Annotated in this window: 211 protein-coding genes, 2 tRNA genes and 1 pseudogene (1 of these 214 cut by a window edge); 87 read left to right on the forward strand and 127 right to left on the reverse strand. The window is 67.2% G+C overall.

Features of this window, described 5'->3' with window-relative positions; translation table 11 throughout:
• Positions 1-356: 356 nt before the first annotated feature.
• The 4 genes from ACZYZ3_RS03770 (at position 357) to ACZYZ3_RS03785 (ending at position 4,625) form a co-directional block, all read left to right on the forward strand.
• The gene (locus ACZYZ3_RS03770) at positions 357-2,714 is read left to right on the forward strand and encodes an HAD-IC family P-type ATPase (protein WP_463962508.1); all 2,358 of its coding nucleotides are present in this window, start codon (positions 357-359) and stop codon (positions 2,712-2,714) included.
• A gap of 265 nt (positions 2,715-2,979) precedes the next feature.
• Positions 2,980-3,468, forward strand: a complete 489-nt coding sequence (locus ACZYZ3_RS03775) for a helix-turn-helix domain-containing protein (RefSeq protein WP_463962509.1) — start codon at positions 2,980-2,982, stop codon at positions 3,466-3,468.
• A 14-nt stretch (positions 3,469-3,482) separates the two neighbouring features.
• Positions 3,483-4,319, forward strand: coding sequence for an IS3 family transposase (locus tag ACZYZ3_RS03780; protein ID WP_463962759.1), 837 nt, complete (start codon positions 3,483-3,485; stop codon positions 4,317-4,319).
• A 120-nt stretch (positions 4,320-4,439) separates the two neighbouring features.
• Complete coding sequence (locus ACZYZ3_RS03785) at positions 4,440-4,625, forward strand: hypothetical protein (protein ID WP_463962510.1); 186 nt, start codon at positions 4,440-4,442, stop codon at positions 4,623-4,625.
• A gap of 226 nt (positions 4,626-4,851) precedes the next feature.
• Here ACZYZ3_RS03785 and rpsN read toward each other — a convergent pair whose 3' ends face one another.
• The 6 genes from rpsN to ACZYZ3_RS03815 form a co-directional block, all read right to left on the reverse strand.
• On the reverse strand, positions 4,852-5,157 hold the full coding sequence (gene rpsN, locus ACZYZ3_RS03790; RefSeq protein ID WP_011693742.1) for a 30S ribosomal protein S14: 306 nt from the start codon (positions 5,155-5,157) through the stop codon (positions 4,852-4,854).
• A 4-nt stretch (positions 5,158-5,161) separates the two neighbouring features.
• Positions 5,162-5,329, reverse strand: a complete 168-nt coding sequence (rpmG, locus tag ACZYZ3_RS03795) for a 50S ribosomal protein L33 (RefSeq protein ID WP_011693743.1) — start codon at positions 5,327-5,329, stop codon at positions 5,162-5,164.
• Positions 5,329-5,565 (reverse strand): 50S ribosomal protein L28, encoded by a 237-nt coding sequence (gene rpmB / locus ACZYZ3_RS03800; RefSeq protein WP_056342125.1) that lies wholly within the window; start codon positions 5,563-5,565, stop codon positions 5,329-5,331. Before rpmB ends, rpmG begins: the two co-directional genes overlap by 1 nt.
• 593 nt (positions 5,566-6,158) lie before the next feature.
• Positions 6,159-6,920: an SGNH/GDSL hydrolase family protein gene (locus tag ACZYZ3_RS03805; protein ID WP_463962511.1), complete on the reverse strand. Its 762-nt coding sequence runs from the start codon at positions 6,918-6,920 to the stop codon at positions 6,159-6,161.
• A 70-nt stretch (positions 6,921-6,990) separates the two neighbouring features.
• Positions 6,991-8,808: a glutaminase A gene (glsA, locus tag ACZYZ3_RS03810; RefSeq protein ID WP_463962512.1), complete on the reverse strand. Its 1,818-nt coding sequence runs from the start codon at positions 8,806-8,808 to the stop codon at positions 6,991-6,993.
• Between the two features lie 49 nt (positions 8,809-8,857).
• Positions 8,858-9,346 carry a MarR family winged helix-turn-helix transcriptional regulator gene (locus tag ACZYZ3_RS03815; protein WP_463962513.1) on the reverse strand — a complete coding sequence of 163 codons (489 nt, stop codon included), beginning with the start codon at positions 9,344-9,346 and terminating at the stop codon, positions 8,858-8,860.
• A gap of 103 nt (positions 9,347-9,449) precedes the next feature.
• On the opposite strand from ACZYZ3_RS03815, the gene ACZYZ3_RS03820 reads away from it, so the two are divergent.
• The gene (locus ACZYZ3_RS03820; RefSeq protein WP_307456606.1) at positions 9,450-9,737 is read left to right on the forward strand and encodes a YciI family protein; all 288 of its coding nucleotides are present in this window, start codon (positions 9,450-9,452) and stop codon (positions 9,735-9,737) included.
• A gap of 45 nt (positions 9,738-9,782) precedes the next feature.
• On the opposite strand, the gene ACZYZ3_RS03825 is transcribed toward ACZYZ3_RS03820, so the two are convergent.
• The 9 genes from ACZYZ3_RS03825 to ACZYZ3_RS03865 form a co-directional block, all read right to left on the reverse strand.
• Complete coding sequence (locus ACZYZ3_RS03825; RefSeq protein ID WP_463962514.1) at positions 9,783-10,619, reverse strand: SGNH/GDSL hydrolase family protein; 837 nt, start codon at positions 10,617-10,619, stop codon at positions 9,783-9,785.
• A 338-nt stretch (positions 10,620-10,957) separates the two neighbouring features.
• Positions 10,958-12,037, reverse strand: a complete 1,080-nt coding sequence (locus ACZYZ3_RS03830; protein ID WP_463962515.1) for a siderophore-interacting protein — start codon at positions 12,035-12,037, stop codon at positions 10,958-10,960.
• Entirely contained in the window at positions 12,034-12,870 is an 837-nt protein-coding gene (locus ACZYZ3_RS03835) for an ABC transporter ATP-binding protein (protein ID WP_463962516.1), read from the reverse strand. Before ACZYZ3_RS03835 ends, ACZYZ3_RS03830 begins: the two co-directional genes overlap by 4 nt.
• A 1-nt stretch (position 12,871) precedes the next feature.
• Positions 12,872-14,020 (reverse strand): FecCD family ABC transporter permease, encoded by a 1,149-nt coding sequence (locus ACZYZ3_RS03840; RefSeq protein ID WP_463962517.1) that lies wholly within the window; start codon positions 14,018-14,020, stop codon positions 12,872-12,874.
• Entirely contained in the window at positions 14,017-15,090 is a 1,074-nt protein-coding gene (locus ACZYZ3_RS03845; RefSeq protein ID WP_463962518.1) for a FecCD family ABC transporter permease, read from the reverse strand. The genes ACZYZ3_RS03840 and ACZYZ3_RS03845 overlap by 4 nt, the downstream gene beginning before the upstream one ends.
• A 10-nt stretch (positions 15,091-15,100) precedes the next feature.
• Positions 15,101-16,201: an iron-siderophore ABC transporter substrate-binding protein gene (locus ACZYZ3_RS03850; protein ID WP_463962519.1), complete on the reverse strand. Its 1,101-nt coding sequence runs from the start codon at positions 16,199-16,201 to the stop codon at positions 15,101-15,103.
• A 195-nt stretch (positions 16,202-16,396) separates the two neighbouring features.
• Positions 16,397-19,873: an ATP-binding protein gene (locus ACZYZ3_RS03855; RefSeq protein WP_463962520.1), complete on the reverse strand. Its 3,477-nt coding sequence runs from the start codon at positions 19,871-19,873 to the stop codon at positions 16,397-16,399.
• Entirely contained in the window at positions 19,870-20,733 is an 864-nt protein-coding gene (locus ACZYZ3_RS03860) for a DUF4194 domain-containing protein (protein WP_463962521.1), read from the reverse strand. Before ACZYZ3_RS03860 ends, ACZYZ3_RS03855 begins: the two co-directional genes overlap by 4 nt.
• A 2-nt stretch (positions 20,734-20,735) precedes the next feature.
• A complete protein-coding gene (locus tag ACZYZ3_RS03865; protein WP_463962522.1) occupies positions 20,736-22,184 on the reverse strand; it encodes a DUF3375 family protein in 1,449 nt (482 codons plus the stop codon).
• Positions 22,185-22,336: 152 nt separating this feature from the next.
• Between ACZYZ3_RS03865 and ACZYZ3_RS03870 the strand changes: the two genes are divergently transcribed.
• From ACZYZ3_RS03870 to ACZYZ3_RS03885, 4 genes are all read left to right on the forward strand, one after another.
• The gene (locus ACZYZ3_RS03870) at positions 22,337-22,867 is read left to right on the forward strand and encodes a PepSY domain-containing protein (RefSeq protein WP_463962523.1); all 531 of its coding nucleotides are present in this window, start codon (positions 22,337-22,339) and stop codon (positions 22,865-22,867) included.
• 188 nt (positions 22,868-23,055) lie between these two features.
• Positions 23,056-23,394, forward strand: coding sequence for a hypothetical protein (locus tag ACZYZ3_RS03875; RefSeq protein ID WP_463962524.1), 339 nt, complete (start codon positions 23,056-23,058; stop codon positions 23,392-23,394).
• Positions 23,395-23,458: 64 nt separating this feature from the next.
• Positions 23,459-25,471: an acyl-CoA dehydrogenase family protein gene (locus ACZYZ3_RS03880; RefSeq protein ID WP_463962525.1), complete on the forward strand. Its 2,013-nt coding sequence runs from the start codon at positions 23,459-23,461 to the stop codon at positions 25,469-25,471.
• A gap of 163 nt (positions 25,472-25,634) precedes the next feature.
• Complete coding sequence (locus tag ACZYZ3_RS03885; protein ID WP_463962526.1) at positions 25,635-26,504, forward strand: TIGR04086 family membrane protein; 870 nt, start codon at positions 25,635-25,637, stop codon at positions 26,502-26,504.
• Positions 26,505-26,598: 94 nt separating this feature from the next.
• Here ACZYZ3_RS03885 and ACZYZ3_RS03890 read toward each other — a convergent pair whose 3' ends face one another.
• A complete protein-coding gene (locus ACZYZ3_RS03890) occupies positions 26,599-27,072 on the reverse strand; it encodes a YchJ family protein (protein ID WP_463962527.1) in 474 nt (157 codons plus the stop codon).
• Positions 27,073-27,270: 198 nt separating this feature from the next.
• Between ACZYZ3_RS03890 and ACZYZ3_RS03895 the strand changes: the two genes are divergently transcribed.
• The 4 genes from ACZYZ3_RS03895 (at position 27,271) to ACZYZ3_RS03910 (ending at position 31,148) form a co-directional block, all read left to right on the forward strand.
• Positions 27,271-27,993 carry a hypothetical protein gene (locus ACZYZ3_RS03895; RefSeq protein ID WP_463962528.1) on the forward strand — a complete coding sequence of 241 codons (723 nt, stop codon included), beginning with the start codon at positions 27,271-27,273 and terminating at the stop codon, positions 27,991-27,993.
• Positions 27,994-28,033: 40 nt separating this feature from the next.
• Positions 28,034-29,038, forward strand: a complete 1,005-nt coding sequence (locus ACZYZ3_RS03900) for an aldo/keto reductase family protein (protein ID WP_463962529.1) — start codon at positions 28,034-28,036, stop codon at positions 29,036-29,038.
• Between the two features lie 4 nt (positions 29,039-29,042).
• Positions 29,043-29,897: an SDR family oxidoreductase gene (locus tag ACZYZ3_RS03905; protein WP_463962530.1), complete on the forward strand. Its 855-nt coding sequence runs from the start codon at positions 29,043-29,045 to the stop codon at positions 29,895-29,897.
• A 132-nt stretch (positions 29,898-30,029) separates the two neighbouring features.
• Positions 30,030-31,148 carry a sulfite oxidase gene (locus tag ACZYZ3_RS03910; protein ID WP_463962760.1) on the forward strand — a complete coding sequence of 373 codons (1,119 nt, stop codon included), beginning with the start codon at positions 30,030-30,032 and terminating at the stop codon, positions 31,146-31,148.
• Between the two features lie 33 nt (positions 31,149-31,181).
• Here the strand turns inward: ACZYZ3_RS03910 and ACZYZ3_RS03915 are convergent, their stop codons facing one another.
• The 9 genes from ACZYZ3_RS03915 to ACZYZ3_RS03955 form a co-directional block, all read right to left on the reverse strand.
• Entirely contained in the window at positions 31,182-31,961 is a 780-nt protein-coding gene (locus tag ACZYZ3_RS03915) for an SDR family NAD(P)-dependent oxidoreductase (protein ID WP_463962531.1), read from the reverse strand.
• Positions 31,962-32,043: 82 nt separating this feature from the next.
• Positions 32,044-32,862, reverse strand: coding sequence for an anti-sigma factor domain-containing protein (locus ACZYZ3_RS03920; protein ID WP_463962532.1), 819 nt, complete (start codon positions 32,860-32,862; stop codon positions 32,044-32,046).
• Positions 32,849-33,478, reverse strand: coding sequence for an RNA polymerase sigma factor (locus ACZYZ3_RS03925; protein WP_463962533.1), 630 nt, complete (start codon positions 33,476-33,478; stop codon positions 32,849-32,851). Before ACZYZ3_RS03925 ends, ACZYZ3_RS03920 begins: the two co-directional genes overlap by 14 nt.
• Complete coding sequence (locus ACZYZ3_RS03930) at positions 33,475-34,248, reverse strand: class F sortase (protein ID WP_463962534.1); 774 nt, start codon at positions 34,246-34,248, stop codon at positions 33,475-33,477. The genes ACZYZ3_RS03925 and ACZYZ3_RS03930 overlap by 4 nt, the downstream gene beginning before the upstream one ends.
• A gap of 81 nt (positions 34,249-34,329) precedes the next feature.
• The gene (locus tag ACZYZ3_RS03935; RefSeq protein WP_463962535.1) at positions 34,330-35,166 is read right to left on the reverse strand and encodes a DUF4397 domain-containing protein; all 837 of its coding nucleotides are present in this window, start codon (positions 35,164-35,166) and stop codon (positions 34,330-34,332) included.
• A 235-nt stretch (positions 35,167-35,401) separates the two neighbouring features.
• Positions 35,402-37,063, reverse strand: coding sequence for a DUF4389 domain-containing protein (locus ACZYZ3_RS03940; RefSeq protein WP_463962536.1), 1,662 nt, complete (start codon positions 37,061-37,063; stop codon positions 35,402-35,404).
• 35 nt (positions 37,064-37,098) lie between these two features.
• Positions 37,099-37,545, reverse strand: coding sequence for a flavodoxin family protein (locus ACZYZ3_RS03945; protein WP_463962537.1), 447 nt, complete (start codon positions 37,543-37,545; stop codon positions 37,099-37,101).
• The gene (locus ACZYZ3_RS03950; RefSeq protein WP_463962538.1) at positions 37,542-38,597 is read right to left on the reverse strand and encodes a zinc-dependent alcohol dehydrogenase family protein; all 1,056 of its coding nucleotides are present in this window, start codon (positions 38,595-38,597) and stop codon (positions 37,542-37,544) included. Before ACZYZ3_RS03950 ends, ACZYZ3_RS03945 begins: the two co-directional genes overlap by 4 nt.
• Positions 38,594-38,965: a hypothetical protein gene (locus ACZYZ3_RS03955; RefSeq protein WP_463962539.1), complete on the reverse strand. Its 372-nt coding sequence runs from the start codon at positions 38,963-38,965 to the stop codon at positions 38,594-38,596. Before ACZYZ3_RS03955 ends, ACZYZ3_RS03950 begins: the two co-directional genes overlap by 4 nt.
• Before the next feature lie 334 nt (positions 38,966-39,299).
• Here ACZYZ3_RS03955 and ACZYZ3_RS03960 point away from each other — a divergent pair, with 334 nt between their 5' ends.
• Complete coding sequence (locus ACZYZ3_RS03960; RefSeq protein WP_463962540.1) at positions 39,300-40,805, forward strand: amidohydrolase; 1,506 nt, start codon at positions 39,300-39,302, stop codon at positions 40,803-40,805.
• Positions 40,806-40,814: 9 nt separating this feature from the next.
• Here ACZYZ3_RS03960 and ACZYZ3_RS03965 read toward each other — a convergent pair whose 3' ends face one another.
• Positions 40,815-41,324, reverse strand: a complete 510-nt coding sequence (locus tag ACZYZ3_RS03965; RefSeq protein ID WP_463962541.1) for a hypothetical protein — start codon at positions 41,322-41,324, stop codon at positions 40,815-40,817.
• Positions 41,325-41,733: 409 nt separating this feature from the next.
• Here ACZYZ3_RS03965 and ACZYZ3_RS03970 point away from each other — a divergent pair, with 409 nt between their 5' ends.
• On the forward strand, positions 41,734-42,354 hold the full coding sequence (locus ACZYZ3_RS03970) for a uracil-DNA glycosylase family protein (RefSeq protein ID WP_463962542.1): 621 nt from the start codon (positions 41,734-41,736) through the stop codon (positions 42,352-42,354).
• Between the two features lie 309 nt (positions 42,355-42,663).
• Positions 42,664-43,620 (forward strand): L-lactate dehydrogenase, encoded by a 957-nt coding sequence (locus tag ACZYZ3_RS03975; protein WP_463962543.1) that lies wholly within the window; start codon positions 42,664-42,666, stop codon positions 43,618-43,620.
• On the opposite strand, the gene ACZYZ3_RS03980 is transcribed toward ACZYZ3_RS03975, so the two are convergent.
• Both ACZYZ3_RS03980 and ACZYZ3_RS03985 read right to left on the reverse strand, forming a co-directional pair.
• Entirely contained in the window at positions 43,617-44,828 is a 1,212-nt protein-coding gene (locus ACZYZ3_RS03980) for a cation diffusion facilitator family transporter (protein WP_463962544.1), read from the reverse strand. The two genes, ACZYZ3_RS03975 and ACZYZ3_RS03980, sit on opposite strands and share 4 nt — an antisense overlap.
• The gene (locus tag ACZYZ3_RS03985) at positions 44,825-45,160 is read right to left on the reverse strand and encodes an ArsR/SmtB family transcription factor (RefSeq protein WP_463962545.1); all 336 of its coding nucleotides are present in this window, start codon (positions 45,158-45,160) and stop codon (positions 44,825-44,827) included. Before ACZYZ3_RS03985 ends, ACZYZ3_RS03980 begins: the two co-directional genes overlap by 4 nt.
• A gap of 143 nt (positions 45,161-45,303) precedes the next feature.
• On the opposite strand from ACZYZ3_RS03985, the gene ACZYZ3_RS03990 reads away from it, so the two are divergent.
• The 3 genes from ACZYZ3_RS03990 to ACZYZ3_RS04000 all read left to right on the forward strand — a co-directional run bounded on the left by ACZYZ3_RS03990 (position 45,304) and on the right by ACZYZ3_RS04000 (position 47,988).
• Entirely contained in the window at positions 45,304-45,735 is a 432-nt protein-coding gene (locus ACZYZ3_RS03990) for a hypothetical protein (RefSeq protein ID WP_463962546.1), read from the forward strand.
• Between the two features lie 131 nt (positions 45,736-45,866).
• A complete protein-coding gene (locus ACZYZ3_RS03995; RefSeq protein ID WP_463962547.1) occupies positions 45,867-46,469 on the forward strand; it encodes a DUF305 domain-containing protein in 603 nt (200 codons plus the stop codon).
• A gap of 202 nt (positions 46,470-46,671) precedes the next feature.
• Entirely contained in the window at positions 46,672-47,988 is a 1,317-nt protein-coding gene (locus ACZYZ3_RS04000; protein WP_463962548.1) for an ATP-binding protein, read from the forward strand.
• 169 nt (positions 47,989-48,157) lie between these two features.
• On the opposite strand, the gene ACZYZ3_RS04005 is transcribed toward ACZYZ3_RS04000, so the two are convergent.
• Both ACZYZ3_RS04005 and gluQRS read right to left on the reverse strand, forming a co-directional pair.
• Complete coding sequence (locus tag ACZYZ3_RS04005; protein ID WP_463962549.1) at positions 48,158-48,850, reverse strand: HD domain-containing protein; 693 nt, start codon at positions 48,848-48,850, stop codon at positions 48,158-48,160.
• A 9-nt stretch (positions 48,851-48,859) separates the two neighbouring features.
• Complete coding sequence (gene gluQRS, locus ACZYZ3_RS04010; protein WP_463962550.1) at positions 48,860-49,756, reverse strand: tRNA glutamyl-Q(34) synthetase GluQRS; 897 nt, start codon at positions 49,754-49,756, stop codon at positions 48,860-48,862.
• A gap of 474 nt (positions 49,757-50,230) precedes the next feature.
• Between gluQRS and ACZYZ3_RS04015 the strand changes: the two genes are divergently transcribed.
• The 3 genes from ACZYZ3_RS04015 (at position 50,231) to ACZYZ3_RS04025 (ending at position 52,917) form a co-directional block, all read left to right on the forward strand.
• Complete coding sequence (locus ACZYZ3_RS04015) at positions 50,231-50,689, forward strand: Lrp/AsnC family transcriptional regulator (protein ID WP_463962761.1); 459 nt, start codon at positions 50,231-50,233, stop codon at positions 50,687-50,689.
• Positions 50,690-50,806: 117 nt separating this feature from the next.
• Positions 50,807-52,267, forward strand: coding sequence for a WXG100 family type VII secretion target (locus ACZYZ3_RS04020; protein ID WP_463962551.1), 1,461 nt, complete (start codon positions 50,807-50,809; stop codon positions 52,265-52,267).
• A gap of 92 nt (positions 52,268-52,359) precedes the next feature.
• Positions 52,360-52,917, forward strand: a complete 558-nt coding sequence (locus ACZYZ3_RS04025) for a hypothetical protein (protein ID WP_463962552.1) — start codon at positions 52,360-52,362, stop codon at positions 52,915-52,917.
• Between the two features lie 724 nt (positions 52,918-53,641).
• On the opposite strand, the gene ACZYZ3_RS04030 is transcribed toward ACZYZ3_RS04025, so the two are convergent.
• Positions 53,642-54,097: an Lrp/AsnC family transcriptional regulator gene (locus tag ACZYZ3_RS04030; RefSeq protein WP_463962553.1), complete on the reverse strand. Its 456-nt coding sequence runs from the start codon at positions 54,095-54,097 to the stop codon at positions 53,642-53,644.
• A gap of 103 nt (positions 54,098-54,200) precedes the next feature.
• Here ACZYZ3_RS04030 and ACZYZ3_RS04035 point away from each other — a divergent pair, with 103 nt between their 5' ends.
• Positions 54,201-54,851, forward strand: a complete 651-nt coding sequence (locus ACZYZ3_RS04035; protein WP_463962554.1) for a LysE family translocator — start codon at positions 54,201-54,203, stop codon at positions 54,849-54,851.
• A 3-nt stretch (positions 54,852-54,854) separates the two neighbouring features.
• On the opposite strand, the gene ACZYZ3_RS04040 is transcribed toward ACZYZ3_RS04035, so the two are convergent.
• The 6 genes from ACZYZ3_RS04040 to ACZYZ3_RS04065 form a co-directional block, all read right to left on the reverse strand.
• Positions 54,855-55,220, reverse strand: a complete 366-nt coding sequence (locus tag ACZYZ3_RS04040) for a nuclear transport factor 2 family protein (RefSeq protein WP_463962555.1) — start codon at positions 55,218-55,220, stop codon at positions 54,855-54,857.
• Positions 55,221-55,292: 72 nt separating this feature from the next.
• Positions 55,293-56,282 carry a hypothetical protein gene (locus ACZYZ3_RS04045; RefSeq protein WP_463962556.1) on the reverse strand — a complete coding sequence of 330 codons (990 nt, stop codon included), beginning with the start codon at positions 56,280-56,282 and terminating at the stop codon, positions 55,293-55,295.
• A 38-nt stretch (positions 56,283-56,320) separates the two neighbouring features.
• Positions 56,321-56,821, reverse strand: a complete 501-nt coding sequence (locus ACZYZ3_RS04050; RefSeq protein ID WP_463962557.1) for a DUF456 domain-containing protein — start codon at positions 56,819-56,821, stop codon at positions 56,321-56,323.
• 129 nt (positions 56,822-56,950) lie between these two features.
• Positions 56,951-58,159, reverse strand: coding sequence for an NAD(P)-dependent malic enzyme (locus tag ACZYZ3_RS04055; protein ID WP_463962558.1), 1,209 nt, complete (start codon positions 58,157-58,159; stop codon positions 56,951-56,953).
• A 301-nt stretch (positions 58,160-58,460) separates the two neighbouring features.
• Positions 58,461-59,081 carry a TetR/AcrR family transcriptional regulator gene (locus ACZYZ3_RS04060; RefSeq protein ID WP_463962559.1) on the reverse strand — a complete coding sequence of 207 codons (621 nt, stop codon included), beginning with the start codon at positions 59,079-59,081 and terminating at the stop codon, positions 58,461-58,463.
• 183 nt (positions 59,082-59,264) lie between these two features.
• A complete protein-coding gene (locus ACZYZ3_RS04065) occupies positions 59,265-60,581 on the reverse strand; it encodes an MFS transporter (protein ID WP_463962560.1) in 1,317 nt (438 codons plus the stop codon).
• Between the two features lie 113 nt (positions 60,582-60,694).
• Between ACZYZ3_RS04065 and rraA the strand changes: the two genes are divergently transcribed.
• Positions 60,695-61,171, forward strand: a complete 477-nt coding sequence (gene rraA / locus ACZYZ3_RS04070) for a ribonuclease E activity regulator RraA (RefSeq protein ID WP_463962561.1) — start codon at positions 60,695-60,697, stop codon at positions 61,169-61,171.
• Between the two features lie 280 nt (positions 61,172-61,451).
• The gene (locus ACZYZ3_RS04075; protein WP_463962562.1) at positions 61,452-62,903 is read left to right on the forward strand and encodes a sugar porter family MFS transporter; all 1,452 of its coding nucleotides are present in this window, start codon (positions 61,452-61,454) and stop codon (positions 62,901-62,903) included.
• A 103-nt stretch (positions 62,904-63,006) separates the two neighbouring features.
• Here the strand turns inward: ACZYZ3_RS04075 and ACZYZ3_RS04080 are convergent, their stop codons facing one another.
• The 4 genes from ACZYZ3_RS04080 to ACZYZ3_RS04095 form a co-directional block, all read right to left on the reverse strand.
• Positions 63,007-63,531 (reverse strand): GNAT family N-acetyltransferase, encoded by a 525-nt coding sequence (locus tag ACZYZ3_RS04080; protein WP_463962762.1) that lies wholly within the window; start codon positions 63,529-63,531, stop codon positions 63,007-63,009.
• 174 nt (positions 63,532-63,705) lie between these two features.
• Positions 63,706-64,854 carry a mannitol-1-phosphate 5-dehydrogenase gene (locus tag ACZYZ3_RS04085; protein WP_463962563.1) on the reverse strand — a complete coding sequence of 383 codons (1,149 nt, stop codon included), beginning with the start codon at positions 64,852-64,854 and terminating at the stop codon, positions 63,706-63,708.
• Positions 64,854-66,854, reverse strand: coding sequence for a PTS mannitol transporter subunit IICBA (locus ACZYZ3_RS04090; RefSeq protein WP_463962564.1), 2,001 nt, complete (start codon positions 66,852-66,854; stop codon positions 64,854-64,856). The genes ACZYZ3_RS04085 and ACZYZ3_RS04090 overlap by 1 nt, the downstream gene beginning before the upstream one ends.
• 58 nt (positions 66,855-66,912) lie before the next feature.
• Positions 66,913-67,632, reverse strand: coding sequence for a TetR/AcrR family transcriptional regulator (locus ACZYZ3_RS04095; protein WP_463962565.1), 720 nt, complete (start codon positions 67,630-67,632; stop codon positions 66,913-66,915).
• 212 nt (positions 67,633-67,844) lie between these two features.
• Here ACZYZ3_RS04095 and ptsP point away from each other — a divergent pair, with 212 nt between their 5' ends.
• The 3 genes from ptsP (at position 67,845) to ACZYZ3_RS04110 (ending at position 70,392) form a co-directional block, all read left to right on the forward strand.
• Positions 67,845-69,530, forward strand: coding sequence for a phosphoenolpyruvate--protein phosphotransferase (gene ptsP, locus ACZYZ3_RS04100; protein ID WP_463962566.1), 1,686 nt, complete (start codon positions 67,845-67,847; stop codon positions 69,528-69,530).
• A gap of 56 nt (positions 69,531-69,586) precedes the next feature.
• A complete protein-coding gene (locus ACZYZ3_RS04105; RefSeq protein ID WP_463962567.1) occupies positions 69,587-70,009 on the forward strand; it encodes a helix-turn-helix domain-containing protein in 423 nt (140 codons plus the stop codon).
• A gap of 74 nt (positions 70,010-70,083) precedes the next feature.
• Positions 70,084-70,392, forward strand: coding sequence for a hypothetical protein (locus ACZYZ3_RS04110; protein WP_463962568.1), 309 nt, complete (start codon positions 70,084-70,086; stop codon positions 70,390-70,392).
• Between the two features lie 12 nt (positions 70,393-70,404).
• On the opposite strand, the gene ACZYZ3_RS04115 is transcribed toward ACZYZ3_RS04110, so the two are convergent.
• Positions 70,405-71,622 carry a PucR family transcriptional regulator gene (locus tag ACZYZ3_RS04115; RefSeq protein WP_463962569.1) on the reverse strand — a complete coding sequence of 406 codons (1,218 nt, stop codon included), beginning with the start codon at positions 71,620-71,622 and terminating at the stop codon, positions 70,405-70,407.
• A gap of 255 nt (positions 71,623-71,877) precedes the next feature.
• Here ACZYZ3_RS04115 and ald point away from each other — a divergent pair, with 255 nt between their 5' ends.
• Positions 71,878-72,996 carry an alanine dehydrogenase gene (gene ald, locus ACZYZ3_RS04120; protein ID WP_463962570.1) on the forward strand — a complete coding sequence of 373 codons (1,119 nt, stop codon included), beginning with the start codon at positions 71,878-71,880 and terminating at the stop codon, positions 72,994-72,996.
• Positions 72,997-73,091: 95 nt separating this feature from the next.
• Here ald and ACZYZ3_RS04125 read toward each other — a convergent pair whose 3' ends face one another.
• From ACZYZ3_RS04125 to ACZYZ3_RS04150, 6 genes are all read right to left on the reverse strand, one after another.
• A complete protein-coding gene (locus tag ACZYZ3_RS04125) occupies positions 73,092-74,156 on the reverse strand; it encodes a Gfo/Idh/MocA family protein (RefSeq protein WP_463962571.1) in 1,065 nt (354 codons plus the stop codon).
• A 112-nt stretch (positions 74,157-74,268) separates the two neighbouring features.
• The gene (locus ACZYZ3_RS04130; RefSeq protein WP_463962572.1) at positions 74,269-75,981 is read right to left on the reverse strand and encodes an ABC transporter family substrate-binding protein; all 1,713 of its coding nucleotides are present in this window, start codon (positions 75,979-75,981) and stop codon (positions 74,269-74,271) included.
• 52 nt (positions 75,982-76,033) lie between these two features.
• Positions 76,034-78,319, reverse strand: coding sequence for a dipeptide ABC transporter ATP-binding protein (locus ACZYZ3_RS04135; RefSeq protein ID WP_463962763.1), 2,286 nt, complete (start codon positions 78,317-78,319; stop codon positions 76,034-76,036).
• 8 nt (positions 78,320-78,327) lie between these two features.
• A complete protein-coding gene (locus ACZYZ3_RS04140; protein ID WP_463962573.1) occupies positions 78,328-79,338 on the reverse strand; it encodes an ABC transporter permease in 1,011 nt (336 codons plus the stop codon).
• Between the two features lie 2 nt (positions 79,339-79,340).
• On the reverse strand, positions 79,341-80,327 hold the full coding sequence (locus tag ACZYZ3_RS04145; RefSeq protein ID WP_463962574.1) for an ABC transporter permease: 987 nt from the start codon (positions 80,325-80,327) through the stop codon (positions 79,341-79,343).
• Positions 80,328-80,691: 364 nt separating this feature from the next.
• Positions 80,692-81,288: a TetR/AcrR family transcriptional regulator gene (locus ACZYZ3_RS04150; protein WP_463962575.1), complete on the reverse strand. Its 597-nt coding sequence runs from the start codon at positions 81,286-81,288 to the stop codon at positions 80,692-80,694.
• A gap of 124 nt (positions 81,289-81,412) precedes the next feature.
• On the opposite strand from ACZYZ3_RS04150, the gene ACZYZ3_RS04155 reads away from it, so the two are divergent.
• The 3 genes from ACZYZ3_RS04155 to ACZYZ3_RS04165 all read left to right on the forward strand — a co-directional run bounded on the left by ACZYZ3_RS04155 (position 81,413) and on the right by ACZYZ3_RS04165 (position 83,881).
• Positions 81,413-81,976 carry an NAD(P)H-dependent oxidoreductase gene (locus ACZYZ3_RS04155; protein WP_463962576.1) on the forward strand — a complete coding sequence of 188 codons (564 nt, stop codon included), beginning with the start codon at positions 81,413-81,415 and terminating at the stop codon, positions 81,974-81,976.
• Positions 81,977-82,105: 129 nt separating this feature from the next.
• Positions 82,106-83,398: an aminotransferase-like domain-containing protein gene (locus ACZYZ3_RS04160; RefSeq protein ID WP_463962577.1), complete on the forward strand. Its 1,293-nt coding sequence runs from the start codon at positions 82,106-82,108 to the stop codon at positions 83,396-83,398.
• A gap of 51 nt (positions 83,399-83,449) precedes the next feature.
• On the forward strand, positions 83,450-83,881 hold the full coding sequence (locus ACZYZ3_RS04165; protein ID WP_463962578.1) for a universal stress protein: 432 nt from the start codon (positions 83,450-83,452) through the stop codon (positions 83,879-83,881).
• Between the two features lie 110 nt (positions 83,882-83,991).
• Here the strand turns inward: ACZYZ3_RS04165 and ACZYZ3_RS04170 are convergent, their stop codons facing one another.
• Together ACZYZ3_RS04170 and ACZYZ3_RS04175 are read right to left on the reverse strand one after the other, a co-directional pair.
• Positions 83,992-84,339 (reverse strand): YegP family protein, encoded by a 348-nt coding sequence (locus tag ACZYZ3_RS04170; RefSeq protein WP_463962579.1) that lies wholly within the window; start codon positions 84,337-84,339, stop codon positions 83,992-83,994.
• Positions 84,340-84,505: 166 nt separating this feature from the next.
• On the reverse strand, positions 84,506-86,104 hold the full coding sequence (locus ACZYZ3_RS04175; RefSeq protein WP_463962580.1) for an AMP-binding protein: 1,599 nt from the start codon (positions 86,102-86,104) through the stop codon (positions 84,506-84,508).
• A 182-nt stretch (positions 86,105-86,286) separates the two neighbouring features.
• On the opposite strand from ACZYZ3_RS04175, the gene ACZYZ3_RS04180 reads away from it, so the two are divergent.
• Complete coding sequence (locus ACZYZ3_RS04180; RefSeq protein WP_463962581.1) at positions 86,287-86,514, forward strand: hypothetical protein; 228 nt, start codon at positions 86,287-86,289, stop codon at positions 86,512-86,514.
• Between the two features lie 285 nt (positions 86,515-86,799).
• Here ACZYZ3_RS04180 and ACZYZ3_RS04185 read toward each other — a convergent pair whose 3' ends face one another.
• The 4 genes from ACZYZ3_RS04185 to ACZYZ3_RS04200 all read right to left on the reverse strand — a co-directional run bounded on the left by ACZYZ3_RS04185 (position 86,800) and on the right by ACZYZ3_RS04200 (position 91,864).
• Complete coding sequence (locus ACZYZ3_RS04185; RefSeq protein WP_463962582.1) at positions 86,800-88,302, reverse strand: dihydrolipoamide acetyltransferase family protein; 1,503 nt, start codon at positions 88,300-88,302, stop codon at positions 86,800-86,802.
• Positions 88,303-88,361: 59 nt separating this feature from the next.
• Entirely contained in the window at positions 88,362-89,342 is a 981-nt protein-coding gene (locus ACZYZ3_RS04190) for an alpha-ketoacid dehydrogenase subunit beta (RefSeq protein ID WP_463962583.1), read from the reverse strand.
• The gene (gene pdhA / locus ACZYZ3_RS04195) at positions 89,342-90,598 is read right to left on the reverse strand and encodes a pyruvate dehydrogenase (acetyl-transferring) E1 component subunit alpha (RefSeq protein WP_463962584.1); all 1,257 of its coding nucleotides are present in this window, start codon (positions 90,596-90,598) and stop codon (positions 89,342-89,344) included. The genes ACZYZ3_RS04190 and pdhA overlap by 1 nt, the downstream gene beginning before the upstream one ends.
• A gap of 147 nt (positions 90,599-90,745) precedes the next feature.
• Positions 90,746-91,864 carry a histidinol-phosphate transaminase gene (locus ACZYZ3_RS04200; protein WP_463962585.1) on the reverse strand — a complete coding sequence of 373 codons (1,119 nt, stop codon included), beginning with the start codon at positions 91,862-91,864 and terminating at the stop codon, positions 90,746-90,748.
• Between the two features lie 101 nt (positions 91,865-91,965).
• Between ACZYZ3_RS04200 and ACZYZ3_RS04205 the strand changes: the two genes are divergently transcribed.
• Complete coding sequence (locus ACZYZ3_RS04205) at positions 91,966-92,352, forward strand: phage holin family protein (protein WP_463962586.1); 387 nt, start codon at positions 91,966-91,968, stop codon at positions 92,350-92,352.
• An 86-nt stretch (positions 92,353-92,438) separates the two neighbouring features.
• On the opposite strand, the gene ACZYZ3_RS04210 is transcribed toward ACZYZ3_RS04205, so the two are convergent.
• Entirely contained in the window at positions 92,439-93,869 is a 1,431-nt protein-coding gene (locus ACZYZ3_RS04210; RefSeq protein WP_463962587.1) for a hypothetical protein, read from the reverse strand.
• Positions 93,869-94,201 carry a hypothetical protein gene (locus ACZYZ3_RS04215; protein ID WP_463962588.1) on the reverse strand — a complete coding sequence of 111 codons (333 nt, stop codon included), beginning with the start codon at positions 94,199-94,201 and terminating at the stop codon, positions 93,869-93,871. The genes ACZYZ3_RS04210 and ACZYZ3_RS04215 overlap by 1 nt, the downstream gene beginning before the upstream one ends.
• Before the next feature lie 196 nt (positions 94,202-94,397).
• On the opposite strand from ACZYZ3_RS04215, the gene purB reads away from it, so the two are divergent.
• From purB to ACZYZ3_RS04230, 3 genes are all read left to right on the forward strand, one after another.
• Positions 94,398-95,840 (forward strand): adenylosuccinate lyase, encoded by a 1,443-nt coding sequence (gene purB, locus ACZYZ3_RS04220; RefSeq protein ID WP_463962589.1) that lies wholly within the window; start codon positions 94,398-94,400, stop codon positions 95,838-95,840.
• Positions 95,837-96,508, forward strand: a complete 672-nt coding sequence (locus tag ACZYZ3_RS04225; protein WP_463962590.1) for a histidine phosphatase family protein — start codon at positions 95,837-95,839, stop codon at positions 96,506-96,508. Before purB ends, ACZYZ3_RS04225 begins: the two co-directional genes overlap by 4 nt.
• A 94-nt stretch (positions 96,509-96,602) precedes the next feature.
• Complete coding sequence (locus tag ACZYZ3_RS04230; protein WP_463962591.1) at positions 96,603-97,106, forward strand: GNAT family N-acetyltransferase; 504 nt, start codon at positions 96,603-96,605, stop codon at positions 97,104-97,106.
• Positions 97,107-97,607: 501 nt separating this feature from the next.
• On the opposite strand, the gene ACZYZ3_RS04235 is transcribed toward ACZYZ3_RS04230, so the two are convergent.
• Positions 97,608-98,000 carry a nuclear transport factor 2 family protein gene (locus ACZYZ3_RS04235; RefSeq protein ID WP_463962592.1) on the reverse strand — a complete coding sequence of 131 codons (393 nt, stop codon included), beginning with the start codon at positions 97,998-98,000 and terminating at the stop codon, positions 97,608-97,610.
• Between the two features lie 328 nt (positions 98,001-98,328).
• On the opposite strand from ACZYZ3_RS04235, the gene ACZYZ3_RS04240 reads away from it, so the two are divergent.
• The 3 genes from ACZYZ3_RS04240 (at position 98,329) to ACZYZ3_RS04250 (ending at position 102,374) form a co-directional block, all read left to right on the forward strand.
• Complete coding sequence (locus ACZYZ3_RS04240; protein ID WP_463962764.1) at positions 98,329-99,411, forward strand: extracellular solute-binding protein; 1,083 nt, start codon at positions 98,329-98,331, stop codon at positions 99,409-99,411.
• An 87-nt stretch (positions 99,412-99,498) separates the two neighbouring features.
• Entirely contained in the window at positions 99,499-100,566 is a 1,068-nt protein-coding gene (locus ACZYZ3_RS04245) for an ABC transporter ATP-binding protein (protein WP_463962593.1), read from the forward strand.
• A 38-nt stretch (positions 100,567-100,604) separates the two neighbouring features.
• Positions 100,605-102,374 (forward strand): ABC transporter permease, encoded by a 1,770-nt coding sequence (locus ACZYZ3_RS04250; RefSeq protein ID WP_463962594.1) that lies wholly within the window; start codon positions 100,605-100,607, stop codon positions 102,372-102,374.
• A 41-nt stretch (positions 102,375-102,415) separates the two neighbouring features.
• Here the strand turns inward: ACZYZ3_RS04250 and ACZYZ3_RS04255 are convergent, their stop codons facing one another.
• Both ACZYZ3_RS04255 and ACZYZ3_RS04260 read right to left on the reverse strand, forming a co-directional pair.
• A complete protein-coding gene (locus ACZYZ3_RS04255; protein ID WP_463962595.1) occupies positions 102,416-103,606 on the reverse strand; it encodes a 4-hydroxybenzoate 3-monooxygenase in 1,191 nt (396 codons plus the stop codon).
• A 93-nt stretch (positions 103,607-103,699) separates the two neighbouring features.
• Positions 103,700-104,479, reverse strand: coding sequence for an IclR family transcriptional regulator (locus tag ACZYZ3_RS04260; protein WP_463962596.1), 780 nt, complete (start codon positions 104,477-104,479; stop codon positions 103,700-103,702).
• Positions 104,480-104,683: 204 nt separating this feature from the next.
• On the opposite strand from ACZYZ3_RS04260, the gene ACZYZ3_RS04265 reads away from it, so the two are divergent.
• Complete coding sequence (locus tag ACZYZ3_RS04265; RefSeq protein WP_463962597.1) at positions 104,684-105,964, forward strand: MFS transporter; 1,281 nt, start codon at positions 104,684-104,686, stop codon at positions 105,962-105,964.
• Positions 105,965-106,042: 78 nt separating this feature from the next.
• On the opposite strand, the gene ACZYZ3_RS04270 is transcribed toward ACZYZ3_RS04265, so the two are convergent.
• From ACZYZ3_RS04270 to ACZYZ3_RS04280, 3 genes are read right to left on the reverse strand one after another with little or no spacing between them, the layout of a single operon-like run.
• A complete protein-coding gene (locus tag ACZYZ3_RS04270) occupies positions 106,043-107,206 on the reverse strand; it encodes an ABC transporter permease (RefSeq protein ID WP_463962598.1) in 1,164 nt (387 codons plus the stop codon).
• The gene (locus ACZYZ3_RS04275) at positions 107,203-108,375 is read right to left on the reverse strand and encodes an ABC transporter permease (protein ID WP_463962599.1); all 1,173 of its coding nucleotides are present in this window, start codon (positions 108,373-108,375) and stop codon (positions 107,203-107,205) included. The genes ACZYZ3_RS04270 and ACZYZ3_RS04275 overlap by 4 nt, the downstream gene beginning before the upstream one ends.
• 1 nt (position 108,376) lies before the next feature.
• On the reverse strand, positions 108,377-109,336 hold the full coding sequence (locus tag ACZYZ3_RS04280) for an ABC transporter ATP-binding protein (RefSeq protein WP_463962600.1): 960 nt from the start codon (positions 109,334-109,336) through the stop codon (positions 108,377-108,379).
• A gap of 232 nt (positions 109,337-109,568) precedes the next feature.
• Here ACZYZ3_RS04280 and mscL point away from each other — a divergent pair, with 232 nt between their 5' ends.
• The gene (gene mscL / locus ACZYZ3_RS04285) at positions 109,569-110,102 is read left to right on the forward strand and encodes a large conductance mechanosensitive channel protein MscL (RefSeq protein WP_463962601.1); all 534 of its coding nucleotides are present in this window, start codon (positions 109,569-109,571) and stop codon (positions 110,100-110,102) included.
• A gap of 63 nt (positions 110,103-110,165) precedes the next feature.
• Positions 110,166-111,050, forward strand: coding sequence for an ACT domain-containing protein (locus ACZYZ3_RS04290; protein WP_463962602.1), 885 nt, complete (start codon positions 110,166-110,168; stop codon positions 111,048-111,050).
• Positions 111,051-111,077: 27 nt separating this feature from the next.
• On the opposite strand, the gene ACZYZ3_RS04295 is transcribed toward ACZYZ3_RS04290, so the two are convergent.
• Positions 111,078-112,025: a diacylglycerol/lipid kinase family protein gene (locus ACZYZ3_RS04295; protein WP_463962603.1), complete on the reverse strand. Its 948-nt coding sequence runs from the start codon at positions 112,023-112,025 to the stop codon at positions 111,078-111,080.
• A 228-nt stretch (positions 112,026-112,253) separates the two neighbouring features.
• Between ACZYZ3_RS04295 and ACZYZ3_RS04300 the strand changes: the two genes are divergently transcribed.
• A complete protein-coding gene (locus tag ACZYZ3_RS04300) occupies positions 112,254-112,493 on the forward strand; it encodes a hypothetical protein (protein WP_463962604.1) in 240 nt (79 codons plus the stop codon).
• Positions 112,494-112,499: 6 nt separating this feature from the next.
• On the opposite strand, the gene ACZYZ3_RS04305 is transcribed toward ACZYZ3_RS04300, so the two are convergent.
• The 12 genes from ACZYZ3_RS04305 to ACZYZ3_RS04360 form a co-directional block, all read right to left on the reverse strand.
• On the reverse strand, positions 112,500-113,315 hold the full coding sequence (locus tag ACZYZ3_RS04305) for an IclR family transcriptional regulator domain-containing protein (protein WP_463962605.1): 816 nt from the start codon (positions 113,313-113,315) through the stop codon (positions 112,500-112,502).
• Positions 113,316-113,363: 48 nt separating this feature from the next.
• A complete protein-coding gene (locus ACZYZ3_RS04310; RefSeq protein WP_463962606.1) occupies positions 113,364-114,056 on the reverse strand; it encodes a 3-oxoacid CoA-transferase subunit B in 693 nt (230 codons plus the stop codon).
• Position 114,057: 1 nt separating this feature from the next.
• Positions 114,058-114,717, reverse strand: a complete 660-nt coding sequence (locus ACZYZ3_RS04315) for a 3-oxoacid CoA-transferase subunit A (protein ID WP_463962607.1) — start codon at positions 114,715-114,717, stop codon at positions 114,058-114,060.
• Positions 114,718-114,721: 4 nt separating this feature from the next.
• Positions 114,722-115,933, reverse strand: coding sequence for a thiolase family protein (locus tag ACZYZ3_RS04320; protein ID WP_463962608.1), 1,212 nt, complete (start codon positions 115,931-115,933; stop codon positions 114,722-114,724).
• Positions 115,930-116,316 (reverse strand): 4-carboxymuconolactone decarboxylase, encoded by a 387-nt coding sequence (pcaC, locus tag ACZYZ3_RS04325; RefSeq protein WP_463962765.1) that lies wholly within the window; start codon positions 116,314-116,316, stop codon positions 115,930-115,932. The genes ACZYZ3_RS04320 and pcaC overlap by 4 nt, the downstream gene beginning before the upstream one ends.
• A 110-nt stretch (positions 116,317-116,426) precedes the next feature.
• Complete coding sequence (locus ACZYZ3_RS04330) at positions 116,427-117,245, reverse strand: alpha/beta fold hydrolase (protein WP_463962609.1); 819 nt, start codon at positions 117,243-117,245, stop codon at positions 116,427-116,429.
• Positions 117,238-118,761: a lyase family protein gene (locus tag ACZYZ3_RS04335; protein ID WP_463962610.1), complete on the reverse strand. Its 1,524-nt coding sequence runs from the start codon at positions 118,759-118,761 to the stop codon at positions 117,238-117,240. The genes ACZYZ3_RS04330 and ACZYZ3_RS04335 overlap by 8 nt, the downstream gene beginning before the upstream one ends.
• Complete coding sequence (gene pcaG, locus ACZYZ3_RS04340) at positions 118,758-119,324, reverse strand: protocatechuate 3,4-dioxygenase subunit alpha (RefSeq protein ID WP_463962611.1); 567 nt, start codon at positions 119,322-119,324, stop codon at positions 118,758-118,760. Before pcaG ends, ACZYZ3_RS04335 begins: the two co-directional genes overlap by 4 nt.
• 7 nt (positions 119,325-119,331) lie before the next feature.
• On the reverse strand, positions 119,332-120,228 hold the full coding sequence (pcaH, locus tag ACZYZ3_RS04345) for a protocatechuate 3,4-dioxygenase subunit beta (RefSeq protein WP_463962612.1): 897 nt from the start codon (positions 120,226-120,228) through the stop codon (positions 119,332-119,334).
• Between the two features lie 48 nt (positions 120,229-120,276).
• On the reverse strand, positions 120,277-122,226 hold the full coding sequence (locus ACZYZ3_RS04350; RefSeq protein WP_463962613.1) for a bifunctional sugar phosphate isomerase/epimerase/4-hydroxyphenylpyruvate dioxygenase family protein: 1,950 nt from the start codon (positions 122,224-122,226) through the stop codon (positions 120,277-120,279).
• Complete coding sequence (locus tag ACZYZ3_RS04355; protein ID WP_463962614.1) at positions 122,226-123,110, reverse strand: shikimate dehydrogenase; 885 nt, start codon at positions 123,108-123,110, stop codon at positions 122,226-122,228. Before ACZYZ3_RS04355 ends, ACZYZ3_RS04350 begins: the two co-directional genes overlap by 1 nt.
• A gap of 163 nt (positions 123,111-123,273) precedes the next feature.
• Positions 123,274-124,140, reverse strand: a complete 867-nt coding sequence (locus tag ACZYZ3_RS04360) for an IclR family transcriptional regulator (RefSeq protein WP_463962615.1) — start codon at positions 124,138-124,140, stop codon at positions 123,274-123,276.
• A gap of 225 nt (positions 124,141-124,365) precedes the next feature.
• Here ACZYZ3_RS04360 and ACZYZ3_RS04365 point away from each other — a divergent pair, with 225 nt between their 5' ends.
• The gene (locus ACZYZ3_RS04365) at positions 124,366-125,685 is read left to right on the forward strand and encodes an MFS transporter (protein ID WP_463962616.1); all 1,320 of its coding nucleotides are present in this window, start codon (positions 124,366-124,368) and stop codon (positions 125,683-125,685) included.
• Between the two features lie 162 nt (positions 125,686-125,847).
• Here the strand turns inward: ACZYZ3_RS04365 and ACZYZ3_RS04370 are convergent, their stop codons facing one another.
• Positions 125,848-126,924: an ATP-dependent DNA ligase gene (locus tag ACZYZ3_RS04370; RefSeq protein WP_463962617.1), complete on the reverse strand. Its 1,077-nt coding sequence runs from the start codon at positions 126,922-126,924 to the stop codon at positions 125,848-125,850.
• Positions 126,925-127,009: 85 nt separating this feature from the next.
• Here ACZYZ3_RS04370 and ACZYZ3_RS04375 point away from each other — a divergent pair, with 85 nt between their 5' ends.
• From ACZYZ3_RS04375 to ACZYZ3_RS04385, 3 genes are all read left to right on the forward strand, one after another.
• The gene (locus ACZYZ3_RS04375) at positions 127,010-128,005 is read left to right on the forward strand and encodes a TIGR03885 family FMN-dependent LLM class oxidoreductase (protein WP_463962618.1); all 996 of its coding nucleotides are present in this window, start codon (positions 127,010-127,012) and stop codon (positions 128,003-128,005) included.
• Complete coding sequence (locus ACZYZ3_RS04380; protein WP_463962619.1) at positions 128,002-129,696, forward strand: alpha-amylase family protein; 1,695 nt, start codon at positions 128,002-128,004, stop codon at positions 129,694-129,696. Before ACZYZ3_RS04375 ends, ACZYZ3_RS04380 begins: the two co-directional genes overlap by 4 nt.
• Positions 129,697-129,870: 174 nt before the next feature.
• Entirely contained in the window at positions 129,871-130,107 is a 237-nt protein-coding gene (locus tag ACZYZ3_RS04385; protein ID WP_463962620.1) for a hypothetical protein, read from the forward strand.
• 5 nt (positions 130,108-130,112) lie between these two features.
• Here ACZYZ3_RS04385 and ACZYZ3_RS04390 read toward each other — a convergent pair whose 3' ends face one another.
• The 4 genes from ACZYZ3_RS04390 to ACZYZ3_RS04405 form a co-directional block, all read right to left on the reverse strand.
• Entirely contained in the window at positions 130,113-130,400 is a 288-nt protein-coding gene (locus tag ACZYZ3_RS04390) for a MoaD/ThiS family protein (RefSeq protein WP_463962621.1), read from the reverse strand.
• A 5-nt stretch (positions 130,401-130,405) separates the two neighbouring features.
• Positions 130,406-131,545: a WD40/YVTN/BNR-like repeat-containing protein gene (locus ACZYZ3_RS04395; protein ID WP_463962622.1), complete on the reverse strand. Its 1,140-nt coding sequence runs from the start codon at positions 131,543-131,545 to the stop codon at positions 130,406-130,408.
• Positions 131,546-131,659: 114 nt separating this feature from the next.
• Entirely contained in the window at positions 131,660-131,860 is a 201-nt protein-coding gene (locus ACZYZ3_RS04400; RefSeq protein ID WP_463962766.1) for a hypothetical protein, read from the reverse strand.
• A 77-nt stretch (positions 131,861-131,937) separates the two neighbouring features.
• Entirely contained in the window at positions 131,938-132,288 is a 351-nt protein-coding gene (locus ACZYZ3_RS04405; RefSeq protein ID WP_463962623.1) for an ArsR/SmtB family transcription factor, read from the reverse strand.
• 91 nt (positions 132,289-132,379) lie between these two features.
• Here ACZYZ3_RS04405 and ACZYZ3_RS04410 point away from each other — a divergent pair, with 91 nt between their 5' ends.
• From ACZYZ3_RS04410 to ACZYZ3_RS04435, 6 genes are all read left to right on the forward strand, one after another.
• Positions 132,380-133,762 (forward strand): FAD-dependent oxidoreductase, encoded by a 1,383-nt coding sequence (locus ACZYZ3_RS04410; RefSeq protein ID WP_463962624.1) that lies wholly within the window; start codon positions 132,380-132,382, stop codon positions 133,760-133,762.
• Between the two features lie 25 nt (positions 133,763-133,787).
• Entirely contained in the window at positions 133,788-135,056 is a 1,269-nt protein-coding gene (locus tag ACZYZ3_RS04415) for an MFS transporter (RefSeq protein ID WP_463962625.1), read from the forward strand.
• 39 nt (positions 135,057-135,095) lie between these two features.
• Positions 135,096-135,608 carry a universal stress protein gene (locus ACZYZ3_RS04420; RefSeq protein WP_463962626.1) on the forward strand — a complete coding sequence of 171 codons (513 nt, stop codon included), beginning with the start codon at positions 135,096-135,098 and terminating at the stop codon, positions 135,606-135,608.
• 675 nt (positions 135,609-136,283) lie between these two features.
• Positions 136,284-136,631, forward strand: a complete 348-nt coding sequence (locus ACZYZ3_RS04425) for a metal-sensitive transcriptional regulator (RefSeq protein WP_463962627.1) — start codon at positions 136,284-136,286, stop codon at positions 136,629-136,631.
• Positions 136,632-136,697: 66 nt separating this feature from the next.
• Positions 136,698-136,928: a heavy-metal-associated domain-containing protein gene (locus tag ACZYZ3_RS04430; protein WP_463962628.1), complete on the forward strand. Its 231-nt coding sequence runs from the start codon at positions 136,698-136,700 to the stop codon at positions 136,926-136,928.
• A 56-nt stretch (positions 136,929-136,984) separates the two neighbouring features.
• Positions 136,985-139,468 carry a heavy metal translocating P-type ATPase gene (locus ACZYZ3_RS04435; protein WP_463962629.1) on the forward strand — a complete coding sequence of 828 codons (2,484 nt, stop codon included), beginning with the start codon at positions 136,985-136,987 and terminating at the stop codon, positions 139,466-139,468.
• 24 nt (positions 139,469-139,492) lie between these two features.
• On the opposite strand, the gene ACZYZ3_RS04440 is transcribed toward ACZYZ3_RS04435, so the two are convergent.
• Positions 139,493-139,765 (reverse strand): DUF2277 domain-containing protein, encoded by a 273-nt coding sequence (locus ACZYZ3_RS04440; protein WP_463962630.1) that lies wholly within the window; start codon positions 139,763-139,765, stop codon positions 139,493-139,495.
• Between the two features lie 176 nt (positions 139,766-139,941).
• Between ACZYZ3_RS04440 and ACZYZ3_RS04445 the strand changes: the two genes are divergently transcribed.
• Positions 139,942-140,205, forward strand: a complete 264-nt coding sequence (locus tag ACZYZ3_RS04445; protein ID WP_463962631.1) for a hypothetical protein — start codon at positions 139,942-139,944, stop codon at positions 140,203-140,205.
• A gap of 67 nt (positions 140,206-140,272) precedes the next feature.
• Here the strand turns inward: ACZYZ3_RS04445 and ACZYZ3_RS04450 are convergent, their stop codons facing one another.
• Positions 140,273-141,280 carry an EamA family transporter gene (locus ACZYZ3_RS04450; protein WP_463962767.1) on the reverse strand — a complete coding sequence of 336 codons (1,008 nt, stop codon included), beginning with the start codon at positions 141,278-141,280 and terminating at the stop codon, positions 140,273-140,275.
• A 123-nt stretch (positions 141,281-141,403) separates the two neighbouring features.
• Here ACZYZ3_RS04450 and ACZYZ3_RS04455 point away from each other — a divergent pair, with 123 nt between their 5' ends.
• Together ACZYZ3_RS04455 and ACZYZ3_RS04460 are read left to right on the forward strand one after the other, a co-directional pair.
• A complete protein-coding gene (locus ACZYZ3_RS04455; protein ID WP_463962632.1) occupies positions 141,404-141,946 on the forward strand; it encodes a CGNR zinc finger domain-containing protein in 543 nt (180 codons plus the stop codon).
• A 129-nt stretch (positions 141,947-142,075) separates the two neighbouring features.
• A complete protein-coding gene (locus ACZYZ3_RS04460) occupies positions 142,076-142,825 on the forward strand; it encodes a hypothetical protein (protein WP_463962633.1) in 750 nt (249 codons plus the stop codon).
• 57 nt (positions 142,826-142,882) lie between these two features.
• On the opposite strand, the gene ACZYZ3_RS04465 is transcribed toward ACZYZ3_RS04460, so the two are convergent.
• The 3 genes from ACZYZ3_RS04465 to ACZYZ3_RS04475 form a co-directional block, all read right to left on the reverse strand.
• Positions 142,883-143,188, reverse strand: a complete 306-nt coding sequence (locus tag ACZYZ3_RS04465; protein WP_463962768.1) for a hypothetical protein — start codon at positions 143,186-143,188, stop codon at positions 142,883-142,885.
• A gap of 141 nt (positions 143,189-143,329) precedes the next feature.
• On the reverse strand, positions 143,330-143,923 hold the full coding sequence (locus ACZYZ3_RS04470; RefSeq protein ID WP_463962634.1) for a hypothetical protein: 594 nt from the start codon (positions 143,921-143,923) through the stop codon (positions 143,330-143,332).
• An 87-nt stretch (positions 143,924-144,010) separates the two neighbouring features.
• Positions 144,011-145,366: an MATE family efflux transporter gene (locus ACZYZ3_RS04475; protein ID WP_463962635.1), complete on the reverse strand. Its 1,356-nt coding sequence runs from the start codon at positions 145,364-145,366 to the stop codon at positions 144,011-144,013.
• A gap of 146 nt (positions 145,367-145,512) precedes the next feature.
• Between ACZYZ3_RS04475 and ACZYZ3_RS04480 the strand changes: the two genes are divergently transcribed.
• Together ACZYZ3_RS04480 and ACZYZ3_RS04485 are read left to right on the forward strand one after the other, a co-directional pair.
• The gene (locus ACZYZ3_RS04480; RefSeq protein WP_463962636.1) at positions 145,513-145,947 is read left to right on the forward strand and encodes a DoxX family protein; all 435 of its coding nucleotides are present in this window, start codon (positions 145,513-145,515) and stop codon (positions 145,945-145,947) included.
• A gap of 172 nt (positions 145,948-146,119) precedes the next feature.
• Positions 146,120-147,094, forward strand: a complete 975-nt coding sequence (locus ACZYZ3_RS04485; protein ID WP_463962637.1) for an acyl-CoA thioesterase — start codon at positions 146,120-146,122, stop codon at positions 147,092-147,094.
• Between the two features lie 3 nt (positions 147,095-147,097).
• Here ACZYZ3_RS04485 and dnaB read toward each other — a convergent pair whose 3' ends face one another.
• Positions 147,098-148,480 carry a replicative DNA helicase gene (gene dnaB, locus ACZYZ3_RS04490; RefSeq protein WP_024367946.1) on the reverse strand — a complete coding sequence of 461 codons (1,383 nt, stop codon included), beginning with the start codon at positions 148,478-148,480 and terminating at the stop codon, positions 147,098-147,100.
• Positions 148,481-149,111: 631 nt separating this feature from the next.
• Here dnaB and ACZYZ3_RS04495 point away from each other — a divergent pair.
• Both ACZYZ3_RS04495 and ACZYZ3_RS04500 read left to right on the forward strand, forming a co-directional pair.
• Complete coding sequence (locus ACZYZ3_RS04495; protein WP_463962638.1) at positions 149,112-149,579, forward strand: hypothetical protein; 468 nt, start codon at positions 149,112-149,114, stop codon at positions 149,577-149,579.
• 4 nt (positions 149,580-149,583) lie between these two features.
• Positions 149,584-150,156 (forward strand): hypothetical protein, encoded by a 573-nt coding sequence (locus ACZYZ3_RS04500; RefSeq protein ID WP_463962639.1) that lies wholly within the window; start codon positions 149,584-149,586, stop codon positions 150,154-150,156.
• Between the two features lie 17 nt (positions 150,157-150,173).
• On the opposite strand, the gene ACZYZ3_RS04505 is transcribed toward ACZYZ3_RS04500, so the two are convergent.
• From ACZYZ3_RS04505 to ACZYZ3_RS04515, 3 genes are all read right to left on the reverse strand, one after another.
• Complete coding sequence (locus ACZYZ3_RS04505; protein WP_463962640.1) at positions 150,174-150,566, reverse strand: TFIIB-type zinc ribbon-containing protein; 393 nt, start codon at positions 150,564-150,566, stop codon at positions 150,174-150,176.
• A gap of 47 nt (positions 150,567-150,613) precedes the next feature.
• Positions 150,614-151,240: an FMN reductase gene (locus ACZYZ3_RS04510; protein WP_463962641.1), complete on the reverse strand. Its 627-nt coding sequence runs from the start codon at positions 151,238-151,240 to the stop codon at positions 150,614-150,616.
• 196 nt (positions 151,241-151,436) lie between these two features.
• Complete coding sequence (locus ACZYZ3_RS04515; RefSeq protein WP_463962769.1) at positions 151,437-152,288, reverse strand: PhzF family phenazine biosynthesis protein; 852 nt, start codon at positions 152,286-152,288, stop codon at positions 151,437-151,439.
• 74 nt (positions 152,289-152,362) lie between these two features.
• On the opposite strand from ACZYZ3_RS04515, the gene ACZYZ3_RS04520 reads away from it, so the two are divergent.
• A complete protein-coding gene (locus ACZYZ3_RS04520; protein ID WP_463962642.1) occupies positions 152,363-152,809 on the forward strand; it encodes a DUF1801 domain-containing protein in 447 nt (148 codons plus the stop codon).
• Between the two features lie 173 nt (positions 152,810-152,982).
• On the opposite strand, the gene rplI is transcribed toward ACZYZ3_RS04520, so the two are convergent.
• From rplI to rpsF, 4 genes are all read right to left on the reverse strand, one after another.
• Positions 152,983-153,435: a 50S ribosomal protein L9 gene (rplI, locus tag ACZYZ3_RS04525; protein ID WP_307457021.1), complete on the reverse strand. Its 453-nt coding sequence runs from the start codon at positions 153,433-153,435 to the stop codon at positions 152,983-152,985.
• A 17-nt stretch (positions 153,436-153,452) separates the two neighbouring features.
• Positions 153,453-153,692, reverse strand: a complete 240-nt coding sequence (gene rpsR, locus ACZYZ3_RS04530; RefSeq protein ID WP_003800144.1) for a 30S ribosomal protein S18 — start codon at positions 153,690-153,692, stop codon at positions 153,453-153,455.
• Between the two features lie 126 nt (positions 153,693-153,818).
• Positions 153,819-154,427, reverse strand: a complete 609-nt coding sequence (locus ACZYZ3_RS04535) for a single-stranded DNA-binding protein (protein WP_463962643.1) — start codon at positions 154,425-154,427, stop codon at positions 153,819-153,821.
• A gap of 55 nt (positions 154,428-154,482) precedes the next feature.
• Positions 154,483-154,788, reverse strand: a complete 306-nt coding sequence (gene rpsF / locus ACZYZ3_RS04540; RefSeq protein ID WP_069950073.1) for a 30S ribosomal protein S6 — start codon at positions 154,786-154,788, stop codon at positions 154,483-154,485.
• Positions 154,789-155,028: 240 nt separating this feature from the next.
• Here rpsF and ACZYZ3_RS04545 point away from each other — a divergent pair, with 240 nt between their 5' ends.
• Positions 155,029-155,712, forward strand: a complete 684-nt coding sequence (locus tag ACZYZ3_RS04545) for a DUF1345 domain-containing protein (RefSeq protein ID WP_463962644.1) — start codon at positions 155,029-155,031, stop codon at positions 155,710-155,712.
• A 4-nt stretch (positions 155,713-155,716) separates the two neighbouring features.
• On the opposite strand, the gene ACZYZ3_RS04550 is transcribed toward ACZYZ3_RS04545, so the two are convergent.
• From ACZYZ3_RS04550 to ACZYZ3_RS04580, 7 genes are all read right to left on the reverse strand, one after another.
• Positions 155,717-157,027 (reverse strand): M18 family aminopeptidase, encoded by a 1,311-nt coding sequence (locus tag ACZYZ3_RS04550; protein WP_463962645.1) that lies wholly within the window; start codon positions 157,025-157,027, stop codon positions 155,717-155,719.
• Positions 157,028-157,251: 224 nt separating this feature from the next.
• A complete protein-coding gene (locus ACZYZ3_RS04555; protein ID WP_463962646.1) occupies positions 157,252-158,697 on the reverse strand; it encodes an amino acid permease in 1,446 nt (481 codons plus the stop codon).
• Between the two features lie 257 nt (positions 158,698-158,954).
• Positions 158,955-159,695 carry a response regulator gene (locus tag ACZYZ3_RS04560; RefSeq protein ID WP_463962647.1) on the reverse strand — a complete coding sequence of 247 codons (741 nt, stop codon included), beginning with the start codon at positions 159,693-159,695 and terminating at the stop codon, positions 158,955-158,957.
• A 14-nt stretch (positions 159,696-159,709) separates the two neighbouring features.
• Entirely contained in the window at positions 159,710-161,041 is a 1,332-nt protein-coding gene (locus ACZYZ3_RS04565) for a sensor histidine kinase (RefSeq protein WP_463962648.1), read from the reverse strand.
• A gap of 30 nt (positions 161,042-161,071) precedes the next feature.
• On the reverse strand, positions 161,072-161,896 hold the full coding sequence (locus ACZYZ3_RS04570; protein ID WP_463962770.1) for an ABC transporter permease: 825 nt from the start codon (positions 161,894-161,896) through the stop codon (positions 161,072-161,074).
• Positions 161,897-161,971: 75 nt separating this feature from the next.
• Positions 161,972-162,916 (reverse strand): ABC transporter ATP-binding protein, encoded by a 945-nt coding sequence (locus ACZYZ3_RS04575; protein ID WP_463962649.1) that lies wholly within the window; start codon positions 162,914-162,916, stop codon positions 161,972-161,974.
• 131 nt (positions 162,917-163,047) lie between these two features.
• Complete coding sequence (locus tag ACZYZ3_RS04580; RefSeq protein ID WP_463962650.1) at positions 163,048-164,544, reverse strand: bifunctional phosphatase PAP2/diacylglycerol kinase family protein; 1,497 nt, start codon at positions 164,542-164,544, stop codon at positions 163,048-163,050.
• Positions 164,545-164,659: 115 nt separating this feature from the next.
• Between ACZYZ3_RS04580 and ACZYZ3_RS04585 the strand changes: the two genes are divergently transcribed.
• The gene (locus ACZYZ3_RS04585) at positions 164,660-165,373 is read left to right on the forward strand and encodes a phosphatase PAP2 family protein (RefSeq protein ID WP_463962651.1); all 714 of its coding nucleotides are present in this window, start codon (positions 164,660-164,662) and stop codon (positions 165,371-165,373) included.
• On the opposite strand, the gene ACZYZ3_RS04590 is transcribed toward ACZYZ3_RS04585, so the two are convergent.
• From ACZYZ3_RS04590 to ACZYZ3_RS04605, 4 genes are all read right to left on the reverse strand, one after another.
• On the reverse strand, positions 165,309-166,496 hold the full coding sequence (locus tag ACZYZ3_RS04590) for an MFS transporter (RefSeq protein WP_463962652.1): 1,188 nt from the start codon (positions 166,494-166,496) through the stop codon (positions 165,309-165,311). The genes ACZYZ3_RS04585 and ACZYZ3_RS04590 overlap by 65 nt on opposite strands.
• Positions 166,493-167,266, reverse strand: coding sequence for a DeoR/GlpR family DNA-binding transcription regulator (locus ACZYZ3_RS04595; RefSeq protein WP_463962653.1), 774 nt, complete (start codon positions 167,264-167,266; stop codon positions 166,493-166,495). Before ACZYZ3_RS04595 ends, ACZYZ3_RS04590 begins: the two co-directional genes overlap by 4 nt.
• A 122-nt stretch (positions 167,267-167,388) precedes the next feature.
• A complete protein-coding gene (locus tag ACZYZ3_RS04600; protein WP_463962654.1) occupies positions 167,389-170,214 on the reverse strand; it encodes an FAD-binding and (Fe-S)-binding domain-containing protein in 2,826 nt (941 codons plus the stop codon).
• A complete protein-coding gene (locus tag ACZYZ3_RS04605; protein ID WP_463962655.1) occupies positions 170,214-171,953 on the reverse strand; it encodes an L-lactate permease in 1,740 nt (579 codons plus the stop codon). Before ACZYZ3_RS04605 ends, ACZYZ3_RS04600 begins: the two co-directional genes overlap by 1 nt.
• 145 nt (positions 171,954-172,098) lie before the next feature.
• On the opposite strand from ACZYZ3_RS04605, the pseudogene ACZYZ3_RS04610 reads away from it, so the two are divergent.
• A pseudogene (locus ACZYZ3_RS04610) lies at positions 172,099-172,792 on the forward strand (GntR family transcriptional regulator).
• Between the two features lie 89 nt (positions 172,793-172,881).
• On the opposite strand, the gene ACZYZ3_RS04615 reads toward ACZYZ3_RS04610, so the two are convergent.
• From ACZYZ3_RS04615 to ACZYZ3_RS04630, 4 genes are all read right to left on the reverse strand, one after another.
• A complete protein-coding gene (locus ACZYZ3_RS04615; RefSeq protein WP_463962656.1) occupies positions 172,882-174,564 on the reverse strand; it encodes an ABC-F family ATP-binding cassette domain-containing protein in 1,683 nt (560 codons plus the stop codon).
• A 43-nt stretch (positions 174,565-174,607) separates the two neighbouring features.
• Complete coding sequence (locus ACZYZ3_RS04620) at positions 174,608-176,590, reverse strand: penicillin-binding transpeptidase domain-containing protein (RefSeq protein ID WP_463962657.1); 1,983 nt, start codon at positions 176,588-176,590, stop codon at positions 174,608-174,610.
• A 249-nt stretch (positions 176,591-176,839) separates the two neighbouring features.
• Positions 176,840-177,496: a response regulator transcription factor gene (locus ACZYZ3_RS04625; RefSeq protein ID WP_463962658.1), complete on the reverse strand. Its 657-nt coding sequence runs from the start codon at positions 177,494-177,496 to the stop codon at positions 176,840-176,842.
• A complete protein-coding gene (locus ACZYZ3_RS04630; RefSeq protein ID WP_463962659.1) occupies positions 177,493-178,863 on the reverse strand; it encodes a sensor histidine kinase in 1,371 nt (456 codons plus the stop codon). The genes ACZYZ3_RS04625 and ACZYZ3_RS04630 overlap by 4 nt, the downstream gene beginning before the upstream one ends.
• A 186-nt stretch (positions 178,864-179,049) precedes the next feature.
• Here ACZYZ3_RS04630 and ACZYZ3_RS04635 point away from each other — a divergent pair, with 186 nt between their 5' ends.
• Both ACZYZ3_RS04635 and ACZYZ3_RS04640 read left to right on the forward strand, forming a co-directional pair.
• A complete protein-coding gene (locus ACZYZ3_RS04635) occupies positions 179,050-180,144 on the forward strand; it encodes an ABC transporter permease (RefSeq protein WP_463962660.1) in 1,095 nt (364 codons plus the stop codon).
• Between the two features lie 60 nt (positions 180,145-180,204).
• Positions 180,205-180,906, forward strand: coding sequence for an ABC transporter ATP-binding protein (locus tag ACZYZ3_RS04640; protein ID WP_463962661.1), 702 nt, complete (start codon positions 180,205-180,207; stop codon positions 180,904-180,906).
• Between the two features lie 27 nt (positions 180,907-180,933).
• Here ACZYZ3_RS04640 and ACZYZ3_RS04645 read toward each other — a convergent pair whose 3' ends face one another.
• From ACZYZ3_RS04645 to ACZYZ3_RS04665, 5 genes are all read right to left on the reverse strand, one after another.
• On the reverse strand, positions 180,934-182,373 hold the full coding sequence (locus tag ACZYZ3_RS04645; protein ID WP_463962662.1) for a phytoene desaturase family protein: 1,440 nt from the start codon (positions 182,371-182,373) through the stop codon (positions 180,934-180,936).
• Complete coding sequence (locus ACZYZ3_RS04650; protein WP_463962663.1) at positions 182,366-183,835, reverse strand: glycosyltransferase family 87 protein; 1,470 nt, start codon at positions 183,833-183,835, stop codon at positions 182,366-182,368. Before ACZYZ3_RS04650 ends, ACZYZ3_RS04645 begins: the two co-directional genes overlap by 8 nt.
• Positions 183,836-183,994: 159 nt before the next feature.
• Positions 183,995-184,135: a hypothetical protein gene (locus tag ACZYZ3_RS04655; RefSeq protein ID WP_463962664.1), complete on the reverse strand. Its 141-nt coding sequence runs from the start codon at positions 184,133-184,135 to the stop codon at positions 183,995-183,997.
• Between the two features lie 645 nt (positions 184,136-184,780).
• Positions 184,781-185,365, reverse strand: a complete 585-nt coding sequence (locus ACZYZ3_RS04660) for a histidine phosphatase family protein (protein ID WP_463962665.1) — start codon at positions 185,363-185,365, stop codon at positions 184,781-184,783.
• A complete protein-coding gene (locus ACZYZ3_RS04665; RefSeq protein ID WP_463962666.1) occupies positions 185,366-186,832 on the reverse strand; it encodes a CCA tRNA nucleotidyltransferase in 1,467 nt (488 codons plus the stop codon).
• A 171-nt stretch (positions 186,833-187,003) separates the two neighbouring features.
• Between ACZYZ3_RS04665 and ACZYZ3_RS04670 the strand changes: the two genes are divergently transcribed.
• The 5 genes from ACZYZ3_RS04670 to trxA all read left to right on the forward strand — a co-directional run bounded on the left by ACZYZ3_RS04670 (position 187,004) and on the right by trxA (position 192,948).
• Complete coding sequence (locus ACZYZ3_RS04670) at positions 187,004-187,552, forward strand: NUDIX hydrolase (RefSeq protein WP_370871156.1); 549 nt, start codon at positions 187,004-187,006, stop codon at positions 187,550-187,552.
• 70 nt (positions 187,553-187,622) lie between these two features.
• Positions 187,623-189,668 (forward strand): murein biosynthesis integral membrane protein MurJ, encoded by a 2,046-nt coding sequence (gene murJ, locus ACZYZ3_RS04675; protein WP_463962667.1) that lies wholly within the window; start codon positions 187,623-187,625, stop codon positions 189,666-189,668.
• Positions 189,669-189,841: 173 nt separating this feature from the next.
• Positions 189,842-191,449: an ABC transporter substrate-binding protein gene (locus ACZYZ3_RS04680; protein WP_463962668.1), complete on the forward strand. Its 1,608-nt coding sequence runs from the start codon at positions 189,842-189,844 to the stop codon at positions 191,447-191,449.
• Positions 191,450-191,628: 179 nt separating this feature from the next.
• Entirely contained in the window at positions 191,629-192,585 is a 957-nt protein-coding gene (trxB, locus tag ACZYZ3_RS04685) for a thioredoxin-disulfide reductase (protein ID WP_463962669.1), read from the forward strand.
• A gap of 36 nt (positions 192,586-192,621) precedes the next feature.
• On the forward strand, positions 192,622-192,948 hold the full coding sequence (gene trxA / locus ACZYZ3_RS04690; protein WP_282378867.1) for a thioredoxin: 327 nt from the start codon (positions 192,622-192,624) through the stop codon (positions 192,946-192,948).
• Between the two features lie 5,082 nt (positions 192,949-198,030).
• Here the strand turns inward: trxA and ACZYZ3_RS04695 are convergent.
• The 8 genes from ACZYZ3_RS04695 to rpmH form a co-directional block, all read right to left on the reverse strand.
• Positions 198,031-199,260 (reverse strand): ParB/RepB/Spo0J family partition protein, encoded by a 1,230-nt coding sequence (locus tag ACZYZ3_RS04695; RefSeq protein WP_463962670.1) that lies wholly within the window; start codon positions 199,258-199,260, stop codon positions 198,031-198,033.
• 68 nt (positions 199,261-199,328) lie between these two features.
• Positions 199,329-200,396: a ParA family protein gene (locus tag ACZYZ3_RS04700; RefSeq protein WP_463962671.1), complete on the reverse strand. Its 1,068-nt coding sequence runs from the start codon at positions 200,394-200,396 to the stop codon at positions 199,329-199,331.
• Between the two features lie 86 nt (positions 200,397-200,482).
• The gene (rsmG, locus tag ACZYZ3_RS04705; RefSeq protein ID WP_463962672.1) at positions 200,483-201,133 is read right to left on the reverse strand and encodes a 16S rRNA (guanine(527)-N(7))-methyltransferase RsmG; all 651 of its coding nucleotides are present in this window, start codon (positions 201,131-201,133) and stop codon (positions 200,483-200,485) included.
• A 17-nt stretch (positions 201,134-201,150) separates the two neighbouring features.
• Positions 201,151-201,768, reverse strand: coding sequence for a Jag family protein (locus ACZYZ3_RS04710; RefSeq protein ID WP_463962673.1), 618 nt, complete (start codon positions 201,766-201,768; stop codon positions 201,151-201,153).
• Entirely contained in the window at positions 201,768-202,748 is a 981-nt protein-coding gene (yidC, locus tag ACZYZ3_RS04715; RefSeq protein WP_463962674.1) for a membrane protein insertase YidC, read from the reverse strand. The genes ACZYZ3_RS04710 and yidC overlap by 1 nt, the downstream gene beginning before the upstream one ends.
• A gap of 16 nt (positions 202,749-202,764) precedes the next feature.
• Positions 202,765-203,160 (reverse strand): membrane protein insertion efficiency factor YidD, encoded by a 396-nt coding sequence (gene yidD / locus ACZYZ3_RS04720; RefSeq protein ID WP_463962675.1) that lies wholly within the window; start codon positions 203,158-203,160, stop codon positions 202,765-202,767.
• Positions 203,153-203,563 (reverse strand): ribonuclease P protein component, encoded by a 411-nt coding sequence (gene rnpA, locus ACZYZ3_RS04725; RefSeq protein ID WP_463962676.1) that lies wholly within the window; start codon positions 203,561-203,563, stop codon positions 203,153-203,155. The genes yidD and rnpA overlap by 8 nt, the downstream gene beginning before the upstream one ends.
• Positions 203,564-203,604: 41 nt before the next feature.
• Positions 203,605-203,742, reverse strand: a complete 138-nt coding sequence (gene rpmH, locus ACZYZ3_RS04730; protein WP_003800212.1) for a 50S ribosomal protein L34 — start codon at positions 203,740-203,742, stop codon at positions 203,605-203,607.
• A gap of 462 nt (positions 203,743-204,204) precedes the next feature.
• Between rpmH and dnaA the strand changes: the two genes are divergently transcribed.
• From dnaA to ACZYZ3_RS04785, 11 genes are all read left to right on the forward strand, one after another.
• Complete coding sequence (gene dnaA / locus ACZYZ3_RS04735) at positions 204,205-205,626, forward strand: chromosomal replication initiator protein DnaA (RefSeq protein ID WP_463962677.1); 1,422 nt, start codon at positions 204,205-204,207, stop codon at positions 205,624-205,626.
• Positions 205,627-206,158: 532 nt separating this feature from the next.
• Positions 206,159-207,283 (forward strand): DNA polymerase III subunit beta, encoded by a 1,125-nt coding sequence (dnaN, locus tag ACZYZ3_RS04740; RefSeq protein WP_463962678.1) that lies wholly within the window; start codon positions 206,159-206,161, stop codon positions 207,281-207,283.
• Between the two features lie 96 nt (positions 207,284-207,379).
• Positions 207,380-208,264, forward strand: a complete 885-nt coding sequence (gnd, locus tag ACZYZ3_RS04745) for a phosphogluconate dehydrogenase (NAD(+)-dependent, decarboxylating) (RefSeq protein ID WP_463962679.1) — start codon at positions 207,380-207,382, stop codon at positions 208,262-208,264.
• 25 nt (positions 208,265-208,289) lie between these two features.
• Entirely contained in the window at positions 208,290-209,507 is a 1,218-nt protein-coding gene (gene recF / locus ACZYZ3_RS04750) for a DNA replication/repair protein RecF (RefSeq protein ID WP_463962680.1), read from the forward strand.
• Positions 209,500-210,063, forward strand: a complete 564-nt coding sequence (locus ACZYZ3_RS04755) for a DciA family protein (RefSeq protein WP_463962681.1) — start codon at positions 209,500-209,502, stop codon at positions 210,061-210,063. Before recF ends, ACZYZ3_RS04755 begins: the two co-directional genes overlap by 8 nt.
• 433 nt (positions 210,064-210,496) lie before the next feature.
• The gene (gene gyrB, locus ACZYZ3_RS04760; protein ID WP_463962682.1) at positions 210,497-212,581 is read left to right on the forward strand and encodes a DNA topoisomerase (ATP-hydrolyzing) subunit B; all 2,085 of its coding nucleotides are present in this window, start codon (positions 210,497-210,499) and stop codon (positions 212,579-212,581) included.
• A gap of 57 nt (positions 212,582-212,638) precedes the next feature.
• Complete coding sequence (gyrA, locus tag ACZYZ3_RS04765) at positions 212,639-215,374, forward strand: DNA gyrase subunit A (protein WP_463962683.1); 2,736 nt, start codon at positions 212,639-212,641, stop codon at positions 215,372-215,374.
• Entirely contained in the window at positions 215,371-216,021 is a 651-nt protein-coding gene (locus ACZYZ3_RS04770; protein WP_463962684.1) for a DUF3566 domain-containing protein, read from the forward strand. The genes gyrA and ACZYZ3_RS04770 overlap by 4 nt, the downstream gene beginning before the upstream one ends.
• 98 nt (positions 216,022-216,119) lie before the next feature.
• Positions 216,120-216,193, forward strand: a tRNA-Ile gene (locus ACZYZ3_RS04775).
• Positions 216,194-216,263: 70 nt separating this feature from the next.
• A complete protein-coding gene (locus ACZYZ3_RS04780; protein ID WP_463962685.1) occupies positions 216,264-216,380 on the forward strand; it encodes a DLW-39 family protein in 117 nt (38 codons plus the stop codon).
• A gap of 70 nt (positions 216,381-216,450) precedes the next feature.
• Positions 216,451-216,526 (forward strand) — tRNA-Ala (locus tag ACZYZ3_RS04785).
• 78 nt (positions 216,527-216,604) lie between these two features.
• Here ACZYZ3_RS04785 and ACZYZ3_RS04790 read toward each other — a convergent pair.
• Complete coding sequence (locus tag ACZYZ3_RS04790; RefSeq protein WP_463962686.1) at positions 216,605-216,973, reverse strand: cupin domain-containing protein; 369 nt, start codon at positions 216,971-216,973, stop codon at positions 216,605-216,607.
• Positions 216,974-217,091: 118 nt separating this feature from the next.
• Here ACZYZ3_RS04790 and ACZYZ3_RS04795 point away from each other — a divergent pair, with 118 nt between their 5' ends.
• Positions 217,092-218,006, forward strand: coding sequence for a DMT family transporter (locus ACZYZ3_RS04795; RefSeq protein ID WP_463962687.1), 915 nt, complete (start codon positions 217,092-217,094; stop codon positions 218,004-218,006).
• Positions 218,007-218,037: 31 nt separating this feature from the next.
• Here the strand turns inward: ACZYZ3_RS04795 and ACZYZ3_RS04800 are convergent, their stop codons facing one another.
• Together ACZYZ3_RS04800 and ACZYZ3_RS04805 are read right to left on the reverse strand one after the other, a co-directional pair.
• Complete coding sequence (locus ACZYZ3_RS04800) at positions 218,038-218,913, reverse strand: glycosyltransferase family 2 protein (RefSeq protein WP_463962688.1); 876 nt, start codon at positions 218,911-218,913, stop codon at positions 218,038-218,040.
• A 156-nt stretch (positions 218,914-219,069) separates the two neighbouring features.
• On the reverse strand, positions 219,070-220,083 hold the full coding sequence (locus tag ACZYZ3_RS04805) for a hypothetical protein (RefSeq protein WP_463962689.1): 1,014 nt from the start codon (positions 220,081-220,083) through the stop codon (positions 219,070-219,072).
• A gap of 155 nt (positions 220,084-220,238) precedes the next feature.
• Here ACZYZ3_RS04805 and ACZYZ3_RS04810 point away from each other — a divergent pair, with 155 nt between their 5' ends.
• Together ACZYZ3_RS04810 and ACZYZ3_RS04815 are read left to right on the forward strand one after the other, a co-directional pair.
• Positions 220,239-220,784, forward strand: coding sequence for a peptidylprolyl isomerase (locus ACZYZ3_RS04810; protein WP_463962690.1), 546 nt, complete (start codon positions 220,239-220,241; stop codon positions 220,782-220,784).
• Between the two features lie 9 nt (positions 220,785-220,793).
• On the forward strand, positions 220,794-221,675 hold the full coding sequence (locus tag ACZYZ3_RS04815) for a rhomboid family intramembrane serine protease (protein WP_463962691.1): 882 nt from the start codon (positions 220,794-220,796) through the stop codon (positions 221,673-221,675).
• Positions 221,676-222,538: 863 nt separating this feature from the next.
• Here ACZYZ3_RS04815 and ACZYZ3_RS04820 read toward each other — a convergent pair.
• Together ACZYZ3_RS04820 and ACZYZ3_RS04825 are read right to left on the reverse strand one after the other, a co-directional pair.
• Positions 222,539-223,144 (reverse strand): DNA-3-methyladenine glycosylase I, encoded by a 606-nt coding sequence (locus tag ACZYZ3_RS04820; protein WP_463962692.1) that lies wholly within the window; start codon positions 223,142-223,144, stop codon positions 222,539-222,541.
• A 131-nt stretch (positions 223,145-223,275) separates the two neighbouring features.
• Positions 223,276-223,530 carry a cell division protein CrgA gene (locus tag ACZYZ3_RS04825; RefSeq protein WP_463962693.1) on the reverse strand — a complete coding sequence of 85 codons (255 nt, stop codon included), beginning with the start codon at positions 223,528-223,530 and terminating at the stop codon, positions 223,276-223,278.
• 214 nt (positions 223,531-223,744) lie between these two features.
• Here ACZYZ3_RS04825 and ACZYZ3_RS04830 point away from each other — a divergent pair, with 214 nt between their 5' ends.
• Positions 223,745-224,386, forward strand: coding sequence for an aminodeoxychorismate/anthranilate synthase component II (locus ACZYZ3_RS04830; RefSeq protein WP_463962694.1), 642 nt, complete (start codon positions 223,745-223,747; stop codon positions 224,384-224,386).
• A gap of 16 nt (positions 224,387-224,402) precedes the next feature.
• On the opposite strand, the gene pknB is transcribed toward ACZYZ3_RS04830, so the two are convergent.
• Positions 224,403-226,297, reverse strand: the 3' portion of a protein-coding gene (gene pknB, locus ACZYZ3_RS04835; protein ID WP_463962695.1) for a Stk1 family PASTA domain-containing Ser/Thr kinase. Its footprint extends 46 nt past the window's final position; only the last 1,895 of its 1,941 coding nucleotides appear in the window; its start codon lies off the right edge, out of view; its stop codon occupies positions 224,403-224,405.

Below are 226,297 nucleotides of genomic sequence, written 5' to 3' on the forward strand. Positions count from 1 at the left end.
ACCGCGAACCATTCTCAGGATGTTTGTCAGGGGGTCGGTCGCAATCTCTCCGCATCAGCGGCGGCGACTCGAATTACTTTACACGCCACCCGGACAACACACAAATCCACCCCCACACCGCCCCCACACCCCCAAAACCCCCGCCACCACACGGAAACCCGGCCCCCAAGACCACCCCGCACCCCCCGAACCCAGAAAACACCGCCTGTGGAGTGGGTCACCTGCGTCCGGGGCTCTCTCGCGTCTACGATCAGGAGGTGATGGCAGAACGCCGGCGCCACAGGCCAGACTTCCTCCATCGGCGTGTGTCCGGACCGGCCGCCGCCGGTCTGTCCGGGGGCCAGGTCTCCTCCCGGATGAGGCATGGCCTTGCCAACCGTGTACCGGACGCAACCAGCCGCAGCCTCTGGGAGATCGTGCGCGCCAATGTGCTGACCCTGTTCAACGCGATCGTAGGCACGAGTTTTGTCGTCCTGCTTCTGCTGGGCAGCTGGCAGGACGCCCTCTTCGGGCTGGCAGCTGTAGGCAACGCCGCCATAGGCGTTGTACAGGAGTACCGCGCCAAGCGGTCCCTGGACCGCCTCGCGGTGCTTGAGGCCCCGCGGGCCCGGGTCCTGCGTGAGGGGACCGTGCAGGAGATCCCGACCGCCGACGTCGTGCTTGACGATGTCCTGGTCCTGCGGGCCGGCGACCAGGTCACGGCCGATGCCTCTGTCCTCGAGAGCCGCGGGCTGGAGGCCGATGAATCCCTCCTGACCGGGGAATCGGACCCGGTGGATAAGGACGCGGGAACCGAAGTCCTCTCGGGCTCGATCGTTGTTGCGGGCCGGGGTACGGCACGGGTGATCCGGGTGGGAGCTGACTCCTTCTCCAGCAGGATCGCTGCGGACGCGAAGCGGTTCTCGCTGGTCAACTCTGAGATCCGCAACAGCCTCGACCGGATTCTCCGCTGGCTCACCTGGGCGCTGTTGCCGGTCGCCCTCATCGTTGCCAACGGCGAAATGCAGTCCAGGGGCGGCTGGCAGCAGGCCATCGCCAGCGGTGAGTGGACAGCCGCGCTGGTGGGGGTGATTGCGGGCGTCATCGCCATGATTCCGCTGGGCCTGGTCCTGCTCTCAAGTGTGGCTTTTGCTGTCGGCGGGGTCCGGCTGGCCGCGAACAAGGTTCTCATCCAGGAGCTGGCAGCGGTCGAGGGCCTGGCCCGCGTCGATGTCCTCTGCCTCGACAAGACCGGAACGCTCACCGAAGGCCGCATCATCTTCGACGGTGTGCACGAACTGGCCCAGCCCACGGAACCCGGCTGGGAGCACGCCTTAGGCTGGTTCGCTGTCGACCCAGAGGCAAACGCGACCTCGCGCAGCCTTGAAGCGGCTTTCGTGCACGACGGCGGCAACCCGGCGGTCTCATCGGTTCCGTTCTCGTCCGCCCGGAAGTGGAGTTCCGTGACGTTCGACGGCGGAACCCCGGGCTCAGGCACATGGATCCTCGGCGCCCCGGAAGTGGTGCTGACGGACCGGGACGGCAGTCCAGACGCGGCGACGGCAGCAGACGCCGCCCTGGGCAGGGCCGGCCGGCTCGCGGCATCCGGCTTGCGGACCGTCGTGCTGGGCTACGCCGCCGACATAACCATCACGGCCGACGACGCCACCCTCCCGGCAGTTGTGGAACCCGTTGTTGTGCTCACGTTTCGGGAACAGATCCGCCCCGATGCCCGAGAGACCCTGGACTACTTCCGCGACGAGGGCGTTGAGCTAAAAGTCATTTCGGGGGACGACCCCCGGACGGTCGCGGCGATTGCCCGGACCGTGGGCCTGGCCGTCGGGCAGGGGTACGATGCCCGGCAGCTTCCGGCCGATCCCCGGCTGCTTGAAAAGGTGATGGACAACAACACGGTGTTCGGCCGGGTGAGTCCGCACCAGAAGAAGGACATGGTGGCAGCACTTCAGCGGCGCGGGCACACGGTCGCCATGACCGGAGACGGCGTCAATGACGTGCTGGCCCTGAAACAGGCCGACCTGGGAATAGCCATGAACTCTGCCGCGCCTGCCACGAAGGCAGTGGCCCGGCTGGTGCTGCTGGATGGCCGTTTCGACCGGCTGCCCGGGGTGGTGGCCGAAGGCCGCCGGGTGATCGCCAACATCGAGCGGGTGTCCAAGCTATTCCTCAGCAAGACGGCCTATTCGATCGCGATCGCCGTCAGCTTCGGGCTCCTCAACCTGCAGTTTCCGTTCCTGCCCCGCCAATTGTCCTTCACAGACGGGCTGACAATCGGTATCCCCTCTTTCTTCCTGGCCCTCATGGCCAATACCCGCCGCTATCGGCCCGGGTTCCTGCGCCGGTCACTGTCCTTCGCTGTCCCGGCCGGGCTCATCGTCGCTGCTTCACTGCTGGGGTTGAACATCTATGCGCAGTCGAGCGGAGCTGCCGGGGATGCGCCGGAGACCCTGCAGTCCGCATCAGTGCTGACCCTGTCGGTGCTGGGGCTATGGATCCTCGCGGTGGTGTCCCGCCCGCTCGATGCGAAGAAGCTGGCCGTGGTGCTCGCGATGTGCGCCACACTCCTGATCCTGGTCAACCTGCCGCTCGCCCAGGACTTCTTCCACCTCGCCCGGCCGCCGGCGGAGTTGTTGCGGGCCGCCGGAGCGGCCGCACTGGGCGGCGGGCTTGCTGTCGAGCTGCTGGCCTGGATCCACGGCCGGAAGTTCCCCGGCTGACCGGTGGCTGTGGGAGGTCCCGTTAAATGCGGGAGAGCCCCAACCGTGTGGTTGGGGCTCTCGACCGTTTAATGATGTTCCGGCGGTGACCTACTCTCCCACACCCTCCCGNAAGCCCGCCTCGCCCCGCAGCCGCCACCGGTTCCCCTCCCCCGGAAGCTGCAGGCCGGCGTCGAGCCTTAAATGCAGGAAGGGCCGGCGCCAAGTGAACTGCTCCCCGAAAGTTGGACTGAAAATTCAGTTCTGACTTACGGGGAGCAGTTTCATGTTGAAGGGCAGTTCATTGTCTGAGGAGCAGCGCGAGGCCGCGGTGGCGCTGTTTGAGATCGGTTGGGGCTCCAGGGCTGTAGCAACCAAGCTTGGGGTGGGTCGGAAGGCAGTCCTCCGGTTGTACGACAGATGGCGCGTTCGTGGAGATACTGCTCTTGTGACCAAACCAGTGAAGCGGCTTTATTCGTTTGAGTTCAAGCTCAACGCTGTGCAGCGATATATTTCCGGCGAGACCAGGGTTGAGCTGGCGAAGGAGCTCGAGCTGTCCTCGCCACACCTGATAGCCGTGTGGGCGGCGCAGTACCGCGCTCAAGGCGAAGAAGGCCTACGCCCGAAACCGAAAGGCCGGCCCAGAACAAAACCAGAAGCTCCCGCCCAGCCTGAACCGGAGCTGCAGCGGCTACGCCGCGAAAATGAACGCCTGCGTGCAGAAGTGGCCTTCCTGGGAAAAGTAAAGGCCTTGAGGGACGGGGAACAGCGCTAAAGGTCCGCGCTGTCATCGCTCTCAAGGCCGAGCACCGGTTAGAGGTTCTCCTGGATGTGGCCGGGTTACCCCGGTCCACGTTCTTCTACCACCAGTCCCGCCTCCAAGGCCCCGATCCACGGGCCTCCCTAAAGGCAGCTGTCACAGAGATTTTCAAGAAAAACCACGGCCGGTACGGACACCGCCGGATCCATATCGAACTGCTCAAGCAAGGGTGGACGGTCGCCAAGAAGACAGTGCTGAAGCTGATGCGTTCCCTGCAGCTGGTCTGCAAGGTCCGAAGCAGGAAGCGGTATAACTCTTACCAGGGCGAGCAGGGCGTTGTGGCACCGAACCTGCTGAAGCGCCAGTTCGAAGCGGATGCCCCAAATCAGAAGTGGGTCACCGATGTGACCGAGTTCAGCGTGGGCGACCGGAAGCTCTACCTCTCACCGATCATGGATCTTTTTGACCGGCAGATCATCTCCTACGCCGTTGGGACCTCGCCCAATCTGGCGCTGACCAACGACTCGCTGCGCAACGCCTTGGCCACGCTGGAGAACGGGCAGACACCCCTCGTGCACTCCGACCAGGGATTCCAATATCAGCACAAGTCCTGGCGCACAATCTTGGAGAACGCCGGCGCGGTCCAATCGATGTCCCGCAAAGCCAACTGCTACGACAACGCCGTCATAGAGAACTTCTTCGGACACCTCAAGGAAGAGCTCTTCCACCGTGTCCGATTCCTCAGCACCGACGCCCTGGCAGCAGCGCTGCACGAATACATCCGCTGGTACAACACCGAAAGAGTCTCCACCAAGCTCAACGGTCTGAGCCCGGTACAGTACCGTGCTCAGACACTCGCGGCTTAGGTCCATAATCACCCGCACAGCTTTTCAAGTAACCGCCTCACGAGGATCCAAATAGCCCACACGATAATCAGTCGTCACGTCCGCACGGCGGCCTTTTGCTGCCGCCGTTAGGATCAGGGCATGACGCCGGTGGAATCAATGTCTTGGTTGTGGTTATTGCCCGTCTTCCCACTCATGATCGTCGTCATCGTGCTACTCAGACGATCCATGAAAGGTTCGCCCGAGAAACGCGTGCACCAGCTTCGTCAGGTCCTCGGCATCTTGGGGATCGCGGCCGTGTTCATCGTCATGGCGCTCATTTTCTGAGACGCAACCCCGGCAATGTCAGTCGCATGCCCGACGACAGCGGCTGTTGACCGCCAGGCATGCTCCGACGCAAAGAAGGCTCCGTCCCAAGTGGGACGGAGCCTTCCGTGAAGAGCCGATCGCCGGCCGCTAAAGTGGAGACATCGCATTTACGAGTCCAACTTTCGGGGACCGGTTCAAAGAGGCGCCGGCCCTTCTTCAAGCCACTGGCAACAGGGGTGCTGAATTACCAGGAAGACTTCGTGATGCCCGGGAGCTCACCGCGGTGAGCCATGTCGCGGAAGCGAACACGGGAGATGCCGAACTTCTGGAAGGTACCGCGCGGGCGGCCATCGATGATGTCGCGGTTACGCAGACGCACCGGTGAGGCGTTGCGGGGCAGCTTCTGCAAGCCGAGACGTGCAGCTTCGCGTGCCTCGTCGGTCGACGCGGGGTCAACCAGAGCCTTCTTCAGTTCGAGGCGCTTTGCAGCATAACGCTCGACGATGACTTTACGCTGTTCGTTCTTAGCGATCATTGACTTCTTTGCCATGTGTTTAGCGCTCCTCTCGGAATTCGACGTGCTTGCGGATGCGGGGGTCGTACTTCTTCAGAACCATGCGGTCCGGGTCGTTACGACGGTTCTTGCGCGTCACGTAGGTGTAACCCGTGCCCGCGGTCGACTTGAGCTTGATGATCGGACGTACGTCCTTGTCCTTAGCCATTAGAGCTTCACTCCTCGTGCCAGGATGGCGGCTACGACTACGTCGATGCCACGCACGTCGATGGTCTTGATGCCCTTTGCAGACAGCTGCAGAGTGACATTACGGCGCAGGGACGGAACCCAGTAGCGCTTCTTCTGGATGTTCGGGTCGAACCGGCGCTTGTTGCGGCGGTGCGAGTGCGAAATGCTGTGTCCAAAGCCCGGCTCGGCTCCGGTCACCTGGCAGTGTGCTGCCATGACGACTCTCCTCAAAATAAACGAAACGATCGGCGGAGTTCCCGCGTAACCGTGCGACAGGCGGCGTCCGCATCCAGCGCCCACAGGATTTCGGTAGTTCCGCAGGATTCAGGCAGTGGCGTAAACCAACTGCGTTCCACTCTGCGGCGAAGATTCCGGGCCACGGTTACCGGGCGGCGGAATCCGTTCGGATAGCCACCGCGAAGTACCGGGATGCTGGGCGAATACAGGAGTGCACGCAACTTGAGCCCCTAACTACCGGCCATCAGGACTGCCAATACTGCAGACATGTCCCGTCAACCGGAGCAATTGCACACGCTCCGCGCCACCTAGCGCCTACCAAGTCTACGAGCTTGACGAATTAAAGGCCAATCCGGCATCCGGAGGTGTATAAGGGGTGAAGCCCAGTGCGGGCCGAAGTCACATCGGCACCCCAGCGGTTTCACAGCCTATTGATGGGCTGCGGGCGACGTCTTCCGGTGGTCGACGGCGCCGTCAGACATGACCGGGCGCGGCAACCACATCTCGCGGGACGTCGAGGTGCCCGCCGTCCTCGGCAGCGGGGAACTGCTCGCGACGCCGGGGTTCCGTGCCTAGAGGTGCGTGAGCTGGGGGTAGCGCGGCGTCAGTCCGTCGCCGGACGACTTCCCCGTGACGCGGCGGACCACCCACGGTCCGGCAAATTCGCGGACCCAGCGGGCGTTGGCGCGGATGGCCTCTGCCCGGCTGAGGTCCGGAACCGGGGTCATGGGCGGGACATCGATGGAGTGGTCATGCTCCAGGACGGTGAGGACGCGTTTGGCCATGTTCGCGTGGCCAGCGGCGGACATGTGCATCCGGTCGCTCGCCCACATCCCCCAGTCGTAGTACTCGCTGAAGCGCCAGTAGTCCACCAGGAGGGCGCCGTGGTCCCCGGCGATGCCGCGGACCAGTTCGTTGTAGATCGCGGTCCGGCCGCGCGTGGTGCTGAAGATCTTCGAGCCGCGGGAGTCGAAACCGGTGAACATCACCACGGTCGCGCCGGTGGCCGTGAGTTTGCGGACGCCGGCGTCGTAGTCCACCAGCAGGTCGTCGATGTCCACCTTGGGCCGGAGGATGTCGTTGGCCCCGGCGTAGATGCTTACGAGGGTCGGTTTGAGGGCGACGGCGGCATCGACCTGTTCGGCCATGATCTGGCGCAGCTTCCGGCCGCGGATGGCGAGGTTGGCGTACCCGAAGCCGGGGTCGGCGGCGGCGAGCTGCTCGGCCACCCGGTCCGCCCAGCCCCGGACGCCGTTGGGACGGGCGGGGTCGTCGTCGCCGACGCCTTCCGTGAAGGAGTCGCCAAGGGCTACATAGCGGGACGTGAAATCCATGGATCCAGTCTGCCAGCAGTTGCCCCAAGCAAACAAAGCGGAGCGCAAAAGAGCGGGCCCTGCAGAGCCGCTATTCGCGGATCCGGACCGCCGTTTCGCGCAGGTACTGCTCCACCCGGGTGTAGGCGTCGCGGGTCAGGGCCTTCCACAGGGCGATGGCCAGGCGCGGGTCGGCCGCTTCCAGCTCGGAGATTGCCTCCGCGCTGAGCACCATGACCTCCACGGGGCCCACCGCCCGGACGGTGGTTTCCTGCCGGTTCCCGCTGCCCAGCGCAAGTTCGCCAAAGGTCATGCCGGCGCTGAGTGTATTCAGCTTCACCCGGTCAGCGGTGGGCCCCGGGGACGTGCTGCTGACCCGTCCGGAGGTGATGAAGTAGACCCCGCCGAACCGCAGCCCGACGCGCCGGATGACGTCGCCGTCGTCGTAGGACCTGGGTGTCATCAGCGCTTCCAGCGCCGCGGCGTCTGCCTCCTCCAGCGGCGCCAGCGCGGGCGACGCGGTGACCGGCACGTGGTCCGGGAGCAGCAGGTGGTCCCCGTGGCGCTCCAGCAGGCGGTTCTCACAGTATTCGACGGCGGCGCTCCGGGATGCGAAGGACGGCACCTGGCGCTGCGCTGACAGCCCCAAGGCCTCCGAGACGGCACCGTCCGCCTCAATCAGCACCAGTTCCCGGCCGGCGTCGGCCATCCCCTGCCTGGCCTTGGCCAGCATGCGCACGGCAACCTCGCTGACCTGGTCGGTGCGGCGCACGTCCAGGACTACCAGCTCGACGTCGTCCGCCAGGCTGCTGAGCTCCCGCACCATGGACTCGGTTCCCGCGAAGAGGAGGTCGCCGTTGACTTCGATCACCCGTGCCCGGTGGCCGTGGGCACGCAGGACGTCGGCGGCCTCGTCGTTCCGGCGGATGCCCGAGGGCGTCTCGGTCACGTCGTACGCGGCGAGGATGGCGGACCGGCCGGTCCGGGCCGCGCGGACGAAGTGGAGTTCCATGTCCAGTGAGAGGCGCTGTGCCGTTGCCAGGCCGCGGACGCTGCTGCCGTGCTCATCCAGCGGCGGCGAATAGACGGCCAGGCCCACCTGGCCGGGCAGCACGGCGATGATTCCGCCGGCCACCCCGCTCTTGCCCGGCATCCCTACGCTGCTGATCCAGGCCCCGGCATCGTCGTACATGCCGGAGGTCATCATGACGGACAGCACGCGTTCCACCGGCCCGATCTCCAGCACCTGTTTGCCGCTGAGCGGATTCCGGCCGCCGTTGGCAAGGGTGGCGGCCATGATCGAAAGGTCGAAGCAGTTCACCAGGACCGAGCACTGGCGGAAATAGTCCTCCAGGACCGGCGTCGGATCGTCCTCGATGATGTTGAAGGACCGCAGCAGGTACGCGAGCGCCGTGTTGCGGTGGCCGTGCTTGAGCTCGGATTCGAAGACCTTCTCGCTGACCGAGAGCTGACGGCCGGCGAAGGCGGAGTAGGTACTGAGGATCCGCTTGAACCCGGACTGCCCGCCGGATCCCCTGATCAGCGAGGTGGCGGTGAGGGCCCCGGCGTTGATCATCGCGTTGGCCGGCCGGCCGGTCCCTTCGGCCAGGGAGATCTCGTTGAACGAGTCCCCCGACGGTTCCACGTCCACTTTGGCGTCCACGGCCTCGGCGCCGAGGTCCTCCAGGGCCAGCCCGTAGGTGAAGGGCTTCGAGATGGACTGGATGGTGAATTCCTCGCGGGTGTCACCGATCTCGTACACCGTGCCGTCCACGGTCGCCAGGGCGATGCCGAAGTTGTCCGGGTCCACGTTGGCCATCGCCGGAATGGTGCTGTAGGGCTTGCCGTCCTTGAGCTCGGCGATCTCGGCGTGGATCTGGCGCAGGTAGCTGTCGATCGGCGATTGCATAGTGCCAACACTAGGCGACGCCGGGTCGCGGAAGGCCTCGCGGCGGACCTTACGCCTGCCTGCTCTCCCGCAGGATCCAGTGGTCCTTGTCCAGGCGGCCCACGATCTTCTCGCCGATCCGGGCGAGGTCAGCGACGTCCTCCTCGCTCAGGGCGTCCAGGAACAGCGACCGGACCGCCTCGACGTGCCCTGGGGCGAGCTCCTCGATAGTCGCCATCCCCGCGTCGGTGAGGTGCGCCGTCGTGACCCGGGCGTCGCCGGGGTGCGGACGACGCTCCACCCAGCCCCGGTTCTGCAGTTTGGTGACCACATGGGACAGCCGGGACAGGGATGCGCTGGTGCGCGCGGCCAGTTCGCTCATGGGCAGGAAGCGACCGTCGGCCTCGGAGAGCATCGCGAGGACGTTGTAGTCGAAAAGAGAGAGCTTGCGCGCATGGTGCAGCTGCGTGTCCAGCGCTGCCGGAAGCAGGGTGTTGATGCTCACCTGGGCCAGCCAGGCCCGGCGTTCGTCGGCGTTCAGCCAGCGCGGTTCAGTCATGGGTACAGTCTAGGAGCATTGAAGATTGACGGTTCAACTTCGCCGGATTCCGTGACGGGGAGAATCCCGCCCCGGCGCCGCGGACAGGCGCTAGGCTGACCCTATGTATGTAGTCTCCCTGACCTACAAGGTCCCCGAAGAGATCGTTGACTTCCATCTCCCGGCGCACGTGACGTGGCTGCAGGATGCCTTCGACCAGGGCATTTTTATGGTCGCGGGGCGGAAGATCCCGCGCACGGGAGCCCTATTGCTCTCCAACGCGGACCGCGACGCCCTGGATGCCTCCCTCGCCAGGGACCCGTTCTATATCAACGGCGTGGCCGAGTTCGACGTCGAGGAGTTCCACGCGAGCCGGGTGGCCCCGGGCTACGAGAACCTGCTGGACAGCTGACGCCTGCTGGCCCGGCGCCGGGAAACCCCTGCGGAGGATTGCAGCTCAGTCCGCCGGGACCTTGGCGGCCAGTTTCTTCAATCCCGCCTTCGGTGGAACCCTGACCGGATCCGGCCAGCGCGGGCTGAGCTCGTCCCCGAGCGTGACACCCCGGAGCTTGCGCGCGAAGAGCGGCAGCACCCAGTCACTGACCCAGCGCCGTTGCCCGCGCCCCCGGTCGCGGAGGCCAAGTTTCGCCGCGGGCGCCCATTCCTTGGGCTTGACCTTATGCGCAACCCCGAGCTGGTCCAGGACCTGGCCGGCGAGATACTTGTGACCGGCCTTGGACATGTGCAGACGGTCCGAATCCCACATCCGCGGATCGTAGAATGCGTCGAAGCACCAGTAATCCACCAGCACCGCCTCGTACCTCGACGCCACCTCGCGGACCCGCTGGTTGTAGAGAGCGTTCCGCCTCTTCAGTGGTTCCAGCAGTGCCGAGACCCTGACGTCGAATCCGGTGAACAGCACCACCGTGGCACCGCTGGCGGCAAGCCTGGCGACGAGGTATTCGTAGTCCTTCATCAGGGTGCGGATGTCGGTCCCGAGATCCAGGATGTCGTTCCCGCCCGCGTACAGGGTGACGAGGGTAGGTTCCATGGCCAGCGCGGGTTCCAGCTGTTCCGCGATGATCTGCCGCAGCCTTTTACTGCGGATGGCGAGGTTGGCGTACGCCCACCCCGGGTCCGCCCTGGCCAGCTGCTCTGCCACCCGGTCCGCCCAGCCGCGCACGCCGTTGGGCAGCCGGGAGTTGTAGTCCCCCACCCCCTCGGTGAAGGAATCCCCCAGTGCAACATAAACCCGCCGCCCGTCAGCGCCCGGGGACAGAAGCTTCTCGGCCATACCGCCCACGCTAACCCCGCCGGACGACGTCGGGGTGAACAAGGGGGGCACAACAGGTGAGCCACCCGAAGCAACCTATGGCGACTGACGTGGGCGCCAAAGTTGAGCCGACCACAAGGCCCCCGCCGGTGCTTTGCGAAGGAGCGAATCGCCGACCAGAGCCGAAAGAGGCCGCCCGCGGCCGAAGGAGGCGGCGGGAGGTGTCTAAGCGACGGCAAAGCAGCGGCTGCGGCCGCAAGTCCGGCAGAAACGGCAGGAGCGGCAGGAGCGTCGGCGAGAGAACCGTCGAACCTGCGGGAGCGTCGGAACAATTGGAGCAACAGCTCCAGGAGCGTCGCCTACAGTTCGGCCTTCCCCTGCCGCCAGTACCCCATAAACGCCACCTGCTTCCGGTCGATCCCGACATCCCGCACCAGGTACCGCCGCATCTCCTTGACGACCCCCGCCTCACCGGCAATCCAGGCGTAGAACGGCATGGCCCCCGCGGGCTTGTCCGGATTCCGGCTGGCGCTGATCGCTGCGGCATCCATCCGGGCAGGGGTCTCCCAGAGGATGTCGTGGTCCACGTTGACGTCCTCGGGCTCGGGGCCCGCCGCAGGCTCAACGGATGGGCGGAGCCCAACCCAGCCGGGAAGGGTCACGGCGGCCCGCACCGCTTCCTGCAGCAGTTCGCCGTGCGGACGTGACCGCCCGGTCGCCGCACCGCGCGCGATCCAAAAAATCTCGACATCGGCGGCTGTCGTGATGCCCTGGAAGTCGCCGGCCTCCGGAACCTCCAGGATGGCATGCCCGCTGACGTACGCCGGCAGGCTCTCGAGGATGGCGCTGATGGCAGGGACCGCCGTCTCATCTCCGGCCAGCAGGACCCGCTGGGCCATCCCCGGACGCCATTCGATCCCCGAATAGGTTTCGGCGGTGACGCAGTGCGCGGCCCGGTTGTTGGGCCCGATCAGGGTCAGGGTGTCCCCCGGTTTGGCGGTGCGGGCCCAGCTGGCGGCCGGCCCGCCGTGGCCGGCGCCGTCGAAGTGCATCACGAAGTCGACGTCGAGTTCCGGGTAGACGGCATCGAGGCGTTCCTGCCGCACAGTGTAGGTACGCATGGACCCGCGGGCCTCCGGATCCATGGCCAGCCACTCGCGGTAGCAGCCGGACTGCTCCGTCCGGAAGTCCGGCAACGGCAGCGCGGTGCCGTCGGCCGCCAACGAGGGGATCACGAGTTTGATGCGCAGGTCCAGGGTTCCGCCATGGACGCCGAAGTCCCGCAACGAATAGCCGCCCAGGGTGATCCGCCGGAAGTTCGGTCCGAGTACCTGGACCGCCGTGACCTGGACTTCGAAGGCCCGGGTCATGGGCTCGGTGGCGGGTGGCGTCTTGACGGCCTCCCGGGTGCGGGCCGGGGCGGGGTTCGTGGCAGTCATGGGACCAGCTCCAGGGTTGTGGTTTGCGGAACAGCGGCATGGTGGCGGCCCACCGGGATGATCAGGGGTGCGCCGGACACCGGGTCCGGGAGCACCCGGGACTCCAGGCCGAACACCTCGCGGACGAGTTCCTCGGTGACCACCGCCCGGGCGGCGCCTTCGGCGACGATCTGTCCGTTTTTCATCGCGATGATGTGGTCGGCGTACCGGGCGGCGAGGTTGAGGTCGTGCAGCACAATCGCCACGGTGGTGCCGCGCTGCCGGTTCAGGTCCGTGATGAGGTCCAGGACCTCGACCTGATGGGTGAGGTCCAGGTAGGTGGTGGGCTCATCCAGCAACAGCACTTCGGTTTCCTGCGCCAGAGCCATCGCGATCCACACCCGCTGCCGCTGCCCGCCGGAGAGTTCGTCCACGTTGCGCCCGGCAAGGTCCAGTGTTTCGGTGGCGACCATCGCCTGCTGCACGGCACGCTCGTCGTCCTGGGAGCCGCCCGCCGGGCCGGACCGGAAGAAACCCTGGTGCGGGTAGCGGCCGCGGCCCACCAGGTCCCGGACGGTGATGCCGTCCGGCGCCGTGGGATGCTGCGGCAGCAGGCCCAGGGTGCGGGCCACCTCGCGGGCGGAACGGCGGTGGATGTCCCGCCTGTCGAGGGTGACCGTGCCGGCCGCAGGCTTGAGCAGCCGGGCGAGGCCCCGGAGCAGGGTGGACTTTCCGCAGGCGTTGGCGCCGACGATCATGGTCACCTTGCCCTCCGGGATCTCCGCAGAGAGCCCCTCGATCACGGTCCGCTGATCGTATTTGAGCCGCAGGCCGGAGGTCTGGAGAGTTGCCATCTCAGGCGTCCTTTCGGTTGGAAGTGACGAGCAGCCAGAGCAGGAACGGGGCGCCGAGGGCCCCGGTGACCACCCCGACCGGCAGGACCGTGCCGGCCAGCAGCAGCGGCGCGATATTGGCGGCCATGTAGTCGGCGCTCAGCACGATCAGCACACCGGTCAGGGCCGACGCCGGCAGGCTCGCCCTGCGGACGAACCGGCGGGCGATGGGCCCGGCGAGGAACGCGACGAACGCCACGGGCCCGGCGGCCGCCGTCGCCGCCGCGGCAAGCCCGACCGCGGTGACCACGATGCCGAGCCGGGCCGCACCGACCCGGACGCCGAGGCCCGCGGCTGTGTCGTCGCCGAGTTCGAGGATGCGCAGGGGCCCGGCGAGGACCGCGACGGCGGGAACCAGCACGAGCAGCGCGATGCCGAGGACGCCGGCCCGGTCCCAGTTTGCGGAGTTGAGCGAGCCGTTGAGCCAGATCAGGACCTCGGCGGCGGTGCGGATGTCCGCCCGGGTCATCAGGAAGCTGACCACGGCGTGGAGGGCGGCGGCGATGCCCACTCCGGCCAGGATCAGCCGACTGCCGGCGGCGTCGCCCCGCTGTCCCCCGGAGCCGAGGGATCCGCTGCGGGAGATGCCGTAGATCAGGGTGGCCACGGCCAGGGCACCGGTGAAGGCGGCGCCCGACACCACGGCGCCGGACGCGCCGAAGACGACGATCGCTGTCACCGCCGCGGCGCTGGCACCGTAGCTGATGCCGATCACGTCCGGGCTGGCCAGGGGGTTGCGGAGCATGGTCTGGAACAGCGCGCCGGACAGACCGAATGCGGCCCCGATCAGCGTCCCCACGACGGCGCGCGGCAGCTTGTGCTCCATCACGATGAAGCTCGCGCCCGGGATCTTCTCCCCGCCGGTGAGGTGGGCGGCCAGGATCCTGAAGAAGTCCGGGATGGTGACGGTGTAGCTGCCCAGGAGCACGCTTGCCGCGAAGAGCGCCACGACCGCAAGCGCCAGGATGCCCGTGCGGTTGAGCACAATCCTGCGAGGCGCGAGAAATCGCCGATGTTTGGGCGGGACATGGGCGCCAAGTGTCACCTCGGCGGATTCGCTGGCTGGGGGTGTCACGTCGGGGGCGGGCTGGGTCTGCGGGGCAGTTGTCATAGCCCTGCGCCCTTGCTTCGCCGGACCAGCCAGACGAACACCGGGGCACCGACCAGGGCGGTCATGATCCCGGCGGGGACCTCACCCGGAAGCAGGATCACGCGGCCAATCACGTCGGCGGTCAACAGCAGGGCCGGGGCCAGGACCAGCGAAAAGGGCAGGATCCAGCGGTAGTCGGGGCCGGTGAGGAAGCGGACGGCGTGCGGAATGATCAGGCCCACGAAGCCGATCGGGCCGGCCAGCGCCGTGGCCGATCCGCAGAGCAGGACGATCCCGAGGGCGGTGCTGCCGCGGGCCAGCCCGACGCGTTGGCCCAGGCCGCGGGCGATGTCGTCGCCGAGGGCGAGGTTGTTGAGGATCCGGCCGGTGGCGAGCACAATCACGGCTCCCAGCAGCAGGAACGGCAGGCCCGGGAGGATCACGGACCAGTCGCGGCCGGCGATTCCGCCGACCTGCCAGAACCTGAAGCGGTCCAGGGTGTCCCGGCTGGACACCAGGACGACGTTCATGAGCGAAAAGAGACCTGCGCTCAGGGCCGCGCCGGCGAGGGCGAGCTTCACCGGCGTCGCGCCGTCCCGGCCGAGTGAGGCGATCAGGTAGACCACGACGGCGGCGGCCGCGGCGCCGACGAACCCGAACCAGATGTACCCGGCCAGCGAGGACACGCCGAAGACGTAGATTGCGGTGACAACGGCCAGCGCGGCCCCGGCGTTGATGCCGATAATGCCCGGGTCGGCGAGGGGATTGCGGGCAACGCCCTGCATCGCGGCGCCCGCGAGCCCGAGGGCGGCCCCGGCGAGCAGTCCCAGGACGGTGCGCGGGACGCGGGCGTGGACGACGGCGTGGTCGCCGTTGGCCGGGTCGAACTGGGTCAGTGCCTGCCAGACAGTGCCCAGGGACAGGCCCCGGGCGCCGATGGCGAACGACGCCAGGGTCACGAGCGCCAGCACGACGACGGCCGCCAGCAGCCAGAGCGCGCGCGGTCCCCGGGCGGGGAGGGCAACACCCGCGGGCGTCTCCGGGGCGGGCCGGGCGGCTGCGGAGACCGCCGTCGTCGTGAGTGGGCTCATGGGGGTGTGGCTACTTCACCGCGGCAGTGACTTTGTCCGCCGCGCGGGCGAGCTGCGGCAGGAACGTGTCCAGTGACCACGGCAGGCTCAGCGGCGACGATGCCGAGATGGACAGCGTCAGGGTGTTGTCCGAGTCGGCAATCAGGGTGCCCTTCTTGACGGCCGGGATCTGGCCGAGCAGCGGGTCTGCCTTGATGGAGTCGGTGGTGGCTGCGTCCGGAACCCAGGTGACGAAGATGTCGGATTCGAGTTCGTTGGCCTTCTCGGCGGACCACGGGATGAAGAATTCCTTGGAGTCCTGGGAGTTTTCTTCCACCACGGGGGCCAGCTTCATGCCGATCTCGCTGAGGAAGCGGGGGCGGTTGTCGTTGGCGGTATAGACGCTGACTCCGTCAGCCGAGGCGGGCTCCAGGTTGCCGTAGATGAAGCTCTTGCCGGCGATCTGCGGGTACTTGGAGACCTTTTCCTTGATGGTGGCCTCAGTGTCGGTGACCAGCCTGGTGGCTTCGGCGTGCTTGCCGAGGGCCTTGCCGATGATAGCGGTGGAATCCTGCCAGGAGGTTCCGTAGGCGATCTCGGGGTGGGCCACCACGGGGGCTATTTCGCTGAGCTTTTTGTAGTCCTCCTCCGTGAGGCCGGAGTAGGCACCGAGGATGACGTCCGGGTTGAGCTTGGCGATCTCGGTGAAGTTGACGCCGTCAACTTCAGAGAACTGGGCCGGGGCCTTGTCCGAACCGAAGCTGGCGCCCAGCTTCTCGAGTGCGGCATCCTTCCACGGGGTGGAGGCCTTGTCGTTGCCGCCCCATTCGTTCTTCGGGACACCCACGGGAACCACACCAAGGGCAAGCGCCACATCGTCGTTGACCCAGGACACGGTGGCGACCCGCGTCGGCTGTTCCTTAATGGTGGTCTCGCCAAACACGTGCTTGATGGTCACTGGGAAGGTGGAGCTGGCCGAGTGGCTGGGGGCGACCGCCGTCGTCGAGCCGGCCGGGCCGGTGGAGCAGGCAGTCAGGAAGAGTGCGACGGCGGCGAGGGCAGCGGTTGCCTGGCCGGTGGCGCGGAGGAAGCGGCGTCTGGGCGCGGTGCGGCCCGGGGTCGGGAGAGGCATGGGATTCCTTAGGTCAATGATGCGAACCTGAGTAAGGCTAGCCTATCCTTACAGGAATTACGCAAACATTTCGTAACCTAATAGACGGAACCGCCGCCCGCGCCCAGCTTAGACGGCAACGCGGGGTCAGTTACGGCCCATCCCGGCGGGGATTATGGGCCGTAAGTGACCCCGCGTTGCCTTGGGCGGAGCAGGTCAGCGGAGGACGATGTCCACCGGGTTCGCCTCGGAGCGCCAGGTCCCCTCGGTGCCGGGCCGCGGGCCGATGACGGGGGCCGTGAGCACGCCGGAGCGGTTGGTGCGCTTGTCCCGCAGGATCTCGGTGACGGAACCCAGGTGCCGGGACAGGTCGATCACGTTCTCGGGTGCGGCCAGGAGCAGCTGGAAGCCGAACTCATGCAGCGCCTTGATGCCGGCGCCGGCGAACTCCTCCGAAGCCAGCACGAAGGCCTCGTCCATCATCACGGTGCCGTAGGTGGTGAAGCCCTGCTCGGCGATGCCCAGCTGGTAGCTCAGCGCCGCGGCCATGATGAACGCGGTGAAGCGCTGCCGCTCGCCGCCTGACATCGAGCCAGTGTCCGCGTGCATAAAGACCTCGGTCGTCTTCTGCCCGCCCTTCGCCGCCCGCGAGCCCGCAACCTCGCGGTGCTCCTTGCACTGGATGAAAAGGTGTCCGCGGACGTCCAGCACTTCGGCACGCCAGCGCCGGTCCTCGGGGGTCTGCGAGCCGAGCCGCTTCACGAGCGTTTCGAGCGACTTGTAGCGGTTGCCGAGCTCGGCGTCGTCGTCCGCTTCCGCGTCGGAAGCACCGGACGCCGGCGCGGCCGCCCTTCCGGGCCGGGTGTGCCGGACCTTCAGCGCGTTCTGGATCGCATCCTTGAACTGCTTCGCGGTGGCGGGCAGGGTCTGCTTGATGTCGAGTTCCAGGAAGCTGCCCTCATGGAAGTTCACCTCGGAGAGGATCCCGTTGAGCGGCAGGATGCGGCTGCTGATCGAGCGGCGCTCCTCGTCCAGCAGGTGCAGCAGGGTGCTGAAGGACTCGTGCGTGCGCTGGTTGAAGAACTGCCGGAATTCGGCTTCCTGCGCGGGCAGGCCGTCGCTGACGATGGCGTGGTAGCGGGCTTCGAACTCCCCCGCGGCGCCGATCGAGGTGCCGTGGTCCGCGGAAATCGCGGTTCCCCACTCGCGGACGAAGCCCTCGAAGATGCGCGTGAGCCGCTCCGCGGTCGCCTGCCCGCGGGATTCGGCCGTATGCAGCTCGGCGAGGAGCCTGGTGCGGACCTGGTTGGCGAGATTGTCCAGCTCGTGCATTTCCAGGACGTCGCCGAAACCTGCGAAGTACGGTTCCAGTGCCGTGGCGGTGGCGTCTGCCGGCGGCGCCTGCGCCAGGCGGGCCCGCGCGGCGTCCAGCAGCGCATCGGCGGCGGACAGCTGCGAGTCGACTGCCTTGTATTCGCTTTGCAGCACGGCGGCGGCCTCGGTGCTGGACTGGTGCCTGTGCCGGGCCGCCTCGATGTTGGCCCGCAGCGGTTCCAGATCCGCCTGCGCGGCGAGGGCGGCCTTGAGGCGCTGCTCGATCCGGGCCAGTTCGTCCGCGGCCACGGCGGCCGAAACCTGTTCCCAGGGCCGGTGGTCGTCGGCAACGCGGCGCAGGGCCTCGAGCTGACGGCTCATCCCCTGGTGCGACTCTTCCCGGCTCTGTGCCAGTTCGGCGGCCTTGGCGAGTTCCTGCTGCAGGTCCTCGACCTGCGCGGCCACGAGCTCCAGTTTGGCGGCGTTGTCGAAGCCGAGGACATAGTCCTGCCGGCCGGTGAAGCGGTCGTCCTTTTCCACAGTATGGCGGTTTCGCTTGACCACACCGCCCAGGCTCAGGCCCTTGTCCAGCCGGGCCAGCTCGTCCGGGTCCTCAACGCACGGGTAGGCGAAGTCGAGGGCGATCCGCTCCCGGATCCACTCGCCCGCGTCCGCGGACGGTCCCATCGCGAGGATGTCCAGCTTGGTGAGCAGATCGCCGTCGGCCGCGTCCTGCACGGCCAGCGCTCCGCCGGCGAGCGGCTTCGAGACGTCCACCGCGCGCAGCGCACCGCGGACCGAATGGTCGTTGAGGTAGCGGGTCACGGCGCCGAAGTGCTCGCCGGGGACCAGCAGCGTGGTGGCGAGGCTGCGCAGCGCACGCTCGGCGGCCGGCCGCCACCGTTCCTGGCCCTCGGCAAGGTCAATCAGCTCGCCGCCGAACGGCATCTGCTCCTCGGGCACGCCCGTGGCCGCCGCGATGGCGCCGCGGTTTTCAATGCTCGACGGCGGCAGCAGGGACTTGCGCGTCCTGAGCGACCCCAGTTCCTGCTGGGCCGCGGCGAGCTCGCGCTTCCTGGTCGCGTGGCCGTCGAAGGCCTCGAAGCGCAGTTCCCTGAGGGCCTCCGAGTCGTCTTTCAGCTCTGCCGAGCGGGCAGCGGCATGCTCGTGCGCCTGTTCCCAGCCGGCCGCGGACCACTGAAGTTCCAGACCGGCGTCCGAGAAGGCCTTCCGGGCCGATTCCTCCACCTGCTGGCGGAGCTTGAGCCCCACCCGGGCGTTCTCCAGCGCCTGCTCGATCGCTGAGATCGCGTTGCCGCCCTGGTTGTTGTAGTCCGCCTCAAGCTGCCGCAGCTCCTTGGCCAGGCCGTCCCGGGTGCCGCGCTCAGCGCCGAGTTCCTTGGCCTTGGCCTGCGCCAGATCCTTGAACCGGGCGAGCGTCTTCTCGTGGACGGTGACGGCCAGCTGCTGCCTGTAGGCCTCGAATTCCTCCCCGGCGAGCTCCCGCAGGCGGTTCGCATCCAGCAGCGACTGGGCATACTCCTTGTTCAGCCCCGGGACCGGGGCCAGCTGGTCTCGCTGCTGCCGGACGTCCTCGAGGCGCTGCCGGATGGACATCAGGTTGCTGAATTCCTCGACGACGTCATCGGCCGCGGTCAGCGTGGCGGGCGCGTCCAGGACCTGGTCGCGGAAGAAGGTGTTGACGCTGCCGCCAAGGCCCTTGCCAGCCTGGATGACACGCAGCAGGGGCAGGGCCTGGTCAGAATTGATCCCGAGCAGGCGCCGGAAACGTTCCGCGAAGGCCTTGTGCACGTCGTAGATCTGGGCGTCGGGAAAGATCACGTCCAGCGCCGACTTGGTGAAGCGCTTCTCGGCGATGCCCTCAATGGCCGTGAGGTCCAGCGGCTTGTTGTCGATCAGGTAGTACCGGCCGACGCTGGACTCCGTGCCGTTCTTGGGCAGGTCGAACAGGGCCGATACGGTCACCCGGGTGCCGGCGGCGTTGTCGAAGGTCAGCGCGACGGCGGACCAGGTGGCACCGGGGCGCTGGAACGCACTCGCCGAGCCTTCGCCGACGGCTTTGTCCCCCACCTTGCCGCGCATGTACGTGAACGTGGTCCGCTTGTCCTCGACCGCGCCGCCCGCGCGCTGGGCCGCGGCCTCGTTGGAGCGCGGCCTGGCGTCGAAGACCCGGAGCATCGCGTCGAACAGTGTGGACTTGCCGACGCCGGAATTGCCCGTCAGCAGGGTGCCGTTGCGGTCCACGTGCATCGTGTGGGCGCCATGGAAGGTGCCCCAGTTGACCACCTGGACTAAGGCGAGGCGCATCTGGCCGGGGTTGGTGAGCTCGCCCATCGGGAGCATGGTCGCGATGCTCATTCGGCTGCCCCGTCCGTGTCGGTAGCTGCGTTCGACGCCGACGGCGATGCCGCCCCCTGGTCGCCTGGGGCGTCGTCGTCGTCCTCAGCAGGCTTGTCACCGTCGAACTCCAGCAGCGGTTCGGTGCCTGACTGGTCAGCGGAGGCGGCTACCAGGGCGACGATTTGGGCGGGGATGTCACCGATGTTTTCGAACGGAAGGGCCAGTGGGAGGGCGTTGGAGATGGTGTAGACCTCGTCGAGGCCGGTGGCGAGCAGGAGCTGGCGGGCCAGGAGTTTGGTGATGGCACGGTTGACGACGTCGGAATCGCGGAGGGCGTCCTGCTGGCCGGCAGGCTGGTAGTGGGCCACGAGCTCGGCAATTTCCTCGCGCGTGATCGTGGGGTCGGTTTGTGCTGTGACGTGACGGTCCAGGAGCAGGCGCAGGCGCAGCAGCACGATGGTCTCCACGCGGCTCAGGGCCCGCTGCTGGCGCAGGATGCTGGAGCGGGTGCTGCCGCCAATGGCCTCTGGGTCCACCGGGCGCAGGACGGCCACCTTGCGTTCGTGGTCCAGCTGCAGGGTCAGGAAGAGTTCGGACAGGCGGCTGCGCAGGATCAGCTGGTTGTCCAGCAGCGTGGTCCAGAGCTTTTCGTCCCGGCCACCGTCGATGTACGGGCCCTTGAGGAGCTTCACGAGGGCCTGCCGGACTTTCATCGGGAGCACGCCGGTGTCCCCCGGGAAGAGCGCAGCGCCGTCGACGAATGTGTCGCGGGGGGTGACTGTGAAAGGGTCGGCGTGGACGTGCCGGGCGGGCTCCGCTGCGGCACTGTCGGCTGCCCCGGCCGTGTCTTCCAATGCTGTGTGAGGAAGTTCAGTCATCTTCAGTCCTTCTTGAGCGTGATGACCGGCAGGTACGCGGTGCGCGTGGAGCCGTCGATCTGTTCGAAGTCGAGGGTGTCCCACGCCTCGCGGTCAAAGCCGGCACCTTCGTGCAGGGCGTGGGAGAGCAGGGCGCGGATCGAATTGATGTGGCGTTCTCCCGGCGGGAGCTGCTCCCAGGCCTCGGCCAGAGTGGCAGCGCCGGCGTACGCGGCGCGGATCGCCGCGGGGCTGGCTTTGCCGGTCCGCGGCGAGCGCACCCGGTCCGAGTCGCTGAAGGCGATCGGGTCGGCCAGCTTGGGCGGGGCCGCGAACTCGTCCGGGTCGAACAGCTTGACCATGGACAGGGACTCGAAGCCGGCGTTGAACAGTACCGGGCCGCGGACCAGCCCGGGGCGTTCGCGCTCGTACGGCAGGGACCGGATGGCCTGCTCGGCCTCCCGGAGAACCTTCCGGAGCCGGACCGACTGGCGGAAGTCGTCGCTCTGCACGTAGGTGTTCAGGCTTTCGCTGAGCTTGCCGTAAATCCGCTGGATCTGGCTGTGCTGGGTCCGCAGTTCCGCGACAAGGTTCTTCAGCGTCTCGCGCTCCTCATGGCTGAGGTCATCGGCAAACTGCCTGCTGAGCACCTCGCCGATCGCGGAACGGAACCGCAGCTGCTGTTGCGGATCCTCCAGGAACGCCGTGAAGGAACGGAACGTCCGGCCCTCGGGGCTCTGCCGGAGCCGTTTGTCCGCCTCCAGCACCTGGGCCATCGTGGCGCCCTTGCTGAGGGACTCCTCGATGATCTGGTTGCGGAGTTCGCCCACCAGTTCCTCGATCCGGTCACGCATCTTCTTGTAGTCCGCGGGCAGGCTCCCTGCGAGGTCCAGGATGTTCCCGGCGGCCTCCACGGCCTCTTCGTCGTCGAGCAGCCCGTCGAAGTTCCCCGAGCTGATGTCCTCGATCAGCTGGCGCCGTTCGCCGATCTCGTCCTCAAGGGACTCCAGCCGGCCACTCTGGTCCGGGTTCGTCTCATTGGCGAGCTTCTCGACGTCGCCCAGCAGCGTGCCGAGCCGCGAGCCGTTGAGCGTGGAGCGTTCGCTGGAGAGGCTGTCCAGGAACGCGATGACACGGGCGGCCGGTTCGGTGACCTCGTACACGATCTGCCCGGACTGGTTCCGCCGGGTCAGGAAATTCTTGCGGGTCCACTCATCGCCGAACGTCTTCCCGTTGGCTCCGCCGCCCAGCCCAGGGTCCTGACGGCGGAGCTGTTCAAGGAAGGCATCAACGTCGGCGTGGAACTGTTCCAGCGGAAGCTGCGGCCGGGTGCGCGTAAAGGACGCCTGCAGCACAGCGATTACCCACGGCGCCGAGCGGGTCAGCGCCCAGGCGGGACCCTTGGTGAGGAGTTCGAGGTCCCTCAGCCGGGCGCTGATGGCGTCGGCGGAGGACAGGGCGGAGCGGGACACGCACTCTCCTTACGGCTGCCGTGGGATCTGGATCGGGCAGCGGATAAGGAAAACTGCCAGCTACAAGGTTAACGCAGGCCCGGTTTGCATTCATCGTTGTGCGCCGTTCGCTTCAGGAGCAGACTATGGACAACAGGTGAGAGGAGTCAGCCATGCGTAAGAAAGCAGTACTGATCACGGGGATAGCGGCGGCGGCCGTCATTCTGGGCGGCGCAACAGTCGCAGTTGCCGCCAGCACCCAGACCGCTGATGATCAACCCCTGAGCGGAACCGAGTTGCAGCAGGCCAGCGATGCGGCCCTCGCGAAGACCGGCGGGGGGACTGTCCTGAAAGCGGAGACCGACGACGGCGCCACAGCCTTTGAGGTCGACGTCATGCTCCCGGACGGCAGCAAAGTTGAGGTCAACCTCGACCGTTCATTCCAGGTGTCCACCGTTGAAAGTGAGGGACGGGATGACGATTCCAACCTGACCGCGCTGAGCGCCGAGGACCGGGACAAGGCGGTCAACGCCGCCCTCGCCGGGGTCGGCCAGGGCACAGTGAGCGAGGTCGAACGCGAGAACGAGGGCGGCTCCGCCTATGAGGTGGAGGTGCGGCTGAACGACGGCACCCAGGTTGAGGTGCAGCTCGGTTCCGACTTCCAGGTCCTGGGCCAGGGCGCCCCCGAGCGCGACGACGACTGATCCCAGGGGTATGGCGGCTGCAGCGCGTGGCCCGTGAGGCTACCGCAACCGCGTCGTGACCTACGCCCCGGTAGCATTTCGATCCCGTATCAACAGTCCCGGCACTGGCTGTCGGCTCTGGCTAGCGCACCTCCCGCACCCTACGCTCGGGCTACTGATTCAGCCGAAGCAATGGTGCAGGGGGAAGAATGCAGTTCGACTTAAGCGCAGTGGAAACGGGAACGCTGGTGTTCATGGGGACGCTCGTATTTGCCCTGGTAATCACCCTCTTTATGATGACGGCGTCATTCGCGGCGCTTGTGCTGGTCGGCGTCGGGCGGCTTGCCTGGATCATCGCCTCGACCGTGTTGCTGGGCCTGGTCCATGGCATCAACCACTTGTGGGACCGGCTGGTCCATCACGCCTCCACGGTGGAACTTCCGGGCGACTTCGCCGGTGACTTCGTCGGGGATATCGCGGCGGAAATTATGGGCAAATCGGCCCCTAGTACCGGCACCTACCCGCGGGTAGTATTGCGGGACAGCTGAAGGGTCCTCCACCCACGGCGGATCCAGGGCTCGAGCCGGTGACCCCGGTTAGAGGAGATGCCCGATGAGCTCCGCCGTTGAGAATCCAGCAACCGACAATCCCGCCGACAGCCCCGCCCCGGATGTCCCGGTCCTGCCCGAGACGATCGGTCCCGACGCCACCGCGGCCGACGCGCGGGCCATCAGCGAAGCCGCCCGCGAGACCAGCTGGGACCGGCCCAGCTTCGCCAAGGGCCTGTACCTTGGCAGCTTTGACCTCAGCCTGATCCACCCCTGGCCGGAAGCCCCGGCGGACGACGTCGAACGCGGGGAAGCGTTTATCGCCCGCCTGACCGCCTTCTGCCGCACGATGTCCGGGCGCACCATCGAGCGCGGTGCGCTGATTCCGGACGCGTACCTCAAGGGCCTCGCGGAACTGGGGGTCTTCGGCATGAAGATTCCCCGCGATTATGGCGGGCTGGGCCTGTCGCTGGTGTACTACGGGCGGGCGCTCGCGCTGTTGGGCTCTGTGCACCCCAGCCTCGGCGCCCTGATCTCCGCGCACCAGTCCATCGGCGTCCCCGAGCCGGTCAAAGTCTTCGGCACACCTGCGCAGAAGCAGGAATACCTGCCGCGCTGCGCCGCCGGCGCCATCACAGCGTTCCTGCTGACCGAGCCCGACGTCGGCAGCGACCCCGCCCGGATGGGCAGCACCGCCGTCCCCTCGGACGACGGCGAGTCCTACGTCCTGGACGGCGTCAAGCTCTGGACCACCAACGGCGTGATCGCCGAACTCGTGGTGGTCATGGCGGTGGTCCCCTCCCGCACCGACGCTGACGGCACGGTCCGCAAGGGAGGCATCAGCGCCTTTGTCGTCGAGATGGACTCCCCCGGCATCACAGTGGAAAACCGCAACGTCTTCATGGGCCTGCGCGGCATCGAGAACGGCGTCACCCGCTTCCACCAGGTCCGGGTGCCGGCGGCCAACCGGCTGGGCCGCGAGGGACAGGGCCTGAAAATCGCCCTCACCACCCTCAACACCGGCCGGCTCGCGCTTCCGGCGTTGTGCGTCGGTTCCGGGCGGTGGAGCCTGAAGATCGCGCGGCAGTGGTCCAATGCCCGCGCCCAGTGGGGCCGGCCCGTCGGCGAGCATGAAGCCGTGGGCAAGAAAATCGCCTTCATTGCGGCCAGCGCCTTCGCCCTCGACGCTGTCTTCGAGCTGTCCGCCGAAATGGCCGACGCCGGGCAGAAGGACGTCCGGATCGAGGCGGCCCTGGCCAAGCTGTGGTCCACCGAGATCAGCTGCCGGATCGCCGACGAGCTGGTGCAGATCCGCGGCGGCCGCGGCTTCGAAACGGCGGACTCACTGGAGGCCCGTGGCGAGCGCGCCGTGCCGGCCGAGCAGCAGCTCCGCGACCTGCGGATCAACCGGATTTTCGAGGGATCCTCGGAGATCATGAAGCTGCTGATCGCCCGGGAGGCCGTGGACGCGCACCTCGCAGCCGCCGGAGACCTCGCCTCCGAGGACGCGAGCCTGTCCGACAAGGCCCGCGCCGCCGTCGGGGCGTCCGGTTTCTACGCGAAGTGGCTGCCCAAGCTCGTCGCCGGGGCTGGCCTGGACCCGCGTTCCTACAGTGACTTCGGCCGGCTCGCGAAGCAGCTGCGCTTCGTCGAGCGGTCCTCCCGCCGGCTGGCCCGGCAGACCTTCTACGGGATGGGGCGGTGGCAGGCGAAGCTTGAGCACAAACAGGCGTTCCTGGGCCGGATTGTGGACATCGGGGCCGAGCTGTTCGCGATGGCCGCCGTCTGCTCGCGGGCGGAAATGCTGCTGCGGACCTCCCCGAAGAAGGGCGCCTCCGCCTATGAACTTGCCGAGTCGTTCTGCGAACAGGCCCGTGTGCGGGTGGATGAATACTTCGACCAGCTCTGGAGGAACACTGACGACGGTGACCATGTGCTATCCCGCAAGGTCCTGGCCGGCGACTACGAGTGGCTGGAGGCCGGTGTCCTGGACCAGTCCGAAGGCACCGGACCGTGGATTGCCGACGCCAGCCCACGTGCGTCGGTGAAGGCGAACCTGCACCGGAAGTACCGCTGACCGGGCGCGCGGGGCCGCCCCGGCACCCCTCGAATAGTAAGCATCCTTGCTGCCTTTGACTGCCCGTGATTAGGTGGACCTGAGGCCTGAACACCGGCCTCCGCCTTGCGGTGCCCGGCCCAAACAATGGGCGCGGGTCATTCATTGAAAGTGAGCAGTCCCCATGAGCAATCCAGCAGGCCCCGAAGATCGCACTCCCCGGCGCGCCCGTGACGAGGATGGGGCCGCGAGCCAAGACGCCCGGGTCCACGACGCGCGGCAGGATGCTGCCCGCCATGACACTGGCGGCACCAATGACACCCGCGCCATCCCGACCGGCGCGGCCACCGAGGCACCCACTCAGAGCCATGCCGCGGTCCGCCCGGACCCGACCCGCAGCCAGCCCGTGACCGCCGTGCGCCATGACGAGCCCGCGCATGCCACCCCCGCAGGGGGCAATGTGGCCGAAGACATTCCCACCCGGGCAACCGTCGTCGCCCGTGAAAAAGAGCAGTTCGGCGGCATCCAGATCGGTTCGGCGTTCTTCGGCTGGCTCGCCGCCACCGGCATGGCTGTGCTGCTGACCGCGCTGGTCGCCGCCGCCGGCACCGCCGTCGGCCTCGCCACCAACACGGACGTCAACGCAACGGTCACCTCCGGCAACGAAACCGTGGGACTCGTCGGCATCATTGTGCTGCTGGTGATCCTGTTCGTGTCCTACTTCGCCGGCGGCTACGTCGCCGGCCGGATGGCCCGCTTCAGCGGCGCCAAGCAGGGGTTCATGGTGTGGGTCTGGGCCCTCATCGCAGCGGTCGTCGTCGCCCTTCTCGGCGTCGTGGCGGGCCAGCAGTACAACATCCTGGCCCAGCTCAACGCCTTCCCGCGCATCCCGGTCAACGAGGGCGAACTGACCACCACGAGCATCATCGCAGCAGTCGTGGTGGCCGCGGTGGCCCTGGTCGGAGCCGTCCTCGGCGGCACCGCCGGCATGCACTTCCACCGCAAGGTGGATCGGGCCGGATTCGCGCCGGCGGACACCGTCGAGGAACGCTAGGCCGGCAGGCAGCCGTCCGCGACCTGCCGGGCGCCGGGCAGACGTTGTCCGGCGCCCGGCAGCTGTTTAAGGGTCGGGTCCGCCGCCCGGCCGTTCAGCCGAACTCGACTGCGACTGCGTCAAGGTAACACCAGCGGCGCTCCACCCTCACGAAGCGGCTCGTCTCGTGGTGGACGCCGCGTTCGCCGCCGTGCCGGAAGTGGGCCTTGAACTCAACCGTCCCCTCGGAGTCCAGCGGGCCGCCGCGGGACGTGGACAGGATGTCCAGCCGCCGCCACTGCAGGTCCGGATCCAGGTCAAGTTCGGCTGGCCGGGTTTCCGGGTGCCAGGTCCGCAGGAGGTAGTCGGCGTCCAGCACGACGAAGGCGCTGTACCGGGAGCGCATCAGTTGGTCAGCCGTCGGGGCCTCAGCCAAGCCGGCGTGGTAGCGGCCGCAGCACTCCCCGTACTGTTCCCCGGACAGGCAGGGGCAGTTGCCCCGGAACGGGGCTCGGACAGGCTGGGCATCGGTTCCCGGAGGGCCGGCGGCTGGGGGCGTCACAAGTGTCCTTTCCGGAGGCCGGACCATGCCGGCAGGGCTCCTTCCGACTATAGACGCACGGTCCCCAAGGGCCGAGGCGGCGGAACAGATAACAGCTTCGACACGACCCCGCGAAGAGGCCGCAGGGCTGCGTGTCCAGGGGAAAAAGTCCGTATGGTTAAGGGGTGCTGTTGCCCGCCGGTTGTGGCGGGAAGCGTCGCGGTAAGGCCAGCCAGGAGAGGTGAAATGGAAGATCCGACAACCATCGCCCTCAACCTGACGTTCGTCGGGACCCTGGCAGTGGCGCTCGTCATGTTCTTCGGCCTTTTCCTTGTCTTCGTGGCCACGCTGGTGATCGCAGGCCTCGGCCGGTTGGCCGCCGTAACCGTCATGGCGCTGGGACGCGGGCTGTTCCGGACGGCCAGTCGAACCGCCGGCACCGTCCGGCGGGACCGCCCGGCCAGGAACCCCGGGGCCACCCAAGAGGCCCGGCCGCCGAAAGCTGATCAACCGGTAAAGGCTGCCAAGCCGGCAAAGGGCTCGAAGCCGGCCAGGCCCGCCAAACCCGCCAATACCGAACCCGCCCTGTCTCCGGACTGGGCTGCCGCCGTCGCTCAGGCCGATGCCCGCGCCGCTGCCCGGGCCAAGGCGGAGGCCGCCCCGGCCGTCAGGGTCTCGGTCCGCGATCTGCCCAGCCCCACGGCTCCGGCACAGGACGTCGCGGCGGTGGCGCCGCTCGTGGAGTCAGCCACCGACCGGAACGGCCAGCTCGGCACCGTCCCGCCGGCCTTCAAGAAAGCCCCGATGCCTGCCGCAAAGTCCCTGCTGGACACCGGCTCGCTGGTCTCCCTTCACGGCCGCCTGCCGCCGCCCCGCAAGCCTTTGGGCGGGCCCCTGAACGAACCATCATCCAAGCCCCAGAACAATCAAGCACCCAAGTCGCAGGCCCAGGACCGCAAAGCCGGCTGAGGCCTTACCCCCGGCAGTCAAGTCGGCTAGGTTGAAACCCATGGAATTCAGATACCTCGGGAACAGCGGCTTCAAAATTTCGGAAATCACTTTCGGCAACTGGCTTACGCACGGCTCTCAGGTGGAAAACGAGGTCGCCACCCAGTGCGTCCGGGCAGCGCTGGACGCCGGTATCAGCACCTTCGACACCGCCGACGTCTATGCCAACACCGCTGCGGAGACCGTGCTGGGCAAGGCCCTCCAGGACGAGCGGCGCGAGTCGCTGGAAATCTTCACCAAGGTCTTCGGCCCCACCGGACCCAAGGGCCACAACGATCTCGGCTTGTCCCGCAAGCACATCCTGGAGGCCATCAACGGCTCCCTCACCCGGCTGCAGACGGACTACGTGGACCTCTACCAGGCCCACCGCTACGATTACGAAACCCCGCTGGAAGAGACCATGCAGGCCTTCGCGGACATCGTGCGGCAGGGCAAGGCCCTCTACATCGGCGTCAGCGAGTGGACGGCCAGCCAGATCCGCGACGGCCATGCCCTGGCCAACGAACTCGGCTTCCAGCTGATCTCCAACCAGCCGCAGTACTCCATGCTGTGGCGGGTCATCGAGGCCGAGGTGATTCCGACGTCCGAGGAACTGGGCCTTTCCCAGATCGTCTGGTCGCCGATGGCGCAGGGGGTGCTGAGCGGCAAGTACCATCCCGGCAAGCCTGCCCCGGAGGGCAGCCGCGCCACGGATGCCAAGGGCGGCTCGAAGATGATCGAGCGCTGGATGTCCAACGAGGTCCTCACCGGCGTGCAACAGCTCAAGCCCATAGCCGAGGAGGCCGGACTCACCATGGCCCAGTTGAGCATCGCCTGGGTGTTGCAGAACAAGAACGTGGCCTCTGCCATCATGGGCGCGTCCCGGCCGGAGCAGATCGAGAAGAACGTGGCCGCCGCGGGCGTGAAGCTGGACGCCGGGATCATGGAGAAAATCGACGCCGCGATCGGCTCACTTGCCGAACGCGACCCGGCGCAGACCAAGTCACCCGCTTCCCGGGAGGGATAGGCCCATGAACGCCGGGCCAGCGCTCGCCGTCACCGGCTCCACCGGGCACCTGGGCGGTCTGGTGGCCCGGCAGCTGGCCGCTGCCGGCAGCCCGCAGCGGCTGCTCGTGCGGGACCTCGACCGGGCACCGGAGCTGGAAGACGCCGTCCCCGCCGTCGTCAGCTACGCCGATCCGGTCCTCGCCGAGGCAGCCCTCGAGGGGGTGAAGACGCTCTTTATGATCTCCGCCGCTGAGGCCGAGGACCGGCTGCAGCAGCACTTTACCTTTGTGGACGCGGCAGCCGCGGCGGGCGTGCAGCACATCGTCTACACCTCATTCTTTGGCGCGGCAGCGGATTCCACCTTCACGCTGGGCCGGGACCACTTCGCCACCGAGGAGCGGATCAAGGCCTCGGGGATGGGCTACACCTTCCTGCGGGACAACTTCTATCTGGACTTCCTGCCAATGCTGGCAGGCGAGGACGGCGTTATCCGCGGACCGGCCGGGGACGGCGTCATGGCGGCCGTGGCCCGGGCGGACATCGCCCGTTCCGCCGTGACCGTGCTCCGGGACACGGCCCTGCACATCGGCAGAACATACGACCTCACCGGGCCCGAGGATCTCTCCCTGGCCCGGGCCGCGGAACTCCTCACCGCCGGGACCGGCCGGACCATCACCTTCCACAACGAGACGGTCGAGGAGGCTTACGCCTCGCGAGCCTCGTATGGCGCCCCGCGCTGGCAGATGGACGCCTGGGTGAGCACCTACACCGCGATCGACGCCGGAGATCTCGCCGGGCCGACGTCGGCCGTGCACGAGCTCACCGGCCGCGAACCCCTGGGCCTGGCGCAGTTCCTGGCCGAGTCGCACACGCTTTAGGCGCCCGTCGGGCGGCGGCCGGGCCGGGCCAGTATTGACGGCTTCCGGGCTGCGGCGTAGACCTGACTGCAGGTGACACCGGTCCAAACCCGGGCTGGTCCGGAGCAGAATCGCGGTGCCATGCCAAAGCAGATGTCCCGACACTCGTCCATCCTGAAGACCCCGCGGCACGGCCGGAAGCTCACGGTGCACCCCGGCGAGCCGAGCGACGGCCCCCTCACGGCGGAGGAACTGCAGCTTGCCGCACGGAACCACTCCATGCCGCTGGAGGCCCTGCGGCATGACACCACCCCGCCCGGGCTGCATTACCTGCTGAACCACTTCGACATCCCGTTCATCGATGCCGAGCAATGGCACCTGCGGATCAACGGAGCCGTGCAGCGGTCCCTGGAGCTGAACCTCAAAGCGCTCCGCCGATCGCCGCGGATCAGCATGCCCGTGACCCTGGAATGCGCCGGCAACGGCCGCTCGCTGCTGCGGCCCCGCCCGCTGAGCCAGCCCTGGCGGCTGGAGGCCGTCGGGACCGCCGTCTGGACCGGGGTTCCGCTCGCCTACCTGCTGGCCCAGGCCGGGGTGGAGGACGACGCTTTGGAGGTGGTGTTCACCGGTTCCGACAGCGGGATCCAGGGTGGTGTCCGGCAGCAGTACGCCCGGAGCCTTCCGATTGCGGAAGCCCTGCGGCCCGACATCGTGCTGGCCTACCGGATGAACGGCAGCGACCTGCCGCCGCAGCACGGCTACCCGCTGCGGCTGGTGGTCCCCGGCTGGTACGGCATGGCGAGCGTCAAATGGCTCTCCTCGATCAAGGTGCTCACCAGGCCGTTCGACGGGTTCCAGCAGGCGGTCGCCTACCGCTACCAGCAGGACGCCGACGACACCGGCATCCCCGTCACCTGGATCAGGGTCCGCTCGCTGATGGTCCCGCCGGGGGTCCCGGACTTCTTCACCCGGAGCAGGACCGTGCCGGCCGGGCCGGTGCTCCTGACCGGCCGGGCCTGGTCCGGGGAGGGTGCGGTGCAGCGCGTCGAGGTGGGGATCGACGGCAAGTGGGCGACGGCGCACCTGGAACATCCGGCCGCGCCCTTCGCCTGGTGCGCCTGGTCCCTGCCTTGGGTGGCCGACCCCGGCGAACACGAGTTGGCCTGCCGCGCCACGGACACCACCGGCGCCACCCAGCCGCTGGAGCACGTCTGGAACTACCAGGGCATGGGCAACAACGTGGTGCAGCGGGTCAAGGTGACGGTGGAGTAGTCGGTCTTTCCCCGGCGGCAAAGGCCCAGCCGGCTAGTAGTCCACGATCGCGCCGGCGGAGATGTTGACCGTGGCGTCGGTGATGGCCCCGGCCTTGTCCGAGGCTACGAAGCAGGCGACGTTTCCGACGTCGGCCAGGGTTGCGGTGCGGTTCAGGTGGGCGGACTTGGAGATCTCCATGATGATTTCCTCGCGCCCCTCCGTCTGCCACGGGATCGTCTCGATGATGCCGCCGGACACCATGGTGACCACCCGGATGCCGTGTCTGCCAAGTTCCAGGGCCCACTGCCGGCGGAGCCCGTCCATCGCATCCAGTGCCACCTTGAAGCCGCCGAGCCCGGACGCGGTCTGGGGGCCGGAGCCGCCGAACATCAGCACCACGCCCGAGCGCTGCTTGATCATGTGCGTCGCCGCAGCCCGGGTCGTGAGGAAATGGGTGCGGGTCGCCAGGCTGATGGGCTGGGTGAAGTCGTTGACGTCGATGTCCATCAGCGGCTGCTGGATGTCGCCGAAGGAGATGACGTTGAATGAGATGTCGATCCGTTTGTTCTTTTTCGCCACCCGGTCCACGAACGCGTCAACCTGTTCCTCGTCCAGGGCGTCGACGACGGAGGTTTCCGCCCGGCCGCCGTCCTCCTGGATGTCCCGGGCCACCTTTTCCAGCCGCGACTCGGTGCGCCCGGCGAGGTGGACGAAGGCGCCCTCCGCCGCGAAGGCCCGGGCCACGGCTCCGCCGATGGAACCCCCCGCACCGTAGATCAGCGCGGTCTTGCCCTTCAGCAGTCCGTTGCCCGGCACCTCGTTGTTCAGCATGGTCGCCTGCCTCCCGCGGTGGAGTGGTGAATTCCCTCCACTATGTTCTCGCCCGGGTCCGCTGGCAAGGGGCCGGACCGGTTCATGAGGCAAGGGTTCCGCGGACAATGCTCACGCTGGAGTGCGCGGGATTGCCGTCGACCGGCTCATCGGACACGTCCACGATCGGGTACTCGCCCAGATCCAGGCCCGCCGGCACGGCAAAAGTCCCGGAGTCGGAGGTCATGACGCCCAGGCTCACCAGCCGGGACAGATCCGGCGCGATCAGCCAGACCTCCTGGTACCCAAGGGCCTCGTTCTTGTCGACCCGGACCTCCAGGGTGCGCTGCCCGTCCTTGGTCTCGAGGACCCGGGCCGAGCCGGTGGCGGAATGCTGGTCCACGGGCGCGAGTTCGGCCTGGGCGAGCGGGTTGACCGCCGGCTGGTTCTGCTGGAAGGACCAGAAGACCCCTGCCGCCAGCAGTGCCGTGGACGCTGCGGCCGCCAGCCACACCCCGGGACGGCGGATCCACCCGGAACCCCCGCCTGGTTCCCGCTTCCGGGCGGCCCGTTCCTCCCGGGACGAGAGCGGCGTTGGGGATCCGGCCGGTGGCTGTGGCGGCGGCTGTGTCCGTGTCTGTGCCGGCGGGCGGGCGCCCGAGGACGCCGGGGATCCCAGCGGGTCGGCGGCGACAGCGGCGGTAAGCCCCAGTGCGCGGTGAATTCCTGCCCATACCTGCGGTCCCGGTGACTCCAGCGCGGAGGCATCCGGTGGTCCGGGCTTCGCCGCGACGACGGCTCGGCGGAAGCCCGCGTAGTCCGCCGAGCAGCCGGGGCAGGAACGGAGGTGGTCCGCGGCGTCGTCTCCGAGCTCTTCGCCGAGGGCCAGCAGGCTCAGGGACTCCGGATCAAGATGTTGCACGGTCTACCTCCAATCGGGATCTGAGCTGGGACAGGCTGCGGCGGATGTGGCTTTTGACCGTACCAAGGGGCAGGTCCAGTTTCTGTGAAATCTGCGAATGCGTCAGGTCATCGTAGAAGGCGAGCTTGAGGATGGATCCTTGCGGCTCCCCGAGCCGTTCCAATTCCCCGTCCAGCAGCAGGCGGTCGGCCAGGACCTCCGCGGCGGCGTGCCCGGCCGCCTGTTCCGCGTCCGGAGAGAGTTCGACGGCGGCGAGCACCTTCCGGGTTTCCCGCATCGAGGCCGCCTGCGCGTCCGTGATCGCGTTCCGTGTGATGCCCACGATCCACGCCGGCAACCGCGCTTTCGAGGGGTCGAATGCAGACCGCGAGCGCCACACCCGGATGAACACTTCCTGGGTGACGTCATCGGCGGCGAAGTTGTCGCGCAGCGAGCGCAGCGCCAGCGTGTGCACCAGGGGTGCGAACTGCCGGTACGCCTCTGCCAGGGCTGTTTCGTCACCGGCGGCGAAGGACTCGTTCAGTCGCGCGTCCCAGGCGGAAGAAGCGTCGAAAGGTGCCAAGCCCGGCTCCTTCCCCCTGATGGTGGCGACGATGAGCGCGGCATCCTGAATCATGCCGGCACCGCCGTGACAATCACATTGTCGCCGTAGTCCTGTTGTTCGTCCAGCCATCGGCCGCCGCAGGTCACCAGCTTCAGTTCGGGCGGGCCGTCGCGCCGGAAGACGGATGCGCCGTCGAACGCGTCCTTGGACATGAGTTCCACGCCGGTCACCCGGAACGTCACGGGCGCTGCCCCTTCGCGCTGCACCGTCACGAGGGTGCCGGACGCGAGCGACTTGAGCTGGGAAAAGGGCGCTGTATCGGAGGTTGTGTCGACGTGCGCCGCGACCACCGCGGTGCCGGCGGCGGCGCCGGGGGCCCGGCCGAAGCGGTACCAGCCGGCCTCGTTGAACGGCTCCGGGATCTCCATCGCCCCGTCGGGGCCGACGCCCACCTCCACGATCGGCATGTTGATGGTGGTTCCCGCCACGGTGAGGACGCGCGGGGCCGGGTCCCTGGGCGTCTGGGCCTGTGGGGCGGCTGGCCGGACCGGGATGGCCGGCCCCGGGACGGGGGCGGTAGTGGCCTGAACTGACGGGGGGAGCGGCGAGCCGGGTCGTCCGGCATCAGGGGCGGGCGACCCCGTCACGGTGGCTTCCGTGACGCTGCGTTCCGTGGACACGGGTTGCGGTGGCGCGGTTTCCAGCGGTGCGGTGCAGCCAGCGATCAGCAGCGCCATCGTGACGGCGGCGGCCACAAGCCTCGCGGCGGGGAGTTGTGCAGATATTCGCGGACCAGGAGCCGGATAGCGCCGGGTGGCTTCCGCCGTCGTCGTGCGTTTCATGTCCGTCCTCCTGCCGTATTGGAACTACTCGTGGGCCGGCCGCCCGGCGGGTAGCCGGGCGGCCGGGCTAGCGGGTGAGGCCTACCGGGTGCGGCGGAGCGCCGGCTGCTTGCGGGAGACGGCAATCCCGCCGGCAAGCAGCAGGAGGACCGCGGCACCGATGCCTACCGTCGCGGCTGTCTGACCGGCTGATGCGGCTCCTGCGTCAGCGGCGCCCGAGCGTGCACCGGGAACGCCGGCGGGAGCTGAATGCAGGCCCTCAATGTTCTGCACTGCCAGCTTCAGGTTGTTGTCCGCGAGGCTGCCCCACGCGTACACCACCGTGTGGGTGCCCTCTGCGACCGTCACATCGGCCGGGCCGATCACCGGGGCCGTGGTGCCGGCAACGGCAACGGCAACGGACAGGGTGCCGGGATCCAGCGTGAGGGTCTCCTCTTTGGGGTTGGCCAGCCCGGAGATGACGGGGGCGCCGCCGGCGAGGATGTCCACGGCCGGCGCCGCTGCCGTGTGGCGGACCGTGAGCTTGCCCTTGCCGGGACCGATTTGTGAAACATCGTTCGTGAAGAAGTTGGCCGTCGGCTTGCCCGCTGCGTCGAGGTTGGCCACGGCGGTGTAGTTGCCGCTGGCGGCGAGGGTGACCTTCACGGGCCCGATCACGGGGGCGGATGCGTCCGCGGCATCGGCGGCGGTGATGGCAAGGCTGTAGTCCCCGGCCGGCAGGGCCAGCGGACCGGCCAGGGTGCCGGGTGTGAAATCGTCGAGAGTGCGTTCGCCGTTGACCCAGACGTCAACGGTCAGTCCCGGCACGCCGTGAAGTACGGAAAGCTGGGCGTCGGACTCGGCCGCCTGGGCGGGGCCGGCAAGGGTGAGGGCTGCCGCGATCGCCACGGCGCCTGCTGTGAAAAGGCTGGTACGCATTTACATCTCCTTCAACGGCCCGCAGGGCGGGCGATTTTTGCTTACACCCCTACTACCGGCGCCCGGGCGCGTTTGGATGCACATGCATGTAGATATTTTTGCGGAGGTGTAGGCGCGGCGACGGGCCCAGGGCGGGGGGTGGGAACACTCCGCGGTGGGCCGCGGTGGGCACAGCAAAGCGGCCGGGCGGCTCCGGGGAGCTGCCCGGCCGCGGTTGGGGATGCCCCCGACCGTCCTAGGTGCGCGGCGGGCTGTCCGGACCGGCGGGGGCTTCCGGCCTGTCCTGGCCTGAGGCGGCGGTCGCGCCGGGACCGGCCTGGCCGAAGATGGGCGGGGCGGCGGCGGGGCCCCCTGGAACTGGGGCATATCCTGGGCCGGCCGGAACTGGGGCATATCCTGGGCCGGCCGGAGGCGCCGGCGACAGAATCGCAGGGGCGTCGCCGGGATCCCGCGGCCCCACGTCCAGGTGAAACGGCGGGTACTCGTCGCGCATCAGGGAAACGTAGGCGGCCACCCGGTAGATCCAGCGGTTCAGGCCCATGAGGAAGTCGAAAAGTCCCCGCGCATACACGCCGGTGAACAACAGGATGACCCCGGCAATGAAGACCAGCAGCCCGAACAGGGAAAGCCCGGAGCCCACCTGCACCCAGTTGCCGTCGCGGTACACCCATGTCTGGGCCGTTCCGGTGAGCAGCGCGATGATGAGCAGGTGTGGGATGGCCAGCAGCCAGGCCTTCACGAGGACCAGGCCGCGGGAGAGCTTCTCGGGATAGTCGACGTCGAAGTCCGCCGGGTAGTCGGTGCGCTCCAAGGTGAAAGGGGGATATATGTCCGTGCCGAGCGCCGCGTAGGAATAGAAGGCCACGCGCCAGCTCCAGCGGATCACTCCGACGTTGAAGTTGAACAGCGAGCGCGGGTAGCGCCCCGTGAACAGGATCGCGAACCACGCCACGATGGTGACCACGCCAAAGGCAAACCAGAGGAAGAACAGAACGATGAAGTGCGGTATCGCCAGGAACCACTTAACCAGCCACTTCCAGCGGGACAGGTTCGGGTCCAGGTAGCCGCTGAGCCGGGCCGGATAGGCGGCGCCGGTACCCGGAGGGACACCCGCCGCGGCACCTGCCGCCGCGCCTGGCACCGCGCCCGCCGCATAGAGCTGGGGTGCGGAGGCCGCAGACGAGGGCTGGAGCTGCGGCTGGCCGGGCTGGGGAGGCCCTCCCTTGCCGCGGCCCAGCCCTGCGGCCCCAAGCACGATCAGGGGAACACCAATGAGCAGGAAAACTGTTCCGCCGATCAGTAGCCCGACAAAGACGGGCCACAGCAGGTTGGACCGGGCTCCGGCTTTCATGTCCACGACCACCGGGGCACTGGCGTCGGCGTTCATGATCACCACCGCCCAGCTGCCGGAACGCAGGTCCCATTCGAGCTGCTGCTCCCCCGCGCCGCTCGCGGATGCGGCCCAGAACCCCTGGTCCGCGGGCCGCGCGGGAACCTGGGTGCCGGCCACGTCCCGGTAGTCCACCCGGAAGGGGTTGAACCGCACATCGGTGATCTCTGAGTGGCTGACGCCGTTCAGATAGGCCGTCACGTCGCTCCGCGGCCCGATGCCGATGAAGATCTCCTTGCCGGCAGCCGCCGATCCGCCGATCATTACGCTTCCGATCACGCCGACCGGGGCCGTGTCCGGCACGCCCTCGTCAGCCATGATGTCAAGGCGCGGTGTCGTCAAGGCATAGGAGTTCGTGGCATAACGCTCCGACGGTGTGGTGAAGTAGCCGTTGTCGCGTTGCAGGTAGTTGGCGAACCCTGCGGCGCCGGCCGCGGCCAGCAGCCCCAGCCCGAGAAGTGCACTGAGCGTGCCCAGTACCAGCATGACTATCCGGCCTGGTCGCATGACCGCCGTCCTTTCGGATACTTAGATCAGCTCACTCAGCTCCTAAGTGAGGTGAGGAGGGTTCTTGCCCAGCCCCCCGCTTTCTCGATTTCGCCGTCGCGCAGCGGCCCTTCGCTTCCCAACACGAAGAAGGGCATGGGTTCGGCGATGATGTCCGCCCCGCCTGCTTTCAGGGCATGCGTGATCTTCCTGGCGGCATCGCCGTGGATAAACATCCGGACGCGGGTGTCGAAAGCCGCGGCTTTCACCCCCCTGAGGGATCCGTCACCCAAAGCCGAGAGCAGCGCGGTGATCTTCGGCGTCGGGCGCCATCCGTTGATGGGGCTGCCGACCACGAGGAGGTCCCCGGCCGCGAGCGCGTCGGGCCTGAAGTCGCCGACCGGGACGGAACTCGCCTGCAGTCCGTCAAGCGAACCGGCGATCGCCTCGGCTACCGATCTGGTGTTGCCGTACGCCGAATCGTAGACGACCAGGGCTTTCATGCCGTGATCACGACCTTGAGCGCCTTGGTTTCCGCGGCCCGGGCGAACGTGTCGTAGGCCTCCAGGAACTGGTCGAAGCTGAAATGGTGCGTGGCGAACTTCTCCGCGGGCACCTTCTTCTGGGCCACGAGTTTGAGCAGCATCGGGGTGGTGTTGGCATTCACCAGGCCCATGCTGATGTTGATGTTCTGGATCCAGAGGTTTTCCACATGCAGCTCCACGGGCTTGCCGTGCACGCCGACGTTGGCCACATTGCCGCCTGGCCGGACGATATCCGTGCACATGCTGAAGGTCGCCGGGATCCCGACCGCCTCGATCGCCACGTCCACGCCCTGCCCGTCGGTCAGTGCGAGCACCTGCTCCTTCCAGTCGGAGTCGCCGGAAAGAACCACGTCTGTGGCACCGAATTCGCGGGACTTGTCGAGCCGGTTCGAGTCAAGGTCGATGGCGATGATGGTGGCGGCTCCGTAGAGTCCGGCGGTTGCGATGGCGGCGAGGCCCACCGGTCCGGCACCGACGACGGCGACCGTGTCACCGGGCTTGACGCGGCCGTACTGCACCCCGATCTCGAAGCCGGTGGGGAGGATGTCGGAGAGCATGACGGCCTGCTCGTCGGTGACGCCCTCGGGGAGCAGGTGAAGCGAGTTTTCGGCGTAGGGGACGCGGACGTATTCGGCCTGCGTGCCGTCAATCAGGTGGCCGAAGACCCAGCCGATGCCGGAGGCCCCTTCTTCACCCATGCAGTGCGAGTACAGGCCGGTCTTGCAGTTGGCGCAGTGGCCGCAGGACTTGATGCAGGAGATGATGACGCGGTCCCCCACTTTCAGGCTGGTGACCGAGGAGCCGACTTCGGTGATGGTCCCGACGCCTTCGTGGCCCAGGATCCGGCCCTTGGTCACGGCGGGAACATCTCCCTTGAGAATATGGAGGTCCGTTCCGCAGATCGTGGTGGTGTCCACTTTGACGATTACGTCACTGGGACTCTGGATCTTCGGGTCGGGAACGTCCGTCCAGGACTTTTCGCCGGGACCGCCATAGACGAGGGCTTTCATGCGTTCTCCTTGATTTTGAGGATGTTCGGCGGATCCACGATGCGCAGACGGCACGGGGTTACGGTGCCGTCGATGCCGGATGACACGACCGAGCGGGTGGCATGGTCGTGAAGTTCCTCAATGGCCTCGGCCGTCACGCGGGCGTGGGCGAGGTCCACCACGATCTCGTACCCGGGAAGTTTCGCGGCCACGCGGCGGCAGATGACATAGAGAGCCCTGATATTTGCGGCCGTAACGACGCCGCGCACATTGACCCTCGCCGACTCCTCCATGGCGTCAATCCGGATGAGCACCCTGATGCGCGGATCCCCGTGCGAGGGGTGCGCATAGTAGGCGCTGGACCGGCTTCCGTGCTGCCTGTGCGTCATGCGGCGTCAGTGCTCCCGCGCAGCCCGTGGGCGGACTCAAGAATGTAAGAATCGCTGATAAACGTCATAGTGGCTTTCGGTCTCCTGCCCTGTTCCCGCAGACACGGGCAGTGCAGAATGCCTTTTCCTTCCCCAAGGTTCGAGCGAGACCGTACAACTGACAAGAAAGCAGTTCACCCCCCATGGCCGTGCAGGAACCGCCCCAAAATTCAGCTTGGTGTGTGCGCGTTCCCGGGGCAAGGGGCGAAAGTCCCTTGTCCGGTGCACGGCCGGAATCCGGCGGCTGCGGTGGTCCGGATTGGCGCGGCGCGTTCCGGCCCATAGCCTGTTCCCTATGCCTGAGACGCCTGCCGCTGCCGTGACCTGCCACCTTGTGCTCGCCTCGGTGCGGATCCCCGGCGACACAACGCTGTACGACGTGCACGTGGCCAACGGGGTGGTTTCGCGGATCACTCCCGCCGGAATGTCCGGTTTCCAAGCCCCGCTGGTCAACCTGGACGGCCGCTTCGTCGTCCCGGGGCTGTGGGATGAGCATGTCCACATGACGCAGTGGGCCCTCGCCGCCAACCGGATCGACCTGTCCGGTGCCGCTTCGGCGCGTGAGGCGGCCGACGTCGTGCGTTCAGCCCTGTCCGGTCCCGGCCTTGCGGGTGAGGAAGGCCGCGGCCTGACCGTGGTGGGTGTCGGCTTCCGGGACGCCGTCTGGGCGGATGTTCCCAGCCTCGAGCTGCTCGACGGCGCCACCCGGGGCCTGCCAACGGCTCTGCTCAGCCATGACCTGCACTGCGTCTGGCTCAACAGCGCGGCGGCGTCCCGCTACGGCGTGCCGGTGGACTCCTCCGGGCTGCTGCGCGAGGAACCTGCCTTTGAACTGACCCGTGAGCTGGGCAAACTGCCGGACGCGGTGGTGGATTCCTGGGTACGGGAGGCTGCGCAGGCGGCGGCCGCACGCGGGATCGTGGGGATTGTCGATTTTGAAATGACCTGGAACCGCGAGGTGTGGCTGCGCCGCGTGGCGGGCGGATTCGACTCCTTCCGGGTCGACGCAGGGGTCTATCCGCAGGACCTGGCGCGGGCGACCACGGGGGGCATGCGGACCGGGCAGGAGATCGACGGCGGGGCGGGGTTGCTGCGGGTCGGCCCGCTCAAAGTGCTGATCGACGGCTCGCTGAACACCCGCACGGCGTACTGCGTGGACCCGTACCCGCACGGCGGCCACGGGCTGCTGACCGTGAGCGAGGCGGAGCTGCTGGAGTTGCTGGTCCGGGCCCGGGAGTCCGGCTTTGTTCCGGCGGTGCACGCGATCGGCGACGGCGCGAATCAGGTGGCGCTGAATGCCTTCGCGGCGGCCGGGATCGCCGGCCGGATTGAGCATGCCCAGTTCGTCCGCGGCCAGGACTTCGCGCGCTTTGGCCAGCTGGGGCTGACCGCGAGTGTGCAGCCCGCCCACGCCCTGGACGACCGTGATGCTGCCGAGTCCAACTGGGCCGGGCACACGGACCGGGCGTTCCCGCTGCGGTCGCTGCTGGCTGCCGGGGCCACCCTGGCGCTGGGCTCAGATGCGCCGGTGGCGCCGCTGGAGCCGTGGACCGCCATGTCGGCGGCCACTGCCCGGGCGCGGCAGGACGGGCGGGCGCCCTGGCATCCGGAGCAGGCGCTTACGCGGCAGGAGGCCCTGACCGCGTCAACGCGGGGGCGGGGCAGGATCCGGGTGGGGGATCCAGCGGATCTCGTGGTGCTCGACGGCGACCCGCTGGCGGTAGCGGACGCCGCCTTTGCGGCGATGCCCGTGGCCGCGACCCTCGTGGCCGGGCGGTTCACGTTCCGGGACGGCGTCTGACCGGCTGAATCAGCCTGCCTTGACCCGCGACTGAACGAGGTTGGCGAACGGCAGCCGGCCGTACCCCTCCACGAAGGCGGCGTGGTAGCCTGCTTCGGCCGCATTGAGCTGCTCAACCGGCAGCTCCTTCCACGCGACGGTCAGCGAGCCGGCCGCGGCGAGCTGCCAGACCAGCCGGCCGTCCCAGTGGCCGGGCGGCTTGCCGTTGCCGAAGTCGACGAATTCCTGGATCTGGCGGCGCAGCCCGCGGTTGCCCTTGCTCCCGGGGCCGGCCTTGCCCAGATAGAGGACGTCGGCCCCGTCGACCCATTCGGCGGTGATCGCGTCCGCCGTTAGGGTGGGGTCCTTCTTCTTGAAGATGCCCGCGGTGCTTTTGGCCAGGAACTGCGGGCGGAAGCCCTCAGGCTGCAGCACCGCGAAAATCCCGGGTTTCTGCGGGATCCGGTTGATGTCAAGGTCCCCGAGCGGCCGGAACCCGGTGAACCCGTCCCGTTTCAGTGACTGTCTGTTGATCGGCATGGGTTCCTTGGGTCGGGGGTGCTGCGTTCCTTCAAAGCTTACGGATGCGCGGCTTCCGTGGCCGTCGTGCGCGGGAACACGGCCGAAGGCTGTTACGCCTCTCGGGCGGGCCTGAATCAGGGTTGGCGAATCGGATCCGGCGCGGTGCTCTGCGCGCGCTTTCGCCTTAAACGCAAGGCCTGCAGGTACCTTCGCGATCTCGCTATGAGACGGCTCGGACATTTTCATGTCCAGAACGACCCGGCTTAATCCAGTGGTTACCTGCAGGCGCTTTAAGCGTACGCCCGTCCATCCGGCGTGACTAGGGGTCCGTTGCCTCTTCCGGAGTCCGAAAAAACGCCCCAGCGCCCGAAAGCGTAGAGTGGAACCAGACGCCTGATTCTGGACGCCGAGCGCTGAGGGAGAAATCGTGACGATTGTTGACTGGGACGAAAAGAAGACCCTGCTGCAGGAACCGAACATCGCCGCCGTAACGCAGCTTTGCGACGAACTGATGGAAAAGAAGCCGGGATCGGTCGTCCCCTACATCGATCCCGTTCATGACGAGGACGAGTGCCGGATCGTCAGCCTGCACATCGCCCCGGGCAAGGGCACCGAATCGGGCTTCGTTTCCCACTTCAACGATGACGAGGCCGCCCGCCGCGCCACCTCCATCTACGAGGCCGTCGAGCTTGACCCCCGGTACGTGATGCCGTGGAACGCCTACCCTTGGGTCCGCGATCCGGAACTCCCCTCCGCGCTGAACGTCCAGGAGAAAACGGACGGGCTGCGGCCGTTCCGCCAGTTCCTCAAGATCAACAGGCGCGTCTCCGCTGTCATCGCCCACGGCGCCGACGCCCATGCCTTCCTGACACTCTTCGAGAAGACTTACCACTCCTCCCTGAAAAACCGCGGGGTCAAGATTTACAAGGCCACCGCCCTTGGCGGCCGCGCCTTCGCCGTCTCGGCCGCCAAGCAGGAAGAACTCCTGAGCAAGAACATAGAGGTCTACAAGGACGCCATGCAGCGGGCGGGCATCCAGCACCTCTGATCCGCCGGGTTGGGGACACGCGCGACGGCGGTTCCGCCGGCGCTGCCGCCCCGGCCCTGTTTTGGGGTCCAACGGCCCTGCCCAAGCCGGGCTGTGCTTGGTGAGCTTGAGGCGCCCATGACCAGGAAATGACGTCCGGTACGGGACATGTCCGCCAGCACCGGATCGGACAACCCGAGGTCGCGGACCTGGCGGCATTTCCGGCCGGCGAGCAGTCCCGCTCCAGAACGGGCACCGAACTTGTGATCGACGGCGGCGAGCTCGCCGGCACGGTCGCGCCGCCCGCCGTCCGACCGAAAGAAGTAACCCATGCCCCAAAGTCCCGGCTCAAAACTCGCAATTGTCGGCGCCGGCAGCGTCGGCACGTCCCTCGCCTACGCTGCCCTGATCCGCGGCTCGGCCAGCAGCGTCGCCCTCTTCGACGTCAATGCCACCAAGGCTGAGGCCGAGGTGCTGGACCTGGCCCACGGCACCCAGTTCGCCGCCGCCGCGGCAACCGTCACCGGTGGCGGGGACATCAGCGCGACCGAAGGGGCCGACGTCGTCGTCATCACCGCCGGGGCCAAACAGGCACCGGGCCAGACGCGGCTGGACCTGGCCGGCACCAACGTCCGCATCCTCGAACAGCTCATGCCGCAGCTGCTCACGCACGCCCCGGACGCCGTCTACGTCCTGGTGACCAACCCCTGCGATGTGCTGACCGTCGCGGCGCAGAAGATCTCCGGCCTGCCCTCCTCGCGCATCTTCTCCTCCGGCACCGTGCTGGACACGTCCCGGCTGCGCTGGCTGCTGGCGCACAAGGCCGGAGTCTCCCTGACCAGCGTGCACGCCAGCATGGTGGGCGAGCACGGCGACACCGAGTTCCCCATCTGGTCCGGAGCCACGATCGGCCCGGTCCCGATCCGCAACTGGACGGTCGACGGCGAACACGTCTTCACGTCCGACTATCTCGCCGAAACCGCTCATGAAGTCACGCATGCGGCCTACAAGGTGATCGCCGGGAAGGGCGCCACGAACTACGCGATAGGACTGTCCGGTGCGCGCATCGTTGAGGCGCTGCTGCGCGGGGAAAACGCTGTCCTGCCGGTGTCCACCGTGCTGGACGGCCAGTACGGGATCACCGGAGTGGCGCTGTCGCTGCCCAGTATCGTGGGGCACGGCGGGGTCCGCGCCGTGCTGGACACCCCCATGGACGACGGTGAACTCGCCTCGTTGCACCATTCGGCGCAGACGCTGCAGCAGAGTCTCGCGACGCTGGGGATCTAGGCCGGCTGCGGCGACCCGGCTGCGGCGAAGTCGGGCACAACCGTCACCGGGCCGACGTGCGGCAGGGCCCGGCGGACCCCGCGTTCCAGATTGGCCGTCACCGAGGCGAGCTCTACCAGGTGCGCGTCCGTCGGGATCGGCACCGTGATCTCCACGTGCAGCCTGTGGCCGGACCAGCGCAGCCGGGCCGTGCCGCCGGAGCGGGAGTGCTCCGCGACGACGGCCTCGACCCGTTGGGTCAGCCCAGGGTCGACACCGTCCATCAGCCGCCGCCCGACGTCGCGCACGGTACCCCACAGGAGCACGGCGATGGCGGCGGAAATCAGCAGGCCAACGATCGGGTCCGCCAGCGGGAAGCCGAGCCAGACGCCGATGACGCCGGCGACGACGGCCAGCGAGGTGAAGCCGTCCGTCCGGGCATGGACGCCGTCAGCCACCAGGGCTGCGGACCCGATCCGCCGTCCGACACGGATCCGGTAGATCGCCACGAGTTCATTGCCGGCGAAGCCGACCATCCCCGCGGCGAGCACCCAGCCGAGATTGTGCACGGGCTGGGGTTCGAAGAAGCGGCGGATCGATTCGGCGGCGGCCACCACAGCGGAGAGGGCGATCATCGCCACAATGAACAGCCCGGCGAGGTCCTCGGCGCGGCCGAACCCGTAGGTGTACGTCCGGGTGGCCTTCCGGCGGCCCAGCAGGAACGCAATCCACAGCGGGACGGCGGTCAGCGCGTCGGAGAAGTTGTGCACGGTGTCGGCCAGAAGCGCCACGGAGCCGCTGATCAGCACGATCACGAGCTGGAAGAGCGCGGTGGCGCCGAGGCCGAGCAAGGAGACCTTGACGGCGCGGATGCCCTGCGAGCTGGATTCGAGTGCCGCGTCGATGGAGTCCGCAGCGTCGTGCGAGTGCGGGACGAAGACCGACTGAAGCCAGCCTTTCAGGCCGGAGGCGTGTGCGTGGCTGTGACCGGGCGCGCCGTGGCGGTCCGGGCCATGCGGGTGGACGTGGCCGTCCGGGCCGTCGCGGCCGTCGCCGTGGACGTGGTCGTGGACGTGGCCGTCCGGGCCGTCGCCGTGGACGTGGTCGTGGACGTCGTCGTGCGGGCCGTCGCCGTGGACGTGGTCGTGCGGGCCGTGGTCGTGGACGTGGCTGCGCTCCTGGCCTTCGCCGTGGCTGTGTTCGTCCACGGCATCCGACGGGCGGTTCATGCGCCGTGCCGAGGTGCCGTGCCGAGCGCGTGCTCGGCCTGGTGCATGGCATCCATCACCAGTTGGCGGGCGTGGTCATTCTGTAGCCGATAGAAGACCTTGGTGCCGTCCTGCCGTGTGGCGACCATCCCGCCCAGCCGCATTTTGGCCAGGTGCTGCGAGACCGCTGAAGCCGGCTTCCCGACGCGCTCCGCCAGGGCGTTTACCGGCAGCTCACCCTCGCCTAGAGCGAGGATCAGCCGGACACGCGTGGCGTCCGCCAGCATGGAGAACACTTCGACGGCCAGCTCCACGTGGGGGCTGCCGACCTCAACCTGCCTATCTGCATTCATACGCAGATACTGTCACAGTTGCCTTCTCCGTCCAATTGCGGGCTGCGCCGCCGGAACACAATCCCGGGGGCAGGCGTTGAAGACAGGTAGCCTGAGTGCTTTGTGACACTGCCCGGAGCCCCGACCGAGAAAGGAGGATGACGATGTCCGCAGCCGCCGCGGCCAACCCCGTCACCGTCCTCCGCCGGGCCGCACTGCTGGCTGGCGTAATCGCCGTGATTGCCGGCTTCCTGGGCATGCACATCGTCGCCGGCTCCCATGGCGTGCACGCCCAGTCGTCCGCTCCCGGCAGCATCCAACCGTCGACGGCGCCGCTCACCGCCAGCCAGGCGGCTGCCGACGGAGCCGCCACGCATCCAGCCGGGCACTCCAGCCACAGCGCCGACGGCACGTTTTCGCAGGCCGGCGACGGCCACACTGCGGCGGAGACCGCGCCTGGAGTGGCACCCGCTGCGGCGACCGTCGGCGGAACCCAGGTCCCGACGTCGTGCACCTGCCAGGGCGGACGCGCTGAGACGCCAGCGGTTCACATCGGCTGCACGCCGTCGCCGGCAGGGGCTTCAGTGAGCACGTAGGACTGGGCATGTGCCGTGACGACGCCGGCGCAGCACCACCTGCCTCCAGCGCACGGCCGCCAATCCCGGCAGCCTCAGCGCAACCCCGCCACCGGCGTCCATCGCCGGATCCACGAAGGACACGACCTCCCATGAAAAAGACCCTCACTATTTCCGCCGCCGCCCTCGCCGCCGTTATGGCACTGGCCAGCTGCTCCACCCCCGGCAGTTCCGGCGGCAGCAGCAGCATGCCCGGGATGGACCACAGCACCATGGGCTCGAGTGCCGTACCTGCGGCCGCGGACCACAATGCCTCTGACACAATGTTCGTCCAGGGAATGATCCCGCACCACGCCCAGGCCGTGGAGATGAGCGACATCATTCTGAAGAAGCAGGGCATCGACGCCAGGATCGCCGCGCTGGCAACCAAGATCAAGGCCGCCCAGGCGCCCGAGATCGAGAAGATGACCGGCTGGCTCAAGGACTGGAATGAACCCACCCAGGCGCCGGGCGGCCACTCCATGACCGGCATGATGAGCGGCGAGGACCTCACAAAGCTCGGCGCCGCCCAGGGCACCGACGCCGCGACGCTGTTTCTCAGCCAGATGATCGCGCACCACGAGGGCGCCGTCGAGATGGCCAACGCCGAGGTCCGGAGCGGCAAGAACGCCGAAACCATCCAGCTGGGCAAGGACATCGCGGCCTCCCAGACGGACGAGATCCGGGAAATGAAGGACCTGCTCGCGGGCCTGTAGACCGCCCGTTCACCGTCGAGGTCAGACTTCGCGCCCGTTTGCCAATGAAACAGGGGCGCGAGGTCAGACTTCGCGGGGTTCCCCGGCCGGTCGCGGCGGCGCCGTAACGCAACGTCCCCGCAACCTCTCGCGGGTGCGGTTCGCATATGCTCAACGGACAGCTTCACACTGGCTCAGCGACGAACCACCCGGGAGACACCTCATGACCAACTGGCGAATCAGGGATTTCCATTCCGCCGACCTCGACGGCATTCTGCACCTCTGGGAGTCCCTCAAGGCCACCAGCGTCGAGCCGGTCTACGCACTCTCGGAAGTGCTGGCCTCCTGCGAAAAGGACCACGCCGTCGTCGCAGTACAGGGCGACCAGGTCGTGGGCGCCGCCATCGGCCGTGCCGCCCACGACCAGGGCTGGATCGTCTTTTTGGCCACCCTCCCCGAGTACCGGGGCCGCGGGATCGGCACCTCGCTGCTGGCCGCCGTCGAGAACCGGATGGCGCCCCACGGGCTGAACAAGCTCTCTGCCCTCATGCCGGAATCGGAGACCCGGGTGGAGGCGTTCCTGGGCCGCGGCTTTGTGCTGAAGAAAAACCTGCGCTATTTCGAGCGGAAGATCCCGGTGCAGCGCCAGGAACTCGAACCGCTCAGCCAGCTCGGCGGCCGGATCCTGGCCCGCGACCTCTGGGAAAACGTCGCCGGCATGCGGAACGAGAAGGAGCTCCTGGAACGCCGTCTGGTCCTGCCGCTGGCCGAGGCCGACCTCGCCGACGAGTACGGGGTGGTGCCGCCGCGCGCCGTCGTCCTCTTTGGCCCTCCCGGCACCGGCAAGACCACCTTCGCGAAGGCGATTGCCTCCCGGCTCGAGTGGCCGTTCGTGGAGGTCTTCCCCTCCCGGCTGGCCGCCGATCCCATGGGTCTTGCGGGTGCGCTGCGCGAGACTTTCCTGGAGATCGCCGAGCTGGAACACGCCGTCGTCTTCATCGATGAGGTGGAGGAGATCGCCTCCCAGCGCTCCGGCGAACCGCCGTCGCCGTTGCAGGGCGTCACCAACGAACTCCTCAAGATCATCCCGGCCTTCCGCGAACAGCCCGGCCGGCTGCTGGTCTGCGCCACCAACTTCATCCGTGCTCTGGACACCGCGTTCCTGCGCCACGGCCGCTTCGATTACGTTATCCCCATCGGCCTGCCCGACCGCCAGGCCCGCGAGGCCATGTGGCAGCGCTTCATTCCCGCAACCGTAGTCGACGACGTGGACGTGGAGCTGCTGGTGGACCGGACCGAAGGATTCTCCCCCGCGGACATCGAATACGCGGCCCGGAGCGCGTCCCAGCGTGCGCTGGAGAAGGCGGTGTACGACGACGGCGGGCTGGCTTCCAGCGGCAGCCCCGCCCTCCGCGACGCGGTCCGGAAGGGTCCCGCGACACAGGACTACCTCGACGCGATCGCGGACACCCGGACCACGGTCAGCGACGAGGTCCACCAGCAGTTCCTCGAGGACATCGACGCCCTGGGCCGGGTCTAACCCCCTGAAGCAACGCGGGGTCAGATAGCGCCCATGTTGGGCCCCGGGATGGGCGCCATGTGACCCCGCGTTGCTGTTAGCGGACGGCGGGGACTCGGCTTGCGAACCGGCTGGCCCGGCGGGGCTCAGTCCCGGCGCGGCGCCGGCTCAGTCCCGGCGCGGCGCCGGCTCAGTCCCGGCGCGGCTCGGGCTCGGGTTCCGCGGCCGGGGTCTCGCTGGGTCCGGGCGCTGGCTCGGCCGGGGTCGTGTCCTCCGTGGCGTCCTCGTAGGAGAGGTTCTCGTAGTCGGTGTCGTCCGCCTCGTCGAGCAGATCGTCGAGTTCCTCCAGCAGCGACGGGTTGATCCGGGCCAGGATTTTGCGGGTTTCCTCCACCGGAACCGCGGCATAGAGCACCGGACGGGCCTCGTTGTAGCGGGTGACCGGCGGCTTGTCCGGCCATTTCTCGGCCAATGCCCTGACGCGCTCCGGCAGGGAGTTGTGCGCATTGTCCGCGATTTTCACCAGCGTGGCGTCGTGGTCCTCGGCGATGAAGCGGATGCCGGCCTGGTAGTCGTCCGGGTTATCGTGCAGGCGCTTGGTGACGCGCTCAATGATGTCTACGGCCCGCTCGGTGACGCCCATGTCCAGCAGCGCCTGCCGGGTCATCGGGGTGTCCTCGGCGATGTCATGCAGGTAGCCGGCAATCCTGATGTCGTCGTCGAAGTCCGCCAGGGCGTCCCCGACGGCGAGTACGTGTTCGCGGTAGGGCCGCTTGAGCTTGTCCTTCTGGCGGTTGTGGGCCACCTCGGCGAGGATCTTCGCTGTCTCGACGGTAAAACTCGGCTGCGGGGTGTGCGCTTCCCTGGATTCTGGTTCTGACATGCTTCCAGCCTACGCGTCCGGCCCGGCCATCCCTGGCCAGATCCACGGCTCCCGCGGCAGCCTGGCGGGCTCAAACACGGCGAGCGCCTGTCCCAACGGACCGGCCGGCAGCCCCACGGATGACAGCAGCGCGTCCCGCACCTCGCTCGCCCGAATGCCGGCGGCCGCAAGGTCCGCGAGCGTGACAGCACCGTCGCGCTTGGCCAGCCGGGCGCCGTCGGCGTTCAGCACCAGCGGAACATGTGCATATTCCGGGACAGACATATTCAGCAGCGAGGCGAGGTAGGCCTGCCGGGGAGTGGAGGGCAGGAGATCGTCGCCGCGGACCACCTGGTCGATGCCTTGGGCGGCGTCGTCCACCACCACGGCGAGGTTGTAGGCCGTCACGCCGTCATTGCGACGGAGCACGAAGTCATCCACCACTCCGGTGTAGCTGCCGTGCAGCACGTCCTGGACCGTCGCCGCGGTCACGGCGGACCGGAGCCGGACGGCCGCGGGCCGGACGGCGCGCTTGACTGCGCGTTCGGGCCCCGACAGGTTCCGGCAGGTGCCCGGGTAGGCCCCCTGCGGTGCGTGCGGCGCGGACGGCGCCTCCTGGATTTCGCGGCGGGTGCAAAAGCACTCATAGGTCAGGCCTGCCGCGGTCAGTTCGGCGATCGCCCCGGCGTAGAGGGGCTCGCGGTCGGTCTGGCGGACGATACCGCCGTCCCAGGTGACGCCGATCGCGGCCAGGTCCCGGAGCTGCTCCGCCTCGGCGCCGGCCCGGGCCCGGTCCAGGTCCTCCACCCGCATGAGAAACCGCCTGCCGGTGGACCGGGCGAACAGCCAGGCGAGGACCGCCGTGCGGAGGTTGCCGACATGCAGTTCGCCGGAGGGGCTGGGGGCGAAGCGGCCGGCTGAAGTCATGGCACCAGCCTATGCGCCGCCGCCCCCGGCACCTTCAACTGCAACGCGGGGTCACCTCCGGCCCATAGCGGGGCGGAATACGGGCCGGAGGTGACCCCGCGTTGGTTTGTGGGGGCACAGCACAAGAGCCCCTCAGCTACCGATGACTTCGGAAATCCGACGTCGGTGGCTCAGGGGCTCTTGCCGTGCCGGACCCGGGGCGTTGCTCCGGGCCATGGCACTGCGAATGCGGAGATTGGTGCGGAAAGACGATGGTGTGAACAAGAGTCAATCAGCGGGCGGGTTCCTTGCGGGAAGCCTCATCCAAGATCCGGGTGGTGTGCCGGGGTACTTGTAGCCGTTGGGATCCGGCGGTGGCCTCGTCCCTTTGTTGTCACTATTTCAACAGAAGTCCTACAGTTGGTGCAACGGGCCCCGCTTACCCTGGTCAATCTGACCAACTCCAGCCGGGGCAAGGAACAGGAAGTGGTCATTTTGCAGGAACTCGACGCGACCGACCGGCGAATCCTCCTCGCCCTCGACAAGGATCCCCGGCTGCCCATCATGGTGCTGGCCCAGAAACTGGGTCTGGCCCGCGGCACCGTGCAGTCGCGCCTGGAGCGCATGACGGCCTCGGGCTCGCTCCGCCCGAACAGCAGCCGGGTGCTGCCCTCCGCGCTGGGCCGCGGCGTGGCGGCGTCGGTCAGCGCCGAGCTGGACCAAAGCCACCTGGACGAGGCGATCGCTGCGCTGCGGAACATCCCGGAAGTGCTGGAATGCCACGCCCCGGCCGGCGAGACGGACCTGCTGATCCGGGTGGTGGCGAAAAGCCCGGACGACCTGTACCGCGTCTCAGAGGAAATCCGGCTCTGCCCCGGAATCGTGCGGACCTCCACCAGCATGTTCCTGCGCGAGGTCATCCCCTACCGCACCACCGGGCTGCTCGGTTCCTGACATGGCAGCCCCGGCGGCGGGGAGTCCTCCCCATCGCTGCCCACCCGGAATACGGTTAGGCTGACCGGGGCAATCAATCAGGGGGAAATTGTGGCGGGCAACTGCTATGGGGCGGACGTGGCCCAGTTACGCCGGCTCGCCAGGGAACTGCAAGCTGGTGCGCAACAGCTCGACCAGCTCGGGCGGCAGCTCAGCGGCACCATCGGAACAAGCCCCTGGAAGGGGCACGACGGCGACCGCTTCCGCAACGACTGGAACGCCGCGCACCTGAAGGCACTGAAGGCGGCTGCCGCCGAAATTGGAACGGCAGCCAGGGCATTGCTGCTCAATGCCGATGAGCAGCACGCTGCCAGCCACAGCGGTGCCGGCAATGCAGGGTCCGGACTGCCCGGCGCACCCGGGCATGACCGGACCGGCCAGGAGCTCACCGACCGGATGTCGGGCATGACCCGGACAGAACAGGAATCGTACCTGGTGTCCGAAGAGTTCAGGGCATGGATGCGCCAGGACCAGGCACATGCCGATGCCGCCAAGGGGGTGGTGGACCAGCTGGTGGACTCCGGCCTCCTGCCCGCGACCGGCTCCGACGGAGGACCGAACTTCTACGCGGACGTTCTCCAGCTGTACTGGAGTGAATCTGCCATGCGCGCTGCCGGCATAGATCCCGCCCACTGGGATCCTTCCCTCGGTGTTAGCCATAACCGGGCCGATATTTATCGGGTCTATGCGTTCTACGCCGAGCTCTACCGGAACGATCCCCGGATGGAATGGATCGGAATGGCCAACCAGGTGGGACCGACGTTCATCGCAGGCTTTGAGGACATGGCGATCCTTCATGACCTCGCCGAGACCGGCGAAGACGTGGCGGATTTCCTGGCCGAGGCGGATCCCCGCAGGGCAGCTGCGCTGGCCGCCATCGCCGGCCTGGGAGCGGCGGACCTCGGCTACTACGAGACGTCCTTCCTGTCGATGCAGAAAGAAATCTTCTCCGATATCGGGTCCCAGCACCATGCGTACCAGCAGGGAGGCATGGCAGAGATCCAGCGTCTTGAGGCAGCCGGCATCGTTTCCCCGCGGATGAACGAGGCGTGGACCGCCATCGATTCCGTCCCCGGCTACTCCGATCCTCAGGGGTACCACCAGCTCACCCCGGCGCAGCAGGAAGCGTTGCACCAGGCCTCCTATAATATGGCCGACCAGGAACAGAACTACGTCATCGCCGACGACTACGATGATGTCCGGGACCGCACCAGCGGCGTTGCCTTTACCGAAGCCATGACGGTCCTTGGCGAACCGAGCATCGAAGGCGCCAAGTCCTACTACGAGCAGTTCCCGGCCGTGACCGCTTACATCGACACGGGCAGGTTCCCGCCGGTGGGGCTGGACGGGCACCACGGCAACATCTCGGTCCGCGAGGACCGCTGGGAGTTAATCGACCGGGACACCCTGGGCGCTTACGAGGACTGGCTTCACGGCGAGGACAACCCCTACGGCGAAATGACGAAGCCCATGGCTGATCGTGTGGAAAGCTATCGGATGGTACCGAAGGAACTACGAACACCGCTGGGAGCCCCGTGAAAACCAGACTGCTGATGATAGTTATGTCGTCACTGCTTCTGAGCAGTTGCGGACAGGCATCCCCTCCGGCTTCAAACGACAAGGAACCGATCGTGGCTAACGGCAACTCCCAATTCACCCCCGCCGGCATTGCCGGGATCAAAAATGCCCACACGGCAGTTTTCGACTTCACCCGCCGCCCGCTGACGATGTCCGAGCTGGGCCTGGGCCAGGATTCCGACGGCGCACTGGTTGCGGCCGAATCGGATCGGCCTATCGCGGTCTCCATGACCACGCCGAACGGCGTGGTCGAAATGGCGACCGACACAATCCGAATCCGGCGCGGCGCGGACAACGCCGTGGACCACATCGACTTCTTCGTCACCCGTCCGGACGTGCCGGCCGCCAACGAGGAGCTCCGCAAGGCGGGCGACGAACTGGGTTTTGCCCTGGTCCGAAAGGCGGCACCGTTCGGCGCTGCGTCCCAGGAGAACCCCCGGAGGGAGAAGTGGTACCCCGGCTACGGCAACCTGACAGGCACCGTGTACTCCGTTGAAATCTACTCCGACGCCGACACCGGCCGGACGACGTTCATCTACTCCGTGCACCTCGCGGACAAGTTCTACACCCCTGAAGCAACGGAGAAAATCGAGGCGACCGGGAAGCCTTGACGGCGCCAGGCTCGGCCTGGCGGATCGCTTTAGGTCTACAAGTTCGTCGCGACTGGAACAGAGAGCTCTTGACCGGTGCCACTGTGCGCCGTTCGACGCCGCGTCGGTCAGCGTGGGCCGGACTGGAGCCCCCGATTTGCGGCTGGCCATCCAGAGTCGCTGCCGCGGGGACCGGGAAGTTAGCTGGCGCAGCAAAAATCGGGGGACAGATGAAAGACAACTTCTACGGTGCGGACGTCCCGGCGTTGCCCCAGACGCCGACGAATGCACGCACGAGGGGTTGGGCCCCGCACTCGCGGCAGCAGCCCTGGGCTCAAGCCTCCTGATCACCGGCTGCCAACCGGCCCTTCCGCCATCCCACGACTCTTCTTCCTCCTAACCGGCCCGGGCCACAGGAAGCCCGGCGGCATCCTCCGAACCCTCCGCCCTCGACGCTGCGGGTGTTCGGGAGATAGAGGTCAGCCGGAGGGCGCGCCTGGACATGACGGGCGGCGAACTCCTCAAGTCAGCGGTAGGGGTGGCGGACGGCGGACCGGGTCCGGAAATCAGCACCAAAGGCGCGGGCAAGATCGCGCTCACCATCGCGGGCCCGAGCGGCGAGATCCACAGGCAGACGGACCGCATCCGCTTTTTGACGACGGACACGCGGCCGGACTTCGAACATCGTGCACGTCAGCCCCGTCGGGTAGCCGCAATGACAATTCCGAAACAGCCCCGGTACGGCCTATACGGGTGGACCGATGTTGGTCTTCAGGTTCTTCATGACCAGTGTCGACGTCAGCCGTTCGACGCCGGGCAGCGACGTCAGTTCGGCGTCGTAAAAACGCTGGTAGGCGGGCAGGTCCTCAGCGATGACCTTCAGCAGGTAGTCAGGGGAACCGAACAGCCGCTGCGCCTCGACGATAGTCGGGTTGTCCGCCACACGGCTCTCGAAAATCTCCATCGTGGCCCGGTCCACCTGGCGCAGGGTGACGAAGACGATCGCTTCGAACCCGAGCCCAAGGGCCGAGGGATCGATGTCGGCGCGGTAGCCGCGGATGACGCCGGAGGCTTCCAGATCGCGGAGCCGCCGGTGGCAGGGCGCGACGGTCAGTCCCACCCTGGCAGCGAGCGCCGTCGCAGTCATGCGGCCGTCCTCTTTGAGGTAGCGCAAAATACTTCTGTCCAGGCTGTCTATCACGCAATAATCTTACCCCCTGACGAGCTTTCCCCGCGAAAAGAGGGAACACTTTCGGCGATTAATTTCCTAGACTTTCCCTGTACCCAGACCCCAGGAGACCGCCATGAACCCCCAGCTTTTCCTCGCCTTCCTGCTGGTTGCCGGCGCCCTGGCCTGCACTCCGGGGGTGGACTGGGCCTATTCCATCACCGCAGGCCTGAAGCAGCGCAGTTTCGTGCCCGCAGTCGCGGGACTCTGCGGGGGCTACGTGCTGCACACCGTGCTGCTGGTGGCGGGTCTGGCCGCCCTGCTCACCGGGGTCCCCGGCGTGCTGGGCTGGCTGACGGTCGCCGGCGCGGCCTACCTCCTGTGGCTCGGGCTGACGACCATCCGGTCCTGGCGCGGGGCGAGTTTCGGCCGCGCGGAGGTGCGGGCTCCGGCGAACCAGTTCCGGACGTTCCTGCAGGGCATGGGAACGAGCGGCATCAACCCCAAGGGCCTGCTGTTCTATGTGGCCCTGGTGCCGCAGTTTGTCAGCCCCGAGGCGTCCCTGCCTGTGCCCGTCCAGTCCGGCCTGCTCGGCCTGACGTTTGTTCTCCTGGTCGGCGTGGTCTACAGCGCCGTCGCCTTGCTGGCGCGCAGGCTGCTGCACTCCCGGCCGGGTGCGGCGCGGAAAGTGACGCTCGCCAGCGGCATCATCATGGTGGCCCTGGGCACCGTCCTGCTGTCCGAGCAGTTGCTGCCGCTCCTGGGCCCGGCCCTCTCCCGTGGCTGAACCTCAGCCAGCCGCTGCGCGCGGCATGTACCACTCGGTGAAAGCTGTGGCGCGGCCGTCGCCTGCGAGCTGGATGATCCAAAGGTTGTCGTAGCTCCGGCCGTCCCCGCGGTAGTCGGTGCGGCCCTGCACGAAGACCCTGCCGCCGTCGACGCCGAGGAGCTTCCACTCGAACGTCCAGTCCCCCGGCTCATCACGGCTGGCGATCCAGCGCGCCACGATCTGCTCGCGCCCGTTCCACGGCTCGGGATCATCCGGGCGGGTGGAGTAGACGGCGTCCCGAGTGAACAGCGCCCCAATGTCCTCGGGCTCGTTGGACGTCCAGGCCAGGATGTAGTGCTGCACCCAGCGCGCTGCCGCATCCCTCATCCCTCGGTTGTACTCCCTGTTTCCGGGGGCCCGCAAGGGTCATCGATCCGGTCCGGAACACCTCGCCCTGGTTCAGTCGTCGTCGGCCCGGCCGTATTCGCGGTCCCAGAGCTCGTGGAGTTCCGCGTCCTTGCGGAGGGCCCGGACCGTCTCCAGGTCTGCGGACTGGCGATGCTGCCGCTCCAGCCGGCTCAGCGCCTTCCGTCCGTTGTCCAGCAGCAGGAGTGCCCGGTCCGTGAGGGCATCGCTGCGGAGCGTGAAGTCGGTCGAGCGTCGGCGCAGGACCTCCTGCAGCGCGGCACGGGCGGCCGCATTGGCACCGAATTTCCGCAGCGAGCGTGCCCGCACCAGGAGCAGTGCCGCCGACAGGTCATCGCCGTTGAGCAGCCCTTCAGTGTCCGCCACCACCTCCTCGTGCCGTCCCAGCGAGGCGGCCAGTGTGCAGCGCGCCAGTGCCATGGGCAACGACGGGGGCAGCCCGTTCAGCGCTGCGAGGGCAGTCTCCGTCTGTCCGGTCTCGCGCAGCGAATGGGACAGCGCCAGGAACACCGCCTCCTCGCTGAACAGGACCGGAACCTCGACCCGCTCGGCGACGGCCACCCGGGTGATGACACGGGCCAGGTAGGCGGAGGCGTAGCGGTTCGCGTCGTCGTCGTTCCTGGTCAGCATCCCGCGCTGGAGCAGTTCTGCAGCGCGCAGGTGGCCGCTCTGGGCGTAGCTCTGCAGCCCTGCCATCAGGTAGCAGAGCCCGGCCCACCCGGGGTAGGTGTGCGCCAGGGCGATCAGCCGGTTCGGGTCGGAGCTGCCGAAGATCGCGGCGTGCACGGCCTTCGCTGCCCTGCCCGGGGTCCTGCCGCCCACTTTTCCGAGCCGGGGCGCGCCGCCCTCCACCGGCAGGGTGCCGCGGATCCGCCCGGCCAGGACTCCGGAAACCGCGCCGCCCACGCCCTCGGCGAGGCCGCGGACAGGCGTCCGGATGACCGGCGTGCGGAACGGCGCCAGGTCGCGCAGGTCGCGGTACAGGGCTGGGCGGGGTGCGGATGGTCCTGGTCCGGCGCTCATACACCCATGCTAGTAGGCGCGGGGAGGCCGCGGGCAGACTAGGCCGCGGCCGAAATCCACAGGCCGATCACCCAGGTGCTGCCGGCAAGGCAGGCGAGTCCGAACTCGACGATCATGCCCAGCCCGGTGGCCTTCAAGGCGGCCCAGCTGGAGGCCACGGCGGTGCCGATGGCCCGCGTGCGGTGCAGCTCGCTGAGCAGCAGGCCGGCGGCGAAACCGACGAACAGGCCCACCACCGGAATGATGAACATCCCCACGACACCGAGGACCAGACCGGCCACCACCGAGCGGCCGGGAATGCTGTGCTGTTTGAGTTTCCGGCCGGTCAGGACCGCGCTGGCGGCCATTCCGGCGAGGACGAAGACCATGCCAATCCCGAACACCACCCAGCCGGTGGTCCCGGCGCCGCCCCAGATGGCCCAGGCCAGCAGGCTTAGTCCGATCAGGATGCTTCCGGGCAATACGGGGATGACGGTACCGGCCACGCCTACCAGGATGGCGAGGCCGCAGAGAATCGTCACAACAGTCTCGGGGTTCATCGCCCCAGTCTAAGGCGCGAGGGCCTGTGGTTCCGGCCCGCCCGGGCTTCGATCGGCCGGCACCAGGAAAACGACGACGGCGCCGCATCCCCCAAGGAAGCGCCGCCGTCGTCGTCTGTGCTGCTGTGGCTACTCGGCTTCAACCGCCGCGGCGACGGCGGCGGACACTGCCGGCGCCACCCTCGGATCCAGCGGGCTGGGGACGATGTAGTCGGCGGATAGGTCCTCGTCGGCCAGTGCGGCGATGGCACGCGCCGCAGCCAGCTTCATCGCCGGCGTGATCCGGCGGGCGCCGGCGTCGAGGGCTCCGCGGAAGATGCCGGGGAACGCGAGGACGTTGTTGATCTGGTTCGGGAAGTCGCTGCGGCCCGTGGCGACGACGGCCGCGTACCGGCGTGCGACCTCCGGCAGGACTTCGGGGTCCGGGTTCGACAGGGCGAACACGATCGAGTCCTGGCTCATGAGCTTGAGGTGTTCCTCGGCCAGCTGGGAGGAGGAGACCCCGATGAACACGTCGGCGTCCAGCAGGGCATCGGCAGGTCCGCCGGAGACGCCGCGCGGGTTGCCGCTCTTGGCCAGCTGGGCCTTCTTGCTGGCGGGATCGGCGGCGATGTCCGCACGCTCGCTGTTGATGACGCCGCGGGAGTCCAGCAGCACAACGTCGCTGATCCCGGCGGTGAGCAGCATCTGCGCGACGGCGATCCCGGCGGCACCGGCGCCCGAAACGACAACGCGCAGCTTCCCGAGCCCGCGCCCGGTCACCTTGGCGGCACCGGTCAGGGCCGCGAGGACGACGACGGCCGTGCCGTGCTGGTCATCGTGCATGACGGGGCAGTCGAGGGCCTCGATGAGCTTTTCCTCGAGCTCGAAGCAGCGCGGCGCGGAGACGTCCTCAAGGTTGACGGCGCCGAAGCTCGGGCGCAGCCGGACGAGGGTCTCGACAATCTCGTCGACGTTGGTGGTATTGAGCACCAGCGGGATGGAGTCGAGCTCGCCGAAGGCCTTGAAGAGGGCCGATTTGCCCTCCATCACGGGCAGCGAGGCGCTGGCGCCGATGTCGCCAAGGCCCAGGACCGCCGTGCCGTCACTGACGACGACCACGAGTCGCTGGGCCCAGGTGAGGGTCTTGGCGAGTTCCGGGTTGGCCGCGATGGCGCGGCTGACCTGGGCGACGCCGGGCGTGTAGGCAATGGACAGGTCGCGCTTGCTGGCGAGCGGCACGGTGCTGGAAATTGAAAGCTTGCCGCCCTGGTGGGATGCGAAAATTTCCTCGTCGCTGAGCGCAACTGCAGGCTCGGGGGACGTGGCGTCGGCGGGGTTAATCGTTTCAGTGGACACTTCGTTGTCTCCTGGGGCTCACCGTGGGCGTACGGCACATGGAAGCTCAAGCACAGGGATGCTCAAGATGGTCTGGGGAACGTCAGCCTCGACCCAGGGTTGGTGGGTCTGCGGTGGAGCTCCGGGTACTGCAGGCGGCTGGGCCGCTCCGGTTCTGCAATGGTAAACAGATTTCACCGGCCGTGATGTGTCCCGCGACATACGCCGGCCTTGGTTAAACGTTTATCCCGACATGTGGGCGGTCTCGATCACGGAAAAGTGCCACTACCGGCCGGTAAATTATCCGATTGGTCTAGACCAATTACGTCGGTCGGCGGGCGGATGTCAGCAGGAAACACGCCTTTTTGAGGTCCTCCTCGGCTTCAAAGAGGGACAACCGCCGGCATCGGACGGACTGGACCAGTCCAGTGACGGTCAGCAGCAGAACCCGGGAGATGGCGGCGTCGCTGCTCACAGCCGTGACGGCCTTCTCGGCAGCGGAGTCGATCTCCCGGAGCAGCTTTGTGGCGTCCGTGTCCTTGGTGTAAACGGCCCTGTTCAGGCACTGCTCCACGGCAGGCTGCATAAGGCGCATGTGGAAGATTTCCATCACGACGCCGACGAGCGCGGGGGCCGGCACGTCGCCGTCGGCGTTCCCTGCGTCGCCCCCGGCGGTCCGTGCGGGCGGCGTCGCGGTCCGTCCCAGGGATTTCTTCGCGGGTGAGGCTGCGTGCAGCTCGGTCAACTGCTTGCGGTAGAGCGCCAGCACCAACTGTGTGGCGGAGGGAAAGTACCGGTACAGCGTGCCCAGCGGGACGTCGGCCTTGGCGGCGACTTCGGAGAGGACGACGGAGTCCAGGCCCTTGCGGGCGAACCCGCCGGCGACGTCGAGGATCCGGGTGTAGCGGAGCCGCTGCCGGGGCAGGGTGGGCGGAGGGGCCATCGGTGGAAGTTCTGAGTGAAATTCAGGCATCAGCGCCGTTCCGGGGTCGGTTTTCTCGGCAGCCGGGGGGGGATTCCCCCACAGCGCTGCCGCGGCAATTCCCGTCCACTATACGCCACGCTCCCGGCCCGGAAGCCAGTCACAAACAGTGCCGGCGGGAGCAACCCCGCGGCGGGTCCTGGCCTAGTCGACGCCCTTGATTTTGACCACAAAGACGGCCCCCAGCAGCCCGATGACGGCCGCCGCCACGTACAACGAAACGTAGCCTCCCCACAGCGTGACGAACGGGAAGGCAATGAGCGGAGCGAGCACCTGGGGCAGGGAATTGGCGACGTTGAGGACGCCCAGGTCCTTTCCGCGGCTCAGCGAAGTCGGAAGCACCTGGGTAATGAGGGCGAAATCCACCGCCAGGTAGCAGCCGAAGCCGATTCCCAGCACCGAGGCGCCCAGCAGTGCTCCGGTCCAGTTCGGCGCGAACGCCAGGATCAGCGAGGCCGCCGCGATGATGATCGAGGAGATGATCACGAGCGGCTTCCGCTTCCCCGTCCGGTCGCTCAGCCGGCCGCCGACCACACTGGTCACCATCACCATCGCCGCGTAGAGGCCGGTCAGGACCAGGACACCGAACTCCGGCGCGATGCCCTGCGTCTCCTGAAGATGGACTGCGTCCTTAAGGAAGAAGAGCAGGTAGAGGGTGACCATATGATTGCCGATGTTCACCAGGAGCCGGGTCAGCCAGGCCCAGGCAAAGTCCGGGTAGAGCACCGGGGAGATCCAAAAGCCCTTGGCGAAGCCGGCCAGGCTGAACGGCGGGCGTGCCCCCGCGGGGAGCGGGACGTCGTCGCTCTTGAAGAAATACAGCACGACGCCGGCGAGCAGCGCCACGGCGCAGACGAGGTAGCCGACGGCGAAGTTCCCGGTTACCGCTGCGGCGATCACCGCGCCGACGAGGATGCCGACGGTCTGGCCCATGGCGGCCAAGCCCCCCACGGTGCCGCGCTGGGCCACGGGGACGCGGTCCGGGATGGCAGCGGTGACGGCGGCATAGGCTCCGTTGCAGCCGGCCTGCACGAGGCACCAGAGCAGCGCCATAACGGCAACGTTCGGCGCCCCGGCGAGCGCGATCAGGGCCGCGGCGCCAAGGATGGCCCCGAAAAGGACCCAGGGCACCCGGCGGCCCAGCCGTGAGGTGGTGCGGTCGCTGAACGCACCGAACAACGGATTGGCCACGAGGGAGACCGCCGCACCGGCTCCGGTGACGAGGGCGAGGATGGCCTCCTTGTCACCTTCACTGAACGCGGCGGCCTGCTGGCCAAGGAGCACCTGGAGCGGGCCGAAAAATGCCGCGTTGATGCCCACGTTGACGAGGACGACGCCGGTGACCCAGACGGGGCGGACTGCCCTTTCGGGCTCGGTGAGCGCCGCCGCCGCCGGGCTTCCCGCGGTAGGGCTGCTGCGGGCTGGGTCCGGCGCTGCTCCGGACAGATCGGACAGGCTCATGTAATTCGGTTCCCCCCGGAAACGGCTGCTGGCTCCACGCGCTGAAGATCAGTGTGGGGCCAGACTATCGTGGGGATCACGATCCACCCCTATTTCCAGCAAGAGGAGACCCGATGGCCGCATCCGCCGTTAATACCGCCGATCTCTACGACGAGCGGGGCGAGGAACTCGATTCCGTGGCACTGCAGTTCCAGTCTCTCGGAGGCAACACGCACTTCAGCGGCCCGGTCCGGACCATCCGCTGCTTCGAAGACAACGCCCTGGTCAAGTCGACCCTCGCAACCCCCGGGGACGGTGCCGTCCTGGTGGTGGACGGCGCCGGCTCGCTGCGCACGGCCCTGATGGGGGACCTGATCGCGGCAAGCGCCGTCGCCAACGGCTGGGCCGGCGTCGTCATTAACGGCGCCATCCGCGACCGGACGGCCATCGCCGGGCTGCCGCTCGGGGTGAAGGCGCTGGGCAGCAACCCGCGGAAGAGCGCCAAGGCAGGCGCCGGCGAGAGCGACGTGGAACTGGAGATCGACGGCGTCCTCTTCCGGCCCGGCGCGATGATCTGGTGCGACCCGGACGGGATCCTGCTCGAGCGGTAACCCGCTTCCGGACAGCGCGTGGCGTCACGGCAGGCAGCCTTATGGCCTGCCTGCCGTTGCTGTCTCGCGCAGCTCCGGGCTTCTTCAGGGGCGGGGCCGGCAAAAGAGTGCGCGGAGTGACGGCCCGTCCCCGGCAGGAAGTATCCGACGGCGGCACGGTGCCGCCAAACTGTATGTTTCGTCTCACTTTTGACCCTGCGACATGCACCGCTCTGGCTCCGGTGCAAAACTTGGTAGCTGCGGCCGCAGGCCGTCGAACGCGAAATGCCGAGGGAGCCAGATGACAACCACCCAAGACCAGACCGTAGCCAGGATCCCCCAACGGGTCATTTGGCTGGCCGTGGCGGGCGCCGTGGGCGGCTTCCTCTTCGGCTTCGACTCCTCCGTGGTCAACGGCGCCGTCGACGCCATCAAGGACGAGTTCGCGCTGAGTCAGGCTGTGACCGGTTTCGCCGTCGCCGTGGCCCTCCTTGGCTGCGCCGCGGGCGCCTATCTGGCCGGGAAAGTCGCTGACCGCTACGGCCGCATCCCGGCAATGAAGATCGGCGCGCTGCTGTTCCTGGTCAGTGCCATCGGGACCGGCTTCGCGTTCAGCGTGTGGGACCTCATCTTCTGGCGCCTCGTCGGCGGCCTGGGCATCGGTCTGGCCTCCGTGATCGCCCCGGCCTACATCTCCGAGATCTCCCCGCGCCACGTCCGCGGCCGCCTGGCGTCGCTCCAGCAGCTCGCCATCACCACGGGTATCTTCGCCGCCCTGCTATCGGACGCCCTGTTCGCCAACTTCGCCGGCGGCGCCGGCGAGGATCTCTGGTTCGGTATTGAGGCCTGGCGCTGGATGTTCCTCGCCGGCGCCGTGCCTGCCGTTGTCTACGGCTGGATTGCGTACACCCTGCCCGAGTCGCCGCGGTTCCTGGTCTTCCAGGGCAAGGACGAGGAAGCCCTGAAAATCTTCCAGTCCATCGCCCCGAACGAGGACACGGACCGCCACCTGCGTGACATCAAAAAGGCCATCGAGGAAGACAAGGTCGCGGGCCAGAAGGGGTCCCTGCGCGGCAAGGCGTTCGGCCTGCAGCCGGTGGTGTGGATCGGGATCATCCTGTCGGTGCTGCAGCAGTTCGTCGGCATCAACGTGATCTTCTACTACTCCACCACCCTGTGGAAGGCCGTCGGTTTCCAGGAGAAGGACTCGCTGACGATCTCCGTGGCCACCGCCATCACGAACATCCTCGTGACTCTTGTCGCGATCGCCCTCGTGGACCGGATCGGCCGCCGGCCCATCATGCTGGCGGGTTCCATCGGCATGGCCGTCTCGCTGGGCACCATGGCCCTCGCCTTCGGGTCCGCCACCGGGACCGGCGACGCGATTTCGCTGCCCGGCGCCTGGGGCCCGGTCGCCCTGGTGGCCGCCAACGTCTTCGTGATCAGCTTCGGCGCGTCCTGGGGCCCGCTCGTCTGGGTGCTGCTGGGCGAGATTTTCCCGTCCCGGATCCGCGCCCGCGCGCTGGGCCTCGCCGCGGCCGCCCAGTGGATCGCCAACTTCGCGATCACCCTGAGCTTCCCGGTCATGGCGGCTGCCTCCCTGCCCCTGACCTACGCCATGTACGCGATGTTCGCGGCGGCGTCGTTCTTCTTCGTGAAGTTCAAGGTCCCCGAGACCAACGGAATGTCCCTGGAGCACGCCGAGACCCTCTTCGTCCCGAAGGGCTCCGCGAAGGATTCCGTCAAGGCCTGAGACGGGAGCACCGCGGCGCACGCTTCGGCCTCGCGAGGTGACAGATAATGCCTATGTTTCGCCGAAACATGGGCATTATCTGTCACCTCGGCGGCCACTGGGGCTACAGAATGAGCTTCATGCCCTCGTGGCTCGCCACGAACCCGAGCCGCTCGTAAAACCGGTGGGCGGCCGTCCGGGATTTGTCCGTGGTGAGCTGCATTAGTGAACAGCCGCGGAGCCGCGACTCATCGATGGCCCATTGCACCATCGCCGCCCCGACGCTCTGGCCGCGCAGCTCGCTCCCCACCCGCACAGCCTCCAGCTGGGCACGCCACGAACCCCTGCGGGACAGCCCCGGCAGGAAGCTGAGCTGGAACGTCGCCACCAGGCGGGTAACGGGCCCGTCCGCGGTCGCCAGCTCCCCCACGAGCAGGAGGTGCGCCGGGTCGGCGTCTATCGCGGCAAACGCCTGCTCGTAGGGGGCCAGATCGGACGTGTCCTCGCGGCTAGACCCGAGCTGGTCATCTGCCAGCAGCCGGAGAATTTCGGGTAGATCGGCGCGTTCGGCATGGCGCAAGCGGAACGTCCCGCCGTCGACGCTGAGAGTCAGCAAGGTGGTCCGGTCACGGGGGTTCAAGGTCACCAGCCCAGATTGCCCTATCGCCTCGCGAGGTGACAGCTGATGCCCATGTTTCCCAGAAGCATGGGCATTATTTATTACCCCGGCGGGTGTGGGGGCCGCTGCTGACGCAGACGCCGACGCCGGAACTCGGGTGAGTTCCGGCGTCGGCGTCTGTGCTTCGGCGATAGTGGAAACGGACTAGACGGAGTTTTTGGCGTCGTCGACCAGGGCGGAGACGGCCGCGAACAGCGGGTGGTCCGGGGCGAGGCCGGTGATCTTCGCGGTGGCCTCGCCGGCGCTGGAGGACGCCAGGATCTGCCTGAGCTCCACGGCCTCGGCGTCGGCCGGGTCGTTGAAGCGCAGGGCCGCGGCGACCGCGCCGAGCAGGGCCTCCGGCACGATTCCGCGTTCGGCAAGCTCCGCTGCCGGACCGATAAAGCGTTCGTGCCGGCTGAGCTTGCGCAACGGCGCCCGTCCCACCCTGTTCACGGTGTCCGGCAGATGCGGGTTGGAGAAGCGGCCCAGGATCTTCTGGACATAGGCCTCCTGCTCGTCGCGGTTGAAGCCGTGCTTGGCCACGAGGAGCTCTTTGGTTTCGTCCAGGACGGCGCGCACATCGGCGGCGACGTCCTGATCGGCCATGGCCTCGGAAATCTTCCCGAGCCCGGCCTCAAAGCCGAAGTACGCGGCCGCGGCATGTCCGGTGTTCACGGTGAACAGTTTCCGCTCGATATACGGCTCCAGGTTGTCCACGAACGTGGCACCCGGAATGACCGGCACCGCACCGCCGAACGGTGTCCGGTCGATGACCCATTCGTAGAAGGTCTCCACTGTGACGTCCAGCCCCTGCCCGGCTTCCTGGTTGGGCACAATCCGGTCCACCGCCGTGTTCGCGAACACGGCGGCAGCGTCGAGGGATCCCGCGGCCGGGTCCCACTGCGCGGAGACCTCGGACTTCAGGATGTCCGTGGCGTTGATGGCGTTCTCACACGCCATCACCTGCAGCGGAGCGAGCCCGGGGGCCCTGGCGGCGATCCCCCTGGCGATCACCGGGGCCACGAACTTGAGGATGTGCGGCCCCACCGCGGTGGTGACGACGTCCGCCGTCGCAATCTCCGCAATTGCCTCCGCTTCCTGGCTGCCGGAATTGAGCGCGCGGAAGTTCTCCACGGTGCGGACGGTGGGGTGCTCCCCCACCTCGTGGACCCGGTAGCTGTCCGCGGCGGCCAGCTGGGTGATCAGGTCCTCCGCGACATCCGCGAACACCACCTCATACCCTGCCTCGTGCAGCAGAAGCCCCACGAATCCGCGCCCGATGTTTCCGGCTCCGAAATGAACAGCCTTCACTAGGAATTGACCTTTCCGAACAGGTCGAGGACTTCCTCGACCGTGGTAGCCGCCTCAAGCTGTGCCACCTGGGCCTTGTTGGTGAAGACCTTCGCGATGGAGGACAGGATGTGCAGGTGCTCGTTGTTGATGCCGGCGACGCCGACCACGAACTTCACTTCCTTGCCGTTCCAGTCGATGCCGTTCGGGTAGCGGATCACGGAGACCGCGGACTTCATGATGTGGTCCTTGGCGGCATTGGTGCCGTGTGGAATCGCGAGATAGCTGCCCATATAAGTGGAGACGGATTCCTCGCGTTCGTGCATGGCGTCCAGGTAGCCGGAGTCGACGGCGCCGCGGTCCAGCAGGAGCCGGCCGGCCTCGTCGATGGCGGCGTCGCGGGTGGTGGCCGTGCCGTTCAACACGACGCTCTCGGCCACGAGGATGCCGGCGGGGCCGGTTTCCTCGGGAGCTTCGGGCGTTGCGGCGGCGGCCGGAGCGGTGGCGGCGGCGGCCGGAGCGGTGGCGGCGGCGGCCGGAGCGTCGGCTCCAATCTCCGTGTTGCTCGACCTGACCAGCTCCACGATCTCGTCGTACTTGGGACTGTTCATAAAGTTATCGACCGAGACGTGCACGGCGCTGGCGGTCACCGGCTTGGCCCGTTCGGTCAGGTCCTGGTGCGTGATGACGACGTCGTAGGTGTCGCTGAGGTTGGCGATCGCGGAGTTGGTGACCAGGACGTCCGGGAAGCCGGCCGCCTTGATCTTGTTCCGCAGCACCGAGGCGCCCATCGCGCTCGAGCCCATACCGGCGTCGCACGCGAAGACGATGTTCCTGACCGGCCCGGCGAGGACGGCGACGCCACCGGCGGCAGCACCGGACCCCGTAAGCAGGGAGGACACCGAGCTCTTCTTGCCCTTCATTTCCTCCATCCGGACGGTGGCGGCTCCCAGGGCCTCTTCCTCGGTGGCGCCCACCGGGGTCTTGCTGGCCTTCAGGATCACCGAGGCGATCAGGAAGGACACCGTGGTGGCGAACAGCACGGAGAGGGTCACGCCGACGTAGCTGTCGCGTGCGGTCGCCGCGTAGACGGCGATAATGCTGCCCGGGGCCGCCGGCGACCGGAGCCCGGCACCGGTGACCACCAGGGTGAAGATGCCGGTCATGCCGCCGCCGATAGCGGCGAGGATCATGATGGGCTTCATGAGCACGTACGGGAAGTAGATCTCATGGATACCGCCGACGAACTGGATCAGGGCTGCACCAGGCGCGGACGCCCTGGCCAGTCCCGTGCCGAAGATCGAGTAGGCGAGCAGGATTCCGAAGCCCGGACCGGGGTTGGCCTCGAGCAGGAACAGGATGGACTTGCCCTCCTCGAGCACCTGCTGGGTCCCCAGGGGCGTGAGGATGCCGTGGTTGATGGCGTTGTTCAGGAACAGGACCTTCGCGGGCTCGATGAAGATGCTGGTAAAGGGCAGCAGGCCGTTGATGACGAGGAATTCGACGACGGCGCTGGCCCCGTCGCTGAAGGCCTTCACCACCGGGCCGACCACGAACATGCCAACGACCGCCATGCCGGCGGCCAGGATGCCGGCCGAGAAGTTGTCGATCAGCATTTCGAAGCCCGGCTTGACCCGGCCTTCCCAGATCTTGTCCAGCCTTTTCATGAGCCAGGCGGTGAGCGGGCCCAGCATCATGGCGCCGATGAACATGGGGATGTCCGTTCCGACGATCACGCCCGTGGTGGCCACCGCGCCCACGACGCCGCCTCGCACGCCGTAGACCATCCGGCCGCCGGTATAGCCGATCAGGAGCGGGAGCAGGTAGGTGATCATGGGCCCGACAAGCTTGGCGAGCTCCTCGTTGGGCAGGAAGCCCGCCGGGATGAAGAGCGCCGTGATGATGCCCCACGCGATGAACGCGCCGATGTTGGGCATGATCATTCCGGACAGGAAGGTCCCGAATTTCTGGACGCCTACCCGCACGCTTGTCCGGGGTTTCGCAACTGTCTCTGTTGCCATCTGATTTCCTAACCGTCATTCCTGCTGCACCGCAGGATGGTCCGATAATTTCGCGAGGCTAGCTGGTGGAGATCCGGTGGAGCCATTCGAGGAAGAGCTTGAGTTCCGAGCTGGAGAGCTGGTCCGAGTGCGATGCCTGCAGTGCCGCGTTCAGGGCGATCGCCGCCACAACCACTGAGGATTTCCCGGACGCTTCAGGACCGTTGTCTTTGGCCTGTTCCGAGGAAACCGCAAAGATCATGGCGTCGCGGGTCATCGTGGACAGCTCGAGGTTGCGCTCGGGCGCCTTTTCCGTAATCAGCATGAGTGTCACCCCGACGTTGGCAGCCAGGATGCTCCTGGCCGCTTCCTGCGGAGGGACGTTAAGTTGGCCGGCGACGGCGGCCTTGTTCAGCATTTCCACCATCAGGCCCTCGGCGTCGGCGACGACGACCGGGCGGCTCTCGGGGCGGATATTGCCGAACATGACCAGGTACAGCTCGGGCTGGTTGAGCCCAAACTGCACGTGGTTGTCCCACATCCGCCGGATATCTTCCAGCGGATGTCCCGACGGGGCGAAGTCGCGTTCGCCCGCCACATACTCCTCAAAACCTGCCGCGACGACCGCGTCGAACAGCCCTTCCTTGTCACCGAAGTGGTGATAGAGGGTCGGCGCGGTGACGCCGGCCCGCTGGGTGATCTGGCGGGTGGAGACCGCGCCCCCGGCGGAGTTGGCCAGCAACTCCGCCGCCGCACGCAGCAGCCGCGTCTTTGGCGGAAGCTGGCCATCGAAACTCATAACCGCTACCCTAGCACCTATAGCAACGCTATATGAAGTGCATCACATACAATTTTTTCAGGTACCAGTATCCGTCCGCCGACGTAGCTGTCGGCGGACCGGGCCGACCGTCCGATCCAGAAAATCCGATCCGGAACGTCCGGCCCGGATCGGACGGCTCCGGCAGTACCTGACCCGGCTTACCGGCCCACGGCAGAGAATGAGGACCTTCAGTGCAGAACTTCCCAGGAGTAGGGGTCAGCCCCGGCCGCATCATCGGAACCATCCGCCAGATGCCCAAACCCGTCAGCGAACCGCCCGCCGGGGAGCTGTTGCCGGCCGGTGTCACGGCCGAGGAGGCGACCGCGGCACTGAAGACGGCGGCGAAGGCCGTCCACGACGAGCTGAAGGCCCGGGCCGGGACGGTCAGCGGCGACGGCAAGGCTGTCCTGGAAGCCACGGCCCTGATGGCGACGGACACGATGCTCATGAAGTCCGCCGCCAAACTGATCGGCCGCGGCACCTCCGGCCAGCGTGCCATCTGGGAAGCCGGCGCCTCCGTCTCGGAGATGCTGCACAACCTCGGCGGCTACATGGCAGAGCGGGCCACCGACGTCCTGGATGTCCGGGCCCGGATCGTCGCCGAACTGCGCGGGGTGCCCGCCCCGGGCATCCCGTCTTCCCCCACCCCGTTCATCCTGATCGCCGAGGATCTCGCCCCGGCGGACACCGCCACCCTGGATCCGGAGAAGATCCTGGCGCTGCTCACAGCCGGCGGCGGGCCGCAGTCCCACACCGCGATCATTGCCCGCTCGCTGGGCCTTCCCGCCGTCGTCGCCGCACCGGGCGTCGACCAGCTTCCGGACGGCACCGAGGTCTACGTGGACGGCGCTGCCGGACTGATCACCGTGGACCCGGATGGCTCGCAGCGTGCCGCCGCCGAGCACTGGGCCGCCACCGCATCGCTGCTGGCGGACTTTGACGGGACCGGCGCGACGGCGGACGGCCACCTGGTACCGCTGCTCGCCAATGTCGGCGGCGGCAAGGATGCCGTGGCCGCCGCGAAGCTGAACGCGCAGGGGGTGGGGCTGTTCCGGACCGAATTCTGCTTCCTGGAGCGGGACACCGAGCCCACCGTGGACGAACAGGCCGCCGCGTACAAGGGCGTCTTCGACGCGTTCCCGGGCAAGAAGGTGGTGCTCCGGACGCTCGACGCCGGCGCGGACAAGCCGCTGCCCTTCCTCACCGACGCCACGGAACCCAACCCCGCCCTCGGCGTCCGCGGGTACCGCACCGATTTCACCACGCCGGGCGTGCTGGAGCGCCAGCTGCAGGCCATCGCCCGGGCCGAGCAGGAGTCCGAGGCGGACGTCTGGGTGATGGCGCCGATGATTTCCACCGCGGAGGAAGCTGCCCGCTTCGCCACGCTGTGCGCCGAGGCCGGACTCAAGACCCCCGGCGTCATGGTGGAAGTCCCGTCCGCGGCACTCACTGCCGAGGCCATCCTCCGGGAGGTGGCCTTCGCGAGCCTGGGCACCAACGATCTCACCCAGTACGCCATGGCCGCCGACCGCCAGCTCGGCCCGCTCGCGGCGCTGAACACCCCGTGGCAGCCCGCCGTGCTCCGGCTCGTCGGCCTCACCGTGGAAGGTTCCGCCGCGGAGGGCCACAACAAACCGGTCGGTGTCTGCGGCGAGGCCGCCGCGGATCCGGCCCTCGCCGTCGTCCTCACCGGGCTGGGCGTCTCGACCCTGTCCATGACGGCCCGGTCCCTCGCCGCCGTGGCGGCCGTGCTGAAGACCGTCACCCTGGCCGAGGCGCAGGAGCTGGCCAAACTGGCCCTCTCCGCGCCGAGCGCCACCGAGGGCCGCGCCTGGGTCCGGGCGAAGCTGCCGGTCCTCGAGGAGCTCGGGCTGTAGCGCCGCAGCAGGCAGTGGTGGTGTGGGGCCGATCCGGGGGCGCTAGGATGCACTCCATGACACTGATTGCTCCCCGGCTGACGGCCGCCCTTCCGGCGGAGGACGCGCAGAAGCTCCGGTACGCCCTCAACGGCAGCGACGACATCACGGTGTTCGTGGACGGCACCGTCCACCGGCTGCCGCCCGAGGCGCGGGACGCCGTCGTGGACCTGCTGGCGCGCTTCAGCCGGGGCGAGGCGGTGACGGTCAGCAGCGTCGAGGAAATGCTGACCACGTCCCGGGCGGCCGAGCTGGCCGGGATCTCGCACACCTACCTGCGGAACCTGACGGACCGCGGCGAAATCCCGGTCGAATACCGGGGCACACACCGGCGGATCCGGCTCGCCGACGTCATGGCCTGGCTGGAAAAGCAGAAGAAGAACAGTACCGCGGGCGGCGCTCCGGGCCACGGGGATGACGGTACCGCGGATGCTTCGTGACGGCGTGATAAGGATCAAACAACGATCCCGGCCCTGCGCGGAAACGCGGGGAAGGCCGGGGTTACGCTTGGATTGTGGGTAAGTTCAAAGGGTGGCACATCGTGGCTGGCATTGCCGCCATGGTGCTCACAGGCATCCTCGGAAACTCCATGGGGCTGAACAATACGGCCGCCTTTATGTCCAGCTGCGTCGCATTTGTGGCCGTCTCCATGTGGATGGACAGCCGGATCTCGCTCCGCAGAAGGGAAGCAGCGCAGCAAGCAGCCCGGAAGAGAGCCCAGGAAACTGCGGCGGGCCGCGCCACGGATGCTGACAATGCCGGATCCGCACCGGACCGGCGACCCCAGGCCGAGCAGCCCAAACGCGAGGGCCGCGGCACCTAAGCCGACGGCCCCCTAGATCCTGGGGCGGGCCGCCCAGCGCCGCGCCTTCAGCGCAGCGTGGAGTTCCAGCCGCACCATCCCCTTGAGCGGGTCGACGCCGAGCAGTTGGCGGATCCGGCCCAGCCGGTTGTAGATGCTGCTCCGGTGCAGGTGGAGCTTGTCCGCCACTTCCTGGACCGATCCGTCATTGTCGTAGAACAGCTCCAGCACCGGCAGCAGCTCGTGATTCCGGTCGTGGTCCTCCAGGCGGCGGAAATAGACCGAGCCTGCGTCCGCCCATGCCCCCGCCCCGCCGCCGGCGGAGGCCAGCAGCTGGTAGATCCCGGTGGCGCGGCAGTCCACGAGTTCTCCCAGCTGGGGATCCACCGCAGCGGCCTGCGCGGCCTGCCGGGACTGCCGGTACGCATCGGCAAGTTCCCGCGGCCGCGCGAAGCCCTCGGAGGTGCCCAGGATGATCCGGTGGACCGGCCGGCCGGACCGCTTGGCCAGCTCAAGCTGGTAGTGGACCAGCACCTGGGCGTGGTTCGCTCGGCCGGCCGATTCCCTGAACAAGACGACCGCGTGGGTCTCCGTGCCGGCGCTGAACAGTGTGGCGTCCACGCCGATGGTGGCCTGCAGCGCGGCAGAGCGGTGGACCAGCGTGGAGGCGATCGGGTCCGATCCTTCCGCCCAGCCGTCCGCATCCAGCACCGTCACCAGCTGCCAGGGTCCGCGCCCCTGGATTTCCTTCCAGCCGGCCACGGCCGCGACGGCGTTGGACTCGCCCCGGCAGGCGGCCAGGAATTCCTGTTCGCGGCGGCGGCGGAATTCGGATTCGGCCGTGTTGGACTCCAGCAGCAGGGCCGAGAGCTGCTCCAGCTCCCGGGCCACCCCGGGCAGCTGGGCGAGGACCGTTGTCGCGTTCGGCTCATCGGCGTCAAGCTGGACCCACAGGTAGCCCACCCTGAAGCCCCGCACCAGCAAGGGAACGCAGACGCGGCCCAGCATCCCGAGTTCCGCGTTGGCCGGCACGACCACCGGGCGGACCGCCGTCGCGATCCCGTGCGAGAGCTGCCAGGCGCTGACGTCCACCGGGACGCGCTTGCTGAGCAGGAAGTTCACCCGGACCCGGTCGGCGTGCGACTGGTTGGAGCTGTAGGCGAGCAGCAGGCCGTCGAGATCCTCAAGTGAGAGCCCGCGGCCCAGTTGCAGCGCGACCTGCTCCACGAGCTGTTCGACGTCCTGCTGCATGCTGCAACCCTACTGCGGATGCCGCTTCCGCAGCCAACGCCGCGGCGAACACCGCCCCAACGGACAGCAGGCGACACCTGACGCTTGCCGGGTCGACAAATGTCCAGCCCGGTATTTGGAAAAGCCCGGATTCCCGCGGAAGGCTGCCGCCCCAGCGAGGCGGCGCCTGTCGCTTCCCTCACAGCCGGATTTATTCTGGAAGTACGACTTCCCCGAATACCCCGGCCCGCAGGCCACCAGCATTGGAGCCCACACATGATCATCGGTGTCCCCAAAGAGATCAAGAACAATGAATTCCGCGTCGCCATCACGGCCGCCGGCGTGCACGAATTCCGCACCCACGGCCACTCGGTCCTCGTGGAGCGCGGCGCGGGCCTGGGCTCGGGCATCACGGACGAGGAATACGCCATCGCCGGAGCCGAAATCGTCGTCGAGGCCGATGACGTCTGGGCCCGCGCCGACATGGTCATGAAGGTCAAGGAGCCGGTCAAGGCCGAATACCACCGCTTCCGCAAGGGCCTGGTCCTCTTCACCTACCTGCACCTGGCTGCCGAGCCGGAGCTCACACAGGAGCTCATCAACTCCGGCGTCACCGCCATCGCCTACGAGACCGTCCAGGAGGGCCGCGCGCTGCCGCTGCTCGCCCCGATGTCCGAGGTTGCGGGCCGTCTGTCCGTCCAGGTCGGCGCCACCTCGCTGATGGCACCGGCCGGCGGAAAGGGTGTACTGCTCGGCGGCGTACCGGGCGTCCGCCCCGCCAAGGTCGTTGTCCTCGGCGCCGGTGTTGCCGGCACCAACGCCGCCGCCATGGCCATCGGCCTCGGCGCTGACGTCACCATCCTGGACATCAACATCAATCGACTGCGCGAACTGGACGCCCAGTACCAGGGCCGCCTGAAGACCGTGGCGTCCAACGCGTACGAAATCGAGAAGTCGGTCGTCGACGCCGACCTGGTGATCGGCTCCGTGCTGATCCCGGGCGCCAAGGCCCCGAAGCTGGTCACCAACGAGCTGGTTGCGCGGATGAAGCCCGGCTCCGTGCTGGTGGACATCGCCGTGGACCAGGGCGGCTGCTTCGAGGACACGCACCCCACCACGCACCAGGAACCGACATACAAGGTCCACAACACGATCTTCTACTGCGTGGCCAACATGCCGGGCGCCGTACCGAATACCTCCACCTACGCACTGACCAACGTCACCCTGCGCTACGCCGTCGCCCTGGCCAACCTGGGCGTCAAGGCCGCGTTTGAACGCGACGCCGCCCTCGCCGCCGGCCTCAACATTGCCGGTGGCAAGGTGGCGCACCGCTCGGTCTCCGAGGCGCACAACCTGCCCCTCGTCGCCGACTGGCACGAGCTGGTTTCCGCGTAACCAGCTGATCCCGGCATAGCCGGCGCCGCATCGGCTGCTCCGTAACCGCCCTTTGGGACCCCCAAAACGGCCGTTACGGAGCAGCCGATTGCTGTTTAACGCCGGTTGGCCAGGGCCCGGGCCTGCTCAATCAGCCGCAGCACCTCCACCGGGCCCGCCGGATCCACCGGTACCGGCAGCGCCGAGGCCGCCCCGCCGTCGTGGATCTTCGCCGCCAGGAGCCGGTAGAACTCCGGGTAGGCGCCGCGCTCGGTGGGCAGCCGGTCCAGGTGGCCATCCCGGCCGAGCAGCCCGGCCCAGTCCCGGTCCTCGATCCCATAGTCCGGGTCCAGCGGGCTGCCGCCGGCCACGATAAAGGGCTCCTGCGGGTCCACGCCGTTCTTGGTGAAGCCGCCCGCACTGCCCAGCAGCCGGAACCGCGGTCCCTGCTGGGCGCAGAGCATGTTCATCCAGAGATGGCTGGTCACACCGGATTCGTGCCGCAGGGCGAGGAACACGTCGTCGTCGGTCATCCCGCCGGGCCGCCTGGCATCCAGTTCCGCATGCGTGAGGGTGGCGGGTCCGAACAGCTGCACGGCCTGGTCCAGCAAGTGGGTGCCGAGGTCGAACAGTACCCCGCCGCCGTCGTCCGCCGTCGCGGTCGCCTTCCATGCCTTCGCGACCGCCGGGGACCAGCGTTCGAAGCGGGATTCGAACCGCGTGACGGTGCCGAGCACGCCGCGCTCCAGCAGTCCGCGGACGGTCAGGAAGTCGCCGTCCCAGCGCCGGTTCTGGAAGACCGTGAGCACGCGTCCCAGCCGCGCGGCGAGCTGGATCAGTTCCCCGCCTTCGTCGCTGCGCACGGTGAACGGCTTGTCGACGACGACGTCGAGTCCGGCTTCCAGCGCGGCTCTCGCGAGCGGGTAGTGGGTGGCCGGCGGGGTTCCCAGGACCAGCAGGTCCAGTTCGCCGGCGAGCTCGAGGATGTCCGCCGGGGCGTCCACAATCCGGGTGCCGGGGTACCGGGCGGAAGCGGCCGCCTGCCTGCCGGCGTCGGAGGTGGAGATCACCTCGACGGAGAACGCGGGGTCGGCGGCAAGCAGCGGGGCGTGGAAGACGCCACCCGAGAGGCCGAAGCCGGCGACGGCCGTGCGAATGGGCCGGGTGGAGTCTGTTGTCATGGTCCCACGCTACCCCCGTGGGCCCCGGCCGTCCCGGGTTTAAGCGGCGGCGGCCGGCACCCCCGAAGAATCAGGGAATGCCGGCCGCCGCTGCATGAAGAGCCGGGAGGTGTTACTTCTTTTCCCAGCCGAGCGTGGTCCAGTCCGGAACCTGGGACAGGCTCTTGAACAGGGACGGGCCGTAGTTGGCCAGGCCGGTGCGCACGAAGGAGATCTGCGGGCCGTTCATCACAACCCCCATGGAGAAGTACTTCTCCATGTGCTTCTTTTCAACTTCCATGGCTGCCTTGTTCCGCTCAGCGTTGTCGGCGATGGTGGAGAGCTTCTTGATCTCGGCGTCCAGCTCGGCGTCGCCGAGTTCGTTCTCGTTCGTCGTGGAATCGTAGAACTGCTTGACGGAGTCGGTCGCGTCGGCGCCCACGGTGTAGCCCGAGACGCTCATGAAAAAGTCGCGGCTGCCCAGGACCTTGCCGAAGTCGGCGGAAGCGCGCTGGTCGATGCCAACATCCATGCCGCCGGCCTTGAGCTGGTTCTGCAGCGTCTGCGCGAACGCCAGGGTGGTGGGATCGTCACCGAAGTTGCTGATCTTGAACGCGGCCGGGACGCCGTCCTTTTCCATGATGCCTGCGGCGTTGGCCGTGTAGCCGGCGTCCGTCAGGACCTTCTTGGCGGCCTCGGCGCCGGTCTCCTTGACCGGGTAGTTGTCCTGGTAGTACTTGGAGAATGGCAGCAGCATCATCGATCCGGAGCTGGTTTCTTCCCAGTTCAGGCCGTTGAAGCGGACCTTGCGCAGCGCTTCGCGGTCGACGGCGGTGAAGATCGCCTTGCGGATCGCGACGTCGGTCATCGGCGCTTTCTGCGCGTTGAGGTTCAGGCCGCCGGCGAAGAGGCGCTGGCCGCGGCGGATCTCGGAGTCCTTGGTGCCGTCGAGCTGCTTGTACGGGGTGATGGTGTTGGCGGACACACCATCGATTTCACCGTTCTTGAAAGCGGCGATCGCGGCGCTGCTCTCCAGCTGGCGGAAGACGACCTTTTCCAGGACCGGCTTGGTACCCCACCACTTGTCGTTCTGGGCGAGGGTGACCGTCTTGGCGGCGCTGTCGTACTGGTCGAGCTTGAACGGCCCGGCCATCCATTCCGGGTGCATGTCTCCGGTGAAGCCCTCGTTGAAGATCGCCGGGGTGTTCACGGCCGGGTGCACGAGGCCGGTGAAGAGGGCATCCAGCGGATAAACCGGCTGGGTGGTCGTGACAATAACTTCCTTGTTGCTGGAGCCGGCCTTGACGGATTCAACGAATTCGTACGCGCCGGAGCTGACGATGTCGATGTCCTTGTTCTCACCCTTGAGCATGTTCCAGGTGTTTTCGAAGGCCTTGACGTCGATCGGCGTGCCGTCGTTGTAGGTGGCCTTCTCGTTCACCTTGATGGTGATGGTCTGCTTGCCGTCCTTGACGTCGCTCTTGACGTCCTCGCAGAAATCCTTGTTCGGCGTGGCGGTGCCGTCGAAGTCGAAGTTCCAGCAGCCCCAGGTGCCGGCCTGGTCGATGGGGCGGTGCAGGGCGGTATTGTCCGCGCTGTTGCCGTTGTTGGAGAACCCGTTGAAGTCCGGACCGATGTTGCCCAGCGGCAGGGTGACGGTGCCGCCCGGCTGCAGGTCCTTGGCTTCCTTCGCGTTGATGCTCACCAGCTTGGCCAGGTCACTTCCCGCGTCCTGGCCCTTGGCGGTCGCGGGACCCTGTGCAGCGCCGCCGCCACCGCCACAAGCGGTCAGCGTAAGCGCTGCAACGACGGCGGTAACGCCGCCGATCTTGGTCAGATTCTTCATGTGTTCCCCTTCATTCCTTTTGGTGCGGGTTGTGATGCGTGTGATTGGCAGGTCAGGTGGTTTCGCGGATAACGAGCATGTCCGCGTCCAGTTCGCCGTCGGGATAGAAACAGGCGAATTGCTGGTCTGTGGGAGCCCCGGGGACGGCCCGGCGGCCGGTGCCGGCCGAACGCCCGGGGGTTCCGGCGCCGGCGGCTTCCTGGGAGTCCGTGACCGTCAGTAGTGCGGGTTCCTGGGTCAGGCACTTCTCCTGCTTCGCCCGCGGCAGTGACGCGAAGACCGGGCAGCGCGTGGCGAAGTTGCAGCCCGCCGGCGCCTCGAGCGGCGAGGGCAGATCGCCCTGCAGGATGATGCGTTCGCGGGTGCGTTCCAGGACCGGGTCGGGGACCGGGATCGCGGAGAGCAGCGCCCGGGTGTAGGGGTGGCGCGGATTGTCGAAGACGTTGTCGACGTCGCCGATCTCCACGATTTTCCCCAGGTACATCACGGCGACCCGGTTGGAGATGTGCCGCACCACGGACAGGTCGTGGGCCACCATCAGGTAGCTCAGCCCGAGTTCCGCGCGGAGCTGGTCCAGCAGGTTGATGACCCCGGCCTGGACGGACACGTCCAGGGCGGACACCGGCTCGTCCAGGACCACGAGTTTGGGGTTCACGGCGAGGGCGCGGGCGATCCCGATGCGCTGGCGCTGGCCGCCGGAGAACTGGTTGGGGAAGCGGTTGACGTGGTCCGGCTGGAGGCCCACGAGTTCCATCAGCTCCATGATCCGCTTACGGATCGCAGGCTTGGCCATGCCCGCGTTCTCAAGCGGCTCGGACAGCACTTCAAAGACGGTGAAGCGCGGGTCGAGGGCGCCGGTGGGGTCCTGGAACACCATCTGGAGTTCCTTGCGCATGGCGCTCTTGGTCTTTGCGTCGGAGGCTTCTTTGTTGCTGAGGCCGCCGATGACCACCTCGCCGTCCTGGTCCTTGTGGAACTCCATGATTTCCAGCAGGGTGGTGGTTTTGCCGCAGCCGGACTCGCCGACGATCGAGAAGCACTCGCCCTCGCGGATGTCGAAGCTCAGCCCGTCGACCGCCTTGACGGTGCCGATCCGGCGTTTGAGCAGGGCGCCCTTCATCAGCGGGAAGTGCTTCCTGACGTCCCTGAGTTCCAGCACGGTCCGGCGTTCTGCGCGCGGGATCGCGTCAAAGTGTGACACCGGAACGGCCGGGGCCTTGAAGATCTCGCGGACGTCCACTTCCAGGCCGAGGGAGTCCGTCTTGATGCAGGCGGCCTGGTGCGGCAGTCCGCCGTCCGGGTTGTCCCCGGCAACGGGCCACAACTCCGGTTCGCCGTGCAGGCAGGAGTCGCTCGCGAGCGGGCAGCGCGGCGCGAAGGAACAGCCCGTGGGCGGATGGATGAGGTTCGGCGGGATGCCCTCGATCGGCACCAGCGAGGACTTCTCGGCCACGTCAACGCGCGGCACCGCGCCGAGCAGGCCCATCGTGTAGGGCATCCGGGGGCTGTAGTAGATGTCGTCGACGCTGCCGGTCTCCACCGGCTTGCCGGCGTACATCACCATAATGTCGTCCGCCATGCCGGCGACGACGCCAAGGTCGTGGGTGATCATCACGACGGCGGCGCCGGTTTCCTCCTGCGCGGTGTGCAGCACCTCCAGGACCTGCGCCTGGATGGTGACGTCGAGCGCCGTCGTGGGCTCATCGGCGATCAGCACGCGCGGGTTGTTGGCGATCGCGATGGCGATCATGACGCGCTGGCGCATGCCGCCGGAGAACTCATGCGGGAAGGCCTTGAGCCGGTCCTTCGGGCTGGGGATGCCCACCATACCGAGAAGCTCGACGGCGCGCGCCTCCTTGGCCTGCCTGCTCATGGTGGGGTTGTGGACCGTAAGCGCTTCGATGATCTGGTTGCCGACCGTGTAGACCGGGGTCAGTGAGGACAGCGGATCCTGGAAGACCATGGCGATGTCGTTGCCGCGGTACCGGCACATGGCCTTGTCGCTGAGTCCCAGCAGTTCCTTGCCCTGGAGCCGGACCGAACCGGTGATCTCCGCCGTCGGGGGCAGCAGGCCCAGGATGGCCAAGGACGTAACGGACTTTCCTGAGCCCGATTCGCCCACGATGCCAAGGGTTTTCCCGGCGCGGAGGTCGAAGTCGATGCCGCGGACGGCGTGGACCTCCCCGTTCTCGGTGTTGAAGCGGACGTTCAGGTCCCGAACGGAGAGCACGGCATCCGCCGGGGCATCACCTGCGGCGTGCAGCCCGGCGACGTGGAGGCGCTCGACGTCGGAAAGGTCGGCGGCGGCGAGACCGGCGGACGCGGTGCTGGCGGTCATTTCGTGGCTCATGGGGTCTTCTTCTGTGCGGTCTTGTGTGCCTTGCCGGACTCACTCTTCCCGGGGCCGCCCTTCCTGGCGCGGCCAACCGAGCTGGAACTGGGATCGAACGCGTCCCGCAGGCCGTCGTTCATCATGGCGAGCGAACCGGTCAGCAGGAACATGACGGTCAGCGGGACCCAGAACATCCACGGGAAGGTGGAGACCTGGGAGGTGGCCTGTCCGATCAGCACCCCCAGGCTGACGTCCGGGACCTTGATGCCGATCCCGATGAAGGAGAACGCCACCTCGGCCAGGATCGCGCCGGTGATGCCGCGGGTGATGTCCAGGACCAGCAGCGAGCCGATGTTCGGGACAAGGTGCCGCCAGACGATGCGCCGCGGCGGGATGCCCATGTACTGGGCCGCCTTGACGAAGTCACGCGACATGAGGGACATCGAGAGCGAGCGGATGAGGCGGGCCGTGCCCATCCAGCTGAAGACCAGCAGGACGATGATCAGCAGGAGCCAGCTGGGCAGGGACTGCTGCAGGCCGTTGCCGCCGCCGCTCGTGGCCACGGCGACGACCAGCAGGGCCGGCATCATGATCAGGGCTTCGAGGACGAACAGCATGACCTTGTCCACCTTCCCGCCGAAATAGGCCATGGTGCAGCCGTACACGGCGGCGATCAGGACCGAAACGAGCCCCACGACAAGGCCGATCAGGATCGAGATCCGGGTGCCCTCCACGGTCAGGGCGTAGAGGTCGATTCCGGCCTGGGAGGTGCCCAGCAGGTGCTCGGCCGAGGGCGGCATGCCGATGTTGAACGGGTCGATCGTCTCCTTGTCCCAGCTGGTGAAAAACCCGCCCACGAAGGAGAACAGGGTCAGGGCCAGGAAGATGACCAGGCCCACGACGGCCGTCTTGTTGCGCAGGAAGCGGCGGAGGATGATCGAGGACTTCGCGATGACGACGTCGTCATTCTCGATTTTTGCCCCGCCGGCGACGGCGGCCGGGTCGATGGTATTGAGGTTTGTCATGGTTACTGCACCCGCACTCTCGGGTCGACCAGCGTGGTGGCGAAGTCCGCGAGGATCGCGCCGATCGCGAAGATCACGGAGCCGTAGGCGAGGGTCGCCGTCGCGGCATTGACGTCCTGCAGGGCGATCGCGTCGATGCTCCAGGAGCCGACGCCGTGCCACGCGAAGATCTTCTCGGCGAAGAAGCCGCCGGCAAATATGGCGGGGATGGTGAAGGCGATGCTTTGTGCCACGGGGATGAAGGACACCCGCAGGGCGTGCCGGCTGATGGCCTGGTTCCGGGTCAGTCCCTTGGCCCGCGCCGTCCGGACAAAGTCGGCGTTCACGTTATCCAGGAGGTACTGGCGCTGGGCGATCTGGTAGGTGCCCCACCCCACGATCGTGATCGCGAAGGTCGGCACCGCGTAGTGCGCCAGCATGTCCACGAATTGGACCCAGCCGTCGCCCTCCAGCCCCGGAGTGGAGATGCCGGTGACGAAGAAGATGCGTTCGCCGACCGATTCGTTGATGTTGATGGCACCGAGCTGCACCAGGAAGTAGGCGATCGGTGCGGGCACGATGTAGACGAGGTAGCTGTACGAGGTGATGACCCGGTCCGAGGCCTTGTACTGCCGGGCTGCCGTGTAGACACCCAGTGCGACGCCGATGATCAGGGTCAGGATGATGGAGGCCAGGAACAGCCGGGTCGAGATCCAGACCCGGTCGCCGAATTCGGCGTTGATGAACGCGCCGTTGGGGCTGCGTCCCCAGTCCCAGCGGGTGACGATCGCCGTGAGCCACTCAACGTAGCGCTCCCACGCGCTGAGCTCCGGATCCAGGCCCTTGAGCCGGAAAGAATTGGCCACCTGCTCGGGGGTGGGCCGCGGGATCCGTTCCTGCTCCAGCAGTGCGGGCTGCAGGGTGTTCACGGCCAGGAAGTACCCGGCGGTGGTTGTCAGGAAGATCATGAAGACATACGTGATTGCACGTTTGGCGAGGTATCGGAGCATGGGACGACTAGTTCTGGATCGCCGTTGTCTGTGCGGTCTCTGCCGCGGCCGGATCGGTGTTTTCAGCCTCGCTGCGCGCAGGATTCCTGACAAGATTCACAACTTGGTCCTTCCGTAATCCCCGTCCGGCACGGGGTTTACCGCTGCCGATCCGGGATCCTGGCCAGCGGGTATCTGGCCGCCCGCGAGCCTTTCGGCGAGTCCTGGTGGACTATGTTGCAGGTCACATTCCAGAGGAAACTATCACATGCATGCCGCCGCCGGACGACCCCGGGACCGGCATTCCGCGTGTCAGGTATCAGATCGTTATGAATAATTCCGGGGAATTGATTTGGGATGCGGCCCGCCAGGGGTGCCGGTCCGGCTACGCCCCGCGCACGACGCGCGAGACGAGCTCGCGCCAGGACGCGGTGAGGCGCTCCGGGGCAATCTGGTGCACCCGGACGGCGTGCAGGATCCGCTCCGGTTCCAGGGTGGCGCTCAGCGAGGTGGCCATCAGCCAGGGGTCGGCCGTCACGCCCGCTTCCCGCAACAGCATCTCCAGGTGCCGGTGCCAGAGCACGGCCGCCGGCACGTCGAACCGGTTGTAGGCGGACACGTCCGCGGCCCGGGCCAGCTCGCCGAATTCCAGCACCCAGCCGATCCGCTCCTGGCCAAAGGCGATGAGCCGCTCCAGGGGCGGGGCGCCGGGGCCCAGCGGCGGCGGGCCGAACATAAACCGCCCCTGGAACCCGGCCTCCGCGTCGCTGAGCAGCGCCACCATCAGCCCGGCCCTGCTGCCGAACCGGCGGAACACCGTCCCTTTGCCCACGCCGGCCCGCTGCGCCAGCGTGCCCATGGTCAGGCCGTCCGCCCCGCATTCCTCGATGAGCTCGCGGGCAGCGCGGAGGAGCAGTTCGCGGTTGCGGGCCGCGTCGCGGCGTTCAGGCTCCAGGCCCGGGCGGATGGGGATCAGGCTCACAAGGCTCATTCTAGTCACGGGGAATAGAAGCGGACCGCAGTCCGTTTTGATCTGTGAAGGCCGGCAAAGCCCCCATCATCAGCCAGCCGCAGCATCACCCGCGGCGCGACACCCAGGAGTTCACATGTCCAAGAACACCGTTCTCACCCTGGTCGGCAGCCTGCGCGCCGATTCCACCAACCAGAAACTCGCTGAAGCCATCCAGCTCAACGCCCCGGAACAGGTGGAGGTCCTCATCCACGACAGCCTCGGCAACATCCCGTTCTACAACGAGGACATCGACGTCGAGGGCCGGGTTCCTGCCGCCGCAGCCGCCCTGCGCGCCGCCGCCAACGGCGCCGACACCCTGCTCCTGGTCACTCCCGAGCACAACGGGACGGTTCCCGCTTCGCTCAAGAACGCCATCGACTGGCTGTCCCGCCCCTTCGGCGCCGGCGCCCTGAGCGGCAAGCCGACCGCCGTCGTCGGCACCGCCTTCGGCCAGTTCGGTGGCGTGTGGGCCCAGGATGAGGCGCGCAAGGCCGTGGGTATCGCCGGGGCCCGGGTGCTCGGGGACGTCAAGCTGGCCGTCCCGGGCTCCATGGTCCGCTTCGCCGAGGTCCACCCGAAGGACGACGCCGAGATTGTTGAGCAAATCAAGGCGGTCTTCGAGGCGCTGGAAGTGTCCCGCACGGCCTCCGCAGCGTAGCTCCCCCGCTCCACTCCGGACACCCCCGGCCGCCCTGCTGCGGCCGGGGGTGTCCGCGTCCGCGAATCTTTGCGGCATTAGGGAAACAAAAGTTTCTCCCGCGGCAACATGGGTTGTATTCTGGGAGATGTGACCCACGAAACACTTGATGCCGCCGCAGAAGCACTCCCGGCCGAGGCAATTGACGCAATCGAACGTGCGGCTACGTCCGCCCACCGCCACGAGGACCTGTTCTCGGAGCGCGCAGCAAATATCAGGCAATCGGCAGTCCGCGACGTCTTCGACATCTCGATGCGCCCCGGCCTCGTCTCGCTGGCGGGCGGCAGCCCGTACCTGCAGTCGCTGCCGCTGGAACGGCTCGGCCAGACCGCCGCCAAGATTATTGCCGAACAGGGCATGACCGCGCTGCAGTACGGCGGCGGCCAGGGCACCGAAGAACTCCGGACCCAGGTCTGCGAAGTGATGGCCGCTGAGGGAATCCTGGACGCCAGGCCTGAGAACGTGGTGATTACGGCGGGATCGCAGTCCGCCCAGGACGTGGCGACCAAGGTCTTCTGCAATCCCGGCGACGTGGTGCTCGTCGAGGACCCCACCTACGTCGGCGCCCTCAACACCTTTGAGGCGTACCAGGTCCAGGTGGCCACCGTGCCGATGGATGACGACGGCATCGTCCCCGACCTCCTGGAGGCCAGGATCGCCGCCCTACAGACCGCGGGCAAGAACATCAAGTTCCTCTACACCATCCCGAGCTTCAACAACCCCTCCGGGATCACCCTGTCCGCCGAGCGCCGGCAGCAGGTCGTGGATATATGCCGCAATGCGAATATTCTGGTGCTGGAGGACAACCCCTACGGACTGCTCCGCTTCGACGGCAAACCGCTCACCCCGCTGCGGGCTGCGAATCCGGACGACGTCATTTACATGGGGTCCTTTTCGAAGATCTTCGCACCCGGGCTGCGGATCGGCTGGGCGCTCGTCCCGGCGCACCTCCAGCGCCGCTATTACCTGGCGTCGGAGGCTGTCACCTTGTGTCCGCCGACCCTCAACCAGATGCTCGTCTCCGCCTACCTCCGCGACTACGACTGGCGCGGCCAGATCGAGACGTACCGGGGGCTGTACGAGGAGCGCTGCGACGCAATGCTGGCCGCACTCGACGAGTACATGCCCCCAGGGCTGAGCTGGACCCGCCCGGAGGGTGGTTTTTTCGTCTGGGTCACGCTTCCCGAGGGCGTGGACACTTATCCGCTGCTGAAAAAAGCGATCGACGCCGGGGTGGTCTTCATTCCGGGCGCGGCCTTTACGCATTCCGACGACCCGTCCAACAAGATCCGGCTGGCCTTCAGCGCCGTCCCGCCGGAGTCCATCCGCGAAGGGGTGCGGCGGCTGGCGCCGGTCCTGCAGGAAGCCATCGCCGCCCTGTAGCCTGAGTCATCGGTGCACGTCCGAAGACTTTCCTTGACCAAGGAGCACATCATGACCGGAATTATTGTTGTCGGCGTCGACGGCAGCGAGACTGCCCTGAAGGCCGCGCAAACCGCCCGTGACCTGGCCGCTTCGCTCGGGGCCACGCTTCATGTCGTCAGTGCGTTCGACAGCGACAGGACCGAGGTGTTCGGCAGCGGCAGCGACAAGTGGATTGTCTCCGACGCCGGGGACGCCGAAAAGGTTGCCCGCGGCGTCGCCGACAGCCTTCGCACGCCCGCAGTCCAGGTGACCTACGCCGCCGCCCGCGGCAAACCGGCCGAGGCCCTGATCGACGAGGCGGCCCGGTCCGGCGCCCAGCTGATTGTGGTCGGCAACCGACGGATGAAGGGCCTGGGCCGCGTGCTCGGGAGCGTTGCCAACTCCGTGGCCCACAACGCCCCCTGCGACGTCTACATCGCCAAGACCGACCCGTCCGAATAGGCGCGCACCGCGACCGCAGGGCGGGAGTGGCACTTGTGGCGGCATCCGGTCACCCCCAATGGTGATCGGCAGCCGCCAGGAATTCCGTGTCGGCGGTCGCGGCGGCCTCGTTACGGGCGCGGCGGGGTAGGGGTTTCCGGGGCGGGGGATCGCGCCGTCTCGTCCGAGATGTGGGCCGCGGCTGCGCATTCCCGCACGGCCTCAACACCTTCCACCGCGGCGGCGATGTCCGGGTACGCCCGGGAGAGGGCCAGCACGGCCCCGTTCCCGTCCAGCATGCGGATGAGGACCGCACCCCCGTCGCCTCGGACGATTTCAAATTTGCCGGGCGCTGAGGACCGGCGGATTGCAGCGGCGCCAACGGCGCCGGACCGCGCCAGCGCCGGGGCATGCGGCACAGGTCTAATCGCGTGTTTGCGTTGGGCGGCGGAGGGCAGAACGGGGGGAATCTTGTGCACGGTAGCTCCACGATGGGGTTCCAATGGCCGCGTCCTGACCTACTCCTGACTATACGCTGTGGGGGAGGTCACTCCAGAGTGGCTGCGTCACATTCGCCGTCCGGCGGATCGATTTGGCGTCCGCCGGCCGCCGTTGCATTGGCCCGGGGTCTGCCGGCGTTGGGGCTTACCCGGTAGCTGCGCCCGCCGTCTTGAGCATCCGGCGCAGGATCTTGCCGGAGGAGGACTTTGGCACCGCGTCAATGAACTCGACCCGGCGGATCTTCTTGAAGGGCGCCACCCTGGCCGCCACATAGTCCATCACCGCAGCCTCGTCGAGGCCCTCGCCGTCGTTCCCGGGCTGGCGCACGACAAACGCCATCGGCACCTCCTGTCCGTCGGCGTCGGACGTTCCGATCACCGCGGCGTCGGCGATGCCGGGGTGGGTGAGAAGCAGCGCCTCAAGCTCCGCCGGGGCGATCTGGTAGCCCTTGTACTTGATCAGTTCCTTGAGCCGGTCCACGATCGTGACCACGCCGTCGGCGCGGACGGTGGCGATGTCCCCGGTGCGCAGGAAGCCGTCGGTGTCGAGGGTGTCCGCCGTTTCCTCGGGCCGGTTGAGGTAGCCGAGCATCACGTTCGGTCCGCGGCACAGCAGGTGTCCGGGGGCGCTGGTGCCCTCGGCCGGAATTTCGATATCCTCCCCGGTGGCCGGATCCAGCAGCCTGCAGTCCATATTGGGGACGGTGTATCCCACGGAGCTGACGGGCAGCTCCGTGGCGTCCACCGGGATCAGGTGGGACACGGGGCTCATCTCGGTCATGCCGTAGCCCTGCAGCACCCGGCAGCCAAGGCGCTCCGCCAGCCTGCCGCCCAGTTCACCGTCGAGCGGGGCCGCGCCGGACAGGGTGGTGTGGACGGAGCTGAGGTCATAGTCGGCGACCATCGGGTGCTTGGACAGGGCCACAGCCACGGGCGGTGCGATGAACAAGTAGCTGCACTTTTGGTTTTGGATGATCCGCAGGAACTCGGCCAGCTCGAATTTCGGCATCGTGACCAGGCAGGCACGCTGGCGCAGGGCAAGGTTCAGCAGCACGGTCAGCCCGTAGATGTGGAAGAACGGCAGGAGGGCCAGCAGGCGGTCCTCCGGAGTGACCTGGAGCAGCCCGCGGGACTGCTCCGCGTTCGCCACGAGGTTCCGGTGGCTGAGCATGACCCCCTTGGGCCGGCCGGTGGTCCCGGAGGAGTACGGGAGCACGGCCACGTGGGTGGCCGGATCGAAGCTGACGTCCGGCGCTGGGGCGCCCGCCGCCAGGAGGTCCCGCAGCGAGGGATGGCCGGCGGCGCCGTCGAGAACAACGAGCCGTTCGGCCGGGATTCCGGCCCGGGTGGCGGCTTCCTGCGCTGCGGGGAGCAGCGCGGAGACGGTAAACAGCCACTGAGCGCCGGCGTCGGCGAGCTGGAGGGCGATCTCGTCCGCCGTGTACAGGGAGTTGACGGTCGTGACCGTCGCGCCGGCGCGCAGCAGTCCGTGGAAGACGACGGCGAACGCCGGGACGTTGGGACACAGGACCGCCGCGACGCCGTGGACGCCCAGGCCCTGGGCGGCGACGGCTCCGGCCACGGCATCGATCTGCCCCACGAGGGCCCGGTAGCTGATCTCAGCGCCGCTCGTGCCGTCGACGACGGCGATCCGGTCCAGGTCCGCATCCTCCAGGCCGCCAAAAAGGTAGTCATACAGGCTGACGTCGGGGATTTCCACATCGGGGAACGGGCTCGAAAACACGCAACATCTCCTTTGATCCGCGTCCGCCCCGCTGGCGGCGGCTGCTGCCACTCTAGTGCCGGCGGGCCTGCCTGGACAGGACCGCGCCGAGCCGCGCCCCAATGCCCGGGCAGGATCATGCGGATCACGGCCGGCACGGCAACCGCGTCACAGCCATGCGCGTTCACCGCCAGGCCGATCGTGTGATCGCATTCCTGGACGACGGCTCCACGGACGGTGCCCCCACCACGTTCTCCCATGGCCTGGGCATGCCCGGCGGCACGGAGCGCCGTCCGCGACGCCAGGAAAGCCGTTGCCACCGCGTGCATCATGGGCTCGCTGGCGTGATGTTCGCCGACACCGCCGCCATGGCCGGGATCTGCCGGGATCCGGCCATGGCCGAACTGCTGTCGAATTACCCGGGCAGCTAGGCCGCAGGGCCGAGGTCCGCAACCACCAACCCCGCCGCTGAGCATGCCCAGCGGCGGTGCCTGGCGTTCCCGCCCGCTTACTGGCGTATGGAGCGCGGATCAGCCCCGCCGCAGCCCGGAACTCCGCGGACGCCGGGTAGGAACGGCTGAAGTAACTGGGCTGGAGCGCCGTGCCTCCTGAAAAATGGGCCGGTCAAGGCGCGGGGCAGTAGGGAACGAGTCCAATCAACGCATCAGCCGGCGACCCAGCACGGAATGGCGCGATCCGGCCCGGGTCCCTGCGGCTCAGTCGAGCAGCAGGGCGGGTTCTTCCAGGATCGACGCGACGTCGGCCATGAACCGCGCCGAGAGGTCGCCGTCCACCACGCGGTGGTCGAAGGAGCCGCCGAGGGTCGTGATCCAACGCGGAATCACCTCGCCGTCAAGGACCCAGGGCTTCTGCTTGATGGTGCCGAAGGCCACGATCGCCACTTCGCCGGGATTGATGATCGGCGTGCCCGTATCGATGCCGAGGGCACCGATGTTGGTGACGGTCAGGGTGCCGTCCTGCATCTGCGCGGGCTGGGTCCTGCCGGCCCGGGCGGTCGTGGCGAGCTCGTTCAGGGCCAGGGCCAACTCCTTGAGGGACAGGTCCTGGGCGTTCTTGATGTTCGGGACCATCAGGCCACGGGGAGTGGCGGCGGCGATTCCGAGGTTCATGAAGTGCTTGACATGGATCTCGGCGGAGTCGCTGCCGTCCGGGTTGTCCACCCACGTCGCGTTGACGCTGGGGTTGCGGGCCGCGGCCCAGATGACGGCCTTGGCGAGGATCAGCAGCGGTGAGACCCTGATGCCTTCGAAGTCGCGGGAGGCCTTGAGGCGCTTGACGAACTCCATGGTCCGGCTGGCGTCGACGTCGACGAAGATACTGACGTGCGGCGCCGCGAACGCGGACTCAACCATGGCCCGCGCCGTCGCCTTGCGGACGCCCTTGACCGGGATCCGTTCGATCCGCTGTCCCTGCGGGCGGCCTGTCCTGCCCCAGAAGGTGTCCGCCTGGTCTACCTCGGCGTCGCGCTGCGCCTGGTAACTCACCAGGTCCTCGCGGGTCACCTCGCCGCGGGCGCCGGTAGGGACGACGTCGGCCAGGTCGATGCCCAGGTCTCGGGCGATTTTGCGCACGGGAGGCTTGGCCAGGACCCTGCTGACCAGGCCGCTGATGGCCCCGCCGAGGGTGGGACGCTGGTCGATGCCGTCCGCAGGGGCGGGGCCCTTCGCGTGGGCGACGGCCTCCGGGCTGATCCAGATATCGTGCGCCTCCACAGGCTCGGCGAGCGGGGCCGGCCCGGCGACGGAGTCCGACGCGGCCGCCGGCTGCGCGGCGGGTGCGGCCACCCGCCGGCGGCGCTTGACGGCGTCGGCCTTGGGACCGGAGCCCACCAGGGGACCGACGGCCGCGCCCCCGGCCGATTCACCGGCGCCCGAGGAGTCCGCTTCCAGCTTTCCGTACAGCGGAGCATCGGGTGCCGGGTCTGAGGCCGGAGCCGGGGCGGCCGGGCCGGAGGGTGCAGAGTCGCTCACGCTGATGATCGGGGTCCCGACGTCGACGCTCAGGCCCTCGGGGACGAGGAGCTCGGTGACGGTGCCGGCGAACGGCGAGGGCAGCTCAACGAGGGATTTTGCGGTCTCGATTTCGCACAGGACATCGTTGATGGCCACAGTGTCGCCGGGTTTGACCTTCCAGGCGACGATCTCGGCCTCGGTCAGCCCTTCGCCCACATCGGGGAGGTTGAACTTGTGAAGAGTCATGGTGTCCTTGTTGGGAGAAGGTGCCTCAGCGGGAAGCGGCCAGCGGGAAGGGGGCGCGGTCAGTAGGAAAGGGCGCGTTCCAGTGCCTCGAGGATGCGGTCGATGTCCGGGAGGTAGTCTTCCTCCACCTTGGCCACCGGATAGGGCATGTGGAAGCCGCCGACACGGATGACGGGCGCCTCGAGTGAGTGGAAGGCACGCTCGCTGATCCGGGCCGCGATTTCGCCGCCGACGCCGCCGAACGTCGGGGCCTCGTGGGCCACAATCAGACGGCCCGTCTTTTTGACGGAGTCGGTGACGGTGTCGAAGTCGATCGGCGAGATGGAACGCAGGTCGACCACCTCGACGCTGTGGCCGTCCTCGGCCGCGGCGTTGGCAGCTGCCAGGGCGACCGGGACCAGGGGTCCATAGACCACGACGGTGGCGTCTGTTCCCTCGCGGAGCACGTGTGCCTTGAACGGGTCCGCGGAGGGTCCGGGCGATTGCGTGTCGACCTCGCCCTTGAGCCAGTAGCGCCGCTTCGGTTCGAAGACGATCACGGGGTCCTGGCAGTCGACGGCCTGTTGGATCATCCAGTAGGCGTCGTGCGGGTTGGACGGGGTGATGATCCGCAGGCCGGCCGTGTGGGCGAAGAGCGCCTCCGGGGACTCCGAGTGGTGCTCGATCGATCCGATGCCGCCGCCGTAGGGGATCCGGATGACGACCGGCACGGTCAGGTTGCCGTTGCTGCGGGCGTGCATTTTTGCCAGCTGGGTGGTGATCTGGTTAAAGCCCGGGAAGACGAAGCCGTCGAACTGGATTTCGCAAACGGGCAGGTAGCCGCGGAGCGACAGCCCGATCGCGGTGCCGATGATGCCGGACTCCGCCAGCGGGGTATCCACCACGCGGTCTGCGCCGAACTCCGCGATCAGGCCGTCGGTGATGCGGTACACGCCGCCCAGGGGTCCGATGTCCTCGCCCATGAGTAGGGCACGGGGGTTGTTGTTCAGCGTCGCGCGGAGGCCTTCATTGATGGCCTTGGCAATGGTCATGGTGGTCATCAGTTGGCCGCACCTTCTGCCCGGGCTGTCTCCGCGGGTCCTGCCTCATCGGCGAAGCCCGCGCTGTACTCCTCGAACCAGGCCAGCTCCTCTGCCACGAGCGGGTGGGCCTCCACGTAGGTGTTGGCGAAGGAAGTCCGGATGTCCGGAGTTTCGAGATCGTAGGTGGTCTTGCGGACGTAGGCGGCGAGTTCGTCGCCGTCGGCCCTGACCTGCTCGAAGAAGGCGTCATCGGCCATTCCCCCGGCGCGGAGGTACTTCTCCAGGCGCTCCAGCGGATCCTTCGCCCGCCACCGGTTTTCCTCCGCGGATTCCCGGTATTTGGTGGGATCGTCGGCCGTGGTGTGGGCGCCAACACGGTAGGTGAATGCCTCGATCAACACCGGGCCCCCGCCCTGGCGGGCACGCTCCAGCGCCCACTCGGTGACGGCATGGACGGCGATCACGTCGTTTCCGTCCACCCGGATGCCCGGGAATCCGTAGCCCTTGGCCCGGTCGGCGAGCGGGATGCGGGTCTGCACGGAGCTGGGCACGGAGATCGCCCAGTGGTTGTTTTGGCAGAAGAACACCACGGGGGCCTTGTAGGACGCTGCGAAGACCATGGACTCATGGACGTCGCCTTCGGAGCTGGCGCCGTCGCCGAAGTAGACCATGACGGCAGCCTTGGGCTCCGCGGCCTGGCCAGTTCCGCCCGCGAGTGCGGACAACGCCGCGAACTTCTGGTCGCGCTGGATCCCCATCGCGTAGCCGACCGCATGCGGGGTCTGCGCCGCGAGGACCAGGGTGTAGAGGTGGAAGTTGGTGTCCTTGGGGTTCCAGCCGCCGTTGGAGACGCCGCGGAACTGGCGCAGCAGCTCGGCCAGGTCAACGTTGCGGGTGAGGGCGACGCCGTGTTCGCGGTAGGTGGGAAAGATGTAGTCCTGCGGCTGGCTGGCCCGGCCGGATCCGATCTGGGCGGCCTCCTGACCGGTGAGCGGAACCCAGAGGGCCAGCTGGCCCTGCCGCTGCAGCGCGGTTGCCTCCACGTCGAAGCGGCGGATTTTCGCCATGTCGGCGTAAAATCCGCGCAGCTTCTCCGGATCGAGCCGTTCGGCGTAGTCCGAGAACACGGGATCGGAGCCGAACGTGCCATCGGGTGCGAGGAGCTGCACCATCGGCTCGGCCGGATCGCCCAGGCGGGCTTCGGCCTCCGCCTCGAGCCGGTCCTCAATGCCGGTTCCATCGAACTCGGTAGAGGGCAGATGTGTGGCGCCCATACCGTCTCCTTGCCTGCCGCATCCGAATGCGCCGCAATCGCTGGGGTATATGCCGGACCGGTAATACATTCCCGGTCCGGCATATATATTGGCTTACTCGTCCCTACTTTATCCGCAGCCGCCTGGCCGCGGCCGTCATGTTAAGCGCTAGGAACGCCGCGGCGGTTTTGTATAGATCGCACAGAGTTCCAGGAAGCGGGTGTTGGCCTCGGGCTCGCCGACACTGACCCGCACTCCCTCGTTGGCGAAGGCGCGGACGGAGAGGGCCCGCTCCCCCGCCAGGGTCGCGAATTCCGCACTGTCCGCCCCCAGATTGAGCCAGACGAAGTTGCCCTGGGCCTCAGGCACGAACCAGCCGAGGCCCCGCAGGCCGGCGGTGACGCGGTCCCGTTCGTCCACGAGGCTTTGTACCCTTTCTACAACCTCGCCGAAGTGCTCCAGCGAGGTCACCGCCGCGATTTCGGCGATCTGGGACACCGCGAAGGGGGTGGCCGAGACGCGCAGGTGCTGCGTGAGGTCCGGTTGGGAAACGCTGTAGCCGACCCGCAGCCCGGCCAGGCCATGCGCTTTGGAAAAGGTCCGCAGGACTGCGACGTTGGGGTACTTCCGGTACATTTCGATCCCGTCGACGGCCTGCTCGTCACGGACGAATTCCTGGTAGGCCTCATCGATGACCACGACGACACCGGAGGGAACCCTTTTGATGAAGCGCTCGGTTTCCTCGGTGGTCAGAATCGGCCCGGTGGGGTTGTTGGGCGTGCACAGCAGGATCATCCGGGTGCGCGCCGTTACCGCGGCGGCCATGGCGTCGAGATCGTGGCGGCCCTCGCTGGTCAGCGGGATCCGGACGCTCTCGGCGCCGGCCAGGCCAACGCAGATCGGGTACGCCTCGAAGGAGCGCCAGGCGTAGATGACCTCGTCGGGCTTGCCGTCTTCGTTCTGCCCGGCGAAGGTGGCCAGCAACTGGTTCAGCGCCCCGAGGCTTCCTGCGCCGGTGACGATGTCCTCGGCGGGAACCGCCAGGAACTGGGAGAGCGCGCCGCGCAGCTTGCTGCTCAGCGGATCCGGGTAGCGGTTGAAGTCGGTCTGCGCCGCGATGGCCTGCTGCACTGCGGGGATCGGGGGCAACGGGTTTTCGTTGGAGGAAAGCTTGTAGCTGACCAGTCCCTCGACGGGGACCGGCGGTTTGCCGGCCGCGTAGCGGGGAAGGAGGTCTACCACCGGACGGGGCCTGATGCCCCCGGCCGTGTTCTCTGATGAAGTCATGCCAACTAGCCTACTTCGGGTCCATGCCCCACTCGGGTCTCTGCCACAAGAGGGGGATATGGTCCCTGCCGCCGCCGCCGGGCCTGTGACAGCATGAGCCAATGCGCTCATTTATCGTTCGAGTCGTCGTCAACGGGCTGGCCCTGGCCATCGCGTGTTGGATCCTCACCGGCCTGGATATCTCCACCGCGGGCAGCAGCACCGTCAGCATCATTTTGGGCTATCTGTTCATCGGCTTGATCTTCGGCCTCGTCAACGCCTTCGTCAAGCCGATCGTCAGTCTCCTGTCGCTGCCGATCACCATCCTCACCCTGGGCCTTTTCACTGTTGTCATCAACGCGGGGATGCTCTACCTGACGTCCTGGATCAGCAGCTACACGACCGTGCACTTCACCATTGATTCCTTCTTCTGGACGGCGGTGTTCGCCGCGCTCATTATCAGTGCGGTGTCTCTCGTGGCTGGCTTCCTCCCCGCGCTCGACCGCTAGGGCAGGGTGCCCGGAACCCCGGCGCGGCCCGGGCCCGGAAGGCGGCGCGGGAATGAGGGGCGGGAACGAGGCGCGGGAATAGGTCCCTAGGCCGCTGGCTGCCGGGCGGAATCCGGGGGAGTTCCTCCCGGGCTGCGCCGCGGCCCCGGGGCGACGGGCGTTCCCGGCTGGGTCGGCATGGCTTCCCGCCGGAGCGAGAAGCGGGTCACCGTAGCGGTTCCGCCCGCGCCGACCACGGCCGCGAGCGCGGCGGTCGAGGCCTGGAGTGACGGATCCTGGCTGGCCGCGACGTCCCGGGCGCCGTCTGCGTAGCGGCCCATGGCGTGGCCTGGCCCCATCCCTGGCTCCAGCCATTCGCGTTCGGGGATCGGAGTGGTCAAAGTGACGGTCACCCGATCCTTGAGGTCGGGGTTGGGCGTCCCGTCCGCCCCGGGCACCCAGTCCTGCTCGTGCTCTAGGTGCAGGCTGCCGGTGCCTGGCCCGGGCTCGATCCCGCCCACCGGGGAACCTGCCGTGAGCACGAACTTGAGCTCGTAGTCGGCCAAAAACGCCTTGTCACGGCCGAGGTTCATGGCGTGGATGCCGCCCTGGCTGTAGCCGACGGCGGCCACTTGGTCGCCCGCCTCGGCGCCGGCCTCCGCCAGGGCCTGACGGATGGCCGCGGTGGTCTGGGCCGAGTCGTAGCCGAGGCCCTCTGCAATGCCGGCGGCGTCGAAGGGATTGGTGCCCTTCGGCAGTCCGTCCAGCTGCGTTCCGGGGATGATCACCACCCAGGCGCGGTTGCCGTGCTCCCCCAGTTGGAGGACCTCGATATCGCCGCTGCTCCGGCCGACGGCCCCGGCCCGCAGCAGCAGCCCGGCCGGGGAGACATCGGCCTCCTCCGTCCGGGTCTCCCGGCCCGCGATCCAGACGGGCCGGGGCCGCAGGAAGTCCAGGCCCGGCGCGTCCGTCAAACCGCGGATCGCGGCCCGGACACCGCCCGCCGGTCCCCCTGCCGCTGAAACGCCCGCCGGCAGACCCAGCAGCAACGCCAGCCTTCCGGGCGCCAGCGAGAACTCGTCCTCCACCGTGTCGCGGACGGTCAGCGGCGGCAGACCAGCCAGCCCCCACAGTGGCCCGTATCCGGGTCCGGTCCGACCGATCCGCAGGAGCAGGGTGTTCGTGGCTTCGGCGGACTCGTACTCCCGGTGGCTCGCCCGGACCTCAGCGCAGAGACGCTCGAGCTCCGTCCGGACGCGGCCGAGGGCCCGGGCTCCCTCCCCGACGGCGGTAATCGCAGTGCTGCCGGAGGAGTACGAATCAAACTGGTAGGGGAACAGGGCGCGGCGCACCAGTTCTGCCTCCGCCTCCGCTTCCGCCAGTTCCCGGACGACCCCGTCCAGGGCCGAGGCCCCTGCCAGCAGCTCCTCGAACGAGAAACTGAGGCCGCCCACTCCGCCCCGGATCCGCAGCATCCCATCCACCGGAGCGGCGGGGTTGGGCACTCCCCCGGCGCCGGCCGGCGAAACCTCCGCCATCAGGGCCCCGGCCGCCCCGGGGACAGTGCCACGTTCCGGGCGTGCCGGAGTACGGCGGCAGCGGCCTCCTCCAGGGCTGCCCGGCACCGACGCAGGGACGCCGCCTGCAGGGACACCGCCGTCCGGTAGGCGCGCCCGGCCGGGGACTGCCAGCTCTGCAATTCGACGCGGACCAACCGGGCCAGCACAGCATCGGTGCGGTCTGCGCAGGCGCCCACCCGGGCGGCAAGTTGCTGGACCTCGTAGCTGCGCGAGGCGCACGTTGCGGCATCAGAGGCCCGGACACCCCCCGCGGACGGCCCGCCGCCCCCGGCGTTGTTGCCGGTGTTCACGTTGTCGCTGGTGTGTGGGCGCTCCCGCTGGTCATAACGTCGACGTTAGGGGTCCCGGCGCGCGATCTGAAGCTCCCCGCGCGGCCATGTGGACAACTGCCGGTGGAACCGCAGGGGAGCACCGCGAAATCCCGGCCGGAAGTCACATGGATCGGCGCGCTTAAGGCGCGGCGGGACTTCGTGAAAGAATCGGGGCATGCCTGAAACTGCCGCCACAGCCGATACCCGCACGCCGTCCGGACGCCTGGCCCTTGCCGCGTCTTCACAACAGATCGCGCTCGGCCCGCTGGACGGCCGGTACCAGTCCGCCGTCGCGCCGCTGGTCGACTATCTCTCCGAGGCCGCCCTCAACCGCGACCGGGTCGCCGTCGAGGTGGAATGGCTCATCCACCTGACGGGCACCAGCGTGCTCCCCGGCGCCGGACCGCTGACGGCAGAGCAGCAGGAGAAGCTGCGAGCCGTCGTCACCGAATTCGACGCCGGCTCGGTTGCCGAGCTGGCTGACATCGAAGCCGTCACCGTGCACGACGTCAAGGCCGTCGAGTACTACATCGGACGCCGCCTGCCCGGGATCGGGATCGACCACCTGACCGCCATGGTGCACTTCGGCTGCACCTCCGAGGACATCAACAACCTCTCCTACGCCCTGGGCATCAAGGGCGCCGTGGAGGACGTCTGGCTGCCCTCCGCCCGGCAGCTGGTCGCACAGATCAGCGCCATGGCCGGGGACAACCGGGCCGTGCCGATGCTCTCGCGCACGCACGGCCAGCCGGCCACCCCCACCACCCTCGGCAAGGAACTGGCCGTCATCGCGCACCGCCTGACCCGCCAGCTGGACCGCATCGCCCGGACCGAGTACCTCGGCAAGATCAACGGCGCCACCGGCACCTACGCGGCGCACGTGGCCTCAGTCCCCGGCGCCGACTGGGAGCACGTCGCCAAGAGCTTCGTCGAAGGACTGGGCCTGAGCTGGAACCCGCTGACCACGCAGATCGAAAGCCACGACTGGCAGGCGGAACTGTACGCTGACGTCGCACGGTTCAACCGGGTCCTGCACAACGTCTGCACGGACATCTGGAGCTACATCTCGATCGGCTACTTCGTGCAGATCCCGGTCGCGGGCGCCACCGGCTCCTCCACCATGCCGCACAAAGTCAACCCGATCCGCTTCGAGAACGCCGAGGCGAACCTGGAGATTTCCTCCGGGCTGCTGGATGTCCTGGGTTCCACCCTGGTCACCTCCCGCTGGCAGCGGGACCTCACCGATTCCTCCTCGCAGCGCAACATCGGCGTGGCATTCGGCCATTCCCTGCTCGCCATCTCCAATGTGGCCAAGGGCCTGGACCGTCTGAAAGTTGCGGAGGACGTGCTGGCGGCGGACCTCGACACCAACTGGGAAGTCCTTGGCGAGGCCATCCAGATGGTCATGCGCGCCGAGGCCATCGCCGGCGTCGAAGGCATGGAAAACCCCTACGAGCGGCTCAAGGACCTGACCCGCGGGCAGCGCGTCGATGCGGCCAGGATGCAGGAATTCGTCCAGGGCCTGGGCCTGTCGGCGGACGCCGAAGCTCGGCTGCTGGCACTCACCCCGGGCAAGTACACGGGCATCGCGGACAAGCTGGTGGACCACCTGGCATGAGGCTTCTGCTTATCCGCCATGGCCAGACACCGGGAAACGTCCTGGGCCAGCTGGACACTGCCCACCCGGGCCCCGGGCTCACCGCGCTCGGCGAACGGCAGGCCGCCGCGCTGGCGCGGTCCCTGGCGAATGAGCAGATCGACCTTCTCTATGCCTCCACGCTGATCCGCACCCAGGTCACGGCCGCGCCGCTCGCCAGCCTCCGCGGCCTGGAGGTCGAGGTGCTGGAGGGCCTGCGGGAGATCGAAGCCGGGTCCCTGGAGAAGCTCACCGACAAGGAATCGCACCTGCGCTACCTCGGCACCGTGTTTGGCTGGGCGGCCGGGGAACTGCACCGCAGGATGCCGGCCGGGCCCAGCGGGCACGACTTCTTCGAACGCTACGACGCCTCGATCACACAGATCGCCGCCGCGGCCGCAGCGACCGGCGACGCCGCGACGGTGGCCGTGGTCAGCCACGGCGCCGCGATCCGCGTCTGGGCGGGGCTTCGGGCCGGCAATGTGGAGGCCGGCTTCGCTGCCCGCCACGTCCTCGCCAACACAGGGATTGTGGCTTTGGAAGGGGATCCCGACGCCGGCTGGCGGCTCATCCACTGGGACGACAGTCCGGTCGGCGGCCTGGCACTGGTGGACCCGACGGCGGAGGACCCCGCCGGCGGCAGGCTGTAGCGGAATTCTCCGAACCCTTACGCGCAGGAAACACGGCCGAAACCGGCGGTGCCTAACGTCGATCTGCATAACCCTTCGGCGAAGCGAGGCAGCCATGCAGACGAACCCGCGGCTCACCATCCGGCAGGTCACCTGGGCCAACCCGGTGGGCGCGGATCTCCGCGCAGCCCAGCAGTCCGAACTCGATGCCCGCTTCGGCACGAGCGACCACGAACCCGGCCCGCCGCCGTCGGAGGCTGACACGGCTGTGTTCCTCGTCGCCCACGACAAGGCGTCCGGACAGCCTGTGGGCTGTGGCGGCCTGCGCATCCTCGACGCGCACACCGCCGAGATCAAGCGGCTCTACGTGCTCCCGTATACCCGCGGTTCCGGCGTGGCCAGCTCCATCCTCGCGGCCCTGGAAGCGCACGCGCACAGCCTCGGCATCACAGTCATCACCGCGGAGGCCGGCTCGGTGCAGACTGACGGCAGGCAGTTCTACCAGAACTCCGGCTTCGTGCCGGTGCCGAACTTCGGCCCGTACATCGGGGTGGAGCACTCCTACTGCTACGAGAAAGCGATCGACTCGCACAGTGCCGCACGCACCGCCATGGCCTGAACCGGCTCAGCGTTCGACGCCGTCAGCCGGCACCCGACCCAGGTTTGGGGTCATGCCGTGCGCCGCATCCCCCACCAGCACCGCACCGTCCCGCTGGTAGCTGCCGGGGAAGGGCACCGTCCACACCCGTTGTGCCAGCGTCTGCCGCGGAGTCGCGGCCGCCAGGACGCGGCCGCCAGGACGCGGCCTATTCCGGCCGCCCGGCCGGACAACCGTGCCCGGGCGTGCGCCAGGGTCGCCTCGACGTCGATGCCACCGGAACCCAGTCCCGACCGGTAGGAGGCATACCAGTAGGTCCGGCCGCGGGACGCGGGCGTGATGCCGAACAGCTGCCCGCGCCCCCAGTATTCACCGCCGCCGCCGGGCGGCACCGGTTCGTCGATGATGCCGCGCAACGCAAGATAGGGGCTGAGCCTGGCCCTGCTGCGTTCGCCCCAGCTGGACTGGTCGAGATGGGGCCTAGGGCTCCCGCGTCCGTTGCGGGCCGAACCGGCTGTCCCGTCAGGTCCAGAAGTCGTCGGTCTTGGCCGTGTCTTCGGAGAACTCCCGCCCCTCCGCAATCTTTCCCCCGCGGATCACAAACGCGATGACAGTGGCCAGGTCCAAGGTTTTGCCGTTGCTTTCTCCGCGGGTCTGATGGATCGCTATCGTGTGGTTTTCCCCGCCGACAATGTCCTGGACAGTGGCCTGGAAGGACCCCTGCGTGCGTGCTCCCAGTTCACCGAAGTACGCCAGGACAGCATCACGCCCCTGTTTGGTCCCCGACAGAACGCCACTTCCGGCAACGTGCCAGACTGCGTTCTCCGCGAACAACTCGCTGAGGGTCGCCATATCTCCTGCGTTGAAGGCCTCGTACCCCCGCCGGACCAGTTCAACATTCTCTGCAGTTCCCATGTCGGGCACCTTTCCGTCATCTTTGTCGGTTGGGACGAATAAAGGCTATTCCTGGTCCCCGGGCATGTCGAGGGATCCCTGTCACCGCCGGGAACGCGGCCGGCGAACCTGCGGGAAAGCAGGGCGCTCCCGGATGTTCACCGCGGGTTGACGCCGCGGGCGCCGGACGTTCACCCGGACGCACCAGACTCGGTGGCCAAGGTCAGGCTATTTTATCGATTTGATAGTCATGACCGCTAAATCCGGCGTCCGCCGCTATAGGCTGGCCGGACAAATGCCATCTGGCCCCGTTCAGAAATGAGTCTCACCCGTGCGCAGATTGAAAACCATGGTTGCCGGCGCCGTCGCCGTCGCCCTTCTTTCCGGTTGTGGAGCGGGCGCCGCAGCCCCCGCCGCGTCCGGAACAGCTACCGGACCCGCCGCCGTCGCCCCCTCGGGGCCGCCCTCCGGCGAGACACTGATCGTCTACACCAATTCCAACGGTGAAGGCCGCGGCGAGTGGCTGACGACGAAGGCAGCAGCGGCCGGCTTCAAGATCGAAATCGTCGGCGCCGGCGGCGCGGACGCCACCAACAAGCTGATCGCGGAGAAGAACAATCCGATCGCGGACGTCGCCTTCGGGCTCAACAACATGTACTTCGAGCAGGTCAAGGCAGCCGGCGCCATCGCACCGTTCACCCCCGCCTGGTCCGCGGAAGTCGACACCGCCAAGGGTGACCAGTCCGACAGCAAGGCGTACTGGCCGCTGGTCCAGCAGGCCATCCTCCTCGGCTACAACACGGAGAAGTTCAGCGCGGACGAGGCCCCCAAGGACTGGACCGATCTGTGGACCCAGGACAAGTTCAAATCCCGCTACGAGCGGGTCACCGGCCTCGGGACGGCCACCGCGCAGCTGGTCTTCGCTGGCATTCTGACGCGCTACAAGGACGACGGCGGCGACCTGGGCGTCTCGGACGAAGGGTGGAAGCAGGTCGAAGCGTACTTCAAGAACGGGACGCCCGCAGTGGCCAAGACCGACCTTTTCGCCCGCATCGCCTCGGGGGAGACGGACATGGGACAGATGGCCTCCTCAGTCATTCCCGAACGTGAAAAGTCGTTTAACGTCGACGTGGCGACTGTGATGCCTTCCGTTGGAGTGCCGCTGGCCATCGAGCAGGTTGCCCTGGTGAAGGGAACCGACAAGCAGGATGAGGCCCTGAAGTTCATCGACTGGTTCGGCAGCGCGAAGACCCAGGGTGAATGGGCCCAGCAGTTCAACTCCATGCCGGTCAACAAGGCAGCCGCGGCCAGGGCCAAGCCCGAAGTCGTCGAATTCTTCAACACGCTCAAACAGCAGGACATCGACTGGAACTTCGTGCAGGAGAACATGGGCGCCTGGGTGGAAAAGATCGAACTGGAATACATGAGCTGACCCGTGCATGGGCTGCGGCCGGCCGGCTGCAGCCCATGCCTTTACCGCCAGATACCCCGCTTCGCCGCCAGCACAGGACAGGTTGCCATGATCCGTTTCGAGAACATCGAAGTCACCTTCGGCGACTTCACCGCCATCCCCAACCTCGATCTCCAGGTGGAACCGGGGGAATTCTTCACGCTGCTTGGACCCTCGGGCTGCGGAAAGACAACCGCGCTCCGCACCCTGGCGGGATTCATTGAGCCGTCCGCCGGGGAGGTCTACGTCGACGGCAAGGCCGTCACCCGGCTCCCGAGCGATAAGCGCCAGGTCGGCATGGTGTTCCAGAACTATGCCCTGTTCCCCAGCATGAGCGTGTGGGAGAACATCGCCTTCGGCCTCCGCGTGCGCAAGGAGAAGCCGGCCGAAAGTGACCGCCTCGTCCGCGACATCGCCCGGCGGGTTGACCTGTCCGAGGACCAGCTGCGCAAAAACGTGGCAGAGCTCTCCGGCGGACAGCAGCAGCGCGTCGCCGTCGCCCGGGCGCTCGTATTGCAGCCCAAGATCCTGTTGCTCGATGAGCCGCTCTCCAATTTGGACGCCAAGCTTCGCCACCAGCTCAGGCAGCAGCTCAAGGATCTCCAGAGCGAATTCGGCATCACCACGGTTTACGTCACCCATGACCAGGACGAGGCCCTGGCGATGAGTGACCGGGTGGCCGTCTTCAACAAGGGGGTGGTGGAGCAGATTGGCACTCCGCAGAGCATCTACGACGAATCCGCCACCGAGTTCGTCTGCAATTTCATCGGGGACAGTTCACGCCTGACCGCCGGGTTCGTCGCCGAGCTGAACCGGCAGTCAAGTCACGTCCTCGATCCCACGGCCAACTCCTACCTTCGCGTGGAAAAGGCATCGCTGGATCCCGCCGGCGGCAACGGCTCGGCTGTCCCCGTGCAGGGAACCGTCGTCTCGAAGACCTATCACGGCCTGCACAGCCGGTTCATCGTCCGCTGCCACGACGCCGATATCCGGCTGCTGGTGAAGGAGGATGGCGGGACCCATCCGGCCACGGGCAGCCAGACCACGGTGTATGTCCAGCCCTCCCATGTCCTCCAGTACCATCCGGAAACAGGTGTCTCACTCGGAAACCGTCTGCAGGAAGTGACCAGCCTGTGAGCACGGGGGGCGGCTCGAACGGCGGGAGCACCCGGAGCATGCTCCGTTCCCCCGCAGTCCTGATCGTCGGGATCGTACTGACCTGGTTCATTGCGGCTTTTCTCGTCTGGCCCAATGCCAATGTGCTGATCCAGACCTTCTTCCCGGACGGGAGCTTCTCCGGGCGCGCCGCCGAAAAGCTCTTCTCCTCCCAGCGGGCAATGAAAGCCCTGGGCAACAGTTTCCTGCTGGCGGTCGCCTTGTCCATCACGGTCAACGTGGTGGGAATCTTCATTGTGCTGGTGACCCAGTACTTCAGGATCCGCGGCTCAAGGGTCCTGTTCCTCGGTTACGCCACCACCTTCATTTACGGCGGCATTGTGCTGGCGGCGGGCTACAAGTTCATCTACGGGGACAAGGGGATCGTGACCGGTTTCCTGGTGGGATTGTTTCCCGGCATGGATCCCGGCTGGTTTTCCGGTTTCTTTGCCGTCCTGGCCGTCATGACGTTCGCCACCACGACGAACCACATGCTGTTCGTCACCAACGCGCTGAAGGGCGTGGATTACCAGACCATCGAGGCGGCCCGGAACATGGGGGCCTCCACCTGGACCATCCTTCGGCGGATCGTCCTGCCGATGCTCAAGCCGACACTCTTCGCCGTCACCGTCCTCTCGTTCCTGACCGGCCTCGGAGCCCTGAGCGCACCGCAGGTCCTCGGCGGCCGGGAATTCCAGACCATCACGCCAATGATTCTCACCTTCAGCAATAGCCCGACGTCGAGGGACCTCGCAGCCCTGCTCGCCGTGATCCTCGGTGTGGCCACCATCCTGATGCTGGCGGTCATGACCCGGATGGAAAAGGGCGGAACGTACTTCTCGGTTTCAAAAGTCTCCTCCGGACTGCAGAAGCAGCAAATCCGCAATCCCGTGGCCAACGCTCTTGTCCACACCGCCGCGTACCTGCTGTTCGCCGTTTACACGCTGCCCGTGGTGCTGATCGTGCTGTACTCCTTTGCCGACGGCGCCGCGATCCAGACCGGCCAGCTGCTGCCGGGGAGCCTGACCCTCGATAACTACAGCCGGGTTCTCACCCAGCCCTCGGGCCTGCGGCCGTTCATCATCAGCATCGTTTACAGCGCACTGGCCGCGCTGATCGCCGTCGGAGGCCTGCTCTTTGTGGCCCGGCTCCTGCAGAAATACCGCAACTGGGTGACGTCGGTCGTGGAGTACCTCCTCCACATCCCGTGGATTCTCCCCTCCGCCCTGCTCGCCCTGGGCCTGATCCTCAGCTACGACCACCCGAATCCGCTGGTGGGCGGCGCCGTCCTGACCGGGACCACGGTGATCCTGCTCATCGCCTTCGTGACCGTCAAGATCCCGTTCACACTGCGGATGCTCAAGGCCTCCTTCACCTCCGTCAACTCCTCGCTCGAAGAAGCTGCCAACATCATGGGGGCCAAAACGCTGTACGTGTTCCGCCGGATCCTGCTGCCGATCGTCCTGCCGGCAGCCGCGGCGATCACGGCGCTCAACTTCAACAGCATGCTGGACGACTACGACACCGCCATCTTCCTGGCCCATCCGCTGTACCAGCCCCTGGGCCTGGTGATCAAGGCCAACACGGACGGCGCCGAGGGTGTCGACGGGGTCTCCAACACCTTTGTCTACACGGTGCTGCTCATGGTCATCACGGGTGTGACGATGTATCTGGTCTACGGCCGGGCGGGCCGGAAGTCCGCCAAAGCCGCGGGGGCAGGAACGAATAAGGGGAGTGCGACGCCGGTCCTGGTCGAAGCCGCGCCGGCCGAATCGGTGCGCGTCCCCTAGCCCGCCGGGCGCCGGGCGCCGGTGTCAGTGCGCACCCGGTGTCAGTGCGCACCCGGCCAGCCGGTGTAGGCCTCGGCGAGGTAGGCCCGGCCGTGGCGGGATGAGACCACCGAGTTGAGCTCGCCGAGTTGGCGCGCACGGGCGAAGTCGCCCGCATCCACCGGGGTGTGCAGCATGGACGTCATCCAGTAGGAGAACTGCTGGGCCTTCCACACCCGGTCCAGGGCGCGGTCGCTGTAGGCATCCAGGAGCACGGTGTTCCCGGTCTTGTAGAAACTGTCGAGACCTTCAAACAGCACCTTGACGTCGTGCAGCGCCAGGTTCAGGCCCTTGGCCCCGGTCGGGGGGACGGTGTGGGCGGCGTCGCCGGCGAGGAACAGCTTGCCGTGCCGCATCGGGGCGTGCACGAAGCTGCGGAACTTCAGGACCGTCTTGTCGATGACCGGCCCCTCCTTGAGTTCGAAGCCGTTGCCGTTGACCCGGCTGCGGAACGCATCCCAGATCCGGTCCTCGCTCCAGTTGTTGACGTCCTCGTTCGGGTCGCACTGGAAGTACATCCGCTGGACGGTCTCGGTCCGCTGGCTGATCAGGGCAAAGCCGTTCTCGGAGTTGGCGTAGATCAGTTCGTCGGAGCTGCGCGGTGCTTCGGCCAGGATTCCGAACCAGGCAAAGGGGTACTCGTGGAAGTACCACTTGCGCTGGGCCTCGGGGATCTGGAAACGGCTGTGGCTGCGCGAGCCGTCCGCTCCGGCGATGAAGTCAGCCCGCAGCTCCCATTCCACGCCGTCGGCATCGGTGAACCAGACCTTCGGTGCGCCTTCGAGGTCATGGACCGTGGTGTCGGTGACGCTGTACCGGACGTCGCCGCCGTCGGCCTGGCGGCGTGCGGCGAGGTCGAGGAAAACGTCGGTCTGGGGATAGAGCCAGACGGACTCGCCGACGAGGTCCTGAAAGTCGATCCGGTGGCTCTCGCCGTTGAAGCGCAGTTCGATGCCGTCGTGCCGGTCGCCGTCGCGCAGGACGCGATCCGAGACGCCGCTGTCCACGAGCATGTTCACGGAGCCGTGCTCCAGGATGCCCGCGCGGACGGTTTCCGAGATTTCCTGGTGGCTGCGGATCTCGATTACGGTGGAGTCGATTCCCTGCTGGGCCAGCAGGTGGGAAAGCATCAGCCCTGCCGGGCCGGCGCCCATGATGGCGACCTGGGTGGTGATGACCTTGCGGTGTGCCATGGTGTCCTCGCTTCGTTGCGGGGCCCCGGCCGGTGGGCGCCGGGTGCCGTGTGGTTTTCTGGCTCCAGTGTGCGCCCGGACACGTGATGGAAGTTACACGGATTCCGCTGAATGGAATTCATTCTCCCCCGTTGCGCCCTGCAGCTGCCGGCCGATCCCGCGGGCAGCGGTCTGCAGGGCCGGGACCAGCGCCTGGAGCCGCACCTCGTGCAGGGGAACCACGACGCCGAGCGCCGCCACTGTGCGGTGTCTCGCGTCCCGCACGGGGACGGCAATCCCCCAGGTGTCCGGGTCCACGACGCCGGCCAGCTGGGCAAAGCCGTGTCGGGCCGTTTCCTGGAGCAGGATGCGGACGTCCCCCGGCTGGACCTTGCCGGCAGGATCGTGAAACTGGTGAAGGTACGCCGCCTGGACCGGCGCCGGCTGATTGGCCATCAGCGCCAGCCCGGCAGATGACACGTGCACCGGCATCCGTCCGGCGATCTGGGCCCGGTTCGCCACGGAGCCGCGGCGGGAGAGGCGCTCGACGAACAGCGCTTCCCAGCCCTCCAGCACGGCCAGGTTCACGTTCTGGTTCAGCACCTGCTGGATGTCCTCCATAAAAGGCATGGCGGCCTGGCGGAGGGCCAGGGTGGGCGAATTCCGGTTGACGAGTTCCCACAGGCGCAGGCCGAGCCGGACGGATCCCCCGCTGCCCAGTTCCAGGAGCCCGTGCCCGGCCAGCTGCCGGACCAGACGGTGGGCGGTGCTCAGCGGTAGTGCGGCCCGGTCCGCGAGCTCGGAGAGCGGGAGCACGGTGACGCCCGCGGGGAACGCCGAGATCACCCTGACCACGCGGTCCACCACCGAGTCCCCTGTGCTCGAGTTGGCCACGATTCCTGCTTCCTGGGAACGTCACGGGGTGACCCCGGCATTCCATTGAACGGTTTGTAGTGTCCCAGATTACACGTGGTGGTGATAGAACTCTCGTGTCGGAAGCAGCCGAAGTGCCCGTTGACGCGCACCGGAACCCGCCGCTCCGGACTTAGCCTTCCCACCCGCTCGACGCCGAGCCCTACCTTTGAGGTTGCCATGCCAATGACGTCCGCTGACCGCACTTCCCGCTGGCCCGTCTGGCTTTGCTGGCTGGCCATGGTGCTTGACGGCTTCGATCTGGTGGTGCTGGGCACCGTCATCCCGACGCTGATCAAAACGCAGGAACTCGGGTTCGACGCCGTGGGAGCCACCCTTGCCGCGACGATTTCCCTGGTGGGCGTGGGGCTGGGCGCGCTCTTCATCGCCCCGCTCTCGGACCGGTTCGGCCGCCGCCGGCTGCTGATCGCCTGCGTCGCCTGGTTCTCCGTGTTCACCCTCGCGGTGGTGATCGCCCCGAACGTCCTTGTGTTCAGCACGTTCCGGCTGCTGGCCGGCCTGGGTCTCGGCGCCTGCCTGCCCGCCGCGCTGGCCTACATGAACGACTACGCCACCAAGGAGGGCTCGGCCGGCCGGTCCACCACGAGAACCATGACCGGCTACCACGTCGGTGCCGTCATCACTGCCTTCCTGGCACTCCTGCTGATCCCCAACTGGCGGACAATGTTTGTGATCGGCGGCATGGCCGGGCTGGCGCTCCTGCCGTTCCTGTGGTTCAAGCTGCCCGAGTCCCTGCCCCCGGTCAAGGAGGCGAACGAACCTACGGAGGCGGCAAGCTTCCGCGACCTCGCAAGGAAGCCCTACCCCGTGGTGGCAGCCGGCATCGGGGTCGCGTCCTTCATGGGGCTCCTGCTCGTCTACGGCCTGAACACATGGCTTCCGCAGCTGATGGCTTCGGCGGGCTACTCCATCGCCGCGGGCATCGGGCAACTTCTGGTGCTCAACGTTGGCGCCGTCGTCGGGCTCGTCATCGCTGGCATCCTCGCGGACAAACACGGCGCAAAAAAGGTGGTGCTGCTCTGGTTCGGCCTGTCGGCTGTCCTCCTTGCCGTGCTGAGCATCAAGATTCAGAACGAGCTGCTCCTCAACGCGGCGGTGTTCGTCACCGGCGTCTTCGTTTTCAGCTCCCAGGTCCTCGTGTACGCCTGGGTGAGCCAGCTCTTCCCCAGCCGTCTGCGGGCCACGGCATTGGGCTACTCTGCCGGCGTCGGCAGACTGGGTGCGATCCTCGGCCCCGCCGTGACGGGGACCCTGGTGGCAGCCGGCATCGCCTACCCGTGGGGTTTCTACACCTTTGCTGGAGCTGCCGTGATTGCCGTGGCGGCGCTGGCCATTGTGCCGCAGCGGATTTCCCACGAGGCGCCCCTGGCAGGGGAGCCGGCCCCCGGGGAGGCCTTGGGCGCCAGGCGGCGCCCCGAAGATCCGGGCGAGCATACCGCCGGGTGATGGACATCTCGGAGCCGAACTGGCAGTCGGGGATGAAATCGTCGGCGTCCGTTGGCGGGTTCAGGGCCGTCACCGCCGCTACAGGGCCCGGCTGAGGCTCCGGCGCAGGAGCCAGGCGCCCAGCACGAGCAGCGCGGCGGCCATGCCGGCCAGCACGCCCAGCTCGGGCAGGACGTCACCGAGGGTGCCGTCCTGGCGCTGGATGGCGGCCAGCGCCTCATAGGCCCAGCGGTGCGGCGTGGCGAAGGAGATCGCGGCCAGCGTTTCCGGGAAGAACTCGGGCGGCACCATGCAGCCGCCCAGGCCCGCCAGGACGAGCCCGCCCCCCACGCCCACGCCGGCGGCGGCGGTGTCGTTGTCCATCACCGAGCCGACGATCATCGCGGCGGCTGCCGAGACGGCGCAGAAAAGCACCAGCACGAGCGCAGAGAGCCACGGGTTGCCCCAGTCGACGCCGAACAGCAACGCGGTGCCGACCATGATGAATCCGCCCTGGACGAAGGCGATGGCGAAGCGTCCCAGTGCCTGCCCGGCCACGACCTGGCCGCTGGACACCGGGGCGGACATGGTCCGGCCGACGACACCGAAGCGCCGCGCCTGGATCAGGGTGGCCGCGCCGGTGAGTGAGCTGAGGAAGATAAAGAGCAGCAGCTGCTGCGAGGCGCCGAGATCGAACTTCCCCAGTCCCCGGAACTCCTGCACGACGTCGCCGGTGTCCACGATCTCCACCGTCGGCGCCGCCACCTGCGCGGCGGCCCGTTCCAGGGCGGTGCGGGCCTGCTCCTCGGGGATTCCGGCGACGGTCAGGGCAGCGAGCTGGCCCCGGTCCAGACCCACCGCCTGCATAGCCTTGCGGACCAGCTGCAGCACAGGCTGGGCGGAGGACTGCGAGGCCATCACCACGTCGAGCTCCGCCGGCTGCCCGGCGTCGAAAGCGTCCGCGTCGGCGTCCTCAAGGAAAACGCCGACGTCGGTGCGGCCGCGACTGAGGTCCGCCCGGGCCGCGTCCGCGCCGCTTGCCGTGACGTCGACGCCGGAGGACTCCAGCTCGGCGGTCAGGGCCTGGGCGAGCGAACTGCCGGGTCCGGCGATGCTCACCCGGGGCTGGCCGCTGCCGGCACCGAACTGCGAACCGAGCAGCAGGATGAGTATGAGCGGAAAGATGAAGACGAAAAAGAGGTTCGACTTGTCCCGCAGAAAACGCCGCAGCTCCACGGCGGCGATCGCGACCACGGCGCTCATGCCTGCGCCCCCCGGTCCGGGAGGACTCGCGAGAGGAGCAACCCGGCCGCGGCGAACGCCAGCATGACCGCGACCGGACCCGTCACGTCCCCGAGGCTTCCGCCCCCGGCCGAGATCCCGAGGCCCCGGATGAACGCACCGATCGGGTTGAGGTCCAGCAACGTTGCAGCGAAGCCGGTGCCCTCGACCGGGAAGAAGGCGCCCCCCGCGATCCCCAGCACCATCGCCAGGATGGACTGCGCCGCGTTGGCCTGCTCCGCCGTCCGGACCAGCCGCGCGACGACGAACGTCAGGCTGGTCGCGGCAGTCACGACGCTCAGAATCAGCGCGGCCACCACGAGCGGGGAGCCGAAGGAGACGCCGAACAGCTGGGAACCGGCGGTGAGCAGGACGGCGGTGGCAACGACGCCCAGGATGAAGCCGGTGCAGGCCTTGGCCGTGATCACGGCGGCGCTGGTGACAGGCATCGACCGCAGCCGGGCCAGGGTCCCCTGCTCCCGCTCCGCGAGCAGCCCCAGCACTCCGAATCCGACGGTGAACATCAGGAACAGCCCGGCCTGGCCCGCCACGAGCGTGCCGCGGAGCGAGAGTTGTTCCGCGGCGGCCTGCCCTTCAGCCAGGGTGAGCAGGGCCGGTCCGGCCGCGGCCTGCCGGGCAAGCGCCGCGAGATCCTGCTGCGGCAGGCCGGAAAGGCCGCCCGCGGCGGCGGTCACCGTGCCGGCGGCGAACTGGTCCACGACCCCCTGGACCACGGAGATCAGCACGCCGGATTCCAGCGAGGCGTTGTCACCCTCGACCAGCTGGACCGACGCGGCCCGTCCGGAGAGCACCGCGTTGCTGAAGCCCTCGGGAATAATGATGCCGAGGTCGGCGCCGCTGGCCCCGGTCTCGTGGCGGACGTCCGCGGCGGGAACCCGCTTGATGGTGACATCCATGATCTCAAGTGAACCAACGGCGCCCAGCAGCGCGGCACCCAGCTGGTCGGCGTCGTCCGCGCTGGCGACGACGGTGGCCGGCTGCAGGTCAACGGTGTCCTCACCGAGTCCGCCGAACACCAGGCTCAACACCCCCATGAGCGCGAGCGGGACGATGAGGGAGAAGATGAAGACGGACTTGTCCCGGATGCGCTGGCGCAGGTCGTTCGCGACCATGATCCACAGACCGGGCATCTCAGTCCCTCAGCGCTTTGCCGGTCAGGTGCAGGAAGACGGACTCCAGGTCGGGCCGGACAATCTCTACCGACGCAACGGACATTCCGGCCAGCCCGGCGCCGGTCACGATCCCTGCGAGTGCGGTGGGTCCGTCGCTGACGGTGAGGATAAGTCCGGCCCCGTCGTTGTCGACGTGCTGGACGGCCGGCAGCCCGCGCAGGGCCTCCGAGGCCCGGGACATGCTGCCGCTGCCGCGCAGGTTGATCCGGTCCACACCGCCGGTGAGTGTGATCAGCTCGTCCCGGGTCCCCTCGGCCTGGATCCGGCCCTCGTCAATGATCGCAATCCGGTCGCAGAGCCGCTCGGCCTCCTCCATGTAGTGCGTGGTGTAGAGCACCGCCATGCCCTCGCCGGAGAGCCTTTCCACGGATTCGAGGATGGCGTTGCGGGACTGCGGATCCACCCCGACCGTCGGTTCGTCCAGGATCAGCAGGGCTGGGCGGTGGAGCAGGCCGATGCCGATGTTCAGCCGGCGCTTCATGCCGCCTGAATACTTCTTGGTCAGGTCACCGGCACGGTCGCTCAGGCCGATCAGCTCCAGCACCTCGCTGGTGCGCTGGGTGAGCTCCCTGCCGCTGAGCCCCTGCAGCCGTCCGAAGAACTTCAAGTTCTCCCGCGCGGTCAGATCCGGGTAGATGGCCAGTTCCTGCGGGACCAGGCCGATAACTCGCTTGGCCTCCGTCTCGGACGGGGTCATGGCCCGGCCCGCCACGCGGACGGTTCCCCCGTTGGCGGGGATCAGGCCCGCGACCATGGAGATGATGGTGGTCTTGCCGGCGCCGTTGGGTCCCAGTAGCCCGTAAGTCTCGCCGGTGCGGATCTGGAAGGAAACGCCGTCGACGGCGGTCAGCTCCCCATAGTGCCTGACCAGTCCGCTGACGTCCAGCACGTCCCTGGTTTGTGTCCGTAGTACATCCACCAGCAATCCCCCAACGCTTTCGTTTAGTCCAGACTAGCCTCGGGGTCCGGCCGGGCAATAGACAGGGACCTTGGACCCGGTGCCGTGTCCCCCGTGCGCCAGTGGACGGGCCTGGTTGCGGGCCAGCCGGGTCGGGGACGGGCCGGGTCGGGAGAAGTGATAGCGTCTAGCGGTTGTTCCCCGCACCCGGGACACGGCACACAGAACTACATCAAGGCACACCGGAGGACCCATGCTCAAAGGATTCAAGGACTTCATCCTGCGCGGCAACGTGATCGAACTGTCCATCGCAGTCGTTGTCGGCACCGCTTTCACCGCCCTGGTCGGCGCGTTCACCTCGAACATCGTGAACCCGATCATCGCGGCGGCCGGCGGGGTCGATACCAACGGGCTGGGCTTTCCCATCTGGCCGGGAAACGAGAAGACCTTCCTCAACTTCGGCGCGGTCATCACGGCTTTCGTCACGTTCATGATCACGGCCGGGGTCGTCTACTTCATCTTCGTGGCGCCGATGAACCGGATCAACCATCTGGTCAAGAAGCGCCTCGCCACAGCGGAGCCGGAAGATAAGCCGCTCCCGGCGGACACCGCGCTGCTGGCCGAAATCCGTGACCTGCTGGCCCAGCTGGCCGGCGCGGGCACGGGGCGGACGTCCGGCCACCCCCTGACCCGGGACGCAGAACAGGTCCTGGACCGCACCGGCGCACCGACCGGCGGGAGCACCGTCGATCAGACTGTCCAAGCGTCCGGCGGACGCGGCCGCTAGGCGGAGCGGAATCGTCATCGCCCGGCAATAGGCCGGTAACAGCCGCCCGACATCATGGGACCCATGAAGCCCTCAGCCCGCGGCAGGAAACTCGGCGGAACACCGGACCCGGCCCCCTCCGAACTGAGCTGCGAAGTCTGCGGCCAGATGCCCGAACCGACCAAGACCCGGCTGACCCTGGCCAACGTCGCAGTGATGCTGCCGATCGAGCTGGCTGTGCATGCCGCGGTGGTGGGGACGCCCCTGTCCTATGTGGCGAAGGTTCTGGTCCTCACGCTGACTGCCACCGTCCTGGTCATCTGGGTCGCGGAACCGTCCGCGGCGCGGATGCTGCGGCGCTGGCTGCACGCCCCCGCACTGCGGCACCGCCGCCGGCTCGGCGCCGCACCGGCCCTGTGGCGGGCCCGCACGGTGCTGAAGGACCGGCCGGGGGCACTGCAGAAACTCACGCAGTCGCTGGCCAGGCTGGACACCAACATCCTGAGCATCCATGTCCACCCGGTCGACGGCGGCGTGCTGGACGAGTTCGTGCTGTCCGCGCCCGGCGAGCTGGGCGAAGCGGAGCTGCTGAAGGCCCTGCGCGACGGCGGCGGCACCGACCCGCATGTCTGGCCCACGACGGCGCTGGCCATGGCTGACGGGCAGACCGGGGCGCTGAGCCTTGCGGCCAGGATCGCGGCCAACCCGGCGGAACTGCCACTGGCGGTCGCTGAACTCCTGCGCGCACGGATCGAGGCCCGGCCGGACACGGGCACCGCGGCCGCCTCTGCCGGGGCGGGCACGACGCCGGCCCCGGACGGAACCGTGCTGAGGATCCCGACCGCCTGGCACGGTCCGATCACCTTCGTCCGTCCCGGCGAACCCTTCACCCCGGCGGAATCCGCCAGGGCGCACAGGCTGGCCGAGCTCGCCGAGATTCTCGCGCACAGCCCGGCCGCCGGCCGGTGACAGCGAAGACCTGACCTCCAGGCAAGGCTAAGGGGCGGCGGTGGTCATCAGGATCTTCAGGCCGTCGCGTTCAACGGCCACGGCGAGATGCGTCCCGGTGCCGAGGTGGTCACCATCAAGCTGGAACTCCTGCTCGTGCTCCAGGGTGATCTCGGCGGATTTTCCCTGGAAGTATTCCACTGATTCGGTCTCGCGCTTGTTCCGGCCGAAGATCCCGGCAACAACCCCCAGCCAGCCCAGCCGGCCGCGCGGGGCCAGGACCAGCAGGTCCAGGACGCCGTCGTCGACCTTGGCGGCCGGGAAGATCTCAACTCCGCCCATGATCCGGCCGCAGTTGCCGATCATGACGCTGCGGATCCTGCGGCGGACGGGTTCCCCGCCGTCGACGCTGATCTTGGCCTTGACCGGTTTGCCGGGGAGTTTGCGGATGCCCGCCTCCACGTACGCAAGCCAGCCCATGCGGTCCTTGAGCAAATCGACGGTGTCGGCCATGATCGCGGCGTCGTAGCCGAGTCCGGCCATCACCAGGAACACCTGCTCCTCGTCCGAGTGGTTCAGCCGCGCCTTGACGACGTCGATGGCTGTTTCGCTGCCGTTGAGCACGTCGTAACAGGCCGAGACGGGATCGGTGATGACCACACCGAGGTTGCGGGCCAGGAGGTTCCCGGTTCCCAGCGGCACCAGGCCCATCGGTGTTCCGGTGCCGGCGAGGACCTCGGCGACGCAACGCACGGTGCCGTCGCCGCCGGCGGCAATGACGACGTCGACCTTGGCCTCCAGGGCCTGGCGCGCCTGGCCGGTGCCCGGGTCTTCGACCGTTGTTTCGAGCCAGAGCGGCTCGGCCCATCCCTGCGTTTCACACAACCGGAGGATGGCGCCCTGGAGCGACGGGCCAATGGATTTGGCGGGGTTGATGATTACGGCGGCGCGCCTGACCTGGGGGGTGCTGTCAGGCGCTGAACTGTTCTCTGGCATGGCGTCCTTCGGAGGCAAGGGGGAGTGGGGTGTCCCGGATTGAAATCCTAGCGGGATTCCGCGCGTAACTTCGGCAGCCGGGGCGCGAAGCGTGGACGTCCGCGCGCCGGAGTCACTAGACTGGCCATGCTCAAGTACTGGAGCCTGCCGTCCCAAGCCATTTTTGGGCCGGCTGCCTGTCCGGATCAGCCTGACAGGCCGCACTCCAGGGGCGGGAAGCGGGAGTACATGTCCGAAGCACACGAGAACTACTCGGCCGAGGCCGAAGCGTCCAGCACCGATCCCCACGACTGGGGCCGCGCCATGGCGCGGGCGGTCACGCGGCTGGCGGAGCAGATCGCCCCAGCGGACAGCGAGGACATCCACGCCTCCCTTGTGGGCAAGGACCTGCGTCTGTTGATCCGGGACGACGAAGCCGGGGTCACCATCACGGTCTCCACCGCCCCGGCGACGGACCCTTCCAGCTGAGCTGCCCTAACGCCCGGCGGACAGGTCCGCGGAGATGACTTCGGCGGCGGCCACGGTCGCCGCCCGCACCGAGTCCAGGTAGGCCGCCGGGTCGGGCCTGCTCGCGACCGCCTGGGCCTGCAATGACACGTTGATGGCGGCGACGACCTTGGGGCCGTCGTGGACCGGCGCGGCAATCGACATCAGCCCGAGCTCGAGTTCCTGGTTCAGCTGGCACCAGCCCTGCCCCCTCACCGTGGCCAGCTCGGCGAGCAGTCCCTCGCGCGTCCCGATGGCCAGCGGGGTGAGGGGCCGGATGTCAGTGCTGGCCAGGTAGTCCTGCAGCTCGGCGGGCGGCAGGGCGGCCAGCAGCACCCGGCCCATCGAAGTGGCGTACGCCGGAAACCGGGTACCGACGGTGATGCCGACGGTCATGATCCGGCGCGTCGCCACCCGGGCGATGTAGGCGATGTCCGTGCCTTCCAGCACGGCGGCCGACGTCGACTCCCCCAGCCGGATCGAGAGCTCCTCGAGGTGGGGCTGGGCGAGCTGCGGCAGCGACAGCCCGGACAGATAGGCGTAGCCGAGCTGCAGCACCTTGGCGGTCAGCGCGAAGATCTTGCCGTCGGTGCGGACATAGCCCAACTCCACGAGCGTGTACAGGAACCGCCGCGCCGTGGCCCGGGTGAGGTCCGTCCGGGCCGCCACTTCAGTCAGCGTCATCTTCGGATGGTCCGTGTCGAAGGCGCGGATAACCGCCAGGCCGCGCGCCAGCGACTGCACGTACTGGTCACTGGCCACCGGCGCGCCACCGGCCTTGGCGCCCTTTGCTGCGTCAATCATTTCCTTGCCTCTCGGTCCCGCACCACTGTATTCGGTGCGAGCGGATGCTCAGCTTCCGACGCCGGACGCGGCCCGCAGCGGCACCGGCACCATCTCCTGCAGCTCCCCGAGGGTGCAGCCGAAGGTTTCCCGGACCTCGACCCCGTCGGGTCCGGTCAGGAAGACGGCCTTGTCCGTGTACACGCGGGTCACGCAGCCGATCCCGGTGAGCGGGTAGCTGCAGGTCTCGACGAGTTTGGAGATCCCCTCGCGGGTCAGGAGCGTCATCATGACGAAGACATCCTTGGCGCCGGTGGCGAGATCCATGGCCCCGCCGACGGCCGGGATCGCGTCGGGTGCGCCGGTGTGCCAGTTGGCCAGGTCGCCGGTCGCGGAAACCTGGAACGCCCCGAGCACGCAGATGTCCAGGTGCCCGCCGCGCATGATCGCGAAGGAGTCGGCGTGGTGGAAGTAGGAGGCCCCGGGGAGTTCCGTCACCGGGATCTTGCCGGCATTGATGAGGTCGCCGTCGATCTGGTCCCCGGTGGCTTCGGGGCCCATGCCCAACATGCCGTTCTCGGTGTGGAGCGTGATGTTTTGTTCCGGCTCGAGGTAGTTGGAGACCAGGGTGGGCTGGCCGATGCCCAGGTTCACGAAGGAGCCGGGCTTGATGTCCCGGGCCACCAGGCGGGCCAGGTCATCACGACCCAGCGGCTTTTCAGAGGTCTGGATGCCGGCCTGGCGGTTGGACTGGATGCTCATCTCAGGCCACCTTCACAATGCTGTTGACGTAGATTCCGGGGGTCACGATGATCTCCGGGTCCAGGCCGCCCGAAGGGACGATCTCCGTGACCTGGGCCACTGTGTGTTTGGCCGCGGCGGCCATGATCGGGCCGAAGTTACGGGCAGTCTTGCGGTAGACGAGGTTGCCCTTCCCGTCGGCTGTGAACGCCTTGATGAGCGCGACGTCGGCGTGGATGGGGGTCTCGAAGACCTGCCCGCGGCCGTCGAGGATGCGGGTTTCCTTGCCTTCGGCCAGCATGGTGCCGTAGCCGGTGGGGGTGAAGAAGCCGCCGATCCCGGCGCCGGCGGCGCGGATCCGCTCCGCGAGGTTGCCCTGCGGGACGAGTTCGAGTTCGATCTCGCCGGCGCGGAACTTCGCGTCGAAGTGCCAGGAGTCGGACTGCCGCGGGAAGGAGCAGATCATCTTCTTCACCCGGCCTTCCTTGATCAGCAGCGCGAGGCCCTGGTCGCCCTGGCCGGCGTTGTTGTTGACCACGGTGAGGCCGGTGGCCCCGCAGTCCATCAGCGCGTCGATGAGCTCGAACGGCTGGCCGGCGTTGCCGAAGCCGCCGATCATGACGGTGGAGCCGTCCTTGATGCCGGCAACGGCCTCGCCGACGCTGTCTACAAAGTTCAGCATTCGCTTAAGCCTTTCCTGTGTTGGTTCCGGCAACGGTCATGTTTTCGAGGACGACGGCGAGGCCCTGGCCGACGCCGATGCAGATCGCGGCGACGCCCCAGCGTTCACCGGAGACCTGCAGGGAGCGGGCCAGGGTGCCGAGGATGCGGCCGCCGGAGGCGCCGAGGGGGTGGCCCATGGCAATCGCGCCGCCGTGCCGGTTCACAATGGACGGGTCGATGCCCCAGGCGGTGATGCAGGCCAGGGACTGCGCGGCGAAGGCCTCGTTGAGTTCGACGGCGCCGACCTGGTCCCAGCCGATGCCAGCCTTGGCGAGGGCCTTGTTCGCGGCCTCCACGGGGGCGTAGCCGAAGTACTGGGGGTCGGTGGCGTGCGCGCCCCGGCCGGCGATGCGGGCCAGCGGCTCCAGCCCCAGGATCCCGGCCGCATTCTCGGACCCGAGCCAGGCCGCGGATGCGCCGTCGGACAGCGGCGAGGCGTTCCCGGCGGTGACGGTGCCGTCCTCGGTCCGGAACACGGTCTTGAGCCCGGTGAGCTTCTCCGCCGAGGACCCGGGCCGGATGCCCTCGTCCCGGACCAGATCCGTGCCCGGGACCACGGTGACGAGCCTGTCGTAGAACCCCTCGTCCCAGGCCGCGGCGGCGAGGTTGTGGGAGCTGGCGGAGAATTCGTCCTGCGCCTGCCGGGTGATCCCGTACTTCTCCGCCAGCCGTTCGGTGGCCTCGCCCAGGGACACGGTCCAGTCCGGGCGCATGGCCTTATTCACCAGACGCCAGCCCAGCGTGGTGGAGACCAGGGTCATATCCCCCGCCGGGTAGGGCTTCTCGGTTTTGGGCAGCACCCACGGCGCCCGGGACATCGACTCGGCGCCGCCGACCAGCATCAGCTCCGCGTCGCCGGTGTTGATCTGCCGGGACGCGATGATCGCCGCGTCCAGGGACGAACCGCAGAGCCGGTTGACCGTGGTGCCGGGGATCGAGACCGGCAGGCCCGCCAGGAGGGTTCCCATCCGGGCGATGTTGCGGTTTTCCTCGCCCGCGCCGTTGGCGTTGCCGAACACCACCTCGTCGATCCGCTCGACGTCGAGCTTCGGCGCGCGCTTCACGGCCTCACCGATCACATGCGCGGCAAGATCATCCGGACGGACACCGGCGAGACCGCCGCCGAACTTCCCAAACGGGGTCCGCACCGCGTCGTACAGGTAGGCCTGGTTCATGGGGTCTTGTCCATTTCTGCGTTGTCCATGGAGTGGAATACTTGCTGGGCTGTCTTGAAGGCGGTGTTGGCGGAGGGGACCCCGCAGTAGATGGCGGTCTGCAGCAGGATTTCCTTGATCTCGTCCCGGCTCAGGCCGTTGGTGACGGCGGCGCGGAGGTGCATGGCCAGTTCTTCCCAGTGGCCGTGGGCCACCATCGCAGTGATGGTGACCGCGGAGCGCATCTGCCGGGTCAGGCCTGGCCGGGTCCAGATGCCGCCCCAGGCGATCCGCGTGATCATGTCCTGGAAGTCCTCGGTGAAGGAATCCTTGCTGGCGTTGGCCCGGTCCACGTGCGCGGCTCCGAGCACCTCGCGCCGGACGGCCATTCCGCCGTCGTAGATTTCCTGGCTGGTGGCCTCCGGCTGGACGACCCCGTTGCGCGCTGCGCCGCTGACATCCGGGCCGGAGGCCTGGGGGGCGCTGTGCTGGGGGCGGTTTTGCTGGGGGTCGGTCACTTGGCTGCTCCGCTGGATTCGGTCCACGTGATGAGGCTCCGCAGCAGCTCGGCGACGTGGCCGGGCGCCTCAACCGGGGCCAGGTGTGCCACGCCTTCAAGCGTGACGGCGCTGGCGGTGCCGCCGCCGGCCGTGATCCCTTCGGCGATCGCCTCGGCGAAGGACGGCGGGGCGACGCTGTCCTGGGCGCCGGCGACGGCCTGGGTGGGGACGCTGATACTGCCGAGCTCGTCCCCGACGTCGAAGCCGGCGAGGGCCTCGCAGCAGAAGGCGTAGCTGAACCGGTCGGCGTCGCGCAGGCTGTGCAGCAGCCGGCCGCTGAGTTCCGGCTGGCGTTCCATGAAGCCGGGGCCGAACCAGCGCTGCGCCGAGCCCTGGATCATCACGGGCGTTCCCTGGGTGCGGACGGTTTCCGCGCGTTCCAGCCAGCCCTCGGGCGTGCCGAGCTTCGCTCCGGTGCACTGCACGGACAGGCTCTTGAGCCGTTCGCCGTGCTTGATGCCCAGCTGCAGGCCGGTGGCCCCGCCCAGCGACACGCCGGCGTAGTGGAAGTTCGCTCCGGGGGCGATCGAATCCACCAGCTCGACGACGGCGTCTGCCAGTTCGGCGACGGTGAACGTCTCCTTCGCGGCCGGTGAGATGCCGTGGCCCGGCAGATCCCAGGCGACGACGTCGACGTCGTCCCCGAGCAGGGCGCCTGCCTGGGTCCATAGCAGCGTGGACGTGCCCAGCGATGGGCCCACCACCAGGAGGGGCTTCTCGCCCAGCGGGCGCTGGGGCGACAGCAGGACTGCCTTGAGTGTTGGTCTAGCCACGGGAGGCTCCGTTCAGCTCGGGGGTCGGTGGGGCGGTGCGGGAACCGGCACCGGTGTCGGTGACGCTGTACTCCGGATAGGCGGCGAGGATGCGCCGGGAGATTTCGGCGGCCTCGCCGAGGTAGTTGGCCGGGTCGAGCAGCTCCTCCAGCCGGGCGTCGGAGAGCAGGTCCGCCGGGACGGCTGCGCGGAGCAGCCGCCGGTAGGTGGACGGCTGGTCCGCGGCCGGGACCCGGAGGGTCTCGTCCACCGCTGCCTGCAGCCGCTGCTTGCCGTCCGCGCCGTTCTTACCCGCGGCGCCCGCCAGGAGCGGCGCGACGGCGGCCGTGACGGCCTCGCTGAGCAGCAGCGGGCCGGACAGGTCCAGGTTCCGCCGCATGGCCTGGGGGAAGACCTGCAGGCCCCCGGCAAGTTCGCGGAGCTGCACGGCGGCGCCCAGGCCCAGGCGGAGAAGCTGACGGAGCGCCGGCCATTCGCTGTGCCAGGCCCCGTCGGGGCGTTCGTCGTTGAAGTTGGCGGCGGCCAGATGCAGCTGGGCGGCGTGGCCGGGTGCCTGCAGGGCCGCGCTGCGGACCAGCACGGACAGTACCGGGTTCTGCTTTTGCGGCATGGCCGAGGACCCGCCCCTGCCGGCGGCGCGGGGTTCGGCGAGCTCGGCCACCTCCGGGCGGCCGAGGAACAGCACGTCGGCTGCGATCTTGCCCGCGGCGTCGGTCACGGCTGCCAGGGCGTCGCCGAGGGATGTTACGGCCAGCCGGTTCGTGTGCCAGGGCGCCGGCACCGCGGCGAGTCCGAGTTCCGTGGCCAGCCGGTCGGAAAGATCCAGGGGACTGAGGCTTGAGCCCGCCGTCAGCACGGTGGCCGCGGCCAGGGTTCCGGCCGCTCCCCCGGTCTGCACGGGGAATTCGAGGGCCTCCAGGCGGCGGGCGGCCGCGGCGAGTCCGTGGAACCATTGGGCCGCCTTGAGTCCGAAGCTGAACGGCAGGGAGTGCTGGGTGAGGCTGCGCCCCACGCACAGCGTCTCCGCGTGCTGCTCGGCGAGGGCGGCCAGTGCCGCCGTCGTGGCCGTCAGCTCGGTGAGCAGTCCGCGGACCGCATCCCGGGCCAGCAGGATCAAGGCAGAATCGAGCACGTCCTGGCTGGTCAGCGAGGTGTGCACGGCTTTCCCGGCACCGATTCCCGCCGTGTCAAGGGCGTTGACGTGGCCGCGGAGGTCCGCCAGTAGGGGGATCACCGGGTTGGCGCCGCCCTGGGCGCGCGCGGCAAGGTCCGCGACGTCATAGCGGCCCACCTCGGCGGCCTCGGCGACCAACGCGGCGGACCCGGCCGGGGCGAGTGCTGCCTGTTCCAGGACCGCGGCCCAGGCGGCCTCGACCCGGAGCATGGCGGCCAGCACGGCCCGGTCCCCGGTCAGCGCCGCCACAAGGGGCGACGCCGACACGGGACTCAGGAGGCCAAAATCGCCCTGCAGGCCGGCGCCGGCCCCGGTGGCCCCGCTGGTTTCACGAGAAATCACTTCGAGGCGCCCTCGAAGTCGAGGAAGACCGTCTCGCCCGGGCCCTGGAGCCGGATGTCCCAGCTCAGGCCGCCATCGGCATCGCGGCGGGCGATCAGGGTCTTGCGGCGTTCCGGGTCCAGCGAGGACAGCAGCGGATCCGCGGCCAGGGCCTCCCCGTCTTCCGGCAGGTAGATCCGGGTGAAGAGCCGGTTCATGAGGCCGCGGGCGAAGACCGCGACAGCGATGAACGGCGCCGCGCCGTCCCCGGTGGGTCCGGGGTTGACCGTGGTGAACGTGAAGACGCCGGTGTTGCCCACGGCGCTGCGGCCGAAGCCGGTGAAGGTGTAGCCGTCGCGCACGAGCGAACCGGTGTGGTGCGGGACCTTGCCCTCGGCGTCCGCCTGCCAGATTTCCAGGATCGCGTCCGGGATCGGGTGTCCGGCGCCGTCGTAGACGGTGCCCTGGAGCCGGATGGAGCCCGGGGAGCCGGGGGCCAGCAGCTCGCGGTCCTTGGTGTAGGGCAGCGCGTAGCCGTAGAAGGGGCCCACGGTCTGGCCTGGTGTCGGGGTGAGTTTACTCATGCTGGCCCTATTCATTGTCGTCTCCTGCTGCGCCCAATGCCTCGTTCTCTGTCCAGGTCCGCTTCGACCCGGTCAGGACGATGTCCCAGTTGTACGCCAGGGCCCACTCGGGTTTGGTTTGCTCGTGGTCGTAGGTGGCCACAAGCCGGTCCCGGGCGTCCTGGTCGACAATCGACTGGTAGATCGGGTCCAGCGGGAAGAGCTGGTCGCCGGGGAAGTACATCTGGGTGACGATCCGCTGGGTGAACTCCTGCCCGAACAGGGAGAAGTGGATGTGGGCCGGACGCCAGGCGTTGAGGTGGTTCTTCCACGGATAGGCGCCGGGTTTGATCGTGGTGAAGCTGTAGGAGCCGTCGGCGCCCGTGATGCAGCGGCCAACGCCGGTGAAGTTGGGGTCCAGCGGCGCCGGGTGCTGGTCCCGCTTGTGGATGTACCGGCCGGCGGAGTTGGCCTGCCAGATCTCCACCAGCTGGCCGGCGACGGGACGGCCGTCGCCGTCGAGCACGCGGCCGGAGACGATGATGCGTTCGCCCAGCGGTTCTCCGTTGTGCTGGATGGTCAGGTCCGCTTCCAGCGCGTGGACGTCCATGTGCCCGAAGGCCGGGGAGTAGAGCTCGATGGTTTCCGGGTCCGCATGGTGCAGGTCCTTGGTGGGGTGGCGCAGGACGCTGCTGCGGTAGGGTGCGTAGTCCAGCCGCGGCTGGATCTCTGCCGGGGCGCCGTTTTTGAGCGCCTGCGCGTAGGCCGCGCCGATGGCTTTCATCTCGGCGCTGAGGTCCGCCTGCGGCTCTGCGGCAGCATCAAGAGGCGCATACGTCTTCGGTGCGGCCTCCGTGGCTTCGTCGGACACGTCTTCGGTGAACGGGTCCGGGTTGTAGATCTCAAGGTTGAGTTCTTCAGGCACAGCAGCCTCCTTTCGTTGGGTGGTGGTGTTTGGTGGTGCGTGCGACGGTCAGGACGTGGGGTTCAGCTGGTGCAGGTGGTCGTACTGGACGGCGTGCCGCACCGGGGCGTTGGGCGCCCCGTAGCCGTCGTAGGATCCGCGGCGCTCCACCATTTCGAAGAACACGCTGCCGATCGTGGCGGTGTAAAAGTGCAGGAACTCGCCGTCGGCGTCGCGGTCGTAGAGCAGGTTGAGCTCGCGGAGCGTGGCCAGGAAGGACGGGGCCAGGTCGAACCGCGCGTCGAGGTCCTCGTAGTAGTTGTCCGGGATCTGGAGAAAATCAAGGCCCCGGGCCTTCGCGGCGCGGGCCGTCGCCACCAGGTCATCCACCGCGAAGGCGATGTGTTCCTGGTAGGTCCGTCGCTGGCCGGTGCCCGCCGCCTCCGTGCCGGTGCCGGCGACTTCGCGCTGGACCAGCGGGGCCAGGTTCAGCACCAGGCGGACGCCGCGGTCACGGGTGAGCATGACCTGGGACCGGACCAGGCCGGTGGGGCTGGCGACTTCCGCGTAGGGCTGCGGTTCCAGGGCCAGGGCGCTCGTGTAGAAGAGGACGGCTTCGTCGAAGTGCTGCCAGGGCTGCGCCAGGTTGACGTGGTCGATCACGGCGCTCCGCTTCGCGGCCCGGCCGGCGGCGGGGGCTTCCATTCCTTCGCCGAATTCGCGGGTCCACACGGCGGTGCCGTCGGGGCTGCCCTGGCACAGGAAGACCTCGGTGGAATCCGGGGCGGCGAAACCCTGGAAAATTTCCTCGTTGGCCTGGCTCTTGCGCGGCACGGCCGGGGCCTTGAGCTGCTGGGCCCGGGCCGCGGCAATCACGGGGGAATCGACGTCGAAGCCCAGGGCTGAGATGGCGGGCGCGCTGGCGGCCAGGGGGTCGCGGGATTCCTGGGAGGAGTCCTCATTGATGATCACGCGGGCGTGGCCCATGGTCCACAATTGCACATTCTTGGTCCGGTGGCGCCCGTTGAACGCGAATCCCAGCTGGTCCAGCAGGGATTCCAATGCGGCGGTGTCCGCGGCCCTGACCTCGGCGAAGTTGAAGCCGGCCGGTTCGGCTACCTGCGGGAGTGTGGCCAGTTCCATCGGGTAGCGGCGGCCGGGCGCGCGGGTGCCGGTACCGTTTGCGGAAGCCGGGGCCGCGTCCAGCCACTTGGCGCTCTGCTCCTCAAGCCAGATCAGCGACCGCATGGCATCCACGGCGGTGCGTTCGACGTCGGACTGGCGGAAAACATCGTTGAAGACCTCCAGGGACACCGGGCCGGTGTAGCCGGCCCGGACCACGTGGCCGAGGAACTTGGCGAGTTCGAACTGCCCTTCGCCCGGGAACACCCGGTAGTGCCGGCTCCAGGACAGCACGTCCATGGACAGTTTGGGCGCGTCGGCCACCTGGACGAAGAAGATCTTCTCCGGCCTGAAGGATTCGATTCTTGCGGTGTCCCAGTCGCGGGAGAGGATGTGGAACGAGTCCAGGCAGGTGCCCAGGTTGGGGTGGTCCACCGCTTCCACGAGCCGGTGGGCGTGCTCGTAGTCGTTAACATACCTGCCCCAGGCCAGGGCCTCGTAGGCCAGCCTGACGCCGTGGTCCTGGGCGAGGGCGGCCAGGGACGCGAGCTGTTCGGCCCTCAGACCGTCGTCATCGATGCTGGCGGTGGCCACGTTGGAGCAGACCAGGATGGTGTCCATGCCGAGCCGGGACATCAGCCGGAACTTCGCTTCCGCCCGGCGCAGATTGGCGGCGAGCAGATCCTCCGGCACGCTGTCGAAGTCGCGGAACGGCTGGTAGAGGTCCAGGCTCAGGCCGAGGTCGGCGGCCATCTTCCGGACCTCCTCCGGGCTCAGCGGGGAGGTGACGAGGTCCTGTTCGAAGATTTCGATCCCGTCAAAGCCCGCAGTGGAGCAGGCCTGCATTTTTTCCCGCAGGGTGCCCGAGAGGCAGACGGTGGCGATTCCGGTGCGCATCAGGCGGCCACCCCTTCTTCAGCGGCGACGAGTTCCAGGAAGTGGGCGCGCATACGGTCCGCGTCCGCTTCGAGGCCGGTGAAGATCCGGAATGCGTCGGCGGCCTGTCCCACGGCCATCCGGCCGCCGTCGAGCACGTCGCAGCCCTTGGCCCGGGCCTCGCGGACAAGTTCGGTCTCGATCGGCCGGTAGACAATATCCGCGACCCAGTGCCGGGCCGTCACGAGGGACATGTCCAGCGGGACGCCGGGGTGGGCGTCCATGCCCACCGGGGTGCAATGCACCAGGCCGTCTGCGAGCGGCATCAGTTGCGGCAGCTCCGCCGTCGTCCGTGCGGTGACCAGCTGGTCCGGGAAGAAGCCGGCGAGTTCGGCGGCGCGTGCCGCGCAGCGGTCCGGATCGGTGTCCACCAGGTCCAGTTCGCGGACCCCGGCGGTGAGCAGGGCGTAGGCGACGGCGGAGCCGGCTCCCCCCGCGCCCAGCTGCACCACGCGGTTCAGCCTGGCTCCCGGCAGGCCCATGGCGAGCGCGGCGGCGAACCCGGAGAAGTCGGTGTTGTGGCCGGTGAAGCGGCCGTCCCGGATGGTCACCGTATTGACAGCACCCAGCCGCCGGGCGTCCGGAGTGACCTCATCCAGATGTTCCAGCACCAGCTGCTTGCAGGGGTGGGTGATGTTCAGTCCGTTGAAGCCCAGACGGTAGGCGCCGGTGAGGAGCTCCCCGACACTCTGGCCGGGAAGTCCCAGCTCGGTCAGGTCGATGGGGCGGTAGAGGTACCGGAGGCCCTGCACGTCGCCTTCGCGTTCGTGCATGGGGGGCGTGAGGGACGGCGTCACGCCATCACCTATCAGGCCCACAAGAAAGGACTCTGCTCGATTGCTCATCCGGATAGCTCCTTTGACAACGGCACTCGGCGGGCGGGGACGCACGGGGCGCCGGCCGCGGGCCGGGTGTTGGGGTTTACAGTACCGCAAAAGTTCACATATTGCACTGTTGTTCTACTAGCGAACTTTGCTGGGCGGCTCGGGGCCGGGCGGGCCGCGGTACTCATTGCTGGGGCAGGCGCGCGGACAGCTCCGACGCCGCCGCCTGGAGCAGCGGAACCAGGGCGACCAGCGCCTCCACGCCCATCCGGAACACCGGGACCGCCGTGGCCAGTGCGGCGAAGGCGTGGCCCTGGGAATTGAAGACCGGGACGGCGACGGCGCGCATGCCCAGTTCATTTTCCTCGTCCATCAGGGCGTAGCCGCGCGTGCGGACCAGCTCGATCTCGGCCCGGAAGGCCTCCCGGCCGGTGATGGAAAACTCGGTCAGCGGCTCCAGCGCGAGGCCTTCGACGAGCTGGCCGCGGGTGGCATCGTCGGCGAAGGCCACTAGCGCCTTGCCCACCGAGGTGGTGTGCAGGGCACCCAGGTGTCCCGGATCGCTCGTGACGCGGAACGTCTGCGGGCCGTCCACCTTGTTGACGGTGAGATGGTGGTTTCCGTCCCGCACCGAGAGAATGGTGGCCTCGCCCGTCTCCTCCGTGACGCGCCGCAGGATGGGCAGGGCCGTACCGGCGAATCCGTGGTGGTTGGACACCCGCTGGCCGAGCTGGAAGATGCGCAGTCCCAGGTGGTACCGGCGGCCGTCCGGCTCGTAGTCCACGAAGCCGTCGCGGGTCAGGGAACCCAGCAGGCGATAGGTGGTACTGAAGGGAAGTTCCGCCCGGCGGGACAGCTCGGCGGCACTTGCACCCCGCGGCTCGTCCCCGAGCAGGACCAGCAGCCCCAGGGCCTTGCCGACCATGTCCGTCCGGACCTCCTCCTTGCCCACCTTGGCGCTTGCCTTTCCGCCGGCTGCTGTGCCGTCGCCTGCGGGGGCTGAAAGGGTGGCGGCAGCCGCGGCCGCTTCTGTGTCTTGATTCACACTCATGAATCAATGTTCTCACATGGTGAGAGCTATTTCTAGATAGTGATTATTTTTGTTGACAGGTGACCACCCTCACAGTCATGATTGCTACATCGCACAAGTAGCTCCCACAATGTGGCTACTCGTCCGGGTCTTTCCACGAACCTCCGGCTGCCGCACTCTTAAAGCCAGCGGCGGCCGAGACCTTCCTGATCCATCCGCGACACTGTCGTCACACAAAGGAACACCATGAGCCAGACACTCCCGTCTACGACGCCGGGCACTGACGCACCGGCCGGGACACCGAAGAAGGCCGCCCTCGCCAGCTTCCTGGGCAGCGCCGTCGAGTACTACGACTTCTTTATCTTCGGATCCGCTGCCGCCCTGATCTTCCCCACGGTCTTCTTCCCCGACGCCGGCGCCAACGCGGCGATCATGTCCTTCGCGACATTCGGCTTCGCCTACATCGCCCGCCCGGTCGGCGCCGTCATCCTGGGCCACTTCGGTGACCGGGTGGGGCGCCGCAAGGTCCTAATGTTCACGCTCCTGCTGATGGGCGCCTCCACCTTCATGATCGGCTGCCTGCCGGACTTCAACACCATCGGCTGGTGGGCCCCGGCCCTGCTGGTGCTGGCGCGCCTCTGCCAGGGCCTCTCCGCTGCCGGCGAGCAGGCCGGCGCCTCCTCGATGACGCTGGAGCACGCCCCGGACAACCGCCGTGCCTTCTTCACCTCCTGGACGCTCACCGGCACCCAGGGCGGCCAGATCCTCGCCGCCCTCGTCTTCATCCCCGTCCTGGCGCTGCCGGATGAGATCAAATACGGCATCGGCTGGCGTATCCCGTTCTGGCTCAGCGCCGTCGTGGTGCTTGTTGCGTTCTTCATCCGCCGCACCCTGCACGAACCCCCGGCCTTCGCGGAAGCCCAGAAGACCGCCCAGATCTCCAAGCTCCCCGTCGCAGACCTGCTCAAGCACCACTGGCGCGATGTCCTCCGCGTCGTTGCCTGCGCGTTCATCGCCGCCGTCTCCACCGTGTTCGGCACGCTGGCCATCGCCTACGCCAAGAATGTCGCCGGAGTGGACGGAACCACGACACTCTGGCTCGTCGTGGGAGCCAACGTCGTCGCCCTCGGCACCCAGCCGCTCTTCGGCAAGCTCGCGGACCGGATCGGCCGCAAGCCGGTCTTCATCTACGGCGCGCTGGCCAGTGCGGTCCTGACACCTGTGTTCCTGCTCAGCCTCGAGTCCGGCAACGTCCCGCTGATGTTCCTGGCCGCGATCTGCTTCTTCTCCTTCGGCTACGCAGCCTCCAACGCTGTCTGGCCCGCCTTCTACGCAGAAATGTTCAGCACCAAGGTCCGCTTCTCCGGCCTGGCCATCGGCACCCAGCTCGGCTTCCTGATGGCAGGCTTCGCCCCGGCGATCGTCGCCGCCGTAGGCGGCACCAAGCCCGGCGGCTGGGTCCAGATCAGCATCTTCACCGCGGTCATCTGCCTCATCTCGGCCGTCTCGGCCCTGACCGCCAAGGAATCCTTCAAGATTCCCACCAAGGAGCTCGGCCTGAAGTAACCCGGCCGCAGCGTTCCTGCCCGGTTACTTCGGGCCGCAGCACCGGAAGCCCGGCGTGTTTACAGGACACGCCGGGCTTTTCCGTTTCGCGGGCGGGCCGCGTCACAGCAACCGGGCAGGAACGTCTAAGCCGGCCGGGCGGGGCCGGACGGAATGCCGGGGTCAGGCCGTGCCCGTCCCCAGCACCGCGGCCAGATCGTATCTGACCGGCTCCTCGAGCTGTTCGTAAGTGCAGGAACGCGGAGCCCGGTCCGGGCGCCAGCGGACAAACTGCGCCGTGTGGCGGAACCGTTCGCCCTCCATGTGGTCGTATTTCACCTCGACCACACGGTCCGGCCGGAGCGGGGTGAAGGAAAGGTCCTTGCCTCCGCTCCACCGGCTGCCCTCGGCATTGCGCGGGGTCCGGCTCCCTTCCTCCTGCCGGGCCCAGTCCCAGGGGTGTTCCTCAAAGCTGGTCACGAGCGGCTGGAGCTCCTCGAAGAGCTCCTTGCGGCGCTGCAGCGGGAAGGCCCCCACCACGCCCACGCTCGCGAGTCCGCCGGCGTCGTCATAGAGGCCCAGCAGCAGCGAGCCGATCCGGTCCGGCCCGGAGGTGTGTACCCGGTACCCGGCGACCACACAGTCGGCGGTGCGGACGTGCTTGACCTTGAACATGGAACGCTTGTCCGGCAGGTAGCGCCCGTCCAGCGGCTTGGCCACGATCCCGTCGAGCCCGGCGCCCTCGAACCGGTGGAACCACTCCTGGGCGGTTTCCCTGTCCCGCGTCGCGGCGGTGAGATGGATCGGGGCTGCGCTTCCGGCGAGCATGCGCTCCAACGCCGCGCGCCGCTCGGCGAAGGGACGCGCGGTGAGGTCCTCGTCGTCGAGCGCCAGCAGATCGAACGCGACGAAACTCGCCGGCGTCTGGTCGGCCAGCAGCCGGACCCGGCTCGCGGCGGGGTGGATCCGCTGCTGCAGGGTCTCGAAGTCGAGCCGGTCGCCGGAGGCGCCGACCATGATGATCTCGCCGTCGAGCACGCAGCGCGGCGGGAGGTTGGCCTTCAGCGCCTCCACCAGTTCGGGGAAATAGCGGGTCAGGGGCTTGGCGTTGCGGCTGCCGATCTCCACCTCCCCGCCGTCGCGGAAGATGATGGACCGGAACCCGTCCCACTTCGGCTCGAACATCAGCGCGCCGTCGGGCAGGGACGGCACGGCCTTCGCCAGCATGGGCGCGATCGGGGGCATCAGCGGCAGTCGCATAGGCCTATTGTGGCCGGGCACCGCGCTGCCCGCCAGAGGGTGGGTCTTCCTCGACATCCGGCCGGGCCGCGGGTAGACATGTACGATGGCTACCCTCGGTTTCCACGCATCGCACGAACAGATCAGCCCCGGCCAGCTCCTCAAGGACGTGCAGCTGGCGGAGCAGGCCGGCTTCGACGCCGCTATGTGCTCGGACCACATTGAGCCCTGGTCCGCCCGGCAGGGTCATTCCGGTTTCGCCTGGTCCTGGCTGGGGGCCGCGCTGGCCACCACCAAGCTGCGCCTCGGCGTCGTGACGGCGCCGGGCCAGCGCTACCACCCCGCCATCATCGCGCACGCTTCGGCCACGCTCGCGGACATGTTTCCCGGCCGGTTCTGGCTGGCGCCGGGCAGCGGCGAGTACATGAACGAGCACATCACCGGGGACGCCTGGCCCGACAAGGCGACGCGGCAGCAGCGCCTTGAGGAGGCCGTGCAGATCATCCGCGAACTCCACGACGGCAAGGAAGTGACCCGGGACGGCCTGGTCACCGTCCAGCAGGCCAGAATCTGGGACGTGCCGTCGATCAAGCCGCCGCTGGTTGCTCCGGCCGTCAGCGTGGAAACAGCGCGCCGCGGGGCGGCCTGGGCGGACGGGCTGGTCACGGTCAACCAGCCGCACGCGAAGCTGAAGGACATGCTGGCCGCCTACCGGGATGCCGGCGGCAGGGGCAACGCCGTGCTGCAGGTACACCTGGCTTGGGCGCCGACGGAGCAGGGAGCCGTGGCGGTTGCCCTGGACCAGTGGCGCAGCAACGTGTTTGCCCCGCCCATCCCCTGGGATCTCCCGACGGCGGCCCACTTCGACGGCGTCAGCGCCGACGTCGGTGAGGAACAGGTCCGGAGTGTCGTGAACATCTCCGCGGACACCGGGCAGCACGCGCAGTGGCTCGCCGAATATGTCGACCTCGGCTTCGACGAGCTGTACCTGCATTTCGTCGGGCAGGAGCAGGCGCCCTTCATCCATGCCTTCGCGGAACACGTGCTACCGCAGCTCCGCGGGTCCGGAAACCCGCGGCAGGACCGGCAGGTGCTGCTGTGAGAATCGCCGAGACCTCCGACCTTTGGTGGAAGAACGCCGTCATTTACTGCCTGGATCCGGAGACGTTTTTCGACGGCGACGGCGACGGGACCGGAGATTTCGCGGGCCTGATCGAGCGCGTGGATTACCTCGCGGCTTTGGGAGTGACGTGCATCTGGCTGATGCCGTTCTACCCCACCCCCGACAAGGACGACGGCTACGACGTCACGGACCTGTACGGCGTGGACCGGCGGCTGGGCAATCTGGGCGACGTGGTGGAATTCATCCGGACCGCGAAAGACCGGGGGATGCGGGTGATCGCGGACTTTGTCCTCAACCACACCTCGGATAAGCACCCCTGGTTCGTGGAGTCCCGCAAGTCGGTGGATAACCCGTTCCGCGATTACTACGTCTGGCGCAAGGACACACCCCCGGACACCTCAGAGCAGGTGGTGTTCCCCGGCGAGGAGACGTCCATCTGGACCCAGGACAAGGCCACCGGTGAGTGGTACCTGCACATGTTCGCCAAACACCAGCCGGACCTGAATGTGGCGAACCCCAAGGTGCGGGACGAGATCGCCAAGTCCATGGGGTTCTGGCTGCAGCTGGGACTGGACGGCTTCCGGCTGGACGCGGTCCCGTTCTTCCTCGAGCTGCAGGGCACGTCAGCGGAAGGCTCGGCGCAGGTCGATCCGCACGACTACCTCAGCGCGCTTCGCAGCTTCCTCAACCGCCGCAACGGCAACGGCCTGCTGCTGGGCGAGGTCAACGTGCCCTACAAGGAGCAGCTGAAGTACTTCGGCGGCGCGGCAGGTAACGAGCTGAACATGCAGTTCGACTTCCTGTCCATGCAAAACCTCTACCTGTCCCTCGCCCGGGAGGACGCCCGCCCGCTCGCCAGGTCGCTCAGCTCCCGCCCGAAGATCCACCCGGACAACCAGTGGGCCATGTTTGTCCGCAACCACGACGAGCTGACCCTGGACAAACTCAGCGACGCCGAACGCGAGGAAGTCTTTGCCGCGTTCGGACCCGACGAGGACATGCAGATGTACGGCCGCGGCCTGCGTCGCCGGCTGCCCACCATGCTCAACGGCGACCCCGCCCGGATCCGCATGGTCTACTCGCTGATGTTCGCGCTGCCCGGCACCCCGGTGCTCTTCTACGGCGAAGAGATCGGCATGGGCGAGGACCTCTCGGCGAAAGGCCGCTCGGCCGTGCGGTCCCCCATGCAATGGAACGACACCGAGAACGGCGGATTCTCGACCGCCCCCGCAAAGGACCTCGTCGCCCAGGTCGTGGATGGCTACTTCGGGCCCAAGAACGTCAACGCAGCCGCGGCGAAGCGGGACCCGGGGTCTCTGTGGAACTTCATGGCCACCCTGATCCAGCGCTACCGGGAGAGCCCCGAACTGGGGTGGGGCGACTTCGCACTCATCAAACAGCCCGCTGTGAAGGTGCTCCTGCACCGGTGCTCCTGGGGCGGCGCAACCGTTGTCCTGGCCCACAACTTCGGGGCGGAACCAGCGTCGGTGGCCGCGAACCTAAGCTCCGCGGGGGACCAGGAGCCGGGTTTCGAAGGCACCTACCTGCGGGACCTGCTGGACGGCCAGGACATCGAGCTGGCGGACGACGGCGGTTTCGACCTGGAGCTGGAGCGCTACGGCTACCGGTGGTTCCGGGTCCAGCGCCGGGGTGAACGCCACATCCCGTGAGCCGGCAGCGGCTCCGAGGCTCCGGCAGCCGGCTCGTGGACACGCCGGCGACTTCCCCGGCGTCGAACCCTTACCCACGTCTTACCGGGCCGAAACGTAGCGGCAACATTGGCGCAGAACACTGGAAGTGCCGGCAAAGAGCAGGCACCACTCTCCAGTCCAGGAGGTCCCGCCATGTTGAAGGACGCCAAAGCCCATGTAACCCGCATCCGAGCCCTGGATCAGCTGCACCGCGGCGACGAGATCGAGGCGCGCCTCAGGGTCGGCCCGAATTATGACGACGTCGTGGTCCGCCGCGGCAGGGTCCAGGAGACCGCGCCCGGAATCGGCGTGGTCTGGATCCTGGACCGGCAGTCCGGAACCCGGAAAGCCGTCAACACGGACGAGTGCAGTCTCTGGCGGGTCGCCTGAGAGGACTAGCCCCCCGCGACCGACTGGATGATCAGGACCTCCTGGCCCGGGGAAATCTCTGTGGCCAGGCCCTGCAGGCGGCGAATCTCATTCCCGTTGACGTATATATTCACGTAGCGTCGGATTTCCCCGGTCTCATCCCGCAACCGCCTCGACAGCGCCGGGTACTCCCCGGTGACCACGTCCAGCACCCCCTCCACCGTCACCGCGGTCTCTGCGGGCGCAGTCAGGAAGGACTGCCCGCCGGCCAGCGGCTGGAGCACGCTGGGCAGCACCACGCTGATCCCGGCCACGGGTCTCAGGCGCTCACGGCGGCGCCGGGTCCCGCGGAACCGGAGACGAGCGCCGGGGTGACGGCCGCTGCCCGCACGCACAGCACGTCCGGCAGGTGCGAAGCCACCTCGGCGAAATGTTCCCCCTCGTCAGCGCTGGCGTAGACGCTGCCGCCGCGCGTGCCGAAGTACACACCGGCCGGTTCCGCAGCGTCAACGCACGCGGCGTCCCGCAGCACGGAGTTGAATTCCGCTCCGGGCAGTCCGTCGTCCAGCCGCTTCCAGCTCGCGCCGGCGTCGTCGGTCCGGTGGACTGCCAGTTTGCCATCCGGCGGGATCCGCTCGCCGTCCGCCTTCAGTGGAATCACCCAGGCGGTGCCGGCCCGGCGGGGATGCGTCAGCATCACAAAGCCGAAATCCGCCGGCAGGCCTTCCGCGATCGATGCCCAGCTCTCGGCGTCGTCGTCACTGCGGTAGACACCGTGGTGGTTCTGCGCGTAGAGGCGGCCGTCGACAGCAGCATCAGCCGCGATCTTGTGCACACACTGGCCGAATTCCGGGTTGGGGTCGGGCATGAAATAGGCGGAGATTCCCTTGTTCCGCGCCTCCCAGGAGCTGCCGCCGTCAAGCGAGCGGTAGACGCCGCCGGTACTCATCGCGACGTGCACCTTTTCGCCGGTGTGGTCGACGACAATGGAGTGCGCCGCGGCGCCGCCGTAGCCGGCCCCCCATTCAGCGCGGTGCGGGTGGTCCCAGAGGCCACGGTTAAGCTCGAAGTGTTCGCCGCCGTCGGTGGACTTCCAGACCGAAATCGGCTCGCAGCCGGCCCAGACGACGCCGGGTCGGGACTCGGCGTCGGGGTGGATCTGCCAGACACGTTCCAGGGCGGCATCGGTGCCTTCGGGGAAGCGGATGGCGCCCTCAACGGGTTCGTTCCACGTGTCGCCCAGATCATCGGAGTGGAAGACGGTGGGACCCCAGTGCTCTGAACGCACGCCGACCAGGATCCGGGTCCGGCCGTCGCGGGTGTCGATGCCGATGCTGGGGACTTCACTCATCAGGAAGTGCGGGCCGGAAAGTGACCAGTCCTTGCGGTCCGGGCTCGTCGCCAGCCACAGGCCTTTTTTGGTGCCAATCGCCAGGACGTAACTCTCTGCTGTAGCCATGCCCATTATCGAACCACCCCCAGGGGATGCCCGCAAGGCTTTTCGCGGGCCGGTTAAGTCCGGCCCTGAGCCGCCCGCGGACCTGACCCTCCATGCCGTCCGCCGGACGCCGCGTCAGTCGACGAATTCGGACTGCGTCTCGATGAAGTCCCAGTCGGCGTCGGTCAGCACCCCGGACACGTCATCCGGGTGTGGCCCGCCGGCCTCGGCAATCCCCTGCACTACGGACAGCGGCAACTCGGCGGCCCGCAGGTTCTCCCGCAGCCACTCCTTGCTCGCCAGATCCAGATCCAGCCACCACATGAAGATTTCCACGGCGGTCACCCTTTCCTGAGGACTTCAACGTTAGGCCCCGCACCGGGGGCGTTCAAGTGCCGCATGGCTCTGGCGGCCTACAGCGCCAAGAGCACGTCCGCCGTCCGCTCCAGCGCGCCGGGGACCAGCGAGTAGTAGGCCCAGGTGCCCCGCTTTTCGCGGTGCAGCAGTCCCGTATCAACGAGGATCTTGAGGTGATGGGACACCGTGGGCTGGCCGAGGTCCAGCGGCTCGGTGAGGTCGCAGACGCAGGCCTCGCCGCCGTCGGACGCCTTGACGATGGACAACAGTCTCAGACGGTTCGGATCGGCGAGGGCCTTGAAGAGCTGGGCCTTTCCCTGCGCTTCTTCCGCGCCCAGGACCTGCATCCCGGAAGGTGTGCAGCAGCCTTCCGCCGCCGTGGACTCAACAATCTGCAGTGCCGTCATGCCTCCATTATGCATCATATTGACAGACATCGATATAGGGGAAGATACTCGGCATATCGATCATCATCAATTTATCCGGACAGAGGGCACCATGGATACCACCACCAATCTTCCCGTTGCTGTTATCGGAGCGGGCCCGATCGGCCTCGCCGCGGCCGCCCACCTCCTGGAGCGCGGCCTTGAGCCGCTGATTTTTGAGGCCGGGCCGACGGCGGGCGCCGCCGTAGCGCAGTGGCGCCACATCCGCCTCTTCTCACCCTGGCGCTTCAACACTGACGCCGCCGCCGCGCGCCTGCTCGCAGCCTCCGGGTGGCAAGCTCCACGGCCCACAGCGCTGCCGTTCGGCGGCGAACTCGTCGATTCCTACCTGGCACCCTTGGCTGCCCTGCCGGCCCTGTCCTCCCGGCTGCACACCGGCGCCCGAGTGGTGGCCGTGACACGCCAGGGCATGGACAAGACACACAGCCGAGGCCGGGACACCACGCCGTTCCTGCTCACGGTCGAACACCCGGGCGGCGACGTCCGCGAGTACCGGGCAGCGGGTGTCATTGACGCCTCCGGCACCTGGGGCACCCGGAACCCGCTCGGTACCTCGGGACTGCCCGCTACCGGAGAAACCGCCGCGGCGGGGCGGATTTCCTCCGCACTGCCGGACGTCCTGGGCCGCGAACGCACCCGGTTCGCCGGCCGACGCGTCCTCGTCGTGGGCGCGGGCCATTCCGCTGCCAACACCCTGATCAACCTCACCGAACTGGCGCGGCATGAGCCGGGCACCAGGGTCCTTTGGGCCGTGCGGGGCGCCTCAGCCGCGAAGGTTTACGGCGGCGGCGACGCCGACGCCCTGCCCGCCCGCGGCCAACTCGGCGGCCGGCTGCGGCGCCTGGTCGAGGACGGCAGGGTGGAACTGCACACCGGTTTCGGGATCACCACCCTCACGCCGGGGGCTGCGGGCGTCACTGTCACCGCCACCGACGGCCGCAGCCTGGAGGCCGACGTCGTAGTTCCCTGCACCGGCTTCCGCCCGGACCTGGACATCCTGCGGGAGCTCCGGCTGGAACTGGACCCGGCCGTCGATGCCCCACGCGGACTGGGTCCGCTGATCGACCCGGAATTCCACTCCTGCGGCACCGTCGCACCGCACGGCGCCCGGCTGCTGGCGCACCCGGACAAGGACTTCTACATCGTCGGGATGAAATCCTACGGCCGGGCGCCCACCTTCCTGCTGGCCACCGGCTACGAGCAGGTCCGCTCCGTCGCTGCCGCCCTGGCCGGGGACCGCGAGTCCGCGGATACCGTCCAGCTCGACCTCCCGGAGACCGGGGTCTGCTCCTCCGACGCCGGCACCAGTTGCGACGTCCCAGCCGCTTCCGCAGAACTTGTGGTCGAGACAGCCGGCGCCTGCTGCGGCACACCCGAACCGGTCCTGGTGGGCTTCCCCACGGGACTTGCCCACGGCCGGTCCGGCGGAAACTGACGCCGCGGCGCGGCGGGCTGAGCCCATGACCGCCCCCGGGGTACCGCCGCGGCCTGCCGCAGCGGGCGCTCCGCGGGGTGGCCTGGTCTCGCTCTGCATCACCCAGACGACGGGGTGGGGCCTGCTCTACTACTCCCTTCCCGCCGCCGTGCGGCCGATCAGCGAGGACACCGGCTGGGATCCTGCCCTCGTGACCGGATCCTTTTCCGCCGGGCTGCTGGTGTCCGCCCTCGCCGGCATCCGCGTTGGCCGGATCCTGGACCGCACCGGGCCGCGGACCCTGATGGTCAGTGGCTCACTGATTGGTGTCCTGGCTCTGGCGCTGGTCGGCCTGGCCCCGAACTTGCCCCTGTTTGCAGCCGCGTGGCTGCTGGCCGGAACTGCCCAGGCCGCCATCCTCTATCAACCGGCGTTCACCGTGATCAGCCGCTGGTACGGCCACGACAGGGTCCGCCCGCTCACCACGCTGACGCTCGTGGCAGGCTTCGCCTCCACGGTATTCGCCCCGCTTACCGCAAGCCTCACCGCCGGCATCGGCTGGCGCAGCACCTTCCTGGTCCTCGCGGCGCTGCTGGGGCTGGTCACGGTCCCGCTGCATGCACACTTCCTTAACCGCTCCTGGCCGGCTGGGACCAACCCCGCCGTGCCCGCCGAGGACCGTCGCCGGGTTCGCGCCATCGCCGGCAGTCCAGAGTTTCTGGGGCTGCAGGCGCTGATGGTGCTGCTGTGCCTGGGCCTCTACACGGTGACGCTGAACATCATTCCGCTGCTGATGGAAAAGGGTGCCAGCTACGCCACCGCTGCGCTGGGCCTGGGGCTGGTGGGGGCAGGGCAGGTCGGAGGGCGCCTCCTGTTCGCCCGCATTCCGGCCCCTGCCCGCATGGCCACTATTGCCGGCACTGCCGCCGGCGCGGTCCTTTCGCTCTCCGTTCTCCCGGGTCCGCCCGGGTTGCTCATCGCCGTGGGAGTGCTCGCCGGGGCGGTCCGCGGCTGCCAGACACTGCTCCAGGCCATGGTCGTGGCCGAGCGGTGGGGCATGTCCAGTCTGGGCGCCCTGCAGGGGCGCTTTGCCGCCCCGCTGACCGCGGTGACGGCGCTGGCACCTGCTGCGGGCCCTGCACTGGCCGCCTGGCTGGGCAGCTATACCGCGATGTCGTACGCCATGGCGGGTGCCGCCGGCCTTGCCGCCCTGATAGTCGGGGCGTTGGTCACCGTCGGGGCGGACCGCACGGGATCATCCGGCACGAAAGGGACGGATTCCGCACCGCTGACCAGCGGAAAGTCCGGGGAGTAAGTCCCTGTTCCTGATCCAGGGCGGGCGCCACAATTGAGTATGTCCGCCGAACGCGCGAGTGGTCCGCCGCCCCTCGTGGTCGGCGTGCTCCCGGGGCAGAGCCCCGAAGTGCTGCAGACCGCTGCCTCCCTGGCCTCGAAACTCGCCGCGCCGCTGATCTGCGCCCACGTGGATGAGGCGAGTTATCTCGTGGAGTGGGATCCGGCGCGGTCCGCGCACCGGCTCTCACTGCACCCAAACACGGACAACGCCGAAATCCGGGCCGTAACCCAGGAGTTGCGGAACAGCATCGGCTCAGCCTGCGACGCCCTCGGCATCCACTGGACCCTGCGGACACTGGCCGGGGACCCGGCCCGGGCGCTGGGCCGGCTGGCAGCCGAGACCGGTGCCGCGATGATCATCGTGGGCACCCCGGAACCCGGTCTGGGTCACCGAATTTCCGCCGCCCTCAACGGTTCGGTGGCCGCATGGCTCAGCCACCATCAGGGCCATCCGATCCTCATCGTTCCGGTCCGGGCCACCGTTCAACACCGGACCAGGCACGGCTCCTGACGATGGGCCGGCGTGACCGTCCCGCTGGACCGGGAAACCGTCGTTGCCGCTTATCGGCGCAACTGCGCAACTGCGCAACTGCGCAGTGTGGATCCTCGAACGGCTGCCTGTTTCCGTCAACCGCGGTTTCGCGTGGCTGCTGAATGCCGGGAGCCTTCCGTCCGACGTCGTCAACTGTTGGGGCTTCAGCGGGGGCCCACGGATCATCAACCGCCGGCGGATGGCCGCGAAGCTGCGTCGGGTGACCCCGGCGCTGGGACGGCGGCTGCGGCGGGAGACGGAACCTGGCCTGGCCCGCCGGATGCACGTCCCGGCGCGCTGGGCTCCCTTTCTTCAAAGTGGCCATGACCCTGACGGACGTCTACGCGTACCCCGTGGCGCACTTCGCTTTCCACGCCGCCCGGCTGTGCCTGGACGCGGCTTCCGGAGACGCAACAGGGCCTTCTAAAATAAAATGAATGTTGTTATTCGGGGTGCTGGCTTTCTCCGCCCGCCGCCGCGTAAGCTTGACGCGTAGGCGGGAGAGTGACCGCCGACCCAAAGACAGCTCCGGAGTGCGTATCCCCCAATAACGCACTCCGGAGCTCTTTTGTGTCCGGAGCTGTTGCCCAGCGCCGCCAGAGATACCCCCGCAGGGTACTTGCGCGGTACCCCTGGGGGGTATATGTTGGGCTTATGAACGAGCCCGAAGTCCCCGCCCTGGAACCCGCGGACGCCGAGCCGCATCAGCAGCACGGCTATTCCTCCCACAAGGACGCCTACCTGCTGCGGCTGAAACGGATCGAGGGCCAGGTGCGCGGCATCGCCCGGATGGTCGATGAGGACAAGTACTGCATCGACATCCTCACGCAGGTCGCCGCCGTCACCAAAGCCCTGCACGCCGTCAGCCTTGGACTGGTCGAGGAGCACATCGGCCACTGCGTCGTCGGCGCCGCCGCTGAACCGGACCCGAAGCTGCGGGCCGAAGCTATCGACTTTAAGGTCAAAGAGGCCACCGATGCCATCGGCCGCCTGCTGCGGTAGCGGCAATACCACCCACCACAAATCGGGCTGACGGACCCCCAGCAGCCCACTCACAAGGAGCAAGCCATGAGCACCGTTTCCACCACCGTCAACGTTTCCGGCATGACCTGCGGCCACTGCGTGTCCTCCGTCAGCGAAGAGCTCGAATCCCTGGCCGGCGTCGAAACGGTCGACGTCGACCTCAACTCCGGGGGCATCTCCACCGTCACCATCACCTCCACCGGTGCCCTGTCGAACGCCGAGATCGGCGAGGCCGTTGCCGAAGCGGGTTACCTGGTCGTGTCCAACGAAACCTGAGCACCACCGCCCCGGCACACCCGCAGCGCACACGACCAGAACAGACAGGGAACACCGTGACTAGAGAGCAACTGCTGGACCAGCCCGGAAACCGGGTGATCGAGCTCGACATCGAGGGCATGACCTGCGCCTCCTGCGTCAGCCGCGTCGAACGCAAGCTCGGCAAGCTCGACGGCGTCACCGCCACCGTCAACCTTCCCCTGGAATCAGCCCACGTCACGGTCCCCGCGGCCGTGACCGACGACCAGATCACCGCCACCGTAGCGGCAGCAGGTTACAAGGCCACGGTCCGCACCCCCCTGTACCCAGCCACACCGGTTGAGCCGGGCGGCACGGCCGTGCCGGCACAGCCAACCACCTCCGGTGACATGTCCCCGGGCGGCGCCGCCGGGGACACGCGGGAGCGCGCGTCCGAGGAAGGGCCGCTCCGGCGGGGTTCCCAGGCCGAGCAGGCCAGGTCAGGGGGCCGGCGGGGAGCAACGGCCGAGCACGCGGAGCATGTCTTGGGCGGAGCCGCGGCTGGGGACCACCCGGTGTCGGCGGCGGCCAGGCTCCGCCCGCGCTTGATCGTCGCGGCCATCCTCACCGTCCCGGTCTTCCTGATTTCAATGTTCCCGGCCTTCCAGTTCGCCAACTGGGGCTGGGTCGCGGCAGCCCTGGCCCTGCCAGTGGTCACGTGGGCGGCCTGGCCGTTCCACCGGGCCGCCGCCGTCAACGCCCGGCACCTCGCCTCCACGATGGACACGCTCGTCTCCATCGGCGTGACCGCGGCATACGCTTTTTCGGCCTGGCAGCTCTTAGCGGACCCGCGGATGACCGCGCACCCGCAGGGTATGGACAGCATGGAGGGAATGGGCTCCGGCGGGCTGTACTTCGAGGTTGCTGCCGTCGTCACCACCTTCCTGCTGCTGGGCCGGTACCTGGAGGCCAATGCCAAGCAGAAGGCCGGAAACGCCCTCAAGGCGCTGCTGAACCTGGGCGCCAAGGACGCCACGGTCCTCCGCGGCGGCCAGGAGCAGCAGATCCCCGCCGATCAGCTGGGGGTGGGCGATGTCATGGTGGTGCGCCCCGGCGAGAAAATTGCGACCGACGGCGTCGTCGTCGAAGGATCCTCCGCCGTCGACGCCTCGCTGGTGACGGGCGAGTCCGTACCGGTGGAAGTCGGCCCGGACAGTCCGGTCACAGGCGCCACCATCAACACCTCCGGCCGGCTGCTGGTCCGCGCCACGCGCGTCGGCGCCGAAACCACCCTCGCCCAGATGGGACGGCTGGTCTCCCAGGCCCAAACCGGGAAGGCGCCGATCGCGCGCCTCGCGGACCGGATCAGCTCGGTGTTCGTCCCGGTGGTCCTGGCCATCGCCGCGGTCACCTTCGGCGCCTGGCTGCTGGCAGCCGCCCCGGACATCAGCGACGCCGAACTGCGCGCCGCGTTCACGGCCGCCGTCGCCGTGCTGGTCATCGCCTGCCCGTGCGCCCTGGGCCTGGCCACCCCCGTGGGATTGCTCACCGGAACGGGCCGGGGAGCGCAGCTGGGCATCCTGATCAAAGGGCCGCAGGTGCTGGAGGACACCCGCACCGTCGACACCATCCTGCTCGACAAGACCGGCACCGTGACCAGCGGACACCTGGCCGTCGACGGCACCGAGGCGTTCGGATCCTTCAGCCCGGGTGAGGTGCTGCGCCTGGCCGGAGCGGTCGAGGCCGCCTCCGAACACCCGATCGCCCGCGCCGTCGCCGCGGCCGCGCTCTCGGCGGAACGCCGCGACAACGACGCCGGCGCCCTTCCCGCCGTCGCCAGCTTCCGCTCCGCACCCGGCGGCGGAGTCCAGGGAACCGTCGCGGGCCGGCTCGTGGCGGCCGGCCGCACGGGCTGGCTGCAGGAGAACGGCATCACGCCGACCGCAGCGCAGCTGGCGGCCCTGGGCGACGCCGAGGGCTCCGGCGCCACCGCGGTCTGGCTCGCCGTGGACGGTGAGCCGGCCGGAATCATCAGCCTGCGGGACACGCTCAAGCCGGGCTCCGCAGCCGCGATTCTGCGGCTCCGGGAGCTCGGGCTCCGTCCGATCCTCCTGACCGGGGACAACGCCGCCGTCGCCACGCAGGTGGCAGCCGCCGTCGGCATCGCTCCGGAGGACGTGTACGCCGGGGTGCTGCCGGAGGGGAAGGTCGAGGCCGTGCGGAAACTGCAGGCCGCCGGCGCCACCGTGGCCATGGCCGGCGACGGCGTGAACGACGCCGCGGCGCTGGCCCAGGCGGACCTCGGCATTGCCATGGGCTCCGGCACTGACGTCGCCATCGAGGCCGCTGACCTGACGGTCATGGGCAACGAACTGGGGCAGGTCGCCCAGGCGATCGAGCTGTCCCGCCGGACCCTGGCCATCATCAAGACGAACCTCTTCTGGGCCTTCTTCTACAACGCCGTCGGGATCCCGGTGGCAGCCCTGGGCCTGCTCAACCCGATGATCGCCGGCGCCGCAATGGCCGCCAGTTCCGTGCTGGTCGTAGCTAACTCGCTGCGGCTGCGCAGCTTCGGCAAGTAGGCCCCCCTTGCGGGGGTGCGCCCCTCAGGCCGCGCCGAAGCGGACGGCAGCCCTGGCCTTCGCCTTGGCGGCTTCCTCCCTGCGGTCCCTTGCCGGAGCGTGGGTCACCAGGGAGTCCAGCAGGTGCTCGGTGGCGTGGGCAATCTCGTGCACCGCCTGGTTGAAGGCCTCTTCGTTGGCCTTGGACGGCTTGGTGCTGCCACTGATTTTGCGCACGTATTGCAGCGCTGCGGCCTCTACTTCGGCGGTGGTGGCGTGCGGTTCGAAATTATGAAGGGTCCGGATATTTCGGCACATAACTCCATGCTAGGTGCCATTGAGCCCGGGATCGAGGGCATGGGGAGGGCTGCCCATCGACACGTTTTCGCCGGGCAGGATAGTTTGGGTGCATTGGATCTTCCGGAGCAGCCGGGATCCGCCGGGGCGCCTTCAGGGCGCGGGTTCCGGTTTTACCACTTGAGGAGATTTTTCGAATGGCTATTTGGGGTGCAGACATTGCTCAGCTCAAGACTCTTGGGACGAAGCTGCAGGCAGGTTCGACGGAAATCGACAAGCAGAAGTCACTGCTGACCAAGGTGCTCGAGGGCACCGACTGGAAGGGTCCGGACGCCGACAAGTTCCGCAGCGAATGGAACGGCCAGCACGTTTCCGCACTGGCGAAGGTCTCCCAGGCGCTGCAGGAAGCCGGCAAACAGGCCAGCCGCAACGCCACCGAGCAGGAAAGCGCTTCGCGCTAGTCAGTAGCCCGCAGGATCGAACTGGCCCGGACGCAGCAGCGTCCGGGCCAGTTTCGTCGGACCCTGCCTAGGGCACGGGTTCGACGTCGTTCGCATGGTCGAGCGCCGCAGGACCGGCCCCGGATGGGGTCCGGAGCTCGTCCAGCCGGACAAGGACGACGCCGCCGACAATCAGCAGCCCGCCCATGAGCTGGATGGGGCCCGGCAGTTCACCCAGCAGCAGCCACGCCCAGACGACGGCGAACAGAACCTCGGTGAGCGAGACGAAGGATGCCACTTTGGAGCCGAGTGCGCGCGCCGCCACAATGCCGGAGACATAGGCGAGCACGGTGGCCAGCACCACGAGTCCACCCAGGGCCACCCACCAGGGGGTGACCCAGGGGCCCAGCCGGGTGTCGGCCGTGCTGAAGGCCATCGGCAGCAGACCGGTTGCCGCGGCAAGCCACATGGTGACGGCGCCGACCATGAGTCCTCCGGAGGCGAGGACGATGGGCGGGAGGGTGTCGTTTTCCTTGGCCGTGATGAAGAAGTAGATCGCCAGGCAGACCGCGGCCGCCATCCCCCACAGCACGCCGATGAGGTCGATCTTGACGGCCCCCGTGAGGTCCAGGACGAGGACCAGCCCTCCCAGGGACAGCAGGGTACCGGCAATTGTCAGGGGACGGGGGCGTCTGCGGCTCGCGGCCCAGAGCCACAGCACGATGATCACGGGAGCCAGGTACTCCAGCAGCAGGGCGACCCCTACCGACAGGCGGGCCACCGCGTTGAAATAGAACAGCTGGCAGGCCGCGACCCCGATGAGGCCGAAGAGCAACACCGTGAGCCAGTTGTCCCTGAGCTGGTGCCAGCGCCCGCGCAGCGCCGGAATGGCAGGAACGGCCAGGATGATCGCCGCCCCGGTCAGGCGGGCTGTGACAGCAGCCCCGGGGGTCCAGCCGGTCTCCAGCAGCGCCTTGGCAAAGGACCCCGAGAGGCCGAACACGGCCGAGGAAAACAAGGCAACTCCCAGGCCCGACGCCATGAAAGCAGATGCCGCACCGGGCTTGCCGGCACCGGGTTTTCCGAGGGTGCGCATTCCGGAATCGGTCGAGGCCGGTGCGTCGGCGGTGCGGCGTGCGGCAGACACGGGCTGCCTCCTGTCAGGAGTAAAGTATGGTTATGCTCATGACGGTACGCCATGTTAACGTAAGGAGTCAAGATGCTTTTTGCCCCTGACACAGAGGTGGCCTTGCGGTCCGTCGTCAACCTGATCAACTCGGCAGCCAACGGGGATGAGCACCTCTCCACGACCGGGGACCTGGATCGTTTTCTGGAAGCCGAGGGATTCACCGGTTCGCGGACCCGGGACGCGGCCGAGCTGGCCGGCGTGAAACGCCTCCGCGGGGAGCTTGCCGCACTCTGGTTCGCGGACGAATCCGCCGCTGCGGAAACCGTGAACCGGCTGCTGCGGGAGGCACGCGCGCTCCCCCAGCTCGTCAAGCACGATGCATGGGACTGGCACCTGCACGCCACGACCCCGGACGCACCGCTGGCGGACCGGATGAGCACGGAAGCCGCGATGGCCCTGGTCGACGTCATCCGCAGCAAGGAGATGGACCGGATGCTGGTGTGCGCCGCAGAGGACTGCGACGCCGTCGTGCTGGATCTCAGCCGGAACCGCTCCAAGCGCTACTGCGACACCGGTAACTGCGCGAACCGCGCGCACGTGGCGGCCTATCGGGCCCGGAAGGCGGCGTCCTAAGCGCGTCATAAAACGCACTGCCGCGACGCGAGCGGGCGCGCCCATCAGAACCGGACTAATTTCCCCATAGACTGGATTAATTCGCGCAGCCATCAGGCCGACGCAACCCAATCTAGGGACATCAAGTACATGGCACAGCGCCCCTCGCACAAAAACGTCACGGCAACACTGGGGATCACCGGAATTTTGGCGGTCGGACTGGCCGCCTGCGGCGGGGGCGGATCCTCGCCCGCCACCACCAGCTCTCCCGGGACCGCGACCCCTGCCGCCAGCAGTGCAAGTGCCAGTGCAAGTGCCACGCCCAGCACGGCAGCCTCGACCGCAGCCGCGGCGGCGGCGCCCGTGGTCGGCACACTGACCGCGCCGGGAACCAAGCTCAAGGCCGGAGAATCTGCCGTCACCCACACCAACACGGGCAAGGATAAGGCGGACCCGAAGTACACCGAGGCTGTCTTCACCTCGACGCTGACGGGTGTCGTCGCGGGAACCCCGGACGACTTCGCCAAGTTCAAAGACGCCGCGAAGTTCGCCGGGCAGACGCCCTATTTCGTCTCGGTCAGCCACCGGATGGACAGCCTCAGCAGGGCATCCCTCGGCATCAGCGAACCCAGGGTCACCGCCCAGCTCAAAGACGGCTCCGACGCGCAGTCACTCATCGTCTTCGGCGCCTTCGACCAATGCGCCAGCACGCGCCTCGCCACCACCGGCACCGGTGATTCCCTGAGCCTGGTAGTGGGCAGCACGATGGTGTCCTGCCAGGTGTTCCTGGCCCCGGCCGGCGATGAAATCACGACCGTCGAGTACACCGATTCCAAGTACATCTACGCCAACTACAGCGACAACCCTTACCTGAAGAATCCGATTTCCTGGACCAAGTAGGAAGATTCGCCGTGGCGCCGGGACCGGCGCCGGGCAGGAAGGACGGCATTCGCGGACTTAGCGGACGTCGTCGCCTGACGCGCGGGGGCCGGCATCCGGGGTTCCGGCGTCCGGCCGGGGCTGCGCCTGGTGGCCGCCGTGGCCGGAGTGCCGGGAGCTCAGGTTGACGCCTGAGCCCTTTCCGAGCTGTTCATCGTTGGGCTTGTGGCCCATCGAAAGCATGGCAAGGACCACCAGGATCACAATGAAGGCAATGCCTGCGGCAGTGAAGGCCAGGTCAAAGCGCGGGGTCTTGGCGCTGCCGCCGGACGCGAACATCAGGGTGGCAACGAAGGCCAGCACTGCCCAGAAGGCGGAGAACATGAGCGGTCCCTTGACCGAGGTGCGCAGCTTGCGCGGTTCTCCAGATTTCTGTGCCAAGGTGCTTTCCTCCTGCAGCCGACGCCGCCAGGCGTGGCAGTTGTGATGCCGCGATCGTTCTACGCAAGGTAGAACCTGTCGGTACTAGTTTACGGCCTTCGCGGAATCGGCCCGTGCATCGTGCCGCAGGGTCAGCCCGGCCAGCATCCAGAGCACACCGCTGATGATGGCACCGCCGCCGGCGACACCGAGCAGTGCATGCGGACCGAGGTCAATGAAGAACGGCAGCAGGCCGGCGGTGCCCACCCCGACGACGCCGGAGGCGATCCAGTCGCGGGCCAGCACGGACCGGCCGCGGTTGGTGATACCGAGGTAGAGCTCTGCTGCGCCGGCCAGGCCCAGGCCGAGGGCGGCCAGGACCCCGAAGAGCAGGTTGCCGGACATGAGCCCGACCGCGGCGCCGGTTCCGGTCAGCACGGCACCGGCGGCTGACGTGACTTTGCTGGACGCGGACCCGGTGCGGAGCCCGGTCTTGTTCACGCTCCAGAGCAGCACCACACTCGTGGCCAGCAGGTAGATACCGCCGGCCCAGCCCATGCCCGCGGTGGAGGGCGCAGCCCAGAACACGGTCACCGCACCGAACCCGAGCGCGACGGCGGCCCGGACCAGCACGGGCTTCCAGAGGTCCGCAGCGGCGGGCTGGGCGGTGGAGGCATCAGGGTCTGCGGGGAGAGTCACCCGACCAGTTTAGTGCGAAGCCGCACCGGCGCGCGCCGCTATGCCGCGCGGGCCTGGGGGTACGGAGCGAGGGCCGGGCGGAACGACTCAGTGTGGGCCGAGCACCATCCACCGGTCCGTCCGCGCGCGGACGCCCAGTGTCACAGCCCTCGCGGCCATGTAGCCCAGTGAGAACGCCGCCCACAGCCAGAGCAGACCCGCGCCCCCCGCGGCCCCGGACTGCCGGACGGCCAGCAGCAGCGGCAGATACACGGCGAGATTCACAACACCGGCCAGCGCCAGGTACTTCGCGTCCCCCGCTCCGATCAGCACGCCGTCGAGGACAAAGACATAGCCGGCGAGCGGCTGCCCGGCCGCGAGCACCCACAGCGCCAGCGTGAGCGCGGCCCGGACCTCGGCGTCGGACGTGAAGAGCAGGCCCGCCCACGGTGCCGCGACGGCGAGCAGGATCCCGGCGAGTGCCCCGAATCCGAGGCCCCAGCGGACCATGGTTCCCGTGAGCTCGCGCACGGCCGCGGGGCGGGAGGCTCCGAGTTCCTTGCCGATCAGCGCCTGCGCGGCAATGGCCAGGGCGTCGAGGGCGAAAGCCAGAAACGTGAAGATAGTCATGGCGAGTTGGTGGGCGGCCAGGTTGACCGGCCCCTGGGCCGTGACCACCGCTACCGTGGCGAGGATCGCGATGCGCAGGCTGAGCGTCCGCAGCATCAGCCACGAGCCCACTCTGGTCAGGGCCCGGATGCCGCGCCAATCGGGCAGCAGGGACACGCCGTGGTTGCGGGCATTGCGTTGGACCATGACCACGTAGACCAGGGCCATGGCCCATTGGGCGACGCTGGTGCCGATTGCGGAGCCGGTGACGGACAGCTGCAGCCCGTAGACCAGTATGAGGTTCAGGACGACGTTCAACGTGAAACCGGCGGCCGCGACGAACAGCGGCGTGCGGGTGTCCTGCAGGCCCCGCAGCACGCCGGTGCCGGCAAAGATGAGCAGCATCGCGACCAGCCCGGGCATGGACCAGCGCAGGTAGTCGACGGCAAATGTCCGTACGTCACCGGTGGCGCCCATCAGGTCCAGAAGTGGCTCTGCGGCGAGGAAGCCGGCGGCGGCGAGAAGGACTCCGAGCAGCAGGGCTAGCCAGACGCCGTCCCGCCCGGCGGCCAGGGCCCTGGGCAACTGACCGTTGCCGATCGCCCGCGCCACGGCCGGTGTGGTGGAGTAGGCCAGAAACACCATGAGGCCCACCACGGTATGCAGCACCGCGGATGCCAGTCCGACGCCCGCGAGCTGGGCCACGCCGAGGTGACCGACGATTGCTGCATCCGCGAGGAGGAACAGCGGTTCGGCGATGAGCGCACCAAAGGCCGGGACTGCGAGGCGCAGAATTTCCCGCCGTCGGCCCGCCGCGGAGGGGAGGGCTGCGGGAGCAGGGGCGGAGGCTGGCACGGAACCACCCTAGCGGCAGAGCCGGCGTCGCACAGCTTCGCTTTAGTTGACTTTTCAACTACTCGCCGGAAGACTATAAGTTGAATGTTCAACTAAATCCTCCGCGGCCCACACCGCGCCGCGGTCCTCTTCAGAACGGCATCCCCATGAACCAGCCCGCCCTCACCACCACGGCCCGCACCATCCTTCGCATCGTCACCGGGTTCCTCTTCGCCGCCCACGGCTGGCAGAAATTCAATGAGTTCACCATTGCCGGCACGCAGGCCGCTTTCGCGCAGATGGGCGTTCCGGCCGCCAGCCTGGTCGCTCCTGCCGTCGCCGCGCTGGAGCTTGCCGGGGGCATCGCCCTGATTCTCGGCGTACTTACCCGGGTGTTCGCCGCCCTGCTCGCGGTGAACATGCTCGGCGCGCTGTTTCTGGTCCATGCCCCGGCGGGAATCTTTGCCGCCACCGGCGGCTACGAGCTGGTGCTGATTCTGGCCGCGGCCGCCCTGGCCGTGGCCCTTGTCGGCGCCGGCAAAGTCTCCGTGGACAAGGCTCTCTTCGGCCGCACCGGCGCCAGGCTCAGCATCCTGGCCTAAGGACGTCCCCGCGCCGGGCGGGCGGTCACGTCCAGGCGGGCGTCCGGCAGGCAGGCGCCAGGCGGGCGGTCACGTCCGGGCGGGCGTCCGCCGTCATGCCCTGCGTGGCGCCACGGTCAGCGTTTGTGTCCTCGCCCGCGACGCTTCCGCGGCCCGTCAGTAGACTCACAGCATGAGTGAGACTGCTGCCAATGCCGTGACCCTGCGCTTCCTTGCCGCGCCCACCGACGTCGGCCACAGTGGCTCGGTTGACGCCGGCACCGTGCTTGAGTGGGTGGACAAGGCCGCCTACGCGGCCGCGGTCGGCTGGGCCAAGTCCTATTGCGTGACGGCCTACGTGGGAAACATCCACTTCGCGGACCCGGTCAACAGCGGGGACATGGTTGAGGTCACGGCCACGATTGTCTACACGGGCCGGTCCTCCATGCACATCCGCACCGTGGTGTCCTCGGGCGACCCTAGGGGTGGCCCGGCCACGATGCGCAGTCAGTGCATGGTGATTTTCGTGGCCGTCGGCGCCGACGGCAAGCCCATCCCGGTGCCGCAGTTTGAGCCGACGACGCCGCAGGAAATCGAACAGCGAGACCATGCGCTGGCGCGGATCAAGGTCCGCGAGGACATTGTCCAGGCAATGAGCGGGCAGGAATATACCGGCGCCGGGACCGCCGAGAATGTTGTCCTCCGCTTTGTGGCCGCACCCACGGATGTGAACTGGGGTGGCAAAGTCCACGGCGGCATCGTCATGAAATGGATCGACGAAGCGGCCTACGTCTGCGCCTCGCGGTACTGCGGAATGGACACGGTGGCCGTGTTCTCCGGCGGTGTGCGGTTCTACCGTCCGCTGCTCATCGGCCACGTGGTGGAGGTCGAGGCCCGACTCGTCTATACGGGAACCAAGGGCATGCACATCGCGGTCCATGTCCGCTCGGGAGATCCCAAGGGACGGGAGTTGGACCTCACGACCTACTGCCTGACCGTGATGGTGGCGCGCGACGAGCACGGCACGTCCGTCCCGATCCCGCAGTGGGTGCCGGTGTCCGAGGAAGACAAGCGGCTGCACGCCCATGCCCGCGAACTGCTGGAGATCCGGGGCCGGGCACCGGGGAACCGGCTGCCCAACCACCTGCTTCGGGCAGGCGGCGAGTAGCCCCTAGAAGCCGCCGCCACCGGCGTCGGCCGCCATGTTGGCAAACCGCGAGTAGTGGCCCTGGAAGGCGACCACGATGTCCTTGGTGGGCCCGTTGCGGTGCTTGGCGATGAGGATGTCCGCCTCGCCGGCACGCGGCGACTCCTTGTCGTAGACGTCTTCACGGTGCAGCAGGATGACCATGTCGGCGTCCTGCTCAATGGAGCCTGACTCACGGAGGTCAGAGACCATCGGCCGCTTGTCCTGGCGCTGCTCGGAGCCACGGTTCAGCTGCGACAGGGCAATGACGGGGACCTGGAGTTCCTTAGCCAGCAGCTTCAGCGCGCGGGAGAACTCGGACACCTCCTGCTGGCGGGACTCCACCTTCTTGCCGGAGCTCATCAGCTGGAGGTAGTCAAGGATGACGAGTTTGAGATCATGCTGCTGCTTCAGGCGCCGGCATTTGGCCCGGATTTCCATCAGCGACATGTTGGGGCTGTCGTCGATGAAGAGCGGGGCGTCATTCATCCGGCCCATTGTGGTGGCGATCTTGGACCACTGTTCGTCCTTGATCGTGCCCTTGCGCAGGTCCTGAAGACCGATCGTGGCCTCCGCGGACAGCAAACGCATGGCGATCTCGTTCCGGCCCATTTCCAGGGAAAACATCACGGTGGCGAGGTTGTTCTTGATGGCAGCGGAGCGGGCGAAGTCCAGCGCGAAGGTGGACTTACCGACGGCGGGGCGGGCAGCGATGACGATCATCTGGCCGGGGTGCAGGCCATGCGTGAGCTCATCGAGTTCGTAGAAGCCGGTGGGAACGCCCGTCATTCCCTCCTCACGGTGGCCGGAGGCTTCGATCTCGTCCACGGTGGACTCCATCACGTCCTTCAGGACAACGTAGTCCTCTGCAGTGCGGCGCTCCGCCACGGCGTAGATCTCGGCCTGCGCCTGGTTCACCAGGTCTTCGACCTCTCCGTCCTGGCCGTAGCCGAGCTGGACGATCTTGGTGCCGGCGTTGACCAGGCGGCGCAAAACCGCGCGTTCGCCCACAATTTCGGCGTAGTACCCGGCGTTGGCGGCGGTGGGAACAGTCTGGATGAGCTCGTGAAGGTAGGCCGGGCCGCCGATCCTGTTGATCTCGCCCCGCTTGGTCAGTTCATCCGAGACGGTGACGGCGTCGGCAGGTTCGCCGCGGCCGTAGAGGTCGATGATGGCTTCGTAGATCGTCTCGTGCGCCGGGCGGTAGAAGTCCACGCCGCGGAGGATTTCGACGACATCGGCGATGGCGTCCTTGGACAGCATCATGCCGCCCAGCACGGATTGCTCGGCGGGTATGTCCTGTGGCGGCTTGCGGCTGCCTTCGGCTCCCCGAGTCCCCTCGACTGAGTCCAGATGCGTAACTGACAAAACTGCCGTCCTCCATTGTGTGCCTCGGCGGATGTCCGTGCGCCGGCGACGCGTGTGCCATGGGCCTTGGTCCCCGCCGTCGTCGACCCCGGGTGTAGGCCCTGCGGGTTAACTACTATCAGCGTGCTCCGACACTTTGGCCGCCTCCCGGAACTGCCGGTTTTGCACAGCCCGGATCCAGGCCTGAGGGGCCGGGCTGAAAGGGAAGCCAGCGGCGGATTTTCGGTATCCAAGGCTCGATATCCAGCAACGTTATCCCCCGCCGGGGCAGGCACCAACCCGGCGGCCCGGCCCCCCTGTGGATAACCTGTGCACTACTGCCCCCTGCTTGTGCACAGCCTGTGGGAACAGCTGTGGATAGAATGTTTCTTACCGCTGAAATATGCTTCTGAGGTGCGGAAACACTGGGATCTGCGTGTGGACACAAAAGAATTTCCGGCCACGTTCATCCACAGCGGCCGAACTGCGGCTGGGGATAGCCGGCGGCCCACGAGGGCACACCAGGCCGGAAATATGCATATTTGGTGATGGTCCTCACACGCATTCCCTGGCATTGACGCCACCGGCGACGCACGGTAGGCCGATCGAAGAATGTGCTGTGGATAACTGCGATCTGGCATAAGCTCTTCACATGGGCGATGTACTGCTAGTCATACTGCCTGCCCTCATCCTGGCAGCAGTCCTCTGGGCGTTGGCCGCGGCCCTCAGACCCCGCGATTTCGGCATGTCCGATGCGGAGCGCTACCAGCAGGAACTGGCCGTCCGCTCCCAGGCCCACTACGCGGCCCAGGTCCAGGCCGCCACCGCCGCCCGGGCCCGTGTCGACGCCGTCACCCGTCCCAGCCAGAATGAACAGCAGCAGTCACAGCAGGCGGACCATGCCCGCAGGGCGTTGCGCGCCCAGGTGGGCTCCGCGCCCGCCGCCGGACAGCCCGGGTATCAGGGCCACGTGCTCCCCGGCGGCCAACTGAACCCACAGTTCGCCCTGCAACTCCAGTCGATGGCAAGGAACGGCAAGAAGCTCCAGGCCATCAAGCTGCTGCGGCAGACGACCCATTCAGATCTTTTGACCGCCAAGAAATATGTAGATCGGCTGTAGTTTCATGGAATCCCTGCTTATCCCTCTGCTAATTCTGACGCTCGTCGGTGCCGGTGTCCTGCTGGGCGCCCGCGCCCTCGGCCGCCGCGACAAGCAGACACGGCGGGAGGCTGCCCCTCAGCCGGGCCGCGACCCGGTCGAACTCGCGCGCACCGCCGCGGCCAAACTCAACCAGGAACAACACCGCCGGCTCTACGCGTTGATCGCCCAGGGACAGGCCATGGCCGCCATCAAGCTGTACTTCGAGGCCACTGGAGACGGACTGCGGGCCTCACGGGATGCCGTGGGGGCACTGGCTGCCCACCCGCAGCCCTTCCGGCCTGAGGCGCCCGAGCAGGGGCCCGTGGACGACGACGACGACGCGCCGCAGCGTTTTGCCTACCGATACCGGGCGATCGCCAGCAAGGGCGACGTCACCCGCGAGGTCAGCAGCAACATGCTCAACGACGAGATTTATGGCAGGATCCGCACGCTGGCCAGAAGCGGCGAACCCGAGGCAGCGGCGGAGGCCCTCACCCGGCACTCGGACATCTCCATCAAGCAGGCGCGCGAATTCATCGCCCTCCTCGAGGACTGACCCCGGCCCCCAGGGAACTAGAAGTCGAACAGCTCCCCGAGCCAGCCTTCCTTCTTTTTGGGACGGCGGCGGTCGTCATAACGCGGCTGCTCATAGCGCGGCTGGTCATAGCGCGGCCGGTCACGGCGGTCGTCATAGCGGCGGTCATCGGGTCGCCGGCTGTCCGGACGCCGCTCATCGCGGCGCGGGTCCACGTTGTACAGCGGGGGCGGAATGTGCCCGGGCGTCACCGGCGGCAGGGGCGGCGGCGGGGACGAGACTCCCGGGCCCATGGTCTCCGCCGCGCGGTCCAGGATCTTGTCCAGCTCGCCCCGGTCCAGCCATACCCCGCGGCACTGCGGGCAGTAATCGATCTCGACGCCACCGCGTTCGCTCATGACCAGCTCAATTGAATCCACAGGACACTTCATGTCCCGCACAACGAGCCGGGACCCTAATTCGTTCGCCGCTGGACCCGTCAGTGCCGGCCCGAGATGCCGGCGAGCAGCTGTTCGAACGGCAGCGACTCCGGGGCAGGCTGCTGCTGCTGCGGCTGGGCACCCTGCAGCAGCGCGACGAACTCGGCCGCCGCCCGGTCGATCCGCGTCGAGAGGGGTGAACCGCCGTCGTCGTTATTGCCCCAGTCCTGCGGGCCGGCAAAGACGGCAGTGTTGGCGATCCGGGTGCGGAGGTAGCTGAACAGGGGCCGCATGGCGAAGTCCAGAACCATCTGGTGCCGGTCGGTTCCGGCGGTGGCGCCCAGCAGGACTGCCTTGCCCTCGAGCGATTTGGGGTCAAGGACGTCAATGAAGGACTTGAAGAGGCCGCTGTAGGAGGCGCTGAAGACCGGGCTGACGGCGATAATGCCATCCGAGGTCTCGACTCCGGCGATCACCTCGGCCAGCTTCGGCGCGGCGTAGCCGGTCACAAAGTTGTTCGCGATATCCACGGCGAGGTCGCGTAGTTCCAGCACCTGGATTTCGGCGGCATAGCCGGCCGCGGCCAGGTGGTGTCCCGCGGAGGCGGACAGCTGGTCCGCCAGCAGGCGGCTCGACGACGGGACGCCGAGTCCGGCGGAGAGAACGGTGATGCGGCGGGATTCCACTGGGATGCTCCTCGAGTTGCGTCAGGCCACAAACGCCGAAACATGCGTTTGCATCTATCTGGACAAGTGCGGGTTCGTGCCGTTTATTCCCGTCCCCTGTTGCGCTGTCACTTTTGGGTCCCAAAACGACGGAATGGCAGCCAGACGTGACAGGGCAATGAGCCCCGGCCTGACGTGTGGGCCGCGGGCCGGCCAGTCAGAGCAGGACAAACCCCTCGATGCAGCTCACCGAGCTCCCGCCGACCCAGATGTCGTCCCCGGCCGCGTCGATGTGCACCCGGCCGGCACGTCCCAGCGCCGTTCCCTGCGCTGCGACGTAGGATTCCGGGGCCCGGCCGCTGCGGATCAGCCACTGGGCCGCGCCGGCGTTGAAGCTGCCGGTGGCCGGGTCCTCCGCCGCGGCGTCACCCGTGATGAAGGTGCGCACCTCGAAGCCGACCTCCGATCCGGCGCCGTGGGGGCCGATTACGCCGACTTTGAGTCCCGCCATGGCTGCGTAGTCAGGCCTGATGGTGAGCGCCAGCTCCGCCGACTCCAGCAGCACACCGATCCAGTCCGGGCCGTTGACCAGCCAGGACGCATCCAGCAGCGCCTCCCGCGGCATTCTGAGGCCGGCGGCGATGCGGCCGAGCTCCGTCTCTGCGACCGGCCCCGAGCGGGTCATGGGCGGGGCCGCGAACGCCAGGCGGCCGCCGTCGCGCTTTACCTGCACCAGTCCGGCCCCGCACTCCTGGACGAGCATCCCGTCCTGCCGGGGGATGCCGCCGGCTTCCAGCCAGGCATGCGCCGAGCCAAGGGTGGGGTGGCCGGCAAAGGGGAACTCTTCGCTGCCGCTGAAGATCCTGACCCGGTAGTCTGCCCGGGGGTCGGTGGGCGGCAGCAGGAACGCGGTTTCAGCGAGGTTGGTCCAGTTGGCGAAATGCTGCATCACCTCCGCTGTGAGGTCCCCGGCGTCGAGAACTACGGCCAGCGGGTTGCCCCGGTAGGCCTCGGCCGAGAAGACGTCCACCTGGGCGAAGGGTCGGAGGCGGGGCGCGGGTGCGGTGATTGAGGTCACTGCCGCAGGCTATCACCCGCGCCGGTGCGGCTGACAAGGCTGCCGCGGCCTGCGAGACTTCCCGCATGGCTGTGAACAAGACCCAAACCAAAACCGAAAACAAGACGACGGAAACCGGTGCGTCGGTCGAGGAGTTCCTCGCCGCCGTCGAGCATCCCGGCCGGCACCGGGACGGGCTCCGGCTGCTGGAACTGATGGCAGAGGCCACCGGGCAGCCGGCAGAGATGTGGGGCCCAACGATCGTCGGCTTCGGCCGCTACCACTACAGGTACGCAACCGGCCGCGAGGGAGACGCCCCTGCCGTCGGCTTCTCGCCCCGGAAAGCCAGCCTGTCCCTCTACGGGCTGAGCTACGGGCCGGAGTCAGCCGAGCTGCTGGCGCGGCTGGGGAAGCACAAGACCGGTGCCGGGTGCGTCTATGTCAACAAGCTCGACGACGTCGACGAGACGGTGCTCACCGAACTGGTCCAGCAAGGCTACCGGCACATAACAACGGTCCTTCACCACCCCTAGGCAACTCGCAAGACCTTGCAACGCGGGGTCACTTCGCGCCGGTGGCGCGGCCCACGTTGGGCCGTAGGTGACCCCGAGTTGGAGTTAAAGCAGAAGGCCCCCGCGACCGGTTCCGAAGAGGAATCCGAAGGCGGGGGCCTTCCAGCAGTTCAGGACTGCGTAGCCGGTGAGGGCTACTTGCCTGCGACTACGTCGAGTTCGATCACAGCGGCAACGTCAGCGTGAAGACGGACGTTGGCCTGGTAAGAACCAACCGACTTGATGTGCGTCGGCAGTTCAACCTTGCGCTTGTCGATGCGGCCAAGGCCAGCGGCCTCAACAGCGTCGGCCACGTCGCCCTGCTTGACGGTGCCGAACAGACGTCCAGTCTCGCCAGCCTTGACAACGAGCTTGACCGGCTTGGCGGAGAGTGCAGCGGCCTGCTTCTGAGCGTCTTCCAGGGAAGCGTGCTCGCGGGCGGCGCGGGCAGTCTTGATGGACTCAACCTGCTTCTCGCCACCCTTGGACCAGGTCAGGGCGAAGTTGCGGGGCAACAGGTAGTTACGTGCGTAACCGTCCTTGACCTCGACAACATCGCCTGCAGCACCGAGACCGGTTACTTCGTGGGTCAGAATGAGCTTTGCCATATTAGTTAATCCCTTCCCTAGCCGCGGCCAGCGCCGGAGTAAGGCAGCAGTGCAACTTCGCGGGCGTTCTTGATTGCCTGGGCGATCTTGCGCTGTTCCTGCACCGTGACGCCAGTGACGCGACGGGCGCGGATCTTTCCGCGGTCGGAGATGAACTTGCGCAGCAATGCTACGTCCTTGTAGTCGATGACAGTGATGTCAGCGGCCTTCAAGGGGTTGGACTTTGGTTTGGGCTTACGGAGTTCAGCCTTAGCCATCGTGGAGCTCCTATTCGATGGAGCCCGTGGATATTGATCCACGGGATGGTGGTGATCCGACGCCGGTTGGCGCCCGTCCGCCTTGCGGCGTTCCGGCGGGCTCCGTCATCGAACCTTAGATGTTGTTTAGAAGGGAGGTTCGGAATCCGGGCCGTTGCCCCAGCCGCCGCCTGCATTGCTGACACCGGGCGTGGCCCAGGGGTCATCCTGCTGTGCGGGCTGGTTGCCGCCCCAGGTTCCGCCCGAGTTGCCGCCCTGGTTGCCGCCCTGGTTTCCACCAGAGCCGCCACCGAAGCCGCCGCCACTGGTGCCGCCGCTGCCGCTGCCAAAGCCACCCTGGGCGCCGTTGCCGGCACCCCCACCGCCGGAGCGCTGGGTGCGGTTGACCTTGGCGTTGGCGTAGCGCAGGCTGGGGCCGATTTCATCGACCTCAAGCTCGATAACGGTGCGCTTCTCGCCTTCTTTGGTTTCGTAGGAACGGCTCTTCAGCCGGCCGTTAACGATCACGCGCATGCCCTTGGTCAGGGATTCGGCGACGTTTTCGGCGGCTTCGCGCCATACCGATGCGCGGAGGAACAGGGTTTCCCCGTCCTTCCACTCATTGGACTGGCGGTCGAAGGTGCGGGGAGTAGAAGCGATGGTGAAATTCGCTACTGCCGAACCTGACGGTGTGAACCTCAGTTCGGGGTCACTGGTGAGATTACCGATGACCGTAATAGTGGTTTCGCCTGCCATCTACTGCCTCCTTGTTCGTTCCTGCGGGGTGAAGAGTGAAAATCGGGAGCTGAGATTACTCAGCAACGACCTTCTGGACTTCGGGGCGGGTGATCTTGGTGCGCATGATGGTCTCATTGAGGCTCAGCTGGCGATCAAGTTCTTTGGCGGTAGCCGGCTCAGCGGTGAAGTTCACCACGGCGTAGATACCTTCAGTCTTCTTCTGGATTTCGTAAGCCAGGCGACGACGGCCCCAGATGTCAACCTTCTCGATGGTTCCACCATCGGTCGTGATGACGTTCAGGAACTTCTGAAGCGTTGGCTCAACGGTACGCTCTTCGACCTCGGGGTCGATGATTACCATCAATTCGTAAGGACGCATATGTGAACCCACCTCCTTTGGGCTAAGCGGTTACGGCATTTCCGTAACAGGAGGTTCATTTGCGGTGCCATATGCCCGCATCACCCCCAGGAACGGGGGCAGGGCGCAACACAGACTTCAATAGTTTAGTGCACCGGGGCCGGATTCCGCGATTCCATGCCTGCCCAGCGTAGGCGGGGCCGGCACGTCCCGGGAAGCGGGCCAGCCTCCATGTGGACAACCCTGTGCCAAGATCGGGGAATGAACAACGGTTCCCCGATCCGCGGCGACGCCCGGCCGGTGCGGCGCAGCCGGCTGCGCCTGGCGGTCATGCTTCTCGCCGGGGTGCTCGCGGCCACGACGACCGGACTGGCAGGGTACTGGGTGGCGGCCCCGGCTGCCGGCTGGGGCATCGCCGCACTGACCTACGTCGTGTGGGTCTGGCTGGCGGTCGGCCGCTTCAACCCTGCTGAGACCCGGACGCATGCCACGGTGGAGGATCCGTCCCGCGGCATCACCGACCTGCTGATCCTGGCGGCCAACGTCGCCAGCCTTGGCGCGGTGGCCGCCGTCGTCGTCGATTCCCATGCCAGCGGCGGCGGGTTGCGCTTGGGCGGCGGCCTCCTGGCGCTGGCGTCGGTGGCCCTGTCCTGGATGCTGGTGCAGACGCTGTTCACGCTGCGGTACGCCGAGCTCTACTACGGCACGGGCGGTAAGGCCGGGTCGGAAGTGGGCGGCATCGACTTCAACCAGGAACGGCCCCCGCAATACACGGACTTCGCCTATCTCGCCACGAGCCTCGGCATGACGTACCAGGTCTCGGACACTGCCCTGCAGAGCCACGGCATCCGGGCGGAGGCGCTCAAGCACAGCCTGCTGTCCTACCTCTTTGGCACCGTCATCCTGGCCACGACGATCAGCCTCGTGATCAGCCTGGCCTTCTGAGCGACTACGGCGCAGTGCGGAAGAACAGCTCCGTCACCTTCGCCAGCCGGTGCGGATCGTCCACGCCGCAGAGCTCGCGTGCCGAGTGCATCGACAGGAGCGGCACACCGACGTCGACCGTCCGGATGCCCAGGCGGGTGGCGGTCAGCGGGCCGATGGTGGAGCCACAGGGCATCACGTTGTTCGAGACGAACTCCTGGTACGGGATGCCGGCGTCCGCGCACAGCCGCGCCCAGAGGGCGGCGCCGGTTGCGTCCGTGGCGTAGCGCTGGTTGGCGTTGATCTTCAGCAGCGGGCCGCCGTTCAGGGCCGGCCGGTTGGCCGGGTCGTGCCTCTCGGCGTAGTTGGGGTGGACGGCGTGACCGGCGTCGGCGGACACACAGAACGACGCCGCGAAGGCCTGCCGCCGCTGGCTCGCCGAGGCACCCAGACCGTCGGAAATGCGCACCAGCACGTCCTCGAGGATGGGCCCGCTCGCGCCGGAACGGGAGGCCGAACCGATCTCCTCGTGGTCGAACGCGGCCAGTACGGCAATCGGCGCCCGGGCCGGCAGCGGCGCGGCGGCGTGGGCGATCAGTGCGGTGAGACCGGCATGGGTCGCCGACAGGTTGTCCAGCCGGCCGGAGGCAAAGAACTCGCCCTTCGCGCCGAACACGGCGGGGCCCTGGGTGTCCGCGATAACGACGTCGTAGCCGCCGATCAGGGCAGCGTCCACGTCCGAGCCTGCAACCCGGTCCGCCAGCAGGCCCAGCAGGTCTACGCCCGCCGGGTCGCCGAGCCCGTAGACCGGGTTCATGTGCTGCTGCTTGTCCAGGGCCAGTCCCTCGTTCACGGAGCGGTCCAGGTGGATGGCCAGCTGCGGGAACCGCAGGAGCGGGCCGGTGGCGGTGAGGTGCTGGGTCCCGTCCCGCATCACCAGGCGCCCTGCGAGCTGCAGTTCGCGATCCAGCCAGGAGTTGAGCAGCGGGCCGCCATAGACCTCGACGCCGGCCTGCAGCCAGCCGAACTTGCCAGTGGTGGGCCTGGGCTTGAGCTTGAACGACGGCGAATCGGTGTGCGCGCCCAGAATGTTGAAGCCGGTGGTCGGACCGGCCGTTTCCGGTGTCACCCAGGCGATGATCGCCCCGTCGCGGACCACGTAGAACTTTCCAGTACCGGCGGCCCCGTGCCAGGGCCGCAGCTCGTCGAGAGCGGTGAATCCTGCCCCGTCCAGCCGCCGGGCGGCCTCGTGGACGGCATGGAAGCTCGACGGCGACGCGGTGACGTACGCGCCGAGGTCCTGGATGTGGGCTGCGGCGTTGGACTCTGACGACATGGCTCCGAGTCTAGCGTCGTGCCGTTGGCCGGACGGCCCAGGTGCGGGCTGAGCTCTCTGGACATGCCCTCCGCGGGCGCCCGGCACTGGGCATGTTCCACCCGGCCCGTTGGACATGCCCTCCCCCGGCCGCGCCGAGTGTACATAATGCCACTATGTCCACTGCAGCGCGGCAAGGCTGGGCATGTCCCGTGGTGCTGAGGGGTCCGGGGCGGGGACGGGAGTCAGGACGCCGGGCCGGCACCCACGGTGGCGCTCTCGGCGCGCGCCACGGTCTGGGTATCGGCCGCGGCACCGCCGTCGCTGATTGCCGTGGGCTTCCCGCCGTTCTTGCGGTAGCGCCAGAGGCCGATACCGACCACGACGGCGGCGAGGGCCAGCGAGAGCAGCAGCGACTCGCGGGTGGTATCCAAAACCATCATGCCGACCAGCAGCGCCACGATGCTGATGATGGCAACCCAGGTCAGGTACGGGAACAGCCACATCTTCAACTGGAGGTCCTTGGCCGCCGCGCCCATCCGGCGGCGCAGGATCAGCTGCGAGCCCGCGATCACGAGCCAGACGAACAGGGCGATGGCGCCTGAGGTGTTGACCAGGAACAGGAACACGGTGTCCGGGGCAATGTAGTTCAGTCCGACGGTGATGAAGCCGACCACGGTGGAGGCCAGAACGGCGGCGGCGGGAACGCCACGCTTGGAGATCCGCATCCAGGACCGCGGCGCGTCGCCGCGGCGGGAGAGCGAGAACAGCATCCGGCTGGCGGTGTACAGCCCGGAGTTGAGGCAGGACAGCACGGAGGTCAGCACCACGATGTCCATGATGGTTCCGGCGCCGGGGATGCCGTACAGCTCGATCACGGCAACGTACGGGCTCTTGGCCACGGAAGCGGAGTTCCAGGGCAGGAGCGTGACCACGATCGCGATGGAGCCGATGTAGAAGACGAGGATGCGCCAGACAGTGGACTTCACGGCCTTCTTGACCGCATCGACGGGGTTTTCGGATTCACCGGCGGCGATGGTGGCGATTTCAGCACCGAAGAAGGAAAACACGACTACGAGGATGCCGGCCAGCACGGCGCCCGGCCCGTTGGGCATAAAGCCTCCGTTTTCGAGCAGGTTGCTTACCCCGGGGGCCGGAAGGCCCGGGATGAGGCCGAGGATTGCCGCGACACCGAAAAGCAGGAACAGCACGATCGCCGCGACCTTGATGGAGGCGAACCAGAACTCGAACTCGCCAAAGGACTTCACTGAACTCAGGTTGGTCAGGGTCAGGACCACCATCAGCAGCAGTGCCCAGATCCACTGGTCGATCCCTGGCACCCAGCGGTGCATGATGGCCGCACCCGCCGTTGCCTCGATGCCGAGCACAATGATCCAGAACCAGGCGTACAGCCAGCCGATGCTGAACCCTGCCCACCGGCCAAGGGCCTTGTCCGCGTAGGTTGAGAATGAACCGGTTTCCGGATTGGCGGCCGCCATTTCCCCTAGCATCCGCATGACCAGGATGACCACGAGTCCAGCCGCCGTATAAGCCACCAGGATCCCGGGGCCGGCCTGCTGGATCGCCGCGCCGGAGCCGACAAACAGGCCTGCACCGATCACGCCCGCGATGGCGATCATGGACAGATGCCGGGGTTTCAGGGATTGGGAGAGTTGCTGGTCAGCCTGCATGAAGCGCCGTCCTTCGTGGATTGTTCGGGTCCGCGGATACATCGTGAAAACTTGTGCGGCGGACCACATTGACGTTTCACCCTAGACCGGGCGGTGAGGCGCCTGTTCTGTGCAGTCCTACAAATGACATGCGGCCGTTCCGGGCAGAACTCCAGCAAAGAGGCCCATTAAGCAAAGGAAGTTGCCTCACGGGCAATTCAGAAATGTGCCTGAAACCACTGCTTCGGGCTCCCCGGGCCGCCGCGCCCTGCCGAGGCTCAGTAGTCCGGGTTGCTGGGCACCACCAGGCCGGTCTCGTAGGCGTACACCACGGCCTGGACCCTGTCGCGCAGATGGAGCTTGGTGAGGATCCGGCGCACGTGCGTCTTGACCGTGGCTTCGGACAGGAAGTACCGGTGCGCAATCTCGGCATTGGACAGCCCTTCGGCCATCGCCCCGAGCATCTCGGTTTCGCGCGGGGTCAGGTCCTCCAGCAGCGGATCCCGGGCCGGCCGGACCCCGGCGGGTGCCCCGCCGGACGCCTCCTGACCTGGTGTGCCGCCGTCGGCCAGGCCTTTCCCGTTGCCCCGGACATACGTTTCGAGCAACCGCCGCGTGATGCGCGGCGCCACCACCGCGTCGCCGCTCGCCACGACCCGGACGGCACTGATCAGTTCGGCGGGCGCCACGTCCTTGAGCAGGAACGCCGAGGCCCCGGCCTGGAGCCCGGCGAACGCATATTCGTCGAGGTCGAAGGTGGTGAGGATGATGATCCTCGCGTTGGCCCCCGACTGGGTGATGGCCCGCGTGGCCTCGATCCCGTCCAGCACCGGCATCCGCACGTCCATCAGCACCACGTCGGGCGCAAGCTCCCGGACCTGGCGGATCGCCTCGGCGCCGTCGGAGGCCTCGCCCACGATCGCCAGATCGTCCTCGCCCTCCAGGATCAGGCGGAAGCCCATCCTCAGGAGCGGCTGGTCATCCACCAGCAGGATGCGGATCGGTCCGGTTTCGCTCATCGGTTCCCCTTGACTCATATGCCCTTACTTCCGTTGTCGCCGTTCCAGTGCAGCACGGCGTGCACCCGCCAGCCGTGGCCCGCGATCGGCCCTGCCTCCACGGTGCCCGCGTAAATCCGTGCCCGTTCCAGCATCCCGGCGAGGCCCCGGCCCGTGCCCACGGATCCGGGGGACTGCCGCACCGCCGGAGCCGCTGCCGAACCGCCGGAGTCGACGGTGCCCTTGCCGTCGTCGACGACGTCGATGGTGACCGTGGGGCCGTTCCGGGCAATGGCCACATCCACCCGGCCCAGCGATCGGCCATAGCGCAGCACATTCGTCAGGGACTCCTGCACAATCCGGTACACCGTCAGCTGGAACGCGGCGTCGTCCGGCAGCGAGGGGCCGGTGTGCGTGTAGTGCAGCGGGAGCCCCGCGGTGCGGAAGCCCTCCAGGAGTTTGCCCAGATTGTCCGCGCCAGCCAGCGGTTCGCGCCGCGCCTGCCCCGGGGCCGAGTCGTCTCGCAGCACACCCAGGACGCGCCGCATGTCCGCCAGGGCGGTGCGGCCGGTGCGGGAAAGTTCCCCGAGGACCTCCGCCGCCCGCGCGGGGTCCTTCTTGACCACGACGGCGGCCCCGTCCGCCAGACTGACCATCACCGTGAGCGAATGGGCCACGACGTCGTGCATTTCGCGGGCGATGCGGTTGCGTTCGGTGACCGAGCCGAGCTGCGCGGTCCTCGCGGCCCAGGCGGCAATCTCGTGCTCATGCTCGCGCCGCTGCCGGACGGAGACACCGAGTCCGGTGGCGATGACAGTGGAGAGGCTGATGCTCACGACGGCGGCGATGCTGGTGATCAGCTGGAAGTTCTCCGGCGTATTCACTCCCATGTCCGGCAGCCGGCCATCGAGCGGTCCAACGGCCAGCAGGAAGTACACGAACACCAGCGGTGCAGTGGCCGCCGCCAGGCACACCAGGGCGACCCGGCGGCTGCGTGCCGCCGCCACGGCGTAGAGCGCAAACCACAGTCCGGCGGAGACGTTGGACCCCCACGGGTGGAGCACGGTCACACCCAGCTCCAGCACCGCAACGACGGCCACCACCCGAACCGGATGGCTCCGCCGGAACATCAGCGCCGCTGCGGACAACACGAGCAGCACGGCGGCCGCCCACACGCCGTCGCGCACGGCCTCCGCCGCGGCGGGGGTCACCAGCAGCAGGTAGCAGGCGACTACCACGGCATCCATGGCCCGCGGGTGCTGGAACAGGTAGCGCCGGACGCGCCCCCGGCGTCGGGCGGTGATTTCGGCGAAGGACGCGTCAGCCTGGCCGGCTGGCGCGTCCTTCACGGGAACTGCATCGCTCATGCTCTGAGCCTAGACGGTGGGCCCGGGGGCCTAGACGTCCCGCTTCTTCAGCAGCACGGCAGCCAGGACCACCGGGACGACGACCCAGGCGCCCAGCACCATCGCGGCCTGCCAGGCTTCCAGCGTGTCCGGGACGTGCTGCACGGCAGTCATCGGTTCGACCGTGTTGCCGGGCAGGTACTTGCGGGCCTCGACGAAGAAGTCGCCCGGAATCAGCTGGAAGGCGATCGGTGCCACGAAGAACAACCCGACGAGGCTCATGATGCCGCCGGCGGAATTGCGGATCAGCGAGCCCAGGGCCATGCCGATGGCCGCCACGGCGGCGACGTAGAGGCTGTTGACCAGCAGCATCTTCACCGACTGCGGGCTGGCGAGGTCCAGGTTGAGGTTGTAGTTGTCCAGAATCGGCAGCGACACCAGGCCGGCCAGGTACACGGAGGCCGCGGTCAGGACGAACGCCGTCACCATGACCACGAGGAGCTTGGCGGCGTACGCCGGGATCCGCTTGGGGACGGCGGCGAAGGTGGAGCGGGCCATGCCGGTGGTGAACTCGGAGCTCATCAGCAACACCCCGAGTGAGCCCAGGATCAACTGGGCAAACGCGATGCCGGACGTGGGGACACCGACCGTGAGGTCCCCGCCCTGGGCGGCGAAGGCAGCGGCCGCCTGCGGATCCGTGGCCGCGGCCTCGGCGAACTGTCCCGTCCCCCACGCGGAGAGGGCTCCGAAGCCCACGACCACGAGGACGGTGCAGCCCAGCAGGATCAGGGTGGACAACAGCGTGCGGAACTTGATGAATTCGGAGTTCAGTACCCGGAGGAAGCTCGGGCCCGGGCCGGTGCTCGTACCGGACATCCCGCCGGGGGGGACCTCACCGGTGCCGGCGTGCGCGCCGCGGCGGGAGGGGTCGAGGGTGGTTGAGCTCATGGTTTAGTTGCCTCCGGACTGGACGGGGGCCGCAGCGCCCGTGGTGATCAGTGAGTGGTATTCGACATCATCCTTGGTCAGTTCCATGTAGGCCTCCTCGAGGCTGGCCTGAAGCGGTGTAAGTTCGTAGACCATGACGCGGCTGTCGAGGGCCGCGCGGGCGATCTGGCGCGGGTCGAGGCCGGTGACCTCGAGCAGTTCGTTCTCCTGCAGTTCCACGGAAACGCCGTTGCCGGCGAGCAGGTGCATCAGCTGGTCCGGCTGGTCGGTGCGTACGCGGGTGCGGATCTGGCCCTTTCCGGTGATGATTTCCTGGATCGGCGCATCGGCGATGATCCGGCCGCGGCCGATCACGATCAGGTGGTCGGCGGTGACGGCCATCTCGCTCATGAGGTGGCTGGAGAGGAACACCGTGCGTCCCTCGGAGGCCAGGTATTTGACCAGGTTGCGGACCCAGACAACGCCCTCCGGGTCCAGCCCGTTCACGGGCTCATCCAGGATGACCGTCTGCGGGTCGCCGAGCAGCGCCGCGGCGATCCCGAGCCGCTGTCCCATGCCGAGGGAGAAGCCGCCGACCTTCTTTTTGGCCACGTCGGCCAGCCCCGTCATCTCGATGACGTCGTGCACGCGTTTTTTCGGGATGCTGTGCGTGGCGGCCATCGCGAGCAGGTGGTTGTAGGCGGAGCGGCTGGTGTGGACGGCCTTGGCGTCGAGCAGCGCGCCGACGTCGCGCAGCGGCGCGGCGTGCCGGGCGAACGGGGTGCCGTTGACGGTGACGGTGCCCGACGTCGGCCGGTCCAGCCCCATGATCATGCGCATGGTGGTGGATTTGCCGGCTCCGTTCGGGCCCAGGAAGCCGGTGACCCGGCCGGCTTCGACGGTGAAGTTGACTCCGGCGACGGCGGTCTTGTCGCCGTAAACCTTGGTCAGGCCTCGTGCTTCGATCATGGAAGCGTTCCTTTAGCTAGCAGTGGGGTTGGTGTACACACCACGCTACCGAGGCGGAGCGCCGGTTTCGCCGGTCTAAGGGATGATTCAGGGTCGAATCAGGGTAGTCCGGGAGGATGACGGTGCCGCCGTCAGGATGCCGGCGAGTAGTACGTCAGGGCGCCGGGCGTCACCGAGAATTCGACGCTGCGCACCCCGGGCATGACCTCCCCGTCGACAGCCAGGACCATGCTGGTGTCCCCCGGTTCCACCCGGATGCTGCTGGATTCGCTGAGGTGGGTGATCCGGGAGGTGGCGACGGTTCCGGTCAGCACGGACCACAGCAGCCGGAGCCGGGCGAAGGATTCGTCGGCGGTGATCATCCTGAGGTCGAAGACGCCGTCGTCGAGGACCGGGCGGACCAGCGGGGCGTGGTCGCGGGGGTAGTAGCGTCCGCGGCCGATATAAAGGATCCACAGTTTGTGCCGCACCCCGTCGACGATCAAGGTGGTGGGCGTCCCGGCGGCGAAGGTCCGCAGCATCGCGACGACGCCGGCCAGGGGCTTCCCGAGGGCCGGCTGGAGCAGTTCGCGCCGGCGGACCAGGTTCGGGTAGAGGCCGATGCTCGCGGTGTTGAGCATGGTCAGGTGCAGCAGCTCGGGGCTGGCGGGAAGTCCGCGCGCCACGGACACCAGCCCAACATCCGCCCGTGCCGCTTCGCCGCGGGACGCGGCCCCGACGGCGGCCGTGAGGTTCGGAGTGCCGGCGTCCCGGGCGAAGTGGTTGACGGTTCCGCCCGGCAGGACCAGGAGCGGAAGGGAATGTTCGACGGCGGCCGCGGCCGCCGTGCCGACCGTTCCGTCGCCGCCCCAGACGCCCAGGGCAACAATCCCGGGCCGGCAAGCAACCCGTGCGATCTCCTCCGCGAGGTCCTCTGCCTGGGTCACCTCCGTTATATACGCCTTTGGGAATACCTTTTGGAGGGCAGCTGCGGTCTCCTCCGCGTACGAGCCGCCCAGCGTGTTCACCGCGATGCCGAGGCCCCCACCCTCCGGAAGCTCCGCAGCTTTCATAGGAGTGCGCCGGAGCTCGGGAATCGGCGGCCGGACGGGCCACCACTTCCGTGTGACCAGGGCGGCCCCCGCACCGAGCGCCGATCCGAAGAACACATCCGAGGGCCAGTGGGCGCCCGTGTGGACCCGGGAGTACGCGACGCCGGCCGCGAGGGGGGCCAGTGCAGCGCCGAGGGCCGGCCGGACGAGAGCGGCACCGAGGGCGAACGCCACGGCCGAGGCGGAGTGTCCCGAAGGCATTGAGGAGCTTGTGGGCTGGGGATGGACAAACCTGAAGACCGGCAGGTGCTCGGGCAGCGGGCGGGCCCGCGGCAGCAGGGTTTTGAACCCGAGATTCGTGACCGCGGAGGCGACGGCCTGCGCCAGTATGCCGTGGAGCGCGGCGCGCCGCGTCCTGCCAGGGAACAGGGCCATCACCGCGGCGATGCCAAGCCAGAGTTTGCCCTTGTTCGCCGAAGCGGAGAGTTGCCGGAAAAAGTCGTCATGAGTGCCCCCGGGGAGGCCGGACAGGGCGCGTACGAGTTTCCGGTCGAATTTCCCCAGTCGGATCGGAGCCTTCCTCAGCATGCTGCGCATGCGACCACCTTACTGCCGGATCGCGGCGGCACCCGGTCCGACAAGGCGGATTCCCAAGGTCCTCCGAAGGCAGGGTCCAGCCCGCCGGGGCGGTTCAGTTGGTTAGGATGAGGCGATGACCCGAGTGCTGGACCCTCAGCGATTGCCGCCGGGCCGCGTGCTGGCGGCAAGTACCGCCCTGCTCACACTCGGCGCGGTCCTCGGGGGACTGCTGCTGGCGGACGCGCGGCTGCCCCCGTTCCAGGGCCTGGACGAAGGCTGGGGCCGCTGGATCACGTCCCTGCGCAGTCCGTTCTGGGACAGCCTCAACGTCTTCCTGAATCTGGCCGGCTACCGCGGCGTCCTCCTGCTTCACGGCCTGCTCGTCGCGGCCCTGCTGCTGAGGAGACGCCAGCAGACAGCGATCTTCAGCGCTGCGGCAGGCCTCGCCGTCCTGATTTTCACGCAGATCCTCAAGGCCGGCATCGTCCGTGACCGGCCGGACAACACGGTGGTCCTGACCGACACCGGCTCCTTCCCCTCGGGCCATGTGGCGAGCACCGCGGCGTTCCTGGTGGTCGTGGCCCTGCTGGTGGGCCGGGCCTGGGCAGGGGTGCTCGCGGGGTTTGGGGGGCTGACCATGATGATCAGCCGCACGTATCTGTCCGCCCACTGGCTCGCGGACACCGTCGGCAGCATATGCCTGGCCGTCCCGGTGGTGCTCCTGCTCTGGCTGGTCTTCCAGGACATATGCATACGGGAGAATGGGGACGCCCGCCGCCTGCTTAGCTGGCGCGCAAGGGCTTCGCGGCGCCGGCGAGCAGGAGCGCACCCAGAATCGGGATCATGATGGCCAGCAGGGCCAGCCGGATTCCGATCAGGTCACCGAGGTAGCCCAGCAGCGGCGGACCGGCGAGGAACGCGACGTACCCGATCGTGGAGACGACCGACACGCGGGCGGCGGCGTGCTTCGGGTCGTCGGCCGCAGCCGACATCCCCATCGGGAACGCGAGGGCAGCCCCCGCTCCCCAGAGCACCGCGCCGGCCGTGGCCGTCCAGATGTCACCGGCCAGGACGAAGAGCCCGAGCCCTGCGGCGGCGGCAGCCATGCTGGCGCGGAGCACAGGCACCCGGCCGTAGGCGTCGATCGCCCGGCCGCCGAAGAAGCGCACCGCGGTCATGGCCAGGACAAAGCCCGCGAACAGCAGCGCCCCGGTCGATTCCGTCGCGTCCAGGCCATCCACGGCGGCTTTTGCGATCCAGTCGTTGCCGGCGCCTTCGGTGAGCGTCGCGCCCAGCACCACGACGCCGATCAGCAGCGTTCGTCCGTCCCGCCAGGCCGAGACGCCCTTGGATTCCCCGGCTTCCCCGGCCGCCGGCACGGGCGCCGGGAGGTGCGGCAGGAAGTAACGCGGCGCAGCCAGGGTCACGACGGCGACGATGGCGGCGATCACCAGCAGGTGCGCCGGGAGCCCGACGCCGAGGCCCGCCAGTCCGGCGCCGATCACGGCGCCCAGGAACGCACCCCCGCTGAAGGCGGCGTGGAACTGCGGCATGATGGTGCGCCCGAGCCGGTGTTCGACGTCGGCTCCTTCGATGTTCTGGGACACGTCCCACAGCCCGATGCCCATGCCGAAGAAGAACAGCGCGACGGCGGTCCCGGGGACTGACCCGGCCAGCAGTGCCAGTGCGACACCGACACCGGCCAGGGCGGCGAGAAAGCCGGCGGCCCGCACCGCATTGGCCGTTCCGATCCGGCCCACCACATGGCCGGCGGTCGGCAGTGCGATCAGCGAGCCCGCCGCGACGCACAGCAGCAGGGTTCCCATCTGTCCCGAGGAGATGTCCAGGATATCGGTCACCGCGGGGATGCGGGCGGCCCAGCTGGCGAACACGAGCCCGTTGATCCCGAAAATCAGGAAGGTTGCCGCGGCTGCGGCGTTGAGCTGTGGGCGGGTCGCCGTCTTGGTCATACGATCACTACTTCCACCGAGTGTTGGGTGAGTTGGGCAAGGTCTTCGGTACTGAGCTGTTTGTCGGTGACCAGAACATCCACGGCAGCCAGGGGCGCGACGAGCGCGACCGCGCTGGCGTTCCACTTGCTCCCGGAGCAGGCGACGATCACCCTGCCCGCGGATTCGAGTCCGGCGCGTTTCACGGCTGCATCCTCGAGGTCATGGGCCAGGAGCCCGTCTGCGAGGTTCAGCGCGCAGGGCGTGAGCACGGCTGTATCAAACCGCAGCGAACGGATGTTGGACTCCGTCATGGGCCCGCGGAAGGACAGTTCCCCGGCGATCAGGCTTCCGCCGGGCAGCAGCAGTTCGGGATGCCGGCCGGCGGCCGGGGCTCCTTCGGTCAGCGCGTTGACAGCCCGCAGCGACATCGGCATCAGGGTCATGTCCCGCTGCCGCAGGTGCCGGGCCACCTCGGTGGCCGTGGTGCCGCTGTCCAGCCAGACGTGCCGGCGGTCCTGCAGCAGGGCGGCGACGCCGGCCGCAATCCGGATCTTGGCGGCGGGGTCCTCGATCTCGCGTTGCCCGTATTCGGGGTTCTCACCGCGCAGCACCAGGCTGCGCGCCCCGCCGTGGACCCGGCGGAGCACGCCGTGGAGCGCCAGGACGTCCAGGTCACGACGGATCGTCGCGCCGGAGGCACCGCATTCGGCCATGAGCTCATCGACCGACATCTGTTCCCGGTGGCGCAGGAGTTCGCCGATCCGGCGGTGCCGCTCCGCAGTAGTCATGAACAAATGCTAACGGATCATGATCATTCAATCATTTCCTGCGTAAAGGTAAGCTACGCGGGGTCACTTAGCGCCCATAAACCCCCGGGGAATGGGCGCTAAGTGACCCCGCGTTGCTGTGGTCAGCGGGTGACCTCCTCCAGCAGCTCCAGCACATGGCGGTACTGGGCGCCCGTGGCGCGGGTCATGCCCAGTTCGCACGTCCGGTTGCACGATGCGTGCGCGGCAGCGCCCATGTCCGCCACCTCCGCGGCCTGCTTCGCGGTGGCCGACGCCGTCAGTTCGGGGTGCAGCATGCCCCGGTCGCCCGCGAACGCGCAGCAGCCCCAGTTTTCCGGGACCTCGACCCGCTCGGCAACGGCCCCGGCGACGGCATCGAGGGCATCGTTGAGGCCCATCCGGGTGGAGGAGCAGGTGGGGTGGAGGGCCAGCGACGCCAGCTTCGCGTGCTCGGGCAGCCGGGGCAGGATCCGCTCCGCGGCGAAGTCCACGGCGTCCACCATGTACAGGGCCCGCTGCCCGGCCGCGGGTGCCTCCGCCTCCACGGCCTGGCGCAGGCCCTCGGTGCAGGAGGACGCGTCGCAGACGATGGGCAGTTCGCCGTCCCGGGTTGCCTCCCGGAGGGCGGCCAGGGTCTTCTCCCGCATCGTTTCCTGGCCGGCGGCCATGCCCTTGGAGGACCAGGGGGTGCCGCAGCACAGGCCGTCGATGCCGTCCGGGACCAGGAGCGTGAGCCCGGCCCGGGCACAGAGCTGTTCGAAGCTGTACTGGACACCGTGCCCCGCGGCGCCCTGGGCTGCTCCGGCAGGCCCGAACATGGTGCCCACGCAGGCAGGGAAGTAGACAGCATCAACCGCGCCCGCCGGCGTCGGACGCTTCCGCACGGAACCGCCGCCCGGCAGCTCGGCGGAATACAGCGGCACGGTGTCTGCTCCGAGCACCGCCCGCGCTGCCGTGTTGGGCGGGGCGATGGCGGCGGCCGGGAGCTTGTCGACGACCGTCAGCGCCAGCGAGGCACCACGGGTGACCCCTTCCCAGTGCCTGGCGGCGGCGTTCCACGCCCCGTTGGCGAGCGGACCGGCGCCGGCCTTCCGCAGGCGTTTCACGAGCGACCCGGTATTGATGTCCACCGGGCAGGCGGTCTGGCACATCCCGTCCACGGCGCAGGTGTCGACCGACTCGTAGTCGTAGTCCTTTTCCAGTTCCCTGACCAGCGCCGTGTCCCCGGCCAGCCGGGCCGATTCGATGGCGCGCAGCGTGACGATCCGCTGCCGCGGCGTGAGGGTGATGTCCTTGCTGGGGCACACCGGCTCGCAGTAGCCGCAGGAGACGCAGCGGTCCACTTCCTCGGCGACGGGGGGTGCCGTTTTGATGTGCCGCAGGTGCGCCAGCGGGTCCTCGTCCATCAGGACCCCCGGGTTGAGCATCGCGGCGGGGTCGAAGAGCCGCTTGATGCCGCGCATGACGTCGTAGAGCTCGTCGCCGTACTGCCGGCGGACGTAGGGGGCCATGACGCGCCCGGTCCCGTGCTCGGCCTTCAGGGATCCGCCCTCGGCCAGGACGAGGTCCACCATGTCCTCGGTGAAGGCGCTGTAGCGGTCCAGCTCCGCCGCCGTGGCGAAGCCGTCGGTGAGCATGAAGTGGACGTTGCCATCCTTGGCATGGCCGAAGATCACACTGTTGCTGTAGTTGTATTTGCCGAAGAGCCGGATCAGTTCCCGGCAGGTGCGGCCCAGCACCGGAACCGGGACCACAATGTCTTCCAGCAGCGCGGTGGTGCCCTGCGGCCTGGCCCCGGCCACCGAGGCGTAGAGGCCCTTGCGCAACTGCCAGAGCTGCCCCCGTTCCCGGGCGTCGCCGGTGAACCGGGCGGGGGCGGACAGCCCCAGGCCCGGGAGGATGCCCTCGCCGTGGCCCTGGAGTTCCGCCAGGTGCCCGGCGCTGCCGGCGGAGTATTCCACGAGCAGGGCGGCGTGGTCCCGAACCGCCAGATCCTGCACGACGGCGGGCGTTCCCTTGAGGCTCTGGCCCACCTTCAGTGACAAGGCATCCATCAGCTCAATGGTGGCGGCTCCGGTTTCGACGAGGGAAGGCAGGGCCGCGTTGGCGGCCTCCAGGTCCGGGAACACCAGCAGGCCCGCGGCCGCGTGCTGGAGCCGCGGGATGGTGCGGAAAACCGCCTCGGCCACGAAACCCAGGGTGCCTTCGCTGCCGACAATCAGGTGGGCCATGATGTCCACCGGGGTCCGGAAGTCCAACAGGGAGTTCAGTCCGTAGCCCATCGTGTTCTTCATGGAAAACTGCTGCCGGATCCTGCCCACGGAGTCCGCGTTGGTCCGGACCCGCTCAGCCAGCCGGGCCAGTCCGTCGTAGAGCTCCGGCTCGAGAGCGCGGAGTTTCTGGTCGGCGTCCGCCGCCCCGCTGTCAATGACCGTGCCGGAGGGCAGGACCACGGTCAGCGACTCCAGGGTGCGGTAGGTGTTGTCCACGGTGCCGCAGTTCATCCCGGAGGAGTTGTTGGCCACGACGCCGCCGACCGTGCACGCCGCCTCGCTCGCCGGATCAGGGCCGAACTTACGGCCGTAGCGGGCGAGTCTGGCGTTCAGCGCCCGCACGGTGACGCCGGGCTGGACGCGGACCCGGGCGCCGCCGTCGAGCACCTCGATGTCCCGGAAGTTGCGGCGGACGTCCACAAGCACGCCGTCGGTGACCGCCTGGCCGCTCAGGCTGGTCCCGCCGGAGCGGAAGGTCAGCGGCACGCCCTGGGCGGCGCTGGCGCGCAGCAGCCCGCCGACCTCGGCAGCGTTCCCGGCCGTGACGACGGCCTGCGGGATGAGCAGGAAATGCGAGGCGTCATGGGCGTTCGCGTGCAGGTCGATGGCCCGGGTCTTCACCTGGGCGGGATCCTGCACCGCCGAGCGGAGGGCTGCCAGGTCCAGGGGATCCATCAGGGGACCATCCAGCCCAGGACGGGTGTGGACTGCAGGAAGATCAGCACGGTGATGAGCGCCAACAGGCCCAGGCTCCAGCCGATCAGCTTGCGGAACAGCGTTCCCTCCGCGCCGTCCAGGCCGACGGCGGCCGCAGCAACGGCCAGGTTCTGCAGGGACAGCATCTTGCCCATCACGCCGGCGGAGGAATTGGAGGCGGCCATCAGCACCGGGGACAGTCCGGTCTGCTCCGCTGCGGTGGCCTGCATCTGGCCGAACAGGGAGTTGGAGGACGTGTCGGACCCGGTGAGGGCGACGCCGATCCATCCGATCAGCGGCGAGAGGATGGCGAAGAAGCCGCCCGCGGAGGCCAGCGCGAAGCCCAGCGTGGTGGTCTGGCCGGAGAGGTTCATCACGAAGGACAGGCCCAGGACGGCGGTGACGGTGACGATCGTCCAGCGCAGCTGGACCAGGGTGTCCCGGTAGATGCGCAGGCCCTGCGACGCGGTGACCTTGTACAGCACCATGGTGAGCAGCCCGGAGAACAGCAGCAGGGTGCCGGTGGCCTTGAGGTGGTCGAGCTTGAACTTGGTGGCCGCGACCGGTTTGCCGGCCGAATCGGTGATGTCCAGGCCGGGCCAGGCGAACGTCACGCTGCCGACCTGGCCCAGCCAGGTCTTGACGAACGGAAGCTGGGCCACCGAGAACACCGCGATGATGATCAGGTAAGGGGCGATCGCCATCCAGATCTGCCGGGGTTCGGGCCGGGAGTTGTCGGTGGGCACAGTGGTCACCGCGGCGTGTCCGGCGTCGGATCCGGAGCCGGTTCCGGAGCCGGAAGAGTGTCCGGCGGACCCGCCGTCCGGCGTGCCTGCCGTCACGGCGACGGCGGCGTGGGCGGCTTCCGGGGCACCCTCGACGGCACCTTCGACCCCCACAATTTCCTTCGGCTGCCAGACTTTCAGCATCAGCAGCACGGCCGCCACGGTCACGACCGCGGCGACAACATCGGTGAGCTCCACGGCGAAGTAGTTGGAGGTGACAAACTGGGCCGCGCCGAAGGCGACGCCCGCCACCAGGGCCACGGGCCAGGTCTGCTTCACGCCGCGCCGGCCGTCGACGATGAACACCAGCAGCAGCGGAACGATCAGGGCGATGAACGGCGTCTGGCGTCCGGCCATGGAGGACAGATCCTGCAGCGGCAGACCCGTGACGCCGTTGAGGGCGATGATGGGCGCGGCCATCGCACCGAAGGCCACAGGTGCGGTGTTGGCCAGCAGCGAGACCACGGCGGACTTCATCGGTTTCATGCCTGCAGCCATCAGCATGGCGGCGGAGATGGCCACCGGGGCGCCGAAGCCGGCCAGGGACTCCAGCAGGGCGCCGAAGCAGAAGGCGATGAGGATCGACAAGATTCGGAGGTCGTTCGAGATGGAACGGATGGTGCGTCCCAGCACTTCGAACCACGGGGTGGCCACGGTCAGCCGGTAGATCCACAGCGCGTTGACCAGGATCCACAGGATCGGGAACAGGCCGTAGAAGATCCCGGCCGCGGTGGCGCTCAGCGCCTGATTCACCGGCATCTGCCAGCCGACGATGGCCAGCACGAGCGAGAGGGCCAGACCGGCCAGGGCAGCCACGGGGGCCTTGACCTTGAAGACGCCCAGGAGGACGAATAGCAGGACGAGGGGAAGCGCCGCGCAAAGGGCTGAAATCACTAGGGACCCGGCTATAGGGTCGAGGATCTGCTCAAACATGAGTCTCCAGATTGTGTTAGGCGTCACAACACCGTGGCGCCTTTCGATTGTCTTACAAGTACACATGATCGTCAAGAGAGGCTTGTTGTCTTGTCTGGCAAGATTGGGAGTGAATTAAGAAAGTCTTGGCGGGAAGGGAGCTCCGGTGGCCGGGCGAATTGCAGCAGTCTCGATCGTGGACGCGGTCGCTGCGGATCTGCGGAGCCGGATATTTGCCGGCGAACTGGGATCCGGGGATGCCCTGACGGAGTCAGAGGTCGCCTCCTCCTATGACGTGGCGCGGCCCACGGCGAAGGCCGCGATCGAGAAGCTCGTGGCCGAGGGGCTGCTGGACCGGGGGACCCACAAAACCGCCCGGGTGGTCGACCTCGGCCCGGACTCAGTACGGGACATCTACCTGGCCCGCGCGTACCTGGAAAGTGAAGTGCTCCGCCGGCTGGCACGCACCAGGGACGTGCCGGCAGCGGCGGTGCAGGCCAACCGCGACATCGCGGCGGTGCAGTCCGGCGCTCCGCTCGACGTCGTCGAACCCGACATGCGGTTCCACACCAGCCTGATCGACGCCGTGGGCAATGAACGGATCAGCAGGATGTACCGCTCGCTGGTGGGCGAAGTGCGTCTGTGCATGGTCCGGGTCCAGTCCCTGCAGCTGCTGGACACCGCGCTGATCCGGGCTGAACACCAGAAAATCCTCGAACTGATCGAGGCCGGCGAGGGCGAGGACGCGGCCGAACTGCTCGACGAGCACCTGGGCAGAGCCCGGGAACGGCTGGTCGCCGCCATGGGGGGGAACTGCCGGGCCGGAGGCCGACCAGCCGTCCGGGCTGCTGAAGGAGTAGCGCGGCCCACCCGTCAAGCAACACGGGGTCACATATCGCCCGTTCCCGAGGGAATTACGGGCGCTGAGTGACCCCGCGTTGCTGTTTGGTCAGCGGACGCGCTCGACGCGCTTTTCGTCCCAGACGGGCTCGGCCGATTCGTAGACCTTGCCGTCCGAGCCGAAGATCAGGAAGCGGTCAAAGGTCCGGGCGAACCAGCGGTCATGCGTGACGGCCAGAACCGTTCCCTCGAAGTGGTCGATGGCGCGTTCCAGCGCTTCGGCCGAGTGCAGGTCCAGGTTGTCCGTGGGCTCGTCGAGCAGCAGCAAGGTGGCGCCGGAGAGCTGCAGCAGCAGGATCTGGAACCGGGCCTGCTGCCCGCCGGAAAGCGATTCATACTTCTGCTCCGACTGTGACGCCAGGCCGTACCCGTCGAGTGCGCCGGCGGCGGCCTCCCGGCCCAGCCCCGAGCGGTGTTCGTCGCCGCGGTGCAGGATTTCCAGCAGCGTCTTGCCCAGAAGATCCGGCCGGATATGGGTCTGGGCAAAGAAACCGGGCCGGATGCGCGCGCCGAGTTTGACGGTGCCGTCGTGCGGGACCTCGGCGATGTCGACGTCGGAGACCGGCAGGTGCTCCCGTTCCGGGTCGGTGCCCCCGGTGGCGAGCAGCCGCAGGAAATGGCTCTTGCCGGAGCCGTTGGAGCCAAGCACGCCAACGCGGTCGCCGAACCAGACCTCGGTGGAAAAGGGCTTCATCAGCCCGGTGAGTTCCAGTTTTTCGGCCACGACGGCACGCTTGGCGGTCCGCCCGCCCTTGAGCCGCATCCGCACGTTCTGCTCGATCGGCAGCGCCTCGGGCGGGCCGGCTTCGAGGAACTTCGCGAGGCGGGTCTGCGCTGCCTGATACCGGTTGGCCATGTCGGAGCGGAACGCGGCCTTGTTCTTGTACATGTTGACGAGTTCCTTGAGCTTCACGTGCTCCTCGTCCCAGCGCTTCCGGAGCTCCTCGAAGCGGGCGTTCCGGTCCGCGCGGGCGTCCACGTAGGAGCCGAAGCCGCCGCCATGGATCCAGGCCCCGGCGCCGTTGATGCCCGGTTCGAGGGTCACGATACGGCCGGCGGCATTGTTCAGCAGTTCGCGGTCGTGGCTGATGAAAAACACAGTCTTCTTCGACTCGTTGAGTTTGGCCTCGAGCCAGCGCTTGCCCGGGACGTCGAGGTAGTTGTCCGGCTCGTCCAGAAGTAGCAGCTCGTCGGGGCCGGCAAAGAGGGCCTCAAGCACCAGGCGCTTCTGTTCCCCGCCGGAGAGGCTCGACGCCGGGCGGTGCTGCGCGCGGTCAAAGGGCAGGCCGAGCGCGGCCATGCAGACTTCGTCCCAGACGGTCTCGACGTCGTACCCGCCGGCGTCGCCCCAGTCCACGATGGCCTGGGCGTAGGCCATCTGGGTGGGCTCGTCGTCGTGTTCCACCATGGCCAGCTCCGCCGCGTCCACGGTGCGGGCGGCGGCGGCGAGGGCGGGAGGCGCGGCGGAGACCAGGAGGTCGCGGACGGTGGATTCGTCCCGGACCTGGCCGACAAACTGGCGCATGATGCCCATGTTGCCGGATCGGCCGATCACGCCTTCGTCGGCGATGAGGTCGCCGGAGATGATCCGGAACAGCGTCGTCTTGCCGGTTCCGTTGGGTCCGATCAGCGCCGTCTTGGTCCCGTCCGGGACCTTGAAGGTCACGCCGTTGAGCAGCTGCGTGCCGTCGGAGAGGAAGTAATCGATGTTGGAAACGTCAATATGAGCCACCCTTCCATCCTCCCACGGCCGCCGTTGCGGCCCGTCGACGGCCTCAGCCCGCGGCGGTGAGGAACTCCTTCAGCAGCGGACCGGAGACGGTGGCGCCCAGCCCGCCTTCCTCGACGAACACGGCGACGGCGAGGTCCCCGTGCACGGCCACGATCCAGGCGTGGGTCTTGGGCGGGTTCTCGCTGCCGAATTCGGCGGTCCCCGTCTTTGCCGCCACCGGAGCGCCCGGCACGGACGCGAGGAAGCCGGTGTGCCCGGAGGTGACCACGGCACGCATCATGTCCGCCAGGGCGGCCGCCTCGGCTGCGGTGACCGGGGTGCCGGAGGTTGGCGCCGGCGCCGGTGCGGAAGCTGACGGCGTGGATCCGGCGGAGGGGCTGGCTGAGGCTCCGGTGGCTGCCTCCCCTTCTGCTCCCGGGTTCAGCACGAGCTGCGGCGACACGGGCGCACCCTTGGCGACCGAGCCCGCCATGATGGCGGCGGCCAGCGGGGACATAAGCGCCTTGCCCTGGCCGATCATCGAGGCGGCGTGCTCGGTCCCGGCGGACTCCCCCGGAACCGAACCCAGGAACGCGCCAGCGCCCAGCGCCGGGGCTTCCACGGCGACGCCGAGGGAGGTGGCAGCGGCTTCCAGCTGGGCCTGGCTGACGTTGTCGCGGGCGTTGATGAACGCGGTGTTGCAGGAGTGCGCGAAGGCATCGCGCAGCGTCACGGATCCCAGCGAGGAGGCTGGGTAGCCTTCGGCGTTCTTGAAGGTCCGGCCGTCGACGGTCAGGGTGGCGGGACACTCCACCGTCGATTCCGGGGTCATGCCGTTGCGGATCATGGCCAGGGAGTCCACGATCTTGAAGATGGAACCGGGGGCGTACTGCCCCAGCAGGGCGGTGTCGTAACCGTTGCTTCCCGGTCCCGAGGCCGCGGCCAGGACGGCGCCGCTGGAGGGCCGGAGCGCAACAATGGCCGACGCCGGGCCCACCTTCGCCAGGATGCCCTCGGCCAGCTGTTGGAGGTTGGGATCCAGCGTTGTTTTCAGCGGCGTTCCCACCTTCATCTCGAGCTGGAAGAGGGCCCGGCGGCCGCCGTTGGGCAAGGTCTGCCGTTCCTCGGCGGTGAGGCCTGCCTTTTCGGCATAGACCTGGATTCCGTTGCTGCCGCGCAGCTGTTCGTCGTACTGCTGCTGCAGGCCACCGGTGCCCGTGGTGTCTCCGGCTTTGAGCGCACCGCCGGATTTCTCGATCTGTTCGGCATTCGCCTCGGCTGCGGTGCCCAGCAGGGCGCGGGCGAAGGTGCGGGTGGGTGCCAGGGGCAGGAAGTCGCGGATGGCGCGGGCGCCGGGAATCTCGCCGATCTGATCGTCGGTGATGGTCCGGCCGTCCTCGCGCAGGGTGATCGCGGTGACGAAGGCCTCAGGGCCGGCCGCCTGGACCTGCTGGACGTAGGCCGCGGGGTCCGCTCCCACCAGCTGGGCGAGTTGGGTGGCTGACTCCGCCGGATCGGCCGTGGCCAGCAGGGGCTTGTCAATGCCGACGTTCACGACCGGCCGGTAGGTGACCAGCTTGGCGTCACCGGCGCCCAGGATCTCCGCCCGCGACGGGGACTGGGACAAGGTGCCAAGAATCTCACCCTCGGCCAGCCCTGGGACCAGGGTGGCCGGGTTCCAGACGGCCAGCCACTTGTCACCGGACTTTTTCAGCTGCGCGGAGGTGGTGTACTTCCACTCCCCGGAGCCGATCTTCCAGCTGTAGTTCAGCGGGACCGTGGCCGTGCCGGAATCCAGCGTCAGCTCGCCGCTTTCCACCGCAGGCTTGGCCGGGTCCAGCGCCTTGAACACCTCGTTGAGCTGCTCATTCGCGGCGCCGGCGTCCTTGCCTTCAAAGGCGACGGAGCCGACGTCGAGCGCCGAAACGGCGGACGCAAGCTGCTTCGCGGCGTCGCGCGCGCCGGCGCTGCCGTCGTCGCAGGACACCAGCGAGGCGCCCAGCATGAGACCAACAAGGACAGCTGAAAGTTTAGATATTTTCCCCATCGCGCCATTATGCCCCGAGCCGCAGACAAAGCCCCTGTCACGTTAAGCTTCCGGACCATTGGGGGTTCCCGCTTCGGCCCCGACGTTCCCGCCCGGTTACTTCGGACCGCAGTCCGCCCGCAGACCGGCCCTTCCGCGCAATTCCGGGAGTCCGCCGCAGCCTGCCACGCCGCTGGCACCGGGTAACTGGGAAGGAGGGCATCTTAGAAGGAGGGCAACCGGGAAAGAGCGCGACGGAGGCGGCCGGGCTCAGAAGCGCCGGATGATCCGGCGCTGCGCGGCCACGGAGATCGCCGCGGTGCGGTTGTCCACACCGAGCTTGCCGTAGATGTGTACCAGGTGGGTCTTGACCGTTGCCTCGGAGATAAAAAGCTGCTTCGCGATGGCCCGGTTGCCCAGTCCGGTGGCCAGCAGCTCCAGCAGCTGGATTTCGCGCACGGACAGGGCCGGTTCGGGATTGCGGATCCGCCCCATCAGCCGGGCGGCCACCTCGGGGGCCAACGCGGTCTGGCCGGCCGCCGCGGCGAGCACCGCCTGGCGGATCTGCTCCGGCGGGGCGTCCTTGAGCATGTAGCCGCTCGCTCCGGCTTCCACCGCAGCGAGGATATCGGCGTCGGAGTCATAGGTGGTGAGGATGAGCACGGGCGGGGCCGGCTGGCCGGCCTCGCCCGCCTTGATCCTGCCGGTCGCCGTGACGCCGTCCATGCCGGCGCCCATCTGCAGATCCATCAGGACGACGTCGACCGGCTCGCCGAGGGTGCGGAGCCGGGACAGCTCGGCGAGGGCTGCGCCGCCGTCGGCCGCCTCGGCGACGACGGTGAGGCCCTCGAAATCTGCCAGCATGGCCCGCAGCCCGGCACGGACCACCGGGTGGTCGTCCACCAGCAGGACGCGGATGTCGTTCACGCCCGGTTCCCTGCCGGGGAGTCCCCGAGCGGGAGCCGGATGGCCACCACCGTGCCTTCGCCGGGGGCGGATTCGATGTCCAGGCTGCCGGAAAGCGCGGCCACCCGTTCCCGAAGCGATTTGAGCCCGTAGCCCGAGCCGTCGGGGCGCCCGGCGGTGCCCGTGACCGCCAAGGGGTCGAAGCCCGCGCCGTCGTCATAAATGTCCATCGCCACTTCGCTGCCCAGGAAGGACAGGGTCACGACGGCGGTGCCTGCCTGGGCGTGCACCCACACGTTCGCGAGGCTTGACTGCGCGGCCCGCAGCAAGGTGGTGCGGTACGGGTTGGGCAGGTCCACCGGGGTTCCCTCAAGGTCGAAGCGGCAGCGCAGCCGGGTCCCGCGGGCGGCCGCCTCTGTTTCGGTCTTTTCGCAGAGCCGGCGCAGGCTGTTGACCAGGGGATCCTCCGGTGGACTCCCCGCCAGGGTCTCCACCGAAGTCTCCCCTGACTTCTCGTCGGTATCCTCCGCAAGGGCGGGGGGCTGCAGGCCGCGGACAAAGTTTCGCGCCTCGGCCAGATTGGCCGAGGCCGTCTGCTGGACCGTCCGGAGCCGGTCCCGGGCCGTGGCGGTGTCCCCGTCATCGAGGGACTTTTCCGCCGAGCGGCCCATCAGCACGATGCTGGAGAAACCCTGGGCCAGGGTGTCGTGGATTTCGCGGGCCAGCCGTGCCCGCTCGGCCAGCGTGCCGGCGTCGTGCTGGCTGCGGGCAAGCTCGGCGCGGGTGCGGCGCAGCTCCTCGGCGGCGAGCCGCTGTTTTTCGGCTTCCAGATACAGCGCCCGGTACGCCAGGCCGGTGACCACCGCAAAGGCCGCCCCGAACGCCGGTCCCAGCACCATCGGCAGCTGCAGGGCGCCGCCGTCCGCTCCGGAATTGTGGAACCACAGCGCCATGATGACCAGCACCGTGCTCAGCGCGATCGCCGGCAGCGCCAGCCGCAGCGGCAGTACCTGCAGCTGCAGGAAGAAGAGCGGGAAAGCCAGCCAGACGAAGTCGGCGCTGGCCCAGATCAACAGCAGCCAGAGCAGGCAGACGGCCGCCAGCCAAAGGCGCGCAGACGGCCGCGGATCGAACCGGGACGGATCCGTGGAATGCCGTTTCTCCAGGACGGTGCCGAGCACGTAGACGGCGGCAAGAATCAGCGCCAGGCCCAGGGCGAGCCAGCCCGTGCCCTGCAGCCCCGTGCCCGCCAGCCGCACCACGGCAACCAGGAGCAGGACTGCGAAGCCGCTGTGCAGGCACACCCGCAGGACGCGCAGTATCACCGCGGCATCCGGCGTGCCGGCGGTGGCGGACCCTGCCGGGCCGCTGCGGGCCATGTCATCCATGCTTTCAGCGTAGTGCCGGGGCGGGCCGATTCCGGTCGAACTGCCTGCCGCCGGGCCACTATCAACCTTTTGGTTGACCCGCGGGTCAACCACTCCGGCCCGCAGTCCCCACCGGGCGGGCGATGCCGGCGACGCGGCGCAGCGGGAGGCTTGGAACACGGCCACCAACCCCCGAAAAGGACTGCCATGTATCTCGCTCTCCGCGACCTCCGCTTCGCCAAAGGACGCTTTATTCTGATGGGCGGAGTCGTCGCACTCATCACCCTCCTGCTCGTGCTGCTCTCCGGACTCACCGCCGGCCTGGGCAACCAGTCGACATCGGCCCTCGCCGCACTCCCCGCGGACCAGATCGTCTTCGGAGCCCCCGCCGGCGACAGCGCCAAGGCATCCTTTACCGGGTCCGAGGTCACCCGCGGGCAGCAGTCAGAGTGGGCCTCCCGGGACGGCGTGGCCCACGCCGAACTGCTGGGCATCAGCCAGAGCCGGTTCCAGGCGATCGGCCCCGCAGGCACCCCTTCCGGGACGGCCAGCGTGGCAGTCTTCGGCACCGACGGCACCGGCCTGGCGCCTGCCCCTGTCGCCGAGGGCACGGTCGTGATCGGCAGCAGCCTCGCCGAGGAACTCCAACTGCGCGCCGGCAGCCCCGCCACAGTCGGCGGAACCGAACTGACCGTCTCGGCCGTCGTCCCGGACCAGTGGTACTCCCACACCGGAGTTGTCTGGACCACCCTCGGTGACTGGCGGACGCTGGCCCACGTCACCGGCACTGATGCCGCCGCGACCGTCATCGCGGTTACCGCCGACGACGGACAGACGCTCGACGCCGATGCCGCCAACACGGCGGCCGGGACGGTCAGCACCACCCGGGACGGGTCTTTCCAGGCCCTGGGATCCTACAAAAGCGAAAACGGCTCCCTGCTGCTCATGCAGGCGTTCCTGTACGGGATCTCGGCCCTGGTCATCGTGGCATTCCTGACGGTCTGGACAGTGCAGCGCACCCGGGACATCGCGGTCCTCAAGGCCCTCGGCGGGACCTCCGGCTACGTCCTCAAGGACGCCATGGTCCAGGCGGCGTTCGTGCTCCTCGCCGGAGCCACGGCCGGGGGTGCCGCCGGCGTGGCTGGCGGCGTCCTCGCGGCCGGGTCAGCCCCGTTCCTGCTGACCCCGCAGACCACCCTGCTGCCGGTGGCGGGCATCGTGGTGCTCGGACTGGCGGGCGCGGCCGTGGCGGTCCGGAGCAGCACCCGGGTCGATCCGCTGCTGGCTCTGGGCGGCAACTAGCCCCGTACCGCACCGCACCGCACCGCACCGCACCCAAACATTCCATGAAAGGCATACACCGTGAACACCGCCCTGCATCTCGTCAACGTCACCCTGGAGTACCCCGATGGCGACGGCACCCTCAAAGCGCTCGACGACGTCAACCTGAAGCTCGGCCGGGGGGAATTCCTGTCCCTTGTTGGACCTTCCGGGTCGGGGAAATCCTCCTTGCTGGCCGTTGCCGCCACTCTCGTCCGGCCCACGGCAGGGCTCGTGATGATCGACGGGATCGATGCCGGCGGACTGTCCGGGGCACAGCGCACGTCCCTGCGCCGGGACATGATCGGCATCATCTTCCAGCAGCCGAACCTGCTGCCGTCCCTGACCGCTCTGGAGCAGCTGGTGATCAGGGACCACCTGCGCGGCAGCCCGGCGAGGGCGGCCACTGTCCGTGCCGCCGCGCTCCTGGATCTCGTTGGGCTGGCCCCGGCAGCCGGGAAACGGCCCCACCAGCTCTCCGGCGGCCAGCGGCAGCGGGTCAATATCGCCCGTGCCCTGATGGGGGATCCTGCCGTACTGCTGGTCGATGAACCCACAGCCGCCCTTGACCATGGCCGCAGCGAGGCGATTGTGCGGCTGCTACGCCAGGTCACGGACGAGTTCGGCGTGGCGACGGTTATGGTCACCCACGACACCGGCTTCGTCCCGCTGACGGATACGGTCGCCAGCATGCGTGATGGCAGGATCTCCGCCCTGCAGCCGGTCAGTCCTGCCCGGGTCTGAGATGTTAGGCACGGTACGGCAGAAACCCTAGACCCGGAGGGACGGCACCCCGAGGCCGAATATGTCCCGAAGAGCATATTTGGCGGCGTGGAATCCTGGCATGCCGGTAACGCCGGGCCCCGGCGGGGTGGAGGAGGAACAGAGGTAGACGCCGCGCAGCGGGGTCCGCCAGGGGACCGGGCTTAGGACAGGCCTCCTGATGATGCCGCGAAGGTCCATCAGGCCGGCACTGAAATCCCCGCCGACGTAGTTCTCGTTGTACGCGCCGAGTTCAGCCGCTGTCGTCACGTGATGGCCGAGGACGAGGTCGCGGAATCCGGGGGCGAAGCGCTCCAGCTGGGCCGTGACAGCCTCCGCCATGTCTACAGTGGATCCGGCCGGCACGTGGCAGTAGCTCCACAGGATGTGCCGGCCCTCGGGTGCCCGTCCGGCGTCGAAGCCCGATGGCTGGGAAACCAGGACATAGGGCCGTTCCGGATGCCGCCCCGCGGCGACGAGGTTTTCCGCCTCGGCCATCTCCGCGCGGATGCCACCCACGTGGACCGTGCCGGCGTCGGCCAGTCCGGGGGCCGCCCACGGCACCGGGCCGGAAAGGATGAAGTCGACCTTGCAGGCCCCGTTTCCGAACCGGAACGACTCAAGGGCGCGGCGGTAGCGGTCGGGGAGCCTGCCCTCCGCCATTCGCAGGAGCCCGGGCGGCGCGACGTCCAGCAGCGTGGCGCGGACCGGGGGCAGCTCCGCCAGGGATCCGATCCGGGCCCCGGTTTCCACCGCGCCGCCGTGCGCTTCAATGTCCGCCACCATGGCCTGCGCGATCGCCGCGGAGCCGCCTACCGGAACGGGCCAGCCGACCGTGTGGGCCAGGGTCCCCAGCATGAGGCCGGCTCCAGCCGGAGCGGGGCCCGGGAGCTGCCCCACCGCGTGCGCGGCGACCCCGGTCAGCAGCGCGGGCGCCAGATCCTCCCGGAACCGCAGTCCCCACAGCGCTGAGCCCTGCTCCAGGACCCGGGCACCGAACAGGGCGGCCGCCACCGGGTCGTGCGGAATCCGCAGGAGCTGGTTCAGCGTCAGGTCCGTGATGCCCTCCGCGCGCTGCACGAGCGGGGCCATCAGCCGCCCGAAGGCGCGGCCATCGCGTCCCAGGCCGGCAACCGTGCGCTCGAGTGAGCGGTACGCCAGCGCCGCCCGGCCGCCGTCCAGCGGTGTCCCGTAGGAGACCTGGGGAACCTCAAGCCGGATCCGCCGGGACAGCTCGAACTCCCGGAAGAACGGCGACGCCAGGGCCATCGGGTGCACCGCCGAGCAAACATCGTGAAAGTGGCCGGTCTCCATGAGTTCCGTGGTGCGCAGCCCACCGCCCGGGGTGGGCGCCGCCTCGTAGACGTGCACCTTCAGTCCGGCGCGCGCGAGCGTCACCGCCGCGGCGAGCCCGTTCGGTCCTGATCCGACGACAGCGACGTCAGGCATCCGCGGTCCCCTTCCGCCAGGGCAGCACGGAAGCCGCGGGCCGCAGCAGGTCTACACGCAGCCGGTCCGGAGCCCCTTCGAACGGCCCGGCCTGCGGATCATCCATCCCGTACCGGCGGACCATATCGTGGCTGGGGTCCCAGACCTCCCAGGCCACCCTCGCCATGAGGTAGCCGGTGGCGATCATGTGGAAGACCACGGCCAGGACGTAGTAGGGCATATCAATATTGTGCTGGGAGACGCCGCCGCTCGTCACCTGTCCGAGGTACATCCAGACGGCTGCCCAGTGCAACGCCTCGAAGGTCTGCCAGATCAGGAAGTCGCGCCAGCGCGGCCGGGCCAGGGCAAGCAGCGGGATGAGCCAGATGACGAACTGGGGTGAGTAGACCTTGTTGGTCAGGATGAACGCCGCCACAATCAGGAAGACGAGCTGCGCGAGCCTGGGCCGCCGGGGCGCGGCCAGGGCCAGCGCGCCGATCAGCACACAGGCCAGCACGAAGAGGTTCAAGGCCAGGGTGTTGATTGCCTCGGGATGCAGGGGGAGCCAGCCCAGCCGGCCGGCGACGAGGTTGTAGGCAAACCAGGGCGAGCTGTAGCCGGCCGGCCGGTCCTCGGTGAACTGGTAGAAGTATTTCCAGCCTTCCGGGTCGGCGGCGGCAACCGGGATGTTGACGACCAGCCATGCGGCGGCGGCCGCACCGGCCGTGACCAGGACCGCCCGGATCCTCCCGGTGCGCAGGGCCAGGAGCAGGACCGCGCCAAGAATCAGCACCGGGTAGAGCTTGGTTGCGGTACCCAGCCCGATGAAGATCCCGGCCAGCACGAGCTTGTTCCGGGAGAAGCAATACATGCCCAGGGCCAGCAGCCCAACAGCCCACATGTCCCAGTTGATGGTGCCGGCCAAGATGAGGCCGGGGGCCACCGCAACCATGGCAGCGTCCCAGGGCCGACGGCGGGCCATCCGTGCCGTGGCGAGCACCGTGACGATCCAGACGGCCAGGATCAGGGCGGCGTTGACGTCGAAGTAGGCCAGGATGCGGCTGGCCGAGACGCCCTCGCCGGGCACCAGCAGGGCCGTGGCACCGGCGATGAAGCCCATGAGGACGGGGTACTCGAAGACCGTCCCCTGCGTAATGAAGGGGAACGCGCCGTCGCCGAGGCCGCGGTTCCTGAACAGTTCCGGGAAGTCCGAATAGCAGGTTGCGTAGAACTGGCCCGGGGTTTCCCAGCCATTGCCGCGGCAGAAGGACTTGATCAGGATGCCGACCACGGCTGCCAGGACGGTCAGCAGGATCAGGACGCGTTCGACGGTGAAAAATCCGGGGGAGATGATGCCCGGGGCAGCGCGGCGGCCCATGGGTCCACCGATCAGCTCCGTGAAGTTCCTCAGCAGGGGGTCGCTGCGGCTCGGAATGACCAGTCGGACACGTCTGCGGTGCTCCGGCGGCTTAGTCTCCTGCATGAACCCGAGCTTACCGGGGCCGCTGCGGGTGCCGGTGCTGCGACGGGCAGGCAGCTGAACGGGTGCTTAAACGGGGGAGCCCACGCGCCGCCGCGTGGGCTCCTTGCGGATCAGTTCCGATGTCAGTCATCAGTTATTCCTTCGATGCCTGGACCTGCATCAGCGGATGAGGCCAATCTGGTGCATGACGACGTAGACGTCTTCACGGTTCCGGTCGAGGAGTTGTCCGTTGAACAACGTCGTGCGCCGTGGGGCCGGTTTGAGGGCCCGGCGCAGTATCCTCTGGAGTTTCTGCTTCATGGTGGTCACCTCCCTTCGCCGGCTCGTGCTCTGTGGTCGGGCTGTGGTGCTGGCAATTGTCACGGTGGGCCTTTCATTGGTACTGCGGGAACGGGGGTAATTGGGCATGCCAATTAAGGCCTCTGTGAATTGAGGAAGAAATGACCGTAATTGGACAAGGAAATGCCCGGCGCTAATTAAACGGTTTCGCAAAAGCGGAAGGAGGCCCTTGGACGCAGGCTGCCCGCAACCCCAACAGGAAGCTGGGTTCCGAACTTTGGGGAGGCTGCGCAACCGCGTGGTTCGGCCTGGTCAGTCCACTGTCACGGAACTTCCGGGAAGGGGAGTGCCGGCATCGCCCTGGCTCCGCTTCCCAGGTCTAAGACCTGGGCGCGGCCGGAAGGGTCAGGAGGCAGTCGGGCCGAAATCTGGGCGCGGTGCAGCGTCGGAGGCCGGGGTGGCGGCGAAGTACATCCATCCGCTAGTCAAAGTAATCATTTATCCCAACCTCCTTTTCTGTTATGCCGTGGCTCCCGCCGACCGGCCGGGCGACGCGCGCCTCGACCCCGGCAGGACGCCCTGGGGTCAGAAATAAAAATACACCAGAAATGCAGCATTTGACTACCGTATTCATAAACTTTCTTGAAGTTGTTCTCTAAATCCTGATTACAGTCCCCAGCGGACCACTGCCGGGGTCTTCTTATCCCAGCCGAGCGTGCAGACTTTCGCGGTTCCAAGGATAAAGTGCCGCCCCTCATGGGGATCGAGCCCCAGCCACCGGGCGGTGAGGATCCGGGAGAAGTGTCCATGGGCCACGATGAGCACGTTGTCCAGGCCGGATTCCAGGACCCGCGCCACAATCTTGTCGGCGCGCGCGGCGACGTCATCGAGGCCTTCGCCGTTCGGCACCCCGTGGGTCCAGATCAGGTATTCCGGGTTGTCCTTGCGGATGAGGTCCGAGCTGATGCCCTCGTAGTCTCCGTAGTCCCACTCGACAGCGAGCGGCTCCAGCTGGGCGTCGGGGAAGCCGGCGAGTTCCGCGGTCCGGCGTGCCCGCCGCAGCGGGGACGTCAGCACCAGGTCGAAGTCGACGGCGTCGAGCATTTTGCGTGCCTCCACGGACTGCTGCTCCCCCTCCACGGTGAGCGGGAGGTCGGTGAGGCCTGTGTACTGGCCGCTCTTGGACCACTCCGTTTCGCCGTGCCGCAGGATCCACAGCTGCGGGCGGGGAGCGTTGGAAGCTGCAATCACTTAGGACTCCTCAGTTGAGAGTACGACGGCGGACTCGGGCTGTGCAGCCCACCATTCGTGCAGTTTGGCCTCGGCGACGGCGGGTTCCAGCGGGCCGTGCTCCATCCGTTCCTCCAGCAGGAATTTGTAGGCTCGGCCGACGGCGGGGCCGGGCTTGAGTCCCAGGAGCTCCATGATCCTCCCGCCGTCGAGGTCCGGGCGGACCGCTTCCAGTGATTCCTGCTCCCGCAGGGCCGCGATCCGGGCCTCGAGATCGTCGTAGGCGAAGGCGAGCCGCTCGGCCTTGCGCTGGTTGCGGGTGGTCACGTCCGAACGGGTCAGCCGGTGCAGCCGTTCCAGCAGCGGACCGGCGTCGGTGACATAGCGGCGGACGGCCGAATCGCTCCAGCCTGCTTCGCCGTAGCCGTAGAAGCGCATGTGCAGTTCCACCAGCTTGGCCACAGCCTTGATGGTGTCGTTGTCGAAGCGCAGCGCCTTCATCCGTTTTGTCGTCAGTTTGGATCCGACCATGTCGTGGTGCCGGAAGCTCACCGCGCCGCCGGGTTCGAAGCGGCGCGTGGCCGGCTTCCCGACGTCGTGCATCAGGGCCGCGAACCGCAGCACAAAGTCCGGACCGGGCACCGCACCGTCGGCATCCGTTTCGAGCGCTGCGGCCTGCTCCAGGACCTGGAGGGAGTGCTGATACACGTCCTTGTGCCGGTGGTGCTCATCCGATTCGAGGCGCAGCGCGGAGACCTCGGGCAGCACGAAGTCTGCCAATCCGGTGTCCACGAGCAGGTCCACCCCGGCCCGGGGGTGCGCCGCGCAAATGAGCTTGACCATCTCCTCGCGGACCCGTTCCGCGGAGATCATGGTGATCCGCTCCGCCATCCGGGACATCGCCGAGCGGACGTCCTGGTGCACCGTGATCCCCAGCTGCGCCGCGAAGCGGGCGGCACGCATCATGCGCAGCGGATCGTCGGAGAAGGAGGATTCCGGCGCCCCCGGGGTGGCGAGGATGGAGGCGTGGAGGTCGCGGACCCCGCCGAAGGGATCCACGAGCTCCAGCGCGGGCAGGCGCAGGGCCATGGCGTTGATGGTGAAGTCCCGGCGCAGCAGGTCATCCGTCAGCGATGTTCCGAACGCCACCGCGGGTTTGCGGGAGTCGGGATCGTACGCCTCGGCGCGGTAGGTGGTGATTTCGATCTGGAAGCCGGCCTTGCGCATCCCGATGGTGCCATAGGCGCGCCCGATTTCCCAGTAGTTGTCAGCCCACTTCCTGATCAGGGCAACCGTCTGGTCCGGGGTGGCGTCGGTGGTGAAGTCCAGGTCGGGGGACACCCTGCCCAGGAACAGGTCGCGCACGGGCCCGCCCACCAGGGAGAGTTCGTGGCCGGCGTCGACAAACCGCTGCCCCAGTTCCAGGACCACCGGGTCTACCTGGAAATCAACAGTGTGCGGGTCAGTCTCGTGATGTGCGTGCGCCATAGTTCCTTAAGCTTGTCAGAAATCCCGGCCAGCACCACACCGAATGCTCCCCAAGTCCGGCCGCTGGCACCGAACCTAAGGGACGGAACGGGCGATCCACTTTCCCGGCCGTCCACTTTCCTGCCATGTTTAGGTCATCAAGTGCGGACAAGAGTCGTTAGAGTGGACTTCATGGCCCATCCCGTACCGAGCGCTCCCGGCAGGAGGACAAACGCACCGTTGCCGTCGGCAATCGGTGCCAATGTCGCGCCGGTGCAGCACTCCGGACAGGCCTCCCTCCCCACGGTGGAGGAAATCTCCGCCGGCGGCGTTGTAGTGGACACTTCCGACGGCGAACTCCGGGTTGCGATCATTGCCCGCCTTAACCGCGGCGGGCGGTTGGAATGGTGCCTGCCCAAGGGCCATCCGGAAGGCAAGGAAAGCAACGAGGAAGCAGCCGTGCGGGAGATCGCGGAGGAAACCGGCATCGAGGGCAAGATCCTCGCACCGCTGGGAAGCATCGACTACTGGTTCACGGTCAGCGGCCACCGCGTCCACAAGACCGTCCACCACTACCTGCTGCAGGCCACGGGCGGGGAACTGACGATCGAGAACGATCCGGACAAGGAAGCCGTGGACGTCGCCTGGGTCCCCATCCTTGAGCTGGCCCGGAAGCTCTCCTTCCCGAACGAACGCCGCATCGCCGACCTCGCCAAAGAAGTCCTGCCGGAACACCGCTAGGCCCACACAATCCCCCCTTAACGGCCGCGGATGGCGGCTAAAGCCGTGCCCGGGTGAGACGATGAAGACGATGTCATCAGCCAAACCCACCCCCGCGCACTCCGGCCCCGCCGATTCCCAAGCCGTCCAATCCGGAGAAGTCCGTTCCAGCGCCATCATGGCTGCGGGAACGCTCGTCTCGCGTTTCCTGGGCTTCGCCAAGACCTGGATGCTGGCGGCCGCCCTCGGGCTGGGCTCCACGGTCAATGACACGTTCATCAACGCGAACAACCTGCCGAACCTGATCTTCCTGCTGGTGGCAGGCGGCGTCTTCAATGCCGTCCTGGTGCCCCAGATCATCAAGGCCAGCAAGGCTCCGGACAAGGGGGCGGACTACATCAGCCGGCTGCTGACGCTCGCCGTGCTGGTGCTGCTGACGCTCACGCTGGCAGTAACGCTGCTGGCGCCGTGGGTCATTGAGCTGACGACACAGGGATACTCCCCGGAACAGAAGGCCCTCGCAGTGTCCTTCGCGTTCTTGTGCCTTCCGCAGATCTTCTTCTACGGGCTGTACGCCCTGCTGACCCAGGTGCTCAACGCCCACGGCGCGTTCGGGCCCGCGATGTGGGCGCCGATCCTGAACAATATTGTCGCGATCGCGGGCCTTGGCATGTTCATCTGGACCTTCGGCGCCAACGCGGCCAACCCCCACACCCTGGACACCTGGGGCTCCACCCAAACCTTCCTGGTGGCCGGATTCTCCACCATCGGTGTCATCGCACAGACCGCCATCCTGCTGGTCCCGGTCCTCCGGCTCCGGCTCGGGCTGCGGCCGCGCTTCGGCTGGCGCGGGGTCGGCCTGGGCCAGGCCGCCAGGCTGAGCGTCTGGACCCTGGCTACGGCCGCCGTCGGGCAGCTGGCCTTCCTCTACGTCATGCGCATCGCCACGATACCGGGCGCGGAACGGCTCCGGCTGGACCAGGCCGGGGACCCGGCCGCCGACACGCTGCCGGGCAACGCCGTGCTGGAAGTGGCAAGCCAGCTGTATCTGCTCCCGCATTCGATCATTGCGCTGTCGCTCGCCACCGTGCTGTTCAACCGGATGACCCGGGCCTCGCAGGACGGGGACCATGCCGCGCTGCGCAGCGCACTCTCCCACGGGCTCAGGACCATGGCGGTGGCCACCGTGTTCGGAGCCCTGGCCCTGTTCGCGTTGGCCGGACCGCTGGGCATGTTCTTCTCCGGCGGGGTGCCCCAGGACGGCGTCATGCTGGCCCAGACGCTGACCATCCTGGCCCTCAGCACACCGTTCATGAGCGCCAACTTCATGATGTCCCGGGTGTTCTACGCCAACGAGGACGCCCGGACACCGTTCTTCATCCAGCTGGTGCTGGCCCTCGTGAACGTGGTTGCCGCCTTCACCATCCAGTTCCTGCCGTTCGATCAGATCATCTTCGCCATCGCCGTCCTCTACACCGGCGGCAATATCCTGTCCGTGATCGTCAGCGCGATCTTCCTGCGCCGGCTCCTGGGACACCTGGACGGACCGCGGATCGCCAACGCCTACATCCGGATGGGCTACGCCGCGCTGGGTTCCGCCCTGGCCGGTGCCGTGGCTTTATGGCTGATGGGCAGCTACAGCCGGGACGGCTTCGCCTGGAGCAACCCCGCCGCGGCTTTGGTGACGATTGTCGTCGTCGGGCCCGTGATGCTGGCGGCCTACCTGCTCCTGCTGAAGCTCTTCCGGGTAACCGAGCTGAGCGACCTGCTGCAGCCGCTGCTGGGGCGCCTGCGCCGCCGGTCGGCTGCGGAGCCCTCCGCCGGGACGCTTCCTGACGGCGCCGCTGCAGCCCATCCGAGGCCGGAACGCGCCACTGTCGCGGTGGATACCGGACTCATTCCAAGGATTTCCGGGGAATTCGACGCCGCCTCCTTCCGAGCCGGGCCCGACCTGTCCGAACAGGACGAACGGTCCGGCCGCTCCGGACCGGAAGGCGGCTACCTCCCCGCCGAGGATCTGCCCGGCACCGCGGAGGGAGGCCTGGGCGGCGATGTTCCCCTGCCCGGGCGCCGTACCTATCAGGGCCCCGCGGGGCACAACCCCTATTTCCCGTTCGGGGGCAAGAAGAAAAAATAGTAACCGGCCGGGTCCCCGGCGCCGTGCTTCCGTGGCCGGGACCGGCGCATCGGCTAGGATCAAAGACTAACAAGGGGAGTTGCAGACCAGAGGTCCACCGGCTTTACCGGACGGCCTGCGGTCACTGATGAAGTGATCAGCTCGGCAGCCCCCGGACAGTCTAGGAGGAGCCCGTGTCCCACCCGATCGATGTCGGATCAGTACTAGGTGGCCGTTACAAGGTCACAGCCACTGTACTGACCTCACATGACCAGGATCTGGTGCTGGACGGTGTGGACCAGGTGCTCAACCGTGCCGTGAGCATCCTCGTGGCCGGCCCCGACAACGCCAATCAGGTGGCCCAAAGCGCCCGCGAAGTCGCCACAGGGGAACGACCCGGCCACGTACAGATCCTCGATCTGGGGGTCAGTGAAGACACGACCTACCTCATCACCAACCACACCTCGGCCGCTGACCTGCTGGACCTGGTGGTATCGTCCCACCCGCCCTACGTCGAGCCGTTCTTCACGGACACGCTGGGCAGTGAAATCTTCGGTCAGCCGCGATCCCACGAGCCCGAAACCTACGACGGCCTCTACGACGAAGAAGAGGTAGATGCGGGGTACATCAACTACGGGCAGAACCAGAAGCCCGCCGCGCCGGTGCAAAAGGCCAAGCCACCGGTTTCCCCGGCCCGCCCGCCCTTGCGTCCGGCATCCTTGCCCCCTGCCGCCGGCGCAGCCGGTGCCGCGGGGCTGGCTGGCGGCGCTGGACTGGCTGGGGGCGCCGCCGACGGCGGAGCCGCAGCGGCCGCGTCACCCGGCCCGACGTCCCCCGCCACCGCGCCCCAGGCGGCCGCCCCCCACGTGACGGCTCCCCAGCCGGTCCAGGGAGGCTCCCCGAAGCCCGCTGCACGTGACTCCGCTCCGCCGACTCCTGCGGAAACACCCAAGGTCTCGCTGTGGTCAAACGACGACTACGAACATCCCGCCGCCGACAGCGAGCGGACTTCCCAGGAGGGCCAGACACCGGCATCTGCCGCTGCGGCCGGGAGTGCCTCCGCCGACCGCGCCCCCCGGGTCTTCCCGGGCTCGGCCCGGAACAGCGACTCCGCGGCAGATGATGAGTACTACGGCAAGGACGAGGAACCTCAGCGCGAGCCCCGCTCCATGCGCTGGCTGGTTGGCGGCCTGCTGGCCGCGGTCCTCGTGGTCGGCCTGGTTCTGGCCGTGACCAATCTCGGCAGTCTCTTCACGACCACTCCTGCGCCCATCGCAGGCGGCACTACGTCAGCCAGCGCGCCCGGTCCGACGTCGGCAAATCCGTCAGGTACCGCCAGCGCCGCCCCGGCCTCCGGTCCGCCCGCCATCGAGGACGTCACGCGGCTAGGCAACTTCGACTTCGCCGGCACCTATGACGGTGACCTGGTCAAGACCTTTGACGGCAATGCCGCAAGCTACTGGTCCGACATGGAATTCGCCACGGACAACTGGGGAGGCCTGACCACCGAGGTTCCGCTCGTCGTCAAGCTCGAGAGCCCCGCCAAGGTCTCCTCGGTGACGCTGAGCCAACTGGGGGCGTCCGGCGGCAGCATCAGCGTCTACACCAACAACCGTCCGTCCCTGGACGGTGCCAAGCAGGTTGGCAGTAACAGCTTCACCTCCCCGGATCTGACGATGCCCCTGCAGGAACCCACCACCGCTGAATATGTCATCGTCTCCATCAAGACCCTGCCTAAGCTGGCGGCCCCGAAGACCCGCTACGGGTTTGGGCTGCGTCTGGCCGAGATCAAGGTCCAGTAGCAGGGCCGGTCATCAGGGCAGTTTCCCGGCGGTCCTCGGTGCGCAGGACGGTATCCTGAGTGACGGTGTCCTCCGGTGATGCCCTAGTCCGACCGGAATATTCAGCACCAAGAGGTAGTTGTGCCATGTGGCCGGCCATCCAGGCGGGCGCATCGACAAAGGAAGAGGTTCACCGCTAAGTGAGCAACGCAGAAAACACCGCGTCCGAAGTACGTGATGTCATCATCGTAGGCTCCGGCCCTGCGGGCTACACGGCCGCGGTGTACACGGCGCGCGCCAACCTGAAGCCGCTGCTCCTGGCCGGATCGGTAACGGCCGGCGGCGAGCTGATGAACACGACTGACGTCGAAAACTACCCGGGCTTCCCGGATGGAATCATGGGCCCGGACCTGATGGAAAACTTCGAGAAGCAGGCCGCACGGTTCGGCACCGAAATCCAGTTTGAGGACGTTACCGAACTGGCACTCGACGGCGACATCAAGACCGTCACCATCGGTTCAGGGGAGATCTTCCGGGCCCGCTCCATCATCCTCTCGACCGGTTCCGCCTACCGTGAGCTCGGCCTGCCGAACGAGAAGCGTCTCTCCGGGCACGGAGTCAGCTGGTGTGCAACCTGCGACGGTTTCTTCTTCAAGGGCCAGGACATCGCCGTGATCGGCGGCGGTGACTCCGCCATGGAAGAGGCACTATTCCTCACCAAGTTTGCGAAGTCCGTCACCGTCGTCCACCGCCGCGACGCCCTGCGTGCCTCCAAGATCATGGCCGACCGCGCCCTGGCCCACGAGAAAATCAGCTTCGTGTGGAACACCGGCGTCGAGGATGTCCTTGGCCAGGACAAGGTCACCGGTCTCCGGCTGAAGAACCTCCTGGACGGCACCGAGACAGAGCTCGCCGTCACCGGCGTCTTTGTGGCGATCGGCAACGATCCGCGCACCGATCTCGTCAAGGGCAAGATGGACCTGACTCCCGAGGGCACAATTGCCGTCGAAGGCCGCACCTCGCAGACCAGCATCAAGGGCGTCTTCGCCGCTGGCGACGTCATCGATCCGACCTACCGCCAGGCCATCACGGCTTCGGGGTCCGGCTGTGTAGCCGCCCTCGACGTCGAGCACTACCTCGCAGACTTCCACGCCTAATCGGCGCGCAGCCACCTACCGAAAAGAGACAGGGCCATGAGCAACGCAAAAGACGTAACAGACGCTAGTTTCGGCACCGACGTATTGGCTTCTTCAAAGCCGGTCATCGTGGACTTCTGGGCCGAGTGGTGCGGTCCGTGCCGCAAACTCGGACCGATCCTCGACGAGATTTCCGTGGAATACAGCGAGAAAGTGGACGTCGTCAAGGTAAACGTCGACGACAACCCGGCGATCGCGGCGCAGTACGGCATCACGTCCATTCCCGCCGTCTACCTGTTCCAGGACGGGGAAGTGAAGGGCACCGTCATCGGGGCCCGCCCCAAGCAGTTCTTCGAGAAGGAATTCGCGGACGTATTGTCCTAAGTACCGTCCCGGTCTGTGCCCAGTGCAGACCGGGCGCCAAAGTGGCCCCACTTCCGCTGCAGGAAGTGGGGCCACTCTCTTGTGACGTGGGAAGGTGCAGGGCCCTGCGCGTTGGATCTAACCTCACCCTGAGTTCAAGCACCGAACTGAATCCGTCTCAACAACCCCAATGTGGTGTTTTCGCTGGCTAAATGGTCCGGTTCACGCGGACCCCTGCCGGGCCGCTCCCGGCCCAGACCGTGAGTGCACTATACCGGTGGCCAGTGGCAGGCACTATCAGCCCATGTTTCACGTGAAACACAATGCGGCCCGGGTCGCCTGAACAGACAAGACGATTTTTGTCTGCAATAGGGGAGCGGGCTGGGGTTACCTGGTTTCACGTGAAACATCGGCATCGGAACGATCGCCTGTCCTTGAAATCACCGCTTCGAAGTCAGGCTGTTCCAACCCTGGTTCATGCAGCCACCCGGGCCGTGGCCGGAGCCACAGCTAGCAGCGTGACGGTCCGGAACGGCAGCGCGCTGGCGTAGGGGCCGGAATACCCGTCACCGCTGGCAGGCCGCTTGTACGCCACGCAGAGACTCAGGCTGTCTACTGCTCCGGAGTGCGAATCCTGAGCGCGCCAAGCTCCCAGCTTAGCCCGGTGTAGGCCGGGAAACAGTTCCGAGCCCTGGGCAGTGACCTTCGCGAAAGGCCCTCGAGGTGGCGACGCAGGCAAATTGGTGGCCTCCAATGACTTCCGGCACCCCTGATACGAGCACACGGCCGGGTATCCAGAATCCGGGGCGGCAGGCCTAGGAGGCCCGCTGCTCGTTCCGACGGTTCACGTGAACATCCACCACAGTCGGATACGAGCGGCTACGGGCACTTTCTGAAGCCCCGGAGGGACAACCTGTTGTGCCGGTCACCCAGGAATAGCAGGCAGCGTTTCACGTGAAACGTCCCCTAGCGGCCCGTGCAACTCCGACAATTCCGTTGCATCCGACACCCAGGCTCGCCGATCCCTGGTGGAGATGCAGCAGACCCGCCGCGTTTCACGTGAAACATGCTGAGTGCGGGACCAAACCCCAAGAGACGCGGGGAGTTTAGGTGCAACAGAATTCGGTATAGGACCGCACACTCCGCGGGCTCGATAGGCGTTTCACTTGTATCGATTCGGACCGAAATCGGCAAAATGAACGCGTTTACCCCGCGCAACTTAAAACCGTGCGATTCGATACCCAACTCTCAAGTCTGGCGGACTATTACCATTGCGGCGAACAACCGAGGCTGTCCCGTCGTGCGCTATCTCTCTTCGTTGAGGACCTTCCAAGAGCTCCCGATGCGGTGCCCAATCAAGACTGCCGCCGGATAGGACACCCGGAGTTCCGGGCTGTGACGGTTCATCACCGGCAGGACTTCCATCGAGGTGCTGGATTTGGCTCGAATCGTGGCCATACAGATGTCAGTTGTGCGTTTCACGTGAAACACTACGTATCTGAATCCGCCCGGCCAGCGCCACTGTCAGATCAATAGAGGAGTTCCCGGCAGACCAGGGACTCATTCGCCCGGGACCGCCCTGAAGGCTTCCACACCGCGCTACCGCGGCGGTGAGCCGCACACAGACCCCCCGCCGATGCCGCGGCAGGCGGTACAGGCGATCGTCCCAGAGTTTAGAGAGCACTGTGCCGGGGCACACCGAAGATCCCGGGCGTCAGGCCGACAGATCTCCGATTGCCACCTTCATTGAAATCCTGAAGCACACCGCAGCCGGCCTCTGGGCCGGGATCTGCTTTTCCGGAACTGGCCGGTAGCTCCGTAGCTCCTCCTCCGGTGTTGTGGCCACTCTCCGCTTCGCCGCGGACGACTGCCCCAGGTGAGTCTGGCAGGGATATTCCACCGGGCAGCAACCACCCGATACCCGGTCCATCGACTGCTCCGGTGCCCTCGCCACGCGGCAAACAACACGTTGCAGAGAAAACCGAACACCGGCTGGTTCCGCAGCTCCCACTCAACAAGCGAAGCACGGGAACTCACCTGCCAGGGGAATTACTTCCTGGTTCGGATAGGGAGGCCCTGTAACGGATGTGGCGCCGCGTTCTGGCAGTGTCCGCCTCGAGAGATTTCCGGGGTACATCCAGAGAAAGTGTTGCTTAGGCCACACAGCGTAACGGCACGTAGGGCCGCGCCTGATGACGCCGGGCCGATGCCCGGTGACCCATATCCTGTAGCCGTTCGCCTGTGATCTACACGCAGTGCAGGAAGAGATTTGGTGCAGGACGCCTCCGCCCGAGCACGTGGCATTTCCGGGATAGTCCCTGCCCGGCCCAGAGCGTTCGTGTTGCCGCCAGAGATGTAAACGGCGTAGCGAGCTCTCAAAGGCCCACTTCGGACTTCCACTGGCGTCCGGTCAATCCGGCAGCTCAGCCAACCGTACCCCTGGGTCCTCGTCGGCAGCGGGCCAGTATGAAGCAACACAAGATGGGGAAGGGCTGGCCAGCCGCTATCTTGTCGCTACGCTGAGGCGTGTGGGAGGACGCTCCTGCCGATGATTGTGGCTGGAAATGGGGGTATCGGGGTTCACCGCAAACGGCCCGGCAGGATCTCCGATCGTCACTACTCACAAGTTTGTCCACAGCTGTTATGCACATTGTTATCCACAGGCTCTGAGTGATTTGTCACAGCCCCTATACGGGGTCCTGCACCGCGATGGGAGGTTAGGTCCGTCCCTGCCATCTGGACCCGTGGTTTACAGCGCTCCTTGGGCCTGAGGTCCGTCACCGGCGATACGATCGCGATATGCCGAATTCCGGCAAACCCCGCACAATTGCACCAAAAATGAACCGCGCGCGGGGGATTTTGAGGGCACAGCCGCGCGTGAATGAAGGCACTGCTCCGGGGCGGTGATTGTTTCACGTGAAACGGCCCCAACGCCAGTCGCGGGAAAGATGGCTCCGCTGGTCAGCGACCCACCATCCGCCCGGTCGCCGGGAGTCCGCTCGAACGTCGCGGTCACATAATCAACAAAGTTATCCACAGCAGTATCCACCGCGATATCCACGCCCGGGCGCGTTCAAGACACCACATTTGGGCCGGTCCACCGCCAGGTCGCCGCCCCTGGCACTGCATCCTCATCGCTGGAAGCGCCGGATCAGTCGGCCGTTGCGCACTTAGACAAGCCGCGCCACACTTGCCGCAACAAGAACCGAGGGTTGGCGCAGCGAGGGCCAGCCAATTGGGGCATGATCCATGCCTTCCACGCTGATGCTCCGTCGTTGGACGCCAGGGCGATCCGGTTGAGCCTCGCTGATGGATCTCAGCTCAGCTCGGAACATCTTCCCTGGGGGAGCTCACCATCCGGCTGCCTGGATGGAGTCGAAGACCTCCCAGGCCCCCAGCCAACTCCACTCAACACCGGCACCCGACACCCGATAGGGACCGCCCGCCGATGCCGGTGCTGAGTCATACTCCCAGCATGACCCCGCCGATGGGATGTGGCATCGGAATCAGACAGGATCCGGTCTGATCCCAAAGTGCTTACCAAGCGGGCCGCCTCTTCTAAAGGGGACAGCAGTGGCTGCTTTGCTGCTACCCATCCCTAGGATCGGGCCAGACTTACTCCGGCGGAAGGAGCCCCTGGAGGTCCGTCAAGAGCCCCGAAGGCTTCCCGGCCCCGAACCTGCCTGTGTGGTGCCGGTCCACGCCGCATCAATGCCGCATCTACCCTGCAATCAAGTAGAACCCAGGTGTCCCCTGATGGCCGCGGAGCCGCCTGCCGGCAGCGGCTTTGCCGGACTTCACCAAGGCTGCCGTTCCCTCGGTACATCACTCCATGCCAGGCCGGCGGCGCCGATAGCGCTGGACCAGTAGTCCGTGACGCGGCATGCCGAGCTGATGAAGATGCCAGCCTTCGCGGATCGGTCAGGAGAATTCCAGGGCCGGCGGGTTGGGGGTGTGAGCTCCTCGACCGGCAGTACCAAGCTATGGATTCGTGGACCAGGTAATACCAGGGACACTCGCGCCACGGGCCGTACAAGGCTCCACAGGCCCCGTGGAGCCCTTTGGGGGAGTCATCGGCACAATCCGTACCTTTCCGGCATGCGAAGCCGCCCACGCGGCACCGGCATCCGCGAACGGCAGGGCCGCTTCCACCGGTATGGCGCGGAGCTCCTTCCCGAGGCGTGCCCTGCAGAAAAGACCAATGATTGCGCAAAAACCGGCTAGGGAGCGCCCTACACCACGGCTCCGCATGTTTCACGTGAAACCTGGCTTCCGGACACACAATTTCATCAGCCACCCTTAGTTGAATGCCAATCGCGGCTCTCGGCTCTACAGGCGAATGTTCCCGTATAAACAGGGCGAGCGGAATGCCACGGTATTCGGATTCTCTGTTACGTCCCGGAAAGCCGCTGGTCGCCTCAGCTGCTCAGGAATATGTGTCCGAGGCTCCTCCAGCCATACTCGGGAAAAAATTGGCCTTCCACCCCGGCGAGGTTCCGAGGCAGGGAGACCACATCTTGTTCAAATCCCCACGTCCCGGTGAACAACCTTGTTTCACGTGAAACGTCCGGATACCTGTCCAGCCCGAGCTGCCAGATTAGGAATCACCCAGTACCGCGGCACGCACAGTTTGAGCGAGCCGGTGCCAGCAAACAGCGGATTAGGGGCCCTGCAGGCATGCCCACAGGGGATCGGGCTCGGTGGCTTCGAAAACTGGAGACGGACCGTCCGCTTTTAGAGCCTGCCGTAATGCAGCACTTGCCTCATAATCAACGGTGCAAATTCCCTCACTAGCGGCAGCGCGATCAGGCGCCACCGCCGATGCGATGCCGGAATGAGTACCGGTCGGGCTCTAACCAGGCGCCAAACCCCTGGTTCGTGCTGCTTCGCGGGGTGCGGCGAGAGCGCAACACCTGCAGGTTCCGGAGAGAAGCCACCTTCTTGCCCAGAGCGGAAGACTTCTGCAGTGGCGGGCAGTTTCCTTGCGCACCGTACGGTCTCCAGCGCGTACAAACAAGCACACTGCCGCAGCGGACCGCACCCCGGCCAACAACAAAGGGACCTGTTTCACGTGAAACAGGTCCCTTCGACGACGCGGGTCGGTTAGCTGGAGGCTCCCGGCGACAAAACATCCATGATCCGGTTGAGGTCCTCCACGCTCGCGAACTCAATACTGACTCGGCCCTTGCGGGCACCAAGGGAGATCTTGACGTTGGTGTCGAGCCGGTCAGAGAGCGAGGAGGCCAGGTAGTCCAGACGCTCGTGCCGCGCCCCGGGACGCGGAATGTTGTTCTTCGGTGTGCCCGACGGATTCTGATACAGCGTCACGGCCTCTTCCGTCGCGCGGACAGACATGCCTTCGGCGACGATCTTCTGCGCCAGACGTTCCATGGCGGCAGCATCCGGAAGTGCCAGGAGTGCGCGTGCGTGTCCGGCAGAGATGACACTGGCAGCTACACGGCGCTGGACCAGCGGCGGAAGCTTGAGCAGCCGGAGCGTATTGGACACCTGGGGACGTGAACGTCCAATACGGTCGGCCAGTTGCTCGTGGGTGGTGCCGAAATCCTCCAGTAGCTGCTGGTATGCGGCAGCCTCTTCGAGCGGGTTCAGCTGGCTCCGGTGCAGGTTTTCCAGCAGGGCATCGCGGAGGAGGTCGTCATCGGTCGTATCGCGGACTATGGCGGGGATGGTTTCCAGTCCCGCGGCCTGTACTGCCCGCCAGCGCCGCTCGCCCATGACGAGCTCGTATGGTTCTCCACCTTCTTCAGTTGAAGTACGGACAACAATTGGCTGCAGGACACCGATTTCGCGAACCGAGTGAACCAGCTCCGCCATGTCGTCCTCATCGAAGACTGAACGCGGCTGCTTGCGGTTGGGGTGGATGTCGGTGACCGGGATTTCAGCAAACCGGACGCCGGGCACCTCAACGAGGTCGACACCCTGGTCCTCCGGTGAGGGAACAGTCCGGTCGACTGCCGGCTTCTCGGCGGCAGACTTAGTTGCTGCGGCCTGCGTCTCACCCTTGGCCGGAGATGTCTTCTGTACCGTTGTCCTCTTGGCCCCGGGAACAGTCTTCGCGTCCGGCCCATTGGAGGAGGGTCCCGCCGGTGACGGTGTGGAGGTGGGCGCCTGCAGCTTTGCAATTCCTTCCGCCTCGGGAACTGTGGAGTGTTCTTGCGTGGCCGCTACCTCGGCTGCCGGTGTCCGCTTTCGGGCCTCCGGAAAGAACAGATCCACGGGACGGGACGGCGCCGACCCATTGCCGGAAGCCGCAGCGGAACTTGGAATCAGTGCCCCAAGTCCACGGCCGAGGCCGCGTCGCTTATCGCTCATGGATAAATCCCTCCATTGGAAGAGCCCCGCATCACCGGGCTCTAGCTATTGCAATTCTCGAAAAGATTCTAACGTTCCGCGATTTCGGCTGCGGCTTCCAGGTAAGACAGGGCCCCGCTGGATGAGGGATCATAAGTCATCACGGTCTGTTGGTAGCTGGGAGCTTCGGAAATGCGCACCGACCGGGGGACGACGGCGCCGAGGACCTGTTCGGGGAAGTGCTCCCGCACCTCTGCAGCCACTTGAGCGGCAAGGTTTGTGCGGCCATCGTACATGGTCAGAAGAATTGTGGACACGACCAGATCCGCATTCAAGTGTTTCTGGATCATTTCGATGTTTTTCAGCAGCTGGCTCAGGCCCTCAAGGGCGTAGTACTCGCACTGGATCGGGATGAGCACCTCACTGGCTGCACAGAAGGCGTTGACAGTCAGCAGCCCCAGGCTCGGCGGGCAGTCGATGAAGATGTAGTCAAGCCGCTCCTCACCGTTCTTCGCCCGTTCCTTGGCGTATACGTCAATCGCACGGCGGAGGCGCTGCTCGCGGGCCACAAGACTGACCAGTTCGATCTCGGCACCGGCGAGGTGGATGGTGGCAGGTGCGCAAATCAGCTTGGCGATGTCCGGGCAGGGTGCTACAACGTCCTGCAACGGGATGTCGTTGATGAGCACGTCGTAAATGCTGTCAACGTCGGCGTGGTGTTCAATTCCGAGGGCAGTCGACGCGTTGCCCTGCGGATCGATGTCGATGACCAGCACATTGAGGCCGGCAGCTGCCAGGGCGGCGGCGATGTTGACTGTCGTGGTCGTCTTGCCGACGCCACCCTTCTGATTTGAGACGGTGAAGATGCGGGTCTTCTCCGGCTTCGGCAGTTCGCGGCCCAAAAGACGTTCCCGGCGTTTGTTTTCACGGGCGAGCTCGCGGGCGATGGGGCTGGAATCGTCGATGGAATCCAGGACGTTCGCGGGGGCTGCAACAGATGTTTCACGTGAAACACCCGCGATGCCGATGTTTTTCGCAACCGAAACCGTGCGATTTCCGGAGTAAGCGGGAGCAACCGTGGGCGCAGCGAAGGCCCGTGCGGACCCCAGGGACACAAACGGGGGAATCCGTTGTGTGGAGGCTTCGCTACTGGTCACTGTGACACACTCACTCTCGTTCGGCTCTTTATGCCGGTTACTAGCCTAACCTCTTACCCTTGGCGTCCAAGGGCACCGGGCTGATGCTAGGCAATCTTTTGAGGCTTATTCACAACGATTCGGACAATGGTTGTGGGTTCTTCGAGGAGGTCCTCTCCCACCAGTACAACGGAAGTCTGCGTACCGCCAAGCTTCCGGATCACCTTGGCGGCCTTTTCGATTTCCTCGCCGGCGCTGCGGCCTTTGATTGCGACAACTTCACCTCTGCCCGCCAGCAACGGAATGGTCAATCCTGCGAGGTTGGAGAGGGCGGAAACGGCGCGTGCCGTGACAACATCGGCATCCACCATACCAACCGCCAGCTCGGCGCGAGTGCGCATGATCGTCACGTTATCGAGCCCGAGGTCATCCACGACTTCCTGAAGCCAGATGACACGGCGTTCGAGGGGCTCGATCAGGGTCAGTTCCAAATCCGGCCGGGCAATGGCCAGGCACAGTCCGGGAAGGCCGGCGCCGCTGCCGACGTCGGCCACATGGCTTCCCTCGGCAATCTGGCTCTCGATGACGGCACAGTTCAGCACGTGGCGGCTCCACAGCCGGGGCACTTCGCGGGGCCCGATCAGGCCCCGTTCCGTTCCGGATGTGGCCAGATGTTCCACATAGCGCCTGGCCAGGTCCAGCCGGTCCCCAAAAATCTTCTCTGCTGCCTGCAGTTCGGCGGGGGTAATCTCAACCATCGACATATCCGTTGGCTTCAGTCTACGGAAACGACGATGTGGCGGTCAGCGCCTTCGCCTTCGGACTCGCTGATGAGCCCCAGGTCGGCAACGGCGTCGTGCACAATCTTCCGTTCGTAGGCGCTCATCGGGGCGAGGGCCACGGTCTCACCGTGTTCCCTCACTGAAGTGACAGCCTCTTCGGCAATCTTCTGCAGCTCCCCGGCACGCTCCGAGCGGTAGCCGTTGACATCCAGCACCAGCCTGGAACGGTTTTCCGTAGCCGACAGCACAGCAAGCCGGGTCAGTTCCTGCAGGGCTTCGAGGACTTCCCCGTCTTTGCCTACGAGGCTGTCGAGGCCGGCCGACTCTTCCTCAGCGACAATTGAGATGTAGGTGCGGCCATTGCGTACTTCAATATCGATGTCGCCATCGATGTCCGCAATGTCCAGCAGTTCCTCGAGATAATCCGCTGCGACGTCGCCTTCTTCCTCCAGGCGGCTGGCCGAATTGCCCTTGTCCCCGGAGCCCTCGGCGTCATCGGCACCGACTTCTGAGTCACCGTCGTGCTCGGCCTGCTGGACCACACCCAGGGCGCCGTCCTGTTCTTCGATGGCTTCAGTGGAAATAGCGTGTTCGGTGCCTTCGGCAGACATTACTTCCTCTTTCTGTTCTTGCGTTGTGGCTGGACGCGCTGGCTCTTGGCCACGAGGGCCGCGGCGGCGGCAGCTTCAGCGGCCTCGGCCTCGGCTTTCTTGGCGCCCGTCAGGGGCAGCGCCGGCAGGCCCTTGGCGGCACGGCGGTCGGCCAGGGCCTTCGCGGCGGGGGATCCCGGCGTCGGCATGCGGCGGATCACGAAGAACTGCTGCGCCATGGTCCAGAGGTTGGTGGTGGTCCAGTAGATCAGCACGCCGATGGGGAAGTTGATGCCGCCCACACCGAAGACGATCGGCAGGATGTAGAGCATCATCTTCTGCTGCTTCATGAACGGGCTGGCCATCGCCTCTTCGGACATGTTCTTGGCCATAATCTGCTTCTGCGTGATGAACTGCGAGGCCGTCATGGCCAGGATCATCACGATCGACAGGATCCACACCGCGACCACGTTGCCGCCGGGAGGGGTGCCGTGCAGCAGCGTCGCGGACAGCGGGGCGCCGAAGATGCTGGACTTGTCGAACTGAACCACTTGCTCGTGGCTCATGGCACCGATGCCCTTGCCGCTGTTGGCCGCCGACGTAATGCCGGACAGCACGGTGAAGAGGGCAAAGAAGAACGGCATCTGGATCAGCATGGGCAGGCACGCCGAGAACGGGTTGGTGCCGTGCTTCTTGTACATGGCCATCTGTTCCTGGGCCATGGCCTGGCGGGACAGCTGGTCGGTCTTGCCCTTGTACTTGTCCTGCAGCTTCTTCAGATCCGGCTGCAGCAGCTGCATGCCGCGCTGGGCCTTGATCTGCTTGACGAATACGGGAATCAGGGCGGCCCGGATCACCAGCACCAGCCCGATGATGGACAGCGTCCACGTCCAGCCGTTGGCGGCGGGCATGCCGAGGGAGCTCAGGCCGTCGTGGAAGACCACCATGATGGCGGACACAAGCCACTTGAACGGAAACATGATTGTTTCAAAGAAATCCATACGATATCCCTATTCGTTAGGCCGCAGAGCGGCCTTCTCCATCAGTCTGAGCAGCCAGGTATTTGTCCGGATTGTTCAGCACAACAATTGTGGGGGTTCGGCCTGCGGGCCACTCGCAGTCACCGGCGGGGACATGGTCCACACCGCCGGCATTCCAGGGATGGCAGCGCACCAGACGCTTGGCCGCCAGCCAGCTTCCTTTGGCCGCACCGTGGACAGTTATCGCCTCAAGGGCGTAGGCCGAGCAGCTGGGGAAGAAGCGGCAGACCTGGCCGTACAGCGGTGAGACCACCTTGCGGTACGCCAGGAGCAACAGGATGAGGATATTGCGGGGCAGGTTCCAGACTGCCCGGCCCAGCCATAATGCTGCGGATTTTGCAGGAGGGACGACGGCGGCAGTTGAGTTATGCACGCGGGGTCCCTTCCTGTGTTGTCTCGTAGGAAACTGAAGAAGCAGCCTTCGGAAGGCGGCTGCCCAGCCGTTTCATGTTGCTTTCCAAGGCGGCGTCATAGTCTGACCGCAGCTGCTCGAAGCTGGCATCCGCCGAGGCGGGCAGGGCCCGGACCACGATCGCGAATCCGCTGCCATACTGCTGCAACGACAAGGCGCCGACTTCTCTCAGTCTCCTCTTAACGAGGTTCCTGACAACAGCGTTCCCGACACTCTTGGAAACGATGAATCCGATCCGGCTTGGTTCACCGGCAGCGAGAGCTGCCGTATATAACACTACGTTCCGGCGTCCATTGCGGACACCGGAACGTACGGTTGTTGAAAAATCGGTTGATGTCCTCAGACGGTTGCGGGTGGCCAGCACCTTTACACTCGCACAGGGATGTGGACCGACGAGTCAGTTATTTAGGCCGACAGCTCGGTGCGACCCTTGCCACGACGGGCTGCCAGGATGGCACGGCCGGCACGGGTACGCATACGAAGGCGGAAGCCGTGCTTCTTGGCTCGACGGCGGTTATTCGGCTGAAAAGTCCGCTTGCTCACGTTAGTTACTCCAGTGGGATCAAAGGTGCGCCCACCCGATCAAGGGGAAGAACTGGTCGACGCTAAGTTTTGTATGTGCCGCTTCCCTCGACTCGCAAGACGCTGGGCGTCGGGCGAGGTTCAAATGAGGCGAAAAGCGTACACATGGGACTTCACAACGTTAGGGCTTGCCGCCCTCCCGAGTCAAACCGGGGGTCGCGCCGCAGACTTTCCACAGTTGTGGCTAAGTGCCGCGACAGCCTGTGGATGAAGTGCATCACGCACCCCGTTTCGAACTACAACGATGTGATTATCCACAGGACAGATCCCAGCTATCTTCTGCCCTTTTGATCCCCTACAGTGGCTCAGTAGCCCATTATCCACGGACTGTGCATAACCCTGTGGATTATCCGGGGTCCAGTGCGCTGGATCGACCCGCGCGGCTGCAGGTAATGAAGGCAAGCAAGTTTGAGGAACTGATTGATGACAGTAGACGAAGCCAACCAAGCCAACACTGTCGGAAGTTCCTGGCGCCGGGTCGTGAGCCTGCTGGAGAACGATCACCGTGTGTCACCACGGCAGCGTGGCTTCGTCATTCTGGCCCAGGCCCAGGGCCTGATCGGGTCCACCCTGCTGGTGGCCGTGCCGAATGAGCTCACCCGCGAAGTGCTGCAGACACAGGTGAAGGAAGCCCTCGACGACGCCCTCCGCGGAGTATTCTCCGACGAAATCCGCTGCGCGATCGACGTCGACACCGATCTGGTGCCGCTCCACACGGAGCCGGAGCCCGCCGTCGAGCTGTCCCTGGCGGCCGATCCCTCCGTCGAGCTGAAGCCGCAGCCGATGCTGCCCAGCACTTCCCACGAATTTGGCCGGCTCAATCCAAAATATGTCTTCGACACCTTTGTGATCGGTTCCTCCAACCGCTTCGCCCACGCCGCGGCCGTCGCGGTTGCCGAAGCGCCTGCCAAGGCCTACAACCCCCTTTTCATCTACGGTGATTCCGGCCTCGGCAAGACCCACCTGCTCCACGCGATCGGCCACTATGCCCGCCGGCTCTACAGCGGGATCCGGGTCCGGTATGTGAACTCCGAAGAATTCACCAACGACTTCATCAACTCCATCCGTGACGATGAAGGCACCAGCTTCAAAACGACCTACCGCAACGTGGACGTGCTGCTGATTGACGACATCCAGTTCCTCGCCGGCAAGGACCGGACGCTGGAGGAGTTCTTCCACACCTTCAACGCCTTGCACAACAACAACAAGCAGGTGGTCATCACCTCCGACCAGCCACCCAAGCTGCTCGCCGGCTTCGAGGACCGGATGAAATCTCGGTTCGAGTGGGGCCTGCTGACGGACATCCAGCCGCCGGAACTCGAAACCCGGATCGCGATCCTTCGCAAGAAGGCCCTCAGCGAGGGCCTGTCCGCCCCGGACGATGCCTTGGAATACATCGCCTCGAAGATCTCCAGCAACATCCGCGAACTCGAGGGCGCGCTGATCCGCGTCACTGCCTTCGCCAGCCTGAACCGCCAGCCGGTCGACGTCGCCCTGGCCGAGATGGTGCTCAAGGACCTCATCACCGATGACGGGGCCCAGGAGATCACCTCCGCGCAGATCCTCACCCAGACGGCCGACTATTTCAAACTCAGCATGGAAGAACTCTGCAGCAAGTCCCGGACCAGGACCCTGGTAACCGCCCGGCAGATCGCAATGTACCTGTGCCGCGAACTCACCGACATGTCCCTTCCCAAAATCGGGCAGGAACTCGGCGGCCGCGACCACACCACGGTCATCCACGCGGACCGCAAAATCCGTGAACTGATGGCCGAACGCCGAGTGATCTACAACCAGGTGACCGAGCTGACCAACCGGATCAAGCAGCAGCAGCGTAATTCCTGATCTGATTCCTGACCTGACCGGCCGCGCACTCTTACCTTATTAACAGGCACCTGTGGACAAGCCTGTGGATAGTTAAGGGGACAACTGCGGTTAATGGGCTTAAAACCCTTAAGGCACCTGTGGATCAGCGGAACGGCCAAAAATGTTATCCCCATCCACACCCTGTTTAAAACCTGCTCCGCCCACAATCCATGAACAGGGCTTAGCCGCGGCATCGCACGGCCAAACAGGGTTATCCACAGTATCCACAGCAGTTATTAACACTACTAATCCCTAGAAAATGAAATTCCCTCAAATAACAACTTCGATCGACACCCGCACACGTCCCGGAACCGTCCCGGCCCCCGGCCAGAAACCGGCACCGGGCCGGCTGGACCGAACCACACGGATGTAACCCGGAGATGGGAGAATCACACTTCTTGCGGCTAAGCTGTCTGCAGTGTGTCCGTCCTGGACATCTTTTGTAATTCCCTGCCGGGCCCACGGCCCGGCAACCAGTGATGACAGCAGCAATGAAAGGCGGCACCCTTCCGTGAAGTTCAGAGTCGAACGGGACGTCCTGGCAGAAGCCGTGACCTGGGCCGCCCGGTCGTTGTCTCCACGGCCGCCAGTACCCGTACTTTCCGGCCTGCTCCTCAAGGCTGAAGGCGGGACGGTGAGCCTCTCGAGCTTCGACTACGAAACTTCAGCCAGGCTCGAAATCGCTGCCGACATCACCACCGAGGGCACAATTCTGGTCTCAGGACGCTTGCTGGCCGAAATCTGCCGCAGCCTGCCATCCGCACCGGTCGAGATCGAAACCGAGGGCAACAAAGTCACCCTGAGCTGCCGTCGAAGCAGCTTCCACCTGGCCACCATGCCGGAAGCCGAATACCCCCCGCTGCCGGCGCTGCCGCCGATCAGCGGTACGGTCCCGGGCGACTCATTCGCCCAGGCTGTTTCCCAGGTGATCATCGCGGCGAGCAAGGACGACACCCTGCCGATCCTCACCGGTGTGCGGATGGAGATCGAGGACGACCTCATCACGCTGCTGGCCACAGACCGCTACCGGCTCGCCATGCGTGAGGTCCCGTGGAAGCCCGTCACCCCGGGCATCTCCACCAGCGCGCTGGTCAAGGCCAAGACGCTCAACGAAGTCGCGAAGACCTTGGGCGGCAGCGGCGACATCAACCTTGCCCTTGCCGAAGACGACAGCCGGCTCATCGGCTTCGAAAGCGGCGGGCGAACCACAACGTCGCTTCTGGTCGACGGGGACTACCCCAAAATCCGTTCGCTCTTCCCTGAATCCACCCCGATCCACGCGACCGTGCAGACCTCGGAACTGGTCGAGGCCGTGCGCCGAGTCTCCCTCGTGGCCGAACGCAACACCCCGGTCCGGCTCGCCTTCACCCAGGGCCAACTGCACCTCGACGCCGGAACCGGTGAAGACGCGCAGGCCTCGGAAGAACTCGAAGCCCAGCTCACCGGCGATGACATCACCGTTGCCTTCAACCCGCACTACCTGATCGAGGGACTGAGTGTCATTGAGACCAAGTTTGTGCGTTTCTCCTTCACCAGTGCGCCCAAGCCGGCCATGATCACGGCCCAGCAGGAGGCCGACGGCGAGGACCAGGGAGATTACCGTTATCTCGTCATGCCGGTCCGTCTCCCCAACTAGCCGGCAGTTGCTTTCCGGTAGATCCGTTGGAACAGCTAGGCCCCGCTGGCTGGCGCCACCACCGAAACACCCCAGCGCAGAAAAGAGTTCATCTAAGTGCACATTGGACTGATCGGCCTTGGAAAAATGGGTTTCAACATGCGCGAACGGCTGCGCACGGGTGGAATCGTCGTCACCGGTTTTGACCGCAACCCCGACATCACCGACGTTGCGAGCGTGGACGAGTTGATCGCCGCCGTACCGGCACCGCGCCTGATCTGGGTGATGGTGCCCTCCGGCGAGATCACCGACGCCGTGATCACCGAACTTGGCAGCAAGCTCGACGCCGGCGACCTGGTCATCGATGGCGGCAACTCCCGCTTCACCGAAGACCAGAAACACGGGGCAGCACTGGCGGAAAAGAGCATCCGTTTCGCTGATTGCGGTGTTTCCGGCGGGGTCTGGGGCCTGCAGAACGGCTACGGGCTGATGGCCGGCGGCGACGCCGCGGACATCGAACGGGCAATGCCCGTCTTTGATGCCCTTCGTCCCGAAGGTGAACGCGCCGACAGCTTCGTCCATGTGGGCGGGACCGGCGCCGGACACTACGCCAAAATGGTCCACAACGGCATCGAATACGGGCTCATGCAGGCCTATGCAGAAGGCTACGAACTCCTGGCCGCCAAGGACATCGTCACCGACCTTCCCGGCACGTTCCGGGCCTGGCAGAAGGGAACCGTCGTCCGGTCCTGGCTGCTGGACCTCATGGTAAAGGCCCTCGATGAGGACCCCGGCCTGGAATCCATTGACGACTACGTCGAGGATTCCGGCGAGGGCCGCTGGACGGTGGAGGAGGCCATCGCCAACGCCGTGCCCGCCCCCGCCATCACGGCAGCACTCTTTGCCCGCTTCTCCTCCCGCGAGGACAACTCCCCGGCGATGAAGATGGTTTCCGCGCTGCGCCACCAGTTTGGCGGGCATGCGACCCGTCCGGCCAAGTAGTCCTGCCCTGAAGTCCTGACCCGGCGTGTATCTAGAACAACTTTCGCTCACAGATTTCCGCAGTTATGAACAGGTGGAGCTCCGCCTGGAACCCGGGGTTACGGTGCTGGTCGGCTCAAATGGGATCGGCAAAACCAACCTGGTGGAAGCCATCGGATACTTGGCCACTCTGAGTTCACACCGGGTCAGTTCCGATGCGCCGCTGCTGCGGTTCGGCACCGAACGGGCCATGATCCGCGCGAAACTGGTCCGCGGCGAACAGTCAACCGTGCTCGAACTGGAAATCAACAGTTCCCGCGCCAACCGCGCCCGGATCAACCGCAGCAATCCGGTCCGGGCCCGGGACATCCTCGGTATCTGCCAGACAGTCCTGTTCGCTCCGGAGGACCTGGCCCTGGTCAAGGGTGATCCGTCCAGCCGGCGCCGTTTCCTCGATGAGCTTCTGGTCAGCCTCATCCCGCGGCACGCGGCCACCCGCAGCGATTACGACCGGGTGTTGAAGCAGCGCAACGCGCTGCTGAAGTCCGCCCGCGCCGGAAAGTTCAGCACAGGGCATGAGGCCACCCTCGACGTCTGGGACCAGCACATGGCCCGGGCTGGCGCCGAGCTGCTGCATGCTCGGCTCGGACTAGTGGAACTGCTTCGGCCCCACCTCAGGAACTCCTACACCCAACTGACCGACGGGTTCAAGGAAGCGGGTGCCATCTACCATTCCACGCTGCAGGGTGCCGTGGAGGACGACGGTGTCGTGCCGGAAGCCGGCTTGCGTCGTGGATCCGTATCCGGTTCGGGCCCGGACGCTGCCGGGGCCGCCGAGAACCTCCGGCTGCTCTCCGTCAACGAACTTACCGAACGCTACGTCCGGGCCTTCGCCTCCTCACGGCGCAGGGAACTGGAACGCGGAATCTCCCTCGTTGGCCCGCACCGCGATGAGCTCGAATTGGTCCTGGGGGAAGCCCCCGCGAAGGGGTATGCCTCTCATGGGGAGACGTGGTCCATGTGCCTGTCCCTGCGGCTGGCGTCGTACTATGTGATGCTCGACGACGCCCGGACCGGAGGATCCGCCCCGATCCTGATACTGGACGACGTTTTTGCCGAGCTTGACGTCCAGCGGCGGCGTAAACTGGCCGCAATAGTATCCGGCGCCGAGCAGGTGCTCGTGACTGCCGCCGTCGAGGCCGATATCCCGGCCGAACTGGCCGGGCGGCGGGTGAAGGTAATCCCGGGAGGAATCGATGAATAAGGATACCGACGGCGGCCTGCAGCCGGGCCGGGATCCCGACGACATCGACGCCGCCCAGTCGGCACTGAACAGGATGCGCGAGGCGGCTGCGTCCCGCGGAGAAATCCGGCGCAAGGCCCCGCCGCGGCCAGGCAGCACCCCGCAGAAGACTGGCCGGAGTTCCGGCAGCACCCGCGGCTTCGGACAATTCCACGGCACCGGCCGGGACCCGATGGGGCTCGGCAAGGTGGTTGGCCGTCTCGTCGCGGAGCGCGGCTGGAGTTCCCCGGTCGCCGTCGGGTCGGTGATGGCCGAGTGGGCCACACTCGTGGGACCGGAGATTTCCGCCCACTGCACCCCGGAGAGTTTTACCGACACGACCCTCCACGTCCGCTGTGATTCCACCGCCTGGGCAACCCAGCTGCGCCTGCTCAGCCTGAGCCTGCTGGAGAAATTCCGCACCGAACTCGGCGACGGCGTCGTGACCAAGATCCAGGTCCTCGGACCGGCCGCGCCGAGCTGGCGCAAGGGCAGCCGGACCGTCAACGGACGCGGCCCCCGGGACACTTACGGATAACTCCGGATGGCTCTGCATCGCTGCCGCGGGCCCCGGCACCACCAGATCTGAAGCACTCCTTGCAAAACTCTTGAAAAATCCCCAAACGGCGTGTAGGGCGCTCAGACGCGCCGGAGTCGTATAGGAACCCGCATCCGGTAGTCCTGGAGCCTTCCAGGTGGAGCCGGTGGCCTCCCAGCGGTACTTTCCTCCCCGTTTGGCCCTCTGGAATGCGGGTTTAGTCCCTATAACACGGTAGAATCGTGGAAGATAACTGGGCGCCGGTGAAACGTTGACTGAGTCCGTTTCCGACGCAATATCCGCGTGCGGTAGACGGATCCTCGAGCCAGCATCACAACCGGTGGCATCAGTGACGTGCCCGTTGGCTGTGGCTGTTTCCTCCGGGAAGGGGCAACGGCCCGCCTATAACGAAAAAGAGGAGTCGAAAGCGCCTGTGGCTAACGACAATGCAGAGATCCCGGCAGTGGAACCAGTAGCGGCGGGAACGGCGGACACCCCGCCGGAAGCCGCAACTCCCCACGGCTACGGCGCCAGCGACATCACGGTGCTCGAAGGCCTGGAAGCTGTCCGGAAACGTCCCGGCATGTACATCGGTTCCACCGGACCGCGCGGTTTGCACCACCTGGTCTATGAAGTTGTGGACAACTCGGTGGACGAGGCCCTCGCCGGGTACTGCACCCACATCGAAATCGTGCTGCAGGCGGACGGCGGGGTCAAGGTGGTCGACAACGGCCGCGGCATTCCCGTCGACATGCACCCGACCGAGCACAAGCCCACCGTGGAGGTTGTAATGACCATCCTGCACGCGGGCGGCAAGTTTGGCGGCGGCGGCTACGCCGTATCCGGCGGCCTGCATGGCGTGGGCATCTCCGTCGTCAACGCTCTCTCGAGCCGCGTCGACACCGAGGTCCGCCGGCAGGGCCACGTCTGGCGGATGTCCTTCGCCGACGGCGGCAAACCGCAAGGCGGCCTGATCCAGGGTGAAGAGACAACTGAAAACGGCACCACCCAGACGTTCTACCCGGATGCCAGCATCTTCGAGTCCACGGATTTCGATTTCGAAACGCTCCGCGCACGCTTCCAGCAGATGGCCTTCCTGAACAAGGGACTGCGGATCACCCTCACCGATGAGCGGCGCGCCACCGAGGAACCGTCCGAGGACGGGGACCTGGACCTCGACGCCGTACCGACCGAAGGTGAAGTCCCGGCCGAGTTCCACACCGTCGTGTACCAGTACGACGACGGTCTGCTGGACTACGTGAAACACCTCAACTCCGGCAAGAAGGTCGATGTGGTCCACGAGGACGTCATCGCGTTCGAAACCGAGGACAAGGAACGGCACATCGCCCTGGAAATGGCGATGCAGTGGACCAACGCCTACTCCGAGAGCGTCCACACCTACGCCAACACCATCAACACCCACGAGGGCGGCACCCACGAAGAGGGGTTCCGCGCCGCGATGACCTCGCTGATCAACCGCTACGCGCGGGAGAAGAGCATCATCAAGGAGAAGGATGACAACCTCACCGGGGACGACATCCGCGAAGGCCTCACGGCAGTCATCTCGGTCAAGCTGGCCGAGCCGCAGTTCGAGGGCCAGACCAAGACCAAACTCGGCAACTCCGAGGTGAAGGGCTTCGTCCAGCGCGTCGTCACGGACGGACTGGGCGACTGGCTCGAACGCAACCCCGGCCCGGCCCGCGACGTCATCCGCAAGGCCATCTCGGCAGCCCAGGCCCGGATGGCAGCGCGCAAGGCCCGCGACAACGCCCGCCGCAAGAGCCCGCTGGAATCCTTTGGCATGCCCGGCAAACTCTCCGACTGTTCCTCGAAAAACCCCGAGAAGTGCGAGGTCTACATCGTGGAGGGCGACTCCGCCGGCGGCTCGGCCAAACGCGGGCGCAACCCGGAAACCCAGGCCATCCTGCCGCTGCGCGGCAAGATCCTGAACGTGGAACGGGCCCGGCTGGACAAGGCCCTGGGCAACGCCGAGGTCCAGTCCATGATTACCGCGTTCGGTACGGGGATCGGCGAGGACTTCGACCTGAGCAAACTGCGCTACCACAAGATCGTCCTCATGGCCGATGCCGACGTTGACGGCCAGCACATCACCACCCTGCTGATGACCCTGCTGTTCCGCTACATGCGCCCGCTGATCGAAAACGGCTACGTCTACCTCGCACAGCCGCCGCTGTACCGGATCAAGTGGTCCAATGCCCCGCACGACTACGTCTACAGCGACCGGGAACGCGACGCGCGGCTGCTGTCCGGCCAGGCCGCCGGCCGCCGCATCCCCAAGGACAACGGCATTCAGCGCTACAAGGGCCTCGGCGAGATGGACTACACGGAACTGTGGGACACCACCATGGACCCGGATCACCGCACCCTTCTGCAGGTCACTATGGACGATGCCCTGGCGGCGGACCAGACCTTCTCCACCCTGATGGGCGAAGACGTCGAATCGCGCCGAAACTTCATTCAGCAGAACGCCAAGGACGTTCGGTTCCTCGATATCTAGCGCCAAGGCCCTAAATATTCCCGAACTGATATATACCTGAAACGGAAAATATAGACTATGAGTGACGAAACACCAGAAGTTCCGGCTGGCCCGGCCGGTGCCGAGCCCGTTCTCGAGGGCACGGTAATTGACACCCAGGTGTTGACCGACCGCGTTGAACAGGTGGACCTGCAAACGGAAATGCAGCGTTCCTACCTTGACTATGCGATGGCAGTGATTGTGGGCCGCGCCCTCCCGGACGTCCGCGACGGCCTCAAACCGGTCCACCGCCGGGTGCTCTATGCGATGTTCGACGGCGGCTACCGCCCGGAACGGTCCTTCAACAAGTGTGCCCGCGTGGTCGGCGAGGTCATGGGCCAGTACCACCCGCACGGCGACACCGCCATCTACGATGCTCTGGTCCGCCTGATCCAGGACTGGACGATGCGCTACCCGCTGGCGCTCGGCCAGGGCAACTTCGGTTCTCCCGGCAATGACGGCGCTGCTGCGCCGCGCTATACGGAGACGAAGATGGCCCCGCTGGCCATGGAAATGGTCCGCGACATCGATGAGGAAACCGTCGACTTCCAGGACAACTACGACGGAAAAAACCAGGAACCCACCATCCTGCCGGCGCGTTTCCCTAACCTGCTGGTTAATGGCTCCTCGGGCATCGCCGTCGGCATGGCCACCAACATCCCGCCGCACAACCTCCGTGAGGTTGCCGACGGCGTGCAGTGGTACCTGTCCAACCCGACCGCAAGCCGCGAGGAACTGCTCGAAGAGCTGATCGTGCGCATCAAGGGACCCGACTTCCCGACCGGCGCCACCATCCTGGGCCACAAGGGGATCGAGGACGCCTACCGCACGGGACGCGGGTCGATCACCATGCGTGCTGTGGTTAGCGTGGAGGAACTCCAGGGTCGCACCTGCCTGGTGGTTACGGAGCTGCCGTACCAGGCCAATCCTGACAACCTGGCGATCAAGATTGCCGAGCTCGTCAAGGACGGCAAGATTTCTGGTATCGCGGACCTGCGTGATGAAACCTCGGGACGCACCGGCCAGCGCCTGGTAATCGTGCTCAAGCGCGACGCCGTCGCTAAGGTGGTGCTGAACAACCTCTACAAGCACACCCAGCTGCAGGACAATTTCGCGGCCAACATGCTGGCCATCGTCGACGGGGTGCCCCGCACACTGAGCCTGGATGCGTTTATCCGCCACTGGGTCACCCACCAGATGGATGTCATTGCACGCCGCACCCGGTACCGCCTCCGCAAGGCCGAGGAGGAAGCGCACATCCTGCGCGCCCTCCTCAAGGCGCTCGACGCGCTCGACGAAGTCATCGCGCTGATTCGGGCCTCGAACACCACCGAAGCGGCCCGCGACGGCCTGATGCAGCTCCTGGACATCGATGAACTCCAGGCCCGTGCCATCCTGGACATGCAGCTGCGCCGGCTCGCGGCACTGGAACGCCAGAAGATCCAGGACCGGCACTCCGAACTCGAAGCCTTGATCGCCGAGTACAACTCGATTCTGGCCTCCGAGGAACGCCAGCGCGGGATCATCAGCACCGAGCTGGGTGAAATAGTGGCCAAGCACGGTGATGACCGCCGCACCAAGGTCCTGCTGGGCTTCGACGGCGACATGTCGATGGAGGACCTGATTCCCGAAGAGGAAATGGTCGTCACCATCACCCGGGGCGGCTACGTCAAGCGCACCAGGAGCGACAACTACCGCTCGCAGCAGCGCGGCGGCAAGGGTATCAAGGGCGCGCAGCTGCGCGGCGACGACGTCGTCGAGCACTTCTTCGTGACCACAACCCACCACTGGCTGCTGTTCTTCACGAACCTCGGCCGGGTGTACCGGGCCAAGGCGTACGAGCTCGTGGAAGCCGGTCGCGACGCCAAGGGCCAGCACGTGGCTAATCTGCTTGCTTTCCAGCCGGACGAGCACATCGCCCAGGTGCTGGACCTGCGGGATTACCAGCAATCGCCGTACCTGGTCCTGGCCACAAAGCGCGGCCTGGTGAAGAAGACCCGCCTCGAGGATTACGACACCAACCGCTCCGCGGGCGTCATTGCGATTAACCTCCGCGACGGCGATGAGCTGGTTTCCGCCCAGCTGGTCTCGGAGACGGATGATCTCATGCTCGTCTCCCGCATGGGCCAGTCGATCCGCTTTACCGCCACCGATGAGGCCCTTCGACCGATGGGCCGGGCGACGTCCGGTGTCACCGGAATGAAGTTCCGCGAGGACGATGAACTGCTGGCGGCGGATGTGGTCACGGACGGTTCCTTCGTGTTTGTCGTGACCGAGGGAGGCTATGCAAAGCGCACCGCTGTGGAGGAATACCGCCTCCAGGGCCGTGGCGGCCTCGGTATCAAGGTCGGCAAGTACCAGGAGGAGCGCGGCCACCTCGTGGGCGCCCTGATTGTCCAGGAAGAAGACGAGGTCCTGGTGGTCATGGAAGGCGGCAAGGTGGTGCGTTCCTCCGTGGCGGGAGTGCCGGCCAAGGGGCGCGACACCATGGGTGTCATCTTCGCCAAGCCGGACAAGAATGATCGCATCATCGAGGTGGCGCGCAACAGCGAACGGGGCCTTGAAACCGAGGACGGGTCCGAAGGACAAGACACAGGCGAAGATGTCGTCGATGCTGACGAAAGTCAGGCATCGGCGGCGGATGACGTAACGTTGGCTGAAAATACCGGATCACATGAGGGGTCCGCAGCGGAAGAATCAGCACCGGCCCCGGAATCAGATGAGTCATCGGGCAATGCCGAGCTGGACGAAGACAACACCGGAGGTAACGAGTGAGTAATTCCGACTCATATCCCAAGTCGAACAGCGGCGTTCCCGGCGGAGTGCGGCAGCCTGCCGCCGCGCCCCGGGTAGGCGCGCCGTCCCGTCCCGAGCAGCGGCCCGGGGTGGCAAGCGGCGCCACGGGCACGACCCAGAGGCCGCAGGTGCCCGGCCAGGGTCCGGTCCAGGGACGCCCGGTGACTCCCGGACAGCGCCCGGCCACCCCCGGACAACGTCCGGGCCAGAACAGCCCGGGGCAGAACACCACCGGGCTGATCAAGCCGGCCCCCAAGGCCAAGGTCCGCCGCGCACGCCTGCTGGTGAGCAAGGTTGACCCCTGGTCCGTGCTGAAGATGGCCTTCCTGCTCTCGGTGGCCCTGGGCATCGTGACCGTCGTGGCCGCGATTGTGCTCTGGACGGTCCTGGACCTGACGGGAATCTTTGACCAGGTCGACGGTCTACTCGGCACTCTGGCCGGCTCCGAAGGTGGCGGCTTTGAATTGAAGAAAGTCGCTTCGCTGGGACAGGTGGCGTCCTTCGCCACCATCATCGCCGTCATCAACGTGGTTCTGCTGACGGCGCTCTCGATGCTCTCGGCCGTGCTGTACAACATCTCGGCCACCCTGGTGGGCGGCATCGGCGTCACCCTTACGGACGACTAAAACCCAGAGTTTTCCCGGAATTTTCCCGGGAAAATGCCTCGATTTGAGATCGGGCCGGGATGTGCTGTAAAGTCGTATCTCGGCCCGATGAGGCATCGGGGCGTATAGCTCAGGCGGTTAGAGCGCTTCGCTGATAACGAAGAGGTCCCAGGTTCAAGTCCTGGTACGCCCACGGAATCTGTACGGATTCAAGTGGAGGTCCGGTTGATATTTGTTTATCGCCGAACCGGAACGGGGTGCATGTGAAGAAGTTGCTCGTTGTTGCAGCTACGATCGCAGGCGTCCTGCTCTACAAGAAAGTGCAGGAATCCGAGACCCGGAAAACGGTCTGGAGCGACTCGACCGATACGGTTGAGTAGCCCGGATTCCCGGATGGGGGCCAGAAAACGGCTCACCGAACTGGGGTATGATAGTCGGGTTGCTTCTTATGGGGGCATGGCGCAATTGGTAGCGCACCTGCTTTGCAAGCAGGGGGTTCGGGGTTCGAGTCCCCGTGCCTCCACCATAGGAAAGGCCCCGGATCGCGGAAACGCGATCCGGGGCCTTTTGCATGCCCCCGGGCTGCCGGCCGGGGAACGGCTCCTTATTCCTTGGGCTTGGCGTAGTCGTCCATGCCCTGCCAGTCGATGAAGACGTATGGCTCGTCGCCGACGACCCACGCGTCGTGCCCCGCCGGGATGATGCCGAAGTCACCCGGGCCGAACTCGTTTTCCTCGCCGCTGTCCATCACGACCTTGAGGTGGCCCGAGATGGTGTAGCCCTTGTGGGCAACCATGCAGCTGTCTGTCTGGGCGATGGGCTTGACGTGCAAGGACCACTTCCAACCCGGCAGGAACGTCGCGCGTGCCACGGCACCAGCGTCGAGATTGACGAGCTCCACCTGGCCCATGCCGTCTTTAACGGGACGGGTCTCCTCCGGACTGTCCAGGCTCTTGCGAATGGTTGAAGCCATGATGGTCTCCTTTTGTGGATGAACGTGAGACCGGATTTAAGGCTGGCACCACCGCCTGCCACGGTCAAGGGTGCAGGCGTGCCGGGTGGCAGTTGCGCGCCCCCACTAGTGTTGGATCGTGAACTTCTTCCTTGCCGCACTGGGCGTCCTCGGTGTGGCCTCGTCCGGGCCGCTCATTGCCGCCACCCTGGGGGCCACCTCCGTCAGTGCCCTGGCGATCGCCTTCTGGCGCAACGCCATCGGGTCGGTCGTCATGGCGGGGCCCGTGCTGGTCCGCAACCCCCGTCAGTTCGGCCGGGTCACCGGCAGGGAATTTCGCTGGTCCCTGGTTGCGGCCGTCGCCCTGGCGCTGCACTTCGCCTGCTTCATCACCTCGCTGCAGTTGACCTCGGTTGCGGCGGCCACCGCCCTCGTCTGCCTGCAGTCCGGCTGGATCGCCGTCTTTCAGCTCTTCCGCGGCGTCAAACACCGCTGGCCGGTCCTGGTAGGCCTGGGGATCGCGTTTGGCGGTGTCGTCGCCATTACCGGGTTCGACATGGGCACCTCTCCGGAGGCACTGCTGGGTGACCTGCTGGCGGTGGCCGGCGGAGCCCTGGCCGGTGTCTACACACTCGCCGGGGGCAAAGCGCGCCAGACCATGGGGACGGGCGTCTACACGACCCTGTGTTACGGGATGTGCGCAGCCGTCGTGGCGGTGCTGGCACTGTTCACGCAGCAGCCACTGGCAGGGTTTGAGGCCGCCGGCTGGATCGGCATCCTGGCGATCACGGTGTGCGCCCAGCTGATCGGTCACACCGCATTCAACCATCTGCTCGCCACCATGAGTCCGCTGCTGGTGTCCATGATCATCCTGCTGGAGATTCCGGGGGCCGCACTGCTCGCCGCCGCCTTCCTGTCCGAGACCCTGCCGGCCGGGACCTACGCCGGCCTGGCCATGATCCTCGTGGGGCTCGCCGTCGTCGTCCTGGGGCAACGCAGTTCACGCGGAGTGCGGCGCCCTGCCGCAGGGCTTGCGGAGCTGGGGACGGACTGAAGGCGACATACGGCGCCTTCAGGGCCGGGCGCTACTGGCCGCCGCGGCGGGCAGGCTGGGCCGTGTTCACCGTATGGATCGCGCGCAGCAGCTTCGCCGGGAAGTACACCGAGAAAAAGACCACCATGGGGGCCTTGAGCGCCATCTTCTTGACGTTGTGGGCTTTGTAGGTGCGGTCAAAGCGCGTCACGTAGTAGCGGTAGTCGCGGGGAGAGTCTTCCAGCCGGCGTGCAGACATGCCGGAGACCATCAGCGGCCAGTACTGGATCCGGAGGTCGTGGTCGGCCAGGTGCAGGGACAAATCAATGTCCTCGTGCATCTCGTCCTTTTCATCCCGGCACGCCTCGGCCCGGATGATTTCCCACGCGGAACGGCGGAGGGCCATATTGGAGCCAAAGAGAAAGTGATACTGGTGCTTCGCGAGTTTCAGCATCAGCTGGCGCATCTTGTCATCGGCCTTGAGTCCGAAGCGACGCATGGGCATGTCGTAGTAGACCACCGGGCCCGTCGCCGCGTGGACGGATTTGTCCCGGAACGCTTTCTGCACCTGTTCAACCCAGTCGGGCTCCAGCACGGAATCGGCATCGATCCGGCCCAGAATATCCCCCGTGGCGTGATCGAGGCCGAAATTGCGGGTGGGAATCAGGCCTTGGTCTCGGTCCTGGGTGAGCAGGATGATGCGGCTCTCCGGGTATTCCAGTTGCATCTGCCGGACAATGCCGGCCGTGCGGTCCCTGGACATGTTGTCGACGACGATGATCTCGTGCGCCGGGACTGACTGGTAGACGGCGGCAATGAGGCACTGCCGTATGACGCTTTCCTCGTTGTACGCCGGGATGACGATAGACACAGCGGGAGTGTGCACAGCATCGCGTAAGGCATCCTTAGAGGATTTTTCGGGTGACATCCCCCCAAATTTAGCATCAACGCGGTATTTCCAGCCCGGCGCCGGGCAGCGACCCGGCTACGAACTGGTAAACATCGCGCGCAAAAAGGGAGGGATCCCGCCTCGGTGGCGGAATCCCTCCCTCAGCGGCTGACCGCAGGCGGCCCGCAGCTTGTCCTAGCTGCCGGTGGCCTTGTCGGTGCCGTTGTTGCGGCTCGCGGCGATGTTCCGGACGGCAGTCTTTGCATCGGTGGCAATCTTTGCGGAAGCGTCCTTGATGTCCTCGGCGGCGTCCTCGGAAGCATCCTTGACGTCCTCAACAGCGTCCTCGGCCGCGTGCTTGGCCTTGTTAGCGGCGTCGTCGGCAGACTTGGCAACGTCAGCCGAGGCGTCAGCGGCGGTGTCAGCGGCGGAAACCGTGGCTGCGCCGGCCTGGCCGGCAGCTTCCTTGACGGACTCCCTGACGTCGCTGACTGTGGTGGCCGGAACGGGCGCCGGTGTGACCGGAGCGGGCGTCTTCCAGGGATCCTCGACCGGCCTGGATGCCCGCCAGGCGGCAACACCGGCGGCAACTGCCGCGGCGATGATACCGAAGATCAACAGCCCGCGGTGCTTTGGCTTCTTCTTCTGGACCAGCTCACCGCTGACGGCCTTGCTCGCCTTGTTCGCGGCGACCTTGACGTGGCCTCCCGCGGTCTTCGCCTGCTCCTGGACGGAGTGGATGATCCCCGCTTCGCCTAGCCGCTGGGCAACCGCGTCCACATGCCCCGGAGCGCTCTGGAGCGTGCGGTGCACGGCGTCGGAGGCGAGGCCGATCTGGTCCGAAAGCTTCGGCAGGTACTCCACTACCACCCGGTCGCGCGCGTTGGCGATGGCCGGCGTCGCCTTGTCCAGCGCCTCGTGCAGGCGCGGGGTGGCGCCCTCAACGGCGTCGTTGATCTTGGGTGCGAGGTGAGCCAGTCCGTCCTGCAGACGGGGGGTTACCGTCGCAACGCCGTCGGCGAGATTGTAGGCCGCCGACTTCAGCCCCTCCTGGATCTTGGGGGAAGCGGTATCCAGTCCCTGCTGCAGGCGCGGAACGGCCCAGTTAACTGCTGCTTCAACCCGCGGGGTTGCCCAGTCCTTGGCGTTCTCTACTCCGGTGCTGACTGAATGCTCCAGCTCACGGGCAATACGGTCCGTTTTCTTCACAACTACCTCCCGATTAATGTGACGGTTCTGCAGTTAGCCTACGTGGCCCAGACCTCACCGGCTATTCTTCAGGCGGATTTTGGGCGGATTTCACCGAGCGCGGAACTGGCGGACCGGCCCTGTGTGCAGGGGCCTCTCGTGGAAGAATAGGGCTCATGACTGCCATCGCAACCGCAAAAGCAACCATCCACACGAGCATGGGCGACATTGTCGTCAATCTCTTCGGCAACCACGCCCCCAAGACTGTCGAGAATTTCGTCGGACTGGCCACGGGCGAGAAGGCCTGGACCCACCCGGAGTCAGGCGAGGACAAGACCGGGACGCCGCTCTATGACGGCACCATCTTTCACCGCATCATCAAGGACTTCATGATCCAGGCGGGCGATCCCCTGGGCCGGGGCGTGGGCGGCCCGGGCTACAAGTTCGACGATGAAATCCACCCGGAGCTGACATTCAACGAGCCCTACAAGCTGGCCATGGCGAACGCCGGCATCCAGATGGGCCGCGGCACCAACGGCTCGCAGTTCTTCATCACGACCATCCCCACCGGCTGGCTGCAGGGCAAGCACAGCATCTTCGGCGAGGTGGCAGACGACGAGTCCAGGAAGGTTGTGGACGCCATCGAGGGTGTCCGCACCGGAACGGGCGACCGCCCGGTCGAGGACGTCACCATCAACAGCATTGACGTAGAAAAGCTCTAAGCCCAGCGCATGAGCTACGGAATTCCGGCGGCAGAGCCGTCCGCGCAGATCCCGGTGTGCCCCCGGCACCCGGACCGGCCCTCCTATGTGCGCTGCCAGCGTTGCGGGCGCCCAGCGTGCCCCGAATGCCAGCGGGCGGCCGCCGTCGGATTCCAATGCGTTGACTGTGTCAACGAAACAAAACGTACGACGCCAGCGGTCAAGACCGTTTACGGCGGCGCCGTGGCCGCCGGGAAACCCGTGGTTACGCTCTCCCTCATCGGTTTGTGCGCGCTGGTCTTTGTGCTCCAGTGGCTGGTCCCCAACGACGGGATCTACCAGAACCTGGCGTTCGCCACCGTCTATGCCAGCCCGGAGTATGGGGTCTTCGAACCGTGGCGGATGGTGACCTCCGCTTTCCTGCATTCCCAGGGCTTCATCCTCCATATCGCGCTGAATATGTACATGCTGTGGGTGTTTGGCCAGGTGCTTGAGCCCCTCCTGGGACGAATCCGCTTTCTGGCGGTGTATTTGCTGTCCGCATTTGGCGGATCGGTCGGCTACCTCCTGCTGACGCCGGGGTATGTCCCGGGCCAGCCGCTGAGCGGCGTTGTCGGCGCTTCGGGCGCTATCTTTGGGCTTTTCGGCGCCATGCTCGTGGTCCAACGCCGCCGCGGTGGCGACACCAGGCAACTCTGGGTGCTCATCCTTATTAACGGCGCCATCGGCTTCGTGGTCCCCTCGATCGCCTGGCAGGCCCACCTTGGCGGTGCCGTCACGGGCGCCCTGTGTGCCGCCGTCCTGGCGTACACACCCCGCGGCCCGCGACAGAGCCTGCTGCAGGCCGGTGGTCTGATCTTGGTCCTCGCCGTGCTGATCGCAGTCTCCGCCTTCCGCGTCGCCGGCGCCTGAGCCCGCGGGCGCCTTCTGGCGCGCGGCGCTTACTGCACCCTCTCCTGGCGTAGCTGCCGTACCCTTTCTTCGTGCCGTACCGCCCTTCTTGCAGCACCGACCCTCGTACAGCCCCCCCGCAGCCGCGGCTGAGCCGTCGGCTCCCCGTACAGCCAGTCCCATTTGGGTTGTCCACAGGGGTTATCCACACTGTTGGTAACTTACACGCTTGTAGTTCAAGACTCTGTCCCGGATTTGACGGCCACACCGGGCGATTCCGGAGCAGGGCGCATTCGGATCTCCACAATTGTGGATAACCCGTGTGGCTGGCCCTGTGGTTAAGTGGACAACTCGGCGCCGGAGACAGGTCGCGTGCCTCGGAGCGAGATGACGGGCGCGATCAGGCAGCGAGGTTCCACACAGAACCACCGCCCCTGCTGCCTAATCAAATCTGATTTCAACAGGGTTATTCACAGTGTTAATAACCCCCCGTTTGGACTATCCCGGACCGAATTGGCGCCAGTTGGGGCCGGAACCGCCGAAAATCCCCTGACAGTGCCCGGTTATCCCCAGTTGTGGATAAGTTGTGGGTACTGGGGTGTTATCAAGTGGATAACTTAGCGGCGCTGGACCGTTCATTCGAAGTGACGCGCACGTGCCACCCCGCGTTGCCACCAATCCTCCGGGCCACGCGGCAAACTTATCCACAGGGAATCCACACTGTTAGTAACTCACAGCATTGTCATTGCTGAGGGAACGTCCTCCGGAAATGCTTTTCGGGGGCCGCAGTGCAGGGGCAAAGGCGGTGCACAGCAGCGGCCGGCGCCAAAAGTTGTCAACAGTGTGGATAACTTTGGCCGGAGTTGTGCACACCGGCGCGGGGCTTAGCGTGGCCAGATGCCGGAGGTCCCGCGGCGGTGGCTGTCCAGCAGATGGGTATCGATCATGCCGATGGCTTCCATCAGGGCGTACATCGTGGTGGGCCCGACGAACGCGAAACCCCGCTTCCGCAGGGACTTGGACAGCGCGATCGACTCCGCCGAGGTGGTGGGAATTTCCTCGAAGGACGTCGGCTCGGGAGTGGAATCCGGCTGGAAGGACCAGACGAAATCAACCAGCCCGCCGTCGTCGCGCAGGGCAATGGTGGCCTTTGCATTGGTGATGGCGGCACGGATCTTCAGCCGGTTGCGGACGATTCCGGCGTCGAGGAGGAGACTCTCAACATCCGCTTCCGTGAACGCGGCCACCGTCTCGGGATGGAAGTCGCGGAATGCGGCCCGGAATGCCGGCCGTTTCCGGAGAATTGTGGCCCAGGACAGTCCGGCCTGGAAGGCCTCGAGGCTGATGCGCTCGTACAGGCCCTGCTCGTCGCGCACCGGAAGTCCCCACTCGGTGTCGTAGTACTCGCGCAGCATCGGATCCACGGCGGCCCAGGGCGGCCGGGCCAGGCCGTCGTCGCCGATTACCAGGCCTGTTGTTGCCAGGTCCATCTGGACTCCTTCGCTTGCAGGGCGAGCCGCTGTTCTCCCCTCCAGCATTATCGGCCCCTTCGGGGTCCGACGTTAAAAGCGGAAGGCCGGTACACCAGGGTGTACCGGCCTTCCGTGAGAGGCGGCGGGCCTCAGGAACGCCAGCGGGTGGTCATCAGGAAGCCGATGATGGCGATGCCGAAGCCGGCGATAATATTCCCGGATCCCCAGGCAGCAACCGGAAGTGTGCCTTTGCTGATGTAGAAAGTGATGATCCACAGCAGGCCAATGATCATCAGGCCGAACATCACCGGCTTGAACCAGACCGCATTGGGCTTGTTGGCCTGCGCGGCTGATGTCTGCGGCGTTTCGTGGGCAGTCCGTTTGCGGCGCTTTGATTCGGGCACGGGTCCTCCTAGACGGCTGGAACAGGAACGGGACCCTGGCTTGATATCCTGCAAGAAGGAATACCCCGGCGGTCAGCGCTCTTGGTCATGTTGAAGTTCTTATTCGGAGCCAATTCTAGCCGTAGTTCAGGCCACGGGAATGTCCGCCGCGAACGACCTGGATGGCACGATCCACCCGGCTCTCTGATTCAACGATTGGTTCAGCAAGGCACCCATGAGCACAGCCAAGATTCTCGTCGTCGACAACTACGACAGCTTTGTGTACACCCTGGTGGGATACCTCCAGGAACTCGGCGCGGAGACCACGGTGGTCCGCAACGACGACGTCACCCTGGCCGAGGCGGTCGACCTGGCGGAGGCCCGCGACGGCGTCCTCATCTCCCCGGGCCCCGGGAACCCCGCCGGCGCGGGCGTCTGCATCGAGCTGATCAAGTGGTGCGGCAGCCACAACAAACCCATGCTGGGCGTCTGCCTGGGTCACCAGGCACTGGCCGAGGCCTACGGGGGAACGGTCACGCACGCGCCGGAGTTGATGCACGGCAAGACCTCCCTCGTGGAGCACCACGGCACCAGTGTGTTCGCCGGGCTGCCTTCGCCGTTCACGGCGACCCGCTACCACTCCCTCGCGGCCGTCCGTGAGAGTATCCCGGAGGTCCTGGAGATCACCGCGGAGACGGGAACCGGAGTCGTCATGGGGCTCCAGCACCGCACCGCCCCACTCTGCGGGGTGCAGTTCCACCCGGAATCCGTGCTCACTGAAGGCGGCTACCGGATGCTCGGGACCTGGCTCGAATCGCTCGGCATGGCCGGCGCGGCCCAGCGTGCAGCATCGCTGAGCCCGCTCATCAAGCACTAGGCCAACCAGGAGGGACTCAGTCGCCCTTGGTGGATGTCGGGGTCGGTGTGGGTGTGGGGCTCGGCGGTGGGGGCGGCGGAGCCTTGGCCACGGTGACGGAGACCGCCTTTCCCTGTTCCACGAGAGCCTCCGCGGCGTCGGACTGTCCGGTGACCTTACCCGGTTCGACCTGGGAATTTTCCACTTCTGTGGCAATCATGACCAGGCCCTGCGCCTTCAGGGCCGCTTCAGCCTCGGCCTGGGGAAGCCCGACCAGCTGGGGCACCACAACCTTGCCGGTGGAGACGATGATTTCCACGAGGCTGCCGGCGGCCACGTTCTGGCCCGGCGCCGGGTTGGTGGTGATCACGATTCCGGCCGGGACCGTGGGGCTGTTGGCCATGGTGGTGCCCGGCGCTCCGGCGAGACCCTTCTGGCGCAGCACATCGCGCGCGGCCGCCTCAGTGCGTCCGGGCAGGTCGGCAGGGATGGCGATGACGCTGGGACCTTCGGAGATGTTCAGCGTGATGTCGGAATTCGGGTCCAGCGAGCTCCCCATAGCCGGGACGGTGCCGACCGCAATGCCCTTGGCGATCGTCTCGTGCTGCATCCGGCTGAGCTGGGGTTTCAGTCCTGCATTGTAGAGTTTTTGGAGGGCCTCTGTCTCGGTCAACGACGTCACCGACGGCACGAGGACCTTGGCTACCGGGGGCGGCGCCTGGTTCATCATGTTGTAGAGCCAGAGGCCGCCGCCTGCCAGTACAAGGACGGTGACGACTACCAGGGCGGTGATCCACGTCCGACGCCGGGACTGCTGACGCGGGGTGTGCTCGCGCTCGGGCGGCAGGACCAGCGGCAGGCTGCCGCTGTCCGCGGCGCCATAGACGACACCCTGGACCATCAGCGCGTTCTCATCGTCCGGGGTTTCCAGCGCGGGCCGGAGACGCCCGGTGGGGGTCTCGTCGAGGAACTTCGCGCCGGTCACGGAGAAGGCGGCCGTCGGCGTGCCGTCCGGGGCCGGGACCGTGTCATTGGGGTCAGTGGGGGCTTCGCTCGCGGCCGGCGCGGCGACGCCAACCCCGCTCTGCGCGGCCCGGAGGGCACGGCGGAACGCGGCGGCATCCTGGAAGCGGTCCGCGCGGTTCTTCTGCAGCGCCTTCATCAGCACGCTGTCCAGCGCCTCGGACACGTCAGGATTCAAGCTGCTGGCCAGTTCGGGGATCTCACGCACATGCTGGTAAGCCACCGACACGGGGCTGTCGCCGATGAAGGGCGGGCGGCCGGCAAGCATCTCGTACAACAGGCAGCCGGCAGAGTAAAGATCGCTGCGGGCATCCACGGTCTCACCGCGGGCCTGTTCCGGTGAAAGGTACTGGGCGGTGCCCACCACGGCCTGGGTTTGGGTCATGGTCGCTGCCGAGTCCGCCATGGCGCGGGCAATCCCGAAGTCCATCACCTTGACGCTGTTGGATGCCGGGCAGAACATCACATTGGCGGGTTTGATGTCGCGGTGCACAATCCCGGCCTTGTGGCTGTAATCCAGGGCCGCGAGCACCCCCAGGGAGAAGTCAATCGCCTGGTCGATGCTGACTTCCTTGGCCCGGATCAGGTCCCGGATCGTCTTGCCCGAGACAAACTCCATCACGATGTACGGCACCCGGACGGTGTCTTCGTGGTCGCCGGGGACGGCGTGGTCCCCGGTGTCGTAGATAGCCACGATCGAGGGATGGTTCAGCGCGGCCACCGCCTGCGCCTCGCGCTTGAACCTGGCCTGGAACTGGGGGTCCCGGGCCAGGTCCGGGCGGAGCAGTTTGACCGCCACGGTGCGTCCAAGACGGGTGTCGACGCCGCGGAAGACGTCGGCCATGCCGCCGCGGCCGATCAGCTCACCCAGCTCATAGCGCCCGCTAAGGACGCGCTGGGTGTTCACGG

The organism is Pseudarthrobacter linnaei (genome assembly GCF_055412825.1).

Coding starts and splice junctions, on each gene's coding strand:
- ACZYZ3_RS03770 (WP_463962508.1), top strand. CDS start 357: ATGAGGCATGGCCTTGCCAACCGTGTACCGGACGCAACCAGCCGCAGC.
- ACZYZ3_RS03775 (WP_463962509.1), top strand. CDS start 2,980: ATGTTGAAGGGCAGTTCATTGTCTGAGGAGCAGCGCGAGGCCGCGGTG.
- ACZYZ3_RS03785 (WP_463962510.1), top strand. CDS start 4,440: ATGACGCCGGTGGAATCAATGTCTTGGTTGTGGTTATTGCCCGTCTTC.
- rpsN (WP_011693742.1), bottom strand. CDS start 5,157: ATGGCAAAGAAGTCAATGATCGCTAAGAACGAACAGCGTAAAGTCATC.
- rpmG (WP_011693743.1), bottom strand. CDS start 5,329: ATGGCTAAGGACAAGGACGTACGTCCGATCATCAAGCTCAAGTCGACC.
- rpmB (WP_056342125.1), bottom strand. CDS start 5,565: ATGGCAGCACACTGCCAGGTGACCGGAGCCGAGCCGGGCTTTGGACAC.
- ACZYZ3_RS03805 (WP_463962511.1), bottom strand. CDS start 6,920: ATGGATTTCACGTCCCGCTATGTAGCCCTTGGCGACTCCTTCACGGAA.
- glsA (WP_463962512.1), bottom strand. CDS start 8,808: ATGCAATCGCCGATCGACAGCTACCTGCGCCAGATCCACGCCGAGATC.
- ACZYZ3_RS03815 (WP_463962513.1), bottom strand. CDS start 9,346: ATGACTGAACCGCGCTGGCTGAACGCCGACGAACGCCGGGCCTGGCTG.
- ACZYZ3_RS03820 (WP_307456606.1), top strand. CDS start 9,450: ATGTATGTAGTCTCCCTGACCTACAAGGTCCCCGAAGAGATCGTTGAC.
- ACZYZ3_RS03825 (WP_463962514.1), bottom strand. CDS start 10,619: ATGGCCGAGAAGCTTCTGTCCCCGGGCGCTGACGGGCGGCGGGTTTAT.
- ACZYZ3_RS03830 (WP_463962515.1), bottom strand. CDS start 12,037: ATGACTGCCACGAACCCCGCCCCGGCCCGCACCCGGGAGGCCGTCAAG.
- ACZYZ3_RS03835 (WP_463962516.1), bottom strand. CDS start 12,870: ATGGCAACTCTCCAGACCTCCGGCCTGCGGCTCAAATACGATCAGCGG.
- ACZYZ3_RS03840 (WP_463962517.1), bottom strand. CDS start 14,020: ATGACAACTGCCCCGCAGACCCAGCCCGCCCCCGACGTGACACCCCCA.
- ACZYZ3_RS03845 (WP_463962518.1), bottom strand. CDS start 15,090: ATGAGCCCACTCACGACGACGGCGGTCTCCGCAGCCGCCCGGCCCGCC.
- ACZYZ3_RS03850 (WP_463962519.1), bottom strand. CDS start 16,201: ATGCCTCTCCCGACCCCGGGCCGCACCGCGCCCAGACGCCGCTTCCTC.
- ACZYZ3_RS03855 (WP_463962520.1), bottom strand. CDS start 19,873: ATGAGCATCGCGACCATGCTCCCGATGGGCGAGCTCACCAACCCCGGC.
- ACZYZ3_RS03860 (WP_463962521.1), bottom strand. CDS start 20,733: ATGACTGAACTTCCTCACACAGCATTGGAAGACACGGCCGGGGCAGCC.
- ACZYZ3_RS03870 (WP_463962523.1), top strand. CDS start 22,337: ATGCGTAAGAAAGCAGTACTGATCACGGGGATAGCGGCGGCGGCCGTC.
- ACZYZ3_RS03875 (WP_463962524.1), top strand. CDS start 23,056: ATGCAGTTCGACTTAAGCGCAGTGGAAACGGGAACGCTGGTGTTCATG.
- ACZYZ3_RS03880 (WP_463962525.1), top strand. CDS start 23,459: ATGAGCTCCGCCGTTGAGAATCCAGCAACCGACAATCCCGCCGACAGC.
- ACZYZ3_RS03885 (WP_463962526.1), top strand. CDS start 25,635: ATGAGCAATCCAGCAGGCCCCGAAGATCGCACTCCCCGGCGCGCCCGT.
- ACZYZ3_RS03890 (WP_463962527.1), bottom strand. CDS start 27,072: ATGGTCCGGCCTCCGGAAAGGACACTTGTGACGCCCCCAGCCGCCGGC.
- ACZYZ3_RS03895 (WP_463962528.1), top strand. CDS start 27,271: ATGGAAGATCCGACAACCATCGCCCTCAACCTGACGTTCGTCGGGACC.
- ACZYZ3_RS03900 (WP_463962529.1), top strand. CDS start 28,034: ATGGAATTCAGATACCTCGGGAACAGCGGCTTCAAAATTTCGGAAATC.
- ACZYZ3_RS03905 (WP_463962530.1), top strand. CDS start 29,043: ATGAACGCCGGGCCAGCGCTCGCCGTCACCGGCTCCACCGGGCACCTG.
- ACZYZ3_RS03910 (WP_463962760.1), top strand. CDS start 30,030: ATGTCCCGACACTCGTCCATCCTGAAGACCCCGCGGCACGGCCGGAAG.
- ACZYZ3_RS03915 (WP_463962531.1), bottom strand. CDS start 31,961: ATGCTGAACAACGAGGTGCCGGGCAACGGACTGCTGAAGGGCAAGACC.
- ACZYZ3_RS03925 (WP_463962533.1), bottom strand. CDS start 33,478: ATGATTCAGGATGCCGCGCTCATCGTCGCCACCATCAGGGGGAAGGAG.
- ACZYZ3_RS03930 (WP_463962534.1), bottom strand. CDS start 34,248: ATGAAACGCACGACGACGGCGGAAGCCACCCGGCGCTATCCGGCTCCT.
- ACZYZ3_RS03935 (WP_463962535.1), bottom strand. CDS start 35,166: ATGCGTACCAGCCTTTTCACAGCAGGCGCCGTGGCGATCGCGGCAGCC.
- ACZYZ3_RS03940 (WP_463962536.1), bottom strand. CDS start 37,063: ATGCGACCAGGCCGGATAGTCATGCTGGTACTGGGCACGCTCAGTGCA.
- ACZYZ3_RS03945 (WP_463962537.1), bottom strand. CDS start 37,545: ATGAAAGCCCTGGTCGTCTACGATTCGGCGTACGGCAACACCAGATCG.
- ACZYZ3_RS03950 (WP_463962538.1), bottom strand. CDS start 38,597: ATGAAAGCCCTCGTCTATGGCGGTCCCGGCGAAAAGTCCTGGACGGAC.
- ACZYZ3_RS03955 (WP_463962539.1), bottom strand. CDS start 38,965: ATGACGCACAGGCAGCACGGAAGCCGGTCCAGCGCCTACTATGCGCAC.
- ACZYZ3_RS03960 (WP_463962540.1), top strand. CDS start 39,300: ATGCCTGAGACGCCTGCCGCTGCCGTGACCTGCCACCTTGTGCTCGCC.
- ACZYZ3_RS03965 (WP_463962541.1), bottom strand. CDS start 41,324: ATGCCGATCAACAGACAGTCACTGAAACGGGACGGGTTCACCGGGTTC.
- ACZYZ3_RS03975 (WP_463962543.1), top strand. CDS start 42,664: ATGCCCCAAAGTCCCGGCTCAAAACTCGCAATTGTCGGCGCCGGCAGC.
- ACZYZ3_RS03980 (WP_463962544.1), bottom strand. CDS start 44,828: ATGAACCGCCCGTCGGATGCCGTGGACGAACACAGCCACGGCGAAGGC.
- ACZYZ3_RS03985 (WP_463962545.1), bottom strand. CDS start 45,160: ATGAATGCAGATAGGCAGGTTGAGGTCGGCAGCCCCCACGTGGAGCTG.
- ACZYZ3_RS03990 (WP_463962546.1), top strand. CDS start 45,304: ATGTCCGCAGCCGCCGCGGCCAACCCCGTCACCGTCCTCCGCCGGGCC.
- ACZYZ3_RS03995 (WP_463962547.1), top strand. CDS start 45,867: ATGAAAAAGACCCTCACTATTTCCGCCGCCGCCCTCGCCGCCGTTATG.
- ACZYZ3_RS04000 (WP_463962548.1), top strand. CDS start 46,672: ATGACCAACTGGCGAATCAGGGATTTCCATTCCGCCGACCTCGACGGC.
- ACZYZ3_RS04005 (WP_463962549.1), bottom strand. CDS start 48,850: ATGTCAGAACCAGAATCCAGGGAAGCGCACACCCCGCAGCCGAGTTTT.
- gluQRS (WP_463962550.1), bottom strand. CDS start 49,756: ATGACTTCAGCCGGCCGCTTCGCCCCCAGCCCCTCCGGCGAACTGCAT.
- ACZYZ3_RS04035 (WP_463962554.1), top strand. CDS start 54,201: ATGAACCCCCAGCTTTTCCTCGCCTTCCTGCTGGTTGCCGGCGCCCTG.
- ACZYZ3_RS04040 (WP_463962555.1), bottom strand. CDS start 55,220: ATGAGGGATGCGGCAGCGCGCTGGGTGCAGCACTACATCCTGGCCTGG.
- ACZYZ3_RS04045 (WP_463962556.1), bottom strand. CDS start 56,282: ATGAGCGCCGGACCAGGACCATCCGCACCCCGCCCAGCCCTGTACCGC.
- ACZYZ3_RS04050 (WP_463962557.1), bottom strand. CDS start 56,821: ATGAACCCCGAGACTGTTGTGACGATTCTCTGCGGCCTCGCCATCCTG.
- ACZYZ3_RS04060 (WP_463962559.1), bottom strand. CDS start 59,081: ATGGCCCCTCCGCCCACCCTGCCCCGGCAGCGGCTCCGCTACACCCGG.
- ACZYZ3_RS04065 (WP_463962560.1), bottom strand. CDS start 60,581: ATGAGCCTGTCCGATCTGTCCGGAGCAGCGCCGGACCCAGCCCGCAGC.
- rraA (WP_463962561.1), top strand. CDS start 60,695: ATGGCCGCATCCGCCGTTAATACCGCCGATCTCTACGACGAGCGGGGC.
- ACZYZ3_RS04075 (WP_463962562.1), top strand. CDS start 61,452: ATGACAACCACCCAAGACCAGACCGTAGCCAGGATCCCCCAACGGGTC.
- ACZYZ3_RS04090 (WP_463962564.1), bottom strand. CDS start 66,854: ATGGCAACAGAGACAGTTGCGAAACCCCGGACAAGCGTGCGGGTAGGC.
- ACZYZ3_RS04095 (WP_463962565.1), bottom strand. CDS start 67,632: ATGAGTTTCGATGGCCAGCTTCCGCCAAAGACGCGGCTGCTGCGTGCG.
- ACZYZ3_RS04105 (WP_463962567.1), top strand. CDS start 69,587: ATGACACTGATTGCTCCCCGGCTGACGGCCGCCCTTCCGGCGGAGGAC.
- ACZYZ3_RS04115 (WP_463962569.1), bottom strand. CDS start 71,622: ATGCAGCAGGACGTCGAACAGCTCGTGGAGCAGGTCGCGCTGCAACTG.
- ald (WP_463962570.1), top strand. CDS start 71,878: ATGATCATCGGTGTCCCCAAAGAGATCAAGAACAATGAATTCCGCGTC.
- ACZYZ3_RS04125 (WP_463962571.1), bottom strand. CDS start 74,156: ATGACAACAGACTCCACCCGGCCCATTCGCACGGCCGTCGCCGGCTTC.
- ACZYZ3_RS04130 (WP_463962572.1), bottom strand. CDS start 75,981: ATGAAGAATCTGACCAAGATCGGCGGCGTTACCGCCGTCGTTGCAGCG.
- ACZYZ3_RS04135 (WP_463962763.1), bottom strand. CDS start 78,319: ATGACCGCCAGCACCGCGTCCGCCGGTCTCGCCGCCGCCGACCTTTCC.
- ACZYZ3_RS04140 (WP_463962573.1), bottom strand. CDS start 79,338: ATGACAAACCTCAATACCATCGACCCGGCCGCCGTCGCCGGCGGGGCA.
- ACZYZ3_RS04145 (WP_463962574.1), bottom strand. CDS start 80,327: ATGCTCCGATACCTCGCCAAACGTGCAATCACGTATGTCTTCATGATC.
- ACZYZ3_RS04155 (WP_463962576.1), top strand. CDS start 81,413: ATGTCCAAGAACACCGTTCTCACCCTGGTCGGCAGCCTGCGCGCCGAT.
- ACZYZ3_RS04165 (WP_463962578.1), top strand. CDS start 83,450: ATGACCGGAATTATTGTTGTCGGCGTCGACGGCAGCGAGACTGCCCTG.
- ACZYZ3_RS04185 (WP_463962582.1), bottom strand. CDS start 88,302: ATGACTCTTCACAAGTTCAACCTCCCCGATGTGGGCGAAGGGCTGACC.
- ACZYZ3_RS04190 (WP_463962583.1), bottom strand. CDS start 89,342: ATGACCACCATGACCATTGCCAAGGCCATCAATGAAGGCCTCCGCGCG.
- pdhA (WP_463962584.1), bottom strand. CDS start 90,598: ATGGGCGCCACACATCTGCCCTCTACCGAGTTCGATGGAACCGGCATT.
- ACZYZ3_RS04200 (WP_463962585.1), bottom strand. CDS start 91,864: ATGACTTCATCAGAGAACACGGCCGGGGGCATCAGGCCCCGTCCGGTG.
- ACZYZ3_RS04205 (WP_463962586.1), top strand. CDS start 91,966: ATGCGCTCATTTATCGTTCGAGTCGTCGTCAACGGGCTGGCCCTGGCC.
- ACZYZ3_RS04210 (WP_463962587.1), bottom strand. CDS start 93,869: ATGGCGGAGGTTTCGCCGGCCGGCGCCGGGGGAGTGCCCAACCCCGCC.
- purB (WP_463962589.1), top strand. CDS start 94,398: ATGCCTGAAACTGCCGCCACAGCCGATACCCGCACGCCGTCCGGACGC.
- ACZYZ3_RS04225 (WP_463962590.1), top strand. CDS start 95,837: ATGAGGCTTCTGCTTATCCGCCATGGCCAGACACCGGGAAACGTCCTG.
- ACZYZ3_RS04230 (WP_463962591.1), top strand. CDS start 96,603: ATGCAGACGAACCCGCGGCTCACCATCCGGCAGGTCACCTGGGCCAAC.
- ACZYZ3_RS04235 (WP_463962592.1), bottom strand. CDS start 98,000: ATGGGAACTGCAGAGAATGTTGAACTGGTCCGGCGGGGGTACGAGGCC.
- ACZYZ3_RS04240 (WP_463962764.1), top strand. CDS start 98,329: ATGGTTGCCGGCGCCGTCGCCGTCGCCCTTCTTTCCGGTTGTGGAGCG.
- ACZYZ3_RS04245 (WP_463962593.1), top strand. CDS start 99,499: ATGATCCGTTTCGAGAACATCGAAGTCACCTTCGGCGACTTCACCGCC.
- ACZYZ3_RS04250 (WP_463962594.1), top strand. CDS start 100,605: ATGCTCCGTTCCCCCGCAGTCCTGATCGTCGGGATCGTACTGACCTGG.
- ACZYZ3_RS04255 (WP_463962595.1), bottom strand. CDS start 103,606: ATGGCACACCGCAAGGTCATCACCACCCAGGTCGCCATCATGGGCGCC.
- ACZYZ3_RS04265 (WP_463962597.1), top strand. CDS start 104,684: ATGACGTCCGCTGACCGCACTTCCCGCTGGCCCGTCTGGCTTTGCTGG.
- ACZYZ3_RS04270 (WP_463962598.1), bottom strand. CDS start 107,206: ATGAGCGCCGTGGTCGCGATCGCCGCCGTGGAGCTGCGGCGTTTTCTG.
- ACZYZ3_RS04275 (WP_463962599.1), bottom strand. CDS start 108,375: ATGCCCGGTCTGTGGATCATGGTCGCGAACGACCTGCGCCAGCGCATC.
- mscL (WP_463962601.1), top strand. CDS start 109,569: ATGCTCAAAGGATTCAAGGACTTCATCCTGCGCGGCAACGTGATCGAA.
- ACZYZ3_RS04290 (WP_463962602.1), top strand. CDS start 110,166: ATGAAGCCCTCAGCCCGCGGCAGGAAACTCGGCGGAACACCGGACCCG.
- ACZYZ3_RS04295 (WP_463962603.1), bottom strand. CDS start 112,025: ATGCCAGAGAACAGTTCAGCGCCTGACAGCACCCCCCAGGTCAGGCGC.
- ACZYZ3_RS04300 (WP_463962604.1), top strand. CDS start 112,254: ATGTCCGAAGCACACGAGAACTACTCGGCCGAGGCCGAAGCGTCCAGC.
- ACZYZ3_RS04305 (WP_463962605.1), bottom strand. CDS start 113,315: ATGATTGACGCAGCAAAGGGCGCCAAGGCCGGTGGCGCGCCGGTGGCC.
- ACZYZ3_RS04310 (WP_463962606.1), bottom strand. CDS start 114,056: ATGAGCATCCAGTCCAACCGCCAGGCCGGCATCCAGACCTCTGAAAAG.
- ACZYZ3_RS04315 (WP_463962607.1), bottom strand. CDS start 114,717: ATGCTGAACTTTGTAGACAGCGTCGGCGAGGCCGTTGCCGGCATCAAG.
- ACZYZ3_RS04320 (WP_463962608.1), bottom strand. CDS start 115,933: ATGAACCAGGCCTACCTGTACGACGCGGTGCGGACCCCGTTTGGGAAG.
- pcaG (WP_463962611.1), bottom strand. CDS start 119,324: ATGAGTAAACTCACCCCGACACCAGGCCAGACCGTGGGCCCCTTCTAC.
- ACZYZ3_RS04350 (WP_463962613.1), bottom strand. CDS start 122,226: ATGCGCACCGGAATCGCCACCGTCTGCCTCTCGGGCACCCTGCGGGAA.
- ACZYZ3_RS04355 (WP_463962614.1), bottom strand. CDS start 123,110: ATGAGCAATCGAGCAGAGTCCTTTCTTGTGGGCCTGATAGGTGATGGC.
- ACZYZ3_RS04360 (WP_463962615.1), bottom strand. CDS start 124,140: ATGAGTGTGAATCAAGACACAGAAGCGGCCGCGGCTGCCGCCACCCTT.
- ACZYZ3_RS04365 (WP_463962616.1), top strand. CDS start 124,366: ATGAGCCAGACACTCCCGTCTACGACGCCGGGCACTGACGCACCGGCC.
- ACZYZ3_RS04370 (WP_463962617.1), bottom strand. CDS start 126,924: ATGCGACTGCCGCTGATGCCCCCGATCGCGCCCATGCTGGCGAAGGCC.
- ACZYZ3_RS04375 (WP_463962618.1), top strand. CDS start 127,010: ATGGCTACCCTCGGTTTCCACGCATCGCACGAACAGATCAGCCCCGGC.
- ACZYZ3_RS04385 (WP_463962620.1), top strand. CDS start 129,871: ATGTTGAAGGACGCCAAAGCCCATGTAACCCGCATCCGAGCCCTGGAT.
- ACZYZ3_RS04395 (WP_463962622.1), bottom strand. CDS start 131,545: ATGGCTACAGCAGAGAGTTACGTCCTGGCGATTGGCACCAAAAAAGGC.
- ACZYZ3_RS04405 (WP_463962623.1), bottom strand. CDS start 132,288: ATGACGGCACTGCAGATTGTTGAGTCCACGGCGGCGGAAGGCTGCTGC.
- ACZYZ3_RS04410 (WP_463962624.1), top strand. CDS start 132,380: ATGGATACCACCACCAATCTTCCCGTTGCTGTTATCGGAGCGGGCCCG.
- ACZYZ3_RS04415 (WP_463962625.1), top strand. CDS start 133,788: ATGACCGCCCCCGGGGTACCGCCGCGGCCTGCCGCAGCGGGCGCTCCG.
- ACZYZ3_RS04420 (WP_463962626.1), top strand. CDS start 135,096: ATGTCCGCCGAACGCGCGAGTGGTCCGCCGCCCCTCGTGGTCGGCGTG.
- ACZYZ3_RS04425 (WP_463962627.1), top strand. CDS start 136,284: ATGAACGAGCCCGAAGTCCCCGCCCTGGAACCCGCGGACGCCGAGCCG.
- ACZYZ3_RS04430 (WP_463962628.1), top strand. CDS start 136,698: ATGAGCACCGTTTCCACCACCGTCAACGTTTCCGGCATGACCTGCGGC.
- ACZYZ3_RS04440 (WP_463962630.1), bottom strand. CDS start 139,765: ATGTGCCGAAATATCCGGACCCTTCATAATTTCGAACCGCACGCCACC.
- ACZYZ3_RS04445 (WP_463962631.1), top strand. CDS start 139,942: ATGGCTATTTGGGGTGCAGACATTGCTCAGCTCAAGACTCTTGGGACG.
- ACZYZ3_RS04450 (WP_463962767.1), bottom strand. CDS start 141,280: ATGCGCACCCTCGGAAAACCCGGTGCCGGCAAGCCCGGTGCGGCATCT.
- ACZYZ3_RS04455 (WP_463962632.1), top strand. CDS start 141,404: ATGCTTTTTGCCCCTGACACAGAGGTGGCCTTGCGGTCCGTCGTCAAC.
- ACZYZ3_RS04460 (WP_463962633.1), top strand. CDS start 142,076: ATGGCACAGCGCCCCTCGCACAAAAACGTCACGGCAACACTGGGGATC.
- ACZYZ3_RS04465 (WP_463962768.1), bottom strand. CDS start 143,188: ATGTTCTCCGCCTTCTGGGCAGTGCTGGCCTTCGTTGCCACCCTGATG.
- ACZYZ3_RS04480 (WP_463962636.1), top strand. CDS start 145,513: ATGAACCAGCCCGCCCTCACCACCACGGCCCGCACCATCCTTCGCATC.
- ACZYZ3_RS04485 (WP_463962637.1), top strand. CDS start 146,120: ATGAGTGAGACTGCTGCCAATGCCGTGACCCTGCGCTTCCTTGCCGCG.
- ACZYZ3_RS04495 (WP_463962638.1), top strand. CDS start 149,112: ATGGGCGATGTACTGCTAGTCATACTGCCTGCCCTCATCCTGGCAGCA.
- ACZYZ3_RS04500 (WP_463962639.1), top strand. CDS start 149,584: ATGGAATCCCTGCTTATCCCTCTGCTAATTCTGACGCTCGTCGGTGCC.
- ACZYZ3_RS04505 (WP_463962640.1), bottom strand. CDS start 150,566: ATGAAGTGTCCTGTGGATTCAATTGAGCTGGTCATGAGCGAACGCGGT.
- ACZYZ3_RS04520 (WP_463962642.1), top strand. CDS start 152,363: ATGGCTGTGAACAAGACCCAAACCAAAACCGAAAACAAGACGACGGAA.
- rplI (WP_307457021.1), bottom strand. CDS start 153,435: ATGGCAAAGCTCATTCTGACCCACGAAGTAACCGGTCTCGGTGCTGCA.
- rpsR (WP_003800144.1), bottom strand. CDS start 153,692: ATGGCTAAGGCTGAACTCCGTAAGCCCAAACCAAAGTCCAACCCCTTG.
- ACZYZ3_RS04535 (WP_463962643.1), bottom strand. CDS start 154,427: ATGGCAGGCGAAACCACTATTACGGTCATCGGTAATCTCACCAGTGAC.
- rpsF (WP_069950073.1), bottom strand. CDS start 154,788: ATGCGTCCTTACGAATTGATGGTAATCATCGACCCCGAGGTCGAAGAG.
- ACZYZ3_RS04545 (WP_463962644.1), top strand. CDS start 155,029: ATGAACAACGGTTCCCCGATCCGCGGCGACGCCCGGCCGGTGCGGCGC.
- ACZYZ3_RS04550 (WP_463962645.1), bottom strand. CDS start 157,027: ATGTCGTCAGAGTCCAACGCCGCAGCCCACATCCAGGACCTCGGCGCG.
- ACZYZ3_RS04555 (WP_463962646.1), bottom strand. CDS start 158,697: ATGCAGGCTGACCAGCAACTCTCCCAATCCCTGAAACCCCGGCATCTG.
- ACZYZ3_RS04560 (WP_463962647.1), bottom strand. CDS start 159,695: ATGAGCGAAACCGGACCGATCCGCATCCTGCTGGTGGATGACCAGCCG.
- ACZYZ3_RS04565 (WP_463962648.1), bottom strand. CDS start 161,041: ATGAGCGATGCAGTTCCCGTGAAGGACGCGCCAGCCGGCCAGGCTGAC.
- ACZYZ3_RS04570 (WP_463962770.1), bottom strand. CDS start 161,896: ATGTCCGGTACGAGCACCGGCCCGGGCCCGAGCTTCCTCCGGGTACTG.
- ACZYZ3_RS04575 (WP_463962649.1), bottom strand. CDS start 162,916: ATGATCGAAGCACGAGGCCTGACCAAGGTTTACGGCGACAAGACCGCC.
- ACZYZ3_RS04580 (WP_463962650.1), bottom strand. CDS start 164,544: ATGCGCAGCATGCTGAGGAAGGCTCCGATCCGACTGGGGAAATTCGAC.
- ACZYZ3_RS04585 (WP_463962651.1), top strand. CDS start 164,660: ATGACCCGAGTGCTGGACCCTCAGCGATTGCCGCCGGGCCGCGTGCTG.
- ACZYZ3_RS04590 (WP_463962652.1), bottom strand. CDS start 166,496: ATGACCAAGACGGCGACCCGCCCACAGCTCAACGCCGCAGCCGCGGCA.
- ACZYZ3_RS04595 (WP_463962653.1), bottom strand. CDS start 167,266: ATGACTACTGCGGAGCGGCACCGCCGGATCGGCGAACTCCTGCGCCAC.
- ACZYZ3_RS04600 (WP_463962654.1), bottom strand. CDS start 170,214: ATGGATCCCCTGGACCTGGCAGCCCTCCGCTCGGCGGTGCAGGATCCC.
- ACZYZ3_RS04605 (WP_463962655.1), bottom strand. CDS start 171,953: ATGTTTGAGCAGATCCTCGACCCTATAGCCGGGTCCCTAGTGATTTCA.
- ACZYZ3_RS04620 (WP_463962657.1), bottom strand. CDS start 176,590: ATGGGGAAAATATCTAAACTTTCAGCTGTCCTTGTTGGTCTCATGCTG.
- ACZYZ3_RS04630 (WP_463962659.1), bottom strand. CDS start 178,863: ATGGATGACATGGCCCGCAGCGGCCCGGCAGGGTCCGCCACCGCCGGC.
- ACZYZ3_RS04635 (WP_463962660.1), top strand. CDS start 179,050: ATGTATCTCGCTCTCCGCGACCTCCGCTTCGCCAAAGGACGCTTTATT.
- ACZYZ3_RS04645 (WP_463962662.1), bottom strand. CDS start 182,373: ATGCCTGACGTCGCTGTCGTCGGATCAGGACCGAACGGGCTCGCCGCG.
- ACZYZ3_RS04650 (WP_463962663.1), bottom strand. CDS start 183,835: ATGCAGGAGACTAAGCCGCCGGAGCACCGCAGACGTGTCCGACTGGTC.
- ACZYZ3_RS04655 (WP_463962664.1), bottom strand. CDS start 184,135: ATGAAGCAGAAACTCCAGAGGATACTGCGCCGGGCCCTCAAACCGGCC.
- ACZYZ3_RS04665 (WP_463962666.1), bottom strand. CDS start 186,832: ATGGCGCACGCACATCACGAGACTGACCCGCACACTGTTGATTTCCAG.
- ACZYZ3_RS04670 (WP_370871156.1), top strand. CDS start 187,004: ATGGCCCATCCCGTACCGAGCGCTCCCGGCAGGAGGACAAACGCACCG.
- murJ (WP_463962667.1), top strand. CDS start 187,623: ATGTCATCAGCCAAACCCACCCCCGCGCACTCCGGCCCCGCCGATTCC.
- trxA (WP_282378867.1), top strand. CDS start 192,622: ATGAGCAACGCAAAAGACGTAACAGACGCTAGTTTCGGCACCGACGTA.
- ACZYZ3_RS04695 (WP_463962670.1), bottom strand. CDS start 199,260: ATGAGCGATAAGCGACGCGGCCTCGGCCGTGGACTTGGGGCACTGATT.
- rsmG (WP_463962672.1), bottom strand. CDS start 201,133: ATGGTTGAGATTACCCCCGCCGAACTGCAGGCAGCAGAGAAGATTTTT.
- ACZYZ3_RS04710 (WP_463962673.1), bottom strand. CDS start 201,768: ATGTCTGCCGAAGGCACCGAACACGCTATTTCCACTGAAGCCATCGAA.
- yidC (WP_463962674.1), bottom strand. CDS start 202,748: ATGGATTTCTTTGAAACAATCATGTTTCCGTTCAAGTGGCTTGTGTCC.
- dnaA (WP_463962677.1), top strand. CDS start 204,205: ATGACAGTAGACGAAGCCAACCAAGCCAACACTGTCGGAAGTTCCTGG.
- ACZYZ3_RS04755 (WP_463962681.1), top strand. CDS start 209,500: ATGAATAAGGATACCGACGGCGGCCTGCAGCCGGGCCGGGATCCCGAC.
- gyrA (WP_463962683.1), top strand. CDS start 212,639: ATGAGTGACGAAACACCAGAAGTTCCGGCTGGCCCGGCCGGTGCCGAG.
- ACZYZ3_RS04790 (WP_463962686.1), bottom strand. CDS start 216,973: ATGGCTTCAACCATTCGCAAGAGCCTGGACAGTCCGGAGGAGACCCGT.
- ACZYZ3_RS04800 (WP_463962688.1), bottom strand. CDS start 218,913: ATGTCACCCGAAAAATCCTCTAAGGATGCCTTACGCGATGCTGTGCAC.
- ACZYZ3_RS04810 (WP_463962690.1), top strand. CDS start 220,239: ATGACTGCCATCGCAACCGCAAAAGCAACCATCCACACGAGCATGGGC.
- ACZYZ3_RS04815 (WP_463962691.1), top strand. CDS start 220,794: ATGAGCTACGGAATTCCGGCGGCAGAGCCGTCCGCGCAGATCCCGGTG.
- ACZYZ3_RS04820 (WP_463962692.1), bottom strand. CDS start 223,144: ATGGACCTGGCAACAACAGGCCTGGTAATCGGCGACGACGGCCTGGCC.
- ACZYZ3_RS04830 (WP_463962694.1), top strand. CDS start 223,745: ATGAGCACAGCCAAGATTCTCGTCGTCGACAACTACGACAGCTTTGTG.